171 protein-coding genes and 4 tRNA genes (1 of these 175 cut by a window edge) are annotated in these 179,199 nt (G+C 72.0%); 46 read left to right on the top strand and 129 right to left on the bottom strand.

Going from position 1 to position 179,199, the window contains the following annotated elements:
- Positions 1 to 34, top strand: the 3' end of a protein-coding gene (gene rocD / locus ACFY15_RS04390) for an ornithine--oxo-acid transaminase (protein WP_390824978.1). Its footprint begins 1,172 nt before the window's first position; the window shows 34 of its 1,206 coding nt (coding positions 1,173-1,206); the start codon falls outside the window, past its left edge; its stop codon occupies positions 32 to 34.
- A 54-nt stretch (positions 35 to 88) separates the two neighbouring features.
- Here the strand turns inward: rocD and ACFY15_RS04395 are convergent, their stop codons facing one another.
- Both ACFY15_RS04395 and ACFY15_RS04400 read right to left on the bottom strand, forming a co-directional pair.
- Positions 89 to 1,279: a glutathionylspermidine synthase family protein gene (locus tag ACFY15_RS04395; protein WP_390824979.1), complete on the bottom strand. Its 1,191-nt coding sequence runs from the start codon at positions 1,277 to 1,279 to the stop codon at positions 89 to 91.
- Positions 1,280 to 1,317: 38 nt separating this feature from the next.
- Positions 1,318 to 1,617 (bottom strand): hypothetical protein, encoded by a 300-nt coding sequence (locus tag ACFY15_RS04400; protein WP_390824980.1) that lies wholly within the window; start codon positions 1,615 to 1,617, stop codon positions 1,318 to 1,320.
- 131 nt (positions 1,618 to 1,748) lie between these two features.
- Between ACFY15_RS04400 and ACFY15_RS04405 the strand changes: the two genes are divergently transcribed.
- Positions 1,749 to 2,591, top strand: a complete 843-nt coding sequence (locus tag ACFY15_RS04405) for a DMT family transporter (protein ID WP_390825045.1) — start codon at positions 1,749 to 1,751, stop codon at positions 2,589 to 2,591.
- A gap of 428 nt (positions 2,592 to 3,019) precedes the next feature.
- On the opposite strand, the gene ACFY15_RS04410 is transcribed toward ACFY15_RS04405, so the two are convergent.
- On the bottom strand, positions 3,020 to 4,444 hold the full coding sequence (locus ACFY15_RS04410; RefSeq protein WP_390824981.1) for a PLP-dependent aminotransferase family protein: 1,425 nt from the start codon (positions 4,442 to 4,444) through the stop codon (positions 3,020 to 3,022).
- A 46-nt stretch (positions 4,445 to 4,490) separates the two neighbouring features.
- Between ACFY15_RS04410 and ACFY15_RS04415 the strand changes: the two genes are divergently transcribed.
- A complete protein-coding gene (locus ACFY15_RS04415; protein ID WP_390824982.1) occupies positions 4,491 to 4,994 on the top strand; it encodes a carboxymuconolactone decarboxylase family protein in 504 nt (167 codons plus the stop codon).
- A 135-nt stretch (positions 4,995 to 5,129) separates the two neighbouring features.
- On the opposite strand, the gene ACFY15_RS04420 is transcribed toward ACFY15_RS04415, so the two are convergent.
- The 3 genes from ACFY15_RS04420 to ACFY15_RS04430 all read right to left on the bottom strand — a co-directional run bounded on the left by ACFY15_RS04420 (position 5,130) and on the right by ACFY15_RS04430 (position 7,929).
- Entirely contained in the window at positions 5,130 to 6,119 is a 990-nt protein-coding gene (locus tag ACFY15_RS04420) for a malate dehydrogenase (protein ID WP_366450357.1), read from the bottom strand.
- 315 nt (positions 6,120 to 6,434) lie between these two features.
- Positions 6,435 to 7,079 carry a DUF3017 domain-containing protein gene (locus tag ACFY15_RS04425; protein ID WP_390824983.1) on the bottom strand — a complete coding sequence of 215 codons (645 nt, stop codon included), beginning with the start codon at positions 7,077 to 7,079 and terminating at the stop codon, positions 6,435 to 6,437.
- Complete coding sequence (locus ACFY15_RS04430) at positions 7,069 to 7,929, bottom strand: bifunctional methylenetetrahydrofolate dehydrogenase/methenyltetrahydrofolate cyclohydrolase (RefSeq protein ID WP_390687685.1); 861 nt, start codon at positions 7,927 to 7,929, stop codon at positions 7,069 to 7,071. Before ACFY15_RS04430 ends, ACFY15_RS04425 begins: the two co-directional genes overlap by 11 nt.
- Before the next feature lie 253 nt (positions 7,930 to 8,182).
- On the opposite strand from ACFY15_RS04430, the gene ACFY15_RS04435 reads away from it, so the two are divergent.
- The gene (locus ACFY15_RS04435; protein WP_390687684.1) at positions 8,183 to 8,923 is read left to right on the top strand and encodes an RDD family protein; all 741 of its coding nucleotides are present in this window, start codon (positions 8,183 to 8,185) and stop codon (positions 8,921 to 8,923) included.
- 84 nt (positions 8,924 to 9,007) lie between these two features.
- Here the strand turns inward: ACFY15_RS04435 and purH are convergent, their stop codons facing one another.
- Positions 9,008 to 10,591 carry a bifunctional phosphoribosylaminoimidazolecarboxamide formyltransferase/IMP cyclohydrolase gene (gene purH, locus ACFY15_RS04440; RefSeq protein ID WP_390824984.1) on the bottom strand — a complete coding sequence of 528 codons (1,584 nt, stop codon included), beginning with the start codon at positions 10,589 to 10,591 and terminating at the stop codon, positions 9,008 to 9,010.
- A complete protein-coding gene (gene purN, locus ACFY15_RS04445; RefSeq protein ID WP_366450362.1) occupies positions 10,588 to 11,211 on the bottom strand; it encodes a phosphoribosylglycinamide formyltransferase in 624 nt (207 codons plus the stop codon). The genes purH and purN overlap by 4 nt, the downstream gene beginning before the upstream one ends.
- 237 nt (positions 11,212 to 11,448) lie before the next feature.
- On the opposite strand from purN, the gene ACFY15_RS04450 reads away from it, so the two are divergent.
- The gene (locus ACFY15_RS04450; RefSeq protein ID WP_390687681.1) at positions 11,449 to 12,051 is read left to right on the top strand and encodes a hypothetical protein; all 603 of its coding nucleotides are present in this window, start codon (positions 11,449 to 11,451) and stop codon (positions 12,049 to 12,051) included.
- A gap of 264 nt (positions 12,052 to 12,315) precedes the next feature.
- Here ACFY15_RS04450 and ACFY15_RS04455 read toward each other — a convergent pair whose 3' ends face one another.
- Positions 12,316 to 13,956 (bottom strand): DUF6350 family protein, encoded by a 1,641-nt coding sequence (locus ACFY15_RS04455; protein ID WP_390824985.1) that lies wholly within the window; start codon positions 13,954 to 13,956, stop codon positions 12,316 to 12,318.
- A gap of 124 nt (positions 13,957 to 14,080) precedes the next feature.
- Here ACFY15_RS04455 and ACFY15_RS04460 point away from each other — a divergent pair, with 124 nt between their 5' ends.
- The gene (locus tag ACFY15_RS04460) at positions 14,081 to 15,610 is read left to right on the top strand and encodes a helix-turn-helix domain-containing protein (protein ID WP_390824986.1); all 1,530 of its coding nucleotides are present in this window, start codon (positions 14,081 to 14,083) and stop codon (positions 15,608 to 15,610) included.
- Positions 15,611 to 15,698: 88 nt separating this feature from the next.
- Here ACFY15_RS04460 and sucD read toward each other — a convergent pair whose 3' ends face one another.
- The 5 genes from sucD to ACFY15_RS04485 all read right to left on the bottom strand — a co-directional run bounded on the left by sucD (position 15,699) and on the right by ACFY15_RS04485 (position 22,916).
- On the bottom strand, positions 15,699 to 16,586 hold the full coding sequence (gene sucD, locus ACFY15_RS04465) for a succinate--CoA ligase subunit alpha (RefSeq protein ID WP_042809390.1): 888 nt from the start codon (positions 16,584 to 16,586) through the stop codon (positions 15,699 to 15,701).
- 21 nt (positions 16,587 to 16,607) lie between these two features.
- Positions 16,608 to 17,786, bottom strand: a complete 1,179-nt coding sequence (sucC, locus tag ACFY15_RS04470) for an ADP-forming succinate--CoA ligase subunit beta (protein ID WP_390687677.1) — start codon at positions 17,784 to 17,786, stop codon at positions 16,608 to 16,610.
- Between the two features lie 289 nt (positions 17,787 to 18,075).
- A complete protein-coding gene (locus ACFY15_RS04475; protein ID WP_390824987.1) occupies positions 18,076 to 19,233 on the bottom strand; it encodes a VWA domain-containing protein in 1,158 nt (385 codons plus the stop codon).
- Between the two features lie 288 nt (positions 19,234 to 19,521).
- On the bottom strand, positions 19,522 to 21,813 hold the full coding sequence (locus ACFY15_RS04480) for a DUF5682 family protein (protein ID WP_390824988.1): 2,292 nt from the start codon (positions 21,811 to 21,813) through the stop codon (positions 19,522 to 19,524).
- Entirely contained in the window at positions 21,810 to 22,916 is a 1,107-nt protein-coding gene (locus tag ACFY15_RS04485) for an AAA family ATPase (RefSeq protein WP_390687674.1), read from the bottom strand. The genes ACFY15_RS04480 and ACFY15_RS04485 overlap by 4 nt, the downstream gene beginning before the upstream one ends.
- 134 nt (positions 22,917 to 23,050) lie before the next feature.
- Here ACFY15_RS04485 and ACFY15_RS04490 point away from each other — a divergent pair, with 134 nt between their 5' ends.
- The gene (locus ACFY15_RS04490) at positions 23,051 to 24,388 is read left to right on the top strand and encodes an SWIM zinc finger family protein (RefSeq protein WP_390824989.1); all 1,338 of its coding nucleotides are present in this window, start codon (positions 23,051 to 23,053) and stop codon (positions 24,386 to 24,388) included.
- A 297-nt stretch (positions 24,389 to 24,685) separates the two neighbouring features.
- A complete protein-coding gene (locus tag ACFY15_RS04495; protein WP_390824990.1) occupies positions 24,686 to 26,254 on the top strand; it encodes a DUF5691 domain-containing protein in 1,569 nt (522 codons plus the stop codon).
- 330 nt (positions 26,255 to 26,584) lie between these two features.
- Here ACFY15_RS04495 and ACFY15_RS04500 read toward each other — a convergent pair whose 3' ends face one another.
- Positions 26,585 to 26,989 carry a cobalamin B12-binding domain-containing protein gene (locus tag ACFY15_RS04500; protein ID WP_390687671.1) on the bottom strand — a complete coding sequence of 135 codons (405 nt, stop codon included), beginning with the start codon at positions 26,987 to 26,989 and terminating at the stop codon, positions 26,585 to 26,587.
- Between the two features lie 212 nt (positions 26,990 to 27,201).
- On the opposite strand from ACFY15_RS04500, the gene ACFY15_RS04505 reads away from it, so the two are divergent.
- Positions 27,202 to 28,029: an esterase/lipase family protein gene (locus ACFY15_RS04505; RefSeq protein ID WP_390824991.1), complete on the top strand. Its 828-nt coding sequence runs from the start codon at positions 27,202 to 27,204 to the stop codon at positions 28,027 to 28,029.
- A 328-nt stretch (positions 28,030 to 28,357) separates the two neighbouring features.
- Positions 28,358 to 29,827 (top strand): M23 family metallopeptidase, encoded by a 1,470-nt coding sequence (locus ACFY15_RS04510; protein WP_390825046.1) that lies wholly within the window; start codon positions 28,358 to 28,360, stop codon positions 29,825 to 29,827.
- Between the two features lie 48 nt (positions 29,828 to 29,875).
- Here ACFY15_RS04510 and pcrA read toward each other — a convergent pair whose 3' ends face one another.
- Positions 29,876 to 32,359: a DNA helicase PcrA gene (pcrA, locus tag ACFY15_RS04515; protein WP_390824992.1), complete on the bottom strand. Its 2,484-nt coding sequence runs from the start codon at positions 32,357 to 32,359 to the stop codon at positions 29,876 to 29,878.
- Positions 32,360 to 32,454: 95 nt separating this feature from the next.
- Here pcrA and ACFY15_RS04520 point away from each other — a divergent pair, with 95 nt between their 5' ends.
- Together ACFY15_RS04520 and ACFY15_RS04525 are read left to right on the top strand one after the other, a co-directional pair.
- Positions 32,455 to 32,811: a hypothetical protein gene (locus ACFY15_RS04520; protein ID WP_390687668.1), complete on the top strand. Its 357-nt coding sequence runs from the start codon at positions 32,455 to 32,457 to the stop codon at positions 32,809 to 32,811.
- Positions 32,812 to 32,997: 186 nt separating this feature from the next.
- Complete coding sequence (locus ACFY15_RS04525) at positions 32,998 to 34,068, top strand: NlpC/P60 family protein (RefSeq protein WP_390824993.1); 1,071 nt, start codon at positions 32,998 to 33,000, stop codon at positions 34,066 to 34,068.
- Positions 34,069 to 34,133: 65 nt separating this feature from the next.
- Here the strand turns inward: ACFY15_RS04525 and ACFY15_RS04530 are convergent, their stop codons facing one another.
- From ACFY15_RS04530 to ACFY15_RS04540, 3 genes are all read right to left on the bottom strand, one after another.
- On the bottom strand, positions 34,134 to 35,246 hold the full coding sequence (locus ACFY15_RS04530; protein WP_390824994.1) for an alpha/beta hydrolase: 1,113 nt from the start codon (positions 35,244 to 35,246) through the stop codon (positions 34,134 to 34,136).
- A gap of 110 nt (positions 35,247 to 35,356) precedes the next feature.
- Positions 35,357 to 36,049 carry a response regulator transcription factor gene (locus ACFY15_RS04535; protein ID WP_042817248.1) on the bottom strand — a complete coding sequence of 231 codons (693 nt, stop codon included), beginning with the start codon at positions 36,047 to 36,049 and terminating at the stop codon, positions 35,357 to 35,359.
- Positions 36,046 to 37,341: a PspC domain-containing protein gene (locus ACFY15_RS04540; RefSeq protein ID WP_390824995.1), complete on the bottom strand. Its 1,296-nt coding sequence runs from the start codon at positions 37,339 to 37,341 to the stop codon at positions 36,046 to 36,048. The genes ACFY15_RS04535 and ACFY15_RS04540 overlap by 4 nt, the downstream gene beginning before the upstream one ends.
- 131 nt (positions 37,342 to 37,472) lie before the next feature.
- Between ACFY15_RS04540 and ACFY15_RS04545 the strand changes: the two genes are divergently transcribed.
- Positions 37,473 to 38,798: a PspC domain-containing protein gene (locus ACFY15_RS04545; protein WP_390687664.1), complete on the top strand. Its 1,326-nt coding sequence runs from the start codon at positions 37,473 to 37,475 to the stop codon at positions 38,796 to 38,798.
- A complete protein-coding gene (locus tag ACFY15_RS04550) occupies positions 38,785 to 39,009 on the top strand; it encodes a hypothetical protein (protein ID WP_042813099.1) in 225 nt (74 codons plus the stop codon). Before ACFY15_RS04545 ends, ACFY15_RS04550 begins: the two co-directional genes overlap by 14 nt.
- Here ACFY15_RS04550 and ACFY15_RS04555 read toward each other — a convergent pair.
- From ACFY15_RS04555 to guaA, 4 genes are all read right to left on the bottom strand, one after another.
- A complete protein-coding gene (locus tag ACFY15_RS04555; protein WP_390824996.1) occupies positions 38,955 to 39,461 on the bottom strand; it encodes a DoxX family protein in 507 nt (168 codons plus the stop codon). The genes ACFY15_RS04550 and ACFY15_RS04555 overlap by 55 nt on opposite strands.
- Before the next feature lie 19 nt (positions 39,462 to 39,480).
- The gene (locus tag ACFY15_RS04560) at positions 39,481 to 40,722 is read right to left on the bottom strand and encodes a hypothetical protein (protein WP_390825047.1); all 1,242 of its coding nucleotides are present in this window, start codon (positions 40,720 to 40,722) and stop codon (positions 39,481 to 39,483) included.
- A 117-nt stretch (positions 40,723 to 40,839) separates the two neighbouring features.
- The gene (locus ACFY15_RS04565) at positions 40,840 to 41,682 is read right to left on the bottom strand and encodes a class II aldolase/adducin family protein (protein WP_390824997.1); all 843 of its coding nucleotides are present in this window, start codon (positions 41,680 to 41,682) and stop codon (positions 40,840 to 40,842) included.
- A 99-nt stretch (positions 41,683 to 41,781) separates the two neighbouring features.
- Positions 41,782 to 43,374: a glutamine-hydrolyzing GMP synthase gene (gene guaA, locus ACFY15_RS04570; protein ID WP_390687658.1), complete on the bottom strand. Its 1,593-nt coding sequence runs from the start codon at positions 43,372 to 43,374 to the stop codon at positions 41,782 to 41,784.
- A gap of 329 nt (positions 43,375 to 43,703) precedes the next feature.
- On the opposite strand from guaA, the gene ACFY15_RS04575 reads away from it, so the two are divergent.
- On the top strand, positions 43,704 to 43,976 hold the full coding sequence (locus ACFY15_RS04575; protein WP_390687657.1) for a chorismate mutase: 273 nt from the start codon (positions 43,704 to 43,706) through the stop codon (positions 43,974 to 43,976).
- A gap of 271 nt (positions 43,977 to 44,247) precedes the next feature.
- Here ACFY15_RS04575 and ACFY15_RS04580 read toward each other — a convergent pair whose 3' ends face one another.
- The 7 genes from ACFY15_RS04580 to ACFY15_RS04610 all read right to left on the bottom strand — a co-directional run bounded on the left by ACFY15_RS04580 (position 44,248) and on the right by ACFY15_RS04610 (position 58,746).
- Complete coding sequence (locus ACFY15_RS04580; RefSeq protein ID WP_390824999.1) at positions 44,248 to 45,891, bottom strand: hypothetical protein; 1,644 nt, start codon at positions 45,889 to 45,891, stop codon at positions 44,248 to 44,250.
- Positions 45,892 to 46,070: 179 nt separating this feature from the next.
- On the bottom strand, positions 46,071 to 47,864 hold the full coding sequence (locus tag ACFY15_RS04585; protein ID WP_390825000.1) for a GMC oxidoreductase: 1,794 nt from the start codon (positions 47,862 to 47,864) through the stop codon (positions 46,071 to 46,073).
- 78 nt (positions 47,865 to 47,942) lie between these two features.
- A complete protein-coding gene (locus tag ACFY15_RS04590) occupies positions 47,943 to 49,574 on the bottom strand; it encodes a succinic semialdehyde dehydrogenase (protein WP_390687654.1) in 1,632 nt (543 codons plus the stop codon).
- A 138-nt stretch (positions 49,575 to 49,712) separates the two neighbouring features.
- A complete protein-coding gene (locus ACFY15_RS04595; protein ID WP_390687653.1) occupies positions 49,713 to 51,329 on the bottom strand; it encodes a serine/threonine-protein kinase in 1,617 nt (538 codons plus the stop codon).
- Positions 51,330 to 51,443: 114 nt separating this feature from the next.
- A complete protein-coding gene (locus ACFY15_RS04600; protein WP_390825001.1) occupies positions 51,444 to 54,236 on the bottom strand; it encodes a protein kinase in 2,793 nt (930 codons plus the stop codon).
- Between the two features lie 91 nt (positions 54,237 to 54,327).
- On the bottom strand, positions 54,328 to 56,889 hold the full coding sequence (locus ACFY15_RS04605; RefSeq protein WP_390687651.1) for a protein kinase: 2,562 nt from the start codon (positions 56,887 to 56,889) through the stop codon (positions 54,328 to 54,330).
- A gap of 150 nt (positions 56,890 to 57,039) precedes the next feature.
- Positions 57,040 to 58,746 carry a glycerol-3-phosphate dehydrogenase/oxidase gene (locus tag ACFY15_RS04610; RefSeq protein WP_390825002.1) on the bottom strand — a complete coding sequence of 569 codons (1,707 nt, stop codon included), beginning with the start codon at positions 58,744 to 58,746 and terminating at the stop codon, positions 57,040 to 57,042.
- 252 nt (positions 58,747 to 58,998) lie between these two features.
- On the opposite strand from ACFY15_RS04610, the gene ACFY15_RS04615 reads away from it, so the two are divergent.
- The 4 genes from ACFY15_RS04615 (at position 58,999) to ACFY15_RS04630 (ending at position 63,661) form a co-directional block, all read left to right on the top strand.
- Positions 58,999 to 60,228, top strand: coding sequence for a nucleotide sugar dehydrogenase (locus tag ACFY15_RS04615; RefSeq protein WP_390687649.1), 1,230 nt, complete (start codon positions 58,999 to 59,001; stop codon positions 60,226 to 60,228).
- A gap of 158 nt (positions 60,229 to 60,386) precedes the next feature.
- Entirely contained in the window at positions 60,387 to 60,857 is a 471-nt protein-coding gene (locus ACFY15_RS04620; RefSeq protein WP_390687648.1) for a hypothetical protein, read from the top strand.
- A 93-nt stretch (positions 60,858 to 60,950) separates the two neighbouring features.
- Positions 60,951 to 61,919, top strand: a complete 969-nt coding sequence (locus tag ACFY15_RS04625; protein ID WP_390687647.1) for a hypothetical protein — start codon at positions 60,951 to 60,953, stop codon at positions 61,917 to 61,919.
- 11 nt (positions 61,920 to 61,930) lie between these two features.
- Positions 61,931 to 63,661, top strand: a complete 1,731-nt coding sequence (locus tag ACFY15_RS04630; protein ID WP_390825003.1) for a M16 family metallopeptidase — start codon at positions 61,931 to 61,933, stop codon at positions 63,659 to 63,661.
- A gap of 64 nt (positions 63,662 to 63,725) precedes the next feature.
- Here the strand turns inward: ACFY15_RS04630 and ACFY15_RS04635 are convergent, their stop codons facing one another.
- The 4 genes from ACFY15_RS04635 to ACFY15_RS04650 all read right to left on the bottom strand — a co-directional run bounded on the left by ACFY15_RS04635 (position 63,726) and on the right by ACFY15_RS04650 (position 68,201).
- Positions 63,726 to 64,850: a GuaB3 family IMP dehydrogenase-related protein gene (locus ACFY15_RS04635; RefSeq protein WP_390687644.1), complete on the bottom strand. Its 1,125-nt coding sequence runs from the start codon at positions 64,848 to 64,850 to the stop codon at positions 63,726 to 63,728.
- Positions 64,851 to 65,006: 156 nt separating this feature from the next.
- Complete coding sequence (gene guaB / locus ACFY15_RS04640) at positions 65,007 to 66,506, bottom strand: IMP dehydrogenase (RefSeq protein ID WP_390687643.1); 1,500 nt, start codon at positions 66,504 to 66,506, stop codon at positions 65,007 to 65,009.
- Between the two features lie 134 nt (positions 66,507 to 66,640).
- Entirely contained in the window at positions 66,641 to 67,270 is a 630-nt protein-coding gene (locus tag ACFY15_RS04645) for a sigma-70 family RNA polymerase sigma factor (RefSeq protein ID WP_366450401.1), read from the bottom strand.
- A gap of 319 nt (positions 67,271 to 67,589) precedes the next feature.
- Positions 67,590 to 68,201: a response regulator transcription factor gene (locus ACFY15_RS04650; protein WP_003948568.1), complete on the bottom strand. Its 612-nt coding sequence runs from the start codon at positions 68,199 to 68,201 to the stop codon at positions 67,590 to 67,592.
- Positions 68,202 to 68,580: 379 nt separating this feature from the next.
- On the opposite strand from ACFY15_RS04650, the gene ACFY15_RS04655 reads away from it, so the two are divergent.
- A complete protein-coding gene (locus ACFY15_RS04655; protein WP_366450402.1) occupies positions 68,581 to 68,907 on the top strand; it encodes a WhiB family transcriptional regulator in 327 nt (108 codons plus the stop codon).
- A gap of 139 nt (positions 68,908 to 69,046) precedes the next feature.
- Here ACFY15_RS04655 and ACFY15_RS04660 read toward each other — a convergent pair whose 3' ends face one another.
- Positions 69,047 to 69,943 carry a LysR family transcriptional regulator gene (locus ACFY15_RS04660; RefSeq protein WP_390687642.1) on the bottom strand — a complete coding sequence of 299 codons (897 nt, stop codon included), beginning with the start codon at positions 69,941 to 69,943 and terminating at the stop codon, positions 69,047 to 69,049.
- A 106-nt stretch (positions 69,944 to 70,049) separates the two neighbouring features.
- Between ACFY15_RS04660 and ACFY15_RS04665 the strand changes: the two genes are divergently transcribed.
- Positions 70,050 to 70,823 (top strand): SDR family NAD(P)-dependent oxidoreductase, encoded by a 774-nt coding sequence (locus ACFY15_RS04665; RefSeq protein ID WP_390687641.1) that lies wholly within the window; start codon positions 70,050 to 70,052, stop codon positions 70,821 to 70,823.
- A gap of 98 nt (positions 70,824 to 70,921) precedes the next feature.
- Positions 70,922 to 71,620: an ester cyclase gene (locus tag ACFY15_RS04670; RefSeq protein ID WP_390687640.1), complete on the top strand. Its 699-nt coding sequence runs from the start codon at positions 70,922 to 70,924 to the stop codon at positions 71,618 to 71,620.
- Between the two features lie 80 nt (positions 71,621 to 71,700).
- On the opposite strand, the gene groL is transcribed toward ACFY15_RS04670, so the two are convergent.
- A complete protein-coding gene (groL, locus tag ACFY15_RS04675) occupies positions 71,701 to 73,329 on the bottom strand; it encodes a chaperonin GroEL (protein ID WP_390687639.1) in 1,629 nt (542 codons plus the stop codon).
- A gap of 111 nt (positions 73,330 to 73,440) precedes the next feature.
- Positions 73,441 to 73,749, bottom strand: coding sequence for a co-chaperone GroES (gene groES, locus ACFY15_RS04680; protein WP_030230757.1), 309 nt, complete (start codon positions 73,747 to 73,749; stop codon positions 73,441 to 73,443).
- Between the two features lie 348 nt (positions 73,750 to 74,097).
- Between groES and ACFY15_RS04685 the strand changes: the two genes are divergently transcribed.
- From ACFY15_RS04685 to ACFY15_RS04695, 3 genes are all read left to right on the top strand, one after another.
- Positions 74,098 to 74,796 (top strand): response regulator transcription factor, encoded by a 699-nt coding sequence (locus ACFY15_RS04685; RefSeq protein ID WP_390825004.1) that lies wholly within the window; start codon positions 74,098 to 74,100, stop codon positions 74,794 to 74,796.
- 5 nt (positions 74,797 to 74,801) lie between these two features.
- Positions 74,802 to 76,172 (top strand): sensor histidine kinase, encoded by a 1,371-nt coding sequence (locus ACFY15_RS04690; protein WP_390825005.1) that lies wholly within the window; start codon positions 74,802 to 74,804, stop codon positions 76,170 to 76,172.
- Between the two features lie 303 nt (positions 76,173 to 76,475).
- Positions 76,476 to 77,870 (top strand): FtsW/RodA/SpoVE family cell cycle protein, encoded by a 1,395-nt coding sequence (locus ACFY15_RS04695; protein WP_390825006.1) that lies wholly within the window; start codon positions 76,476 to 76,478, stop codon positions 77,868 to 77,870.
- Positions 77,871 to 78,183: 313 nt separating this feature from the next.
- On the opposite strand, the gene ACFY15_RS04700 is transcribed toward ACFY15_RS04695, so the two are convergent.
- Positions 78,184 to 79,074, bottom strand: a complete 891-nt coding sequence (locus tag ACFY15_RS04700; RefSeq protein WP_390825007.1) for a polysaccharide deacetylase family protein — start codon at positions 79,072 to 79,074, stop codon at positions 78,184 to 78,186.
- Positions 79,071 to 80,024: a polysaccharide deacetylase family protein gene (locus ACFY15_RS04705; RefSeq protein ID WP_390687634.1), complete on the bottom strand. Its 954-nt coding sequence runs from the start codon at positions 80,022 to 80,024 to the stop codon at positions 79,071 to 79,073. The genes ACFY15_RS04700 and ACFY15_RS04705 overlap by 4 nt, the downstream gene beginning before the upstream one ends.
- On the opposite strand from ACFY15_RS04705, the gene ACFY15_RS04710 reads away from it, so the two are divergent.
- A complete protein-coding gene (locus ACFY15_RS04710; protein ID WP_390687768.1) occupies positions 80,019 to 81,296 on the top strand; it encodes a methyltransferase domain-containing protein in 1,278 nt (425 codons plus the stop codon). The two genes, ACFY15_RS04705 and ACFY15_RS04710, sit on opposite strands and share 6 nt — an antisense overlap.
- 184 nt (positions 81,297 to 81,480) lie before the next feature.
- Here the strand turns inward: ACFY15_RS04710 and ACFY15_RS04715 are convergent, their stop codons facing one another.
- From ACFY15_RS04715 to tsaB, 5 genes are read right to left on the bottom strand one after another with little or no spacing between them, the layout of a single operon-like run.
- Positions 81,481 to 82,191 (bottom strand): hypothetical protein, encoded by a 711-nt coding sequence (locus ACFY15_RS04715; protein WP_390825008.1) that lies wholly within the window; start codon positions 82,189 to 82,191, stop codon positions 81,481 to 81,483.
- A 57-nt stretch (positions 82,192 to 82,248) separates the two neighbouring features.
- Positions 82,249 to 82,509, bottom strand: a complete 261-nt coding sequence (locus ACFY15_RS04720; RefSeq protein WP_390687767.1) for a hypothetical protein — start codon at positions 82,507 to 82,509, stop codon at positions 82,249 to 82,251.
- Positions 82,510 to 82,526: 17 nt separating this feature from the next.
- Positions 82,527 to 83,669, bottom strand: a complete 1,143-nt coding sequence (gene tsaD / locus ACFY15_RS04725; RefSeq protein ID WP_390825009.1) for a tRNA (adenosine(37)-N6)-threonylcarbamoyltransferase complex transferase subunit TsaD — start codon at positions 83,667 to 83,669, stop codon at positions 82,527 to 82,529.
- Positions 83,662 to 84,249: a ribosomal protein S18-alanine N-acetyltransferase gene (gene rimI / locus ACFY15_RS04730; RefSeq protein ID WP_390687766.1), complete on the bottom strand. Its 588-nt coding sequence runs from the start codon at positions 84,247 to 84,249 to the stop codon at positions 83,662 to 83,664. Before rimI ends, tsaD begins: the two co-directional genes overlap by 8 nt.
- Positions 84,250 to 84,275: 26 nt before the next feature.
- Complete coding sequence (tsaB, locus tag ACFY15_RS04735) at positions 84,276 to 84,953, bottom strand: tRNA (adenosine(37)-N6)-threonylcarbamoyltransferase complex dimerization subunit type 1 TsaB (protein ID WP_390687631.1); 678 nt, start codon at positions 84,951 to 84,953, stop codon at positions 84,276 to 84,278.
- Between the two features lie 157 nt (positions 84,954 to 85,110).
- Between tsaB and ACFY15_RS04740 the strand changes: the two genes are divergently transcribed.
- On the top strand, positions 85,111 to 85,671 hold the full coding sequence (locus ACFY15_RS04740) for a hypothetical protein (RefSeq protein ID WP_390825010.1): 561 nt from the start codon (positions 85,111 to 85,113) through the stop codon (positions 85,669 to 85,671).
- A 71-nt stretch (positions 85,672 to 85,742) separates the two neighbouring features.
- On the opposite strand, the gene ACFY15_RS04745 is transcribed toward ACFY15_RS04740, so the two are convergent.
- The 8 genes from ACFY15_RS04745 to ACFY15_RS04780 form a co-directional block, all read right to left on the bottom strand.
- Complete coding sequence (locus tag ACFY15_RS04745; RefSeq protein WP_390687629.1) at positions 85,743 to 85,925, bottom strand: hypothetical protein; 183 nt, start codon at positions 85,923 to 85,925, stop codon at positions 85,743 to 85,745.
- A gap of 172 nt (positions 85,926 to 86,097) precedes the next feature.
- The gene (tsaE, locus tag ACFY15_RS04750) at positions 86,098 to 86,658 is read right to left on the bottom strand and encodes a tRNA (adenosine(37)-N6)-threonylcarbamoyltransferase complex ATPase subunit type 1 TsaE (protein WP_390687628.1); all 561 of its coding nucleotides are present in this window, start codon (positions 86,656 to 86,658) and stop codon (positions 86,098 to 86,100) included.
- Positions 86,615 to 87,868 carry an alpha/beta fold hydrolase gene (locus ACFY15_RS04755; protein ID WP_390825048.1) on the bottom strand — a complete coding sequence of 418 codons (1,254 nt, stop codon included), beginning with the start codon at positions 87,866 to 87,868 and terminating at the stop codon, positions 86,615 to 86,617. The genes tsaE and ACFY15_RS04755 overlap by 44 nt, the downstream gene beginning before the upstream one ends.
- Positions 87,865 to 89,001 carry an alanine racemase gene (gene alr, locus ACFY15_RS04760; protein ID WP_390687626.1) on the bottom strand — a complete coding sequence of 379 codons (1,137 nt, stop codon included), beginning with the start codon at positions 88,999 to 89,001 and terminating at the stop codon, positions 87,865 to 87,867. Before alr ends, ACFY15_RS04755 begins: the two co-directional genes overlap by 4 nt.
- Positions 89,002 to 89,245: 244 nt before the next feature.
- Entirely contained in the window at positions 89,246 to 90,661 is a 1,416-nt protein-coding gene (locus tag ACFY15_RS04765) for an NAD(P)H-hydrate dehydratase (RefSeq protein WP_390687625.1), read from the bottom strand.
- 26 nt (positions 90,662 to 90,687) lie between these two features.
- Positions 90,688 to 91,056, bottom strand: coding sequence for a holo-ACP synthase (locus ACFY15_RS04770; protein WP_390687624.1), 369 nt, complete (start codon positions 91,054 to 91,056; stop codon positions 90,688 to 90,690).
- 14 nt (positions 91,057 to 91,070) lie between these two features.
- Positions 91,071 to 92,942, bottom strand: coding sequence for a glutamine--fructose-6-phosphate transaminase (isomerizing) (glmS, locus tag ACFY15_RS04775; RefSeq protein ID WP_390687623.1), 1,872 nt, complete (start codon positions 92,940 to 92,942; stop codon positions 91,071 to 91,073).
- Between the two features lie 172 nt (positions 92,943 to 93,114).
- Positions 93,115 to 93,915 (bottom strand): hypothetical protein, encoded by an 801-nt coding sequence (locus tag ACFY15_RS04780; RefSeq protein WP_390687622.1) that lies wholly within the window; start codon positions 93,913 to 93,915, stop codon positions 93,115 to 93,117.
- Positions 93,916 to 94,291: 376 nt separating this feature from the next.
- Between ACFY15_RS04780 and coaA the strand changes: the two genes are divergently transcribed.
- Positions 94,292 to 95,314 (top strand): type I pantothenate kinase, encoded by a 1,023-nt coding sequence (coaA, locus tag ACFY15_RS04785; RefSeq protein WP_366450427.1) that lies wholly within the window; start codon positions 94,292 to 94,294, stop codon positions 95,312 to 95,314.
- Between the two features lie 102 nt (positions 95,315 to 95,416).
- Here the strand turns inward: coaA and glmM are convergent, their stop codons facing one another.
- The 41 genes from glmM to rpsL form a co-directional block, all read right to left on the bottom strand.
- Positions 95,417 to 96,775 carry a phosphoglucosamine mutase gene (gene glmM, locus ACFY15_RS04790; RefSeq protein WP_390687620.1) on the bottom strand — a complete coding sequence of 453 codons (1,359 nt, stop codon included), beginning with the start codon at positions 96,773 to 96,775 and terminating at the stop codon, positions 95,417 to 95,419.
- Between the two features lie 136 nt (positions 96,776 to 96,911).
- Entirely contained in the window at positions 96,912 to 97,427 is a 516-nt protein-coding gene (rpsI, locus tag ACFY15_RS04795) for a 30S ribosomal protein S9 (RefSeq protein ID WP_045945298.1), read from the bottom strand.
- A 41-nt stretch (positions 97,428 to 97,468) separates the two neighbouring features.
- Complete coding sequence (rplM, locus tag ACFY15_RS04800; protein ID WP_387265812.1) at positions 97,469 to 97,912, bottom strand: 50S ribosomal protein L13; 444 nt, start codon at positions 97,910 to 97,912, stop codon at positions 97,469 to 97,471.
- Positions 97,913 to 98,146: 234 nt separating this feature from the next.
- Positions 98,147 to 99,418 (bottom strand): glycosyltransferase family 87 protein, encoded by a 1,272-nt coding sequence (locus ACFY15_RS04805; RefSeq protein ID WP_390687619.1) that lies wholly within the window; start codon positions 99,416 to 99,418, stop codon positions 98,147 to 98,149.
- Between the two features lie 67 nt (positions 99,419 to 99,485).
- Positions 99,486 to 101,105, bottom strand: coding sequence for an ABC-F family ATP-binding cassette domain-containing protein (locus ACFY15_RS04810; protein ID WP_390687618.1), 1,620 nt, complete (start codon positions 101,103 to 101,105; stop codon positions 99,486 to 99,488).
- Positions 101,106 to 101,147: 42 nt separating this feature from the next.
- The gene (gene truA / locus ACFY15_RS04815) at positions 101,148 to 101,999 is read right to left on the bottom strand and encodes a tRNA pseudouridine(38-40) synthase TruA (RefSeq protein ID WP_390687617.1); all 852 of its coding nucleotides are present in this window, start codon (positions 101,997 to 101,999) and stop codon (positions 101,148 to 101,150) included.
- 102 nt (positions 102,000 to 102,101) lie between these two features.
- Positions 102,102 to 102,578 carry a 50S ribosomal protein L17 gene (rplQ, locus tag ACFY15_RS04820; RefSeq protein ID WP_389609996.1) on the bottom strand — a complete coding sequence of 159 codons (477 nt, stop codon included), beginning with the start codon at positions 102,576 to 102,578 and terminating at the stop codon, positions 102,102 to 102,104.
- An 84-nt stretch (positions 102,579 to 102,662) separates the two neighbouring features.
- A complete protein-coding gene (locus ACFY15_RS04825) occupies positions 102,663 to 103,685 on the bottom strand; it encodes a DNA-directed RNA polymerase subunit alpha (RefSeq protein WP_215023456.1) in 1,023 nt (340 codons plus the stop codon).
- 149 nt (positions 103,686 to 103,834) lie between these two features.
- Positions 103,835 to 104,239, bottom strand: a complete 405-nt coding sequence (rpsK, locus tag ACFY15_RS04830) for a 30S ribosomal protein S11 (RefSeq protein WP_003956432.1) — start codon at positions 104,237 to 104,239, stop codon at positions 103,835 to 103,837.
- Between the two features lie 54 nt (positions 104,240 to 104,293).
- The gene (gene rpsM, locus ACFY15_RS04835) at positions 104,294 to 104,674 is read right to left on the bottom strand and encodes a 30S ribosomal protein S13 (RefSeq protein ID WP_007265919.1); all 381 of its coding nucleotides are present in this window, start codon (positions 104,672 to 104,674) and stop codon (positions 104,294 to 104,296) included.
- A gap of 200 nt (positions 104,675 to 104,874) precedes the next feature.
- Positions 104,875 to 104,988 (bottom strand): 50S ribosomal protein L36, encoded by a 114-nt coding sequence (rpmJ, locus tag ACFY15_RS04840; RefSeq protein ID WP_003956441.1) that lies wholly within the window; start codon positions 104,986 to 104,988, stop codon positions 104,875 to 104,877.
- A gap of 62 nt (positions 104,989 to 105,050) precedes the next feature.
- Entirely contained in the window at positions 105,051 to 105,272 is a 222-nt protein-coding gene (gene infA, locus ACFY15_RS04845) for a translation initiation factor IF-1 (RefSeq protein WP_003956442.1), read from the bottom strand.
- A 139-nt stretch (positions 105,273 to 105,411) separates the two neighbouring features.
- A complete protein-coding gene (gene map / locus ACFY15_RS04850) occupies positions 105,412 to 106,263 on the bottom strand; it encodes a type I methionyl aminopeptidase (RefSeq protein WP_366450437.1) in 852 nt (283 codons plus the stop codon).
- Positions 106,264 to 106,363: 100 nt separating this feature from the next.
- A complete protein-coding gene (locus tag ACFY15_RS04855; RefSeq protein ID WP_390687616.1) occupies positions 106,364 to 107,011 on the bottom strand; it encodes an adenylate kinase in 648 nt (215 codons plus the stop codon).
- Positions 107,011 to 108,324: a preprotein translocase subunit SecY gene (gene secY / locus ACFY15_RS04860; RefSeq protein ID WP_366450440.1), complete on the bottom strand. Its 1,314-nt coding sequence runs from the start codon at positions 108,322 to 108,324 to the stop codon at positions 107,011 to 107,013. Before secY ends, ACFY15_RS04855 begins: the two co-directional genes overlap by 1 nt.
- Before the next feature lie 184 nt (positions 108,325 to 108,508).
- Positions 108,509 to 108,964: a 50S ribosomal protein L15 gene (gene rplO, locus ACFY15_RS04865; protein WP_344163495.1), complete on the bottom strand. Its 456-nt coding sequence runs from the start codon at positions 108,962 to 108,964 to the stop codon at positions 108,509 to 108,511.
- Between the two features lie 2 nt (positions 108,965 to 108,966).
- A complete protein-coding gene (gene rpmD, locus ACFY15_RS04870) occupies positions 108,967 to 109,149 on the bottom strand; it encodes a 50S ribosomal protein L30 (RefSeq protein ID WP_005313525.1) in 183 nt (60 codons plus the stop codon).
- Entirely contained in the window at positions 109,149 to 109,751 is a 603-nt protein-coding gene (gene rpsE / locus ACFY15_RS04875; protein ID WP_007265914.1) for a 30S ribosomal protein S5, read from the bottom strand. Before rpsE ends, rpmD begins: the two co-directional genes overlap by 1 nt.
- Before the next feature lie 45 nt (positions 109,752 to 109,796).
- Positions 109,797 to 110,180 carry a 50S ribosomal protein L18 gene (rplR, locus tag ACFY15_RS04880; protein WP_030026334.1) on the bottom strand — a complete coding sequence of 128 codons (384 nt, stop codon included), beginning with the start codon at positions 110,178 to 110,180 and terminating at the stop codon, positions 109,797 to 109,799.
- Positions 110,181 to 110,182: 2 nt separating this feature from the next.
- On the bottom strand, positions 110,183 to 110,722 hold the full coding sequence (rplF, locus tag ACFY15_RS04885; RefSeq protein ID WP_390687615.1) for a 50S ribosomal protein L6: 540 nt from the start codon (positions 110,720 to 110,722) through the stop codon (positions 110,183 to 110,185).
- 20 nt (positions 110,723 to 110,742) lie between these two features.
- Complete coding sequence (gene rpsH, locus ACFY15_RS04890; RefSeq protein ID WP_007265911.1) at positions 110,743 to 111,141, bottom strand: 30S ribosomal protein S8; 399 nt, start codon at positions 111,139 to 111,141, stop codon at positions 110,743 to 110,745.
- A 223-nt stretch (positions 111,142 to 111,364) separates the two neighbouring features.
- Entirely contained in the window at positions 111,365 to 111,550 is a 186-nt protein-coding gene (locus tag ACFY15_RS04895; RefSeq protein ID WP_003956452.1) for a type Z 30S ribosomal protein S14, read from the bottom strand.
- A gap of 5 nt (positions 111,551 to 111,555) precedes the next feature.
- Entirely contained in the window at positions 111,556 to 112,107 is a 552-nt protein-coding gene (gene rplE / locus ACFY15_RS04900; RefSeq protein ID WP_358893649.1) for a 50S ribosomal protein L5, read from the bottom strand.
- The gene (gene rplX, locus ACFY15_RS04905; RefSeq protein ID WP_007265909.1) at positions 112,107 to 112,418 is read right to left on the bottom strand and encodes a 50S ribosomal protein L24; all 312 of its coding nucleotides are present in this window, start codon (positions 112,416 to 112,418) and stop codon (positions 112,107 to 112,109) included. Before rplX ends, rplE begins: the two co-directional genes overlap by 1 nt.
- A 2-nt stretch (positions 112,419 to 112,420) precedes the next feature.
- On the bottom strand, positions 112,421 to 112,789 hold the full coding sequence (rplN, locus tag ACFY15_RS04910; protein WP_003956455.1) for a 50S ribosomal protein L14: 369 nt from the start codon (positions 112,787 to 112,789) through the stop codon (positions 112,421 to 112,423).
- Between the two features lie 99 nt (positions 112,790 to 112,888).
- Positions 112,889 to 113,170 (bottom strand): 30S ribosomal protein S17, encoded by a 282-nt coding sequence (gene rpsQ, locus ACFY15_RS04915; protein ID WP_030008467.1) that lies wholly within the window; start codon positions 113,168 to 113,170, stop codon positions 112,889 to 112,891.
- Positions 113,170 to 113,394 carry a 50S ribosomal protein L29 gene (gene rpmC / locus ACFY15_RS04920; RefSeq protein ID WP_079429299.1) on the bottom strand — a complete coding sequence of 75 codons (225 nt, stop codon included), beginning with the start codon at positions 113,392 to 113,394 and terminating at the stop codon, positions 113,170 to 113,172. The genes rpsQ and rpmC overlap by 1 nt, the downstream gene beginning before the upstream one ends.
- Positions 113,394 to 113,813 carry a 50S ribosomal protein L16 gene (gene rplP, locus ACFY15_RS04925; RefSeq protein WP_007265906.1) on the bottom strand — a complete coding sequence of 140 codons (420 nt, stop codon included), beginning with the start codon at positions 113,811 to 113,813 and terminating at the stop codon, positions 113,394 to 113,396. Before rplP ends, rpmC begins: the two co-directional genes overlap by 1 nt.
- 5 nt (positions 113,814 to 113,818) lie before the next feature.
- Positions 113,819 to 114,658 (bottom strand): 30S ribosomal protein S3, encoded by an 840-nt coding sequence (rpsC, locus tag ACFY15_RS04930; protein WP_007265905.1) that lies wholly within the window; start codon positions 114,656 to 114,658, stop codon positions 113,819 to 113,821.
- The gene (gene rplV, locus ACFY15_RS04935; protein WP_007265904.1) at positions 114,658 to 115,005 is read right to left on the bottom strand and encodes a 50S ribosomal protein L22; all 348 of its coding nucleotides are present in this window, start codon (positions 115,003 to 115,005) and stop codon (positions 114,658 to 114,660) included. Before rplV ends, rpsC begins: the two co-directional genes overlap by 1 nt.
- A gap of 43 nt (positions 115,006 to 115,048) precedes the next feature.
- Positions 115,049 to 115,330 (bottom strand): 30S ribosomal protein S19, encoded by a 282-nt coding sequence (rpsS, locus tag ACFY15_RS04940; protein ID WP_007265903.1) that lies wholly within the window; start codon positions 115,328 to 115,330, stop codon positions 115,049 to 115,051.
- A gap of 12 nt (positions 115,331 to 115,342) precedes the next feature.
- Positions 115,343 to 116,179 (bottom strand): 50S ribosomal protein L2, encoded by an 837-nt coding sequence (gene rplB, locus ACFY15_RS04945; RefSeq protein WP_007265902.1) that lies wholly within the window; start codon positions 116,177 to 116,179, stop codon positions 115,343 to 115,345.
- A gap of 39 nt (positions 116,180 to 116,218) precedes the next feature.
- Positions 116,219 to 116,542 carry a 50S ribosomal protein L23 gene (gene rplW, locus ACFY15_RS04950; protein WP_007265901.1) on the bottom strand — a complete coding sequence of 108 codons (324 nt, stop codon included), beginning with the start codon at positions 116,540 to 116,542 and terminating at the stop codon, positions 116,219 to 116,221.
- A complete protein-coding gene (gene rplD, locus ACFY15_RS04955; protein WP_007265900.1) occupies positions 116,542 to 117,192 on the bottom strand; it encodes a 50S ribosomal protein L4 in 651 nt (216 codons plus the stop codon). Before rplD ends, rplW begins: the two co-directional genes overlap by 1 nt.
- Positions 117,193 to 117,196: 4 nt before the next feature.
- Positions 117,197 to 117,841, bottom strand: a complete 645-nt coding sequence (rplC, locus tag ACFY15_RS04960) for a 50S ribosomal protein L3 (protein ID WP_045945285.1) — start codon at positions 117,839 to 117,841, stop codon at positions 117,197 to 117,199.
- 14 nt (positions 117,842 to 117,855) lie between these two features.
- Complete coding sequence (gene rpsJ / locus ACFY15_RS04965) at positions 117,856 to 118,164, bottom strand: 30S ribosomal protein S10 (protein WP_003948644.1); 309 nt, start codon at positions 118,162 to 118,164, stop codon at positions 117,856 to 117,858.
- 454 nt (positions 118,165 to 118,618) lie between these two features.
- A complete protein-coding gene (locus tag ACFY15_RS04970; protein ID WP_390825011.1) occupies positions 118,619 to 119,806 on the bottom strand; it encodes a hypothetical protein in 1,188 nt (395 codons plus the stop codon).
- A 127-nt stretch (positions 119,807 to 119,933) separates the two neighbouring features.
- Positions 119,934 to 121,127: an elongation factor Tu gene (gene tuf / locus ACFY15_RS04975; protein WP_079429296.1), complete on the bottom strand. Its 1,194-nt coding sequence runs from the start codon at positions 121,125 to 121,127 to the stop codon at positions 119,934 to 119,936.
- A 149-nt stretch (positions 121,128 to 121,276) separates the two neighbouring features.
- Entirely contained in the window at positions 121,277 to 123,409 is a 2,133-nt protein-coding gene (gene fusA, locus ACFY15_RS04980; protein WP_390687613.1) for an elongation factor G, read from the bottom strand.
- A 39-nt stretch (positions 123,410 to 123,448) separates the two neighbouring features.
- Complete coding sequence (gene rpsG, locus ACFY15_RS04985) at positions 123,449 to 123,919, bottom strand: 30S ribosomal protein S7 (RefSeq protein WP_007265894.1); 471 nt, start codon at positions 123,917 to 123,919, stop codon at positions 123,449 to 123,451.
- Positions 123,920 to 123,921: 2 nt separating this feature from the next.
- A complete protein-coding gene (rpsL, locus tag ACFY15_RS04990; protein ID WP_007265893.1) occupies positions 123,922 to 124,293 on the bottom strand; it encodes a 30S ribosomal protein S12 in 372 nt (123 codons plus the stop codon).
- A gap of 401 nt (positions 124,294 to 124,694) precedes the next feature.
- Here rpsL and ACFY15_RS04995 point away from each other — a divergent pair, with 401 nt between their 5' ends.
- From ACFY15_RS04995 to ACFY15_RS05025, 7 genes are all read left to right on the top strand, one after another.
- The gene (locus ACFY15_RS04995) at positions 124,695 to 127,184 is read left to right on the top strand and encodes a YfhO family protein (RefSeq protein WP_390687612.1); all 2,490 of its coding nucleotides are present in this window, start codon (positions 124,695 to 124,697) and stop codon (positions 127,182 to 127,184) included.
- Positions 127,185 to 127,263: 79 nt separating this feature from the next.
- On the top strand, positions 127,264 to 127,986 hold the full coding sequence (locus ACFY15_RS05000; protein ID WP_390687611.1) for a Crp/Fnr family transcriptional regulator: 723 nt from the start codon (positions 127,264 to 127,266) through the stop codon (positions 127,984 to 127,986).
- 94 nt (positions 127,987 to 128,080) lie between these two features.
- Positions 128,081 to 128,806 (top strand): hypothetical protein, encoded by a 726-nt coding sequence (locus tag ACFY15_RS05005; protein ID WP_390687610.1) that lies wholly within the window; start codon positions 128,081 to 128,083, stop codon positions 128,804 to 128,806.
- Positions 128,803 to 130,923 carry a hypothetical protein gene (locus tag ACFY15_RS05010; RefSeq protein ID WP_390687609.1) on the top strand — a complete coding sequence of 707 codons (2,121 nt, stop codon included), beginning with the start codon at positions 128,803 to 128,805 and terminating at the stop codon, positions 130,921 to 130,923. Before ACFY15_RS05005 ends, ACFY15_RS05010 begins: the two co-directional genes overlap by 4 nt.
- Before the next feature lie 13 nt (positions 130,924 to 130,936).
- On the top strand, positions 130,937 to 132,055 hold the full coding sequence (locus ACFY15_RS05015) for a hypothetical protein (RefSeq protein WP_390687608.1): 1,119 nt from the start codon (positions 130,937 to 130,939) through the stop codon (positions 132,053 to 132,055).
- Positions 132,052 to 132,543 carry a Pycsar system effector family protein gene (locus ACFY15_RS05020; protein ID WP_390687607.1) on the top strand — a complete coding sequence of 164 codons (492 nt, stop codon included), beginning with the start codon at positions 132,052 to 132,054 and terminating at the stop codon, positions 132,541 to 132,543. Before ACFY15_RS05015 ends, ACFY15_RS05020 begins: the two co-directional genes overlap by 4 nt.
- A gap of 28 nt (positions 132,544 to 132,571) precedes the next feature.
- Positions 132,572 to 133,537, top strand: a complete 966-nt coding sequence (locus ACFY15_RS05025; protein ID WP_390825012.1) for a M48 family metalloprotease — start codon at positions 132,572 to 132,574, stop codon at positions 133,535 to 133,537.
- A 59-nt stretch (positions 133,538 to 133,596) separates the two neighbouring features.
- On the opposite strand, the gene ACFY15_RS05030 is transcribed toward ACFY15_RS05025, so the two are convergent.
- The 10 genes from ACFY15_RS05030 to ACFY15_RS05075 form a co-directional block, all read right to left on the bottom strand.
- Positions 133,597 to 137,496, bottom strand: coding sequence for a DNA-directed RNA polymerase subunit beta' (locus tag ACFY15_RS05030; protein WP_344163457.1), 3,900 nt, complete (start codon positions 137,494 to 137,496; stop codon positions 133,597 to 133,599).
- Between the two features lie 95 nt (positions 137,497 to 137,591).
- Positions 137,592 to 141,074: a DNA-directed RNA polymerase subunit beta gene (gene rpoB, locus ACFY15_RS05035; protein WP_390687605.1), complete on the bottom strand. Its 3,483-nt coding sequence runs from the start codon at positions 141,072 to 141,074 to the stop codon at positions 137,592 to 137,594.
- A gap of 587 nt (positions 141,075 to 141,661) precedes the next feature.
- Positions 141,662 to 142,048 (bottom strand): 50S ribosomal protein L7/L12, encoded by a 387-nt coding sequence (gene rplL / locus ACFY15_RS05040; RefSeq protein ID WP_042818554.1) that lies wholly within the window; start codon positions 142,046 to 142,048, stop codon positions 141,662 to 141,664.
- Positions 142,049 to 142,160: 112 nt separating this feature from the next.
- A complete protein-coding gene (rplJ, locus tag ACFY15_RS05045) occupies positions 142,161 to 142,691 on the bottom strand; it encodes a 50S ribosomal protein L10 (protein WP_042818555.1) in 531 nt (176 codons plus the stop codon).
- Positions 142,692 to 142,979: 288 nt separating this feature from the next.
- Positions 142,980 to 143,888: an LppX_LprAFG lipoprotein gene (locus tag ACFY15_RS05050; RefSeq protein WP_390687604.1), complete on the bottom strand. Its 909-nt coding sequence runs from the start codon at positions 143,886 to 143,888 to the stop codon at positions 142,980 to 142,982.
- A gap of 149 nt (positions 143,889 to 144,037) precedes the next feature.
- Positions 144,038 to 144,766, bottom strand: a complete 729-nt coding sequence (gene rplA, locus ACFY15_RS05055; protein WP_042818557.1) for a 50S ribosomal protein L1 — start codon at positions 144,764 to 144,766, stop codon at positions 144,038 to 144,040.
- An 87-nt stretch (positions 144,767 to 144,853) separates the two neighbouring features.
- Positions 144,854 to 145,288, bottom strand: a complete 435-nt coding sequence (rplK, locus tag ACFY15_RS05060) for a 50S ribosomal protein L11 (protein ID WP_042818558.1) — start codon at positions 145,286 to 145,288, stop codon at positions 144,854 to 144,856.
- 166 nt (positions 145,289 to 145,454) lie between these two features.
- A complete protein-coding gene (gene nusG / locus ACFY15_RS05065) occupies positions 145,455 to 146,366 on the bottom strand; it encodes a transcription termination/antitermination protein NusG (RefSeq protein WP_390687603.1) in 912 nt (303 codons plus the stop codon).
- An 84-nt stretch (positions 146,367 to 146,450) separates the two neighbouring features.
- Positions 146,451 to 146,741 (bottom strand): preprotein translocase subunit SecE, encoded by a 291-nt coding sequence (gene secE / locus ACFY15_RS05070; RefSeq protein ID WP_390825013.1) that lies wholly within the window; start codon positions 146,739 to 146,741, stop codon positions 146,451 to 146,453.
- 98 nt (positions 146,742 to 146,839) lie between these two features.
- Positions 146,840 to 146,912 (bottom strand) — tRNA-Trp (locus tag ACFY15_RS05075).
- 192 nt (positions 146,913 to 147,104) lie between these two features.
- On the opposite strand from ACFY15_RS05075, the gene ACFY15_RS05080 reads away from it, so the two are divergent.
- Positions 147,105 to 148,331 (top strand): pyridoxal phosphate-dependent aminotransferase, encoded by a 1,227-nt coding sequence (locus tag ACFY15_RS05080; protein WP_390687601.1) that lies wholly within the window; start codon positions 147,105 to 147,107, stop codon positions 148,329 to 148,331.
- Between the two features lie 137 nt (positions 148,332 to 148,468).
- Complete coding sequence (locus ACFY15_RS05085) at positions 148,469 to 149,488, top strand: adenosine deaminase (RefSeq protein WP_390825014.1); 1,020 nt, start codon at positions 148,469 to 148,471, stop codon at positions 149,486 to 149,488.
- Here ACFY15_RS05085 and ACFY15_RS05090 read toward each other — a convergent pair.
- From ACFY15_RS05090 to ACFY15_RS05135, 10 genes are all read right to left on the bottom strand, one after another.
- The gene (locus ACFY15_RS05090) at positions 149,478 to 149,894 is read right to left on the bottom strand and encodes a hypothetical protein (protein WP_390687599.1); all 417 of its coding nucleotides are present in this window, start codon (positions 149,892 to 149,894) and stop codon (positions 149,478 to 149,480) included. The two genes, ACFY15_RS05085 and ACFY15_RS05090, sit on opposite strands and share 11 nt — an antisense overlap.
- Position 149,895: 1 nt before the next feature.
- Positions 149,896 to 150,996: a UDP-N-acetylmuramate dehydrogenase gene (locus ACFY15_RS05095; RefSeq protein WP_390687598.1), complete on the bottom strand. Its 1,101-nt coding sequence runs from the start codon at positions 150,994 to 150,996 to the stop codon at positions 149,896 to 149,898.
- The gene (locus ACFY15_RS05100; protein WP_390825015.1) at positions 150,997 to 151,416 is read right to left on the bottom strand and encodes a DUF3291 domain-containing protein; all 420 of its coding nucleotides are present in this window, start codon (positions 151,414 to 151,416) and stop codon (positions 150,997 to 150,999) included.
- A 20-nt stretch (positions 151,417 to 151,436) separates the two neighbouring features.
- Positions 151,437 to 152,864, bottom strand: a complete 1,428-nt coding sequence (locus ACFY15_RS05105) for a DHA2 family efflux MFS transporter permease subunit (RefSeq protein ID WP_390687596.1) — start codon at positions 152,862 to 152,864, stop codon at positions 151,437 to 151,439.
- Between the two features lie 82 nt (positions 152,865 to 152,946).
- A complete protein-coding gene (locus tag ACFY15_RS05110; protein ID WP_390687595.1) occupies positions 152,947 to 153,528 on the bottom strand; it encodes a TetR/AcrR family transcriptional regulator in 582 nt (193 codons plus the stop codon).
- A 148-nt stretch (positions 153,529 to 153,676) separates the two neighbouring features.
- Positions 153,677 to 154,105 carry a MaoC family dehydratase gene (locus tag ACFY15_RS05115; protein WP_390825016.1) on the bottom strand — a complete coding sequence of 143 codons (429 nt, stop codon included), beginning with the start codon at positions 154,103 to 154,105 and terminating at the stop codon, positions 153,677 to 153,679.
- A 1-nt stretch (position 154,106) separates the two neighbouring features.
- Positions 154,107 to 154,559, bottom strand: coding sequence for a MaoC family dehydratase N-terminal domain-containing protein (locus ACFY15_RS05120; protein ID WP_042818570.1), 453 nt, complete (start codon positions 154,557 to 154,559; stop codon positions 154,107 to 154,109).
- A gap of 121 nt (positions 154,560 to 154,680) precedes the next feature.
- Entirely contained in the window at positions 154,681 to 154,845 is a 165-nt protein-coding gene (gene rpmG, locus ACFY15_RS05125) for a 50S ribosomal protein L33 (protein WP_007265873.1), read from the bottom strand.
- An 88-nt stretch (positions 154,846 to 154,933) separates the two neighbouring features.
- A tRNA-Met gene (locus ACFY15_RS05130) sits at positions 154,934 to 155,009 on the bottom strand.
- A 48-nt stretch (positions 155,010 to 155,057) separates the two neighbouring features.
- Positions 155,058 to 155,130, bottom strand: a tRNA-Thr gene (locus ACFY15_RS05135).
- Positions 155,131 to 155,499: 369 nt separating this feature from the next.
- Between ACFY15_RS05135 and ACFY15_RS05140 the strand changes: the two genes are divergently transcribed.
- A complete protein-coding gene (locus ACFY15_RS05140; RefSeq protein ID WP_390825017.1) occupies positions 155,500 to 156,954 on the top strand; it encodes an amidohydrolase family protein in 1,455 nt (484 codons plus the stop codon).
- 55 nt (positions 156,955 to 157,009) lie between these two features.
- Entirely contained in the window at positions 157,010 to 157,666 is a 657-nt protein-coding gene (locus ACFY15_RS05145; RefSeq protein ID WP_390825018.1) for an SDR family oxidoreductase, read from the top strand.
- 186 nt (positions 157,667 to 157,852) lie between these two features.
- Here ACFY15_RS05145 and ACFY15_RS05150 read toward each other — a convergent pair whose 3' ends face one another.
- Positions 157,853 to 158,293, bottom strand: a complete 441-nt coding sequence (locus ACFY15_RS05150) for a DUF3574 domain-containing protein (protein WP_390825019.1) — start codon at positions 158,291 to 158,293, stop codon at positions 157,853 to 157,855.
- 104 nt (positions 158,294 to 158,397) lie between these two features.
- Between ACFY15_RS05150 and ACFY15_RS05155 the strand changes: the two genes are divergently transcribed.
- Positions 158,398 to 158,901, top strand: coding sequence for a hypothetical protein (locus ACFY15_RS05155; protein WP_390825020.1), 504 nt, complete (start codon positions 158,398 to 158,400; stop codon positions 158,899 to 158,901).
- 69 nt (positions 158,902 to 158,970) lie between these two features.
- Here the strand turns inward: ACFY15_RS05155 and ACFY15_RS05160 are convergent.
- Positions 158,971 to 159,052 (bottom strand) — tRNA-Tyr (locus ACFY15_RS05160).
- Positions 159,053 to 159,256: 204 nt separating this feature from the next.
- Here ACFY15_RS05160 and ACFY15_RS05165 point away from each other — a divergent pair.
- Both ACFY15_RS05165 and ACFY15_RS05170 read left to right on the top strand, forming a co-directional pair.
- Entirely contained in the window at positions 159,257 to 159,745 is a 489-nt protein-coding gene (locus ACFY15_RS05165) for a YajQ family cyclic di-GMP-binding protein (protein ID WP_365152762.1), read from the top strand.
- Positions 159,746 to 159,975: 230 nt separating this feature from the next.
- Positions 159,976 to 161,403: a SulP family inorganic anion transporter gene (locus ACFY15_RS05170; protein ID WP_390825021.1), complete on the top strand. Its 1,428-nt coding sequence runs from the start codon at positions 159,976 to 159,978 to the stop codon at positions 161,401 to 161,403.
- A gap of 316 nt (positions 161,404 to 161,719) precedes the next feature.
- Here ACFY15_RS05170 and ACFY15_RS05175 read toward each other — a convergent pair whose 3' ends face one another.
- The 14 genes from ACFY15_RS05175 to ACFY15_RS05240 all read right to left on the bottom strand — a co-directional run bounded on the left by ACFY15_RS05175 (position 161,720) and on the right by ACFY15_RS05240 (position 174,873).
- Positions 161,720 to 162,235, bottom strand: coding sequence for an SMI1/KNR4 family protein (locus ACFY15_RS05175; RefSeq protein ID WP_390825022.1), 516 nt, complete (start codon positions 162,233 to 162,235; stop codon positions 161,720 to 161,722).
- 50 nt (positions 162,236 to 162,285) lie between these two features.
- On the bottom strand, positions 162,286 to 163,374 hold the full coding sequence (locus tag ACFY15_RS05180; RefSeq protein ID WP_390825023.1) for a hypothetical protein: 1,089 nt from the start codon (positions 163,372 to 163,374) through the stop codon (positions 162,286 to 162,288).
- A complete protein-coding gene (locus ACFY15_RS05185) occupies positions 163,371 to 163,763 on the bottom strand; it encodes a YccF domain-containing protein (RefSeq protein ID WP_390687587.1) in 393 nt (130 codons plus the stop codon). Before ACFY15_RS05185 ends, ACFY15_RS05180 begins: the two co-directional genes overlap by 4 nt.
- A complete protein-coding gene (gene htpX, locus ACFY15_RS05190) occupies positions 163,760 to 164,623 on the bottom strand; it encodes a zinc metalloprotease HtpX (RefSeq protein WP_390687586.1) in 864 nt (287 codons plus the stop codon). The genes ACFY15_RS05185 and htpX overlap by 4 nt, the downstream gene beginning before the upstream one ends.
- 212 nt (positions 164,624 to 164,835) lie before the next feature.
- Positions 164,836 to 166,377 (bottom strand): NADH-quinone oxidoreductase subunit N, encoded by a 1,542-nt coding sequence (locus ACFY15_RS05195; protein ID WP_390825024.1) that lies wholly within the window; start codon positions 166,375 to 166,377, stop codon positions 164,836 to 164,838.
- Positions 166,374 to 167,951 (bottom strand): NuoM family protein, encoded by a 1,578-nt coding sequence (locus tag ACFY15_RS05200; RefSeq protein WP_390687584.1) that lies wholly within the window; start codon positions 167,949 to 167,951, stop codon positions 166,374 to 166,376. Before ACFY15_RS05200 ends, ACFY15_RS05195 begins: the two co-directional genes overlap by 4 nt.
- A 14-nt stretch (positions 167,952 to 167,965) precedes the next feature.
- Entirely contained in the window at positions 167,966 to 169,969 is a 2,004-nt protein-coding gene (locus tag ACFY15_RS05205) for an NADH-quinone oxidoreductase subunit L (protein WP_390687583.1), read from the bottom strand.
- Positions 169,966 to 170,325, bottom strand: a complete 360-nt coding sequence (gene nuoK / locus ACFY15_RS05210) for an NADH-quinone oxidoreductase subunit NuoK (protein ID WP_366450475.1) — start codon at positions 170,323 to 170,325, stop codon at positions 169,966 to 169,968. Before nuoK ends, ACFY15_RS05205 begins: the two co-directional genes overlap by 4 nt.
- The gene (locus tag ACFY15_RS05215) at positions 170,325 to 170,984 is read right to left on the bottom strand and encodes an NADH-quinone oxidoreductase subunit J (protein WP_390825025.1); all 660 of its coding nucleotides are present in this window, start codon (positions 170,982 to 170,984) and stop codon (positions 170,325 to 170,327) included. The genes nuoK and ACFY15_RS05215 overlap by 1 nt, the downstream gene beginning before the upstream one ends.
- A complete protein-coding gene (locus tag ACFY15_RS05220) occupies positions 170,984 to 171,595 on the bottom strand; it encodes a NuoI/complex I 23 kDa subunit family protein (RefSeq protein WP_390825026.1) in 612 nt (203 codons plus the stop codon). The genes ACFY15_RS05215 and ACFY15_RS05220 overlap by 1 nt, the downstream gene beginning before the upstream one ends.
- Complete coding sequence (locus ACFY15_RS05225; protein ID WP_390825027.1) at positions 171,595 to 172,563, bottom strand: NADH-quinone oxidoreductase subunit H; 969 nt, start codon at positions 172,561 to 172,563, stop codon at positions 171,595 to 171,597. Before ACFY15_RS05225 ends, ACFY15_RS05220 begins: the two co-directional genes overlap by 1 nt.
- Complete coding sequence (locus ACFY15_RS05230) at positions 172,560 to 173,876, bottom strand: NADH-quinone oxidoreductase subunit C (RefSeq protein WP_390825028.1); 1,317 nt, start codon at positions 173,874 to 173,876, stop codon at positions 172,560 to 172,562. Before ACFY15_RS05230 ends, ACFY15_RS05225 begins: the two co-directional genes overlap by 4 nt.
- Positions 173,873 to 174,475 (bottom strand): NADH-quinone oxidoreductase subunit B, encoded by a 603-nt coding sequence (locus ACFY15_RS05235; RefSeq protein ID WP_390687578.1) that lies wholly within the window; start codon positions 174,473 to 174,475, stop codon positions 173,873 to 173,875. The genes ACFY15_RS05230 and ACFY15_RS05235 overlap by 4 nt, the downstream gene beginning before the upstream one ends.
- A complete protein-coding gene (locus tag ACFY15_RS05240; protein ID WP_390687577.1) occupies positions 174,466 to 174,873 on the bottom strand; it encodes an NADH-quinone oxidoreductase subunit A in 408 nt (135 codons plus the stop codon). The genes ACFY15_RS05235 and ACFY15_RS05240 overlap by 10 nt, the downstream gene beginning before the upstream one ends.
- Before the next feature lie 156 nt (positions 174,874 to 175,029).
- On the opposite strand from ACFY15_RS05240, the gene ACFY15_RS05245 reads away from it, so the two are divergent.
- The 4 genes from ACFY15_RS05245 to ACFY15_RS05260 form a co-directional block, all read left to right on the top strand.
- Positions 175,030 to 176,190 carry a sensor histidine kinase gene (locus tag ACFY15_RS05245; RefSeq protein WP_390825029.1) on the top strand — a complete coding sequence of 387 codons (1,161 nt, stop codon included), beginning with the start codon at positions 175,030 to 175,032 and terminating at the stop codon, positions 176,188 to 176,190.
- 110 nt (positions 176,191 to 176,300) lie between these two features.
- The gene (locus tag ACFY15_RS05250) at positions 176,301 to 177,593 is read left to right on the top strand and encodes a sensor histidine kinase (protein WP_390825030.1); all 1,293 of its coding nucleotides are present in this window, start codon (positions 176,301 to 176,303) and stop codon (positions 177,591 to 177,593) included.
- 136 nt (positions 177,594 to 177,729) lie between these two features.
- Positions 177,730 to 178,401, top strand: a complete 672-nt coding sequence (locus ACFY15_RS05255; RefSeq protein ID WP_390825031.1) for a LuxR C-terminal-related transcriptional regulator — start codon at positions 177,730 to 177,732, stop codon at positions 178,399 to 178,401.
- A 215-nt stretch (positions 178,402 to 178,616) separates the two neighbouring features.
- Positions 178,617 to 179,199, top strand: a 583-nt coding sequence (locus tag ACFY15_RS05260) for a 2-oxoacid:acceptor oxidoreductase family protein (RefSeq protein WP_390825032.1), incomplete at its 3' end; no start/stop codon positions are given.

Consider the following 179,199-nt stretch of genomic DNA (forward strand, 5'->3'; position numbering starts at 1 on the left):
TCTGGAGCAGCTGCGGGCCGTCCTCGCCGGCTGAGGCCCCGGGGGTGCCCGGCCGGGCACCCCCTCGTCCGCCAGTGCGGTCAGAGCACTAGAGGATGACGTGCGGCAGGAAGCGGGCGTACTCGTCCGTGACCGGGCCCGAAGACTCGCGGATGCCGAGGCCGGCCGCCTCCTCCTCGACCACCCACGCGCCGAGGACCACGCGGTTGCCGTCGAAGTCGGGCAGCGGTGCCAGCGCCTGGAAGACGTACGTCTCCCCGTCGGCCGGCGCGAAGGGCTCGCCGCCGGGCTCGTGGAGGGTGACCCCCGCGCCCTCGCGGCCCAGCAGGGGCTTGGCGGCGTAGCCGCCGCTCTCGGCGAGTTCGCGCGGGCCGTCGAGGTAGGCGGGCAGGAGGTTCGGGTGCTCGGGGAAGAGCTCCCACAGGATCGCCAGCAGGGCCTTGTTGGCCAGCAGCATCTTCCACAGGGGCTCGATCCAGGCGGTGGTGCCGGTGCCGCCGCCGTGGTCGTAGCTGTCGAGGACGTGCGGGCCGAACTCGTCCTCGACCAGCCACTCCCAGGGGTAGAGCTTGAAGCAGCCCCGGATGAAGCGGAGCTTCTCGTCCACGAACCGGCCCGCGAGGGCGTCCCAGCCGATGGTCTCCACGGACAGGGCGTGGGTCTCCAGCCCGGCCTGCTCGGCGGTCTCCTGGAGGTAGGCGACCGTCATCAGGTCCTCGCCGAGCTCGTCGGTCTCGGAGTGCGCGAAGTGCAGCGGGCCGGGCGGCAGCAGCTCGGCCTGTCGGCGCCAGGCGTCGACGAGCCGCTCGTGGAGGGAGTTCCACTGGTCGGCGCCGGGGAAGCGCTCCTCCATCCAGAACCACTGCGGGCTCGCGGCCTCCACCAGGGAGGTGGGGGTGTCGGCGTTGTACTCCAGCAGCTTGGCCGGGCTGCCGGAGCCGTCGTAGCGCAGGTCGAAGCGGCCGTAGAGGGAAGGCTGTTCGGCGCGGCGCCGCCAGGACTCGGCGATGAGCGCGGCGACCTTCGGGTCGGTGATGCCGAGGTCGGCGAAGCGGTCGTGCTCGACGATGTGGGCGGCCGCGGCCAGGCACATGGCGTGCAGTTCCTCGACGACGTTCTCCAGCGCCTCGACCTCGGGGAGGGAGAAGGAGTAGTAGGCGCTCTCGTCCCAGTAGGGGCGCAGGGAGTCGTCGGGGAAGCGGGTCAGGGGGTAGATCAGGCCCTGCTCCTCGACGGTCTTCTGCCAGTCGGGGCGGGGTTCGATGATGTGCCGCTGCATGGTGCCGTGCTCCGTCGTGTCGCTCGTCCGCCGCCGGCTCAGCCGCCGGAGGAGCCGGAGTGGCTGCCGCCGCCGATGCCGCCGCGGGTGACGGCCGACTTGTCGAAGCTGCCGCCGGTCACCTTGCCGTTGCTGACGCTGCCGCCGTAGTAGTACGCCCCGCGGCCGCCGGTCCTGCACTCCTTGGCGTTGAGGTGCTCCAGCGTGGACCGGGACGCGCAGCGCTTGTCGGGCTCGCTGCTGCCGCAGGCCACGAGGGTGGCGGCGAGCAGGCCCATGCCGCCGAGGGCGACCGCGCCGGAGCGCATGCGTCGTCGGTTGGTGTCGCTGGTGTCCATGGCGTGTTCCGCTCCCCCTGGGTGGCGTGGGCTGCCGACAGACTAGAGCGGGGGTGTCGGAGGAGGGAATCCGGCCACCGTCACACCCTCGTCACGGCGGGGGCCCTAGAGTCGGTTTCGTGCTGATCGGAATGGTTTGTGCGCTGGGCGCGGCGGTGTGCTTCGGTACGGCCTCGGTCCTCCAGGCGGTGGCGGCCCGCGCGGCGGCCCGGCCGGAGGACGGCTCGGGGGTGGGCACCGCGCTGTTCCTGCGCGCGGTGCGGCAGTGGCGGTACCTGGCGGGGCTGGCGCTGGACGCGGTCGGCTTCGTGCTCCAGATCATCGCGCTGCGGCACATCCCCATCTACGTGGTGGGGGCCGCGATGGCCGCGAGCCTGGCGGTGACGGCGGTGGTCTCGGCGCGACTGCTGCGGGTGAGGCTGTCGCGGCTGGAGTGGGGCGCGGTGGGGGTGGTGAGCGCGGGGCTCCTGATGCTGGGACTCGCCTCCGGCGAGGAGGGGGACGGCGTCGGGACGCTCGCGCTGAAGCTGGGTCTGCTGGGGGTGGCGGGGCTGGTGCTGCTGGTGGGCGCGGTCGCGGGGCGGCTGCCGGACGGCTCGCGCGCACTGGTGCTGGGCCTGGCGGCGGGGACGGGGTTCGGGGTGGTGGAGGTGGCGGTGCGGCTCGTGAACTCCTTCTCGCTGCAGGAGCTGCTCAACCCGGCGCTGTACGCGCTGCTGCTGGGCGGGGCGGCGGGGTTCCTGCTGCTCACCTCGGCCCTGCAGCGCGGTTCGGTGACGGCGGCGACGGCCGGGCTGGTGCTGGGCGAGACGGTGGGCCCGGCGGTGGTGGGGGTGGTGTGGCTCGGCGACCGGACGCGGGAGGGGCTGGAGTGGCTGGCGGTCCTGGGGTTCCTGGTGGCGGTGGCCGGGTCACTGGCCCTGGCCCGCTTCGGCGAACCGGAACCGGAGCCGGAACCGGCCGGAACGGGCTGAGCGGTACCCGCCGGACGGGACGCTGAGCGGTACCCGCCGGACGGGACCACGGGGCACGGGCCCACGGGCCCACGGGCCACGAGGCCGCCGGAGGGGGAACGGGACCGCAAGACCGCAGGGAACACAGGGCCACAAGGCCGCAAGGCCGCAAGGGGCACGAGGCCGCAAGGGGCACGAGGCCGCAAGGCACGGGGCCGCAGGGCACGAGGCCGCAAGGCACGGGGCCGCAAGGCACGAGGCCCCAGGGCACGAGGCCGCAAGGCACGAGGCCCCAGGGCACGAGGCCGCAAGGCACGAGGCCCCAGGGCACGAGGCCCCAGGGCACGAGGCCGCAAGGCACGAGGCCCCAGGGCACGAGGCCGCGGGGACACGGGGCCGCGGGGACACGGGGCCGGAAGGACGCGGCGCAGGGCCGTAGGGCCGGGGGTTTACGGGAGGATGGCGGTCAGGGCGGTCAAGGCGGTCAGGGTGGGGGACCAGGCGCTGTCCGTCGGGGTGCCGTAGCCGAGGACCAGCGCCTCGCGCTCCGGCATCTCCGTCTCCGGATGCCGGTAGCGCGCCAGGCCCTCCACCTCCAGCCCCTGCCAGGCCGCGGCCTGGACGAGCGAGCGCTCCGTCCCCACCGGGAGGTCCAGCACCGCGTGCAGTCCCGCCGCGATCCCGGAGACCGGTCCGCCGCCGAGCGCGGCCACCAGCTCGTCGCGCCGGCGCCGGTAACGCAGCCGCATCGCCCGCACGTGCCGGTCGTAGGCCCCGGAGGTCATGAACTCCGCCAGCGTCAGCTGCTCCAGCGCGCTCGACATCCACTCCGCCCGGCCCTTCGCGTCCAGCACCTCCTCCAGCAGGTCGGGCGGGACCACCATCCAGCCCATCCGCAGCGCGGGGGCGAGGGACTTGCTGGCGGTGCCGAGGTAGACCACCCGGTCGGGGTCCAGGCCCTGGAGCGCGCCGACCGGCTGGCGGTCGTAGCGGAACTCCCCGTCGTAGTCGTCCTCCAGGATCAGCCCGCCCGTGGTCCGCGCCCAGTCCACCGCCGCCGCCCGGCGCTCGGGGGTGAGGGCCGCGCCGGTCGGGTACTGGTGGGCGGGCGTCAGCAGCACCGCGCCCACCCGGGGGCCGAGCCCGGCCAGGTCGGCGGTGCGGGCGCCGGCCCCGTCCACCCACAGCGGCCGGGTCCGCAGCCCGGCCCCGGTGAGCAGGTCCCGGTGCAGGTCCAGGCTGTAGCCCTCCACCGCCATCTCCCGCACCCGGCGGCCCCGCAGCACCCGCCCGAGCAGCTGGAGGGCGTGGGCGAAGCCGGCGCACAGCACGATCCGGTCCGGGTCCGCGTACACCCCGCGCGCCCGTGCCAGGTACCCGGCGAGCGCCTCGCGCAGCTCTGTCCGGCCGCGCGCGTCGGCGGCGTAGCCGAAGGCCTCGTTCGGGGCGTCGGTCAGGGCCCGGCGGGCGGCCGCCAGCCAGGCGGTGCGCGGGAAGCCGCCCACGTCCGGGGAGCCGGGCACCAGGCTGTAGGCCGGTGAGCGCCGTGCGGGCCGGCGGACCGGGGCAGCCGGCCCCGGGGCGCGGCGCGGCCGGGCCCGTTCGGCGACCCGCGTGCCGGAGCCCTGGCGGGCGGTCAGCCAGCCCTCGGCGACGAGCTCCGCGTAGGCCTCCGCGACCGTGTTGCGCGCGATGCCCAGGTCGGCGGCGAAGGCCCGTGAGGAGGGCAGCCGCGTCCCGGGCGCCAGCCGGCCGCTGCGCGCGGCCTCCCGCAGCGACTCGGTCAGGGCGGCCCGCAGGCCGCGCTCGCCCGCCGCCACCGCGGAGAGGTCCAGGTGCAGGTCGGCGCCGTAAGTGGCCCATGAGTCGGTCATGGATGTGGACCATATAGGCGGGCCGCCCGCTCCGTACGGTGGTGACATGAGCATCGACACGAAGACCACCGCACTCGCCGAAGAGCACACCCCCCGCATGGAGCTGTTCAAGCTCGCCCCGGAGGCCTACAAGGCCGCCGTAGCCCTGGAGATCGCCTCGACGAAGGGCCTGGACCCGGTCCTCGTCGAGCTCGTCAAGATCCGCGCCTCGCAGATCAACCACTGCGCGTTCTGCCTGGACATGCACACCAAGGACGCCCTCGCGGCGGGCGAGAGCGTCGAGCGCGTCATCCAGCTCGCCGCCTGGGAGGAGTCGCGGCACTTCTACACGGACAAGGAGCTGGCGGCGATCGAGCTGACCGAGGCCGTCACCGTGCTGACGGACGGGTTCGTCCCGGACGAGGTGTACGCGAAGGCGGCGGCACACTTCGAGGAGGCCGAACTGGCCCAGCTGATCACGGTCATCGCCATGATCAACGTCTGGAACCGGATCGCCGTCACCACGCGGCTGTCCCCGGGGCACTACACCCCGGGCTCGCTCAAGCACTGACCGCTCCGGGCGGACCCGTCCGCCGGAGCGCCTGCGCCCCGAACGCCGAAGCGCCCCGGCCGTGTTCGGCCGGGGCGCAAGGGTGTCCGCTCCGGTCGTGCCGGAGGGGCGGACCCTCCGGCCGGAGCGGGTGGATCAGATCAGGCCGAGCTCGCGGACCGCGTCGCGCTCCTCGACGAGCTCCGCCACGGACGCGTCGATGCGCGCACGGGAGAACTCGTTGATGTCCAGGCCCTGGACGATCTCGTACTTGCCGTCCTTGCAGGTGACGGGGAAGGAGGAGATCAGGCCCTCCGGGACGCCGTAGGAGCCGTCCGAGGGGATGCCCATGGAGGTCCAGTCACCGGCGGCGGTGCCGTTGACCCACGTGTGGACGTGGTCGATGGCGGCGTTGGCGGCGGAGGCCGCCGAGGACGCGCCACGGGCGTCGATGATGGCGGCACCGCGCTTGGCGACCGTCGGGATGAAGGTCTCGGCGAGCCACTGCTCGTCGTTGACGACCTCGGCCGCGTTCTTGCCGGCGATCTCCGCGTGGAAGATGTCCGGGTACTGGGTCGCCGAGTGGTTGCCCCAGATGGTGAGGCGCTTGATGTCGGTGAGGTCGGCACCGGTGCGCTGCGCGAGCTGCGACAGGGCGCGGTTGTGGTCCAGGCGGGTCATCGCGGTGAAGCGCTCGGCCGGGACGTCCGGGGCGGCGGCCTGCGCGATGAGCGCGTTGGTGTTGGCCGGGTTGCCCACGACCAGGACCTTGATGTCGTCCGCGGCGTGCGCGTTGATCGCGGCGCCCTGCGGCTTGAAGATGCCGCCGTTGGCGGAGAGCAGGTCACCGCGCTCCATGCCCTTGGTGCGCGGGCGGGCGCCCACGAGGAGGGCGACGTTGGCGCCGTCGAAGCCCTGGTTCGGGTCGTCGAAGATGTCGATGCCCTTGAGCAGCGGGAAGGCGCAGTCGTCGAGCTCCATGGCGGTGCCCTCGGCGGCCTTCATGCCCTGCGGGATCTCCAGGAGGCGGAGCTTGACCGGCACGTCCGCGCCGAGCAGGTGGCCGGACGCGATGCGGAAGAGCAGCGCGTAGCCGATCTGGCCGGCGGCGCCGGTCACGGTGACATTCACGGGAGTGCGGGTCATGGCCTTCTCCGTTAGACAGCTGGCGGTGGGGCGTCCCCGCCCCATGTGCTGGGTCCCAAGTACTGGGGAGGACGCCGCTTCCCTGTCCTGTGAATCTTGACGTGAAGAGACATCCGCGGTCAGGCTATCCGACCCGAGGGGTCCCGAACCCCCCGGACCCTGTGGTCCACGGCACACGACCCCCGGTTTCGAAGGTCCGAACGCACGCACGACCTGTACTCCAGCCCGGAAATCCGTACTCTCCAGGCCTCTTCGAGGGCCTGGGCGCGCCGCGCCGCGCGGGATCACCCCGGCGGCGCGGCGGCCGACGCCCGGTCAGCGGACGGTGAAGCGGACCACGTCCTCCAGGAAGGGGACGTTCAGACCGTGCGGCTGCACCACCAGCGCCAGCAGCGTGATCGCCACGCCCAGCAGCCCGTACGTGACCATGTCCGTGAACCGGGAGCGCACCGCGAGCATGCCCACCGAGGGCAGGACGCGCCGCAGCACCGCGGCCGCGATCAGGGCGACACCGATGACGAGGCAGCCGATGCGGGGGTGCCCGAACGCCGTGGTCAGCAGCCCGACGGCGGTGGCGCCGAGGACACTGAGCATCGGCCACTGGCGGGCGGGCGTGGACACGGCACCGGGGATGGCCCGGCCGGCGCCCTCGGGGCGCGCGGTGTCCTGGGTGACGGCGGGGAACCGCCGGGACCGCGCCGCCGGCCGGGCCGGGGTGGAGGCCCCCGCCGCCGCCGGGGACCGGCCCGTCCCGGACCCGGACTTCGGGCGGGCTGCCGGAGGGTGCTCCGGCAGCCCGGCGCCCAGCGCCGGCCCGCGGCCCTGGTCCGTACCCTCGCCCGTGTCCTTGCCCTTGCCCTTGTCCGTGCCCGTGCCCTTGCCCGCGTCCTCGTCCGTACCGCTGGTCCCGTCCGTACCGCTGGTCCCGCCGGCCCCGTTCGTGTCGTGCTCAGCCCGCACTGCCGGCCCGCTCCGCCGCCTCGACCACGTTCACCAGCAGCTGCGCCCGGGTCATCGGCCCGACACCGCCCGGGTTCGGGGAGATCCAGCCCGCCACCTCGGCCACGCCCGGGTGGACGTCCCCGACGATCTTCCCGTTCTCGTCACGGCTGACGCCGACGTCGAGGACGGCCGCGCCCGGCTTGACGTCCTCCGGCTTCACCAGGTGCGCGACGCCCGCCGCCGCGACGACGATGTCCGCCTGGCGCAGCAGCCCGGAGAGGTCGCGCGTACCGGTGTGGCACAGGGTCACGGTGGCGTTCTCGGACTTGCGGGTGAGCAGCAGTCCGATGGAGCGGCCCACGGTGATGCCCCGTCCGACGACGACCACGTGCGCGCCGTTGATCTCGACCCCGTGGTGGCGCAGCAGCTCGACGATCCCGTACGGGGTACAGGGCAGTGGCCCCTGCACGCCGAGCACCAGCCGGCCGAGCGAGGTCGGATGCAGGCCGTCGGCGTCCTTGGCCGGATCCATCAGCTCCAGGACGCGGTTGGTGTCGATGCCCTTGGGGAGCGGCAGTTGGACGATGTACCCGGTGCACTCCGGGTCCTCGTTCAGCTCGCGCACGACCGCCTCGATCTCCTCCTGGGAGGCCGTGGCGGGCAGTTCGCGGCGGATGGAGGTGATGCCCACCTCCGCGCAGTCCTTGTGCTTGCCGTTGACGTACCAGCGGCTGCCCGGGTCGTCGCCGACGAGCAGCGTGCCGAGGCCGGGGGTGATGCCCCGCTCCTTCAGCGCCGCCACGCGGGCGGTCAGTTCGGATTTGATCGCGGCCGCGGTGGCCTTGCCATCGAGAATCTGGGCGGTCATGGGGGCATCCTCCCGGATGGGGCGGCCCGGCTTCCAGTCGGGCGGTGGCCGGAACATGCTCTTCATTGCACTTGCACAACAAGTCTGGCCCGGCTTTGCAACTGGCTGGACAAGTTCGGTGCGGGCCCACGACGATGACGGGCAGCAAGACGATCGGAAAAGAGTGCCGCGGGCAGTGCCGGGGGGCGTACCGCAGAAGCAAGTGTCCTCCAGCGTGCCGTGCGTCCCCGCACTTCACGGAGGAAACACCCAGATGAGCTTCGGCGATCCCAACAACCCCTACGGGCAGCAGCAGCCGCCGCAGGGTCAGCCCGGCTACGGCTACCCGCAGCAGGCCCCGCAGGGCGTCCCGCCGCAGGCCGGCTACGGCTACCCGCAGCAGGGCCAGCAGCCGTACGGCGTCCCTCCGCAGGCCCCCGGCACGCTGCAGGCCAACAACGGCTACATCAACGTCGCGGGCCTGGGCACCGTCCAGGTCGCCACGATGGGCCGCCGCTTCGGCGCCCGCGTGATCGACGGTCTGATCATCGGTGTCCTGTACTTCATCCTGAGCTCCGTCGTGTTCGCGGGCGCCTTCAGCGCGGCCAAGAACGTCAAGGACTGCACGGGCATCGACCCGCTGTCCCCCGAGTACAGCACCTGCCTCAACGAGGCGTCGGCCCAGGCCGGCGAGGCCGCGGGCGGCATCTTCGCGGCCTTCTTCGGCGGTCTGCTCATCCTCGGCCTCGCCACCCTGCTCTACGAATGGCTGATGATCGCCTTCGTGGGCGCCACCGTCGGCAAGATGGCCCTCGGCCTGAAGGTCGTCAAGGAGAACACGGGCCAGAACCCCGGCATCGGCGGCGGCTTCATCCGCTGGATCATCCCGATGGTCGGCTCCGTCCTCTGTGGCATCGGCCAGCTCCTGGTCTACCTCTCCCCCTTCTTCGACAACTCGGGCAAGCTCCAGGGCTGGCACGACCGCGCCGCCGGCACGATCGTCGTCAAGAAGTAAGCACCAGGCAGCAGACACCGCTCACGGCGAAGGCCGCCACCCGCTGGTGCGGGTGGCGGCCTTCGCCGTATCGGCGTCCGGGTCTCAGTGGAAGAAGTGGCGCGTACCGGTGAAGTACATGGTCACGCCCGCCTTCTGCGCCGCCTCGACGACCTGCTCGTCACGGACCGAACCGCCCGGCTGGACGACGGCCTTGATGCTGGCGGCGGTCAGGATCTCCAGCCCGTCCGGGAACGGGAAGAAGGCGTCCGAGGCCGCGTACGAGCCCTGGGCGCGCTCGGCGCCCGCCCGCTCGACCGCCAGCTTGGCCGAGTCGACGCGGTTGACCTGGCCCATACCGACGCCGACCGAGGCGCCGTCCTTGGCCAGCAGGATCGCGTTGGACTTGACGGCGCGGCAGGCCCTCCACGCGAAGGCGAGCTCGGCGAGCTCCTCGGCGGACAGGGCGTCACCGGTGGCCAGGGTCCAGTTCGCCGGGTCGTCGCCCTCGGCCTGGAAGACGTCACTGTGCTGGAGCAGCACGCCGCCGCTGATGGGCTTGAGGTCGCCCGGCTGGTGCGGGGTGCCGTCCACCTTCAGGACGCGGATGTTCTTCTTCTTGGCGAGGATCTCGACCGCGCCGTCCTCGTACGCCGGGGCGGCGATGACCTCGGTGAAGATCTCCGCGACCTGCTCGGCGAGCTCGACGGTCACCGGGCGGTTGACGGCGATGACGCCGCCGAACGCCGACAGCGGGTCGCAGGCGTGCGCCTTGCGGTGCGCCTCGGCGACGTCCGCGCCGACGGCGATGCCGCACGGGTTGGCGTGCTTGATGATCGCGACGCAGGGCTCGTCGTGGTCGTACGCGGCGCGGCGGGCGGCCTCGGTGTCCACGTAGTTGTTGAAGGACATCTCCTTGCCGTGCAGCTGCTCGGCGTTGGCGAGCCCGCCCGGCCGGCCGTCGGTGTAGAGGGCGGCGGCCTGGTGCGGGTTCTCGCCGTAGCGCAGGGTCGACTTGCGCTCCCACGCGCCGGCCAGGAACTCGGGCAGCGCGCCCTCCTCGCCCTCCGGGGCGTACGCGTTCGTGAACCAGGACGCCACGGCCACGTCGTAGGCGGCGGTGTGCTGGAACGCCTCGGCCGCGAGCCGCTTGCGGGCGGTGAGGTCGAAGCCGCCGCCCTGGGCCGCGGCGAGGACGTCGGCGTAGCGGGCCGGGCTGGTGACGACGGCGACCGACGGGTGGTTCTTGGCCGCGGCGCGGACCATCGACGGGCCGCCGATGTCGATCTGCTCGACGCACTCGTCGGGCGTGGCGCCGGAGGCGACGGTCTCCCGGAAGGGGTACAGGTTGACGATCACCAGGTCGAAGGGCTCGACGCCCAGCTCGGCGAGCTGGCGCTGGTGGTCCTCCAGGCGCAGGTCGGCGAGGATGCCGGCGTGCACGCGCGGGTGGAGGGTCTTGACCCGGCCGTCGAGGCACTCGGGGAAGCCGGTCAGCTCCTCGACCTTGGTGACGGGCACGCCGGCCGCGGCGATCTTCGATGCGGTGGAGCCGGTCGAGACGAGCGCGACGCCCGCCTCGTGCAGGCCGCGGGCCAGGTCTTCCAGTCCCGTCTTGTCGTAGACACTGACGAGCGCACGGCGGATCGGCCGCTGGGTCGTAGCCGTCGTCGTTTCGTTGGCGGTCACTGGATTGTTACCTTTCGTCCCTCAATGCGGTAGCCGTGCCGGGCCAGGCGCCCCACGACGTCGACGAGCAGCTGGCGCTCGACTTCCTTGATGCGCTCATGGAGAGCGGCTTCGTCCTCCCCGTCGCGGACCTCGACGACACCCTGGGCGATGATCGGACCGGTGTCCACGCCGCTGTCCACGAAATGGACCGTGCAGCCGGTGACCTTCGCCCCGTACGCGAGGGCGTCCCGCACCCCGTGCGCGCCGGGGAATGCCGGGAGGAGGGCGGGGTGGGTGTTGACGAACCGGCCGCCGAAGCGGTCGATGAAGCTCTTGCCGACGATCTTCATGAACCCTGCGGAGACGACGAGGTCCGGCGCGTACGCGTCGGTGGCCTCGGTGAGGGCGGCGTCCCACTCCTCACGGCTCCCGTAGGCCTTGACCGGGCACACGAAGGTCGGGATCCCCGCCTTCTCGGCCCGTTCCAGACCGGCGATGTTCTCGCGGTCGGCCCCGACGGCGACGACCTCTGCCCCGAACCCCTCGGCTCCGCCGGGGTGGGCGTCGATGGCGTCGAGCAGGGCCTGGAGGTTGGTGCCGGAGCCGGAAACCAGCACGACCAGGCGGGAGGCGGCCATGGGAGGCCCTTTCTCACAGGGTTTGCGACGTTGGTCTTGTGTGGTCATACGAAACTTCGGGGTACCGATATACGGGGAACCATACGAAGCCACCGACCGCCTGCAACGATACCGGCACACGGGACCGCCCCCGAGGGACGGGGGGACGGGCGGGCGGTAGCGTCTGGTGTACAAGCCGTACGACCCGGCGCGCACCGGGTGCACGACGTCCACGACACAGGGGAAGTAAGCCACTCGATGCCGGACCGCCGTCAGCCCGACCCCTCCACCGACGACAACCCCTTCGCGGCGCCCCCGGAGGGCCGGCCCGACCAGCCGTGGCAGCCCCGGCAGCCCCAGGGCCCGCGCGGCGGCGGCCCGTCCGGCCCCGGCCCCGACCCCGGCTCGGAGCCCGGGGGGCCGGCCCGCTGGGACCCGATGGACCCGGTCCAGCGGCGCGCGCGGTACGCGATGCTGGCGGGCATGTGGGGGTTCTTCTTCGGGATCTTCGGGATCCCGTCGGTGGGGCTGCTGCTCGGGGCGCTGGCGATGTACTGGGGGATCAGCGCGCTGCGCGGCCGCCCCGCGACCCCGGCCGACCCGACGAAGGGCACCCCGGCCCGGCCGGGCGGCCTGTCCGCCCTCGGCCCGGCGGCCCGGCCGCAGCGGGCGGCGGCGATCAGCGGCCTGGTCTCGGCGACGCTGGCCCTGCTGCTGGCGGGCACCTCGTACGGGCTGCAGCTGGCGTACAAGGACTTCTACGTCTGCCGCGACGACGCGCTGACGCAGACGGCGGAACTCCAGTGCAACAACCTCCTCCCGGACAACATGATCGGCAACGTCCTGAAGGTCCAGCGCTAGCCGCTGCGCGGGGCTGACCGCCGAGCAGGGCTGGTCCCCTGCCCGCCCTTCCACCGTTCCCCCCGCAGCTACCGCCGGGAGGGGGCCCCAGGGGCTTCGCCCCGGACCCGTACGGGCGCTGCGCGCCCGTCGCCCCGAACGCCGGGGGGGGCTCCTTCATGGCCCCGCGGCGTTCAAGGCGTGGCAGTCCGGGGGCGAAGCCACCGGGGAACGGCGGAAGGGCGGGGCCGGGAGACGGCTCCGCGCAGCGGCCCCCGGCCCCGCTCAGCCTTCCGGCCGCCGCCGCGCGAGGACCCGGGCCCCCACCACCCCCGGCACCAACGGCCCCACCTCCACCGCACCCTGATCCCCCGCCACGTCCGCCTCCGGCGCAACCTCCGCAGCCGGCACGGCGACCTCCCCGCCCCGAGCCTCCCCGCCCGGGGCCTCCCCGCCCGGGGTCACCGCAGCCGGGGCCTCCGCAGGAGCCGGAGCGGCCGGCGCGGGAGCCGGATCCGGAGCCGGCGGAACCCCGCCCGCGGGAGCGACGATCGGCAACGCCGCCTCCCGCAGCGCCGCCCACCTCAGCTCCCGCGCTCCCGGGTCGTGCCACGCGTCCCCGCCCCCCGCCTCCCCGGCGGAGCCGACCGGCCGGTTCCGGAACCCGTGCACCCCCACCGCCACCGGCACCGCCAGCACCACCACCCACCCCGCCGCGGCCGCACCCACCGCCCACCACACCGGTCCGAACGCCGCCAGCGCCCGTGTTCCCAGCGCCCCCGCCGACGCCGCCGCCAGGCCCGCCATCGCGAGCCCGCACACCACCGCCCCCAGAGCGGCCGTCAGCGCGGTCTCCCCGTACGAGACGTCCCGCGCCCGCCGCACCGCGAACCACCCCACCACCAGGCCTGCCGCCACCGGCACCCCGGCGGCCGCCCACGTCAGCGGCGTCCCCGCGCCCTCCGGAGGCAGCGCCGCCAGCAGCGGGAACCTCGGCAGGGCCGCCGCCCCCTCGAACCCGAGCGGTGTCGCCGTCGCCCCGGTGCCCACCGAGAACCCGGGCCCCAGCCCGTACGCCGCCCCCCACACCACCGCGTTCGGCACCAGCGTCACCGCCAGCAGCAGCACCGCGAACCGCCCCGACCACACCCCGGTCAGCGTCAGGAACGAGGACTGCGCCTCCCCCGCGTGCCACACCAGCGACGCCCCGACCAGCACCGTCCCGCCGCCCAGCAGGACGAGTACCCCCGCCGCCCCCGACCGCAGCGCCAGCGCGTACCGCGGACGGGCCACCGCCCGCCGCAGGCCCCCGGGGATCCAGCCCGGCAGCGGCCCCGCCGGCCGGCCCTTCACCGCCCACACCCCGCCCGCCGCAGCGCACACGGCCACGAGCGGCAGGTGCCAGGCGGCGCTGAGCGGGTCCGCCGGCATCGGCCCGCCCGCCGCGTAGACGGTGACGAGCGCGCCCACCCCCAGGTAGCCGCAGAGCACGGCGGAGAACACCGCGCTCGCCGGCAGCACCTCCTCCGCCTCCGCTTCCGCTCCCACCCCGACTCCCACGCCGACCCCGGACGCGCTGCCCAGCCGGGCCGCGCGCCGCATCAGCAGCACGGGCAGCGCCACCAGCAGCAGCGGGGTCACTCCGACGGGGGCGGGCACCCCCGAGAGGGTGTCGTAGCGGACGAGTTCGGTCCCGTGGGCCATCAGCCACAGTCCGGCGGCGAGGTGCAGCGCCCCGCCGGGGCCGCTGTCCGGATAGGGGGAGCTGATCCACAGCACGATCACGAGCACGGCCAGGAAGCCGAGCCCCAGTCCGGCGGCCACAGCGCCGCCCAGCACGCAGGCCGCGGCAGCCGGTGAACGGCGCGGAGCCCGGGCCTGCGGAGCCGCCGGCAACGGGGCCCCGCGTTCGATCACTTGGGTCACACCGTCATGGTGCCAACGACACGCGCTATGGGTGGGTAACAGGCGATTGTCCGTTGTGTCGCCCAATATACGTTTATGTACTTTATCGCCCAGTGCTGTGCTGCCAGGTCGCGGGGAGTGTGACATGACACCGGACGTCGATACGGGCTCGGGCTCGGAGCGGGGCCTGCCGCCCCCCAAGGAGCGCCGCCGGCTGCGCGAGTCGGGCGAACTGACGCACGAACAGGTCGCGACGGAGCTGGGAGTCACCGCCGGCACCGTCCGCTCGTGGGAGACGGGCCGTACGGAGCCGGGCCCCCGCACGCGCGACGCGTACGCGGACCTCCTCAACCGCCTCGCGCGCGCGGGCGCGGGCCGCTCCGTCGGCCCGAACACCCGCCCCGGACGGGCCGCGAAACGCGCCCCGAAGCCCCCTTCCGCCCCGCCCCGCACCACGACCCCCCACCACTCCCCCGCACACCCGGCACCCGTCCGGGCCGCCGCCGCACCGGAACCCGTCCCCCCGGAGCCCCCCGGGCCGGCCCCCAGCGCACCTGCGGCGGGCGGCGCGGCACCGGCCACCGTGCCGGAGCCGTCCACACCGGACGCCGGGCCAGGGTCGTCCGCACCGGACGCCGGGGCACGGTCGTCCACACCGGCCGCCGGGGCACGGTCGTCCGCGGCGGACGCCGGGGCACGGTCGTCCACACCGGCCGCCGGGCCGGAGCACGACGCGCCGGCCGCCGCGCCCCCCGCACCCCCGCAGCCGCCCGCCGCCGCCCAACCTTCCGGTCCCGCCCCCACAGCCGCGCCGGAGCCCACCGTGGCGGCGCCCGCCCGGGCCCCGCGGCCGACGCGTCCCGCCGAGGCCTTCGACTCCCTCTACGCCTACTCCGCCCCCGCCCTGGTACGCCAGGTCTACCTGCTGACGGGCCGTCGCACCCTCGCGCAGGAGTCCGTGGAGCAGGCGTTCCGTCAGGCCTGGGCGCAGTGGCCCGAGGTGGCCACCGACCGCGACCCCGTCGGCTGGGTCCGCGCCGCCGCGTACGAGTACGCGCTCTCCCCCTGGCGCCGGCTCCGGCGCGCCCACCGGACCCTCGGCCGCCCCGACAAGTCCCCGGCCGACCCCAACGACCGGATCCTGCTCGGGGCCCTGCTCGCCCTGCCGCCCGTGCACCGGCGGACCGTGCTGCTCTACGACGGCGTCGGCCTCGACCTGCCCGACACCGCCGCGGAGACCGAGGCCAGCACCCCCACCACCGGCAACCGCCTGCTGCGCGCGCACGCCGACCTCGCCGCCCGGCTCCCCGGGCTGGCCGACGTGCCTCCCGCGGAGCAGTCGGCCGTGCTGCGCGCCTGGCTCGGCGCGGTGCGGCCCGCCGTGCCGCTGGAAGCCTCGCCGGCGGCCACCGTCCGCACCCTCAGCGAGCACCGCGCCCGACGCTGGGCGCGGGCCGCACTCGTCCTGACCACGGTGATCGCCGTCGCGACCGGGTACACCACCGTCACCGCGCCGGACCACTACGAGGCACCCGTCGCACCCGGCACCAGCGTCTCCGGGGTCCCGCCACTCGCCGGCCCGCCGCGGCTGACCGAGACGAGCCGGGCCCTCCAGGACAAACTCCGCGCCGAGCCGGCCGCCGGCCCCCACCGCCTCCACCCGACGCTGGAATGAGCGGGCGGGGCGGAACGCGGAAAGGGCGTGGCCCGCACCCCGGAGGGTGCGGGCCACGCCCGTACAGCCGTACGGCAGGAGCTGCCGCCTACTTCGCTTCGAGGATCTCGCGCGCCAGCTTGGCGGTCTCGGTCGGGGTCTTGCCGACCTTGACGCCCGCGGCCTCGAGGGCCTCCTTCTTGGCCTGCGCGGTGCCGGAGGAGCCGGAGACGATGGCGCCGGCGTGGCCCATGGTCTTGCCCTCGGGGGCGGTGAAGCCCGCGACGTAGCCGACGACCGGCTTGGTGACGTTCTTCGCGATGAAGTCCGCCGCACGCTCCTCGGCGTCGCCGCCGATCTCGCCGATCATGACGATGAGCTCGGTCTCCGGGTCGGCCTCGAAGGCCTCCAGGGCGTCGATGTGCGTGGTGCCGATGACCGGGTCGCCACCGATGCCGACGGCGGAGGTGAAGCCGATGTCGCGCAGCTCGTACATCATCTGGTACGTCAGCGTGCCGGACTTGGACACGAGACCGATCTTGCCGGGCTTGGTGATGTCGCCCGGGATGATGCCGGCGTTGGACTGGCCGGGGGTGATCAGACCCGGGCAGTTCGGGCCGATGATGCGGGTCTTGTTGCCCTTGGCGGTCGCGTACGCCCAGAAGGCGGCGGAGTCGTGCACCGCGATGCCCTCGGTGATGACGACGGCCAGCGGGATCTCGGCGTCGATGGCCTCGACGACGGCGGCCTTGGCGAAGGCCGGCGGGACGAAGAGGACGGAGACGTTGGCGCCCGTCTTCTCCATCGCCTCGGCGACGGAGCCGAAGACCGGGACCTCGGTGCCGTCGAAGTCGACGGACGTGCCGGCCTTGCGCGGGTTCACGCCGCCGACGATGTTCGTGCCGTCAGCCAGCATCAGCTTGGTGTGCTTCATGCCCGTGGCACCGGTCATGCCCTGGACGATGACCTTGCTGTCCTTGTTGAGGAAGATAGCCATGTGAGTCTGTGACCTCTGCCCTTACTTCGCAGCCGCGAGCTCGGCGGCCTTGTCGGCCGCACCGTCCATGGTGTCCACGCGCTGCACCAGCGGGTGGTTGGCGTCCGAGAGGATCTTGCGACCCAGCTCGGCGTTGTTGCCGTCGAGGCGGACGACCAGCGGCTTGGTGACCGCCTCGCCCCGGTCCTCGAGCAGCTGCAGCGCCTGGACGATGCCGTTGGCGACCTCGTCACACGCGGTGATGCCACCGAAGACGTTGACGAACACGGACTTGACGTCCGGGTCGCCGAGGATGATCTCGAGGCCGTTGGCCATGACGGCGGCGGAGGCGCCACCGCCGATGTCGAGGAAGTTGGCGGGCTTGACGCCGCCGTGGTTCTCACCGGCGTACGCGACGACGTCCAGGGTGCTCATGACGAGACCCGCGCCGTTGCCGATGATGCCGACCTCACCGTCGAGCTTGACGTAGTTGAGGCCCTTCTCCTTGGCGGCGGCCTCGAGCGGGTTCGCGGCCGCGTGGTCCACGAACTCCTCGTGACCGGGCTGGCGGAACTCGGCGTTCTCGTCCAGGGAGACCTTGCCGTCGAGGGCGATGACCTCACCGGAGGCGACCTTCGCGAGCGGGTTGACCTCGACGAGGAGCGCGTCCTCGGCGATGAAGGTCTGCCACAGGGTCACGAGGACCTCGGCGACCTTCTCGGCGACCTCGGCCGGGAACTTCGCCAGGGCGACGATCTCGCGGGCCTTCTCGATCGTGACGCCCTCGTTGGCGTTGACCGGGACCTTCGCGAGCTTCTCGGGGGTCTCCTCGGCGACCTGCTCGATGTCCATGCCGCCGGCGACCGAGGCCATGGCCAGGAAGGTGCGGTTGGTGCGGTCGAGCAGGTACGAGACGTAGTACTCCTCGAGGATCTCGGGAGCCGTCTCGGCGATCATCACCTTGTGGACCGTGTGGCCCTTGATGTCCATGCCCAGGATGTCCGTCGCGCGGGCGACGGCCTCGTCCGGGGTGGCGGCGAGCTTGACGCCGCCGGCCTTGCCGCGGCCGCCGACCTTCACCTGGGCCTTGACGACCGACTTGCCGCCCAGCTTCTCGGTGGCCTCGCGAGCCGCCTCAGGCGTGTCGATCACTTCACCGGCCAGCACCGGTACACCGTGCTTGGCGAAGAGGTCCCTCGCCTGGTACTCGAACAGGTCCACGCGCGTCCGTCCCTTGTCTTCAAAGATTCGCAGTGATTCGCGGTTTGTCTGCTATCTGCGTGGGCGTGCCGCGGAGGGCAACGTGACGGCGCTGTCACTGGGTAGGCGCACACGGTGACCGTGGACGCGGCATGTCCGTCTCGCAGGTTATCCCCGTGGGCCGTAGGACCCTAAATCACAGATCACACCTGAGCGGTGATACCTGTCACAGATCGCCTCACCGCGGAACTGCGTGTTCGTGTGATCCGCCGATTCGGCGCCGGGCCGCACCGGACCCGCTCGCGGCGGCTCACGGCACGGGCAGGGGGCGCTTCTCCAGCGCGGCCGCCATCACCTCCGGGAAGAGGTCGGGCGTGCAGGCGAAGGCCGGGGCGCCGAGCGCGGCGAGGGCCGCAGCGTGCTCGCGGTCGTAGGCGGGTGCGCCCTCGTCGGACAGCGCGAGCAGGGCCACGAACTCCACCCCGGCCGCCTTCATCGCGGCGACCCGCTTGAGCATCTCGTCGCGTATCCCGCCCTCGTGGAGATCACTGATCAGGACCACGACCGTGTCGGCAGGACGGGTGATCCTCGACTGGCAGTAGGCCAGGGCCCGGTTGATGTCGGTGCCGCCGCCGAGCTGGGTGCCGAAGAGCACGTCGACCGGATCGTCGAGCCGGTCGGTCAGGTCGACCACCGCCGTGTCGAACACGACCAGGCGGGTGGCGATCGCGCGCAGGGAGGCCAGGACCGCCCCGAAGACGGAGGCGTAGACGACCGAGGCCGCCATCGATCCCGACTGGTCGATGCAGAGGACCACCTCCTTCCTGACCGCCCGGGCGGCCCGGCCGTGGCCGACGAGCCGTTCGGGCACGACGGTGCGGTACTCGGGGAGGTAGTTCCCGAGGTTGGCGCGGATGGTCCGGTCCCAGTCGATGTCCCGGTGGCGGGGCCGGGCGGTCCGGGCCGAGCGGTCGAGCGCGCCCGTGAGGGTGGCCCGGGTCCGGGTCGCGAGGCGCTTCTCCAGTTGTTCGACCACCGTGCGGACCACGGCCCGCGCCGTCTCCTTCGCCGTGTCGGGCATGGCCTTGTTCAGCGACAGCAGGGTGCCGACCAGGTGCACGTCCGGTTCGACGGCCTCCAGCATCTCCGGCTCCAGCAGCAGCGCGGACAGACCGAGCCGCTCGATGGCGTCCCGCTGCATGACCTGGACCACCGGTCCGGGGAAGTAGGTACGGATGTCACCGAGCCAGCACGCCACCCGCGGCGCGGACCCGCCGAGCCCGGCCGACCGCTCCGCCGTGCCCCTGCCGTCCCCTCCCCCGCCTCCGTAGAGCGCCGCCAGCGCCCCGTCCATCGCCGCGTCCCGGCCGCCGAGCGCCCGGCCGGTCCCGTCGGCCTCGCCCCCGAGCACCATCCGCCACCGCCGCAGCCGCTCGCCGCCGGCGGTTTCCGCCCCGCTCTCCGTCATCTGCCGATCCCCCTCACCGCGTTGCCGTATGTACGGGGCCACGCCCCTCTGTGCCCCTGCGCGGGCCGTCCCCCCCGCCCCGCCCTTCACCCGTTCTCCGGGCTCCGCCCCGGACCCCGTTCCGGACGCCACCGCGCCCGGTGCGCTCGAACGCCGCGCGCGCTGGATGTGCCGGCACGGCAGTGCCCGCCCCGCCGGCGTGCGAGGCGCGGGGTCCGGGGCGAAGCCCCGGGGGAACGGGCGAAGGGCGGGTAGGGGACCGGCTTCGCCCGGTCAGGGCGAGGCCGGTCATGCCGCTCCGAGGAGGAGGCGGGCCACCCGCTCCGCCGCGTCCGCGCGGGCCGGGTCCAGGTCCGGGGCGAAGCCCTCGGGGGCCGCCCCGGCGCCGACGGGCGTCCGCCGTATGCCCGGGCCGCGGCGGGCCAGTTCGCCCAGGGTCCGCTTCACCCCCGGTTCGTACGCCCCGAACGTCCGCCGCAGCAGCGGCAGTACGTCGGTGAAGGCACGCTCCGGGACCGCCACCAGCCAGGCGTCGACCATGCCCCGCAGCCGCTCGTCGTGGACCAGCAGTGTGCCGCCGCCGGAGCCGCCGCCCGCGAACCCCTCGATCCAGCCGGCCGCGTCGGCCGGCGGAGCCGCCGGGGACAGGGCGAGGCCCATCAGCCGGGCCGTCTCCTGGGGCGGGAGCCGCCCGTCGTCCAGCAGCAGCCGCACGGCCCGGCCGCGTATCAGCCCGGGCACGGTGTCCCGTCCGGCCAGCTTCCGCAGTACGGCCGACCAGCGCTCCCGCAGCCCCTCCCCCGCACCGGCCAGCAGGGCGACCGCCCCGTGTACCCCGTCCAGGTGGCCCCGCAGCTCCGCCGCCCCGTCGGCGTCGAGCCCGGCCGCGCAGGCCGGCGGCAGGGCCACGCAGATCCGCTCGGCCAGCCCGGCGGCGACCGTTGCGAGCGCCGCCGAGTCCGTACCGCGTACGTCCCCGTACCGCAGCGAGCGGGCCAGCGCGGGCAGCGCCCCGGCGAGCCGCGCCACATCGGTGTCCAGCGCCGCCAGGTCGGCCAGCGCCCGCAGGACGGCGGGCAGCGCCTCCGGCAGTCCGGCCAGCAGGCACCGCTCGGCCAGCGCCGTGACCTCCCCCAGGTCCCCGGCCCGCGCCGCCTCGGCCTCCGCCCTGGCGGTGGCCGCCCCCGGGACGGTGGTGCCCCAGATCCCGGCCTCGGCGACCCGCACCGACAGCTCCGGCTCCCAGCGCAGCCGCCAGGTCTCCCGGAAGGTGCCCGTCCCGCCCCGGGAGGCGGTGGGCACGCCCCAGTCGACCCCGAGCATCCGCAGCCGGTGCAGCAGCAGGGACCTGGCCGCGTCCGTGTCCTTGCGCAGGTCCAGCTCCAGCTCCCGCTCCCGGGCCTCCGCCTTGAGCCGCAGCGAGCGCTGCCGGCGCGTGAGGTCCCGCTGGAGCGGCACGGCGGGCGCCGCGTCCGGCACCTCCCCGAGCACGTCACCGACGACGAGCCGGTCCTCGATCAGCGCGAGCGGTACGTCGGAGCCGTCGCACATCACGGCCCGCGCCGCCTCCAGGGTCTCGGCGAGCCCGGCCACCGGCCGGCCCCGGACGGCGGCCAGGGTCTCGGCCAGCCGCACCGCCTCGATGACATGCGCGGAGGAGACCTGCCGGCCCTCCTCCCGGAGCAGCCCGGCCACCCGGGTCAGCCAGCGCTCCACCGGCCGGTCGCGGGCCGCGAAGAGGTGCGCGTACCAGCCGGGAGAGGTGATGCCCGCGCCGTATCCGCCGGCCCGGGCGAGCCTGCGGTGGGTCCAGGGCACCCAGGTGGTCTCCACCCTGGTCCGGGGCAGACCGGCGAGCAGCGCCCGGTCCGCCGCGGCCGTCGTCCTCGCGCGGAGCGCCGGGACGTGCCAGGCACCGCAGACCACCGCGTAGTCCGCGCCGAACTCCCGGCGTGCGGCGCGCATCCGCTGCCGCATGTGGGCCTCGCGGACCAGGTCGCGGGGCCGGCCGCCGTCCCCGTAGGTCTCGCGCAGGGCCCCCATGGCCTCCGCGAGGGCCTCGAAGGGGGCCAGCGGGTCCCGTACCGCTCCACCGCCCCGGTGCTCGACCACGTCCTCCCACCAGAGCTCCGGGTCCTCGTAGCCCGCGGTCTGCGCGAGCACGGCGAGCGGATCCACCGGCAGCGCGCCGGCCGCACCCGCGCCCGGCGCTCCGGTCCCGGGCTCCTCGGCGCCCTCCTCCTCGCGCGCGGCCAGCGCGTGGGCGGCGGGCAGGTCGACGAAGCGGACCGGGACGTCCCGGGTCTGGGCCCAGCGGAGGGCGACCCACTCCGGCGAGAACTCGGCCAGCGGCCAGAACGCGGCCCGGCCCGGGTCGTCCGCCGCGTGGGCGAGCAGGGCGACGGGCGGGCGCATCCCCGGCTCGGCGGCCAGGGCGAGCAGCGCGTCCCCTTCGGGCGGCCCCTCGATCAGCACGGCCCGCGGACGCGCCCGGTCCAGCGCGGCGCGCACCGCCCGGGCCGAGCCCGGGCCGTGGTGGCGGACGCCGAGGAGCAGCGGCCCGGCGGCTCCCGGACTCATGCCGTCACCTCCCGGCAGGCGCGGTAGAAGTCCTTCCAGCCCTCGCGCTCGCGGACGACCGCCTCCAGGTACTCCTGCCAGACGACCCGGTCGGCGGCCGGGTCGCGGACGACGGCGCCCAGGATCCCCGCGGCCACGTCGGAGGGGCGCAGGACGCCGTCCCCGAAGTGCGCCGCGAGGGCGAGTCCTCCGGTGACCACGGAGATGGCCTCGGCGGTGGACAGGGTGCCGCTGGGCGACTTCACCCTGGTGCGGCCGTCGCCGGTGACCCCGTCGCGCAGTTCGCGGAAGACGGTGACGACCCGGCGGATCTCCTCCAGACCCTCGGGGACGGCCGGCAGGTCGAGGGCGCGTCCCATCTGGTCCACGCGGCGGGCGACGATGTCGACCTCGGCGTCGGCGGTGGCCGGCAGCGGCAGGACGACCGTGTTGAAGCGGCGGCGCAGGGCGCTGGACAGCTCGTTGACCCCGCGGTCGCGGTCGTTGGCCGTGGCGATGAGGTTGAAGCCGCGCACGGCCTGGACCTCCTCGCCGAGCTCCGGTATCGGGAGGGTCTTCTCGGACAGGACGGTGATGAGGGTGTCCTGGACGTCGGCGGGAATGCGGGTGAGCTCCTCGACGCGGGCGGTCATGCCCTGCGCCATGGCCCGCATGACGGGGCTGGGCACGAGGGCCTCGCGGCTGGGTCCGTGGGCGAGGAGGCGGGCGTAGTTCCAGCCGTAGCGGATGGCCTCCTCGGGGGTGCCGGCCGTGCCCTGGACGAGCAGGGTGGAGTCGCCGCTGACGGCGGCGGCCAGGTGCTCGGAGACCCAGGTCTTGGCGGTGCCCGGGACGCCGAGCAGCAGGAGGGCGCGGTCGGTCGCGAGGGTGGTGACGGCGACCTCGACGATCCGGCGCGGGCCGACGTACTTGGGCGTGACGACCGTGCCGTCGGCGAGCGTTCCGCCCTGGAGGTAGGTGGCCACGGCCCACGGGGAGAGCTTCCAGCGGGCGGGGCGGGGCCGGTCGTCGGCGGCTTCGAGGGCTTTCAGTTCGTGCGCGAAGGCGTCCTCGGCATGCGGTCGCAGTGCCTCGGTGCCGGTGCCGTTCCCGTGCGTGCTCATGGTCCCCCTCCGATGCTCCGCAGCCGCTCCCGACTGCTGGATCCACCGTGCACCATGCCACTGACAACACCCCTTCCCCACAGTGTCGTTGCAGGTCAGGGCGATTGTCAGTGGGGGTCTCTACGGTGGTTTCCATGACTGAGCAGGGGGTCCGCTGGACGGCGGAACAGGTACTGGCCCTGGCTTCTGACGACGCGTCGCGGAAGGCGGGGGGCCGACTCGGCGTGGCGGGTCCGTGGTCACGTACCGGAGGTTCCGCTTCCGGTGCGGTGTGGGGGTCGTGCAAGGGCAGCGGCAGTACGCCGTACCGGACGGTCGTCGACCTGACGGGTCCCGCCTACCAGTGCTCCTGCCCGAGCCGGAAGTTCCCGTGCAAGCACGCGCTGGGGCTGCTGCTGCTCTGGTCGGCGCAGGGCCTGGGCGATCCGGCCGAGGCCCCGGACTGGGCGGCGGCCTGGCTGGCGGAGCGCGCGGCGAGGGCCGCGCGGCCGGCGGCCGGACCGGTCGACGCCGAGGCGGCCCGCAAGCGGGCCGAGCGGCGCGCCGAGCGGGTGGGCGCGGGTGTCGCCGAGCTGGAGCGCCGGCTCGTGGACCTGCTGCGTGACGGGATCGCCGGGCAGGCACAGGCGGGGTACGCGCCCTGGGAGGAGACCGCCGCCCGGATGGTCGACGCCCAGGCCCCCGGACTGGCCTCGCGGGTGCGGGAGTTGGGGGCAATACCCGGTTGCGGCCCCGGCTGGCCCGCCCGGATGCTTGAGGAGTTCGCGCTGCTGCACCTGCTGGACCGGGCCTGGACGGGGGTGTCCGGACTGCCGGAGCCGCTGGCCGCGACCGTCCGGAACCGGGTGGGGCTGCCGTACTCGGCGGAGGGGGAGACCGTCCGGGACCGCTGGCTCGTACTCGCCCAGTACGACTCGGTGTCCCCGGACGGCCGCCTCACCACCCGCCGGACCTGGCTGCGCGGGCTGGAGAGCGGACGGCCGGCGCTGGTGCTGGACTTCGGGCCGCCCGGGCGGGCGCCGGGGCTGGCGCTGCCCGTCGGACGGGCGCTGGAGGCGGAAGCCCGCTTCCGGCCCGGGACGGCGGGGCTGCGGGCGGACCTGGGGGACCGCACCGCGGCCGTGGCGACGGACGCCGGGGCCCCGGCCGGGGTGGGCACCGCCGAGGCCCTGGAGGCCTACGGGGCCGGGCTGCGGGAGGACCCGTGGCTGGAGTCCTGGCCGGTGGTCCTGGGACCGGTGATCCCGATACCGGGTGAGGCGGGCGACGGGGCCTGGCAGCTCGCGGACGCGGAGGGGGCGCACGCGCTGCCGGTGACGACCGGCGGGGGCCGTTCGCGGTCCGCGCCGTGGCAGCTGGCCGCCCTCTCGGGCGGCGGCCCGGTCACGGTGTTCGGCGAGTGCGGCCACCGCGGCTTCACCCCGCTGACGGCCTGGCAGCCCGGCTCGCCCGAGCCGGTGCCGCTGATCTGAGGCAGAGCTCGGCCAACCGAAAAACGCAGGGGGCCTGGGGGGATCCATGCCGTCTCGCAGACCGACATGGAGGACGCGGAGGCGCGGGGGCGCCGACGCGCGGACGAGAAGCCGGGGGCTTTCATGAACGACAACCACGCCAGCTGAACAGGGTCGTGCGGCAGGTCCGGGGTCCGGTCCCGCGGAGGGGGCGGGACCGGACCCCGGGCCGCCGGCACGACGCACGACGGACCACAGGCGACCGACGACCGACGACCGACGACCGACGACCGACGGGGAACGACCAGGGAGGGCCTGATGGGCAAGGCCGACGAGGGATACGCGGACGGGGACTGGGAGGAGCTGGTCACCGCCGCGCTGTTGGGCACCGAGCGGCGGGGCGGAACACCGGAGGCCCTGCTCGACGCGGCCGCCGTCCGGACGCTGCGCCGCCGCGCCGGGCTGCGGCCCGCGCCGGCGGCCCGGCGGCCGGACCCCGCACCGCGGGATCCGCGCCCCGCGCCGCCGGAGGCCGCCGGGCGGCGGCTCGCACTCCTGCTCGCCGGCCGCACCGGCACGGCCGGCACCGGACGGCGGGGGGCCGCCCCGGATCTGACGGAGCTGCTCCCGCAGTGGCTGGCCGCCGCCGGACGGCACGGCTACCGGGCACCCTCGGCGCTGCTCCCGGCACTGCTGGACGCGGCCCGGGCCCGCACCGACCTGCGCCCGCAGGCCCTGGCGCTGGCCGGGGCGCGGGGGCTCTGGCTGGCCCGGCTGAACCCGGAGTGGCGGTTCGCCCTGCGCGGCACAGCGGGCGGCACCGGGGAACTGCCCGACCCCGCCGACGGGGAGGCGGTGGCCCGGCTCTGGGAGGAGGGCCTGTTCGCGGAACGGGTCGCCCTGCTCGGCGCCGTCCGGGCCCATGAGGCAACGGCCGCGACCCGGCTGCTGGCCACGACCTGGGCCGGCGAGCGGGCCGAGGACCGGCTGATGTTCCTCGACTCGCTGCGGACGGGGCTTTCGATGGCGGACGAGCCCTTCCTGGAGGCGGCCCTGGGCGACCGCAGCCGCAACGTCCGGGCGACGGCCGCGGAACTGCTGTCCGCCCTGCCCGGGTCGGCGCTGGCCGGGCGGATGGCGGAGCGGGCGCTGGCCTGCGTGGGCCCGGAGGGGGTGCAGCCGCCGGCCGAATGCGACGCGGGGATGCTGCGCGACGGGGTGGTCAGGCGGCCGCCCGCGGGGCGCGGGGAGCGGGCCTGGTGGCTGGGCCAGTTGGTGGAGGCGGCTCCGCTGTCCTGCTGGCGGGACCGGTTCGGCGGACTGGACCCGGCGGAGTTGGTGGCGCTGCCGGTGGCCGAGGGCTGGGCGGAGGAGATACACGCCGCCTGGTGCCGGGCGGCGGTGCGGCAGCGCGACGCGCAGTGGTCGAAGGCGCTGCTGGGCGCGGCGTCCGCGCCACCCGCGGCGGGGCCGGGCACGGCGTCGCTCGCGGAGCGGGCCAGGCTGCTGGAGACCCTGCCGGAGGGGGAACGGGCCGAGTGGGTCGCGGAGTTCGTCCGGGCGCACGGGCTGTCGGAGGCGTTCCAGCTGCTCGGGGTCTGCCGGGTGCCGTGGGCGGGGGCGCTGGGTCGGGCGGTGGTGGACGCACTGGACGCGGCGCGGGCCGCGGGGGGCTATCCGTGGAGCTTCAGCGGGGTGATGGGGTTGGCGGAACGCTGCCTCGATCCCGCGGAGGCGGGGCGGCTGGAGGCGCTCACGGCCACCGTCGAGGAGGCGCGGGAAGGGGGGCCCGGGGCCGCCGCGTACTGGGCCGAGGCCTTCCAGCGGCTGGTGGCGACCCTTCGCCTGCGGGCCGCGATGCTCGCGGAGCTGGCGCCGGCGTCCTGACGCGCGTACGCCGGGGTCCGACCGCGGCGCGTGCGCCGGGCTCCGACCGCCGCCCGCGGGTGGCTTCCGCTGCGCGGGCCGAGGTCCCCTGCCCGCCCCACGCCCGCTCCCGGAGGCCCCGCCCCCGACCCCGCTTCCGTACGCTCCGCGCCCGGTCTCCCCGGCCGCCGCCGTGATGCGCCCCCCGGCACGGGCCGGCCTTTCGCTGCGCGAAGTCCGGCCCCGCCGGGGGTCGGGGCGCCGGCCGCGGGTGCGGTGCGGGTGCGGCTGTCGTCAGAGTCCTGCCGTCGCCCGGAGGCCGGTCCCGAGGCAGGAGTACGACGCCGGCTCCTAGGCCGTGCGGACGTTCGCGTTGACCCAGTCGACGATCGCCGTCGTCGTCGCGCCCGGGGTGAAGATCGCGGCCACGCCCTTCTCCTTCAGGGGGGCGATGTCGTCCTCCGGGATGATCCCGCCGCCGAAGACCTTGATGTCCTCCGCGTCGCGCTCCTTCAGGAGTTCCAGCACGCGCACGAACAGCGTGTTGTGCGCCCCCGAGAGGATCGAGAGGCCGATGGCGTCGGCGTCCTCCTGGATCGCGGTGTCCACGATCTGCTCGGGGGTCTGGTGCAGGCCCGTGTAGATGACCTCCATGCCCGCGTCCCGCAGCGCCCGCGCGATCACCTTGGCCCCGCGGTCGTGGCCGTCGAGACCCGGCTTGGCCACCACCACACGGATCGGACCGGTCACACCCATCGCACTGCCTCCCGAGTGAACGAACGTTAAGTACAGCATTGCGCACCGCACCGTTTCACGGTCAACGGGGAGGGGGAAATCACACGTGGGACGCCGTTGATTCACCTCGCCCAGTGGCCCCGCCACCGCGCCGCCAGCCGCACGGCACGGTGGCGGGGCCACGTCGGCAGCCGGCACGGCCCCGCACCCGAGAGGTCCAGGGGAGGCCGTCGATGGGGCTGACGATCACACCGCTGCCCGTCCCGCTCTCGGGGGCCGCCCTCCGGGCCGCGGTCCTCGAGGCGGTGGTGCTCGCCGGGCACATGCTCCTCTACCCGAGTGGAGTCCGGGAGGAGCGCAGGGCCGGACACCGCGCCGGATCCGGGCAGCTGCCCCCCGTGCTGCTGCTGCACGGCTTCACCGACAACCGGTCGGTGTTCGTCCTGCTGCGCCGCGCCCTCGGTGCGGGCGGCCGGCGGCGCGTGGAGACGTACAACTACTCCCCCTTCTCCGTCGACCTGCGGGTCACCGCCCGCCATCTCGCCCGCCGCGTCGAGGAGCTGTGCGAGCGCAGCGGCCAGGACCGGGTGGACCTCGTGGGGCACAGCCTGGGCGGGCTGGTCGGGCGGTACTACGTCCAGCGCCTGGGCGGCGACGCCCGCGTGCGGACGCTGGTCACCCTCGGCACCCCGCACGGCGGGACCCGGGTCGCCCCCTTCATGGACGCCCACCCCCTGGTCCGCCAGATGCGCCCGGACTCCCCGGTGATGGCCGAGCTGCGCGCGCCCGCGCCCGGCTGCCGGACCCGGTGCGTGGCCTTCTGGAGCGCGTTCGACACGCTGATGGCGCCGACCGGCACGGCCCGGATCGAGCACCCGGACCTGGACGCGACGAACATCGAGGTCACCGGGATCGGACATCTCGCCCTTCCGGTGCATCCCGCCGTCATCACCGCCGTGCGGCGCGCCCTCGACGGCCCGGTGCGCGACGCGGACGCCGCGCGGGGGCCCGTGAGGAACCTCGGATCCGCCGGAACCGACGAGGAGGAGATGGTCGTCTGAGCCCCGGGGTTCGCCGCGCGGGAACGGACGCGCGGGGGGCGGCGGCCGCTCGGGTCCTCGTGTTCGCCTACAACACCGGACGACTTCCAGTCGAACGAATTTCGAACTCAAGGCCAAGGCTCGGTCTTTCGGCGACCGAAAGACGGCCGAATGCCCGGTTCCCCCGAGGACGAAACCCTCCGAAGATTGTCGAGGCGAGTAACCGCCGGGTACAGTCACGCCACTGCTCTCCTCCGGTGAACCTCGAGTTCCCGGCCACCCAGGCCCCCACTGCCGAGGCGAAAGAGAACTGGTGAACGACCGCCCGACGTCGGGCCAGTACCCCGAAATGGGGCACGACGGCCTTTCCACCACCACTTTCGCTGGTGACCAGGCCTACGTTTCCTACGAAACGCAGGGCCAGGGCTATCAGTACGTCACCGACTACGCCGCTTCCGGCAGTTACGGGACCTACGACGCGTACGGCTCGTACGCCTCGTCCGCCGACACCGGTGCCTACGACACCACGGCCTGGACCTCGCAGGAGTCCTACCTGTCCAGTGTCCCGGCCCAGACCGCCCCCGAGGACACGACGGGCTCCTGGGACGCGAGCGCCTGGAACTCCGCGCACTCCGGCGGTACCGCCCACGCGGCGGCCCCCTTCGGGTACGACACCGCCGGCGCCGAGCAGACCGGCCAGTGGGAGTTCACCGGTCACGCGCACGGCCAGGACACCGGCGCCTACGACGCCACCGCCTGGAACAGCGCCGGCGGTACGGATCAGGGCCTGGAACAGGAGCCCCCGGCCGCCGGGTACGACGCCACGGCCGTCGTCCCGGTGTTCGCCGACACCGACGCGTACGCCGACGACGAGACCTCCGTCTTCGAGCCCCTGGGCCCCGCCCTCGCCACCGCCGAGGACGACGAGCCGCAGTTCATCGACGCCGCGCACGACATGCCCACACAGGCGGTTCCCCTCACCTCCGCCGCCACCGAACCGCGCTCGGCGCGCCGGGCCGACGGCCGGGCCGGGGCCAGGGCGAGCGGCAAGGCGGCCGCCAAGGACAAGGCGGGCAGCACCCGGCGCCGTACGCCGGCCAAGCGGTCCGCCCTGCTGACGGTGGCCGTCCCCTCCGCCTGCGTGATGGGCGTCGCCGGGATCGCCGCCGCCTCCGTCGGCGGTCTCACCGGCGGTGACAAGCCGTCCGAGGACACCACCACGATGGCCGCCCCCGACCCGGCGTCGGTGAAGCCGGTCGCGGCGAACAACAAGCTCGACACCCAGCTGGCCGCCCTCAGCGCCGACGCCGGCGACTTCGCCGACCGTGCGAGCCGCACCCAGGAGCGGATCGACCTCAAGCAGCGCCAGGACGCCGACAAGAAGAAGCGTGCCGAGGAGGCGGCGGCCAAGGAGGCGGCCCGCCCGAAGTTCGCGATCCCCGTCGCCCAGCACGGCCTGAGCGCCATGTTCGGCCAGGCCGGCGGCATGTGGATGTCCGTGCACACGGGCATCGACTTCCCGGTCTCCTACGGCACCCCGGTCATGGCCGCCACCGACGGCACCATGCGCACCCAGTGGAACAGCGCCTACGGGAACATGGCCATCCTGACCTCCCCCGACGGCACCGAGACCTGGTACTGCCACCTCAGCAGCACCAAGATCCGTTCCGGGCAGGTCAAGGCCGGCGACGTCATCGCGTACTCCGGCAACTCCGGCAACTCCACCGGCCCGCACCTCCACTTCGAGGTGCGGCCCGGCTCCGGCTCCGCCATCGACCCCCTGGCCTGGCTGCGCAGCCACGGCCTGGACCCGACGTAGGAGCCGGGTCCCCAGGGGCCGTCCGACCCCTGATCCGCCGGACAGGCTCTAGAGCTTCTGAACCGGCGCGTAGCGCAGGAGCAGCCGCTTCGGCTTGTCGTCACCGAAATCGATGGTGGCCTGCGCGTCCGCGCCGGTGCCCCGGACCTCCATGACCGTGCCCAGGCCGAACTGGTCGTGCGTGACCCGGTCCCCGACGGCCAGCGCGATGACCGGCTTGTCGGTGGCGCGTCGCGTCGCGAACCCGGAGGGGCCGGACGGCCGGGAGCGCGAGGAGGACAGGAAGGCCTCGGGCGAGGTCCCGAAGGAGGCCTTCCCCGAACCGGAGGACGACGAGCCGTAGCCGCGCATCGGGCCGGCCGGCTTCTGCGCGGCACCCGTGCGCTTCCACTGGAGGTACTCGGCCGGGATCTCCTCCAGGAACCGCGAGGGCGGGTTGTACGACGGGGTGCCCCACGCGCTGCGCATGCTGGAGCGGGTCAGGTACAGCCGCTCGCGGGCCCGGGTGATGCCGACGTAGGCGAGGCGGCGCTCCTCCTCCAGCTCCTTGGTCTGGCCCAGCGCGCGCATGTGCGGGAAGACCCCGTCCTCCATGCCGGTCAGGAAGACCACCGGGAACTCCAGGCCCTTGGCGGTGTGCAGGGTCATCAGCGTGATGACGCCCGTGCCCTCGGTGTCCTCGTCGGGGATCTGGTCGGAGTCGGCGACCAGCGCGACCTGCTCCAGGAACTCGGCCAGGGTGCCGGGGTTGTCCTCGTCCCTCGCCTGCTCGAACTCGAGGGCGACGGCCGCGAGCTCCTGGAGGTTCTCGATCCGGGTCTCGTCCTGCGGGTCGGTCGAGGCCTGGAGCTCGGCGAGGTAGCCCGTACGCTCCAGCACCGCCTCCAGCACCACGGCCGGGCCGGCGCCGGAGTCGACGATCGTGCGCAGCTCCTCCATCAGGGTGTTGAACCGCTTGACGGCGTTGGTGGAGCGGGCGGCCATGCCGAAGGCCTCGTCGACGCGGCGCAGCGCCTGCGGGAACGTGATCTTCTCTCGGAGCGCGAGGGCGTCGATCATCGCCTCGGCCCGCTCGCCGATGCCGCGCTTGGGGACGTTCAGGATCCGGCGCAGCGGGACGTTGTCCTCGGGGTTGGCCAGGACGCGCAGGTAGGCCAGGACGTCCCGGACCTCCTTGCGCTCGTAGAAGCGGACGCCGCCGACGACCTTGTAGGGCAGTCCGACGCGGATGAAGATCTCCTCGAACACGCGGGACTGGGCGTTGGTCCGGTAGAAGATCGCGACGTCGCCCGCCTTGGCGTCGCCCGCGTCCGTCAGCCGGTCGATCTCGTCGGCGACGAACTGGGCCTCGTCGTGCTCGGTGTCGGCGACGTAGCCGGTGATGACGGCGCCGGCGCCGGCCTGGGTCCACAGGTTCTTCGCGCGGCGGTTCTCGTTGCGCTCGATGACGGCGTTGGCGGCGGACAGGATCGTCTGCGTGGAGCGGTAGTTCTGCTCCAGCAGGATCGTCGTCGCGTCCTTGTAGTCCTCCTCGAACTGGAGGATGTTGCGGATGGTCGCGCCGCGGAAGGCGTAGATCGACTGGTCGGCGTCGCCCACCACGCACAGTTCGGCGGGCGCCAGGTCCGGGTAGCCGGTGCCGACCAGCTCGCGCACCAGCGTGTACTGGGCGTGGTTGGTGTCCTGGTACTCGTCGACCAGGACGTGGCGGAAGCGGCGCCGGTAGTGCTCGGCCACGTCCGGGAAGGCCTGGAGGAGGTGGACCGTGGTCATGATGATGTCGTCGAAGTCGAGGGCGTTGGCCTCGCGCAGCCGCCCCTGGTACATCGCGTACGCCTGGGCGAGCGTCCTTTCGAAGCCGTCGGCGGCCTGGGCGGCGAAGGCGTCCTCGTCGATCAGCTCGTTCTTGAGGTTCGAGATCTTGGCGTTGAAGGACTTGGGCGGGAACTTCTTCGGGTCCAGGTCCAGGTCGCGGCAGACCAGCGCCATGAGCCGCTTGGAGTCGGCGGCGTCGTAGATCGAGAACGAGGAGGTGAAGCCGAGCCGCTTGGACTCGCGGCGCAGGATGCGCACGCAGGCGCTGTGGAAGGTGGAGACCCACATGGCGTTCGCGCGCGGGCCGACGAGGTGCTCGACGCGTTCCTTCATCTCGGCGGCGGCCTTGTTGGTGAAGGTGATCGCCAGGATCTGGCCGGGGTGGACGTTCCGCGCGGACAGCAGGTGGCCGATGCGGTGGGTCAGCACCCGGGTCTTGCCGGAGCCGGCGCCGGCCACGATGAGCAGCGGGGAGCCCGCGTGCACCACGGCGGCGGCCTGCTGCTCGTTCAGCCCGTCCAGGAGGGCCGCGGGGTCGATGACCGGCCGGGGGGCGCCGTCGCGGTAGTAGGCCTCCCCGCTCACGGGCAGGTCGAAGCGGCCCCCGAAGAGGTCGTCCGCGCCCTCCACGGGGGCGTGGTGCTCCTCGGGCGGCGGGGGGACCTCGTCGGAGGGGGTGAGGTCGGCCAGGAAGCTGTCGTCAAAGAGGCTGCTCATCGCCATCCGAGTCTAGGGGTCGGGACCGACACCCGGTCGCGCCCCGGGGAAATCCGCCGTCGGAAGGGAAAGGGGCACCCCGTAGGCTCGGCGCCATGACTGTCCTCACCAACGTCTTCGTCGGCCTGCACATCATCGGCATAGCCTCCCTCCTGGGCGGCTTCCTGACCCAGATGAAGGCGATGGGCGCCGGCACCGCCCGCTTCGTGCCCGCGATGCTGCACGGCGCGCTGACCATGCTCGTCACCGGCGTGCTGCTGGTCGGCTTCCACGAGATGGGCGACGGCGCGCCCCTGAACAACATCAAGATCGGCGTGAAGCTCGCGGTCCTCTTCGTGGTCCTGGCGCTCGTCTACGTCAAGCGGGACGAGGAGCAGGTGGAGAAGGGCCTCTTCGGCGCGGTCGGCGCCCTGACCACCGCGAACATCTTCATCGCCCTGCTCTGGCACTGAGCCGCGCACGGCACCGGGCCCCCTGCGGCACCGGCCGCGCACGGCACCGGGCGGCGAAACGGCCCCGACCGGTCAGCCGCGGACAACACGCAGCCAGTTCCGATCATCCCGTCCTTCGCCCGTGACCTCCAGGTTTAGCGTCCTCCCCCGAGACCTGCGGGACCGACGGAAGGACGTGAGGCCCTCGTGGCCAGTCATCGAAAGCCCAGGCAGCGCCCGCTCTCCGGCGGCACCGTCCGGACCGCCGCCACCCTCGCCCTGGCGGGCGCTGCCACCGCCACCGCCTTCGAAGGCACCTCGCACGCCGAGCCCCGGCAGACCCCCGCCCAGATCAAGGCCGAGGCCGACCGGCTCTACGGGGAGGCCGAGGAGGCGACGGAGCGGTACAACGGGGCGAAGGCCCGGGCCGACGAGGCCGAGCGGGCCCTGAACGGTCTCCAGGAGGAGGCCGCCCGCCGCGCGGACCGGCTCGGCGCCGCCCGCAGCGCGCTCGGCGCGGTCGCCGCGGGCCAGTACCGCAGCGGCGGCCTGGGCCCCGCGCTCCAGCTGGCACTCGCCTCCGACCCGCAGGACTACCTGGAACGGGCCGCCCTCCTCACCCGGGCCGGCGACCGCACCGCCGCCGGGGTGGCCTCCGTACGACGCGGGCTCGACGAGGTCGGGCGGCTGCGCGCGCAGGCCGACGGGCGCCTGGCGGAGGTCCGCGCCCGGCGGGACGAACTCGCCCGGCAGAAGGCCGTGGTCGAGGACCGGCTGGCCGCCGCCCAGCGGCTGCTGGCCCGGCTCGGTGCCGAGGAGCGGGCCGCGTACGAGGCACAGCACGGCGGGACCGGGGCCCCCGGAGGCCGGCCCGGGGCGGAGGCCCCCGCGGGGCGGGACCGCTCCCCCGCGCAGGCCCCTGCCGACGGTTCGCGCGCCGCCCGCGCGGTGGCGTTCGCGTACGGGGCGATCGGCAAGCCGTACGTCTGGGGGGCGACCGGGCCGGGCTCGTTCGACTGCTCGGGCCTGACCCAGGCGGCCTGGCGCGCGGCCGGAGTCTCCCTGCCCCGCACCACCTACACCCAGATCAACGCCGGCCGCCGGGTCTCCCGCGACCAGCTGGCCCCCGGCGACCTGGTGTTCTTCTACTCCGGGGTCACGCACGTGGGCCTGTACGTCGGCAACGGCCGGATGGTCCACGCCCCCCGCCCCGGCTCCACGGTCCGGGTGGCCCCGATCGACTCGATGCCCTGGGCCGGCGCGTCCCGCCCGGCCTGATCCGAAGGCACGGCCTGATCCGAAGGCACGGCCCGGGCCCGGACGGACCGGCCCGGAGCACGGCCCTACGGCGCCTTGACGGTCTGGCTCAGCCAGCCGAAGGTCTGCGGCAGCTGCTTGGACCAGGAGTCGAGGTTGTGCCCGCCGGTGACCTTCTCCGCGTGCACGGTGGTCGGGTTCTGGGCGAGCCCCTTGAGGTCCATGCCGGACAGGTAGCCGTCCTGCTCGGCCCCCGACATCCACAGGGCGACGGCCGGCGGCGCGGGCTGGGCCTTGAGGAGTTCCTTCAGGTTGTGGGTGCGGCGCAGCTCCGGGTCCTTGGCGACCAGCGAGGTGGGCTCCTGGCCGGGGTCGTTGTACCCGGACAGCGAGACGGCCGCGCCGTAGCGGTCGGGGTGCAGGATGGCCAGCTTGGCGGCGCAGTAGGCGCCGGCCGAGTAGCCGGCCACGCCCCAGGTGCGGGGCTCGTCGGAGACGCGGAAGTTGTCGGTGACCATCTTGCGGACGTCGACGCTGAACCAGCTGTCGGCGTTGACCTTGCCGGGGATGTTGGCGCAGCCGGTGTCGGCGTTGCCCAGCAGCATGGCGCGCGGGGAGACCAGGATGAAGGGCTGGACCTTGCCCTCCTTCATCAGGGGCTCCAGCACCTCGTGCGCCTTGAGCCCCTGGAACCAGGACTTGCCCGTTCCGGGTATGCCCGGGATCAGCTCGACGACCGGGAACTTCCGGTCCTTGTAGGCCGGGTCGTCGTACTGCGGCGGCAGCCACACCATGACATCGCCCTTGACGCCGGAGATCTTCCCGTCGAGCTCGGTCTTCCTGACCCGCCCGCCGAGCCCCTCGACCGGCTGGAAGTCCTGGCGGACCTTCGGCTCCTGCCTGACCTGCTCGGCCTTCTTGCCGCCCATCCCGTCGGGGCCGAGGTCGGGCGCGGCCTGGACGTAGGAGCCGGTGCCCATCAGGTCGCCCCAGGAGGCGTAGAAGTTCATGTCCCGGTTGATCGCGACGAAGACCAGGGCGACGGCGGTGACCTGGGCGAACAGCACCATCAGCCCGCGGACGGCCACCCGTGCGACGGCGGGCCCGCGCACCTTGCTCCACACGGTCAGCGGCAGGACGACGGCGATCACGGTCAGGCCGGTCACCATCGCGAAGAGGGGCGTCCCCGTCAGGCTCATCACGCCACCCAAGAGTCCGGCGCGGCGCCGTCCGGTTGCCCTCCCCGCCTGCGTCGTGGATCACACCCCGGGGCCGGGCCCCGGGGTGTCACTCCTGGTTCACCCGCAGGTCAGACCAGGCGGCGGGCGGTGGCCCAGCGGGTCAGCTCGTGCCGGTTGGAGAGCTGGAGCTTGCGCAGCACGGCCGAGACGTGCGACTCGACCGTCTTCACCGAGATGAACAGCTGCTTGGCGATCTCCTTGTACGCGTACCCGCGCGCGATCAGCCGCAGCACCTCGCGCTCGCGCTGGGTGAGCCGGTCCAGGTCCTCGTCCACCGGCGGCGCGTCCGTCGAGGCGAAGGCGTCGAGCACGAAGCCGGCCAGCCGCGGCGAGAACACCGCGTCCCCGTCCTGGACCCGGAAGACGGAGTCCACCAGGTCGGTGCCGGTGATGGTCTTGGTGACGTAGCCGCGCGCACCTCCCCGGATGACGCCGATGACGTCCTCGGCGGCGTCCGACACCGACAGCGCCAGGAACCGCACCGGGTTCTCGGCCGCCGCCATCAGCGGGGCGCAGCGCCGCAGCACCTCGACACCGCCGCCGCCGGGCAGGTGCACGTCGAGGAGGACCACCTCGGGGCGGGTGGCGGTGATGACGGTGACGGCCTGGTCCACGTCGGCCGCCTCGCCGACGACCTCGACGCCGGTCCGGGCCGTCTCCCCGATCTCGGCCTGCACGCCCGTGCGGAACATGCGGTGGTCGTCGACGAGCACCACCCGGACCCTCCTGGCCCCGTCGTTCACAGCGCTGCCCTCGGTCATGCCGCGTTCGCCACCCTCTCCATCTCCAGTTCCACTTCCGTACCGCCGTCGGGCGCGGAGCGCAGCCGGGCGGTCCCGCCGTTGCGCTGCATCCGGCCGATGATCGATTCTCGTACGCCCATGCGGTCCCCCGGTACCGCGTCGATGTCGAAGCCCGGCCCCCGGTCACGTACGGACACGAACACCGTCCGCCCCTCGACCTCCGCGTACACCTGGACCGGCCCGCCCTCGCCACCGTACTTGGCGGCGTTGACCATCGCCTCGCGCGCGGCCTGCATCTGCGCGCCCAGCTTCTCGTCGAGCGGGCAGTCGCCGACGACGACGACCTCGATCGGGACGCCGTGGTGGTCCTCGACCTCGGCGGCGGCCTTCTTCACGGCCTCGGCGAGGGTGGCCGGCTCCTCGGCCTCGTCCTTGCCGGTGCCCTCGGGCTTGTACAGCCAGTTGCGCAGCTCCCGCTCCTGGGCGCGGGCGAGGCGGCGGACCTCGCCGACGTCCTCGGCGTTGCGCTGGATCAGGGTGAGGGTGTGCAGCACGGAGTCGTGGACGTGGGCGGCGACCTCGGCGCGTTCCTGGGCGCGGATGCGCATCAGGCGCTCCTCGGAGAGGTCCTGGGTCATCCGTATCAGCCAGGGCCCGGCGAGCAGGGCGATGCCGACGAGGACGGCGAGGACGGCGGTCAGGAGGTTGCCGAGCTGCGCGGCGGAGCCCCGTACGACGATGAAAACGGTCAGGCCCACGCCGACGAGGACCACCCCGGCGAGCGCGCGGGCGACCTGGAGCAGCCGCTTGCGGCGGTCCCCTGCGGGGTTCCAGTGGGCGCGGCGGGCGTTGTCGGCCTGGCGCCAGACGAGGACGACGCCGGCCCCGACGAGCAGGGTGGGCCAGATGTAGCGGCCGCCCGTGCCGCCGACGCGGAGCTGGGAGAAGAAGATGCCGGTGCCGACGGCCAGCGCGATCAGGCCGGAGACCGCACCCTTGTCGGGCTTGCGCAGGCGCCGGCTGCCGTCGGCGAGGGTCTCGAAGAAGGAGTGGTGCCCGGAGCTGCCGCCGACGCCGAGCGGGACGAAGACCCAGAAGGCGGCGTAGAGCAGCACCCCCAGCCCGTCGCCCCACAGGAACATGGCGAGGAAGGCGAGCCGGATCCAGAGGACGGGCAGCCCGAGGTGCCCGGCGAGACCCCGCGCGACCCCGCCGAGCATCCGCCCGTCGGCGCTGCGGTAGAGCCTGCGCGGCGGGGTGTCGTCGGTGTCGGGAGCGTGCGGGGTACGGGCGGCGGCTGCTGCGGGCATGTCACCAAGGGTCACACGGACGGGCGCGGAGCGGCATCAGGGCATCCCCCCAGTTCCGTCGGGGGGATATCAGGGTTGCGCCAGGGTCGGGCCCGGTGCCGGGCGGCCGGGCGGGCCGTCACCATGGAGCCATGACCGACGTACACGACGCCCCGCCCGGGGGTACTCCGGGACGCGTTCCGGGGGATGATCCCGCGGAACCGGCCGCCGCCGAGCGGCCGCCCCTGCGCCGCAGCAGGCGCGACAAGGTCCTCGCGGGCGTCTGCGGCGGCCTGGGCCGGTATTTCGACCTGGATCCGGTGGTGTTCCGGATCGTGCTCGGGGTACTCGCCGTCACCGGCGGCGTCGGCCTGGTCTTCTACGGCTTCGCCTGGCTGCTGCTGCCCCTGGAGGGCGAGGAGGACAGCGAGGGCCGCAAGCTCCTGACCGGCCGGGTCGAAGGGGCCACCCTGGCCGCGGTGTTCAGCGCCCTGGTGGGGTGCGCGCTGTTCCTGTCGATGCTCGACAACGGGGTGATGGGCGGCTTCTCCGTCCTGGTCGTCCTGGCCCTGGGCGGGGCCGCGTACTGGTCCCGGCGCCACCGCCGGGCCGCCGTCCCCGAGGCGGAGGCGGCGGGGGCGCACCGTCCGGCGCCGCCGGAGACCCAGGCGCCGCCCGTGCCGAGCAGTCCGTCCTGGTGGCGCGATCCGCTGGTGAAGGACGGGACGACGGGCCCGGTCGGCTCCTCCGGCTACCTGTGGGGTCCCGACGACAGCGTCGACGAGCGGCCGGGCGCGGCGCCCGGCGGGGCCCCGGCGAAGCCGAAGCCCGCGGACGCGTACGGACGGGGGCGCGGCGGGATCGGCGGCCGGGTGTTCGTCCTGGCCGTGCTGGCGGGCGGCCTCGGGACCGCCGCGGTGTGGCACGGCAGCCCGTTGGGACACGCCCTCCAGGTCGGCCTGGCCTGCGCGCTGGCCGTCTTCGGGCTGGGCCTGGCCGTCAGCTCCCTCAAGGGCCGTACGGGCTTCGGCACCATCCTGCTCGGCCTGATCACCGCCGGGCTGCTCGCGGCGGCGACCGCCCTGCCGCGCGAGGTGAGCACCGACTGGCACAACGTCGACTGGCGCCCGGCGGCGGTGGCCGACGTCGCGCCCCGCTACTCCTCCGGGACGGGCCTGGCCACGCTCGACCTGAGCCGCCTGGACGTGCCGAAGGGCGCCACCGTGTCCGTCCGGGCCTCCATCGAGGCGGGCCGGCTGAAGGTGGTCGTCCCCCGGGAGGTCACCGCCGAGGCCGACGCCTCGGTCCGCCTCGGCGACATCCAGCTCCCCGGGGACCGCTCCGTGCGGATCAAGAGCGGTGGCGAGAACAGGCGGGCGACCCTGCCCCCCGCCGCCGGCACCGAGGCCGGCGGGACGATCGAGCTGCACCTGGACGCGGGTGTGGGACAGGTGGAGGTGGCCCGTGCGGCGTCATGAGTTCCAGCCGGGAAGGCTGCTGGCCGGCCTGGTGCTGACCGCGGCGGGCGTGCTGTACCTGCTCGACGCGGCCGGGAAGACCGACCTGCCGTGGTTCCTGGTGGTGCCGATGGCGGTCGGCGGACTGGTCCTGGCCGCCCTGGTCGGGCTGGTGACCTACGCGGTACGGCGCGACCGGCGCGACCGGATCAGCGCGTCGAGGGACCAGTAGGACGCCCCGGCGAGCACCAGCGGGAGCCAGGCCACCAGGTACACCAGGTCGTTGCCGTAGTAGTACGGGGTCACGGCCCAGGAGACCGTGAGCCACAGGCTCAGCGAGATCAGCGCGCCGCCCGCGGCCGCGATCCGGGTCAGCAGCCCGGCGAGGACGCCCAGGCCGACGAGGAGCTCGCCGAGGGCGATGGCGTAGCCGAAGCCGGCGGGAGCCTTCAGGGCGAGGTCCACCAGGGCGGGGATCGCGGCGGTGTCGCGCACGCCGCGCATCTGCTCGCCGATCGAGGCGGAGCCCTCGGTGGCGAAGAAGCCCGGGGTGGTCAGTTTGTCGAGGCCCGCGTAGACGAAGGTCACGCCGAGGAAGATCCGCAGCGGGAGCAGTGCGTGGCGGGAGGCGAGTTCTCTCCACGGTGTGGACCGCACACCGGAGGGGACGTCAGTTCGGTTCACGCGGCCATGTCTACCCGCTTCATTCGGCCACGTCGATGACGCAACGGTTGGATTCCACCCCGGCGGCGGTCACCACCTGGACGTCGACGCGGCCCGGCTCCACCTCGGCGGGCACCGGCACCGTCAGCACCGTGTCCGAGGGGTTAACGAACCCGCCGGCCACCGGGACCAGCGGAACGTGCACGTGGACCGTGCCGACCCGCACCACCAGCCGGGCGAGCATCTCCGGCGTCTGCGCCCCCGGCGGGACGAAGCCGACGCCCCGGATCTCGATGTCGTCGCCGGGGCGTACCGCCGCGTCGATGTCCCCCGGCTCGCGTCGGCGGACCACCGACAACACCAGCGGACGGCTCCCCTCGGCGTACTTCGCCGCCAGGTAGACCGCCGCCGACAGCGCCACCAGCAGGGCCAGCGCCCACGGCAGCTGCGGCAGCCGGTCGGGGAACCGGGCCAGGGACACCGCGGCGTAGGCCAGCACCACCGTCGAGACGAGGACGTACTGCGCGTCCGGGAAGCTCCCGCGGCCGTCGTCGCCCGTCAGCAGGTCCACCCCGCGCGGCCGGTCCGCCGGCAGCTTCTGCAACCGCTGCCCCATGATCCGTACGGAGACCACCCGGCGCACCAGCACCGCGACCCCCGACGTCAGCGCGACCACCGCCAGCAGCGGCAGCGCCCGCCCCAGCGCGAACCCCTGGTACAGGGCGTCGCGTTCCGGCCCCGGTGAGGAGGCGGCCAGCCGCAGCGCGGGCAGCAGCGCCGCGAACGCCGTCAGTACCACCCAGGCGCTCGGCACCGCCTTGGAGGTGGACAGCCGGTTGTCCTCGCCGACCAGCGGGGCCAGCAGCCCGCCCCGCAGCGACTGCGCCCGGGCCGCGGCCGTGAGCAGCCCGGCCAGCACCAGCGCGGCCAGCAGCCCGGCGGTGCGTGCGGTGGACCAGCCGGTGCCGAGGGCGGTGCCGACCTGCACCAGCAGCAGCGTCCCGGCGGCGATCCACAGCGCGAGGACGGCCCGCCGGGAGAACAGGTACAGCCAGGAGTTCCCGGCCTCCCGGCCGCGTTCGGCGGCCGTACGGGCGGACAGGGTCAGTTCGTCGGAGACCCACTGGCGGGAGGCGCCGAGGGAGTGGGCCACGGCTGGCGGCACCCCTTGTCCGGCGGCGAACTCGTCGCGCTTCTCCAGGAACGCGGCGACCGCGCGCCGGTGCCCCTCCCGCGCGCAGTCGTCGCAGGCGCAGACGGCGGTATGGGTACTCCGGGACATCTCTTGGACAGCCACGTGCGTGCCGCCTCTCTGAACTACGGTGCAATGCCAGCGAATTGTGCACCACTGCGGCAGTGCTCCGGATTGCGCACGATGTCAGAGCAGGTGATTAACGGTTCATGATGTTGACGTCAGCGGCCCGCCACCGCCCGCGACCGTCTGCCACAGCGGCTGGTAGCTCGCCCAGGCGGCCAGGTCGCCCCCGAACCGCTCCCGCGTGGCGACCGCGCCGTGGTGGTCGATGAGCACCGGCTTCCCGGCCGCCCGTGCGATCAGCTGCACCTGCGCCGCCCGCTCCGCCGCGACGAACCACCACACCGCCGCGTCCACCGACCCGCCGACCGTCAGCAGTCCGCGGTTGCGCAGGACCAGCGCCTTGTGGGGGCCCAGCGCCCGCGCGACCCGCGCCGGGTCCTCCGCCCCCGCGTACTCGTCCATCAGGGCGTGGTCCTCGTAGAAGCAGCAGGCCTCCTGGCTGACCGGGGCCAGCAGCTCCCCGAGGCTGGCCAGCGCCCGCCCGTACGGGGCCTGCGTGCGGACCACGGACACCACCCCGGGCCGCGCCCGGTGCACCGCCGCGTGCACGGCGAAGGCCAGCTGGTTCACCCGCCGCCCGCCCCGGACCACCCTCCCGTCCCCGTCGACCAGCAGCAGGTCCTCGGGGCCCAGGCCTGCGAAGGCCCGCCCGAAGGGGTTGACCCAGTAGCAGTCCTCGAACTCCGGGTCGCGGGCGGTGACGTGCCCCGCGACCCCGTCCTCGTATCCCAGCCGGCCCAGCAGCCGCAGCGCGCCGGCGAGCCGCTCCCTGCGGTACGTGCGCTCTTCGGCCGGGTCCTCGTGCACGGGCGGCATCTCGAACGCCAGCCGGTCCACCGGCACGGGCGGGGGCTGCTCGGGCATGGGCGCGTCCCTCCTCCTGGTCGGGCCGGTCGCCGCGCAAGGTACCGGTGCGGCCGCCAAGAGGCCAGAGGCGGGGAGCCGCGGAGGGGAAACGGCGAAGCCGCCGCTCCCCGGGAAGGGGAACGGCGGCTTCGCGTCGGGCTCGGGGGAGGGGTGACCCTACTCCCACTCGATGGTGCCCGGGGGCTTGCTCGTGCAGTCCAGGACCACGCGGTTGACGTCCTTGACCTCGTTGGTGATGCGGGTCGAGATCCGGGCCAGCACCTCGTACGGCATCCGGGTCCAGTCGGCCGTCATGGCGTCCTCGGACGAGACCGGGCGCAGCACGATCGGGTGGCCGTAGGTGCGGCCGTCACCCTGGACGCCCACGCTGCGGACGTCGGCGAGCAGGACGACCGGGCACTGCCAGATCTCCCGGTCCAGGCCGGCGGCGGTCAGCTCGTGGCGGGCGATGGCGTCGGCCTCGCGCAGCAGGTCCAGGCGCTCCTTGGTGACCTCGCCGACGATGCGGATGCCGAGGCCGGGGCCGGGGAAGGGCTGCCGCTGGACGATCTCCTCGGGCAGGCCGAGCTCCTGGCCGACCATCCGGACCTCGTCCTTGAACAGCTGGCGCAGCGGCTCGACGAGCTCGAACTCGATGTCGTCGGGGAGGCCGCCCACGTTGTGGTGGGACTTGATGTTGGCGGTGCCGGTGCCGCCGCCGGACTCCACGACGTCCGGGTAGAGGGTGCCCTGGACCAGGAAGGAGACCGCCGGGCCGTCCTCCTGGAGGATCTCCAGCTGGGCCTGCTCGAAGACGCGGATGAACTCGCGGCCGATGATCTTGCGCTTGGTCTCCGGGTCGGAGACGCCGGCCAGCGCGTTCAGGAAGCGCTCCTGCGCGTCGACGACCTTCAGCTGGACGCCGGTGGCCGCGACGAAGTCCTTCTCGACCTGCTCGGTCTCGCCCTTGCGCATCAGGCCGTGGTCGACGTACACGCAGGTCAGCTGGGAGCCGATGGCCTTCTGGACGAGGGCCGCGGCCACCGCGGAGTCCACGCCGCCGGACAGGCCGCAGATGGCGCGCTTGTCGCCGACCTGCTCGCGGATCGCCGCGATCTGCTCCTCGACGATGTTGCCGGTGGTCCAGGTGGGCTCCAGGCCCGCGCCCCGGTAGAGGAAGTGCTCCAGGACCTGCTGGCCGTGCGTGGAGTGCATCACCTCGGGGTGGTACTGCACGCCGTACAGCTTCTTCTCGTCGTTCTCGAAGGCCGCGACCGGGACGACGTTCGTCGACGCGGTGACGGTGAAGCCCTCGGGGGCGGCGGAGCAGGCGTCGCCGTGGGACATCCACACCGACTGGTGCTCGGGGGTGCCCTCGAACAGGGTCGAGCCGGGCTTGGAGACGGACAGCGGGGTGCGGCCGTACTCGCGGGCACCGGTGTTGTCGACGGTGCCGCCGAGGGTGGTCGCCATCAGCTGGAAGCCGTAGCACATGCCGAAGACGGGGACGCCGGACTCGAACAGGGCGCGGCCGTCGTCCAGGCGCGGGGCGCCCTCCTCGTACACGGAGGACGGGCCGCCGGAGAGGATGATCGCCTTGGGGTCCTTGGCGAGCATCTCGGCCACGGGCATCGTGCTGGGCACGATCTCGCTGTAGACGCGGGCCTCACGGACACGGCGGGCGATGAGCTGGGCGTACTGCGCGCCGAAGTCGACGACGAGGACCGTGTCCGGGGCGCTGTCGTGGGCGGCGGAGGGTGCTTCTGGCACGGGACGGCCTTCCGGCGGAAGAGGTGGCTGTTTTGTCGATTCTACCGGTGGCGCCGGCCGCCTCTTTGTCGCACCATCCTAGGCCCACGTCACGACGGGGCGCGTCTCAGCATCCGGGCCCGGTTGGCCGGGAGGCGGGCGGGGGGACATAATCCACACCATGCGCAAGCAGCTGAGCTTCCTCTTTACCTATGGCACCGGCCGGTCCGGTCGCCATGGGTCATCGTGATGCTCGCTTGAGCCGCTGACTTCCCAGAGCGCCCCGGTCCGACTGGACCGGGGCGCTCTGCGTTTCCGCTCCTGTCGGCCACGACCACAGGAGAAACCCCATGAGCACCGTCACCACCACCGCCGCCACCCCCGAGCAGCTGATCACCGACTCCCGCGAGCGCATCGACGCCCTCGACGACCGGATCATCGGGCTGATCCAGGAGCGGATGGCCGTCTCGTCCGTGATCCAGCAGGCCCGGATCGGGGCGGGCGGGCGGCGCGTGCACCTCTCTCGGGAGATGGAGGTGCTGTCGCACTGGAGCGACGCCCTCGGCAAGCCCGGGACCGCGCTCGCCATGACCCTGCTGGAGCTGTGCCGGGGCCGCGTCTGACCGCACGGGCGCCCGTTCGTCACCCGTCCGGACCGTGACCGGCCCCGGAGGCCTTCGTTGAGGGGGGTGTCCGCGCCGGCCAGGTGCGGGAGCGCACCATCACGCAGGGCTCGGCGGAGCGGTGGGACGTGACGCCCGACGGCGTACGTCGTGGGACCCCGCTCCTGCGCGTGACCGGACGGCAGGGGACAGCGGCCCGGTCACCCCAGAAGAACGGCCGGCCCGGGGGACGCCCCGGGCCGGCCGTTCCGCTGTGTGCGCGGGTGCGCCGTTACGCGCGCGCGGGCTTGCGCCGGAAGGACAGGTACAGCGCGCCGCCGACGGCCAGCAGCCCGGCCGCGCCGAGGCCGACCAGGCCGGCCTGGCTGCCGGTGGAGGCCAGCGGGCCGCCGCTCTTGCCGCCGTTCGCGGTGGTGCCGCCGCCCGCCGAGGGGCTCGGGGAGGCCGAGGCGCTCGCGGAGGCGCTGGGCGACGGGGAGCCGGAGGGGCTCGGGCCGGGGCCGGTGGACGTCGGGTTCACCACGACGAGGGCGATGTCGTTGGCCAGGATCGGGTCGAAGGACTGCCGCTGCGGCTCGCCCTTCGGGCCGGGCGCGCCGACGCGGATGGCGCCCTTGGCGTCCTTGACCGCCGTCTCGACCTTCAGCTCGAACGGGAACTCGACGTTCTCGCTCTCCAGCACGGTGTGCGCGGTGGCGCAGAGGTAGTGGGCCTCGCCCGCGGGGCGGCAGGCGGCGGGCACGGTGACGGCCTTGAGACCCTTGGGGAGCTCCACCTCGACGACGGCCGCGGGGCCGTCGCCCTTGCCGGCGATCCAGGCCGGGCCGTTGTTGCGGATGGCGACGACGCCCTTGGCGGTGGTGCCGGCGGCGCCCTTGACCGTCAGGGGCTCGGCCTCGAAGTCCGCGGTGTTCTGGACGGTGAGGACGGCCTCGTGCTTGTTGTCGGCCGGGTTGAGGTCCGGGCCGTGCTCGGCGAGCGGGGCGAGCGCCGCCTTGCGGGCGGCCAGCTTCCGCTTCGGCGCCTTGCCCGCCGCGTCGCCGGTCTTCGACGTGTCCGCACCGGTCGTGCCGGAGTCGGCCTGGACCTTCTGCGGGGCGGGCGCCGGGTGGACGCCGTAGGCGAACCGTTCGTTCAGGGCGTTCGCGCCGGCCTTGAGGTGCAGCGGGCTGTCGCCGGCCAGCTCGTAGGAGGCATTGGCCTCGAAGTCGCCCTCGACGGTGCAGACGGCGGTGGTCGCGGTGCGGGTGGTGCGGTAGGTGCAGTTGTCGTACCGCTCCGGGAGCTCCAGGCCGTGGCTGGCCTCCAGTTCCAGGACGATGCCCTTGGCCGGCTGGGTGCCGCGGTTGCTGAAGGTGAGGGGGAGGGACTGGTTCTCGCCCGGCTTCAGGTCCGTCTTGAGCTTCATCTCCCCCATGACGAGGTCGGGTCCACCGACCTGGAGCCCGGTGGCGGCGGGGGTGACGGTGGCGCCCGCGGCCTTACCGGTCACCTGGATCACCCCGACCCGCCCGTTGGGGGCGTCCTTCGCGGTGGTGACCTCCAGGTCCACGCCGGCCGGGACGCCGGGGCGCAGGCCCTGCTGCTTGCAGACGAGCGTGCTGCCGGCGGGGACGCACTTCTTCGCGGCCGTGCCCGGGCTCTCCTGGACGGTCGCCGCGCCGTTGAGCCGGGAGAGGTCGACGGTGAGGGTGAACTCCCCGTCGAAGGCGCCGGTCCCGGCCGGGGCCTCCAGCCGGTAGTTCAGCGCCACCGGATTCGGGGATCCCGTCGCGGGGTGGAGCGGAAGGAGGACACCGGGCGGTCCGGCCAGGCGGAAGACGGGTTCCGCGGCGTTGGCCGCGGCGGCCGGGAGGGTGACGAGTCCCGCGGCCGCCAGGCCGCACGCGGCCAGCAGGGAGATGCGCTGTCTCATGCCCCGTGTGACCCCCGGACGCCCGACTCGGTTGCACGAATGACCATGTGACCGACACCACAGCTCCACCCGAAGCATTCCGGTACAACCTTTTCCGGCGACCGCCTGTCACTTCTGTACTGCGGCGGGTACCGCGCTCGGAGGGGGAGCGCGGTACCCGCCGCGGTCGGTTCAGGAGCTCAGCCCTTCGCTTCCGGTTGTCTCGGGGGGATCTCCGGGACGGTGAGGAAGGGCAGCCGCAGTGCCCCGAAGGCCTCCTCCGGGACGGCCGGACGGACCGGTTCCACCGCCGCGAGGCGCTCGTACGCCTCCCCCTGCGCGGGCCGCGGGTCCGCCTCGCCCTTGTTCGGCCAGTACGACATCGCCCGCTCGGCCTGGGCCGTGATGGTCAGGGACGGGTTGACCCCGAGGTTGGCGGAGACCGCCGAGCCGTCGACCACCGAGATGCCCGGGTGCCCGTACAGCCGGTGGTAGGGGTCGACGACACCCTCCTCGGGCGTGGCGCCGATCGGGCAGCCTCCGAGGAAGTGCGCCGTCAGCGGGGTGCCCATCAGCTCGCCGACGTTGCTGCCGGGGAAGCCGTTGATCTCCTCGGCCAGGAGGGTCGCGGCCTCGGTGGCCTCCGCGATCTGCACGGGGTTGGGGGCGCCGTGGCCCTGGCGGGCCGTCAGCAGGCCCTTCCCGAGGCCGCCGGGCCTGCGGTAGGTGGTCAGCGAGTTGTCCAGCGACTGCATGACCAGGCCGATGATGGTCCGCTCCGACCAGCGCCGGTTCGACAGGGACCGCGCCAGCTGCACGGGGTGGCGGGCGGTGCGCGCGAGCCAGGCCCGTACCCGGTGGGCGCTGTGGGGCACCTGGAGGACGGTCAGGAGGCCCATGGCGTTCGAGCCCTTGCCGTAGCGGACGGGCTCGATGTGGGTGTCGGCGTTGGGATGCACGGACGAGGTGATCGCCACGCCCCGGGTGAAGTCCGCCCGGGCCGCGCCGGGGTGGCGCCTGCGGTAACGGCGGTCGTCGGTCTGGGCGCCGACCAGGCCCTCGGAGTTGGTGCGGGTCAGGTCGCCGAGCCGGTCGGAGATGCGGGGCAGTTCGCCGCGGTCCTTCATGGTGTGCAGCAGGGTCTGGGTGCCGTACGTACCCGCCGCGACGACCACGTAGCGGGCGCGCAGCACCCTGGCGCGGCCGGAGCGGCGGTGGTCGGTGGGGACCGTGCGGACCCGGTAGCCGCCGTCGGGGTGCTCGGCGAGCGCGGTGACGGTGGTCATGGGGTGGATGACGGCGCCCGCCCGTTCGGCCAGGTGCAGGTAGTTCTCGCCCAGGGTGTTCTTCGCTCCGTGCCGGCAGCCGGTCATGCACTCGCCGCACTCGGTGCAGGCCCTGCGGGCGGGTCCGGCGCCGCCGAAGTAGGGGTCGGGGACCTCCTGGCCGGGGCGGGCCTTCCGGCGGCCGTCGGCGTCCTCACCGTCGCCGAAGAAGACGCCGACGGGGGCCATGTGGAAGGTGTCGCCGACGCCCATCCTCTCGGCGGCCGCCTTGAGGTGGACGTCGGAGGGGGTCATCGTCGGGTTGAGCCGTACGCCGAGCATCCGCCTGGCCTGCTCGTAGTACGGGGCGAGTTCCGCGTGCCAGTCGGTGATGGAGGCCCACTGCCGGTCCTCGAAGAAGGCGGCGGGCGGCACGTAGAGGGTGTTGGCGTAGTTGAGGGAGCCGCCGCCCACGCCGGCGCCCGCGAGCACCATCACGTTGCCGAGCAGGTGGATGCGCTGGATCCCGTACAGCCCGAGGGCGGGTGCCCACAGGTAGTTGCGCAGGTCCCAGCTGTTGCGGGGCAGGCTCTCGCGGGTGAAGCGGCGTCCTGCCTCCAGGACGCCGACCCGGTAGCCCTTCTCGGTGAGCCGCAGCGCCGAGACCGACCCTCCGAAGCCCGATCCGATGACGATGACGTCGTAGTCGTATGCGTGGTCGTACGACACTGAGCGGTGCCTCCCGGCGGTCGGTTCGTGCCTGTTGCCCTGGGGTGCTGGTGCGGCGGCGCTGGACGGCCCGGCCGTCTAGCGGAAGCGGAGCGCCTTGAGGACCTTGAGGCTGCGGGTCATGAACTCGGCGTACTTCGCGTCGTCCATGCCCAGCGAGGGCGCCATCGGCAGCAGCCGCTGGTGGGCCACGGTCTGGGCCTCGGTGTACTTGAGGATGCCCTCGGAGCCGTGCCGGCGGCCGAGCCCGGAGTCCTTCATGCCGCCCATGGGGGCCTGGGCGCTGCCGTAGGCGGGGGCGTAGCCGTCGTTGATGTTGACGGTGCCGGTGCGCAGCCGGGCGGCGACGGCGTGGCCGCGGCGGGCGTCCTTGGTCCAGACGCTGGAGTTGAGGCCGTAGGCGGTGGCGTTGGCCTGGGCGACGGCCTCGTCCTCGTCGGTGAACCGGTAGACCGAGACGACCGGGCCGAAGGTCTCCTCGGCGCAGACGGCCATGGGGGCCTCGACGCCGTCGAGGATGGTGGGCTCGTAGAAGAGCGGGCCGATGTCGGGCCGGGCCGTGCCGCCGGCGACGAGGGTGGCGCCCTTGGCGACGGCCTCGTCCACGTGCCGCCGGACGTTCTCCAGCTGGCGTTCGCCGACGAGCGAGCCCATGTCGGCGCCGTAGGCGAGGGAGCTGCCGAGCCGCATGGCCTTGGTGCGGGCGGCGAAGCGCTCCAGGAAGGCGTCGGCGATGGAGGCGTGGACGTAGAGCCGCTCGATGGAGATGCACAGCTGTCCGGCGGAGGAGAAGCAGGCGCGGACGGCTCCGGCGGCGGCCTTCTCCACGTCGGCGTCGTGCAGGACGAGCATGGCGTTCTTGCCGCCGAGTTCGAGGGAGACCCCGACGAGGCGGGCGGCGGCGCCCTGGGCGACCTCGCGGCCGGTGCGGGTGGAGCCGGTGAAGGAGACGTAGTCGGCGTGGCGGACCACCTCGGGGCCGACGACGGGGCCCTCGCCGAGGACGACCTGGAAGACCTCGGCGGGCAGCCCGGCCTCGATGAGCAGGTCGCGGGCCCACAGGGCGGTCAGCGCGGTCTCGGTGTCGGGCTTCATGACGACGGCGTTGCCCGAGACGAAGGCGGGCAGGGCGTCGCCCACGGAGAGTTCGAGGGGGTAGTTCCAGGGGGCGATCTGGCCGACGACACCGCGCGGCTGGCGCAGCTCGGTGACCTTGGTGAGGGTGGGCATGGCGCCCGTGTGGCCCTTGGGGCGCAGGTACGAGGGGGCCTTGCGGCCGTAGTGGCGGGCGGCGACGGCGACGGCCTGGACCTCTTCGTGGGCGTGCAGGCGGGCCTTGCCGGTCTCCAGCTGGATGAGGTCGAGGACCTCGGACTGGCGGGCGAGGACCAGGTCGTGGAAGCGCAGCAGGACGGCGGCGCGCTGCCGTACGGGGACGGCGGCCCAGCCGGGCTGGGCGGCGCGGGCCTTCGCGAAGGCGGCGGCCACGTCCTCGGGGCCGGCCTCGGGGAGGTCCGCCAGTTTCTCCCCGGTGAAGGGGGTGTGGTTGGCGGTGCTGCCGGATCCGGTGACTCCGCGGGTCAGGCGGGCGATCAGGGCGGGCGTCACCACGTCGGCCGCGGTGCGGGCGCCCGCCGGGGCCGGGGCGACCGGGTTGGTGGGCCGGGGCGCGGAGCGGAGGGGGGCGGCAGCAGCCTTCGAGTCCGTCATGGCGGTGAGCGTATGCCGCCCCGGGGCCTTTGGGTACCCGTGGGTAACCGGATTTTGCCAAGTCTGCCAGCAATCGCTGGCACGATGGCCGGGGACGGTGCCCCCGGCCTCCCGCTCAGCCCTTACCCGGCCCCCCGCTCAGCCCTTCTTCGGCGCCGGCTCCCAGCCGCTGAGGACCACGTCGAACTGGGTGCGGGTGGTCTCCCAGTCGGCGGCCGGACCCGACATGTACACCCCGTACTCGGTGCCGTCCGGGGCGATGTACATCTGGTCGATCGCCCGCCGGGGCCCGGCGAGGGCCCCCTTCTCGGTCCAGCTGAAATCCCACAGCGCCGCGCGGGCGCTGTCGTGGAAGGTGTTCTGGTTGAGCGCCTGCCGCTTGTAGTCCGTCCGCTCCTTGAGCTGCTTCTCCATGTCGAGCAGGTGCATGTACGGGTTCGGGTAGTCGGGCGTGGTGTCGACGGCGACCCGGATGAAGTGCTTGCCCTCGTCCGGGGTGTAGTCGATCTGATTGCCGTTCATCCGCCGCTTCCAGCCCTGCGGCACGTACAGCGTGAAGCCCGCCGGGTCGGTGACCTCGGTGTAGCCCGACGGCGGCGCGTCGGTGCCCTCGTCCTGCCCGTCGGGCGCCGAGGCGCCCTTGTCCGAGCCGGTGTTGTCCTGCTCGTCCCCGCCGGTCAGCTTCAGCAGGCCGAAGACCCCGCCGCCGCCGAGCAGCGCCGCCACCACGGCGACCGCGGCGACCTTCTTGACCCGCCCCGGCGGGCGCCCGGCGGATGCCGCCGCCGGCTCGGCCAGGGCAGTGGTCGGCGAGGGCACGGGGTCGGGCTGCCGCCGCGGCTGCGGGGCGGCGTCCGCCCGGGCCGGGGCGCACTCCTCGGCGCTCACCGCGCGCGTGGGCACGTACGCCTGGGCCGCCTTGGGCTCGCGGCCCTCCATGGCCTCGATCAGCATCCGCTCCGCCTCGGCCGCCGAGGGGCGCTCTGCCGGGTCCTTGCGCAGCAGCGCGGTGATGACCGGCCCCAGGGGACCGGACTGGCGCGGCACGGGCGGCTCGTCGTTGACCACGGCCTGGAGGCTGGAGATCGGCGAGGTCCGGCGGAAGGGCGAGCGGGCCTCGACGGCCGTGTACAAAGTGGCGCCCAGGGACCACAGGTCCGAGGACGGGTCGGGGGCGCCACCGGTGACCCGCTCCGGGGCCAGGTAGTCGATGGAGCCGACGAGTTCACCCGTCCTGGTGATGGACGAGTCGCCCTCGATGGCCGCGATCCCGAAGTCGGTGAGCAGCACCCGGCCGTCCTTGGCCAGCAGCACGTTGCCCGGCTTCACGTCCCGGTGCATGACGCCGACCGCGTGCGCGGCGCGCAGCGCACCCAGGACGTGCAGGCCGATCCGCGCCGCCTCGCGCGGTTCGATCCGGCCGGCGGCCTTGGCGGCCTCCGCGAGGGAGGGGCCGTCGATGTGCTCCATGACGATCCAGGGCCGGTCGTCGTGCTCCAGCACGTCGTGCACGGTGACGACCGCCGGGTGCTGGATCCGGGCCGCCGCCCGGGCCTCCTTCTGCGTACGGGCGTGCAGGACCTCCCGGTCGGCCTGGGACACGTACAGACCCGCCGTCAGTTCCTTGACCGCGACCGTCCTGTGCAGCAGCTCGTCATGGGCGCGCCACACCTTGCCCATGCCGCCGCTGCCGATGGGCTCCACGAGCCGGTACCGGCCCGCGAGCACCGCGCCCGCGCCTGTCTGCTGTTCCACGAATTCCCGCCGCTCTGTGCACTCCGGGCCAGATTACGGAGCCTGCGGGCGGTGCCGGAACCGGGCGGGGCCGGTGAGACAGCACTGTGACGCAATCGCCGTACTGATCGGCCGTCAGCCTCCGGCCTGGTAACTGGCCGTGGCCTTCTCGAAGACGTCGGTGACCTTGTCCTGGTTGTCCTCCGGTCCCGTGACCATGACCACGTGGTATCCGCCGCCGAGCGCGACGACGAAGTTGCGGGCGAACAGGGAACGGCCGGCCGCGTCGATCCACGTGTAGCGGCCGGTCACGCGCAGCTGCTGGCCCACCCGGGTGGACTTCACGTCGCCGCCGGAGGCCCAGGTGGAGTTGCGGTACGGGGCCAGTTCGGCCTCCTTGTCCTTCTGGTACCCCAGCGGGTCCGGGGACCCGCCCTCCACCCGGTCCCGGCCCGGGACCACGATCAGGGTGAACTGGCCCTGGGTGTACCGCACCTGGCCGGCCTCGTTGATCGACTGCCGCTCCCAGCCGTTGGGGACGGCGATGGTGAAGTGCGCCGGGTCCTGCTGGAGGGTGTAGCCCTCCGGGGCCGGCTGGGCGGGCGGCTGCGCGCCGGAGGACGCGGGGGCGGGCGGCGACTGCTGCGGGGACTTCCGGGTCGTCGGCGCCGCCGAGGGGGACACCGGGCTCTGGGCGGCCGTGGGCTGCTGGGCCCGGCCGGCGTCCTGGCCGTCGGAGCCCGGCAGGAACAGCATCGCGTACGCCACCCCGCCCGCGAGCAGCACCAGGACGGCGACCAGCAGGGTCCGGACCGGTGAGCGCGGCCTGCGGGGTGCGTCGGGGCTGCGGTGGCGGCCGTGCAGGTCCGCGCGCCGGCGCACCTCGGGCAGGCGGGCGGGGTCGGGCTCCGGCAGCGGGAACACGACGTCGCCGTCGGGCTCGGGGGCGGAGCGGACCAGCGAGCGCAGCCAGCCGCGCAGCTCCTCGAAGTCGGGCCGCTCGGTGGGGTCCTGGCGCAGCAGGGACTCCACGACGGGGCGCAGCGGGCCGCACTCCTCGGCGAAGGCGGGCGGCTCCGCGCAGACCATGTCCACGAGCTCCGCGACGCTCTCCTCGGGGTACGGGGCGTGGCCCTGGACGGCCCGGTACAGCAGGGCGCCGAGGGCCCAGAGGTCGGTGGCGGGGCCGACGGGCGCGGCGAGCTGCCAGGGGCCGCCGTGGACGGGGCCGGCCTGTTCGGGGGCCCAGCGCTCGGTGACGGGGCCGACGACGGCCATCCGGGTCTGGCGGGCCCGCTCGGCGTCGAGGCCGGTACGGGGGCCGCCGCCCTGACCGGGGCCGCCGCCCCAGGCCCCGGCGGACGGGGCGGGCACGGGACGGACCGCGGGGCCGGGGGGCCGGGGGGCGGGGGGTGCCGGCGGTTGGGTCCCGGGGGCGGAGGGGACGGGCGTACGGGCCTCGGGCGCGCGGGTTCCGGGAAGGCCCTGGGCGACCGGTCCGGCGGCCTCGGGGGCCCGGGTCCCCGGAAGGCCCTGGGCGACCGGTCCGGCGGCCTGGGAGGCGTGGGTTCCGGTGGCTCCGGGGGTGCGGCTCTCCGGGAGCGCGGGCGGAGCCGCGGGCTGCTCCGCCCGGGTCCCGTCCCCGGCCTGCGGGAGGCGGGCGGGCGCCGGGGGGTCGGCCTGGCGGTAGCCCTGGGGGAGGGCGAGCTGCGCGGGGAGCGCGGGGCGGGGCGGGGCCGCGGGGGGCTCGGGCCGCTGCGGCTCGGGCTCCGGGTGCGGGAGCCGCTCCTGCCGTGGCTCCTCGGCCCGCTCCTGCCGCGGCTGCGGCTCGGGCTCCTGCCGGCGGCGCGGGGCGGCCCCGTGCCAGGGCGTGGGGGCGGCGGTGTCCGGGCCACCGTACGGGTACGCGTACTCCTGCGGCAGGTTGGCTCCGGTCGGCGGGAGCTGCGGGACGACCACCTGTCCCCGTGCCCCGCGCTCCTGCGCCACCTTCTCGGCGGCAGCCCGGGAGCCGGCCCGGTAGGCGGCCACGGTCCGGGCGCGGGCCGCGGCCATGGCGTCGTCGCGGATCCCGGCGGGCCGGGCGGGGGGCCCGGGCGGAGTGGCCGGGGCCGGGGGCTCCGGCGGGGCGGACCACTCGGGTTCCGGATGCGGCCCGGACTCGTACGCGGGCTCGGGCTCGTACGCGGGCGCGGGCTCGGGCTCGGGCTCGGGCTCGGGCAGGATGTGGTCGGAGTAGCGCGGCCCGGTGTCGTACCCGGGCGCCACCAGCGGGGCGTACGCGGGCTCCCGTCCGCCGGGGGCGGGGGGCGGCGGCTCCCAGGGCGCGGCCGGAGCGCCCGTGCCCCCGTCCCAGGGCTCCCCCGCCGGCACCGGGTCGTAGCCGGACAGGGCGTCCTCGGCGGCGCCGGCGGCGAGCCCGGTGAGGACGACGCGGCCGTCCTCGCATATCAGGACCGTGCGGACGGTGATGTTGCGGTGCGTCCAGCCATGCGCGTGCAGCACCCGCAGCGCGGTCAGCACGTCCGAGGCCACTTCCGCCGCCCGGTAGGGCGTGAGCGGTTCGTCGGCGATCAGCGCGGCCAGCGGCCTGGCGGGGACGAGTTCGCTCACGATCCACAGCGAGCCGTCCTCGGCGAACACGTCGAAGACCTGGTCGAGGCGGGGATGGTCCGGTACGGACGCGGCGGCCTGGGCCGCGGCGATCGCCCGGCGCACCGCGGGGAGTTCCCCGGCCGCGGCCGGCGTCGCGCGGGTCCCGTCGAGCAGTTCGGCGTCCACGACCTCGGGCAGCGGCACGTGCCGGACGAGGACCTCCTGCCCGCTGCGGGTGTCGAAGGCGCGGGTCTCCACCAGCTCGTACTCGTCGGTCGGCGGTAACGGCAGACGGTAGCGGTCGGCCAGGATCCGGCCGGCGTAGTCCTCCACTTCGCCTCCCCCGAGTGCGGTGGGTCCCCCATGGCCCCCGCTGACACGATACGTGGCCCGGGCCGCCCGCGTCCCGGGCTTGGGAGGGCCGTCAGCCCAACTGCTGGAAGGTGTCGAAGGCGGTGTTGCGCATCTGCGTGCATTCGGGGCCGTCCCACTGGTCGGCCGCACAGGTGATCATGATGGCGTAGCCGTTCTTGGCGTCCGCCCTGAAGCCGCGGTCGAGGACGCGGACCTTCGTGCCCTGCTGTTCGCGCTCGAACTCCCAGTCGGCGACGGTCGGGTAGTTCCGGTAGCCGACGGGTTCGAGGCGGATCAGGTGGTAGTTCCTGCTGCTGCCGGCCACGGCCGGGGCCAGTTCGGCCCAGGCGGCGCGGGCGTCGGTGCCCGGGCTGTCGGTGTGGTCGACCTGGATACGGGGGAAGCCGCCGGAGCGGCTGTATATCGCGCCGGAGTCACTGCCGGCGGTGTCGGTCTGGTGGAAGCCCTCCGGCATCGCCATCGCGAAATGGAACCGGGGGTCGGTCACCGTGGTGAACCCGGCGGGGACGCCCGCCCCGCCCCCGGCGCCGGCCGGGCTGGTGCCCTGGCCCTGGCTGCTCTGCCCCTGGCTCTGGGCGGGGTCGGTGCCGCCGCCGGGAGTCGCGCCGGGGGCGGCCGGGCTCGCGCTGCCGGCCGGGCTCGGGCTCGGCGGCGTCGGGCTCGGCGAGGTGGCCTGCGACGCGGCCGGGGCGTTGCCCGGGGACTGGCCGGCGGAGGCCGCGGGGGTCGGGCCGCCCTTGCCCTCGTTCTTCCGGCCGCCCTTCTCGTCGTCGCCACTGACCGCGTACGCGATGAGCGAGCCGATGACGGCCAGGACCACGAGCACGCCGGCTATCGCGAGGGCGATGGTGCGGCGCGGCATCACGTCGGTGAGCGACGCCGGGGCCGCCGTCTTGGGCCGCTGCGGCGGGGCCGCTGCGGCGGAGGCGGCCGCGGCTTCGGCGGCCGCCGCCTTGCGGGCCGCCTTCAGCGCGGCGCGGGTGCGGTCGCGCTGCTCGCGTTCGCGCTGTTCGCGCTCCTTCTTCGCCGCCTTCTCGGCGGCCTTCTCCGCCGCCTTCTGCGCCTCCACCTCGGCCTTGGTGAAGGAGATCGGGCGGGTCTCCTCGACCGGGGGGAGGGGCGCGGGGGCCGGCCGGGACTCGGGGGCGTTGATCACGGCGGTGAGCATCGTCCGGGCGCGGTCCTCGTCGAGCCGCAGCGCCGGGTCCTTGACCAGCAGCCCGTAGATGACCTCGGTGAGCGCCGGACCGGCGTTCTTGGGCGGGTCCACGGCCTCGGTCATCACCGCCGTGAGGGTGGCGAGCGCGGAGCCCTTGTCGTAGGGGGGCACGCCCTCGACGGCGGCGTACAGCAGTCCGCCGAGGGACCACATGTCGGCGGGCGGGCCGGGCTTGTAGCCGCGGGCGCGCTCGGGGGAGATGTACGACGGGGCGCCGACGAGCATGCCGGTGGAGGTGATGGAGGGGTCGCCCTCGACCTGGGCGATGCCGAAGTCGGTGAGGACGACGCGGCCGCTGCCGGCGATGAGCACGTTGGACGGCTTCACGTCGCGGTGCAGGATCCCCTGGCGGTGCGCCGCGCGCAGGACGTCGAGCACGGCGAGCCCGACCTCGGCGGCCCGGTGCGGGGTCAGCGGGCCGTTCTCGCGGACGAACTCGGCGAGGGAGGGGCCCTCGATGAGCTCCATGACGATCCAGGGGCGGGCGTCCTCGTCGACGACGTCGTAGACGGTGACGGCGCCCTCGTTGCGGATGCGCGCGATGGCCTTGGCCTCGCGGAGGGTACGGGTGATGAGGCGGCGCTTCTCGTCCTCGTCGACGCCGCCGCCGAAGCGGAGTTCCTTGACGGCGACGGTCCGGCCGAGGACCTCGTCCTCGGCCCGCCACACGGTGCCCATGCCGCCCTTGCCGAGGACGGCCCCGAGCCGGTACCGGCCCGCCAGCAGCCGCCCCTTGTGCTTCGCGTCCCGATCGGCCGGGGCTTCCGCGTCCTCGGCGTCCGGCGCGGACGCGGTGCCGGTCCGGGCCTTCCCGGCGGACGCGGGCACCGCGTCAGAACCGTTGCCGGCAACGGGCTTCGCGCCCTCGGCCCCGCCCCCCGGAGCCCCCTTCGCGGCCGGCTTCCGGTCCGCGGGCACGGGCTTCGCGTCCTGCGGCTCGGCCTTCGACTCCACCTCCGCGGCCGGCTTCCGGTCCGCGGGTACGGGCTTCGCGTCCTGCGGCTCGGCATTCGAGACCGCCTCCGCGGCCGGCTTCCGGTCCGCGGGCGCGGGTTCCACGTCCCGCGGCTCACTCTCGGGGGTCTTGTTCGCGGCCCGTATCCGGTCCTCGGGCGCGGACTTGGCGTCCTGCGGCCCGGGCTCGGTCCGGGCTTCCTCCGCCGCCGCGTCAGAACCCTTCCCGGCGGCCGGCTCGGCACGCCCGGGCGCCTTCGGCGCCGCCTTCCCGGACCTCGGCCGGGGCACGGCCGCCGCGACGGGCTCGGCCTGCGCGGCGTCAGATCCGGGCTCCGAGGCCGAGTTCACCACACCACCGCCCTCGGAGGCACCGACACCCTCAAGCTTCGCCGCAGGCGCCTCGGCAGGCGACTCGGTGTGCTCCGGCTTCGACATGCGTCCCCTCTGCGATCGTGCAGCCTGCCCCGGCTGCCCCCGGCAGCCGCCGGGGGCAAGGTAACCCACCCCGGCAGAAACCTCATTGTTGCTCACCCCGCATCGGACGGGAGCCCCGGGTCCGGCGGTTCCCCCATCCGGACGGCGGAGTCACGACGGAACGATGTCGGGCGCCCCCAGCCGTGCCGCGTCGGCGGTCTGGTCGTCCGGCTGGCGCTGCGATTCGCGCTCCGCCTGGACCCGCTTCTCGTAGTGTTCCACTTCGTTCTCGATCTGTCGCTTGTCCCAACCCAGCACCGGAGCCATCAGTTCCGCGCACTCGCGCGCCGACCTCGTCCCGCGGTCGAAGGTCTCGATCGAGATCCGGGTCCGCCGCGTCAGCACGTCGTCCAGATGCCGCGCCCCCTCGTGCGACGCGGCGTACACGACCTCGGCCCGGAGGTAGTCGTCCGCACCGGTCACCGGCTCGCCCAGTGCCGGGTCGGCCGCGATCAGGCCGAGCAGTTCCTCCGTCAGCGCCCCGTACCGGTTCAGCAGGTGCTCCACCCGCACCACATGGAGCCCCGTCCGCACGGCGATGCGGGCCCGGCCGTTCCACAGGGCCCGGTAGCCCTCCGCTCCCACCAGCGGCACGTCCTCCGTTACGCACGGCGCCACCCTCTGGTCCAGCCCGTGCACCGCCTCGTCGACGGCGTCCTTCGCCATGACCCGGTACGTCGTGTACTTGCCGCCGGCCACCACCACCAGGCCCGGCACCGGATGGGCCACCGTGTGCTCGCGCGAGAGCTTGCTCGTCGCGTCCGACTCCCCCGCCAGCAGCGGCCGCAGGCCCGCGTAGACCCCCTGGACGTCGTCCCGGGTCAGCGGCACCGCCAGCACCGAGTTCACGTGCTCCAGCACGTAGTCGATGTCGGCGCTCGACGCCGCCGGGTGCGCCTTGTCCAGGTCCCAGTCGGTGTCCGTGGTGCCCACGATCCAGTGCCGCCCCCAGGGGATCACGAACAGCACCGACTTCTCGGTCCGCAGGATCAGCCCGCTGTTCGAGTGGATCCGGTCCTTCGGGACCACGAGGTGGACGCCCTTGGAGGCCCGTACGTGGAACTGTCCGCGCTCGCCGATCAGCGCCTGGGTGTCGTCCGTCCACACCCCGGTCGCGTTCACGACCTGCTTGGCGCGGATCTCGTACTCCCCGCCGCCCTCCACGTCCCGCACCCGCGCCCCGACCACCCGTTCGCCCTCGCGCAGGAAGCCGACCACCCTCGCCCGGTTCGCGCACTGTGCCCCGTACGCGGCGGCCGTGCGGACCAGCGTGGTCACGTAGCGCGCGTCGTCCATCTGGGCGTCGTAGTACTGCAGGGCGCCCACCAGGGCGTCCTTGCGCAGCGCCGGTGCGACGCGCAGCGCCCGCCGGCGCGAGAGGTGCCGGTGGGTGGGCAGGCCGCGGCCGTGTCCGCTGGAGACGGCCATCGCGTCGTACAGGGCCACGCCCGATCCGGCGTAGAAGCGCTCCCACACCTTGTGCTGGAGCGGGTACAGGAACGGGACCGGCTTCACCAGGTGCGGCGCGAGGCGCCCCAGCAGCAGCCCCCGCTCCTTGAGCGCCTCGCGGACGAGGGCGAAGTCGAGCATCTCCAGATAACGCAGACCGCCGTGGATGAGCTTGCTGGAGCGGCTCGACGTCCCCGACGCCCAGTCGCGCGCCTCCACCAGGCCGGTGGACAGGCCTCTGGTCACCGCGTCGAGTGCGGTACCCGCGCCGACCACGCCGGCGCCGACGACCAGCACGTCCAGTTCCCGCTCGGCCATCCGGGCGAGGGCCTCCGCGCGCTGCGCGGGTCCCAGTGTCGCTGTCCTCACGGCTGCCTCCCGTCGGTACGGGCCGCACCCGCTCGGCGCGGGTGATCCCGATCACATCTCCCGTCTCCGATTCTGACCGGCCTCGCCGACATCAGCCACCGGCTGTGGACAACACAGCGCAACCATGTGCCCACAATGCGACATATCTGTCATATATACGCCTAGTGTGACATTGCGCCAGCTCCGTTCGTCCACAGGACTTGCGCGCACCGCCCCCTCATGCATGCCAGGGAAGGGAAGGGACGGCCCCCCATGCCCGCAGATCTCGCCGTCATCGGACTCGGCCACCTCGGCCTCCCCCTCGCCCAGGCGGCCGTCGCCGCCGGGATCGAGACCGTCGGCTACGACAGCGGCCCCGCCACGGACAGCCCCCTCACCGCCGCCGAGATCCGCCGGATGTCGGCGGCCGGCTTCCGCGTCACCACCAACCCCGCCGAGCTCGGCCGGGTCCGCACCGCCGTCATCTGCGCACCCACCCAGCTCGGCGCCGACCGGGCGCTCGACCTGGGGGCCGTCGGCGCGGCCGGCCGCACCCTCGCCGCCCGGCTGCGCCCGCACACCACCGTGATCCTGGAGTCAGCCGCCCACCCCGGGGTCACCGAGGAGTACCTGCGCCCCATCCTCGAAGAGGGCTCCGGCCTGCGCGCCGGACGCGACTTCCACCTGGCCTACTCCCCCAGCCGCCTCGACCCCGGCAACCGGACCCACACCATCGCCAACACCCCCAAGGTCATCGGCGGCCTCACCCCCGCCTGCACCGAGTCCGCGCACGCCTTCTACGCCCGCCTCACCGAGAAGGTCGTCCGGGCCCGCGGCCTGCGCGAGGCCGAGACCGTGCAGCTCCTGGAGACCAACTACCGGCACGTCAACATCGCCCTCATGAACGAGATGGCGGTCCTCTGCCACGACCTCGGCGTCGACCTCTGGGACGTCATCCGGTGTGCCGAGACCAAGCCGTACGGATACCAGGCCTTCCGCCCCGGCCCCGGCGTCGGCGGCCACGGCGTCCCCCTGGACCCGAACTACCTCCCCCACACCACACGCACCCCCGGCCACCCCCTGCGCATGGTGGGCCTGGCGCAGGAGATCAACAACCGGATGCCGCAGTACGTCATCCAGCGCTGCGCCACCCTGCTGAACGAGCACGGCAAGTCCGCCCGCGGCGCACGCGTCCTCCTCCTCGGCGTCACCTACAAGCCCGACCTCGCCGACCAGGAGGGCTCGCCCGCCGGCGAGATCGCCAGCCGTCTCCTCGACCTCGGCGCCCTGATCAGCTACCACGACCCGTACATCCCGGCCTGGCGGGTCCGCGACCGGCCCGTACCCCGCGCCGACTCCCTCTACGAGGCCGCCGCCAACGCCGACCTGACGATCCTGCTCCAGCACCACCGCACGTACGACATGCAGGGCCTGGCCGTGAAGGCCCAGCTCCTCCTCGACACCCGCGGCGCCAGCCCGGCCGGTGCGGCCCACCGCCTCTGACCGGGAATCCACCCCAGGTCACGGGCCGATTCCGGTTCGATCATCCGGCCGAAATCCCCTCCAGGAATGTCGCAGTCCCCTGCTAGCCTGCGGCGTCACTTATCTCGCACTTATGCCCCCGGGGCACACGTGCGCCCGAATCCCTGGGGGGGATTTCCTTGAGCCAGAACGTCCAGCCGCCCGCACCCGCGTCCTACACCCCGGCCCCCGCCCCGGCACCGGCCCGCAGCGGCAACGCGGTCCTGGGGATCGCCGCCGCCGTCGTGGCCGGCCTCGTGGCCGCCGGTGTCTACGGCGCGATCGTCAAGGCCACCCACCACGAGATCGGCTACGCGGCGGTCGGCGTCGGCGCCCTGGTCGGTTTCGCCGCAGGCAAGGCCGGCGGGCGCAACGCCGTCCTGCCGGTCGTCGCCGCCCTGGTCTCCGTGGCCGCCGTGCTCGCGGGCCAGCTGTTCGGCATCGCCCTGGACGGCGCCGACCAGCTCTCCGAGAGCGTCGTGGACGTGCTGACCAACCGCACCTCCGACGTGATCGAGAGCTGGAAGGAGAACCTGGACCCGCTGACGTTCCTCTTCCTCGCCATCGGCGGCTACGCGGCCTTCCAGGTCGGCCGCAAGACCGCCGCCTGACGACCACAAGGCGCTGAGCAGGCAATTTCGCCCCGAACCGGCGCCCCGGAAACCCCTGTCGGAATCCGTGGCGCCGGTCATATGATCCGCGGCGTGTCTGCTCTCACGCCGCCGCTCGGCCGGCCACTCACCGAACCCACTGAGCACTTCCGGGACCTGGCCGTCCTGCGCTCGGCAGTCCAGCTCCGCGACGCGAAGGCCGTCGCAACCGCCTTCGAGGCCCTCCCCGACGAGGACGACCGCGCCCTCGCCTCCTGGACCGTGGCGGAGACCCCCGACTGCGCGGACTTCCTCCGCGAGACCGCGGCGTGCCGCCCAGGCGACCCGCTCTTCCGCACGCTGTACGCCAACCACCTGATCAGGGCCGGATGGAGGATCCGCAGCGGGGCTCGGGCCGAGCACGTCAGCCGGCAGCAGTTCGACTCCTTCCACGCGCACCTGCGCCGGGCCGAGGTCCTGCTCATCGACGTCTGCGCCGAGTACCCGGCGTACGCCCTCGCCTGGTACCTGCGCGTCACCACCGCACGCGGGCTCGAACTGGGCCAGGGCGAGGCCAGGCGCCGCTACGAGCGCCTCGCCGAACACCACCCGCACCACTACTCCGGCCAGTCCCAGCTGCTCCAGCAGCTCTGCCCGAAGTGGAGCGGCAGCTGGGAGGAGGCCGAGGGCTTCGCCCGGGCCTGCGCGGAGGCCGCGCCCGAGGGCGGCCCGCAGGGAGCACTGGTCGCCGTCGCCCAGCTGGAGCGGTACCTGGAGATCGAGCGGGACGAGAACACGCCCGCTGCCGAAACGTATCTGCGCGAGCCCGCCCAGCACACCGCGCTGCAGGAGGCCGCCGCCCGCTCCGTCCTCCACCCCACCGCCCGCGCCGACGCCTTCCAGTACGTCGGCGCCCACAACGCCTTCGCCGCCGCCCACAGCGCGGCGGGCCGCCACGCCGAAGCCGCCCCGCACTTCCGAGCCCTCGGCGACCGCGCCACCGAGTTCCCCTGGGGCTACGTCGGCGCGGACCACTCGGCCACGTTCGCCCGCCACCGCAAGACCGCCCTGGCCAAGGGCTGAGGAAGACCACGATGACCACCGACACCCCGCCCGGGCACGTCACCGAAGACGGCGTCACCCACACCACCGTCGACGGTGTCCGCACCGTCCTGGCCCCCGGCTCCGGCCCCCTCACCGCCGGACTGCTCTTCCGGGTGGGACGCGCCGACGAGACTCTCGCCACCAGCGGCGTCACCCACCTCGTCGAGCACCTCGCCCTGCACCACCACGGCCTGAGCGACCTCCACTACAACGGCGCCACCGCCGCCGCCTACACCCACTTCCTCGTCTCGGGCACGCCCGCCGAGGTCGTCGAGTACCTCAACGGCGTCTGCGCCGCCCTGCGCGACCTGCCCATGGACCGCCTGGAGACCGAGAAGGAGATCCTGCGCACCGAGGCCGCCGGCCGTGCACAGGGTGCCGCCCACAGCCTGCCCCTGTGGCGCTACGGCTCCCGGAGCTACGGCCTCACCAGCTACGCCGAGACAGGCCTGCACCGGCTCACCGCCGACGACGTCCACGACTGGGCCCGCACCCGCTTCACCACGGAGAACGCGGTGCTGTGGCTCACCGGCGACACCGTGCCCGACGGCCTCGACCTCACCCTTCCCTCCGGCACCTGGCACCCCGCACCGCAGCCCACCTCCGCGCTGCCGAGCACGCCCGCCTACTTCCAGGGACCCGACGGCGTCGCCGTACTCACCTCGGTCGTCCCCCGCTCGACGGCGGGAAACCTGTTCGCCGAGGTGCTCGGCAAGGAGCTCTTCCGCGAACTGCGCCAGAAGGGCGGCTACTCCTACACCGCGGCCGCCGACTACTGCCCGCGCGACACCGACTGGGCGACCGTCACCGCGTACGCCGACGCGCTGCCGCGGAAGCAGGACGCGATGATCGGCGCCTTCGTGGACGTACTCGCCAAACTCCGTGCCGGCCGCATCGAGCAAGCCGACCTGGACGCCGTACGGACCTCCGCACTCAGCCAGTTCGACCATCCGGAGCCGGCCGCGGCCAGGCTCCCCTCCGAGGCGATGAACCTGCTGCTGCGCCGCCCCTCCCTCAGCAACGCCGAGAGCCGTGCCGAGATCGAGGCGGTCACCGTCACCGACCTCCAGCGGATCGCGCGCGAGGTGTGGGCGAACGCCTTGATGCAGGTCCCGGGGCGGGGCGTGGACTGGGCCGGGCTCACGGAAGCCCCCACCTGGTCGTCGGACCTGGTCACCGGACGGCGCTACGCCGCGGTGGAGGACCGGCAGACCACCCTGCTGGTGGCGCGCGACGGGCTCAGCCTGGTCCGCCCGGACGGCCACCTGACCATCCGGTACGCCGAGTGCTCCCTGATGCAGGCCTACCCGGACGGCGCCCGCCACCTCGTCGGCCACGACGGCTTCAGCATCACCGTCGAGCCGACCCTGTTCGGGATCACAGCGGCCGAACTGGCCTCCGTGGACGCCGGCGTCCCGCCCGCAGCGGTGGTCCGCATGCCGCCCCGCGACCCATCCCGCATCCCGCAGCCCCGTCCGGTCCAGCCGGCACCCGACGCGCCGCAGCCGCCCAAGCGCTGGTTCACCGTCGTCCTCTGGGTGCTGGGCATCCCGGCCCTGCTGTTCGGCGGCCTCTCGTCCATGACCACGCTGGCGCTGCTCAGCAAGGGCACGGAAGACCCCGACGACTGGCTGGTCCTGGTCGCCCTGTGGGTGTTCTCGTCCTTCTTCCTGGTCCCCTGGGGGATCTGTCTGCGCCGCCGCAAGCAGGGCAAGAGCTGAGGAACGCCGGAGGGCCGGCACCCCGTTCGGGGTGCCGGCCCTCCGGCGTGCGTGCGTGGCGGGGTCAGCGGCGGTGCTGGGAGTCCGCGACCGTGACCTCGACGCGCTGGAACTCCTTGAGCTCGCTGTAGCCGGTCGTGGCCATCGAGCGGCGCAGGGCGCCGAAGAGGTTCATCGAGCCGTCCGGGGTGTGCGACGGGCCGGTCAGGATCTCCTCGGTGGTGCCGACCGTGCCGAGGTTGACCTTCTTGCCGCGCGGCACGTCCTCGTGGACGGCCTCCATGCCCCAGTGGTGGCCCTTGCCGGGCGCGTCGGTGGCGCGGGCCAGCGGGGAGCCCATCATCACGGCGTCGGCACCGCAGGCGATGGCCTTGGGCAGGTCGCCGGACCAGCCCACGCCGCCGTCGGCGATGACGTGCACGTAGCGGCCGCCGGACTCGTCCATGTAGTCGCGGCGGGCCGCGGCCACGTCCGCGACGGCCGTGGCCATCGGGACCTGGATGCCGAGGACGTTGCGCGTGGTGTGCGCGGCGCCGCCGCCGAAGCCGACGAGGACGCCCGCGGCGCCGGTGCGCATCAGGTGCAGGGCCGCCGTGTAGGTGGCGCAGCCGCCGACGATGACCGGGACGTCCAGCTCGTAGATGAACTGCTTGAGGTTCAGTGGCTCGGCGGCGCCCGAGACGTGCTCGGCGGAGACGGTGGTGCCGCGGATGACGAAGATGTCGACGCCCGCGTCCACGACGGCCTTGGAGAACTGCGCGGTGCGCTGCGGGGAGAGCGCGGCGGCGGTGACGACGCCCGAGTCGCGCACCTCCTTGATCCGCCGGCCGATGAGGTCGGCCTGGATCGGCGCGTCGTAGATCTCCTGGAGGCGGCGGGTGGCGGCCTCCTCGTCCAGCTCCGCGATCTCGTCGAGCAGCGGCTGCGGGTCCTCGTAGCGGGTCCACAGGCCCTCGAGGTTCAGCACGCCCAGGCCGCCGAGCTCGCCGATGCGGATGGCGGTCTGCGGGGAGACCACGGAGTCCATGGGGGCGGCCAGGAAGGGGAGCTCGAAGCGGTACGCGTCGATCTGCCAGGCGATCGAGACCTCCTTCGGGTCCCGCGTGCGCCGGCTCGGGACGATGGCGATGTCGTCGAAGGCGTACGCCCGGCGGCCGCGCTTGCCGCGCCCGATCTCGATCTCAGTCACGTGTGGTGGCCTTTCCTCTGGGTCTGCCCGTCCAGTATCCCCGAACCCCGGGGACCCGCGTTCCGATGACCGCTGTACGGACGCACGCGCGTGCCTCCGCGGACGCGCCGGAGGGGCGGGCCCGGGCGGGCCCGCCCCTCCGGGCGGTCATCCTGTTCAGCCCTTGCGGCTGTAGTTCGGCGCTTCCACCGTCATCTGGATGTCGTGCGGGTGGCTCTCCTTGAGGCCCGCCGAGGTGATCCGGACGAACCGGCCGCGGTCCTGGAGCTCCGGCACCGTACGGCCGCCGACGTAGAACATCGACTGGCGCAGGCCGCCGACCAGCTGGTGGACCACCGCGGAGAGGGGGCCGCGGTAGGGGACCTGGCCCTCGATGCCCTCGGGGATCAGCTTGTCGTCGCCGCCGACGCCCTCCTGGAAGTAGCGGTCCTTGGAGAACGACTTGCGGTCGCCGCGGGACTGCATCGCGCCGAGCGAGCCCATGCCGCGGTACGACTTGAACTGCTTGCCGTTGATGAAGAGCAGCTCGCCGGGGGACTCCTCGCAGCCCGCGAGCAGCGAGCCGAGCATCACCGTGTCGGCGCCCGCGACCAGGGCCTTGGCGATGTCGCCGGAATACTGGAGGCCGCCGTCGCCGATGACGGGGACGCCCGCGGCCTTGGCGGCCAGCGAGGCCTCGTAGATGGCGGTGACCTGCGGGACGCCGATGCCGGCGACGACGCGGGTGGTGCAGATGGAGCCGGGGCCGACGCCGACCTTGATGCCGTCGACGCCCGAGTCGATCAGCGCCTGGGCGCCGTCGCGGGTGGCGACGTTGCCGCCGATGACGTCGACGGAGGAGTTCGACTTGATCTTGGCGACCATGTCGCCGACCAGGCGGGAGTGCCCGTGGGCGGTGTCGACGACGATGAAGTCGGCGCCCGCCTCGATCAGGGCCTGGGCGCGCTCGTAGGCGTCGCCGGCGACGCCTACGGCGGCGCCGACCAGCAGGCGGCCGTCCTTGTCCTTGGCGGCGTTCGGGTACTTCTCGGCCTTGACGAAGTCCTTGACCGTGATGAGGCCCTTGAGGACGCCCGCCTCGTCGACCAGCGGAAGCTTCTCGATCTTGTGGCGGCGCAGCAGCTCCATCGCGTCCACGCCGGAGATGCCGACCTTGCCCGTGACCAGCGGCATCGGGGTCATGACCTCGCGCACCTGGCGGCCGCGGTCCGACTCGAAGGCCATGTCGCGGTTGGTGACGATGCCGAGCAGCTTGCCGGCGGGGTCCGTGACCGGGACGCCGGAGATGCGGAACTTCGCGCAGAGCTCGTCGGCCTCGCGCAGCGTCGCGTCCGGGTGCACCGTGATCGGGTCGGTGACCATTCCGGACTCGGAGCGCTTGACCAGGTCGACCTGGTTGGCCTGGTCGGCGATGGAGAGGTTGCGGTGCAGGACGCCGACGCCGCCCTGGCGGGCCATCGCGATCGCCATGCGGGCCTCGGTGACCTTGTCCATGGCCGCGGACAGCAGCGGCACGTTCACCCGGACGTTGCGCGAGATGAGGGAGGAAGTGTCGATCTCGTCGGGAGCCATGTCCGACGCGCCCGGCAGCAGCAGCACGTCGTCATAGGTCAGTCCGAGCGCGGCGAATTTGTCGGGTACTCCGTCGGCGGTCATGACACCTTCCCAAATGGTCTTGCTCAGCGCGGATGTCCATGCTAACGGGATCCCGACGCGTCTCATTCCACGACCAAGGCCGAGCGGAAGATTCGTGGTTTCCTACGAGACTCCCTGCGGGCGGGATCGTCGGCTCACTGCTCCGCGAGCGCGCGCAGCCGGCTCAGTGCGCGGTGCTGTGCGACCCGCACCGCACCCGGGGACATGCCGAGCATCTGGCCGGTCTCCTCGGCGGTCAGCCCGACGGCCACCCGCAGCACGAGCAGCTCGCGCTGGTTCTCGGGCAGGTTGGCCAGCAGCTTCTTGGCCCAGGCGGCATCGCTGCTGAGCAGCGCCCGCTCCTCCGGACCGAGGGAGTCGTCCGGCCGCTCCGGCATCTCGTCGGACGGCACGGCGGTGCTCCCCGGGTGCCGCATCGCGGCCCGCTGGAGGTCGGCGACCTTGTGCGCGGCGATGGCGAACACGAACGCCTCGAAGGGGCGCCCGGTGTCCCGGTAGCGCGGCAGCGCCATCAGGACGGCGACGCACACCTCCTGCGCGAGGTCCTCGACGAAGTGACGGGCGTCACCCGGGAGCCGCGACAGCCGGGTGCGGCAGTAGCGGAGGGCGAGGGGGTGCACGAAGGCCAGCAGGTCGTGCGTGGCCTGTTCGTCGCCGTCGACCGCACGGCGTACGAGCGCGCCGACGGCCCCGGCGTTGCCGCCTTTGGCGGCGCCGGTGGGGCCTGTGGCCGGGGGCGACCCCAGGGCCTCGTCGTCGCGCATCGATCCATGGTGCCTTGGCGCCGGAGCGTTCGTGGCATCGCGGTCCGTGTTGTGCATCGAAGCGTTATGAGCGGGTGCGCCGGAGCTCATCTTCTGCGCCCTCCCCTCCGCTCGGCCCGAATCGTCGTCCCCGAGGACTCGACCTCTCCAAGAATGCGGCACACCATCAAGGATGCGGCATCGCGCCCGAAGCGACACGTCCCCCGGATTGTGCCCCGTCAATCCCCGACGGGACACCGGCCGGGACGGGACTTTTCGCGCGCCGCCGCCGACCGGGGCCTGCCGCCCCGCCCGCCATCGGCGGACGGGACCGCTCCGGTCAGCGGACGAGACCCCAGCGGAAGCCGAGCGCCACGGCGTGCGCCCGGTCCGAGGCGCCGAGCTTCTTGAACAGCCTGCGGGCGTGGGTCTTGACCGTGTCCTCGGAGAGGAAGAGCTCGCGCCCGATCTCCGCGTTGGACCGGCCGTGGCTCATGCCCTCCAGCACCTGGATCTCGCGCGCGGTGAGGGTGGGCGCCGCGCCCATCTCCGCCGAGCGCAGCCGGCGCGGCGCCAGCCGCCAGGTCGGGTCGGCGAGCGCCTGGGTGACCGTGGCCCGCAGCTCGGCGCGCGAGGCGTCCTTGTGCAGGTAGCCGCGGGCGCCGGCGGCGACCGCGAGAGCCACGCCGTCCAGGTCCTCGGCGACCGTCAGCATGATGATGCGGGCGCCCGGGTCGGCCGACAGGAGCCGGCGGACGGTCTCGACACCGCCGAGGCCGGGCATCCGTACGTCCATCAGAATCAGGTCGGACCGGTCGGCACCCCAGCGGCGGAGGACTTCCTCGCCGTTGGCAGCCGTCGTCACACGCTCGACGCCGGGCACGGTGGCAACCGCGCGACGGAGCGCCTCTCGGGCAAGCGGGGAGTCGTCGCAGACGAGGACGGAAGTCATGACCGCCCTCCGCAGCTGCTGATGCGCGTCACCTTGAGCCTCCAGGCTGGTACGTATCGTCACCTGTGCGATCGACGTCCTCGGACACCTGTCCGGGAACTTCTCGTTTCAACCGCACTCGCTCTCTCAACGATGGTCACTCGAAAGAGTTACGGGTCGGACGGACACCTTCGGCACTCTACGTGAGGAAGCGATCACGACGCTGGAGCCACCCTCCGCGCGTCCTCCATCTGGAGCTATGCCCTATTTGGCGGCTTTTCTTCCGTTCGCCATGTGTCTGAGGCTAGATTCCCAATGAGTCATATTTACATCTACTACGACAGTAGGTGTGGAGACATGGACCCTATCCGCCTCAGTACCGGCACCAAGAGGACTACCCATGGCAGATTTCTCCCGCCTCCCCGGACCGAACGCCGACCTCTGGGACTGGCAGCTGCTCGCTGCCTGCCGCGGAGTCGACAGCTCCCTGTTCTTCCATCCGGAAGGCGAGCGGGGCGCGGCCAGGAGTGCGCGCGAGGCCTCGGCTAAAGAGGTCTGCATGCGCTGCCCGGTGCGCTCGGAATGCGCCGCGCACGCACTCGCCGTCCGCGAGCCCTACGGGGTGTGGGGCGGCCTCACCGAGGACGAGCGCGAGGAGCTGATGGGCCGCGCACGGCACCGCCTGATCCCCGCCTCCAGCACGATCGGCCCCAGCGCGCCGAACTGACCGCCGGTCGCACGGCGCACGAAGGGGCGCTCGGATAAACATACGAAGGAACGTTTCTCCTCCGCCCTTCGAACCCTTCCGGATCCGCCCGCGCACCGGGCGTGTCGCACCGACGCGCACCCGCAGGGCGCGCGTCCGGTCAGCGGGCGGCGGCCCGCACCAGCTCCCCCAGGGTCGCCGCCACCGCCGGCACGCGCGCCAGGTCGGGCAGCGTCAGCGCCACGACCTCCCGCTCCACCGCCGGCTCCACGGCCAGCGTGCTCACGCCCTTGGCCCGTACGGACTCCACCGCCAGCTCCGGCAGCACCGCCACGCCCAGCCCGGCGCCGACCAGGCCGACCACGGCCGGGTAGTCGTCGGTGGCGAAGTCGATGCGCGGGGTGAATCCCGCGCCCTCGCAGACCTCCACCAGGTGGCGGCGGCAGCGCGGACAGCCCGCGATCCACGGCTCGTCGGCCAGCTCCGCCATGCCCACCCGGCCGGCACCGGCCAGCGGGTGCGCCTCGGGCACCAGCCCGACGAGCCGGTCGGTGAGCAGCGGGGTGACCACGAGGTCCTCCCACTCGGCCGCAGCCGAGGCCCCCGCGTAGCGGAAGGCCAGCGCGAGGTCGCAGTCCCCCTCGCGCAGCATCTCCACCGAACGCGGCGGCTCCGCCTCCACCAGGGAGATTCGGGTGCCCGGGTGCGCGGCGCGCATGGCCGCGAGCGCGGTCGGCACCAGCGTGGAGCTGCCGCTGGGGAAGGAGACGAGCCGTACCCGCCCCGCGCGCAGCCCGGCGATGGCCGCGACCTCCTCCTCGGCGGCGGTCAGCCCGGCCAGGATTCCGGCGGCGTGCCGCACGAGGGCCTCCCCCGCCTGGGTCAGCCGCATCTCGCGGCCCGTGCGGACCAGCAGCGGGGTGCCGGCCGACTGCTCCAGGGCCTTCATCTGCTGGGAGACGGCGGGCTGGGTGCACCCGAGTTCACGGGCGGCGGCGGAGAAGGAACCGGTCCCGGCGACAGCGCGCAGGATCCGCAGGTGGCGTGCCTCAATCACCCTTCGAGCATAAGCCCGCCTTTTGCCGCGGCCGTCCTGTCCAGCCGGGCCTTTGGGAAGGCCGCGCAGGGGTACGGGAGTCGGCGCGGGCGGCTATTTTGCGCACATGACGACTGCGTTGATCACTGGATCCACGGCGGGCATCGGCGCCGCCTTCGCCCGGCGGCTCGCCGCCCAGGGGCACAACCTCGTACTGGTGGCCCGGGACACGAAGCGGCTGGCCGAGCAGGCCACCGAGCTGCACGACCGGCACGGCATCGAGGCGGAGGTACTGGCCGCCGACCTCGCCACGGACGAGGGCATCGCGGCGGTCGAGGCCCGCCTCGGCGACCGCACGCACCCGGTGGACCTGCTGGTCAACAACGCCGGCTTCGGGAACAAGGGCCGCTACCTGGAGGTCTCCATGGCCGACGAGCTGGCCATGCTCAAGGTGCACATCGAGGCGGTGCTGCGGCTGACCTCGGCGGCGACGGAGTCGATGCGCTCGCGCGGCCGGGGCGGGGTCGTGAACGTGGCCTCGGTCGCCGCCTTCGTCCCGCGCGGCACCTACGGCGCGAGCAAGGCCTGGGTCGTCCAGTTCACCCAGGGCGCGGCCCGGGACCTGGCCGGATCCGGGGTGCGGATGATGGCGCTGTGCCCGGGCTTCGTGCGCACCGAGTTCCACCAGCGGGCCGGCATGGGCACCGACAACATCCCGGGCTGGCTGTGGCTCGACGCCGACAAGCTGGTGGCCGCCGCGCTGGCCGACCTGGCGCGCGGGAAGACGGTGTCGATCCCGGACCCGCGGTACAAGGCGCTGATGGGTGTGGTGAAGCTGACGCCGCGCGGGCTGCTCGGCGGCGTGTCCTCCCGGACGGGGCGCAAGTACGGGCCGCAGTGACGGGCCGCAGCGACCCCTGCCCGACCACCGACAAGCGCAGCAAAAGGGCGAAATCTCCCTAAAATGGACGTGTCTCATCCACTGCGGGAGGCGACCCGATGACGTTCGTACAGGTGATCGACTACGAAACCAGGCGGTTCGACGAGATGAACGCGCTCATCGACCGCTACGCGGAACAGACCAGCGGGAGGCGCACGGTCACGCACACCATGATCGGCAGGGACCGCGAGGCCCAGAACCACTACGTGGACCTCGTCGAATTCCCCTCCTACGAGGAGGCGATGAAGAACTCCCACCTCCCCGAGACGGACCGGATGTTCCAGGAGATGGTCGCCCTCTGTGAGGGGATGCCGAAGTTCATGAACCTCGACGTGGTCCGCGACGAGTACCTCAACAAGCTCGTCGTGAACCGGATGTTCGAGGAGTGCATCCACAAGGGCGACTTCGCCGCCCTGGAGGAGTGCCTGGCCATGGACTACACCGACCACGACGTCATGGAGGGCGAGGGTCAGAGCGACGGCCGCGACGGCATGCAGCAGACCATCAGCAAGTGGAGGGAAGCCTTCGACTTCTCCTTCGACCAGACCCGCCAGATCGCCGAAGGCGACTGCGTCACGACGCTCTGGAACTGGAAGGGCACCCAGAAGGGCGCGTTCATGGGCGTCGCCCCCACGGGCAGGGAAGTGACGATGTCGGGGTGTACGACCTTCCGCCTCGACAACGGCCGGATCGCCGAGGGCTGGTGGTACTACGACGCGCCCGGCCTGATGCGCCAGATGGGCATGCTGCCCGAGTAGGCCGGCACGCAAGAGGCCCTGGTCACCCCCGCGTTGCAGCGGTGACCAGGGCCTTCTCGGCTAGCGCTCAGGCATCAGCCTCAGTGGCTGTGACCGTGGCCGTGACCGTGACCGGCCTCGGCCTCCTCCTCCGCCGGCTTCTCGACGACCAGGGTCTCGGTCGTGAGCAGCAGGGAGGCGATGGAAGCGGCGTTCTCCAGCGCGGAGCGGGTGACCTTGACCGGGTCGATGACGCCGGCCTTGACCAGGTCGCCGTACTCGCCGGAGGCGGCGTTGAAGCCGTTGCCCTTCTCCAGCTCCGCCACCTTCGAGGTGATGACGTAGCCCTCGAGGCCGGCGTTCTCGGCGATCCAGCGCAGCGGCTCGACGGCGGCGCGGCGGACGACGGCCACACCCGTGCCCTCGTCGCCGGTCAGGCCGAGGTTGCCCTCGAGGACCTTGACGGCGTGGACGAGCGCGGAGCCACCACCGGAGACGATGCCCTCCTCGACCGCGGCGCGGGTCGCGGAGATGGCGTCCTCGAGACGGTGCTTCTTCTCCTTGAGCTCCACCTCGGTGGCGGCGCCGACCTTGATGACGCAGACGCCGCCGGCGAGCTTCGCCAGGCGCTCCTGGAGCTTCTCGCGGTCCCAGTCGGAGTCCGTGGACTCGATCTCGGCCTTGATCTGGTTGACGCGGCCCGCGACGTCAGCGGCGTTGCCGCCACCGTCGACGATGGTCGTGTCGTCCTTGGAGATGGTCACGCGGCGCGCGGAACCGAGGACGTCCAGACCGGCCTGGTCGAGCTTGAGGCCGACCTCCTCGGCGATGACGGTGGCACCGGTGAGGGTGGCCATGTCCTGGAGCATCGCCTTGCGACGGTCGCCGAAGCCCGGGGCCTTGACGGCGACCGCGTTGAAGGTGCCGCGGATCTTGTTGACGACGAGGGTGGAGAGCGCCTCGCCCTCGACGTCCTCGGCGATGATCAGCAGCGGCTTGGAGCCACCCGCCTGGATGACCTTCTCCAGCAGCGGCAGGAGGTCCTGGATGGAGGAGATCTTGCCCTGGTTGATCAGGATGTACGGGTCGTCGAGGACGGCCTCCATACGCTCCTGGTCGGTGACCATGTACGGCGAGAGGTAGCCCTTGTCGAAGGCCATGCCCTCGGTGAACTCCAGCTCCAGGCCGAAGGCGTTGGACTCCTCGACGGTGATGACACCGTCCTTGCCGACCTTGTCCATCGCCTCGGCGATGAGCTCGCCGACCTGCGAGTCCTGCGCGGAGAGCGCGGCCACGGCGGCGATGTCGGACTTGTCCTCGATCGGGCGGGCGGTCGCGAGGAGCTCGTCGGACACGGCCTTGACCGCGGCGTCGATGCCCTTCTTCAGGGCGGCCGGGGAGGCACCGGCGGCGACGTTGCGCAGACCCTCCCGGACGAGCGCCTGGGCGAGCACGGTGGCGGTGGTGGTGCCGTCACCCGCGATGTCGTTGGTCTTGGTCGCCACCTCCTTCACGAGCTGGGCGCCGAGGTTCTCGTACGGGTCGTCCAGCTCGACCTCGCGGGCGATGGTGACACCGTCGTTGGTGATGGTGGGGGCGCCGAACTTCTTGTCGATGACGACGTTGCGGCCCTTGGGGCCGATCGTCACCTTGACCGTGTCGGCAAGCTTGTTGACGCCGCGCTCGAGGGCGCGACGGGCGTCCTCGTCGAACTTCAGGATCTTCGCCATGGGAGCGGTTCAGCCCTCTCGAAAACTCGGGTTTAACGAACCGCGCCCCTCGCCGCCCGGCAATCAGCGGGGTGACCAGGGGCGCAGTTCAAAGCAATGCGTGAGAAGTGATTACTTCTCGACGATCGCGAGCACGTCGCGGGCCGAGAGGACGAGGTACTCCTCGCCGCTGTACTTCACTTCGGTGCCGCCGTACTTGCTGTACAGCACGATGTCGCCGACGGAGACGTCCAGCGGGAGACGCTGGCCGTCCTCGAAGCGGCCCGGGCCGACCGCGAGGACGACGCCCTCCTGGGGCTTCTCCTTCGCGGTGTCCGGGATGACCAGGCCGGAGGCCGTGGTCTGCTCGGCGTCGAGCGGCTGGACCACGATGCGGTCCTCAAGCGGCTTGATGGCAACCTTGGAGCTGGCGGTCGTCACGATCCGACCTCCCCCTTCGGAGATCCGGGGTTAACTGTCTGAGGTGGCGACCAGGTCGATCCGTCGTCGCGGGTGCCGGACCTGCCTGTCGCTGTGTTGGCACTCACCGGGGGCGAGTGCCAGGTGTGACACTATTCCGGCGATTAGCACTCGGTCAAGCGGAGTGCCAACACGCTCCGCTGGATCCACGTATTCCGGCCGCCGAACCCCCCACTTGGCCCAAACCCGGCCCCCGCCGCGTCCGGCCCCGCCGCCGAAAACCCGTCCCCGGCGGGGGACCGCTCGCGGCGACGGCCCCGCAGGGCCCGCCCCGGGCCGGTCCGGCGCCCGGTATGTGAGGCTTGGCGCGTGCGCATCCTGGTCGTCGAAGACGAAGAGAACCTGGCCGAGTCCCTCCGGCAGGGCCTGTCCGCCGAGGGCCACCGCGTCGAGGTCGCCCACGACGGGCACCGGGGGCTGGAACTGGCCCTCACCGGCGGGCCGTACGACGTCGTCCTCCTGGACCTCATGCTCCCCGGCCTCGGCGGCGCCGAGATCTGCGCCCGCATGCGCGCCCACGGCGACCCCACCCCCGTCCTGGTGCTCACCGCCAAGGACGGCGAGTACGACGAGGCCGAGGGCCTCGACGCCGGGGCCGACGACTACCTCACCAAGCCGTTCTCCTTCGTCGTGCTCGGCGCCCGCCTGCGCGCCCTCGCCCGCCGCGCCGCCGGCCCCGCCGGCCCCGCCGGCCCCGGACCCGCCGTCCTGCGGGCGGGCGACCTGCTCCTCGACCCGCACGACCGCCGCTGCCGCCGCGGCAGCCAGGACATCGAACTCACCGCCCGCGAGCTCGGCGTCCTCGCCTGCCTGATGGAGCGGCCCGGCCGGGCCGTCGCCAAGCAGGACATCCTCGACGAGGTCTGGGACTCCCCGCACGGCGTCGACCCCAACATCGTCGAGGTCTACGTCTCCTCCCTGCGCAAGAAGATCGACGCGCCCTTCGGCCGCCGCTCCATCCTCACCGTCCACGGCACCGGCTACCGCATGGCCCCGGACGGCGGCTGACGGTGGTGAGCAGCCTCCGCGCGCGGACCGCGCTCGCCGCCGCGCTCGCGATGGCCGCCGTGCTCGCCACCGGCGGCCTGTGGCTGTACACCCTGATGCGCGGCAACCTCCTCGACAACACCACCGGCCGCACCGAGCTCGCCGCACGGAAGGTCGCCGCGCAGGTCGACACCCGGACCCTCCCGCCCGGCGGCCGGCTGCCCGCGCCCGAGACGGGGGTCGACCTGGTCCTCGTACGCGACGCGCAGGGCCGGACCGTGGCCAGCACCGCGGCGGGCGGGGAGCCCCGGGACATCCCCCGCCTCGACGGGCTGCGCCCCGGGCCCGGGCAGGACTCCCGGTCGGCCGTCCTCGCGCCCGCGCACCCCGGCGGTCAGCGGCGGGTGGTCGTCGCGGTCGCCGCCCCCGGGCCGCCCGCGGCGCACGACCCGGCCGCCCCGCACACCGTCTACGCGATGACCGTCCTCGGCGACGTCGACGACGCCACCCGCGCCGTCGCGGTCGGACTGCTCGCCGGCGCCCCGCCACTGACCGCCTTCGCGGCGGCCCTGGCCTGGTGGGCCACCGGGCACGCGCTGCGCCCCGTCGCCGCGATCCGCTCCGGGCTGGCCGCCGTCACCGCGAGCGAGCTGGACCGCCGCGTCCCCGACCCGGGCGGCGCGGACGAGATCGCCCAGCTGGCCCGGACCGTGAACGACACCCTCGACCGGCTGGAGCGCTCCGACGCCCGGCAGCGGCAGTTCACCGCCGACGCCTCGCACGAGCTGCGCAACCCGCTGGCCGCCGTCCGCTCCCGGCTGGAGGTGGCCCTCGCCATGGAGCGGCCCGACCGGGCGTCGGTGGCCGCCGCGCTGGCCGACACCGAGCGGCTCCAGCGGATCGCCGCCGACCTGCTGCTCCTGGCCCGCCTCGACGGCGGGCCCGCGCCGCGCCCCGAGCCGGTGGACCTGGCGCTGCTGGCGGCGGAGGACGCGGCGCGCCGCCCCGCGCCCCGGGTGCCGCTGCGGCTGGAGGCACCGGCGCCGGTCCCGGCGTACGGGGACGCGGCGCGCCTGGAGCGGGCCCTGGCCAACCTGGTGGACAACGCCCTGCGGTACGCCCGGGGAGGGGTCGTGGTGCGGGCCCTCACACGGGACGGGTGGGCGGTGCTGGAGGTGGCGGACGACGGCCCGGGGATCCCGGAGGCCGACCGGGGCCGGATCTTCGAGCGGTTCGTACGGCTCGACGCGGACCGGGGCCGGGCCAGCGGCGGCACCGGCCTGGGCCTGGCGATCGCCCACGAGATCGCGCGGGCGCACGGGGGCGACGTGCGCGCCCTGGCGGCTCCGGGCGGGGGCGCCCTGCTGGAGCTGCGGATCCCGTCGGGGCGGCGCTGAGCCGCCCGGCTCTCAGGATTCCTTCAGCGGGGCCGGGCCAGGATCGACCGGCATGAGCGCACGGCGGAGGAAACCCGGCACCTCACGCACACGGACCGCCCGAAGGAACCATGGGGAGGACATCAACGTCGTAGATGATATGAAGATAAAGCGCCTCATTGCCGAGCAGATCGGTCCTCGGACCGCCCCTGCGACGACCCCGAGTGCACCGGGCGCCGCGTCTCCTTCCGCCCTCCCCTCATCGCCGTCAGCCCCTCCGCCGTCACGGCCGGAGCCGGACACCATCGACGGCGGCGGCGTTCCGTGCGTGGACTGAGGCCGCTGACGGCGGCGGGCGCCCGACGCCGCACCGAAGCGCTCCTGCTGGTCCTCGTCGTCGGCATCGCCGTCTTCGGGCACGTGAGTGCGGGCCTGGCCATGAACGGCGAGCTGCCGCAGCACCTCACCAGCTTCGTGATCAGCATGACGCTGCTCTCCCTGGTGGGACATCTCGGCATCCGCCGGTTCGCCGCGTACGCCGACCCGCTGGTCTTCCCGCTCGCCATGCTCCTGACCGGGCTGGGCCTCGTCCTGATCCACCGGCTCGACCAGGGGTACATCGAGCGCTACGGCTCCGACGCGAACGCGCCCGGCCAGCTGATGTGGACGGTGGTCGGCGTCGCCGCCTGTCTGCTGGTGGTGGCACTGCTGCGCGACCACCGGCTGCTCCAGCGGTTCATCTACATCACGATGGCCGTCGCCCTGGTGCTGCTGATCGCGCCGGCGTTCTTCGGCGCGGACACGTACGGCGCGAAGCGCTGGATCATCCTCTTCGGGTTCTCGCTCCAGCCCGGCGAGTTCGTGAAGATCATGATCGCGATCTTCTTCGCGGGATATCTCGTCATCCACCGCGACTCGCTGGCCCTGACCGGCCGGAAGTTCCTGGGCATGCGGCTGCCGCCGATGCGCCAGCTCGGACCGATCATCACGGTGTGGATCATTTCGCTGCTCGTGCTCGTCTTCGAGCGCGACCTGGGCACCTCACTGATCTTCTTCGGGGTGTTCGTGGTGATGCTGTACGTCGCCACCGAGCGCACCAGCTGGATCATCTGCGGCCTGGTCATGGCGGCGGGCGGCGCCTTCGTCGTCGGCGCCACCGAGCCGCACGTCAAGGCGCGCGTGGCGGCCTGGCTCAATCCGCTGTCCTACTACTGGGAGAACCGCCCGCCGGGCGTCACCTCCGACCAGTCGGCGCAGGCGCTGTTCAGCTTCGGCACGGGCGGCGTCACGGGCACGGGCCTGGGGATGGGCCACCCCGAGCTGATCAAGTTCGCGGGGCGCAGCGACTTCATCCTGACGACGGTGGGCGAGGAACTCGGCCTGGCCGGCGTCATGGCCGTCCTGCTCCTGTACGCCCTCCTCGTGCAGCGGGGCCTGCGGATGGCCCTGGCCGCGCGGGACCCGTTCGGCAAGCTGCTCGCGGTGGGGCTCGCGGCGGCGCTGGCGCTCCAGGTCTTCGTGGTGGCGGGCGGTGTCACGGGCCTCATCCCCCTGACCGGCAAGGCCCTCCCCTTCCTGGCGAAGGGCGGCTCGTCACTCCTGGCCAACTGGATCATGATCGCCCTCCTCCTGCGCATCAGCGACAGCGCGGAACGCCAGCGGGAGGCCGACGCCCGGGGCCCGGTGGAGACGACGATCACGCCGGTGATGGCGGGGTAGGGGGCGCGGCGCGGGTCGGCCATCCGGGCCCGCCTCATCCCTGATCCCGCCGTATGCCCATCAATGGACCGTGCCGTTCTTTTGGGGGTTTCCCGGCAGTCTTCGGCTTTTCGTGGCGGGACGGCCTGTCAAGGGTGGAGCGCAGCGACATCGCGAAGCGACGCGACGAAGGAGCGCCCGTGACAGGGCGGCCCGACGCGGAAGGACGATGAGACTGACGGGAAACCCCCAAGCCCTCCCCACACCGCCCGGCCGAGGTCCCGGCCTCCCCGGTCCCGGTCCGCCGTTGCGGCCCCCGCCACGGGCCGAGCCCCTACAGGTAGTCCTCCAGGCGGGCGATCCTGTAGCCCTGCTCCTGTATGTGCTGGAGCATCCGCGTCGTCATGTGGATCTCCGTCGCGCCCTTGAGTTCCGACGGGCCGCGGAAGTGGGCCAGGATGATGTCACCGGGCTTGAGGGCCGAGCCCTCGGCGTACTGGAAGTCGTTTATCTGCATCGACGCCCGCCACAGCACCACCGTGTTGATGCCGCACTCCGAGGCGGCCTTCAGGGTGTCGTCGTTGTAGTTGCCGAACGGCGGGCGGAAGAGGACGGGGCGCTTGCCGAAGCGCTTCTCCAGGCGCTCCTGCTGGCCGCATATCTCCTTCTTCTGCGCCGCGAACGCCAGCGTGCGCATGTTCGGGTGCGTCAGGGTGTGGTTGTTCACCGTGCTGTTGGAGCCGTTGTCGCGGATCTTCTCGAAGTAGCCGTAGTCCGACGAGGCCACGTTGTCCGTCAGGAACATACTGATCGGCAGCTTCAGATCGGCCGCCATCTTCAGGAACTCGGGGTCCTTCTCCGCGCCGTCGTCGAAGGTCAGGAAGACGACCTTGTCGTTCGGGGCCACGGGTATTCGGTCCAGCACCACCGGCTTGCCCGGCCCGGCCGGCTTGGGGAGTTGGGGCTTCTGCGCGGGCTTCGGGGCGTACTGCAGCGGGGCGGTCAGCCCCCACTTGCGGTACGCCTCGTCCCCGGGGGTGCCCGCCTGGGGGGAGGCGGCCGCGGAGGCCGGGGCGGACGGGGAGGCCGACGGGGCCCCCGGCGTCTGCCCGGCCTTGCGGCCCAGCCTCTCGATCGGATCCACGCTGTTCCCGCATCCCGACAGGGACAGCGCGAGCGCGCCGGCCGTCAGCGTCCCGGCCACCAGCCGGCGCGCGTACTTCACAGGTAATCCTCCAGGCGGGCCACGGCGTACCCCTTGTCCGTGACGGTCTTCATGACATGACGGATCATGTCAGGCATCGTGCCCTTCCAGTCCTCTCGGCCCCGGAAGTGCGTGAGGATGATGTCCCCGGGGTGCAAGTCCCTGTCCCACTCACGGTAGTCCATCCGGTTCGGGAAGGCTTCCGCGTTCCACAGCGGAACGGCCTTGATGCCACAGGACTTCGCCGCGCGCAGCGTGTCCTGGTTGTAGTTCCCGTACGGGGGCCGGAAGAGCTGGGGCCGCTTGCCGAACTGCTTCTGGATGGTGTCCTGCTGACCGCAGATCTCCTCCCGCTGCTGCTCGTAGTTGAGACCGGGCATGTAGCGGTGGTTGAGGGTGTGGTTGTTCAGGGTGACGCCGGCGGCCTGCATCTCCTTGAAGTACGGGTAGTTGTCGCGGACGAGGTAGTCGCTGAGGAACGCCGTGTACGGGAGCTTCAGTTCCTGCATCATCCGGATGAACTCGGGGTCCTTCTCGGCCCCGTCGTCGACGGTCAGGAAGACGACCTTGTCCTCGGTCGGGACGGTGGTGAAGACCGGGGGCAGCTCGTCCTGGCCCTCGACCTCGAAGCCCTCACGGGTGGTGATCTCGGGCTTCGCCTTCGGCCCGGCCGGGGCCATGAGCGGGGTCTTGGCCAGGCCCCACTTCTTCGCCATGGCGACGCGGGCCTGCTGCGCGGCCTTGAGCTTCTCGGCGGAGTCGGGGAGGGCGCCGGCCGCGCCGGAACCGGCCTCGGCGGCGGCCTTGTCCGGCTTGCCCTTGACCGGCGCGGCCGGGTCCGCGGCGCCGCACCCCGTGCCCAGGGCGGCGACCAGCAGCGCGGCCGCGGCCACCCCGTACCGGGCGCGCGGGCGTGCCGCGGACCGGTGACCAAACTGCGTGGGATTTCCCTTTTGTCGTACTAGCTGCATAGCAGCGGATCCTTGCATCCCGCGGCCCGGCTCCCCGGCCGACACCACGGCCGCAGTCCGCCCTTCCACCGACTGGCCGACAATGGAGCCGTGACTCCCGAAGACTTCGCCGCGCTCCTCACCTCCGAGGGCCGCGCGCTCCTCGACTCGCTCCGCGACTACGACCCCTCCCAGGAGCTGGCCGTGGCCACCCGGCTGCGCCGCGAGCACCCCGCCGGGCTGGTGTCGGCCGCGCTGGGGCAGGCCCGGCTGCGGCAGCGGGCGGTGGCGAAGTTCGGGTCCGAGGACGCGTTCCGGATGTTCTTCACCCCCGGCGGCGGCGAAATGGCCACCCGCGCGTCGGTGGCCTCGTACCGGGCCGACCGGCTCGCCGAGCTGGGTGTAGGGAGCGTCGCGGACCTGTGCTGCGGGATCGGCGGAGACGCGCTGGCGCTGGCGCGGCGCGGGATCCGGGTGCTGGCCGTGGACCTCGACCCGCTGACGGTGGCGGTCGCGCGGGCCAACGCCGAGGCGCTGGGGCTGGCGGACCTGATCGAGGTCCGCCAGGCGGACGTGACGACGGTGGACGTGTCCTCGTACGACGCCGTCTTCATCGATCCGGCGCGGCGCGGCGGACGGGGCCGGATCTTCGACCCGGAGTCGTACTCGCCGCCGCTGTCGTGGGCGGTCGGGGCGGCGCGGGCGGCGAAGTACGCCGCCATCAAGATCGCGCCCGGGATCCCGCACGAGGCGGTTCCGGCGGAGGCCGAGGCGGAGTGGATCTCGGACCACGGGGACGTGAAGGAGGCCGTGCTGTGGTTCGGCACCGCGCCCGGCACGGTACGGGCCACCCTGCTGCCGGGGCCGGTCGGGCTGCACACCGCCGAGCCGCTGCCGGACCCCGGGGCGGGGCCGGTGGGGCGCTGGCTGTACGAGCCGGACGGGGCGGTGATCCGGGCGCACCTGGTCGCGGAGGTGGCGGAGCACCTGGACGGGCGGCTGATCGACCCGACGATCGCGTACATCACGGCCGACGAGCTGCGGGCCACGCCGTACGCGACGGCGTACGAGATCACGGACGTGCTGCCGTTCGGGCTGAAGAAGCTGAAGGCGCTGCTGCGGGAGCGGGAGGTGGGGGTGCTGACGGTGAAGAAGCGGGGGTCGGCGATCGAGCCGGAGGAGCTGCGGCGCAAGGTGAAGCCGTCGGGGCCGCGTTCCGCGACGGTGTTCCTGACGCGGGTGGCGGGGGCGCCGTCGATGCTCATCGGCTCGCCGGTGGCCCAGGGGCTGTAGGGCTCCGCCCCGGACCCCCGCGCCCGATCACAGGCGGGGCCGGTTCTGGCCAGGTGCGGCGCTGCCGCGTGGACGGCCCCGGGCTGTGCCCGGCTTTCGGGGCTCCGCCCCGGACCCCGTACCTCGATCGCAGGCGGGGCCGGAGGGTGCCGGCCCCGGTGGCCGGGTGCCGCGGCGTAGCGGCTCAGACGCCCGCGAGGCTGGAGTTCGCCGGCCTCGCCGTGCCGGGGCGACCCCGCCGGCGCGTGGACACGCCGGACGGCACGGCCGCCGCGCCGCCCCGGGGCGTGCGCGCACGCAGGGACCAGCTGTAGTGGGTGGCGGCCTTGGCCAGGCCCAGGAGGGCGGTGATCCACAGGATCATGCCGAGGCCCATGACGTACGCGATCTGCCCGACGGTGTCCGTGTCCGGCCGGGCGCCCGCCGCCGCGGCGAAGGCCGTCCAGAGGCCGACGGCGCCCAGGGCCAGTGAGGCCACCAGCCACACGAGGCTCCGGCCCGGGGCGCGCAGGACCGCGTCCGTCCCGGGGTCCCGGCCCGCGACGACCCAGGCACACAGCAGCCGGTGCACCCGGCGCTCTTGCCGGGCGCCCCGGACGAACCAGTACCCGGCCGGTCCCAGCACCCCCAGGCCCATCACCGCGAAGACGGCGCCGGAGAGGTGGTCCGGCCCCGCACCGGACTCGAAGGTCATCACGGCCATGCCGACGAAGGTCCAGCCGAGCGCGAAGACCGCGGCCACCAGCCAGAGCAGCGCCAGCCGTCCCAGGCCCAGGCTCCGGCGGCTCAGGTCGGCGAGGAAGCGCGCGCGGTCGGCCCGTACGACGCTCTCGTCCAGCCAGTCGCGCAGGTGCGCGGGCGGCGGCGGGGGCGGCAGGTCTCGGCGGCTAGGCATGCGGACGACCCTAGCGGCGCCCCGTCGAGCTTCACCGCAGCGCTCCTGGACCCGCGGTCAGCCGCCGTCCGTGACCTCGACGGACTCGAACCGCCAGCGGTGCACGGCCCGGGTGATCAGGTCCGCGGCGGGTTCCGGCAGCTCGGGCAGTCCGGACGCCGTGCCGCCTTCCGGGATCTCCCACCAGGTGATCACGAGGACCCGGTCCCGGGCGGCGCGCAGCACCTCGCGGCGCAGCGGCTCCCGGGCCAGGACCTGGGCACGGGCCCACTCCAGCAGCTCGTTGCCCCGGCCCTCGACGGCCCGGGCCTCCCACATCAGGGCGACGACGGTGTTCACGAGTAGAGGTTGTCCTTGCTCAGCTCGTGCACGTGGTCGTGGGAGTGGGGGTGGGAGTGGGTGCCGCCTCCATGGGCGTGGTCATGGTCGTGGGCCGTGCCCGGGACGTGGGGGTCCGTCACCGGGAGGGAGGAGTCCGCCGACAGGTCCCAGTCCGAGGCCGGACGGTTCCGCTTGACCATCTCCGCGCCCAGGGCCGCGACCATCGCGCCGTTGTCGGTGCACAGCTTGGGCCGCGGGACGCGCAGGATGATGCCGGCGTCGTCGCAGCGCTCCTGCGCGAGCGAGCGCAGCCGGGAGTTGGCCGCCACGCCGCCGCCGATCATCAGGTGGTCCACGCCCTCGTCCTTGCACGCGCGGATCGCCTTGCGCGTCAGCACGTCCACCACGGCCTCCTGGAAGGACGCCGCCACGTCGCGCACCGGCACCTCCTCGCCCGCGTTCCGCTTCGCCTCGATCCAGCGGGCCACGGCCGTCTTGAGGCCGGAGAAGGAGAAGTCGTACGCGGGGTCGCGCGACCCGGTGAGCCCGCGCGGGAAGTGGATGGCCCTGGGGTCGCCCTCCTTCGCCAGCCGGTCGATGACCGGGCCGCCGGGGAAGCCCAGCTGGAGGACGCGGGCGATCTTGTCGAAGGCCTCGCCGGCCGCGTCGTCGATGGTGGCGCCGAGCGGCCGTACGTCGCTGGTGATGTCCGGGGCGAGGAGCAGCGAGGAGTGGCCGCCGGAGACCAGCAGGGCCATGGTGGGCTCGGGCAGCGGGCCGTGCTCCAGCTGGTCGACGCAGATGTGCGAGGCGAGGTGGTTGACCCCGTAGAGCGGCTTGCCCAGCGCGTAGGCGTACGCCTTCGCGGCCGAGACGCCGACGAGCAGGGCGCCCGCGAGGCCGGGGCCCGCGGTGACGGCGATGCCGTCGAGGTCGCGGGCGCTGACGCCGGCTTCCTTCAGGGCGCGCTCGATGGTCGGGACCATCGCCTCCAGGTGGGCCCGGGAGGCGACCTCGGGCACGACCCCGCCGAAGCGGGCGTGCTCGTCGACGCTGGAGGCGACCGCGTCGGCGAGCAGGGTGGTGCCGCGGACGATGCCGACGCCGGTCTCGTCGCAGGAGGTCTCGATGCCGAGGACGAGCGGTTCGTCAGCCATGGGTCTCACTGCTCTCAGGGTGTTCGTGGGTCTCAGTGGTCGAGGTGGCCGGGGCGGCCCGGTCGGCCGGGCCGGCGGGATCGACGGAGTCGGCCGGGGCGGCCGTGCGGGCCGGGTCCGTCAAACGCATCACCAGCGCGTCGACGTTCCCCGGCTGGTAGTAGCCCCGCCGGAAGCCGATCGGCTCGAAGCCGAAGCGCTCGTAGAGCCGCTGGGCGCGGGTGTTGTCGACCCGGACCTCCAGCAGCACCTCGGCGCATTCGAAGGCGGTCGCGGCGCGCAGCAGTTCGGTGAGGAGCCGGGCGCCGAGTCCGGTGCCCCACTGGTCCTTGGCCGCCGCGATGGTCTGTACGTCGCCCAGGTCGCCGGAGGCCGCGAGGCCCGCGTAGCCGACCAGGCGGCCGGTGGCCCCCTCGGCGGAGCCGCTGTCGGGCGGGATCTCGGCGACGACGTAGCGGCGGGTGGCCCGCGGGCCGCGGGCGTGGGCGAGCTCGGACCAGAACATGCCGGCCGACCAGGCGTCCTCGGGGAAGAGCTCGTGCTCCAGTTCCAGCACCGGTGCGATGTCCCACCAGCGCATCTCGCGGAGCACTGCGGTCGGGGCCGTCACTGCGGGGTGACCACCTTGTAGTTCTTCGGCACCTGGGCGTCGGGGCGGCGCAGGTAGAGGGGGGCCGGGGCGGCGCCGTCGGCGTTCTCGAACGGGATGCCCGCCGCGAGGCGTTCGGCGGCCAGGGCGGCCAGGGCCGCGGCGGACTGGTGCTCGGGGCCGCGGGCGTCGGTGAAGACCTCCGGGTACAGCCGGGCGCCCTGGCCGACCGACGGGAGGCCGGCGACCTGCTCGGCGATGTCGGCGGGGCGGTCGACGGCGGGCTCGCCGACGCGGGTGCGCGGGTCCTCGTAGCGCGCCCAGTAGACCTCCTTGCGCCGCGCGTCGGTGGCGACGGTGAAGGGACCCTCGATCCCGGCGGCGCCCGCGGCGTAGGCGAGGCCGTCGAGGGTGCACAGGCCGTGCACGGGGACGCCGAGAACGGCGGCGAAGGTGGAGGCGGTGACGAGGCCCACGCGCAGCCCGGTGTAGGGGCCGGGGCCGACGCCGACGACGATGCCGGTGAGGGCTTCGAGCTTCACCCCGGCCTCGGCGAGGACCCGGTCCACGGAGGGCAGCAGGAGCTCCCCGTGGCGGCGGGCGTCGACCTGGTGGGACTCGGCCAGGACGGACTCCCCGTCGTGCAGGGCGACGGTGACGGCGGGCGTGGCGGTATCTACGGCGAGCAAGAGCACGCGAACAGCCTACGACTCCCCGGGCCCCGGGCCTTGCGGCCGGTCGGAACAGGGCCCGGCTGCTACCTTTCGACCGGGAGTACGACGCGGCGGCGGGCAGCAACGGCCCGGCGGCGCCGCAGAACCGGTACGCGCAGGCGCGGAGAGGTGGAGCAAGGTGTCACGCAGCAGCTCGGGAATCGTGGCCGGGCTCACCGCCGCGGCGATCGCCGCGATCGGCTTCCTCGGCTACCAGGCCCACGCGACCGCTCCCGCGCACCCCGCGAAGGCCGCCGAGAAGGCCCCGGCGGCCCCGCAGCAGCAGGCTCCGGCGCAGCAGGACGCGGCGAAGCCGGCGGCGCTGCCGGCCGAGTCGGGGGCCGGGCAGCGGGTCGTGTACTCGGTGTCGCAGAAGCGGGTGTGGCTGGTCGCCGAGGACGGCAAGGCCCCGAAGACGTTCACGGTGGTGCCGAGCACCGTGCAGCCCGCGCCCGGCAGCTACCTGGTCAACTCGCGCGCCGGGACGGTCACGGGCTCGGACGGGGTGCCGATCGAGCACGTCGTGCGGTTCGCCAGCAGCACCGAGGGGATCGCGATCGGTTTCAGCGCCCGTGTGGACGGTGCGCTGCCGCAGCCGGACCCGGCGAAGAAGACGGGCGGCATCCGGATGTCGCGTGCGGACGGCGACGCCATGTGGGCCTTCGCGCTCTACAACTCGAAGGTCGTCGTCGTCCAGTAGGACGCCCCCGGCCTGAGGCCGGGCACGCTTTTCACCCGTACGTGGGCGCCGTGCGCGGGCCCTGGCGGGCTTCAGGCCGCTTCCGGTTCCGTGGAGGCGGCCTGTTCCCTGTCCGCGGCGCCCTCGCCCGCGGGCTCCTGGGGAGCCGGCTCCGAGCGGGCGGGCGGCGTGGACACCGCGGTGGCGGCCGCGCCCGCCGCGAGCAGGGCCCGCATGGACACGATGGGCGCTCGCTCTGCTCCTGCTGCCGACATGGCTGCCTCCTGGGGCCCCGGGACGCGGTACTTAGGTACACCTAACCAACGCTCCGTACCATGTCATCACGCGGGCCCGCACCGGCGCAATATTTTCCCGACGGGTTGTCGGTACCTCGTCGGGAAGACCGGCTGCGCGGGCGACGTCGGCACCTCTCGTCGGGGAAACCGGCTACGCGGGCGACAGCGCCGCCAGCTGCGGCCCGGCCTGCGCCCAGCGGGCGCCGACGCCGCGCAGCGCGACCTCGCGCACGTCGTCCAGGACCTCCTCGTGGCCCACCGCCCGCCCGATGACCACGTGCAGCCGGTCGTCGGAGAGCTCCTCCACCTTGCCGTCGCCCCACTCGACGACGACCACGGACTCGGGCAGCGAGACGTCGAGGTCGAGGTCCTCCATCTCGTCCAGGCCGCCGCCCAGCCGGTATGCGTCCACGTGCACCAGCGGCGGCCCGTCGCCCAGGGACGGGTGCACCCGGGCGATCACGAAGGTCGGCGAGGTCACGGCCCCGCGCACGCCCAGCCCCTCCCCCAGTCCGCGGGTCAGGGTGGTCTTGCCCGCGCCGAGCTCACCGGTCAGCAGGACCAGGTCGCCGGGGCGCAGCAGGCCGGCGATCCTGCGGCCCAGCTCCTGCATGGAGGCGGGCGAGTCGACGGTGATCAGGGTTTCGGCGGCGGCCTGGGCCAGGGCCTCAGCGGCCGGGCTGCGCGGCGCTTCCCGCTGTACGTCTTCCATGCGCCCCAACGTTAGTCGCTGCGGGGACGGCTCCGGCGCGGGCCAGCAGGCCGGTGAGCAGCCCCGTCACGATCTCGGGGCGCTCCAGCATCATCAGGTGCCCGGTCTCCTCCAGGACCACGAGCTCGGCGGCCGGCAGCTGCTCCTTGATCGCCACGCTGTGCTCGGCCGGGGTGATCATGTCCCGGTCCCCGGCGACGACGGTGACGGGCACGCCGGCGAACCGCTGGAGGGCGGCGCTCTTGTCGTGGGCCTGGAAGGCCGGGTAGAACTCGGCGACCACGTCGATCGGGGTGGCCTCGATCAGCCGCTCGGCGAAGCGCGCGACCCCGGGGTCGACGTCGCGGGAGCCGAACGAGTAGAGCTTGATCATGCCGGCGAAGAGGTCGGCGGTGGCCCGGCGGCCCTTCTCCACGAGCTCCACCTGGGAGCCGAGGGCCTTGAGCACGCCCGGCAGCAGGCGGCGCACCGCGCCCTGTCCGATGGACGGCAGCCCGTAGGTGACCTCGTCGAGGCGCCCGCTGGACGTCCCGATCAGGGCCACGCCGAGGACGCGGTCGCGCACCAGCTCCGGGAACTGCTCGGCGAGGGCCATGACGGTCATCCCGCCCATGGAGTGGCCGACGAGGACGAGCGGGCCCTCGGGCGCGGCGGCGTCGATGAGGGCCTTGAGGTCGCGGCCGAGCTGGTCGATGGTGACGGGCTCACCGTCGGCCTGGGCGAGGCCGCGGGCGCTGCGGCCGTGGCTGCGCTGGTCCCAGTAGACGGAGCGGACGACGCCGCGCAGGGCGGCGCGCTGGAAGTGCCAGGAGTCCTGGCTGAGGCAGTAGCCGTGGCAGAACACGACGGTGGCCGGGGCCGCGCCCTTGCGCCGCGGCCGGCGCTTCCCGCGGCCGCGGGCGGCCGCCGCGGCCGTTCCGGCCGTTCCGGCCGTTCCGGCCGTTCCGGCCCCGTCGAGCTCGTCGACCTCGTAGTAGAGCTCGGTGCCGTCCTCGGTGCGGCAGGTGCCCTCGGACCCGCGCAGGGAGCCGTAGTCCCCCGCCGCGTCCAGGGCGAGGCGTGCCTTCCTGCGGATGCCCCGGCCCACGGTGATCCTTTCGACGGCGACACCGGCCGCGGCGCCCGCCGCTATGACACCGATGGCGGCGCCGGCCCAGCCGGCCTTGCGCCAGTTCTCGCTCACGACGTCGCCGTCCTCACTCAGCCTCAGCCGCCGAGGTAGACCCGGGGCACCCGAGCTCCGATACGGGTGACGATCTCATACGCGATCGTATGCGCCGCTTGAGCCCAGTCCTCGGCGGTCGGCTCGCCGCGTTCGGCGTCGCCCAGGATGACCACCTCGTCGCCCGCCCCGGCGCGGTCCTCGCCGAGGTCCACGACGAACTGGTCCATGGCGATCCGCCCGGCGGCCCGGCGGATCTTCCCGGAGACGAGCACGGGCCCGCGGCCGGAGGCGTTGCGCGGGATGCCGTCGGCGTATCCGGCGGGGACGAGCGCGAGGTGGGTCTCGGACTCGGTGACGTAGTGGTGTCCGTAGCTCACGCCGTGGCCGGCGGGGACGGTCTTGACCAGCGCGAGGGAGGCCCTGAGCGTCATCGCGGGCCGCAGGCCGAGCTGGGCGGGGGTGCCGAGCTCGGGCGAGGGCGAGACGCCGTAGACGGCCAGGCCGGTGCGCACGAGGTCGAAGTGGCTCTCGGGGAGGGTGAGGGTGGCGGGCGAGTTGGCGATGTGCCGGACCTCGGGGTCGACGCCCTCCTTCTCCGCGTGGGCCAGCATGTCGCGGAAGGCGTCGAGCTGGAGCCGGATGGAGGGATGGCCCGGCTCGTCGGCGCAGGCGAAGTGGGACCAGACGCCGGTGACCCGGACGGTGCCCTCGGCCTGGGCGGCCACGGCCGCGCCGACGAGGTCGGCCCAGTCGGCGGGCTGGCAGCCGTTGCGGCCGAGGCCGGTGTCGGCCTTGAGCTGGATCCGGGCGGTGCGGCCGGCCGCGCGGGCGGCCGCGCGGACCTCGTCCAGGGCCCACATCCCGCTGACGGACACGTCGATATCGGCCTCGACGGCCTCCCGCCAGGGCCCGCCGGGGGTCCACAGCCAGCACATGATCCGCCCCTGGATCCCGGCGGCGCGCAGCTCCAGCGCCTCCTCGGGGGTGGCGGTGCCGAGCCAGGTGGCCCCGGCCTCCTGGGCCGCCCGGGCGCACTGGAGGGCCCCGTGCCCATAGGCGTTCGACTTGACGACCGCCATCAGCTCGGCCCGGGGTGCCCGTGCGCGCAGTGCGCGCACGTTCGCCCGTACCGCGTCAAGATCGATCTCGGCGTACACGCGCATCGGTGTCTCGTTCATCGCCCACAGTCTCTCAGAACCCCCACCACTCGGTGATCGGGCATGGTTCGCGCCTCCTTGTCCGACCCGCCGGACGGGAACGCAGGGCCGACGGCGGGCCGACGGCGGGGCGGCCGCGCCCGGCGCCGCACCTCGCCGCCCTGGCGGCGCACCCCATACGTCCAGTACGACGGCGCCCCGCCAACCCACCGGTGCACGGCACCGGACGACGCGGGCCTGACCGGCAGGATCCGGAAGAGGCCGCCTACGCCATGACGCTCCGCCACGCCCGCGGCAGCGCCGCGGCCACCTCCTGCGCCACCACCGGCGCGCCGTCCGCCGCGAACCGGCCCGCCAGACCGTGCAGGTACGCCGCCACCGAACCCGCGTCCACCGCGCCGAGACCCCCCGCCAGCAACGCCCCCGCCAGCCCCGACAGCACGTCCCCGCTCCCGGCGGTGGCCAGCCAGGGCGTCCCCGTCGGATTCACCCGCACGGCCCCGCCCCCGGCGGGGGCGACCAGCGTGGTCGACCCCTTCAGCAGCACGGCCGCCCCGTACCGCCCCGCCAACTCCCGTACGGCGGCCAGCCGGCCGGCCTCCACCGCCTCCCGCGCCACGCCCAGCAGCGCCGCCGCCTCCCCCGCGTGCGGGGTCAGCAGGGTCGCGGCCCGGCGCCGGCGCACCACCGCGCCGTCCAGCCCGCGCAGCCCGTCCGCGTCGACCAGTACCGGCACGTCCGTGTCCGCCAGGGCCCGCTCGGCCTCCTCCGCGCGCTCCGAGCCCAGTCCGGGCCCGACCACCCAGGACTGCACCCGCCCCCGCCCGACCAGCACCTCGGGAAAGCGCGCCAGCACGGCGTCCGCCGCCGGTCCCACGTACCGCACCGCGCCCGCGCCGCCGCGCAGGGCCCCCGCCACGGCGAGCACCGCCGCGCCCGGGTACTGCAGCGATCCGGCGACGACCCCGACCACGCCCCGCCGGTACTTGTCGCTCGACGCCGTCGGCACCGGCAGCAGCCGCGCCACGTCGGCGTGTTGCAGCGCCTCGGTCTCCACGGGGGCGGCCGCCAGGTCCAGTCCGATGTCGACCAGCCGCACCGCCCCCACCCGCGAGGCCCCCGGATCGGTCAGCAGCCCCGGCTTGTACGCCCCGAAGGTCACGGTGACGTCGGCCGTCACCGCCGGGCCCGCCACCTCCCCGGTGTCCGCGTCCACCCCGCTCGGCAGGTCCACCGCGACCACGGGCGTCCCGGCCGGGATCCGCTCCACCAGCGCGGCGGCGGCCGGCCGCAGGCCGCCCCGGCCGCCGATCCCGAGCAGCCCGTCCACGACCAGGTCGGCCCGCTCCGGCACCGACGCCCCGACCCGTCCCCCGGCGGCCCGCAGCGCGGCCAGCCCGCCCGGGTGCATCCGCTCCGGGTCCATCGGGACCGCCGTCACCGCGACCCCGCGCCGCGCCAGCCGGGCGCCCGCGTACAGGGCGTCGCCGCCGTTGTCGCCGGGCCCGACCAGCAGGACCGCGCGGGCCCCGTGCACCCGGCCCCGGCGCCGGGCCAGCAGCTCCGCGCACACGACGGCCAGCCCGGCCGCGGCCCGCGCCATCAGGGCACCCTCCGGCAGACGGGCCATCAACTGCCGCTCGGCGGCCCGTACGGTCTCCACGCTGTAAGCAGTACGCATACCACCAGCGTGCCGCACGCGGGGCGTCAGCCCTCGGCGATCACCACCGCCGACGCGATCCCGGCGTCATGGCTCAGCGAGATGTGCCAGGACTTCACGCCGAGCGCCCGGGCCCGGGCCTCGACGGTGCCGGACACCCGCAGCCGGGGCTGCCCGGTCTCCTCGACGTACACCTCGGCGTCGGTCCACAGCAGCCCGCCGGGCGCGCCCAGCGCCTTGGCCAGGGCCTCCTTGGCCGCGAACCGGACGGCGAGCGAGGCGACTCCGCGCCGCTCGCCGCTCGGCAGCGTCAACTCGGTGTCGAGGAAGAGCCGCTCCGCCATCTGCGGCGTCCGCTCCAGCGCCGCGCCGAACCGCTCGATCTCGGCCACGTCAATCCCCACACCGACAATCACAACGACAACTCCAACTACTCCACCGTCACGGACTTCGCGAGATTACGCGGCTGGTCCACCTCGTTGCCGCGCGCGGTCGCCAGCTCGCACGCGAACACCTGGAGCGGGACCGTCGCGACCAGCGGCTGGAGCAGCGTCGGGGTCGCCGGGATGCGGATCAGGTGGTCGGCGTACGCCACGACGGCGTCGTCGCCCTCCTCCGCGATCACGATGGTCCGCGCCCCGCGCGCCCGGATCTCCTGGATGTTGGAGACGATCTTGTCGTGCAGGACGGACCGGCCGCGCGGCGACGGGACGACGACCACCACCGGCAGGTCCTCCTCGATCAGCGCGATCGGCCCGTGCTTGAGCTCGCCCGCCGCGAAGCCCTCGGCGTGCATGTACGCCAGCTCCTTGAGCTTGAGCGCGCCCTCCAGGGCCACCGGGTAGCCGACGTGGCGGCCGAGGAAGAGCACCGTGTCCTTGTCGGCCAGCGAGCGGGCCAGGGCCCGCACCGGCTCCATCGTCTCCAGGACCCGGTCCACGGCCTCGGCGATGTCCGACAGCTCCCGGATCACCGCCTCGATCTCGTCGCCCCACTTCGTCCCCCGCACCTGGCCGAGGTACAGGGCGACGAGGTAGCAGGCCACCAGCTGCGTCAGGAACGCCTTCGTCGAGGCGACCGCCACCTCCGGCCCGGCGTGCGTGTACAGCACGGCGTCCGACTCGCGCGGGATCGTCGACCCGTTCGTGTTGCAGACGGCCAGCACCCTGGCCCCCTGCTCTCGCGCGTGCCGCAACGCCATCAGGGTGTCCATGGTCTCGCCGGACTGGGAGATCGCGATCACCAGCGTCCGCTGGTCCAGGATCGGGTCGCGGTAGCGGAACTCGCTGGCCAGCTCGGTCTCGCACGGGATGCGGGTCCAGTGTTCGATGGCCAGCTTCGCGATCATGCCCGCGTGGTACGCCGTACCGCACGCCACGATCACCACCTTGTCGACCTCCCGGAGCACCGAGGCGGGGATGCGCACCTCGTCGAGGGTCAGCAGGCCGCCCGCGTCGATCCGGCCCAGGAGGGTGTCGGCGACGGCCTTCGGCTGCTCGGCGATCTCCTTGAGCATGAAGTAGTCGTACCCCCCCTTCTCGGCCGCCGAGGCGTCCCAGTCCACGTGGTACGCCCGCACCTCGGCGGGCCCACCGTCGAAGCCGGTCACCGTGACCCCGTCGCGGCGGAGCTCGACGACCTGGTCCTGCCCCAGCTCGATCGCGGACCGGGTGTGGGCGATGAACGCGGCCACGTCCGAGGCGAGGAAGTTCTCGTCCTCCCCGACGCCCACCACCAGCGGGGAGTTCCGGCGCGCCCCGACCACCACGTCCGGCTCGTCGGAGTGCACCGCGACCAGCGTGAACGCGCCCTGGAGCCGCCGGCACACCTGCCGCATCGCCTCCGCCAGCCCGGCGCCCGCCGGGCCGCCGGCGGCCCGGACCGCGTCGAAGCGCTCGGCCAGCAGGTGCGCGACGACCTCCGTGTCCGTCTCGGACTCCAGCCGGTGCCCCCGCTCGGCCAGTTCGGCGCGCAGCTCGGCGAAGTTCTCGATGATGCCGTTGTGGACGACGGCCACCCGGCCGGAGTTGTCCAGATGGGGATGGGCGTTGACGTCCGTGGGCCCGCCGTGGGTCGCCCACCGGGTGTGCCCCAGGCCCGTGGAGCCCGCCGGAAGCGGCTGTGCGACCAGCTCCTTCTCCAGGTTGACGAGTTTTCCGGCCTTCTTGGCGCTGGAGAGCTTCCCATCGGCGAGGACGGCGACGCCGGCCGAGTCGTAGCCGCGGTACTCCAGTCGCTTCAGTCCGGCGATGACCACATCGAGCGCCGACTGCGCTCCCACGTATCCCACAATTCCGCACATAGGCCGCAGGGTACGCCTGAGTTGGGCGCCTGTCGGGTACCCGAACAGGACGAAAACCCGCCCGTCGAACCCGCCCTCCGGATCAGCCCGCCGGATCCGCCCTCCGGATCCGCCCGCCGGATCAGGCCGGGCACGGTCGACCCCCCTGCCGAACCGCCGCCCTGTCGAAGCGTCAGCCCAGCCGTCTGACCTGCGCCTCGATCGCGGGCGCCGCCAGCTGCGCCTCGCCGGACAGCCGGTCCGCGTGGAAGTTCACGAGCGTGCCGCCCTTGCGGACCACCATGAGCTCCGTCTGGTACGGCTCCCCGTCGCGCTCCGCCTCGACGGTGTACGCGAGGGCCTCGTCGCCGCCGTACGCGGCGTGCGGGACGACCCGGGTCACCGTGACGCTCTCGCCGCCCGCGGTCGCCGTGTACCCGCCCTCGCAGGCCCGCCCCGCCGTCTGCAGCTCGGCGAAGTGCCCGCGGGCGGCGTCCCCCGCGTACGAGCCGAGGGTCACCACCGTCACCGTCGAGCTGGCGGCGTCGAGCGCGGCCGCCCGCTTCTGCCCCTCCGGCGCGTCGTCCGGCAGCGCCGACGCCACCGCGACCACCGCGGCCCTGGCCCAGCCGGTCCGCCCCGCCGGCAGGTACCCGGTCATGGCGTGGGCCAGCTCCAGGCACTCGGGCCGGTCCACGGCCCCCGGCACGCTGTCGTGGGCCTCGGGGGTGACCTTGTGGTCCAGCAGGTCCCCCTGCGCCACCAGCAGGCGCTCCGGAGCCGGCTGCGGCCTGCCCTTCTGCGGGGGGACGACCTGCTGCCCCTTGTGCGCGGGCCCGGCGTCCGCCCCGGAGGCCGGCGCCTCGGCGGCCGGGACGCCCTCCTCCACCACGATCACGGTGGGCCGGCCGGCCCCGCACCCGGTGCCCAGCAGGGCCAGCGCCAGCCCCGAGACGGTCAGTGCGGCCGCGCGCCGCACGCGCACCGCTCTCATACGGGCTTCTCGGCCCGCGCCCCGAAGGCGGCCGGCAGACGCAAGGACGCGCCGGACACGGCCCGCACGCCGCGCCGCACGAACGTGGTACCCACGTAGAGCTCTCCCCCATGAACCAGATCACCGCCAGGACGCCGGTCAACGCCGCAGTGACGAACAATGTACGACTTGCTCGATCACGCGACCGGTGTTAATGACACATACGCAGGATCTTCCTGGTCACACGGGGGAATCGTGACCGGCACGAGACAGGACGGGCTTCCGATCGAGACCCGGTCGGAACGCCGCCGCCCCACCTGGGCGTTTCCGCCTCCCCGGCCCGCCACGTGACCGACCCCACCACCCACGCGGGGCCCCGAGCCCCGACAATGGCGGTGTGATCACATCGCCGACGCGCTGTACGCCGGAGCACGCAACGGAGCGTCCCGGCCCCCGCCGGGTGCCGGAGCCCTCGCCCTACGTCGACCTCACGCGGGCCGAGTGGAGCGCCCTGCGCGAGCGCACCCCCCTGCCCCTGACGGCGGAGGAGGTCGAGCGGCTGCGCGGCCTCGGCGACGTCATCGACCTCGACGAGGTGCGGGACGTCTACCTCCCGCTCTCCCGCCTGCTCAACCTGTACGTCGGCGCCACCAGCAACCTCCGCGGCACCCTGAACACCTTCCTCGGCGACGCCGGCGGCAACGGCCACGGCGCCCAGCAGGGGACCCCGTTCGTCATAGGAGTCGCCGGTTCCGTCGCCGTCGGCAAGTCCACCGTGGCCCGCCTGCTCCAGGCCCTCCTCGCCCGCTGGCCCGAGCACCCCCGCGTCGAACGGGTGACCACGGACGGCTTCCTCTACCCGATGAAGGAGCTCCAGCGCCGCGGCCTGACCTCCCGCAAGGGCTTCCCCGAGTCCTACGACCGCCGCGCCCTCACCAAGTTCGTCGCCGACATCAAGGCCGGCAAGGACGAGGTCACCGCCCCGGTCTACTCGCACCTGATCTACGACATCGTCCCGGACGAGCGGCTGGTCGTGCGGCGCCCGGACATCCTCATCGTCGAGGGGCTCAACGTCCTCCAGCCGGCCCTGCCCGGCAAGGACGGCCGGACCCGGGTCGGCCTCGCCGACTACTTCGACTTCAGCGTGTACGTGGACGCCCGCCCCGAGGACATCGAGCGCTGGTACCTCAACCGCTTCCGGAAGCTGCGCGAGACCGCGTTCCAGAACCCGTTCTCCTACTTCCGCAAGTACACCCAGGTCTCCGAGGAGGAGGCCCTGGAGTACGCGAAGACGATGTGGCGGACCATCAACAAGCCCAACCTGCTGGAGAACGTCGCCCCCACGCGCGGCCGCGCCACCCTCGTCGTCCGCAAGGGTCCCGACCACAAGGTCACGAAGCTGAGCCTGCGCAAGCTCTGAGGGCCCGCCGCGGGCGGCCCCGGAAACGGCCGTGGCGCACCCGGTGGGGGCGGAAGCTCCGCCCCCACCGGGTGCGCCACACAGGTCCTGCGGGGTGAGGTCCTAGCCGAGGGCCGACTTCACCACGTCCGCGAGCCGCCCGGCGACCGCGCGGGCCTGCTCGATGTCGGCGGCCTCGACCATCACGCGGACGAGGGGCTCGGTGCCCGAGGGGCGCAGCAGCACCCGTCCGGTGGAACCGAGCTCGCGCTCCGCCTCGGTGACGGCGGTGGCCAGCTCCGCGGAGGTGGAGACGCGGGACTTGTCGACGTCCTTGACGTTGATCAGGACCTGCGGGAGCCGCGTCATGATTCCCGCGAGCTCGGCCAGCGAGCGGCCGGTGGCCGCGACCCGGGCGGCCAGCATGAGGCCGGTGAGGGTGCCGTCGCCGGTGGTGGCGTGGTCGAGGATGATCACGTGGCCGGACTGCTCGCCGCCCAGCGCGTAGCCGTGCTCCTTCATCGACTCCAGGACGTACCGGTCGCCGACCGCGGTCTGGACGAAGGCGATGCCCTCGGCCTCCATGGCCAGCTTGAAGCCCAGGTTCGACATGACGGTGGCGACGACGGCGTCCTCGCGCAGCTGGCCGGCCTCGCGCATGGCGAGGGCGAGCACCGCGAGGATCTGGTCGCCGTCGATCTCGTTGCCCTCGGCGTCCACCGCCAGGCAGCGGTCGGCGTCGCCGTCGTGGGCGATGCCGAGGTCCGCCCCGTGCTCGACGACCGCCTGCTTGAGCAGGCCGAGGTGGGTGGAGCCGCAGCCGTCGTTGATGTTCAGGCCGTCGGGCTCGGCACCGATGGTGACGATCTCGGCGCCGGCCCGGGCGAAGGCCTCGGGCGAGACGCGGGCGGCCGCGCCGTGCGCCTCGTCCAGGACGATCTTCAGCCCGTCGAGACGGTTGGGCAGGACCCCGATCAGGTGGGCGACGTACTTGTCGAAGCCCTCGTCGTAGTCCGAGACGCGGCCGACGCCGACGCCGGTGGGCCGGTCCCACGGAGCGCCGGTGCGGTGCTCCTCGTAGACGGACTCGATCCGGTCCTCCAGTTCGTCGGCGAGCTTGTGGCCGCCGCGCGCGAAGAACTTGATGCCGTTGTCGGGCATGGCGTTGTGGCTCGCGGAGAGCATCACGCCGAGGTCGGCGCCCAGCGCACCGGTGAGATACGCCACCGCCGGGGTGGGCAGCACACCGACGCGCAGGACGTCCACGCCGGCGCTGGCGAGGCCCGCGACGACCGCGGCCTCCAGGAACTCGCCCGAAGCGCGGGGGTCGCGGCCGACCACGGCCGTGGGGCGGTGGCCCGCGAAGGTGCCCGCCTCGGCCAGTACGTGCGCGGCCGCCACGGAGAGGCCGAGCGCGAGCTCGGCCGTCAGATCCGCGTTGGCGACGCCTCGTACACCGTCCGTCCCGAAGAGTCGTCCCACTGTTGTCCTCCCGAGTTCACGCTTCGCTAGGTGACCGCTAGTGACAGATGTTTGCCGCTTTTGGCGGTAAACGAACCGCCCCGACAGCACGGAGAGTGCTGCCGGGGCGGTTTCGTTGCTGAACAGCAGGCGCAGATTAACGCTTGCTGTACTGCGGAGCCTTACGGGCCTTCTTGAGACCGGCCTTCTTGCGCTCGACCGCACGGTCGTCGCGGGAGAGGAAGCCGGCCTTCTTCAGCGCCGGGCGGTTGTTGTCCACGTCCGCCTCGTTCAGCGCGCGGGCCACGCCGAGGCGCAGGGCGCCGGCCTGACCGGAGACGCCGCCACCCGAGATGCGGGCGATGACGTCGTAGCGGCCGTCGAGCTCGAGGAGCTTGAAGGGCTCGTTGACTTCCTGCTGGTGCACCTTGTTGGGGAAGTAGTCCTCAAGGGTGCGACCGTTGATCTTCCACTTGCCGGTGCCCGGAACGATCCGGACGCGGGCGATGGCGTTCTTGCGACGGCCCAGGCCGGCGGCCGGCTGGGGGTCACCGAAGCGACCGGCAAGGGACTCGGAGGTGTAGTCGCCCTCGACGACGACGTCCGACTCGGTGGTGTACTCCTCGACGCCCTCGAACTCGTCGACGGGGGTCTCGGCGGTGGTCTCGGCCACGATGCTCCTCAGAATTCTCTGTGTTTAGGGGGTGGCCGGAACTACTGCGCGACCTGGGTGATCTCGAACGGCACCGGCTGCTGCGCAGCGTGCGGGTGCTGGTCGCCCGAGTAGACCTTCAGCTTCGAGAGCATCTGACGGCCCAGGGAGTTCTTGGGGAGCATGCCCTTGACGGCCTTCTCGACGGCCTTCTCCGGGTTGTTCGCCAGCAGGTCGTCGTAGCGCACGGAACGCAGACCACCCGGGAAACCGGAGTGACGGTAGGCCATCTTCTGGGACGCCTTGTTGCCGGACAGGTGAACCTTGTCGGCGTTGATGACGATGACGAAGTCGCCCATGTCCATGTGGGGGGCGTAAGTCGGCTTGTGCTTGCCCTTCAGGAGGGTAGCGGCCTGAGTCGCCAGACGGCCGAGGACGACGTCCTGGGCGTCAATGACGAGCCACTGGCGCGAGATGTCGCCGGGCTTGGGGCTGTACGTACGCACGCGTATGCCTTCGCTTCTTCAGTGGTGGGTCATCCCATAGGGCGCAAGCCCTGCGGGAAGGGTCCTGACAGGGTCACCACGGACGATCACGACAGCCCTCGTTCACAGCGGGGACGCACCCGCGTGAACTGCTGGTCATCGGTCCGGTGGACCGGCGTAAGGCCCTTTCACGTGAGAATGAGAAAGCCCATACGCATAACAAACCAGCAGGATACCCAAGCAGACCCGTATGGGTCAAAACGCGGTCCGCGATGCCGACACTGCCGGCGCCGCGGCGCACTCCGGTTCGGTCCTGGGTGGGGACCCCGCAGTTGTTACGGGCTCCAGAATAACCCGGCCGGAGAGCAGCGCACGACGCACCAGCAGTCCCGCGAGCCCGCACAGGGTCAGACAGTCCCGGAAGGCCCGCCTCTTGTGCGCGATCTCCGAGGGCCACGGGATCCCCGCCGCCTGGGGCACCAGGGCCGCCCAGAACCAGCCCGAACGGGGTGCGGAGCCCTCCCGGACCCCCGACGCCAGCAGCGGCGGCAGCACCAGCAGCAGGTAGTGGTCGAAGGACGGACGTGAGACGAGGAACACGGCGAGCATCACCGTACAGGCGGTCTCCACCAGCCGCAGCTCGCCCCCGTCGCCCTGCGGATCCGGCCGCCGCCACCGCCGCCACGCCGCCCACAGCCCGGCCGCCGCCCCCGCGCCCGCCACCGCCACCGCCACCGGCTGCGGCACCCCCAGCCGCGGCAGCACCGCGATCGGCGAGGCGTCCCAGGGCAGCGCGTACGCGTCCTGCCCCTGGAGCAGGAACGGCAGCGTCCTGGTGAAGAACAGCGTCGGGCTCGGCATCAGCAGCGCCCCCGCCAGCGACAGCCCCACCGGCACCAACACCGCCACGGCCAGCCCCCGCCAGCGCCGGGCCAGGACGAAGAGCAGCCCGACCGGCACCAGCATCGGCTTGCAGGCGATCGCCAGCCCCACCACCAGGCCCGCCGCCGCCCAGGACCTCCGGTGCGCCAGCAGCAGCGCCACCGGCAGGGCCGCCACCGAGATCGCCGTCCAGTTCCCGATCAGGACCAGGTTCAGGTACGGCTTGTACGCCAGCCCCAGCAGCCCGAGCCCGCCGACCGCGAAACGCGAGCACAGCGGCACCGAGAACAGCCGCAGCGACGCCCACCACCCGACGGCCACCAGCCCGGAGATCCCCGCCGGCAGCAGCCAGCGCAGCACCTCCCGGGGCACCAGCGCCTCCGGCACCGCCATCAGCACGGCACTGGGCAGGTACAGGAAGCGCTTGTCCTCGTACGGGGAGACCCCCTCCAGCAGCGCGTCCGCCGCCTTGACCACGAACGCGTTGTCCGAGCCCCAGTTCGCCCGCAGGCTCGTCGACACCGACACGGCCAGCAGCACCACGAGTGCCACCGCCCGCCAGGACCGCGGCGCCGGCCCGAGCAGCCAGGCCACCCGTCGGCCACCCGTGACCCGACGGCCACCGCCCGTCACCCAGATGCGCATGAGCCAGATGCTAGGCCGCAGCCCCACGACGCCTCCCCCTCGACCCGCGCGGGGGAGGTCCCGCCCCCTAGCGCTTCCGGTCGACCCTACGTTCGTCCCACACGGGCTCCTGAGTCTCCCGCACAACACCGTCCGAACCGAAGACCAGGTAACGGTCAAATGTGCGCGCGAACCAGCGGTCGTGCGTCACGCACAGCACCGTGCCCTCGTACGACTCCAGGCCGTCCTGAAGGGCCTCCGCCGACTCCAGGTCGAGGTTGTCCGTCGGCTCGTCCAGCAGCAGTGCCGTGGTCCCGGCCAGCTCCAGCAGCAGGATCTGGAACCGCGCCTGCTGGCCGCCCGACAGCCTCTCGAACGGCTGCTCCGCCTGGCGCTCCAGCTCGTAGCGGCGCAGCGCCCCCATCGCCTGCCCCAGGGGCTTGGCCGCCTCCGTCCACAGGATGTCGACGAGGGTCCGGCCGAAAAGCTCCGGGTGGGCGTGGGTCTGCGCGAAATGGCCGGGAACCACCCGTGCGCCCAGCTTCCAGTCACCGGTGTGCTTGACGTCCTCACCCGCCAGCAGCCGCAGGAAGTGCGACTTGCCGGAGCCGTTCGAGCCGAGCACCGCGACGCGCTCCCCGTAGAAGACCTCCAGGGAGAACGGTTTCATCAGCCCGGTCAGCTCCAGGTTCTCCACCGTCAGCGCGCGCACGCCCGTACGGCCGCCCTTGAGCCGCATCTTGATGTCCTGCTCCCGCGGCGGCTCCGGCGGCGGGCCGGCCTCCTCGAACTTCTGGAAGCGGGTCTGCATCGCCCGGTAGCGCGAGGCCATGTCGGGGCTGCTCGCGGCCTGGTTGCGCAGCCGCAGCACCAGGGCCTTCAGCCGGGCGTGCTCCTCGTCCCAGCGCCGCTTGAGCTCCTCGAACCGGGCGAAGCGCTCCTTGCGGGCCTCGTGGTAGGTGCCGAAGCCGGCCCCGTGCACCCAGACGTCGGAGCCCGTCGGGCTCGCCTCCAGGCTGATGATCTTCTGGGCGCCCTGGGTCAGCAGCTCCCGGTCGTGGGAGACGAACAGGACCGTCTTGCGGGTGGCCCGCAGCTGCTCCTCCAGCCAGCGCTTGCCCGGGACGTCGAGGTAGTTGTCCGGCTCGTCGAGCAGCAGCACCTCGTCCGGCCCGCGCAGCAGCGCCTCCAGCACCAGCCGCTTCTGCTCACCGCCGGAGAGGGTGCGCACCTCGCGGAACTGCGCCTGGTCGTACGGGATGGCAAGCGCGGCCATCGTGCAGACGTCCCAGAGCGTCTCCGCCTCGTAGCCCTGGACATCGGCCCAGTCGCTCAGCGCCTGGGCGTAGGCCATCTGGGCGGCCTCGTCGTCGACGGTGAGGATCAGCTCCTCGGCCCGGTCCACGGCCTTGGCCGCCTCCCGGATCCGCGGCTGGGACACCGAGACGAGCAGGTCCCGGACGGTCGTCTCGTCGCGCACCGAGCCCACGAACTGGGACATCACGCCGAGGCCGCCGCTGTGGGTGACCGCGCCGCCGTGCGGCTGGAGCTCACCGGAGATCAGCTTGAGCAGGGTGGTCTTGCCCGCGCCGTTGGCCCCCACGAGGGCGACCACCGCCCCCTCCCCCACCCTGAAGGAGACGTCGGGGAGGAGGACCCGCCCGTCGGGAAGGTAGTACTCCAGGTGGCTGGCTTCGAGATGTCCCATGCCGGGCATTGTCCCGGTCCCGCGGGGCCGGACCCAAACCGATTAGCAGCAGCCCTTGCCGGGCAGGGTGCGCAGGTTCCGCGCCTCCTTGCTGCGGGCGGCCAGCAGCTCGTCCGCCGGGTAGCCGACCTCCTCCAGGGTCAGCCCGTGCGGCTTGACCACGTGCACCGAGGAGTCCCGCACGGCCGCGGCCAGGACCCGGCCGGGCCACTCGACGGGCCGGTGCCCGTCGCCGACGTGCAGCAGCGCGCCGACCAGCGAGCGGACCATGTTGTGGCAGAAGGCGTCGGCGCGGACGGTCGCGGTGACGATCCCGTCCTCGGCCCGCACCCAGCTGAGCTCCTGGAGGGTGCGGATCGTCGTGGCGCCCTCGCGCTTCTTGCAGTACGCGGCGAAGTCGTGCTCGCCGAGCAGGGCGCGGGAGGCCTCGTTCATGGCGTCCACGTCCAGCGGCCACTGGTGCCACAGCACGTGCCCGCGGCGCAGCGGGTCCACCCCGCCCTGGTGGTCGCCGACCCGGTAGGCGTAGCGGCGCCAGATCGCGGAGAACCGCGCGTTGAAGCCCTCGGGGGCCTCGGCGACCTTCCACACCCGGATGTCGTGCGGGAGGCGGCCCGCCAGCCGGCGCAGCAGCTTGTCGTGGTGCTCGGCCCACACCTCCCCGGCGATGTCGAACTGCGCGACCTGGCCGCGGGCGTGCACGCCGGCGTCGGTGCGCCCGGCGACGGTCAGCTCGACCGGGTCGGGCAGCCGCATCACGGTCTTCAGGGCCGATTCCAGCTCGCCCTGGACGGTCCGCAGCGTGCGCTGCTTCGCCCAGCCGGAGAAGTCCTTGCCGTCGTAGGACAGGTCCAGCCGTACCCGGACGTGCCCGGGCTCCACCTCGTCACTCACGTGACAGATCCTCTCAGACGCACAGAAATGCAGAACGGGCCCGCCCCGGGAAGGGGCGGGCCCGTTCAGAGCCGATCAAGCAAGCTCGATCCCGGAGCGGGATCAGGCCTCCTTGGTCTCCTCGACAGCCTCGGTCTCGGCAGCCTCGGCCTTGGCCTCGGCCTCCTTCACCGCACGCTTGGTCGCGGCCTCGGCCTCGCCGGTGGCCTGCTGGGCGACCGTGAGGGCCTCGACGAGCTCGATCACGGCCATCGGGGCGTTGTCGCCACGACGGTTGCCGATCTTGGTGATGCGCGTGTAACCACCGGGGCGGTTCTCGTAGCGCGGGGCGATCTCGGTGAACAGCGTGTGCACGATGCTCTTGTCCGTGATCGTCTGCAGCACCAGGCGACGGTTGTGGATGTCGCCCTTCTTGGCCTTGGTGACCAGACGCTCGGCGTAGGGACGCAGGCGGCGGGCCTTGGCCTCGGTGGTGGTGATGCGGCCGTGCTCGAAGAGCGCCTTCGCGAGGTTCGCGAGAAGGTGCTTCTCGTGCGCGGCGGAGCCGCCCAGACGGGCACCCTTAGCGGGACGCGGCATGGTGTTACTCCTTCATTTCTGCACCGGCCGTGTCAGGTACCGGTGTCAGTTCCCCCGGGGCGGACGCCCCGGGAAAGTCATTTCCTAGTACTGCTCGGTCTCGACGAAACCGGCGTCCGCGTCGTCGTCGGCGCCGAAGGCGTCGGCGGCGGCGGTCGGGTCGAATCCGGGCGGGCTGTCCTTGAGGGCCAGGCCCATGCCGGCGAGCTTCGCCTTGACCTCGTCGATCGACTTCGCACCGAAGTTGCGGATGTCGAGCAGGTCGGCCTCGGAGCGGGCCACGAGCTCACCCACGGAGTGGATGCCCTCGCGCTTGAGGCAGTTGTACGAGCGGACCGTGAGCTCGAGCTCCTCGATCGGCAGCGCCAGGTCGGCGGCCAGGGCGGCGTCCGTGGGGGACGGGCCCATGTCGATGCCCTCGGCGTCGATGTTGAGCTCGCGGGCCAGACCGAACAGCTCGACCAGGGTCTTGCCGGCGGACGCCATGGCGTCGCGCGGACGCATGGCCTGCTTGGTCTCGACGTCGACGATGAGCTTGTCGAAGTCGGTGCGCTGCTCGACTCGGGTCGCCTCGACCTTGTAGGTGACCTTCAGGACGGGCGAGTAGATGGAGTCGATCGGGATACGGCCGATCTCCTGGCCCACCTGCTTGTTCTGGACGGCGGAGACGTAGCCGCGACCGCGCTCGACGGTCAGCTCCATCTCCAGCTTGCCCTTGCCGTTGAGCGTGGCGAGGACCAGGTCCGGGTTGTGCACCTCGACACCGGCCGGGGGCGCGATGTCGGCAGCGGTGACCAGGCCGGGACCCTGCTTGCGCAGGTACATCACGACCGGCTCGTCGTGCTCCGAGGAGACGACCAGCTGCTTGATGTTGAGGATGATGTCCGTGACGTCTTCCTTGACGCCCGGCACGGTGGTGAACTCGTGCAGGACGCCGTCCACGCGGATGCTGGTGACAGCGGCACCCGGGATGGAGGACAGGAGGGTACGGCGCAGGGAGTTGCCGAGGGTGTAGCCGAAGCCCGGCTCCAGCGGCTCGATCACGAACCGCGAGCGGTACTCGTCGACGACCTCTTCGGTCAGCGAAGGACGCTGAGCGATAAGCATGTCTGTTCCTTCAGTCGTGGACGCCCACTATTTGACGCCCGACAGGCGCGGCCCGGAGGCCGCTGACTTACAAGGGTACGGGCGGTACGTCCCCCCGAGGGGGTGCGTACCGCCCGGACACTCAAAGACGCACAGGTGCGTCCGCTGCGTCAGACGCGGCGGCGCTTCGGCGGGCGGCAGCCGTTGTGCGGGGTGGGGGTGACGTCCTGGATCGAGCCGACCTCGAGGCCGGTGGCCTGGAGGGAGCGGATCGCGGTCTCACGGCCGGAGCCGGGACCCTTGACGAAGACGTCGACCTTGCGCATGCCGTGCTCCTGCGCGCGGCGGGCGGCCGACTCGGCGGCCATCTGCGCGGCGAAGGGGGTGGACTTGCGCGAGCCCTTGAAGCCGACGTGGCCGGCGGAGGCCCAGGAGATCACGTTGCCGGACGGGTCCGTGATCGAAACGATGGTGTTGTTGAACGTGCTCTTGATGTGGGCGTGCCCGTGAGCGACGTTCTTCTTTTCCTTGCGGCGCACCTTCTTGGCAGCGCCCTGACGACCCTTGGGGGGCATCTCTTACTCCTACGGGAGGTGGTCGGTCCTACAGCGCAAGACCGCTGAACAGGACTACTTCTTGCCCGGCTTCTTCTTGCCGGCGATCGCGCGACGCGGGCCCTTGCGGGTACGCGCGTTCGTGCTGGTGCGCTGACCGTGCACGGGCAGGCCACGGCGGTGGCGGATGCCCTGGTAGCACTGGATCTCGATCTTGCGGCGAATGTCGCCCTGGATCTCGCGGCGGAGGTCACCCTCGGTACGGAGGTTGGCGTCCACGTACTCGCGGATCTTGACGAGGTCCTCTTCGGCCAGGTCACGAACGCGGGTGTTCGGGTTCACGCCGGTGGAGGCGAGGATCTCCTTGGACCGGGTGCGCCCGATACCGAAGACGTAGGTGAGTGCGATCTCCACACGCTTTTCGCGCGGGATGTCAACACCGGAAACGCGTGCCATTCAATGGCTCCTGTGTGTTCGGGGGTCTTCCGCAGAACCACTCCCGACCGCCGACCACCGCGAAACGGGTGGTGGTACGTCCGGGTCCCCGGCCCCCGCCGGAGGTGCCGCCGGCCCCTCTCAGGGCTGGGCGGGCTCTGCGTATGTACGTTTTGTTACGTCGCGCGAAGAACTGCGTAAGGCAGGTCGGTCGGCGTGCGTCAGCCCTGGCGCTGCTTGTGGCGCAGGTTGTCGCAGATGACCATGACCCGGCCGTGACGGCGGATCACCTTGCACTTGTCGCAGATCTTCTTGACGCTCGGCTTGACCTTCATGTGGGTGAGGTTCTCCGGGTCAGTGCCACCACCCGCGCCGGAGCGGGGTGCGGGGGCAAGATCTACTTGTATCGGTAGACGATCCGGCCACGCGTCAGGTCGTACGGAGACAGCTCCACAACGACCCGGTCATCGGGAAGGATGCGGATGTAGTGCATACGCATCTTGCCGCTGATGTGCGCGAGGACCTTGTGACCGTTCTGGAGTTCCACCTTGAACATGGCGTTCGGGAGGGACTCGATCACGGTGCCCTCGATCTCGATGGCACCTTGCTTCTTGGCCACGCTTCGCCTTTCGAATCGGCTACCTTGATCGGCCCACGGACATGCGAATGCACGTGAGCCGACGAGTCAGTCTACGTCAGGGCACCGAGAAAGACGAATCCGGAAAGTTTGCCCCAGAGTCTAGATCATTAACCGACGGCTACCCGAGGGGGTCCGGCGCCGTGGTGACGCCGTACTCCGCGAGCTTCGCCTTGCCGCAGTCCGGGCTGGTCAGGACGATCGGACCGGCCTCCGTGAGGGCGACCGAGTGCTCCCAGTGCGAGGACCAGGTGCCGTCCGTGGTGATGACCGTCCAGTCGTCGGCGAGTACCTCCGTCTGGGGGGTGCCCAGGGACACCATAGGCTCGATCGCCAGGCACAGGCCCGGGACCAGCTTGATGCCCTTGCCCCGCTTGCGCGAGACGTAGTTCAGCAGGTGGGGGTCCATGTGCATCTCGGTGCCGATGCCGTGGCCGCCGTAGTCCTCGATGATCCCGAACTTGCCGAGGCTGTGCTCACCGGTGGACGGGCGGGGCTGGCGCTTGATGTAGCCCTCGATGGCCTTCGAGATATCCACGAGGCGGTTGCCCGCCTTCATGGCCGCGATGCCGGCCCACATCGACTCCTCGGTCACCCGGGAGAGCTCGACCAGCTCCGGAGCGTGGCCGGTGCCCACGAAGGCCGTGTACGCCGCGTCCCCGTGCCAGCCGTCGACGATGGCGCCGGCGTCGATGGAGATGATGTCGCCGTCCTTGAGGACCGTCTTGTCGTCCGGGATGCCGTGGACGACGACCTCGTTCACCGAGGTGCAGATGGTCGCGGGGAAACCCCCGTAGCCGAGGAAGTTCGACTTCGCCCCGGCGTCCGCGATGACCTTGCGGGCCACCATGTCCAGGTCCCGCGTCGTGGCGCCCGGCACGGCCGCCTCACGGGTCGCCGCGTGGATCGCGGCGACGACCAGCCCTGCCTCGCGCATCTTCGCGATCTGCTCGGGGGTCTTCAGCTGAACCATGAAACGGCCTTCCACCTTCGAAAAACGGGGTCTTCCCAACAGTACGGCCGCGATGCCCGAAGGACACCGCGGCCGTACTGTCGGTCACGAACAGGAGCGACTACTTCTTCAGGGCGTCCATCGCCCGCTTGGTGATCTCGTGCACCTCGCCGAGGGCGGAGATGGTCACCAGCAGGCCCTGGGCCTTGTAGTAGTCGATGATCGGCTCGGTCTGCGTGTGGTAGACCTCCAGCCGGTTGCGGACCGTGTCCTCGGAGTCGTCGCCCCGCTGGTACAGCTCGCCGCCGCAGTGGTCGCAGACGCCCTCGGCCTTCGGAGCCGCGTAGATCACGTGGAAGACGTGCGCGGAGTTCTGGCGGCAGATCCGCCGGCCGGCGATCCGCTTGACGACCTCGTCCTCCTCGACCTCCAGGTCGAGGACGGCGTCCAGCTTCATGCCGGCACCGGTCAGCATCTCGTCCAGGGCCTCGGCCTGGGCGACGTTGCGCGGGAAGCCGTCGAGCAGGAAGCCACCCGCGGCGTCCGACTGCTCCATGCGGTCCTTGGCCATGCCGATGGTGATCTCGTCGGGAACGAGCTCACCGGCGTCCATGAACGCCTTGGCGCGCAGGCCGAGCTCCGTGCCCTGGCTGATGTTGGCGCGGAAGAGGTCGCCCGTGGAGATGTGCGGGATCGACAGGTTCTTGGCGAGGAACGCGGCCTGCGTTCCCTTGCCCGCCCCGGGGGGTCCGACGAGGACGATTCGCATCAGCGGAGGAACCCTTCGTAGTTGCGCTGCTGGAGCTGGCTCTCGATCTGCTTCACGGTTTCCAGACCCACACCCACGATGATCAGGATGCTCGTCCCGCCGAACGGGAAGTTCTGGTTCGCTCCGAAGCCGGCCAACGCCATTGTCGGCACTAGAGCGATGAGACCCAGGTACAGCGACCCCGGCCAGGTGATCCGGTTGAGTACGTAGCTCAGGTACTCAGCGGTAGGCCGGCCGGCGCGGATGCCCGGGATGAACCCACCATACTTCTTCATGTTGTCGGCAACTTCCTCGGGGTTGAACGAGATCGCCACGTAGAAGAACGCGAAGAAGACGATCAGGAGGAAGTAGGCGGCGATGTAGTACGGGTGGTCGCCCTTGACGAAGTGCTTCTGGATCCAGGTCGCCCAGCCGGCGGTCGAACCGCTGAACTGCACGATCAGGGCCGGGATGTACAGCAGCGACGAGGCGAAGATGACCGGGATGACACCGGCCTGGTTCACCTTGAGCGGGATGTAGGTGGACGTGCCGCCGTAGGCACGGCGACCGATCATGCGCTTCGCGTACTGGACGGGAATCCTGCGCTGGGCCTGCTCGACGAAGACCACCAGGGCCACCATCGCGAGACCGACGAGGATGACCACCGCGAACTCCACCCAGCCATCAGCGATCTTGCCCTGGAGCTTGATCGTCCAGAGAGCGGTGACGAAGCCGGCCGCGATCGAGATGAACATCAGGATCGACATGCCGTTGCCGATGCCGCGGTCGGTGATGAGCTCGCCGAGCCACATGACGATGCAGGTACCGGCGGTCATGGTGATCACCATCGTGACCGTGGTGAAGATCGAGCGGTCCGGGACGATCTCGCGAGCGACCGGGCAGGTGCCGAACAGGGCGCCGGTACGCGCGGTGGCGACCAGGCCGGTGCCCTGGAGGATCGCGAGGGCGACCGTCAGATAGCGCGTGTACTGAGTGATCTTCGCAGTGCCGGCCTGCCCCTCTTTCTTGAGGTTCTCCAGCTTCGGAATGACCACGGTCAGCAGCTGCAGGATGATGCTCGCCGTGATGTACGGCATGATGCCGAGCGCGAAGATCGTGATCTGCAGCAGCGCACCGCCGCTGAACATGTTGACCAGACCGAAGAGGCTGTTGCTGCTCCCCATCTGGTCCACACAGATCTGAACGTTCTTGTAGCTCACGCCGGGTACCGGGATGTGGGACCCGAGCCGGTACAGCACGATGATGCCGAGCGTGAAGAGCAGCTTCTTGCGCAGGTCGGGCGTCTTGAACGCCCGGGCGAACGCGGTGAGCACGGTGCCTCCTGCGACCCCCGCGCTACTGCGTCAGAGGTGACGGTCTGAGGATCGACGATTACGTACAAGCAAAGGTGCAGGCCACCTTACCGGCGACTGCGCCCCCCGTGGAACGACCAACCGGGGATGCCCCATATGTGAGGCATCCCCGGTCAGGTTTTAACTATTTGTCACAGAGTTCGTCTTAGACGAGCTCGGTCACGGTGCCGCCGGCGGCGGCAATCTTCTCCTTGGCGGAGGCGGAGACGGCGTCAACCGAAACCGTCAGCGCCACGGAGATCTCGCCCTGGCCCAGGACCTTGACGAGGCTGTTCTTGCGAACCGCGCCCTTGGCGACCAGGTCGGCCACCGTGACCTCTCCACCCTCGGGGTAGAGGGCACCGAGCTTGTCCAGGTTGACCACCTGGAACTCGGTGCGGAACGGGTTCTTGAAGCCCTTCAGCTTCGGCAGGCGCATGTGGAGGGGCATCTGCCCACCCTCGAAGCGCTGCGGAACCTGGTAGCGGGCCTTCGTACCCTTGGTACCACGACCAGCCGTCTTACCCTTCGACGCCTCACCACGACCGACACGGGTCTTCGCGGTCTTGGCGCCGGGGGCCGGACGGAGGTTGTGAGCCTTCAGCGGGCTGTTCTCAGCCATGATTAGTCAACCTCCTCAACCGTCACGAGGTGGCGGACGGTGTGCACCATGCCGCGGAACTCGGGGCGGTCCTCCTTGACGACGACGTCGTTCAGGCGCTTGAGCCCGAGCGAACGCAGCGTGTCGCGGTGGTTCTGCTTGCTGCCGATGTACGACTTCGTCTGCGTGATCTTGAGGCGAGCCATCAGACACCCGCCCCTGCACGCGCACGAAGGAGAGCCGCGGGGGCGACGTCCTCGAGGGGCAGACCACGGCGAGCCGCGATCTCCTCGGGACGCTGCAGGCCCTTGAGGGCCTCCACGGTCGCGTGCACGATGTTGATCGCGTTGTCGGAGCCGAGCGACTTCGACAGGATGTCGTGAACGCCGGCGCACTCCAGAACGGCGCGCACCGGGCCACCGGCGATAACACCGGTACCGGGGGAAGCAGGCTTCAGCAGGACAACGCCGGCCGCCTTCTCGCCCTGGATCGGGTGCGGGATGGTGCCCTGGATGCGGGGAACCTTGAAGAAGTTCTTCTTGGCTTCCTCGACGCCCTTGGCGATGGCCGCGGGAACTTCCTTGGCCTTGCCGTAACCGACACCTACGGTGCCGTCACCGTCACCCACCACGACGAGCGCGGTGAAGCTGAAGCGACGACCACCCTTGACAACCTTGGCGACGCGGTTGATCGCGACAACGCGCTCAACGTAAGCGGTCTTCTCGGCGGCAGCGCCACCGTCGCGACCCTTCCGGTCCCGCCGCTCGCCGCCACCGGCACCGCTGCCGCGGCGCTGGGGTCCAGCCATTGGATTACCTCTCTCTGTTACGTCCGTGAGTCCCGGAACCGGGGCTTAGAACTTCAGCCCGGCTTCGCGGGCGGCGTCAGCCAGAGCGGCAATGCGCCCGGCGTATCGGTTGCCACCGCGGTCAAAGACGACGGTCTCGACGCCGGCAGCCTTCGCACGCTCGGCCACGAGCGCGCCGACGGCCTGGGCCTGGGCGCTCTTGTCGCCTTCGCCACCGCGGATCGAAGCGTCCAGGGTCGACGCGGACGCCAGGGTGTGGCCCTGGAGGTCGTCGATGACCTGAGCAACGATGTTGCGGTTCGAACGCGTCACGACGAGGCGCGGACGCTCCGCCGTACCCGAGACGTTCTTGCGGATGCGGATGTGGCGGCGAGCCTTGGCAGCGCGCTTGTACGCGTCGCCCTTGGCGATCTTCACACCGTATGCCATGGCTACTTACCAGCCTTTCCGACCTTGCGGCGGATGACCTCGCCGGCGTACTTGACACCCTTGGCCTTGTACGGGTCGGGCTTCCGCAGCTTGCGGATGTTGGCGGCGACCTCGCCGACCTTCTGCTTGTCGATGCCCTCGACCGAGAACTTGGTCGGCGACTCGACCTTGAACGAGATGCCCTCGGGCGCCTCGACCAGGATCGGGTGGCTGTAGCCGAGCTGGAACTCCAGGTCGGAGCCCTTCGCGGCCACGCGGTAACCGACACCGCTGATCTCGAGAGCCTTGACGTAACCCGCGGTCACGCCGGTGATCATGTTCGCCACCAGCGTGCGGGACAGGCCGTGCAGGGCCTTGTTCTGACGCTCGTCGTTCGGACGGGTGACGTTCAGAACGCCGTCCTCACCCTTGACGATCTCGATCGGCGCCTTGACGGTGTGCGTGAGGGAACCCTTGGGGCCCTTCACCGCGACCGTCTGGCCGTCGATGGTGACGTCCACACCGGCGGGAACCTGGATGGGGAGCTTGCCGATTCGCGACATTGCTTTTCCTCCGTTCCCGACTACCAGACGTAGGCGAGGACTTCCCCACCTACGCCCTTCTTGCCTGCCTGCTGACCGGTCAGGAGACCGTGCGACGTGGAGATGATCGCCACGCCCAGGCCACCGAGGACCTTCGGCAGGTTGGTGGACTTCGCGTACACGCGCAGACCGGGCTTCGAGATCCGCTTGATGCCCGCGATGGAGCGCTCACGGTTCGGCCCGAACTTCAGCTCGAGGACGAGGTTCTTGCCGACCTCGGCGTCCTCGACCTTCCAGCCGGTGATGAAACCCTCCTGCTTGAGGATCTCCGCGATGTGCGACTTGATCTTGCTGTGCGGCATCACGACGGTGTCGTGGTACGCCGAGTTAGCGTTCCGCAGACGCGTGAGCATGTCTGCGATCGGGTCAGTCATGGTCATGAAAGTGGCCTTCGGCCTCTCTCGCCGGGGTTTCCTGTATGCGCCATCCCTCTCCCCACTCGGTGGCGGGACGGGTGCGGCACGGGGACCTACGGCGTAGTAAGTCGGTAGGGCGGCGGACGCCCAACCCCACAAGCCTACGGCATGCGGGCAGGGCGGTCCGCCGACCTGATGCTTACCGAGAGCGTCTGGAAAACCTCAACACCCAAAGGGTGAGGGGGATTTACCAGGAGCTCTTGGTCACGCCCGGCAGCTCGCCACGGTGAGCCATCTCACGGAGGCACACGCGGCAGAGGCCGAACTTGCGGTACACGGAGTGGGGGCGACCGCAGCGCTGGCAGCGGGTGTACGCACGCACACCGAACTTGGGCTTGCGGGCAGCCTTCGCGATGAGAGCCTTCTTCGCCATCTCGCTTACGCCTCCTTGAAGGGGAAGCCGAGGTGACGGAGGAGCGCGCGGCCCTCAGCGTCGTTGGTCGCCGTGGTCACCACGGTGATGTCCATACCCCGGGTACGGTCGATCTTGTCCTGGTCGATCTCGTGGAACATGACCTGCTCGGTGAGACCGAAGGTGTAGTTGCCACGGCCGTCGAACTGCTTCGGCGACAGACCACGGAAGTCACGGATACGCGGCAGCGCGAGCGACAGCGTACGGTCCAGGAACTCCCACATGCGGTCACCACGGAGGGTGACGTGGCAGCCGATCGGCTGACCCTCACGCAGCTTGAACTGCGCGATGGACTTGCGGGCCTTCGTGACGGCCGGCTTCTGACCGGTGATCGTCGTCAGGTCGCGGATGGCACCGTCGATCAGCTTCGAGTCACGGGCGGCGTCGCCGACACCCATGTTCACGACGATCTTGACGAGGCCGGGAATCTGCATGACGTTCTCGTAGGAGAACTCTTCACGCATCTTGCCCGCGATCTCCTCGCGGTACTTCGTCTTCAGACGCGGAGTGGTAGCCATCAGATGTCCTCACCCGTGCGCTTGGCAACGCGGATCTTGTTGCCCTCGTCGTCGAAGCGGAAACCGACGCGGGTGACGACCTTCTTGCCGTCCTTCTCCACGACCAGCTGGACGTTGGACACGTGGACGGGGGCCTCGGTGATCACGATGCCGCCGGCCTGGTTCTGCCCAGCCTTGGTGTGCTTCTTGACCCGGTTGACACCCTCGACCAGGACGCGGGACTCGGTCGGGAAGGCCGCGATGACCTTGCCCTGCTTGCCCTTGTCCTTACCGGTGATGACCTGGACCAGGTCGCCCTTCTTGATCTTCATGCTTACAGCACCTCCGGCGCGAGCGAGATGATCTTCATGAACTTCTTCTCGCGCAGCTCACGGCCGACGGGGCCGAAGATACGGGTGCCGCGAGGGTCGCCGTCGTTCTTCAGAATGACGGCGGCGTTCTCGTCGAAGCGGATGTACGAGCCGTCCTGGCGGCGGCGCTCCTTGACGGTGCGAACGATGACGGCCTTGACGACGTCACCCTTCTTCACGTTGCCGCCGGGGATCGCGTCCTTGACGGTGGCGACGATGACGTCACCGATGCCCGCGTAGCGGCGACCGGAGCCACCGAGAACACGGATGCAAAGGATCTCCTTGGCACCAGTGTTGTCGGCGACACGCAGTCGCGACTCCTGCTGGATCACGTCTATCTCCTGTTTGTCTGCCGGTTCCCGGCCGGGGCTCCTTCACGGAGCCCCGGCCGAGCCTGGCGGAACGAATCCGGGGGAAACCCCCCGGAGTGATTACTTGGCCTTCTCGAGGATCTCGACGATGCGCCAGCGCTTGCTCGCCGACAGCGGACGCGTCTCCATGATGAGGACGCGGTCGCCGACGCCGGCAGCGTTCTGCTCGTCGTGAGCCTTGAGCTTGTTCGTACGGCGGATGACCTTGCCGTACAGGGCGTGCTTGACGCGGTCCTCGACGGCGACGACGACGGTCTTGTCCATCTTGTCGCTGACGACCAGGCCCTCACGGGTCTTGCGGAAGCCGCGCTCGGTCTTCTCAGTCACGTTGTTCTCGCTCATCAGGCGCTCTCCACCGTCTCGATACCGAGCTCACGCTCGTGCATCAGGGTGTAGATGCGAGCGATGTCCTTACGGACGGACTTGAGCCGGCCGTTGTTCTCCAGCTGACCGGTGGCCGCCTGGAAACGGAGCTTGAACAGCTCCTCCTTGGCCTCGCGCAGCTTGGCAACGAGCTCCTCGTTGCCGAGCTCGCGGAGCTCGGACGCCTTGGTTCCCGTCGCCATCACGACTCACCTGCCTCGCGCTTGACGATGCGGCACTTCATCGGCAGCTTGTGGGCCGCACGAGTGAGAGCCTCACGCGCAATCTTTTCGTTCGGGTAGGACAGCTCGAACATGACCCGGCCCGGGTGCACGTTCGCGATCCACCACTCCGGGGAACCCTTACCGGAACCCATGCGGGTCTCGGCGGGCTTCTTCGTCAGCGGACGGTCCGGGTAGATGTTGATCCAGACCTTGCCGCCACGCTTGATGTGGCGGGTCATCGCGATACGAGCCGCCTCGATCTGGCGGTTCGTCACGTAGGCGGGGGTGAGCGCCTGGATGCCGTACTCGCCGAACGAGACCTCAGTACCGCCCTTGGCCATACCGCTGCGCTTCGGGTGGTGCTGCTTGCGGTGCTTGACCCTACGAGGGATCAGCATGTCGGTCAGGCCTCCGTTCCGGTGCTCTCAGCCGGAGCGGCGGCGGGGGCGTCGGCCTTGGGGGCCTCGGCACCAGCAGCCTGCTGCGGCTTGCGGCCACCACGGCCGCCGCGCTCGCCACCACGGCCACCACGGCCGGCGGGACGGTCGCCAGCGCCGGCACCACGGGCCGGGCGGTTACCCGCACGGGCCGCAGCGTTCTCGGCGCGAACCTCGGCGATGTTCTTGACGTCGCCCTTGTAGATCCAGACCTTCACGCCGATACGGCCGAAGGTGGTCTTGGCCTCGAAGAAGCCGTAGTCCACGTTCGCGCGCAGCGTGTGCAGCGGCACACGACCCTCGCGGTAGAACTCGGAGCGGGACATCTCGGCGCCGCCGAGGCGGCCGCCGCACTGGATCTTGATGCCCTTGGCGCCGGCCTTCATGGTGCCCTGCATGCTCTTGCGCATGGCACGACGGAAGGAGACGCGGGAGGAGAGCTGCTCGGCGACGGCCTGAGCAACCAGCTGAGCGTCGAGCTCGGGGTTCTTGACCTCGAGGATGTTCAGCTGGACCTGCTTGCCCGTGAGCTTCTCGAGGTCACCGCGGATGCGGTCGGCCTCGGCGCCGCGGCGGCCGATGACGATGCCGGGACGAGCGGTGTGGATGTCCACACGCACGCGGTCACGGGTGCGCTCGATCTCCACCTTCGAGATGCCGGCGCGCTCCATGCCGGACGTCATCATCCGACGGATGGCGACGTCTTCCTTGACGTAGTCCTTGTACAGCTTGTCGGCGTACCAGCGGGACTTGAAGTCCGTGGTGATGCCGAGTCGGAACCCGTGCGGGTTTACCTTCTGGCCCATTACCGGGAACCTTCCTTGCTGCTGACGACCACGGTGATGTGGCTGGTCCGCTTGCGGATCCGGTAGGCACGGCCCTGGGCACGCGGACGGAACCGCTTCAGGGTCGGGCCCTCGTCCACGTACGCCTCGCTGATGACCAGCGTGGAGGCGTCCGGGTGGTTGTAGTTGTGCGCGGCGTTGGCGATGGCGCTGTCCAGCACCTTGCCGACCGGCACGCTCGCGGCCTGCGGGGCGAAACGCAGGACCGCCTGAGCCTCCGTGGCATCCATGCCACGGATGAGGTCCACCACGCGGCGGGCCTTCATGGGCGTGACGCGGATGTACCGCGCCTGGGCCCTGGCTTCCATGGTTGTCCCTTCGGTGTTAGTCATAGTCGTAACCACCCCGCGATTAGCGGCGCTTCGACTTCCGGTCGTCCTTGACGTGGCCGCGGAAGGTGCGAGTCGGCGAGAACTCGCCGAGCTTGTGGCCGACCATCGACTCGGTGACGAACACCGGGACGTGGGTCTTGCCGTTGTGCACCGCGATCGTGTGACCCAGCATGCTGGGGATGATCATCGAGCGACGGGACCAGGTCTTGATGACGTTCTTGGTGCCGGCTTCGTTCTGGGCGTCCACCTTCTTTACGAGGTGGTCGTCGACGAAGGGCCCCTTCTTGAGACTGCGCGGCATCTAAACCCGCTCCTAGCGCTTCTTGTTCGTCTTGCGGCGGCGGACGATGTACTTGCTCGAAGCCTTCTTCGGCGAGCGAGTACGACCCTCCTTCTGACCCCACGGGGAGACCGGGTGGCGACCACCGCTGGTCTTGCCCTCACCACCACCGTGCGGGTGGTCAACCGGGTTCATCGCGACACCGCGGACGGTCGGGCGGACGCCCTTCCAGCGCATGCGGCCGGCCTTGCCCCAGTTGATGTTCGACTGCTCGGCGTTGCCGACCTCGCCGACCGTGGCGCGGCAGCGCGCGTCGACGAGACGGATCTCACCGGACGGCATGCGGAGGTGGGCCATCACGCCCTCCTTCGCGAGCAGCTGCACGGAGGCACCGGCCGAACGCGCGAACTTGGCGCCGCCACCGGGGCGGAGCTCGATCGCGTGGATCGTGGTACCGACCGGGATGTTGCGGAGCGCGAGGTTGTTGCCCGGCTTGATGTCGGCCGTGGGGCCGTTCTCAATCCGGTCACCCTGCTGCAGACCGCGCGGCGCGATGATGTAGCGCTTCTCGCCGTCGGCGTAGTGCAGCAGCGCGATGCGCGCGGTGCGGTTGGGGTCGTACTCGATGTGCGCGACCTTGGCCGGCACGCCGTCCTTGTCGTGACGACGGAAGTCGATCACGCGGTAGGCGCGCTTGTGGCCACCGCCCTGGTGGCGAACGGTCACACGACCGGTGTTGTTACGGCCGCCCTTGCTGTGCAGGGGGCGGACCAGCGACTTCTCCGGCGTGGACCGCGTGATCTCGACAAAGTCGGCGACGCTGGAGCCACGACGGCCCGGGGTCGTCGGCTTGTACTTGCGGATACCCATTTCTCAGTCCTCGTCCGATTCCGGACGACTAGACCTCCGTTAGGAGGCCTGGCCGCCGAAGATGTCGATACGGTTGCCCTCGGCAAGGGTCACGATGGCGCGCTTGGTGTTGGCGCGCTTGCCGAAACCGGTCTTGGTGCGCTTGCGCTTACCCTGACGGTTGATCGTGTTGACCCCGGTGACCTTGACCGAGAAGACCGCCTCGACGGCCTGCTTGATCTGGGTCTTGTTGGCGCCGGGCGCGACGATGAACGTGTACTTGTTCTCGTCCAGCAGCGCGTAGCTCTTCTCCGAGACGACCGGCTTGATCAGCAGGTCGCGCGGGTCGGTGAAGGTCTTGCTGGTAACGGTCGCCTCAGACATCAGGCCTCGTTCCCTTCGGTCTCATCGGCCTTGGGGCCAGACACGAAGGACTCGAGCGCGGCCTGGGTGAAGACCACGTCGTCAGAGACGATCACGTCGTACGTGTTCAGCTGGCCCGGCTCCAGGATGTGAACCTGGGGCAGGTTGCGGGCGGACAGCCACGCCAGCTCGTCAGAGCGCTCGGCGACCAGGAGCAGGTTCTTGCGCTCCGAGATCTTGCCGAACAGCGTCTTCGCGGCCTTGGTGGAGGCGGCACCCTCGACCACGCCGGTGACGACGTGGATGCGGGAGTGACGCGCACGGTCCGAGAGGGCACCGCGGAGGGCGGCGGCCTTCATCTTCTTCGGGGTGCGCTGCGAGTAGTCACGCGGCTGCGGGCCGTGGACGACGCCACCGCCGGCGAACTGCGGAGCGCGGGTCGAACCCTGACGGGCGCGGCCGGTGCCCTTCTGGCGGTAAGGCTTCTTGCCACCACCACGGACTTCGCCACGGGTCTTGGTCTTGTGCGTGCCCTGACGGGCAGCGGCCAGCTGGGCGACGACGACCTGGTGGATCAGCGGAACGCTGGTCTTCGCGTCGAAGATCTCCGCGGGGAGCTCGACGGTACCGGCCTTGTCGCCAGCCGGCGAAAGGATGTCAATGGTGCTCATTACCTCAAGCCCCCTTGGCCGCGGTACGGACCAGGACGAGGCCGCCGTTCGGACCGGGGACCGCGCCCTTGATGAGGAGCAGACCCTTCTCCGCGTCAACCGCGTGGATGGTCAGGTTCTGGGTGGTGACGCGCTCGTTACCCATGCGACCGGCCATGCGCATGCCCTTGAAGACACGCCCAGGGGTGGCGCAGCCACCGATCGAACCGGGGGAGCGGTGCTTGCGCTGCACACCGTGACCGGCGCCGAGGCCCCGGAAGTTGTGGCGCTTCATGACACCGGCGAAGCCCTTGCCCTTGCTGTTGCCCGTGACGTCAACCTTGACGCCGGACTCGAACACGGCAGCCGTGATCTCCTGGCCCAGCGTGTACTCGCTGGCGTCGGAGGTACGGAGCTCCACCAGGTGGCGGCGCGGGGTCACGTCGGCCTTGGCGAAGTGGCCCTTGAGGGGCTTGTTCACCTTGCGCGGGTCGATCTCGCCGAAGGCGATCTGGACCGACTCGTAGCCGTCGATGTCGTTGGTACGGACCTGGGTAACGACACAGGGCCCGGCCTTGACGACGGTAACCGGGACGACACGGTTGTTCTCGTCCCAGACCTGGGTCATGCCGAGCTTCTCGCCCAGGACGCCCTTGATCTGCTTAGCCATCTTCTCGACGCCTCTCAGAGCTTGATCTCGATGTCAACGCCGGCCGGAAGGTCCAGGCGCATCAGCGAGTCAACGGTCTTGGGCGTCGGGTCGAGGATGTCGATCAGGCGCTTGTGCGTGCGCATCTCGAAGTGCTCGCGCGAGTCCTTGTACTTGTGCGGCGACTTGATGACGCAGTACACGTTCTTCTCAGTGGGCAGCGGCACCGGGCCCGCGACCGACGCACCAGTGCGGGTCACCGTCTCGACGATCTTCTTCGCCGAGGAGTCGATGACCTCGTGGTCGTAGGCCTTGAGCCGGATGCGGATCTTCTGTCCCGCCATGGCTACTCCGTAGTCCTGTCTCGTGTGGAAACGCTCTGGCTCCCGGTCGGCTGCGGAACGGGGTTCCGCCGCCTCTCCTCCGACCCACGCGGTCGGGCGTGTCGCACTCCCTCCGAAAAAATCCCCATACGGGACTCCCTCATCAAAGGGGGTGCGGCCCTGGGCCGCGCATCGGGGGGAGAAACACCCACCGAGTGCCTGGTGCGGACCGTGCTGACACTTCCCAGAAGATTCCCGTACGTCCGCCCTCATTGCTGCCCCGAGAGGCAGATTAAGGACGACGAGTACCGTGGGACTCGCTTCCGGTCCTCCCGGCGGGAGGCGCGCAGCATCGGCACACAGCCGAGCAACTTGAGTAGTCTGCCATACGAGACACGTACCTGGCCAATCGGGCCGAAGAGAATACCCCGCCGCGCGATCACGTCAAACCACGGCCCGCGACGGGGATCCCTGGTCAGGACCGGGAGGCCGTCGCGCACTCCTTCGGCATGTCGGCCACGCTCCCGCTCCGGTCGTACGGATCGACGACCGGCCCGGACGGGCCCGTCCCCGCCGCCACGCGCTCGCTGTCGAACGTCGGGTGCAGGAACCCTGCGCCGCCCCGTCGGCAGTCGTCGTTCCCGGCGCTCTCCAGCCACTCCACCACCTGGAGCCTGCCCGGGGTCGCGACCACCTTGAGCGGGTCGTAGAGGGCCATGGTCAGCGTCCGCCGCACCACGGTGCGGGCGACCTCGTCCGAACCGGGCTTCGCCCGGACCAAGGGGTAGACGAAGGTGTAGTCGGCGTGGACCCTCACCTCGCCGTCCCGGCCGCTGTCGAAGCTCATCCGGCCCCGCGTCTTGACCACGTCGCCGACCACCCTGACCTCCGCCGGGTCGAACCGGCTGAACAGCCACAGCGGGTTCGCCCCCGCCGAGGGGGCGGCCAGCCCCCTCTCGATGAGGGGCCGCCCGTCGTCCTGACGGGGGTCCAGCAGGTCAAGCGCCGCCTGGGGCCGCTCGCCCCGCAGGGTGGCGGGGTCCAGGTTCGACGCGATCAGCAGCTTCTCGGTCATGGCCAGCGCTTCCGCGACCCGCTCCTTCGCCATCCCGCCCACGGCTGCCGCCTCCGGGACTTCGATGCCGGCGGCGCCGTCGGCCCACTGCGCGGCCGGCGAGCCCCGGAAGGGCTCCTCGGGCGTCGGGCGGTCGGCGGGCACCGCGCCCGGGGCCGCCGTCGGACGCCCGGTCTCCGCGGCCAGGGGGCCGGCGTCACGGGCCTCCTGGCGGGCGGCCGCCTTGCCCGTCAGCCGGTCGATGACCAGTTCCGGCCGCAGGGCCACCAGCGCGAGCCCCGCGATGGCGACGATCGCCGCCGCGGCCTTCAGGCGCCGCTTGCGCCGCCCCCGGCCCTCCCCCTCCCGCCAGGCGGGCCCCGTACGCCAGCCGGGCGGATCCCCCGCCCCCGGCCTGGGCGCCCGGCCGAACGCCCGGCGCCCAGCGCGCGCCCGTTCCTCGTCCTCGCGCCGCAGCCGCCCGGTGACCATCCGCGCCCGCGCCGAGGACTCCCTCGGTGCGGCGGCGCTCTCCCGCGCGACCTCCTCGCTGAAGCGCGCCCACTCCTCGTCGGATATCCGCGGCCGTCCGCTGTCCTGCTGCTCCATGCTCCCCACCCCTGAACGCTCGTCCTCTACGCAGAAGGGCCCCTTCCCCGCCGCCGGAGCGGTGGGGAAGGGGCCCTCCCGTCAAACTTGGTGCCCGCAGGAGCGAGCTACCAGGTCAGAACACGAATTACTTCGTGATCTTGGTGACCTGGCCGGCGCCGACCGTACGACCACCCTCACGGATGGCGAACTTCAGGCCCTCCTCCATGGCGACCGGCTGGATCAGCTGGACGGACATGTCGGTGTTGTCGCCCGGCATGACCATCTCGGTGCCCTCGGGGAGGGTCACGACGCCGGTCACGTCCGTGGTACGGAAGTAGAACTGCGGGCGGTAGTTGTTGAAGAACGGGGTGTGACGGCCACCCTCGTCCTTCGACAGGATGTACGCGGCGGCCTCGAACTCGGTGTGCGGGGTGACCGAACCGGGCTTGATGATGACCTGGCCGCGCTCGACGTCCTCGCGCTTGATGCCACGGAGGAGCAGACCGACGTTCTCACCGGCCTGGCCCTCGTCGAGCAGCTTGCGGAACATCTCGATGCCGGTGACCGTGGTGGTGGTCTTCTCCGGCTTGATGCCGATGATGTCAACGGTCTCGTTGACCTTCAGGACACCACGCTCGATGCGGCCGGTGACGACGGTGCCACGACCGGTGATCGTGAAGACGTCCTCGACGGGCATCAGGAACGGCTTGTCGGTGTCACGCGGCGGGGTCGGGATGGCCTCGTCCACGGCGTCCATCAGGCCGAGGAGCTTGTCGCCCCACTCCTTGTCGCCCTCCAGCGCCTTCAGCGCGGAGACCTGGACGACCGGCAGGTCGTCGCCCGGGAAGTCGTACTCGGAGAGCAGCTCACGGACCTCGAGCTCGACGAGCTCCAGGATCTCCTCGTCGTCCACCATGTCGGCCTTGTTGAGGGCGACGACGATGTACGGAACGCCGACCTGGCGGGCCAGGAGCACGTGCTCCTTGGTCTGCGGCATCGGGCCGTCGGTGGCGGCGACCACGAGGATGGCGCCGTCCATCTGCGCGGCACCGGTGATCATGTTCTTGATGTAGTCCGCGTGACCCGGGCAGTCGACGTGGGCGTAGTGACGCGCCTCGGTCTGGTACTCGACGTGCGCGATGGAGATGGTGATACCGCGCTGGCGCTCCTCAGGAGCCTTGTCGATCTGGTCGAACGCCGACGCCGCGTTCAGGTCCGGGTACTTGTCGTGCAGCACCTTGGTAATGGCGGCCGTGAGGGTCGTCTTACCGTGGTCAATGTGACCGATGGTGCCGATGTTGACGTGCGGCTTAGTCCGCTCGAACTTCGCCTTCGCCACGGGGGTCCTCCTGAGAGTGGTTCTGTACGCCTTGATCGTCGGCGCCAGGTGATCTTTGCTGGATAGCCGGCTCCCCCGGGGCAACGGGAGGGTTGCTCCTGTTGCCCCAGAGGCTCCGGTGGCAAGCCTAAAGCGTGTACTCCGAAGAGTTACTCGCCCTTGGCCTTCGCGATGATCTCCTCAGCGACGTTCCGGGGAACCTCGGCGTAGGAGTCGAACTGCATCGAGTAGCTGGCGCGACCCGAGGTCTTGCTGCGGAGGTCTCCGACGTAGCCGAACATCTCCGAAAGCGGCACGAGGCCCTTGACGATCTTGGCTCCGTGACGGTCCTCCATGGCCTGGATCTGGCCACGGCGGGAGTTGATGTCACCGATGACGTCGCCCATGGACTCCTCCGGCGTGGTGACCTCGACGGCCATCATCGGCTCGAGGAGCACGGGAGAAGCCTTGCGCGCGGCCTCCTTGAAGGCCTGCGAACCGGCGATCTTGAAGGCGAGCTCGGAGGAGTCGACCTCGTGGTAGCCACCGTCGAGAAGCGTGACGCGGACGCCCGTCATCTCGTAGCCGGCCAGGATGCCGAACTGCATGGCCTCCTGCGCACCGGCGTCGACCGAAGGGATGTACTCCTTCGGCACGCGGCCACCGGTGACCTTGTTCACGAACTCGTACGCCGGACCATCGGCGTCCGTGATCGGCTCGATCGCGATCTGCACCTTGGCGAACTGACCGGTACCACCGGTCTGCTTCTTGTGGGTGTAGTCGTGACGCTCGACGGCCTTGCGGATCGTCTCACGGTACGCGACCTGCGGCTTGCCGACGTTGGCGACGACCTTGAACTCGCGCTTCATACGGTCGACCAGCACCTCGAGGTGCAGCTCGCCCATACCGCCGAGGATGGTCTGGCCGGTCTCCTCGTCCGAGTGGACGTGGAACGACGGGTCCTCTTCCGCGAGACGCTGGATGGCGACACCCAGCTTCTCCTGGTCGCCCTTGGAGGCGGGCTCGATGGCGACCTGGATGACCGGAGCCGGGAAGTCCATGGACTCCAGGATCACGGGCGCCTTGTCGTCACACAGCGTCTCACCGGTGGTGGTCTGCTTCAGGCCCATGACGGCGACGATGTCGCCGGCGCCCACCGCGTCGATCTCCTCACGCTTGTTCGCGTGCATGCGGTAGATCTTGCCGATGCGCTCCTTCTTGCCCTTGACGGAGTTCAGCACCGCGGTGCCGGCCTCCAGGCGGCCCGAGTAAACCCGGACGAAGGTGAGCTTGCCGAGGTGCGGGTCGCTCATGATCTTGAACGCGAGCGCGGCGAGGGGCTCCTCGTCCGACGGCTTGCGCTTCACGACGACCTCGGCGTCCTTGACGTCGTGGCCCTCGATGGCCTCGATGTCGAGCGGCGACGGGAGGTAGCGCACGACGGCGTCGAGCAGGGGCTGGACACCCTTGTTCTTGAACGCCGTACCGCAGAACACCGCGGTGATCGTGGGCTCGCCCTTGCCCTTGCCGGAGCCGAGGATGATGCGGCGGACGGCCGCGTGCAGCTGCTCGGCGGTGGGCTCGGTGCCCTCCAGGAACAGCTCCATCATCTCTTCGTCGTTCTCGGCGACCTGCTCGACGAGGGTGGCGCGCCACTCCTCGGCAAGCTCGGCGTGCGAGGCCGGGATGTCGACGACGTCGTACATCTCGCCCTTGGTGGCCTCGGCGGACCACACGAGGGCCTTCATGCGGACGAGGTCGACGACGCCCTGGAAGTCCGCCTCGGCACCGATCGGCAGCTGCATGACGATCGGAACCGCGCCGAGGCGGTCCTTGATCATGTCGACGCAGCGCATGAACTCGGCGCCCGTACGGTCGAGCTTGTTGACGAAGCAGATACGCGGCACGCCGTAGCGGTCCGCCTGACGCCAAACGGTCTCGGACTGCGGCTCCACACCGGCGACACCGTCGAACACGGTGACGGCACCGTCGAGGACGCGGAGCGAACGCTCCACCTCGACCGTGAAGTCAACGTGACCCGGGGTGTCGATGATGTTGATGGTGTGGTCGACGTCCTCGAGCGGCCAGTGGCAGGTCGTCGCGGCGGACGTGATCGTGATGCCGCGCTCCTGCTCCTGCTCCATCCAGTCCATCGTGGCAGCGCCGTCGTGGACCTCACCGATCTTGTAAGACACACCGGTGTAGAACAGGATGCGCTCGGTGGTGGTCGTCTTGCCCGCGTCGATGTGGGCCATGATGCCGATGTTGCGCACCTTGGCCAGGTCAAGCGAAGTGGTAGCCATAAGGCTTCAGTCTTCTCTCGGTCTCGATGTGGGTTGCGACTACCAGCGGTAGTGCGCGAAGGCCTTGTTGGACTCGGCCATCTTGTGCGTGTCCTCGCGCTTCTTGACGGCCGCACCGAGGCCGTTCGAGGCGTCGAGAAGCTCGTTCATCAGGCGCTCGGTCATGGTCTTCTCGCGGCGGGCGCGGGAGTAACCCACGAGCCAGCGGAGGGCCAGGGTCGACTGGCGACCCGGCTTGACCTCGACGGGAACCTGGTAGGTCGCGCCACCGACGCGGCGGGACTTGACCTCGAGCGACGGCTTGACGTTCTCCAGCGCGCGCTTCAGCGTGATGACCGGGTCGTTGCCGGTCTTCTCGCGGAGGCCTTCCATGGCGCCGTAAACGATGCGCTCGGCGGTGGAGCGCTTGCCGTTCAGGAGGATCTTGTTGATGAGCGAGGTCACCAGAGGAGAGGCGTAGACCGGGTCGATGATGACCGGGCGCTTCGGGGCGGGGCCCTTACGAGGCATTCTTACTTCTCCTTCTTGGCGCCGTAGCGGCTGCGGGCCTGCTTGCGGTTCTTGACAGCCTGGGTGTCAAGCGCACCGCGGATGATCTTGTAACGAACACCCGGCAGGTCCTTCACACGGCCACCACGCACGAGCACGATCGAGTGCTCCTGCAGGTTGTGACCCTCACCCGGAATGTAAGCGGTGACCTCGATGCCGGAGGTCAGACGCACACGCGCGACCTTACGGAGCGCCGAGTTCGGCTTCTTCGGGGTGGTCGTGAACACACGCGTGCAGACACCACGACGCTGAGGCGAGGCCTCGAGCGCGGGGGTCTTCGTCTTCTCGACCTTGTCCTGCCGGCCCTTCCGGACCAGCTGCTGGATCGTAGGCACTACTTCTCCGGTTTCTGTGTGCCGTGTAGTGAAGCTAACCTGGAACGTTTCCGACCCACGCGGTCGGGTGTGTCGGATCCGGCGGAGCTCCACGCAAGCGTGGAGACGCATGAATCGCGGTGGCCGATGCGGCTCGCCGTGCGGTTGATGGACACGCGCGGGAGCCCAGGCACACCCCAGGCACAAGGTCTGAGCGTACCCACCGCATCCACTCCGGTCAAAACATGAGCCGCGCCGCCGCCGCCCGCACGGCCGCGCAGCTCAGGCGCCCCTTGGGTGTGGGGCCCCGGAGCCGGGGCGGCCTCGCGGACGTCACACGGGCGTGGTAGGGCGGGCGAACTACACTGCCAGCGAATCCCAGCGAGTCAGTTCAAAAACGTACGAGCGCCAGGAGCAGGACATTGGGGACGGTCACCTCGGAGCCGACGACGGCGGCAGCGCCGCCCCCCGGCGGCGGCCGCGCCCCCGCGGCACGGCGGCGTGCGGCCCTGCCGCGCCTGTACGGGCCCCTGCTGGCCTTCCTCCTCGCCTCGGGCGCGTTCTGCGCGGCCTGGGCGGCCCGCGGCAGCTTCCCCTTCGGCGACACCGGCCGGGCCATCAACGACCAGGCCAACCAGTACGTGCCCTTCCACCGCGCCCTGTGGGACCTGGTCCACGGCCAGGCCGCCGGCGACGTCCTGTTCAGCTGGCGCGGCGGCTTCGGACAGCAGTTCCTGTCCGACTACTACACGTACCTCGGCAACCCCTTCTCGTGGCTGGCCGTCCTCGTCCCCCGGGCCCACGTGGACCTGGCCGTCTTCCTGATCACCCCGGTGACGATGGGCGCGGCCGCCGCCCTGATGACGGTCTACCTCGGCAGGCTCCAGGCCGGCCCGTGGTGGCAGCGCGGCGTCCTCGGCGCCTGCTACGGCCTGTGCGGCTGGGCGCTCAGTGACGCCTCGTACATCCCGATGTGGCTGTGGGGCCTGGTGGCCCTGCCCCTGCTGGGCATCGCCGTCGAGTGGTGCCTGGAGGGCCGGCACTGGCCGGGGGCGGCGCTCCTGGTGGCGCTCGCCTGGTACGGGAACTTCTACACGGCGATGATGGCCACGATGGCCGCCTGCGTGCTGCTGGCCGTCCGGATGCTCACCCTGGACATGACGGGGGCGCAGCGCCTGCGCGCCCTGTGGCGCGCGGCCACCGCCGCCGCGACCGGCATCCTCCTCACCCTCCCCCTCCTCTTGCCTTCGTTCCTCTCCAGCGGCGCCTCGCAGCCCACGAAGGCCGCGGCCTTCGACCCGGTGCGCATCGAGGTGTTCCTGGCGGGCATGCTCCCGGCCACCCACCTGTGGGGCGGCCGGCCGCGCCTGTACGTGGCCTCGCTGGGCCTGATCCTGGCGGGCTCCTTCCTGCTGAACACCCGGATCGCCGGGCGCACCCGCCTGGTCTGGGCTGCGGCCACCCTCCTCGTCCTGGTCTCCTTCCAGTTCCCGCCGACCCAGTACGTGTGGCACGGGCTGGCGGTGCCGAACGGCAACCCGTACCGCGAGACGTTCGTGTTCAGCGGGATGGTCGTCGTCCTGGCCTGGCTGGCCCTGGCCAACCGGCCCCGCCCGCCGCACCTGGCCCTGGCCGCCGGCCTGCTGGTCGCGGCGACGTTCGTGCTGCGCCACACCAACGACTTCGGCGGCTGGACCTGGCCGGCGGTCCTGGGCGGCGGCGCGCTCTCGCTGCTGGCCCTGACCCTGCTCGCGCTGGGCGAGAAGCGGCGCGTGCTGATCCCGGTCGCCGCGCTGCTCATGATCGGCGTGGTCTTCGCGGAATCGACGGTCGCGGCGGCGAACGCGGACGCCCGCCGCTCGCGCGAACGCTGGGCCCAGCCCGCCCCGACCTCGAACCGCTCGATCACGCACCACTTCGAGGCGGTCCGCCGGGTGGACGGCTGGCCCGCCTACCGGACGGACTCGGGCGCCCCGCAGACCTCCTACAACGACGCCCTCGCGCTTCGGGCGGAGGGCCCGCAGTACTACAGCAGCTACCTGCCGGAGGCGACGTACAAGGCCCTGGAGCCCCTGGGATACGGCTACAAGAACGACGGCCGGACCTTCTTCGGCGCCGACAACCCGGTCCTCGACGCGATCTTCTCGATCGGCGCCCGGGTCCGCCCGGGCACCGCCCCCGGCACCTGGACGGCGACCAGGCAGGCCGCCCCTCCCCTGGTCACGGTCCGCCCGGCCCCCTACACCTCCCCCAACCCGGCCGACAGCGTCTACGCCCGCCAGGAGAACGTCCTGGGCGCGACGGTCTACGAGGTCCCGCGGACCACCCGCACGGGCACGCCGGCCTCCCAGACCTACACGGCCGCCTGCACCCCGGGCTCCGAGGCCTACTGGTACTCCCCCGAGCTCTACGGCACCCTCCGCGCCGACGATCGCTCCCTCCCCCTGGAGGACCGGATGAGCGGGGTCCTCCCCCTGGGCCCGGTCACCGCGTCCGGCACGGTCACCGCGACGGTGGAGACCCGCACCGAGAACGCCGCGGCCGGCCCGAACCCGATCGGCTGCCTGGACCGCGCGGCCCTGGACGCCCGCGTCCGCGACCTCACCGCCACGGGCGCCACCGCGGTCCACGCCGGCGGCCACACGATCGAGGCCGCCCTCCCGGCGACCGCCACCGGCACCGCCGTCTTCGCGATGACGGACATCCCGGGCTGGCAGTGCTCGGCCCCCACGACGAACTTCCACGGCCTCCTGGCCATCCCCCTCACCCCGGGCACCCGCCACCTCTCCTGCACCTACACCCCCAAGGGCCTCACCCCGGGCCTCGCAGCGGCCACCCTGGCCCTCCTGACCCTCGCCTCGGTCACCACGGCGGGGTACCTGCGCCGTCGGCGCGAGCGGGCCGCGGGCTGATCTCTCAGTTCCGGGACCGGCCAAGGCCGTTGTTGAGTACATTGACCGCCCTGATCGACAGGGGCGGGGGCGGTTGCAGATGGCAGACGGTGCGGGCCCGGCGTACGGCGAAGGTGGGCTGGACGACCGGGTCCCCCTGCTCGCCCGGCTGGAGGACGCGGACGGCGCCGCCTTACGGGCGCTCGGGCGCGAGGTGGTCTACCAGCCCCGCAGCACCCTGCTCCACCAGGACGAGCCCACCGCGCACATCCTTCTGATCCTGCGGGGCTGGACCAAGGTCACCGCGACACACCCCAACGGCTACCAGGCCCTGCTCGCCCTGCGCGGGCCGGGCGACATCATCGGAGAGTCCGCGGCGCTCACCGGCCGGCCTCGCTCCGCAACCATCACCGCACTCGAACAGGTCCGCGCGGTCGTCATCGCGCACGAATCCTTCCGCGTGTTCCTCGGCCGGCACCCCGACGTCGCGCTCCAGTTGCTGGCCCTGGCCTCCGACCGCACGCGCGAGGCCGACCGGCGCAACCTCCAGTTCGCCTCGATGCCGGTCCGCGAGCGGCTCGCGGTGCTCTTGCTGGACCTCGCCCGGATCCACGGCAGACACACCACGGAGGGGGTGGAGGTGGCCGTCCCGCTGACCAAGCAGGAGCTGGCGGGCGCCGTGGGAGCTTCGCGCGAGATGGTGCAGCGGGAATTGAAGAGCCTGCGGGACCGGGGCGTCATCAGTACGGGTCGGCGCACGCTGGTGATCACGCGGCCGAACGTGCTGCACCGGATCGCCCGGGCCCAGTCGCCGACCGGCTGAGGAACACATCGCCGCTCCCTTCAGTGCATACGGTCACATTCGGGTGCGTCATCCTCCCTCACAGTGGTGGTCCCGGTCGGCCGAAGCTACTCGCATGACGCACCCACAACCCCTCTCCCGCACCCTGCTCCTGATCGACACCGAGCGGTTCAGCGACCGCGACGACGTCCAGCAGGGCTACCTCCGACGGATGCTCTTCGGGATCGTCGACCGCGTCCTGGTCCGGGCCGGGGCCGACCAGAGCCTGCGGCGACGGGAGGACCGCGGTGACGCGGTCATGGAGCTCATCGATCCCGCCGTTCCGCTGACCGACCTGCTGCGCGCGCTGCTGAAGGACGCGCCGGCAGAACTGCGCGCCGTCAACCGGCTGGCCGCCAACTCGGCACAGATCCGGCTCCGTGCCGTCCTCGCGACGGGGTTCGTCGACATCGACGAGTTTGGCGGCTGGGTGGGCACGGACGTGAACAACGCCTGCCGCCTCCTCGACGGTGACCAGCTGCGGGCCTCATTGCGCGAACGTGCGGACGACTTCGCGCTGTGCGTGTCCGAGTCCGTGCACGCGGGCATCGTCGCCCACGACCACCTCGGCATCCCGAAGGACGAGTTCCACGCGATCACCGTGCCCACCAAGAACGGCCCGATGGCCGCCTGGCTCCACGGACCGCTTCCCACCACTCCCCCCGCTCCCCCACGGACCCCGCCCCGGAACCCGCAGCCGCCCGCCCCGGCCGGCGTCGACTTCCGGGGCACGAACCACGGTCTGGTCGCGAACCAGGTCCAGGGCGACATCAGCTTCGGCGGCCCGGGCGGGCGCCGGTGAGCGAGGAAGCGGCACCGCAGAGCGGGCCGGAGGCACCTGCCGCAGGGCAGGGCGAGGGCGAACCCAGCGTCGAGGCGGAACGGCCCGCGCAGGAACCCTGGGCCGCTCGCCGGGACCTGGACGCCCACGCCCCGAGTTCGATGGGGCTCCACTTCCGAGGGACCAATCACGGCGTCGCGGCACGGCAGGTCATCGGCGACATCATCACGGGCGGCAAGACCGAGAACCACTACAACTTCGGGGGCTTCGGCGGCGGGCAGGCCTCGGGCGAGATCCCCGCCGAGACCCTGGAACGGCTCGCGGCAGACTTCGTACCGGAAGGCACCCCGTTCGCCCAGCTGCTGGAGAGGCTGCGTGAGGAACGGGTGATCGTCCTGGCGGGTGACCCGTTCACCGGCCGTCGCACGGCGGCTCTCATGCTGCTGCACCATCTCGGCGCCACACCGGTCCGTGCCCTGGACCGCGAGGTGAAGCCGAGCGAGCTGAGCCTGCGGCTGACCGCGGAGGACAGTGCCGTCGGCCACGTGCTGTGCGACCTGGACATCTCACGCGAGCAGCCGCTGCGGGAGGCCCACGTCCTGTCGCTGCGCGGCCGCATGCGGGAACTCGACGGCTATCTCGTGATCACCACGGGCCGTAGTCCCTACGTCGAGGACAACGTCGAGCTCGCCTCCTGGCACCCGCCTGCGGCGGTGACCGTACTCGCGGCCCTGCTCCCCAAGAAGACCGGCGCCGAACGCGCGCAGCGACTCCTGGCCCTGCCCGCCGTTGCCGAGTTCCTCACGCACGAACGGCAGATCCGTGAGGTCGTGCGGTACGTCGCGGTCCTCGCGGAGGCCGACGAACAGCGGATCGAGCAGTACTCGCTCGGCACGCTGGTGGCGCAGGTCCAGGAGTGGTTCGAGGAGGCGGAATCACCGGTGCAGCTACGGGAGAAGGCGTTCCTGATCGCGTTGGCCGCTTTCGACCGCGGGCCGTACGCGCTGACCGCGGAGCTGAGCGACGTCCTGTACAGCGCCCTGCGGAGCACCGGCGACGACAGGTACCAGAAGCCGATTCCGGTCTTCGGCACCCACATCGGCAAACGGCTGCAGAGCGCACGGGCGCACAGCTACCAGGACCAGGAGAGGACCGAATGGGGTCCGGTCACACAGGTCAAGGCGGCCTTCCATGACGAACGTGTGGCACCGGTCGTGCTCCGTGAGGTCTGGACCGGCCATCCTGCAGCCCGACCCGCGCTGATCAAATGGCTCAACGCGCTCTCCGTCGACGGGCGCCCCTTCGTACGGACCCGGGCGGCGGCCACCGTCGCCGTCCTCGCCTACACCGACCTGCCGTCGACGATGGCTCTGATCATCGAGCCCTGGGCAGGAGCGAAGGAATCCCGGCGCCAGCTGACGGCGGTCAGCGCCCTCACCCTGTCCCACCGCATCGGAGCCCCGAACATCCCTCGGATCGTCGACGCCTGGAGCGTCTCCGGCCAGGATCCGAAGCGCTGCTGGGTGGGGGTCCGGGCGCTCGGGCTGATCGGGCCCGAGCGCCCGCTCGAGACCCTTTGCGCCCTTCAGGCACAGGCCCGGCACCAGTATGACAACAAGCTCGAACAGTCCCGCACGAGCGCGGGAGACCAGCAGGTCTCCGAAGAGCTCCCCCAGTCCGTCGCCCTGCTGCTGCTCTCGTCTGCGTCCGCTCCGACGCTGGATGCCCTGCTCCCGGCCCTCGACGGCCACCCTTCGGCGCGTGCACTGGCCCTGGACGGCTTCCTCACAGCCTGCGAGCGCATGGACGAGACCGCCTGCCCTCCGCTGCTGGACGTGGCGTCCCGGTCGCACTCCGAGTCCGCCGCGATCGCCCGACTGCTCCGGGGCGCGCTCAACGACCGGACGGCCAACGAACGCGCGGAGGACGCGCTGCGGAGCTGGGTCCGGGCGGCCGACGCGAACCCGCGGACAGCACGGGTCCTCGCTGACCTGCTGCCCGCGGTCGCCACCGGCCCTCGCGACGCAGCCCGCCTCGACCACCTGCTCGAGACCATGCGGGGGCTGGACGGCCGGCCCCGACCGGCAGTCGCCGACCGTATGCGCGCCGCTCTCGCCCGTCCCCCGGCCCACGCCTGACAGGAGGCCCGACATGCCCAGCCCTCTGTACCACTCCACCGACTGGGACCAGCACGCCGACCGGCACACCCTGCTGCGGGACCCGGTCGTCACCGTCCGCCAGCTGGGTCGTCTCGGCCTGGCCGGCGGCCCGTCCACCCGAATCGATCACACCCTCGTCTTCACGACCAGGCGTGGCGACTTCGAGGTCTTCCGTCCGCCGCACCGACCCCGTCGGATCCCTCGGCGCTACGCCGCCGTGTACGAGGTGGACATGGGGGTGCACGCCGTGCGGACCCGAGTGCCCTTGCCCAGCGTCGACGACGCCCACGAGTTCGATGTGAGCGTCGAACTCGACTGGCAGGTCACCGACCCGGTCCGGTTCGTCCGCAGCGGTCACCGCGACGTCCCCCGTCTCCTGCTGGGCGAACTGGAGCGGGCCGCCAGGCCGGTCACCCGTCGCTTTCCGATCGCCGACAGCGCGGGTGCCGAGGCTGAGGTACTGACCGTGGTGCACGAAGGAAAACCCCTGGGCGAAGAGGCGGGCCTCCGCGTCATGTGGACCGTCCGGCTCCGACGCGACGAGGACAACGTCGCCCACGCCCGCCGCCTCCAGCGGATCGAACACACGACCACCGAGGAGCTCCTGGCCGAGCAGGAGGGCGCCCGGGTCGACCAGGAAAAGGCCTCACGCGCCCGAGCCCAGCACCGGCAGCGCCTGGACCTGCAGGAACTCGAAGCACAGCGGATCGACTTCTACCGCGAGTACCTGGCCCGCGGCGGTATCGACGCCTGGGCCCTGCACCTGACCCAGCACCCGCAGGACTCCGCGAAGGCCTTGGCCACGCTTCGCGAGGACCACAGGGAGCACGTGCGGGCCCAGATGAACCTGATCAAGGACATGCTGACCAAGACGGGTACCGAGCCCTTCGAGCTGGAGGGACCGCGGCGGCTCGCGATGGACGCGCTCCATGCCGTCCTCGGCCAGCACGTGCCCGATGAGCGTGCCCCCGAGGAACCGGCGGTCGAAAAGCCGGCGTCCCGGGCGGAGACCGTTCCCGTCCGCCTGCCTGTGCAGCCGACGGCGGACGTGGACACCTGGCAGCCGGTGGTTCCGCCCGCCCTCCCCGAAACCCCCGGTGAGCTCCGGTGACCGCCGAGGACGAGGTCGCGGTCCGGCTCCTCTCCGACCTGCGCGTCGAGATCGCCCGTGCCGACACCAAGGCGGCCCTGCTCGTCGGGGCCCTGGGCATGACCGCCGGTGTGGTCGGTGGCCAGCAGTTCGGGCCACACCGGTCTCCCGGTTCCCTGTCGGGCTGCGGCCCGGTCCTCTGGTGGTCCGGGGCAGGGGCCCTGGCGGTGGCCCTGTTGGCGCTGCTCCTCGCCGTTCTGCCGCGGTCTCTGCGCTCCGACTGGCAGACGGGCAGCCCCTTGGCCTACTTCGGCGACATCCGTTCCGCCGACCGGCAGGGCCGTTTGGCCGAGGCCCTGGCCGACACGGGCCACGACCCGGGCCGTGCGGTGCTCACCGCACTCGCCGCGAACAGCCGGATCGCGGTCCGTAAGCACCAGTGGATCCGGGCCGGCCTGCTGGCCTACGGCTTCGGAGCGGTGGCGCTGCCCGTGGCCCTGTTCCTCTGATGACCTGATCCCGTTCTTGGAGGCCCTTATGCACGACCCGCAAGCGCCACCCGACGACCTCGAATACCGGAACGGGCCCGGTACCCGTGTCACTTACCGGGCCCGGCAGCGCCGTACGGACCGCACCGCGTGGCTCGGGCTCACGCTGCACCTTCCCGCGTTTCTGCTCAGCTTCGCGGTGGTCCTGGCGGTGGCGTTGGCACTCCGTGCCTGGCTGGGCGTACCGGTGTGGCTGCCCACGGCGCTCTGGGCCGCCTCGGGGATCCTTGCCTTCCACAGGCCGGCCGAGGGGTTCCTCGCCCGTCACCTCCTGGGTCTGCACCGCCCCGTTCCCACCGAGCTGGCCAGGCTGGTGCCGGTGTGGCGTGAGGTCACGGCCCGCGCCGGAGTGGACGGGAACAGGTACGAACTGTGGGTCGAGGACAGTGACAACGTGAACGGCCTCGCCGCAGCCGGACACATCGTCGCCGTGAGCCGCCGGGCGCTGCGGGACCTGCCCACTTCAAGGCTGGCCGCCGTGCTCGCACACGAGCTGGGACACCACAGCAGCGGTCACGCATGGTCGGACATGCTCAGCTGGTGGTACGCCATACCCGGCCGTTTGGCATGGCGGGGGCTCGCCCTGGTGAGGCCCTGGCTGGTCCGTACCGTGCGCGGTACGTCGGTCACGGCCCTGAGCGTGCTCGTGATCCTCAGCTGCTACCTGGCGTTCGCCACGCTGAAGGCCACCTACGGCCTCCCTCTGCTCCTGCTGGCGCTGCCCTGTCTGACGGCAGCGGTCGGCAGGCGGGCCGAGTTGCGTGCCGACGTGCACGCGGCCCGCCTCGGCTTCGGGCGACCCCTCGTCCGGACGCTCCACGAGCGGCTCGCCGAGGAGTCCGCGCTGCCCGGTACGGCGCGGCGACCCCGGTTCGCGGCACGGCTCCTGTCTCACCATCCCGATCCCCGCACCCGGCTGCACCACCTCCAGCGGTACCTGGAGGGCCGGGGCTAGGAACGCCGCAGGGCGGCCACCCTTTCGGGTGACCGCCCTGCGGTCTACTGCCTCAGACCTCAGCCGTTGTACGGGCCGTAGTCGTAGTCCTCCAGCGGGACAGCCTGGCCGGAGCCGGTGCCGAAGGGCGAGTAGTCGATGTCGTCGTAGCCGACGGCCGAGTACATCGCGGCCTTGGCCTCCTCGGTCGGCTCGACCCGGATGTTGCGGTAGCGGGACAGACCCGTACCGGCCGGGATGAGCTTACCGATGATGACGTTCTCCTTGAGGCCGATGAGGCTGTCGGACTTGGCGTTGATCGCCGCGTCCGTCAGGACTCGGGTCGTCTCCTGGAAGGAGGCGGCCGACAGCCAGGACTCCGTCGCCAGCGAGGCCTTGGTGATACCCATCAGCTGCGGACGGCCGGAGGCGGGGTGACCGCCCTCGGTGACCACACGACGGTTCTCGGTCTCGAAGCGGGAGCGCTCGACGAGCTCGCCCGGAAGGAGCTCCGCGTCGCCGGACTCGATGATCGTCACGCGGCGCAGCATCTGCCGGATGATGATCTCGATGTGCTTGTCGTGGATCGACACGCCCTGCGAGTTGTAGACCTTCTGGACTTCGCCGACCAGGTGGACCTGGACGGCGCGCTGGCCGAGGATGCGCAGCACGTCGTGCGGGTTGGTGGCACCCATGGTGAGCTTCTGGCCCACCTCGACGTGGTCGCCCTCGTGCACGATGACCTTGGCGCGCTTGGAGATCGGGAAGGCCGTCTCCTCGCTGCCGTCGTCGGGCGTGATGACGATCTTCTTCGTCTTCTCGGTCTCCTCGATCCGCACGCGGCCGGCGGCCTCGGAGATCGGGGCGACACCCTTCGGGGTACGGGCCTCGAAGAGCTCGACGACACGCGGCAGACCCTGCGTGATGTCGTCACCGGCCACACCACCGGTGTGGAAGGTACGCATCGTCAGCTGGGTACCGGGCTCACCGATGGACTGGGCGGCGATGATGCCGACCGCCTCACCGATGTCGACCAGCTTGCCGGTGGCCAGCGAGCGGCCGTAGCAGAAGGCACAGGTGCCGACGGCGGACTCACAGGTCAGGACCGAGCGGGTCTTGACCTCCTCGACGCCGTTCGCGATGAGGGCGTCGATGAGCACGTCGCCGAGGTCCACGTTCGCCGGCGCGATGACCTTGCCGTCGATGACGACGTCCTCGGCCAGCATGCGGGCGTACACGGAGGTCTCGACGTCGTCCGCCTTGCGGAGGACACCCGTCTCGTCCTTGGTGCCGATCTTGAGCTTGAGGCCGCGCTCGGTGCCGCAGTCCTCCTCGCGGATGATGACGTCCTGCGAGACGTCCACCAGACGACGGGTGAGGTAACCCGAGTCGGCGGTACGCAGGGCGGTGTCCGCCAGACCCTTACGGGCACCGTGCGTGGAGATGAAGTACTCCAGAACGGTGAGGCCCTCACGGAAGGACGCCTTGATCGGACGCGGGATGGTCTCGTTCTTCGCGTTCGACACCAGACCACGCATACCGGCGATCTGTCGCATCTGCATCATGTTTCCTCGGGCACCCGAGTCAACCATCATGAAGATGGGGTTCGTCTTGGGGAAGTTCGCGTTCATCGCCTCGGCAACCTCGTTGGTCGCCTTGGTCCAGATCGCGATGAGCTCCTGCGTGCGCTCGTCCTTGGTGATCAGACCGCGCTCGTACTGCTTCTGGACCTTCTCGTCCATCGCCTCGTAGCCCGCGACGATGGCCTTCTTGGCCTCGGGCACGACGACGTCGGAGATGGCCACGGTGACGCCCGAACGGGTCGCCCAGTGGAAGCCGGCCGCCTTCAGGTTGTCGAGCGTCGCCGCCACGATGACCTTGGGGTAGCGCTCCGCCAGGTCGTTGACGATCTCGGAGAGCTGCTTCTTACCCACCGAGTAGTCGACGAACGGGTAGTCCTCGGGCAGCAGCTCGTTGAAGAGCGCACGGCCCAGGGTCGTCTTCAGACGGAAGCTGTCGCCCGGCTGGAACTCCTGCTCGCCCTCCTCGGCGACCGGCGGCACCCAGCCGCGCGGCGGGATGGTGCCCACCGGGAAGCGGATGTCGACGGACGACTGCAGCGCGAGCTCGCCGGCGTCGAACGCCATGATCGCCTCGGCGGTCGAGCCGAACGCGCGGCCCTCGCCCTTGACGTCACGGAGCTCACCGTCGGTGGTCAGGAAGAACAGACCCAGGACCATGTCCTGCGTCGGCATCGTGACCGGACGGCCGTCGGCCGGCTTGAGGATGTTGTTCGAGGACAGCATCAGGATGCGGGCCTCGGCCTGCGCCTCCGCGGAGAGCGGCAGGTGGACGGCCATCTGGTCACCGTCGAAGTCCGCGTTGAACGCGGTGCAGACGAGCGGGTGGATCTGGATGGCCTTGCCTTCGACCAGCTGGGGCTCGAAGGCCTGGATGCCGAGGCGGTGCAGCGTGGGCGCACGGTTCAGCAGGACCGGGTGCTCGGCGATGACCTCTTCGAGCACGTCGTACACGACCGTGCGGCCGCGCTCGACCATGCGCTTCGCCGACTTGATGTTCTGCGCGTGGTTCAGGTCGACCAGGCGCTTCATCACGAACGGCTTGAAGAGCTCCAGCGCCATCGCCTTCGGCAGACCGCACTGGTGCAGCTTGAGCTGCGGACCGACGACGATCACGGAACGCGCGGAGTAGTCCACGCGCTTGCCGAGGAGGTTCTGACGGAATCGACCCTGCTTGCCCTTCAGCATGTCGCTGAGGGACTTCAGCGGGCGGTTGCCGGGGCCCGTCACCGGGCGGCCGCGACGACCGTTGTCGAAGAGCGCGTCCACGGCCTCCTGGAGCATGCGCTTCTCGTTGTTCACGATGATCTCGGGGGCACCGAGGTCGAGAAGGCGCTTCAGGCGGTTGTTGCGGTTGATGACGCGGCGGTACAGGTCGTTCAGGTCGGAGGTCGCGAAGCGGCCACCGTCGAGCTGCACCATCGGACGCAGGTCCGGCGGGATGACCGGGACGCAGTCCAGGACCATGCCCTTGGGGCTGTTGCTCGTCTGCAGGAACGCGGAGACGACCTTGAGGCGCTTGAGCGCACGGGTCTTCTTCTGGCCCTTGCCGGTACGGATGATCTCGCGGAGGCGCTCGGCCTCCTCCTCCAGGTCGAAGGACTCCAGGCGCTTCTGCAGCGCCGCGGCACCCATCGAGCCGTCGAAGTACGTGCCGAAGCGGTCACGCAGCTCGCGGTAGAGGAGCTCGTCGCCCTCGAGGTCCTGGACCTTGAGGTTCTTGAAGCGGTTCCACACCTCGTCAAGGCGGTCGATCTCGCGCTGGGCGCGGTCACGGAGCTGCTTCATCTCGCGCTCGGCGCCCTCGCGCACCTTGCGGCGCACGTCGGCCTTGGCGCCCTCGGCCTCGAGCTCGGCCAGGTCGCTCTCGAGCTTCTTGGCGCGGCCTTCGAGGTCGGCGTCGCGGCGGTTCTCGATCTGCTGGCGCTCGACGGAGACGTGGGCCTCCAGCGACGGCAGGTCGCGCTGACGGCGCTCGTCGTCGACGAACGTGATCATGTACGCGGCGAAGTAGATGACCTTCTCGAGGTCCTTCGGCGCGAGGTCCAGCAGGTAGCCCAGGCGCGACGGGACGCCCTTGAAATACCAGATGTGGGTGACGGGAGCGGCAAGCTCGATGTGGCCCATCCGCTCACGGCGCACCTTGGCGCGCGTGACCTCGACGCCACAGCGCTCACAGATGATGCCCTTGAAGCGGACACGCTTGTACTTGCCGCAGTAGCACTCCCAGTCCCGGGTAGGACCGAAGATCTTCTCGCAGAAGAGTCCGTCCTTCTCGGGCTTGAGGGTGCGGTAGTTGATGGTCTCCGGCTTCTTGACCTCGCCGTGCGACCAGGTTCGGATGTCGTCCGCGGTGGCAAGGCCGATCCGCAGCTCGTCGAAGAAGTTGACGTCGAGCACTGTGCGTCAATCCCTCTTTCGGGGTCGAGTCTCAATCATGGTCTGAACGGTCCCGGGGCGGCCGGGGGATCTGTCGGATCCCCCGGCCAGGCCCGTCAGACCTCTTCGACGCTGCTCGGCTCGCGCCGGGACAGGTCGATACCGAGCTCCTCCGCCGCGCGGAAGACGTCCTCGTCGGTGTCGCGCATCTCGATGGACATGCCGTCCGAGGACAGCACCTCCACGTTGAGGCAGAGCGACTGCATTTCCTTGATGAGCACCTTGAAGGACTCGGGAATGCCCGGCTCGGGGATGTTCTCGCCCTTGACGATGGCCTCGTAGACCTTCACGCGGCCGGTCACGTCGTCGGACTTGATCGTCAGGAGTTCCTGGAGCGCGTACGCGGCGCCGTATGCCTCAAGCGCCCACACCTCCATCTCACCGAAGCGCTGACCACCGAACTGCGCCTTACCACCCAGCGGCTGCTGCGTGATCATCGAGTACGGACCGGTCGAACGGGCGTGGAGCTTGTCGTCGACCAGGTGGTGCAGCTTGAGGATGTACATGTACCCGACCGAGATCGGGTCCGGGAACGGCTCGCCGGAGCGGCCGTCGAACAGGCGCGCCTTGCCGGTCGGGAGCACCATGCGCTCGCCGTCGCGGTTCGGGATGGTGTGCTGGAGCAGGCCGGCCAGCTCGTCCTCGCGCGCACCGTCGAAGACGGGGGTGGCGACGTTGGTGCCGGGGGCGACCTGGTCGGCGCCGATCGCCTGGAGGCGCTGCGCCCACTCGTCCGCGAGGCCGGAGACGTCCCAGCCGCGGCTGGCGAGCCAGCCGAGGTGGATCTCCAGGACCTGTCCCGGGTTCATTCGGGACGGGACACCCAGCGGGTTGAGGATGATGTCGACCGGGGTGCCGTCCTCGAGGAAGGGCATGTCCTCGATCGGGAGGATCTTGGAGATGACACCCTTGTTGCCGTGACGGCCGGCGAGCTTGTCACCGTCGGTGATCTTGCGCTTCTGGGCCACGTAGACGCGGACCAGCTGGTTCACGCCCGGAGGAAGCTCGTCGCCCTCCTCGCGGTCGAAGACGCGGACACCGATGACCTTGCCGATCTCACCGTGAGGCACCTTGAGCGAGGTGTCACGCACCTCGCGGGCCTTCTCACCGAAGATCGCGCGGAGCAGGCGCTCCTCCGGGGTCAGCTCGGTCTCACCCTTCGGGGTGACCTTGCCGACCAGGATGTCGCCGGCGACGACGTCCGCACCGATGCGGATGATGCCGCGCTCGTCGAGGTCCGCGAGGACCTCCTCGGAGACGTTCGGGATGTCCCGGGTGATCTCCTCGGGGCCGAGCTTGGTGTCACGGGCGTCGACCTCGTGCTCCTCGATGTGGATCGAGGAGAGGACGTCGTCCTGCACGAGGCGCTGCGACAGGATGATCGCGTCCTCGTAGTTGTGGCCTTCCCACGGCATGAACGCGACGAGCAGGTTCTTGCCGAGGGCCATCTCGCCCTCTTCGGTGGCCGGGCCGTCGGCGAGGACCTGGGCCTCGACGATCCGGTCGCCCTCGTTGACGATGACCTTCTGGTTGACCGAGGTGCCCTGGTTCGAGCGGGAGAACTTGGCGACGCGGTACGTGGTGTACGTGCCGTCGTCGTTGGCGACGGTGATGTAGTCGGCCGAGACCTCCTGGACGACACCGTCCTTCTCCGCCTTGATCGAGTCGCCGGCGTCGACCGCGCAGCGGTACTCCATGCCGGTGCCGACGAGCGGGGCCTCCGCCTTGATGAGCGGAACGGCCTGGCGCATCATGTTCGCGCCCATGAGGGCGCGGTTGGCGTCGTCGTGCTCGAGGAAGGGGATCATCGCGGTCGCGACGGACACCATCTGGCGCGGCGAGACGTCCATGTAGTCCACGTCGGACGGCTCGACGTAGTCGACCTCGCCGCCACGCTTGCGGACCAGGACGCGACCCTCGGTGAAGCGCATGTCGTCGTCGAGGCGGGCGTTCGCCTGGGCGATGACGAAGCGGTCTTCCTCGTCGGCGGTGACGTAGTCGACCTCGTCGGTGACGACACCCTCGGCGACCTTGCGGTACGGGGTCTCGATGAAACCGAACGGGTTGATGCGGCCGTAGGAGGCGAGCGAGCCGATCAGACCGATGTTCGGGCCTTCGGGCGTCTCGATCGGGCACATGCGGCCGTAGTGCGACGGGTGGACGTCTCGGACCTCGAAGCCGGCCCGCTCACGGGACAGACCACCCGGGCCGAGGGCGTTGAGACGACGCTTGTGCGTCAGGCCCGACAGCGGGTTGTTCTGGTCCATGAACTGCGACAGCTGGCTGGTGCCGAAGAACTCCTTGATGGAGGCGACGACCGGCCGGATGTTGATCAGGGTCTGCGGCGTGATCGCCTCGACGTCCTGGGTGGTCATGCGCTCGCGCACGACGCGCTCCATACGGGCGAGACCCGTACGGACCTGGTTCTGGATGAGCTCGCCGACGTTGCGGATACGACGGTTGCCGAAGTGGTCGATGTCGTCGGTCTCGACGACGATCTCCCGGCCGGACTCGCCGACGGTCTCGGTCTCGCCCGCGTGGAGCTTCACGAGGTACTTGATCGTCGCGATGATGTCGTCGGTGGTGAGCACACCGGCGTCGAGCGGCTCGTCGGCGCCGAGCTTCTTGTTCACCTTGTAGCGGCCGACCTTCGCGAGGTCGTAGCGCTTCGGGTTGAAGTAGAGGTTCTCGAGCAGCGTCTGGGCGGCCTCGCGGGTCGGCGGCTCGCCCGGGCGCAGCTTGCGGTAGATGTCGAGCAGCGCGTCGTCCTGGCCCTGGGTGTGGTCCTTCTCCAGGGTGGCGCGCATGGACTCGTACTCGCCGAACTCCTCGAGGATCTGCTCGGTGGTCCAGCCGAGGGCCTTGAGGAGGACGGTGACGGACTGCTTGCGCTTGCGGTCGATGCGGACGCCGACCATGTCGCGCTTGTCGACCTCCATCTCCAGCCAGGCACCCCGGGAGGGGATGATCTTGGCGGAGAAGATGTCCTTGTCGGACGTCTTGTCGATGGAGGAGTCGAAGTAGACACCCGGGGAACGGACGAGCTGCGACACGACGACGCGCTCGGTGCCGTTGATGACGAAGGTGCCCTTGTTGGTCATGAGCGGGAAGTCGCCCATGAAGACCGTCTGAGACTTGATCTCACCGGTCTCGTTGTTCGTGAACTCGGCCGTGACGAAGAGCGGCGCCGCGTACGTGAAGTCGCGCTCCTTGCACTCGTCGACGGAGTTCTTCGCCGGCTCGAACCGGTGGTCGCGGAACGTCAGCGACATCGACCCGGAGAAGTCCTCGATCGGCGAGATCTCCTCGAAGATCTCTTCCAGACCGGACTTGGTGGGGACGTCCTGTCCACTCTCAAGCGCCGACTCGACGCGAGACTTCCAGGCGGCGTTGCCGAGCAGCCAGTCAAAGCTCTCGGTCTGCAGCGCCAGGAGGTTCGGAACCTCGAGGGGCTCCTTGATCTTTGCAAAGGAGATGCGCAGCGGGGCGGTGCTGGCACCGGTGTTCGTATTGGTCGAGGCGTTGCGCGAGGCGGCCAAGAGGGGGTCCTTCCGAGGGCTCGGACTCACTACGCGCGTACCGGTCCCAGCCGACACAGAAGACAGAGCCTCCCCAGCTGGACTAAAAGACCAGGTCAGGGCGTATCAATCCGGTGTGCTCGAGCGTGGGCATGCCCCTGGCGACGGGCAGGGGACAGCTAACAGGCAGCGCAAAGGGTCAGTGTAGCCACTTGGCTCACTGATGTCCAGACCAGGTTTCCGGAAACCGGCAACAGGCCCTTCCCCACGTCCTCAGTCAACACCGCGTCCTACCAACACCGCGGCCCTTGCCGCAGCGCCCGCACACAGAGCGCGTATCAGTACTGCCCTCTTCGTAGTCGATCCATGCCTCGGATCTCGGATCGGCCCGGGCGACCTCACGACGGGACTGAGAATTGCGCGCCGCTGGCCGTTCGTCAAGGCCCCGTGCTCCGAGCGGATCATCTCCGGACCCTGCGTCGAGGCAACGATGATCACCCTACTCCCCAACGAGACCAGGGCAAGTCAGGCACTGCGAATACGCCAAAGGGCGACCACCCTTACGGGTGATCGCCCTTGGTTGAGGCCGTCAGGCGGCCTCAGAGGTGTTACTTGACCTCGACCGAGGCACCAGCGGCCTTGAGGGCCTCAGCGGCCTTGTCAGCGGCTTCCTTGTTGGCCTTCTCGAGGACCGGCTTCGGGGTGCCGTCGACGAGGTCCTTGGCCTCCTTCAGACCCAGGGAGGTCAGCTCGCGCACGACCTTGATGACCTGGATCTTCTTGTCGCCGGCGCCGGTGAGGATGACGTCGAACTCGTCCTTCTCCTCGACCTCGGCCACGGCACCGGCGCCGGGGGCACCCGGGGCGGCAACGGCGACGGCCGCAGCGGCGGTGACGTCGAACTTCTCCTCGAAGGCCTTCACGAACTCGGAGAGCTCGATGAGGGTCATCTCCTCGAACTGGGCGAGGAGGTCTTCCTGAGAGAGCTTCGCCATGATGGGCGATCCTTCCACTAATTCGGCAGGTGCCGAAAATGTCTAGAGAGGCGGGCGTAACGGCCCGCTACGACCCACGCACTAGGCGGCGTGGATCAGTGCGCGAGCCGAATTACTCGGCACCGCCCTGCTCGGCGAGCTTGACGCGAAGCGCTTCCGCGGTGCGGACGAACTTCGACGGCAGCGCCTGGAAGAGCGAGGCAGCCTGGGACTGCTTGCCCTTGAACGCGCCGGCCAGCTTGCTGAGCAGAACCTCGCGGGACTCGAGGTCCGCAAGCTTCTTGATGTCATCGGCGGACAGCGCCTTGCCATCAAGGACACCGCCCTTGATGATCAGGTTCGGGTTCTCCTTGGCGAAGTCACGAAGACCCTTGGCCGACTCCACCGGGTCACCGGTGATGAAGGCGGCACCCGTCGGACCAGTGAACTGGTCGTCGAGCGAGGTGATCCCGGCGTTGTTCGCCGCAATCTTGGTCAGCGTGTTCTTCACCACGGCGTACTGGGCGTTCTCACCGAGCGAACGACGCAGCGTCTTGAGCTGCTTCACGGTGAGACCCCGGTACTCGGTCAGCACAACGGCGTTCGAGCTGCGGAACTTGTCCTCAAGCTCGGCTACGTCGGCAGCCTTGTCGGGCCTTGCCATAGAGCGTCGGCCTCCTTCCGGGTGATGAGGACCGCTCAGAAGGGGCTGACATACAAAACGCCCCGACGCAGGCGTCAGGGCGTAGCTCAACCGGAAAAATTTCCAGGAACGATTCCACAGTCACCTGCGCGGGTCGTCCGCAGTAGCGGATCCTTCGGCCGCCGCACCCTCGTCGGGCACGGCAACGACCAGCGGTCTTTGGCTTCTGGGGAAGCGTACGCGAAGCATGCGGGCCGGAGCAAATCGGCCTCCGGACCCGCCCCCCGACGGGTCCGGAGGCCGGTCCGGTCAGCCCTGGCCCGAGCCGTCCTTCGCCGCCTGGCCGAGGTCCAGGACCTGGTCGGCCGGCGGGGCCGTGATGTCGACCGGCTTGTTGTAGTCCAGGAACTTGATCGTCACGTCCATCGGGCCGCTCTTGGCGTCAGCGCGGTTGCGGACCTGCCTGGTGTGGCCGCTCTCGTCGATCCACATGTCCGTGTTCATGGTCGTGACGCCCTCGCCTTCCAGCTTCTGGAGGGACTTCTCGCGGCGCTCCCTGGCCTCGGGGGTGGCGGTGGCGAGGGAGGCCCGCATCTGCTCGACGGTGACCGTGCCGGAGACGTGCCGCGTCTTCACCCCGTCGACCGTCTCCTCACCGACGGTCTTGAGGTCCTTGGCGCCCATCAGGTCGCCGGCGCGGTCGCCCGGGTTCTCCGCGGGGCCGTCGGCGCCCTGCATCCGCTTCGAGGCCGCCGGGTCCGGGTTCTTCGCGTCGAACTTCAGCCACTGGCCCTCGGAGCCCATGTACAGGGCGTCGTCGACCAGGCGGATCTCCGCCGCCCCCTCCTGGCCCGGCGCCGCCATCTTCACGGACATGGCCGGGGCGGGCCTGAGGCGGACGGAGGTCTCCGCGCTGACCGGCCGGCCCCCGGTGGTGCCGGTCACGGTGTAGCGGAGGGAGGTGATCTCCTCGGAGTTCTTCCTCACCTTCTCCAGGTAGGCCGCCGGCGTCGCCCCCGCCGCCCCCTGGGCGGGCTTGCCGGCCGCGGAGGGCTCCGCGGACCGCGGGGCCCCCGCCGTGGCCCCCTCGTCCTTCTTGCCGCCCTCACAGGCGGTCGTGGCGCCGCCCACGAGCAGTACAGCGGCCAGTGCGGCCATGGCGGTCTTGTTCTTGCGGTGCACGAGCATGGAGTCCCCACCCCTGGTGTGATCGGCCAACCGCTCGACCCTACGGTAAAGAGAACGAAAAGTCGTTCCGGTTTTCGGTTCGCACGGGCCACCGCGTCGGGCGGAGAACGAAACGGGCCCCTCGCCTCCCGTGGGGGGAGGCGAGGGGCCCTTTCAGCCACTCAGGCGAGCCGTGAGGCTCAGACCGCGGCCGGGTCTTCCTCGACGAGGAGGTTCCGGGTGCGGTTGGAGTCCAGCTGGATGCCGGGGCCCATCGTGGTGCTCAGGGCGGCCTTCTTGATGTAGCGGCCCTTGGCGGCGGACGGCTTCAGACGGACGATCTCGTCCAGCGCCGCGGCGTAGTTCTCGACCAGCTGCTCATCGGAGAAGGAGACCTTGCCGATGATGAAGTGCAGGTTCGAGTGCTTGTCGACGCGGAACTCGATCTTGCCACCCTTGATGTCGGTGACAGCCTTGGCGACGTCCATGGTGACGGTGCCGGTCTTCGGGTTCGGCATGAGACCACGCGGACCGAGCACGCGGCCGAGGCGGCCGACCTTGCCCATGAGGTCCGGGGTCGCCACGACGGCGTCGAACTCGTTCAGGCGGTTGCCCTTGGCGATCTCGTTGATCAGCTCGTCGTCGCCGACGATGTCGGCGCCGGCGGCTTCCGCGGCCGCAGCACGGTCACCGGTCGCGAAGACCAGGACCCGGGCGGTCTTACCGGTGCCGTGCGGGAGGTTCACGGTGCCGCGGACCATCTGGTCGGCCTTGCGCGGGTCGACACCCAGGCGGAAGGCAACCTCGACGGTGGCGTCGAACTTGGTGGTGCTGGTCTCCTTGGCGAGACGGACGGCCTCGAGGGGAGCGTAGAGCTTCTCCCGGTCGACCTTGGCGTCCGCAGCGCGGAGAGTCTTGCTGCGCTTCACTTCTGCTCCTGTGTAAGTGCTTCAGGCATGGAGTCGTGGTACGGACCAGCGCTTGGTCCTACCACTGGGGAACTGCGAGGGGCGAGATCAGCCCTCGACCGTGACACCCATGGAACGGGCGGTGCCGGCGATGATCTTCTCGGCGGCGTCCAGGTCGTTCGCGTTGAGGTCGGGCATCTTGATCGTGGCGATCTCGCGGACCTGGTCACGCGTGAGCTTCGCGACCTTGGTCTTGTGCGGCTCGCCGGAGCCCTTCTCGATGCCGGCGTGCTTCAGGATGAGGCGCGCGGCCGGCGGGGTCTTGGTGACGAAGGTGAAGGAGCGGTCCTCGTAGACCGTGATCTCCACCGGCACGACCATGCCACGCTGCGACTCGGTCGCGGCGTTGTAGGCCTTGCAGAACTCCATGATGTTGACGCCGTGCTGACCGAGCGCGGGGCCGACCGGCGGAGCCGGGTTGGCCGCACCGGCCTTGATCTGGAGCTTGATAAGCCCCGTGACCTTCTTCTTCTTGGGAGGCATTGCTCTCTCCGGGTCCTAGTGAGAGTTTTCCAGCCTTCCGTCCGGTCATCCGGATGGAGGCATACCGCACCACGATAACGGGTATCGGTGCGGGGCTAAAAACCGAGCAGGTCAGACCGCCTTTTTCGGGCTGGTCTGACCTGTTCGGAAGCGTTGTCCAGAAGGTTCAGTTCTTCTGGATCTGGTCGAAGCTCAGCTCGACCGGGGTCTCGCGGCCGAAGATCTCGACGAGGCCCTTGACCTTCTTCGAGTCCGGGTTGATCTCGTTGATCGTCGCCTGGAGCGTCGCGAACGGGCCGTCGGTGACGGTGACCGAGTCGCCGACCTCGAAGTCCAGGACCTCGATGGTGCGCTTGACGGCGGGCGCGGGCAGGCCGGCCTCCTCGGCAGCCTGCTTGGCGGCCTTCTCCTGCGCCTCCGGGGCGAGCATCTTGACGATCTCGTCCAGGGTCAGCGGGTACGGGTCGTACGCGTTGCCGACGAAGCCCGTGACACCGGGGGTGTTGCGGACGACGCCCCAGGACTCGTTCGTCAGGTCCATGCGGACGAGCACGTAGCCGGGCAGCTTGTTCTGCCGGACGTTCTTGCGCTCGCCGTTCTTGATCTGGACGATCTCTTCCTCGGGCACCTCGGCCTGGTAGATGAACTCCTCGACGTTCAGCGAGACGGCGCGCTGCTCCAGGTTGGCCTTCACGCGCTTCTCGTAGCCCGCGTAGGTGTGGATCACGTACCACTCGCCGGGGAGCAGGCGGAGCTCGTCGCGCAGCGCCTGGATCGGGTCGACGGGCTCGGCGGGGGCGGCCTCCTCGGCCTCCTCCTCGGCGGCGGCCTCGACGTCGCCCTCGTCCTCGGCGTCCTCGTCGGCTTCCTCGGCCTCGGCGTCGTCCTCGGCGTCGTCCTCGTCAGCGTCCTCGTCGTCCTCGACGTGCAGGGCGGCGTCCTCGGCGGCGATGCCGGCCTCGGCGTCGGCGAGCTCGGCCTCGTCGGGGTCCACAGCGTCTGCCGCCTCGACGATGTCGAGCTCGTCCTCGACGGACTCGACGGAGTCGTGGCTCGCGTTCAGGTTCGGGTCAGACACGGTGGCTGCTTCTTCCTGGATACAAAAGGTGGTGGAACATGCGAAAAGGGGCGGCACCCATCAAGGGGCCGCCCTCCGCGGGGATCAGCCGAAGACGAACTTGATGGCTTCCTGGAATCCATAGTCAATCACGGTCACCAGACCGATCATGATGACCACGAAGACAATCACCACGGTGGTGTACGTCGTGAGCTGGTTTCGAGTGGGCCAGACGACCTTGCGGAGCTCCGCGACGATCTGGCGGTAGAACAGCGCGAGGCGGCCGAGAGGGCCCTTCTTCCCGCGCTTGCCACCCTTGCGGGCCTTCTTCTCGCGCGTGTCGTTGTCGGCGTCAGGCATGTCGATGGAGCCCAGGGCGTCCGTCACGTCTCTCACCTGAATCCGGGTCGTGGCCGTAGCCGCGCCCGGTTGCGCCGCACGGCGTTGCATCGAAATACGTACCTGCGCACACACATCCGAGAAGGAGTGTGGAGCAGGGCCGGAGGGACTCGAACCCCCAACCGCTGGTTTTGGAGACCAGTGCTCTACCAATTGAGCTACGACCCTTTGCGTTCCCCAACCTACCGCATCCGGACGAGTGCACGGAGTGCTCACGCCCCGGGGCGTTTGGTGAGGACCAACGACAGCAGAGCATACGTGGTCCTGGGCCTGACGTCGAACAGAGAAGATCCGGACGTGCTCCGTCCGGTGACTGAAACGTTGTGCGGGGCCTCCGGAGCGTCTGGGACGATTGGCCGCATGACCTCTGCAACGCCTTCCTCCGAGCGCCGGGTGTCCGCCCGTATCGGCGCCATCTCCGAGTCCGCGACCCTCGCCGTCGACGCCAAGGCCAAGGCCCTCAAGGCCGCCGGGCGCCCGGTGATCGGCTTCGGCGCGGGCGAGCCCGACTTCCCGACCCCGGACTACATCGTCGAGGCGGCGGTCGCGGCCTGCCGCGACCCGAAGTTCCACCGCTACACGCCGGCGGGCGGCCTGCCCGAGCTCAAGAAGGCCATCGCCGCCAAGACGCTGCGCGACTCCGGCTACGAGGTGGACGCGTCCCAGGTCCTGGTGACCAACGGCGGCAAGCAGGCCATCTACGAGGCCTTCGCGGCGATCCTCGACCCGGGCGACGAGGTCATCGTCCCGGCCCCGTACTGGACCACCTACCCGGAGTCGATCCGGCTCGCCGGCGGTGTCCCGGTCGAGGTCGTCGCCGACGAGACCACCGGTTACCGGGTCTCCGTCGAGCAGCTGGAAGCGGCGCGCACCGAGCGCACCAAGGTCGTCCTGTTCGTCTCCCCGTCCAACCCGACGGGCGCGGTCTACAGCGAGGCCGACGCGAAGGCGATCGGCGAGTGGGCCGCCGGGCACGGCCTGTGGGTGCTGACCGACGAGATCTACGAGCACCTGGTCTACGGCGACGCGAAGTTCACCTCGCTGCCCGTGCTGGTCCCGGCGCTGCGCGACAAGTGCATCGTCGTCAACGGCGTCGCCAAGACGTACGCGATGACCGGCTGGCGCGTGGGCTGGGTCATCGCCCCGCAGGACGTCATCAAGGCCGCGACGAACCTGCAGTCGCACGCCACCTCCAACGTCTCCAACGTGGCCCAGGTCGCCGCGCTGGCCGCCGTCTCGGGCGACCTCGACGCCGTCGCCGAGATGCGCAAGGCCTTCGACCGCCGCCGCCAGACGATGGTGAAGATGCTCAACGAGATCGACGGCGTCTTCTGCCCGACCCCCGAGGGCGCGTTCTACGCGTACCCGTCGGTCAAGGAGCTGCTCGGCAGGGAGATCCGCGGCAAGCGCCCGCAGACCTCGGTCGAGCTGGCCGCGCTGATCCTGGACGAGGCCGAGGTCGCGGTCGTCCCGGGCGAGGCCTTCGGCACCCCCGGCTACCTGCGCCTGTCCTACGCCCTGGGCGACGAGGACCTGGTCGAGGGCGTGACCCGGATCCAGAACCTGCTGGCCGAGGCCAAGGCCTGAGCAGTAGACGACCGGAGCGGCCTCACCCACGCGGGTGCGGCCGCTCCGGCGCGTCCGGCGTCAGATTCATGTTCGGGCAATGTCCCGTTCGGGTAATCCCCCTGCCATTCGGGTGACCGATACGGCAGGATCACCAGATGGAGCACGCACGCGATCTCACGCTTCTGCCGAAGGCCCATCTGCACCTGCACTTCACCGGCTCGATGCGCCCGTCGACCCTGCTGGAGCTGGCCGACAAGTACGGCGTCCGGCTGCCGGACGCCCTGACCGCCGGGGAGCCGCCCAAGCTCCGGGCCACGGATGAACGCGGCTGGTTCCGCTTCCAGCGGCTCTACGACGCGGCCCGCTCCTGTCTGCGTGAGCCGGAGGACATCCGGCGCCTGGTCCGCGAGGCCGCCGAGGAGGACGTGCGGGACGGCAGCGGCTGGCTGGAGATCCAGGTGGACCCCACCTCCTACGCCCCGCTGCTCGGCGGCCTGATCCCGGCGGTGGAGATCATCCTCGACGCCGTCGACGCGGCCTCCCGCGAGACCGGTCTGGGCATGCGGGTGCTGATCGCCGCCAACCGGATGAAGCACCCCCTGGACGCCCGCACCCTCGCCCGTCTGGCCGTCCGCTACGCCGACCGGGGAATCGTCGGCTTCGGCCTCTCCAACGACGAGCGCCGCGGCATGGCCCGCGACTTCGACCGGGCCTTCGCCATCGCTCGCGAGGGCGGCCTGCTGGCGGCCCCGCACGGCGGCGAGCTCACGGGCCCCTCCTCGGTCCGCGACTGCCTCGACGACCTGCGCGCCGCCCGCATCGGGCACGGCGTCCGGGCGGCCGAGGACCCGCGGCTGCTGAAGCGGCTCGCGGACCGGCAGGTCACCTGCGAGGTCTGCCCCGCGTCCAACGTCGCGCTGGGCGTCTACGAGCGGCCCGAGGACGTCCCGCTGCGCACCCTCTTCGAGGCGGGGGTGCCCATGGCGCTGGGCGCGGACGACCCGCTGCTGTTCGGGTCCCGGCTGGCGGCCCAGTACGAGATCGCCCGCCGCCACCACGCCTTCACGGACGCGGAGCTCGCCGAGCTGGCCCGCCAGTCGGTGCGGGGTTCGGCCGCGCCGGAGGAGGTCAAGGCGAAGCTGCTCGACGGGATCGACCACTGGCTCAACGGGTGAGCCGCAGGTCCCCCTGGTGGCAGTCGGCCCGGACCCGGTGACCGTCGGGGAAGCCGATCTCCAGGTGGGTGCGGCCCTGCTCGGGCAGCGCGAATTCGGCGACCGACTCGACGGTCTGGCCGAGGTGGCGCAGGAAGGGGTGCTCCCCGAGGTCCTCGCCGACCTCGACCCGGCCCCACTCCCCCATGTCGTACGGGGCGTGGGGCGGGGCGGACTCGACGATGAGGCAGTGGTCGGACCCGGTGGTGATGCGGGTGGACTCGCCGGCGCTGTCGATCAGCCAGACGTCGAGCGGGGCCTCGGAGCGCTCGCCCTCGCAGATGTGCCAGGACGCGACGACCCGGCTGATCTGGCGTCCCACCAGGCGTGTGGGGTCCGTGCCGGCCCCGTGCAGGGGGCAGTTCATGTCAGATGCGGACGCCGACCGTCACCGGCTCGTTGACGAGGGTGACGCCGAAGGCCGCGTGGACCCCGGCGACGACCTCGCGGGCCAGGGCCAGCAGGTCCTCGGTGGTGGCCTCGCCGCGGTTGGTGAGGGCGAGGGTGTGCTTGGTGGAGATGCGGGCGGGACCGGTGCCGTAGCCCTTGGTGAAGCCGGCCTTGTCGATCAGCCAGGCCGCGCTGGTCTTCGTACGGCCCTCGCCGGCCGGGTAGGCGGGCGGGGCGGTGTCGGGGCCGAGGCGGTCCTGGGCGCGGACGAGGAAGGCGGCGTAGGCCTCGTCGGTCAGGATCGGGTTGTGGAAGAAGGATCCGGCGGACCAGGTGTCGTGGTCGGCGGGGTCGAGGACCATGCCCTTGCCGGCGCGCAGGCGCAGGACGGTCTCGCGGGCGGTGGCGGCCGGAACGCGGTCGCCGGCCTCGACGCCGAGGGCGCGGGCCGTCTCGGGGTACTTGATGGGCGCGGAGAGGCCGCCCGCGTCCTCCAGGGCGAAGCGCACGCGCAGGACGACGTAGCGGTCGGGCTGGTCCTTGAAGAGGCTGTGGCGGTACCGGAAGGCGCACTCGGCGGCGGTCAGGGTGACGGTCTCGCCGGTGGTGCGGTCGTAGGCGACGACCTCGGTGATGGTGTCGCACACCTCCTGGCCGTACGCCCCGACGTTCTGGATCGGGGTGGCGCCGGCGGAGCCGGGGATGCCGGCGAGGCACTCGATGCCCGCGAGGCCGGCCTCGACGGTGCGGGCGACGGCGTCGCTCCAGTTCTCGCCGGCGGCGAGCTCCAGGGTGGTGCCGTCCAGGGTGAAGCCGGTGGTGGCGATGCGCAGGGCGGTGCCGGCGAAGCCCTCGTCGCCGATGACGAGGTTGCTGCCGCCGCCGATGACGAGGAGCGGGGTGCCGCTCGCGTCCGCGGCGCGGACGGTTTCGACGACCTCGGCGTCGGTGGTCGCGGTGACCAGCCGGGCCGCGGGGCCGCCGAGGCGGAAGGTGGTCAGCGGGGCGAGGGGGGCGTCGTGGAGTTCCTGCACGTGGACAAGAGTACGGTCCGTCCCCCTCGCATCCCGGCGGGGCACTCAGTGGCCCCGCTTCCGCTCGTCCTGCCGGGCGCTCTCCGCGGCCAGGCGCCGCTCGGCCTCGGCCCAGGTGACGGGCAGTCCGGCGGCGGGGACGGTCCAGAAGGTGAAAACGGATTCCTTCGTGTACGCGGCGGCGGCGCGGGCGCTGGAGCGGTGGGGCTCGCTGCGGGCGAAGCGGTGGAGGGCGTCCCGGTCCTCCCAGGCGGAGAGGGTGAGGAAGGTGCGGCGGGACACGCGGGCGCGGAGGGCGGCTCCGTGGGCGCCGGGGGCCTTGCGGATCTGGGCGATGATGCCGGGCGCCTTGAGGAAGAACCTGAGGGCACCGGTGAGGGTGGCGGTCTCGAAGCGGGAGGCCATGACATAGACCTCGGCGTCGGGGGCGGGTGCGGTGGGGGTGGTCCAGGGGATGTCGGGCACGGCGGGTCTCCTTGTCTCGGTCAGGCGGCGTGGGCCGGGGCGGGGGCCGGGTCCGCGGTGGGGGCGGGGGCGGTCCTGGTCCGGCGCGGGAGCAGCAGGGTCAGGGCGGCGGCCAGGGCGACGGCGGCGGCGCCGATCCACAGGGCGGGGACGGTGCCGTCGGTGAAGGTCTGCGGGGTCCGGTAGCCGCCGTGGGCGGAGAAGACGGAGGCGAGGACGGCCACGCCGAGGGCGCCTCCGACCTCGCGGAGGGCGTTGTTGGTGCCGGAGGCCCTGCCCTGGTCGGCGGGGGCCACGGTGGACATGAGCATGTGGTTGGCCGGTGCGAAGTACAGGGACATGCCGATCCCGCTGAGGACGAGGGCCGGGAGCTGGGCGGCGTAGGAGACGCCGGGGTTCAGGACGAGGGCGAACCAGCCGAGGCCGAGGGCCTGGAGGGTGAGGCCCGCGGCGACGACGGGGCGGCCGCCGATCCGGTCGGCGAGGATCCCGGCGAGCGGGGCGACGATGATCCCCATGCCGGTCCAGGGGAGCATGCGCAGGCCCGCCTCGGTGGGCGAGTAGCCGGCGACGCCCTGGAGGAACTGGCTGAGCAGGAAGATCGACCCGAACATGCCGAGGTACATCAGCAGGCTGGCGAGGTTGATCCCGAGGAAGCCGCGGTCGCGGAAGAGCCGCATGGGCAGGACGGGGTCGGCGCTCCGGAATCCGTGGTGGACGAAGCCGCCGACGAGGGCGCTGCCGGCGAGGAGGCCGGTGAGGACGGGGGCGCTGGTCCAGCCGTGGGCGTTGGCGTTGACCAGGCCGTAGACGATGCCGAAGAGGCCGCCGCTGATGAGGAGGGTGCCGGGGACGTCGAGCCGGGCGCCGGGGACGGCGGACTCGTCCAGGCGCAGGCGGGCGAGCGGGAGCAGGGCGAGGCCGACGGGCACGTTCAGCCAGAAGATCCACTGCCAGGAGATGTGTTCGGTGAGACTGCCGCCGATGAGGGGGCCGCTCGCGACGGCCAGGCCGGTGACGGCGCCGTAGATCCCGAGGGCCGTGCCGCGCCGGGCGGCGGGGACGGCGGCGGTGAGGAGGGTGAGGCTGAGCGGCATCATCACGGCGGCTCCGGCGCCCTGGACCGCGCGGGCGGCGATGAGCCGGCCTATGTCCGGGGAGAGGGCGGCGGCCGCGGAAGCGGCGGTGAAGAGCGCGAGGCCGGCGGTGAAGAGCCGGCGGCGGCCGAAGCGGTCGCCGAGGGCGGAGCCGAACATCAGCAGGACGGCGAAAGTCAGGGTGTAGGCGTTCACCGTCCACTCCAGGTCCTCCAGCCTGCCGCCGAGGTCGGCGCGGATGGCGGGGAGGGCGGTGGTGACGACGAGGTTGTCGAGGGCGGCCATGAAACTGGCGGCGCCGGTGAGGACGAGTGCCCAGACCGCGGACGGTCCGAGTTTCTGCTGGGTCATGCTTCCCCCTGGACTGGTTTGTTAGTTATTGCTGACTAACTTTGATGGGCAGAAGGATGCGGGGCCGCGCAGGCCCCGCGCCTCACTCCCCGCAGCCGCCGCCCGCCCCGGCCGCCTCGTCCACGCCGCCCGGGAACCCGTCCCAGATCCGGTGGCCGGAGGGGAACCCCATGGCGGACAGGGTGTTGATGAGCATCCCCTGCGCCATGAAGGCCGTGACCTCCTGGACGTCCCCGCCGAGCGGGATCCGGACGGTGTCCCACAGCTCCAGCCAGCCGGCCCGTACGAGCTCGCCGAGCTCGTGGTCGCCGGCGGCCTCGGCGGCGGCCACGGTGACGTACATCTGGAGCTGCATCTGGAGCATCGCCGGCTCCTCGGCGATCAGGCGGACGTACGCCTCGCCCATGGCGGCGCGGGCCTCCTCGCCGTGCAGTCCGTCGGCGGCCTCGGCGAACACCCTGCGGGTGCTCTCCAGGCACCGCCCGGCCGCGGCCAGGAAGATGGCCTTCTTGCCCGGGAAGAGACGGAAGAGGTACGGCTGCGAGACCCCGACCCGCTGGGCGATGGCCTCGGTGGAGGTCCCGTGATAGCCGCCGCGCGCGAACTCGTGGATCGCGGCGCGGATGACGCTCTCACGCCGCTCGTCCGCACTCATCCTTGCCATGCAATGAAGTTAGTACTCAATCACTAACTTGGTCAAGGGGTCCGGCGCGCGGCCAGGAGACCGGGCCCGACGGGGCGCGAGGGGCCCGAGGGGGCGCGGGGGCGCGGGGGTCGCCCCCCGCGCCTCGGCCCGTCGGGCAGGCGGCCGCTCAGGCCAGCCTGACCACCGCGCGGGACATGCCCAGGACCTTCTGACCGGCGCTCATCGCCGTCAGGTCGACCCGCACGCGGTTGTCGTCCAGCTTCTGCGCGACCTTGCCGGTGACCTCGATCAGCGCACCCTGGTCGTCGTTCGGGACCACGACCGGCTTGGTGAAGCGGACGCCGTACTCGACGACCGCGCCCGGGTCGCCGACCCAGTCGGTCACGACGCGGATCGCCTCGGCCATGGTGAACATGCCGTGCGCGATGACGTCCGGCAGCCCGACCTCCTTGGCGAACTTCTCGTTCCAGTGGATCGGGTTGAAGTCGCCCGAGGCCCCCGCGTAGCGGACGAGCGTGGCGCGGGTCACGGGGAAGGACGCCGCCGGGAGCTCGGTGCCGACCTCGACGTCGGCGTACTGGATCTGCGCGGTCATCTCAGGCCTCCTCGGGGGCGCGGGACACGAGCTTGGTCCACGCGGTCACCACGTGCTCGCCGGACTCGTCGTGGACTTCGCCGCGGATGTCGATGATGTCGTTGCCGGCGAGCGACTTCACGGCCTCGATGGTCGAGGTGACGGTCAGCCGGTCGCCCGCGCGCACGGGGCGGACGTAGGCGAACTTCTGGTCGCCGTGCACGACGCGGCTGTAGTCCAGGCCCAGCTGCGGGTCCTCGACGACCTGGCCGGCCGCCGCGAAAGTGATGGCGAACACGAAGGTCGGCGGGGCGATCACGTCCTGGTGGCCGAGCGCCTTGGCGGCCTCGGGGTCGGTGTAGACGGGATTCGCGTCGCCCACCGCGACCGCGAATTCGCGGATCTTCTCCCGGCCGACCTCGTACGGCTCGGTGGGCGGGTACGTCCGCCCCACGAAGGTCTGGTCGAGTGCCATGGCTCACTACCTCCTGCTGAAGGGACTCCGGATCAAGGAAAGGGTGCGGAAACGACACGAGGCCGCCCCCCTGGAAGGGGACGACCTCGTGACGGTGCCTGTGCGGAGACTTCGCCAGTGATCAGCGGGTCTCGCGGTGCGCGGTGTGCGAGTTGCAGCGCGGGCAGTGCTTCTTCATCTCCATGCGGTCCGGGTTGTTACGCCGGTTCTTCTTGGTGATGTAGTTCCGCTCCTTGCACTCCACGCAGGCCAGCGTGATCTTCGGGCGGACGTCGGTGGCAGCCACGTGAGTGCTCCTTGACGGACTATGGGACGGATGAACGCATAAAAGAGTAGCCGATCGGGAGACCGACCCCGCAATCGGCTACTGGGTGTGGTAGCGGCGACCGGACTTGAACCGGTGACACAGCGATTATGAGCCGCTTGCTCTACCGACTGAGCTACGCCGCTTTGATGAGATCCGTTCCCCGCCCGAGGGCGGGGAACCTCTCTCACCAGAGCCCCAATGCGGAATCGAACCGCAGACCTTCTCCTTACCATGGAGACGCTCTACCGACTGAGCTATTGGGGCGAGCGAGGAAGACATTACACGGTTGCGCGCCGATCGCCCAAATCCTTTGGGGGGACTGGCCTCGGAAGGCCTCCGCAGATCTTCCCCGAACCGCCGCGGGCCTCTCCCGGAGCATTTTCGGGCCTTTTTGTGGCCGGGGTCACAGCGACACCTCCCACTTCCCCGGCCCCGGGCGCCCCGCCCGCCTTTCCGGGACGCACGCGGGCGTGACCGGACGCTCCGGAGCGCGCGGGCACCACACCGGTACGACTATTGCGCTCTTCCCCGAACCGGGGAGCCCTGCGCCCTAGGCTCTGAGCACGCTGCGTGATCTTGGGCCGCGGGCTGCGGCCACGGCACAGGAACCGCCCGAGCCACCGCAGGAGCGCGATGTCCGACAGCCAGCCGCAGCAGCCGTCCCCCTCCCCGCGCAATCCGGCGGGCAACCCGTCCGGGTCCTCCGCCGGCGGTCCCGGAGGAGGGCCTGGAGGGGGACCTGGCGGAGGCCCGCCCAAGGGCTCAGCGGGAGGCCCGCCCCGGGGTGCCGGGGGCCCGGGCCGGGGCTCCGCGGGCGGCCCGGTACGCGGTCCGGCCGACGGCCCCGGGCGTACCCCGGGCCGCGCTCCCGCCGGCGGCGCGGCCCCCGAGGCCACGGGGCTCCTGCTCACCGGGGCCCGGCTCACCGACGGCCGCACCGTCGACGTCCGGCTCAGCGGGGGCCGCATCCAGGCCGTCGGCACCGCTGGCAGCCTCCCCGCCCCGCCCCTGGCCCGGGTCGACCTGCGCGGCTACCTGCTCCTGCCCGCCCCGGCCGAGCCCCACGCCCACGGGGACACCGCCCTGACCGCCGACGGCGAGGGGCCCGTCTCGTACGCCCGCGACGAGGTGCAGCGCCGGGCCACCGAGGCGGCGCTGCTCCAGCTCGGGCACGGCGCCACGGCCGTTCGCTCCCACGTCCGGATCGGCGACGTGCACGGGCTCGGCCCGATGGAGGCCTCTCTCCAGGCCCGCCGCTCCCTGCGGGGGCTCACCGACCTGACCACGGTGGCCGTGCCCCGGCTGCTGACCGGCGTCGCCGGGGCCGACGGGCTCGCGATGCTGCGCGACGCCGTCAAGATGGGCGCCTCGGTGATCGGCGGCTGTCCCGACCTGGACCCCGATCCGACGGGCTTCGTCGAGGCGGTCCTGGAGCTGGCCGCCGAGCACGGCTGCCCCGTGGACCTGCACACGGACGGTGACGACCCCGGCCGCCTCGCCCGGCTCGCGGCGATGGCCGGCGGGCTGCGGCCCGGAGTGACCATCGGCCCCTGCGGCGGCCTGTCCCGGCTGCCGCTGGAGGCCGCCTCCCGCGCCGCCGACCAGCTCGCGGCGGCCGGCGTACGGGTCACCTGCCTGCCCCAGGGCGACTGCGCCGCGCTGGAGCGCCGGGGGCTGCGCACCGCCCCGGTGCGCCTCCTGCGGGCCGCCGGGGTCCGGGTCGCGGCCGGGAGCGGGGCGCTGCGGGACGCGGGCAACCCGGTCGGACGGGGCGACCCGCTCGAAGCCGCATTCCTGCTGGCCTCCCAGGGCGGGCTGCGCGCCGCCGAGGCGTACGCGGCGGTCAGCGCCGCCGCCCGGGAGGCGATGGCCCTGCCGGAGGTGCGGGTGGAGGCCGGCTTCCCGGCGGAGCTGCTCGCCGTGCGCGGGGAGCGGATCGCCGGGGTGCTGTCGCTGGCCTACAGCCGGATCGTGATCCACCGGGGCCGGGTGGTAGCCCGGACGAGTGCCGTGCGCGAGTACTGCGACTCGGCGGTCGCGGTGGCCCTGGACCTGCCCCGGCAGGGCCGGGCGGAGCCCGGCCCCTGAGGGATTCCCCGGCCGTTCGCGGGCGGGGGCGCCCGGGTCGTCGTACGGTCGGGACATGCGCATCGTCATCGCGGGTGGACACGGTCGGATCGCGCTGCGGCTGGAGCGCCTGCTCGCCGCGCGCGGGTTCGAGGTCGCCGGGATCATCCGGGATCCCGGGCAGGGAGCCGATCTGCGCGCGGTCGACGCCGAACCGGTCCTGTGCGACCTGGAGTCGGCCACCGTCGAGCACGTGGCGGGGATCCTCCAGGGCGCGGACGTGGCGGTGTTCGCCGCAGGCGCCGGCCCCGGCAGCGGTCCGGCACGCAAGCGGACCGTGGACCGGGACGCGGCGCTGCTGTTCGCCGACGCCGCCGAACGGGCCCGGGTGCGCCGCTTCCTGATGGTCTCGACGATGGGGTCGAACGCGCGGCACGAGGGGGACGAGGTCTTCGACGAGTACCTGCGGGCGAAGGGCGAGGCCGACGACCACCTGCGCACCCGGCTCGGTCTGGAGTGGACGATCGTGCGCCCGGGGGTGCTGACCGACGACCCGGGTACGGGTCTGGTCCGGCTGGAGGCGCGTACCGGGCCGGGCAGTGTGACGCGCGACGACGTCGCGGCGGTGCTGGCGGAGCTGGTCGAGACCCCGGCCACGGCCGGCCTGACGCTGGAGCTCCTGTCGGGCTCGACACCGGTCTCGGTCGCCGTGAAGGACGTGGCCGGCAACTGAGGAGCCCGGCCCGGGACGGGGGCGCCGTCGGCCACCGGGGCAGGGGCTGCGTCGGCCATCCGGGGGGCAGAGGCTGCGTCGGCTGCCGGCAGCAGAAGCGCCGTCGGTGTCCGGGGACGCGGCCGGTGGCCGCCGCCGCCCGGGACCGTGGGCGCGACGGCCCGTCAATCCCCGTGCGGGCGGGGGTCAGAACCCGGCCTCCACCTCGTCGTCGGAGCGCCCCACGGAGTCCTGCCGGAACTGCTTCTCGTAGGCCCGCCGGATCCGCTCGACGCGGGCGCCGCGCTCGTCCGCCTCCTTCTCGGGGTAGAGCAGGACGACGTCGTACGAGGCTTCGCGGACGATCGTGCCGTCCTCGCCGCGCCGTTGGCCGTACCCGTCCCGGAGGGTGAGGCCCTCGGGGAAGTCCGGGGTGACCTCGCGGTCCAGGAAGCGCATGAACTCCGCCTTCGCGACGGGCGGGCGGCCGTCCGGCCGCTGGGTGCCGAAGGACAACCGCGTCTCCCGGTACGGCTCCCCCGCGTGGCTGTGCAGGGCCGCCCCGACCAGGGCCGGGAGGCCGGCGCCGAGCAGGGCGAGCAGGACGCCGCCCCCGGTCTTTCCGCGTGTGTCCGAAGTCCGTTTCACGCCCCGTGAACGACAGGCCGCCCGGTTCGGTGCGCGGCGGGGGCCGATAGGGTCACCCGGAATCCGGCCGCAGGGGGCGGCCGTACGGGGGACCGGGGCGCGGCATGGGCGACGGGAACTGGCGGGTCGACGCGGCGGAGGGCGGCCGGCTAGCGGCCCGGTGGTGGAGGTGGGCGCTGTCGGCCCCGGAGGACGAGAGCCCGGTGGCGGACGCGACCGGCGCCTACGCCGGGCGGAGGCAGCCCGGGGACCTGTGGTTCCTGGCGGGCACCCACGGCGGACGGGTGGTGCGCCGCTGCAGCGTCCCGACCGGCCGTCCGCTGTTCTTCCCGGTGCTGAACACCAGGCGCCCGGCGATCCCGTTCCTGACGAAGCCGTGGCGGCTGGAGACGACGCGGGCCTCGGCGGCCCTGAACAGCTCGCCGTTGCCCCTGCGCGAGTTCACCTCGAGGCCCTTCCCTGTGCGGGGGATACCGCAGGTGGCCTGGGGGCTGTGGTGCGCCCTGGAGCCGCTCCCGGCGGGCCAGTTCGTCCTGGAGATCGAGGCGGCGGCGGCGAACGGCTTCTGGGTCGACACGACCTACCACCTGACGGTGACGGCCCCCTAGTCCGTCCGGACCATGCGAAGAAACCCCCGCCCTCCGCGTTTCCGCAGATGAACGGGGGTTCCACTCGCGTGGCGGCGCCAGGATTCGAACCTGGGTAGGCTAAGCCGACGGATTTACAGTCCGCTCCCATTGGCCACTCGGGCACACCGCCATGGGATGTCGCCCGGATCCCTCCGCCTTTCGGCGTCGTTCCCTGGCAACGACGTAAACGATACCTGATGTGCGGGGGTGCTTCGCCACCGGATTGATCAGCCGTTCACCCGGGTGCGGTGGCTAGGCTTTGCGGAGCGGTCCGGGGATGTCCGGCCGCGGCCCTCCGGGGCCCACCGCAGCCGATTTCAAGGAGCCACAGCACATGGCCGACTCCAGTTTCGACATCGTCTCGAAGGTCGAGCGGCAGGAGGTCGACAACGCCCTCAACCAGGCCGCCAAGGAACTGTCGCAGCGCTACGACTTCAAGGGCACCGGCGCCTCGATCGCCTGGTCCGGCGACAAGATCCTGATGGAGGCGAACTCCGAGGACCGCGTCAAGGCCGTCCTCGACGTGTTCGAGACCAAGCTGGTCAAGCGCGGGATCTCGCTGAAGGCGCTGGACGCCGGCGAGCCGCAGCTGTCCGGCAAGGAATACAAGATCTTCGCTTCCATCGAGGAGGGCATCTCCCAGGAGAACGCCAAGAAGGTCGCGAAGATGATCCGTGACGAGGGCCCCAAGGGCGTCAAGGCCCAGGTCCAGGGCGAGGAGCTGCGCGTCAGCTCCAAGAGCCGTGACGACCTCCAGGCCGTCCAGGCCCTGCTCAAGGGCAAGGACCTGGACTTCGCCATCCAGTTCGTGAACTACCGCTGACCTGCGCGTACGTCGCCGATCGGACCCCGTGGGGCACAACGGGGGCGGATCGCCGGGGCCTTCCCGGCGGGCGCCCGCGTTGTGCCCTTCGCCGTTTCGGCGCCCGTGGTGTGTGCCGGGCGTGAGCGGCGCACGCTCCCGCCCGGCCCCCCCGGTGGCCACTGGGCGCGGCCGGGCGCGCCCCACAGGCTGGGTGACGTCCGTGACCGCGTTCACAAGGGGGTTACCGCATGCCTGGGGCCGGCACATTCCGGGCGGACCTCGGGGCGTCCGTCGTCGTCGCGCTGGTGGCGCTCCCCCTCTGCGTGGGAGTCGCCGTCGCCTCCGGCGTGCCCGCCGAGCTGGGGATCGTCACCGGGGTGGTGGGCGGGCTGGTCACCGGCTGGTTCCGGGGCAGCGCGCTCCAGGTCAGCGGGCCCGCCGCCGGGCTGACCGTCCTGGTCTACGAGGCCGTGGACGCCTACGGCCTGCCGGCGCTGGGGGTCCTGGTGCTGGCCGCCGGCCTGGTGCAGCTGGGCCTGGGTGCGCTGCGGCTCGGGCGGTGGTTCCGGGCGATCTCCCTGGCCGTGGTGCACGGGATGCTGGCCGGGATCGGCCTGGTGCTGATCGCCGGGCAGCTCTACGCCCTCGGCGGGGTGAAGGCCCCCGGGGAGACCCTCGCCAAGCTGGGCGGGGTGCACGAGCTCGGGACGCGGGCCGACTGGGCCGCCGTGGCGCTCGGGTCGGGGACCATCGCGGTCCTGGTGCTGTGGCGGCGGGTGCCGGCGCGGCTGCGCATCGTTCCGGGGGCGCTGGTCGGGGTCGCGGCCGCCACCGCCGCCGCCGTGGTGCTGCGGCTGCCGGTGGAGACCGTCCGGGTGACGGGGGTGCTGGAGTCCGTGGCACCGCCGGGCTGGTCGGACGTCGGCGCGCTGGCCTCGCTGGGGGCCGTCGGGACCGTGGTCGCGCTCGCGCTGATCGCCTCCGCCGAGACCCTGTTCAGCGCGGCCGCCGTCGACCGGATGCACGAGGGGCCGCGCACCGACTACGACCGGGAGCTGGTCGCCCAGGGCGTCGGGAACGCGGTGTGCGGGCTGCTCGGCGCCCTGCCGATGACCGCGGTCATCGTGCGCAGCTCCGCGAACGTGGAGGCCGGGGCCCGTACGCGGGCGTCCCGGATCCTGCACGGCGCCTGGCTGCTGCTGTTCGCCGTGGTGCTGCCGCAGGTGCTGGAGGTGGTGCCGCTCGCGGCGCTGGCCGGGGTGCTGCTGCACGCGGGATGGAAGCTGCTGCCGGCGCGGGCGGTGGCCACGCTGTGGCGGACCCACCGCGGCGAGGCGGTGGTGCTGGTGGTGACGGCCGTCTCGATCCTGGCGACCAGCCTCTTCGAGGGGGTGCTGGTCGGGCTGGGTCTCGCCGTGGCCAAGGCCGCCTGGGAGACCTCCCACGTCCACGTCGAGGAGGTCTGGGAGGGCGAGGAGCTGTGTGTGCGGATCGTGGGGAACGCCAGCTTCCTGCGGCTGCCCAAGCTGCTGGACTCCCTGGAGGCGCTGCCGCACGGACCGTCGGTGCGGCTCGACCTCAGCGGGCTGCGGCACCTGGACCACGCCTGTCTGACCGCGCTGGAGAGCTGGGAGCTCAAGCGCACGCCGCTCCCCGGCCGGGAGGGCGTCGCCTAGTGCTCTGACCAGACCACTGGGCCGTCGTGGTCGGGCTCGGCGCGATGGTCGGCGCCGGCATCTTCGCCGCCCTCGCCCCGGCGGCGCGCGCGGCGGGCGGCGGGCTCCTGGCCGCTCCGGCCCTCGGAGTGCCGGCCTCCTACGCGATCGCGAACGTCTTCGCGCGGACTCTCGGTTCAGGTGTCAAGGGTCGGACCGTGGCAGCGGCGGGGCTGTCCGGCTGTGTTGCCGCCGGCCGGCGTGGCGTCCTGCTCGGCGGTGTCGGGCGCGGCGGTCCTGGCGCCGGACGCAGCGGCCCCCGGGGTGCGGGGCCGGTTCAGATCCGGGAGCTGAAATCCGCCCAGGGGCGCGGCTCCGTCTCGCCCTCGTTCCACTCCTCGCGGAACCAGCCGGCGCCGTCGAGCCAGTCGCGCAGCCAGCGCGCCAGGCTCGGGGAGTGGTGGTACCAGGCGAGGTCGGGATCGCCCGGATTCGGCTCGAAGAGCAGGACCTGAGCGCTCTCGGATCGGCAGTCCACGCACGCGTACAGGGCGCAGCCGAGGTCGGCCACGGGCAGGACGCCCTCCGGCCACCCCCAGTCCGACGCGCGCCCCGCCTCGTACGCGGCTATGGCCTGACGCAGCGGCAGCAGTCCGTACTCGGGCCCGAATCCGCCGTCGCCGACGCGTGTGTACAGCGCGGCGAGCAGGGGCGGCGGGGCGAAGCCCAGGACGCGCTCGGCCCGGTCGGTCTCCCCCTCCGCCAGGGGCACGGGAAGGGACCTTCCGTGCTCGCGCACGGAGTCTCGTACGCGGTCGGTCACTTGCTCCAGCAACTGCTCGTTCTCGTCCATGTGTTCATGGTGACGCAGAGCACCGACAGCCGCCCGAACCTGTGGACAACTCAGGCCAGGACGACCTCGATGCGCTTCTCCCGCAGGAAGGCGAGCAGTTCGGAGAAGCTCTCCGGGCGCAGGGTCAGCGGCTGTACGCCGAGGCAGCGGCGGGCCGTCTCGTGGTCGTGCCAGACGAGGGTGAACGGCCAGGTCGCCCCGAATCCCCCGCCCAGGGCGTCCGAGACGCCGTTGAGGCAGCGGCCGAAGTATCCGCCGGGGCCGTTGACGGCCTCCCCGAGGGCGCAGAAGAAGCCCTCGTAGTCGGTGACGTGCCGCCCGTCGAGGTGGTAGGTGTCTCCGGCCGGGCGGTCCGGGCCCGTGCGGTGGTGCACCGCCGGGTCCAGCCAGCAGGCCCGGCCCGCGGGGTCGAACGGCGCCCACAGGTTGGGGACGGCCGGGCGGCCCCCGCGCCACAGTGGCCAGATCCGCGCGGCGACCGACGGCTGGGGATCCATGTGCACGGTCAGGTCGTAGAGGCCGGGCCCGCGCGGGGACGGCTCCCAGGCGACGATGTTCGGGTTCCCCGCCTGGGTGAGGACCTCCCCGGCGTCGTCCAGCGCGTCGAGGTGCCGGTAGGCGAGGTACCGCCTGCGGCCCTCCACCACGTCACGCAGCGGGCCGTGCAGTGAGCACCCGAGGAGGCGCACGGGATGCGGACCGGGCTCCTCGACGGGGAGCACCTCGGCGAGGTCCCTGAAACGGCCCAGGAGCCGGTCGTCGATGTCGGAGAGGCTGAAGCCCACCGACAGGGCGGCCCTCTGCGGGTATGCCGGCTGGTGCCCGGAGCGCACGGCCTCGATGGTCACGTCCAGCCGCGACAGGTCACGGGCGCACGGGCGGGTGGCGAGGACGCGGGCGTCCTCCAGGTACCAGTCCCACAGCGGGTCGCCGTGCCGGTCGAGGGGCTTCAGGGCCAGGAATCCCAGCGCCGGCGGCGGCTCCTCCTCGAAGGCGCAGCCCAGCAGCTCGTAGTGGCGCCGGGTGGGCTCCGGCGGGTCGGCGAAGAGGTTGTCCGCCTCCTCGCACAGGGCCCACAGCCGCTCCTCCTCGTGGTCCTCGTCCTCGCCCCACAGGGCGAAGCGGGCGCGGGCCGTCACCGGGAGGCGAAGGGGGCGTCCGTGGGGACGATTTCACGGCCCAGCGGGAACAGGGAGAGGGGGACCATCTTGAAGTTGGCGATGCCGAAGGGGATGCCGATGATCGTGACACAGAGGGCGATTCCGGTGGCGATGTGGCCGAGCGCCAGCCACCAGCCGGCCAGGAGCAGCCACAGGACGTTGCCGATGCAGGAGGGCGCGCCCGCGTCGTGCCGCTCGACGGTGGTGTAGCCGAAGGGCCAGAGGGCGTAGACGGCGATGCGGAAGGCCGCTATGCCGAAGGGGATGCCGATGATGGTGATGCAGAGGATCAGGCCGGCCACGCAGTAGCCGAGGAAGAGCCAGATCCCGCTGAGCACGAGCCAAATGACGTTCAGGATGGTTTTCACTGGCTGTGTCCTGCCATCTGTTCGAGCCGGGCGATGCGCTCGGCCATCGGGGGGTGTGTCGAGAACAGCTTGGAGATTCCCTGGCCCGGGCGGAAGGGGTTGGCGATCATCATGTGGCTCGCCGTCTCCAGGCGGGGCTCGGGGGGCAGGGGAAGCTGTTTGGTGCCGGCGTCGAGCTTGCGCAGGGCTCCGGCCAGGGCGAGCGGGTCGCCGGTGAGCTGGGCTCCGGAGGCGTCCGCCTCGTACTCGCGCGAGCGGCTGATGGCGAGCTGGATCACGGAGGCGGCCAGCGGGCCGAGGATCATGATCAGCAGCATGCCGATGAGTCCGGGGCCCTCGTCGTCGTCGGAGCGGCCGACCGGGATCAGCCAGGCGAAGTTCACCAGGAACATGATCACGGAGGCGAGGGCTCCGGCCACCGACGAGATGAGGATGTCGCGGTTGTAGACGTGGCTCAGCTCGTGCCCGATGACCCCGCGCAGCTCGCGTTCGTCGAGGATGCGCAGGATGCCCTCCGTGCAGCAGACGGCGGCGTTGCGCGGATTGCGGCCGGTGGCGAAGGCGTTGGGGGCTTCGGTCGGCGAGATGTAGAGCCGGGGCATGGGCTGGCGCGCGGACGTGGAGAGCTCGCGGACCATGCGGTAGAGCTGGGGGGCCTCGAACTCGCTGACGGGCCGTGCGCGCATCGCGCGGAGAGCCAGCTTGTCGCTGTTCCAGTACGCGTAGGCGTTCGTCGCCAGGGCCACGAGGACGGCGATGATCAGGCCGCCCCGGCCGAAGAAGCTGCCGATGAGGATGATGAGTGCGGACATCCCGCCGAGGAGTACGGCGGTCTTCAGCCCGTTGTGCCGGCGGTGCACGGTTCGCCCTCCAAGTGGTGCGTCAGGGGAGCCCCGTCGTGGATCTGAGGGTCTTCGGTCCAGTGGACCCTCCCTTCGTGGTCAACGCGAGGTGGGGCCGTCTGGTTCCCGGGCGCGACGGGGCCCCGCCGCCCCGGTGGCACGGTCCGGGGGCGGCGGCGGGGGTTGCTCCGTACGGGTGAGGGGCGGGCGGGGCGGGCGCGGCGGGCGGGTTACAGCGGGAAGAGGGAGCCGGCGGCGAAGCGCAGGACCAGCTGCGGGGCGCCCGAGAGGACCAGGGCCGTCACGGCGGTGAGGGCGATGGCGGCCGTGACGGGCCAGGGGGCCTTGGCCCGGGCGGGCGTCTCCCCCGCTTCCCCGGCGGTCTCCGGTGCGCGGAAGAGGAGGGAGGTCCAGCGCAGGTAGTAGTACAGGGCGATGACGACGTTGACGGCCATGAGGACGGCGAGCCAGCCGAGGCCGGCGTCGACGGCTGACTGGAAGACGGTGACCTTCGCGAAGAGGCCGATGACGCCCGGCGGCAGTCCGGCCAGACAGAGCAGGAAGAAGGCCAGCGACAGGGCGGCGGCGGGGCGCTCGGCGTACAGGCCGCGGTAGTCGCTGATGCGGTGCAACGGCCTGGTCCGGGCGACCAGCGCGGCGACGGCGAAGGCGCCGAGGTTCACGGCGGCGTACATGAGCGCGTAGGCGACGGTGGAGCCGATCTGGTCGCGGTCGGAGTAGGCGGCCGCGGCGATCGGGACCAGCAGGTAGCCGGCCTGGCCGACGGAGGACCAGGCGAGCAGGCGCACCGCGCTGTGCGGGCGGTCCGGGGACTGGCGCAGGGCGGCGGTGTTGCCGAGCGTCATGGTGAGCGCGGCGAGCACGGCCAGTGCGGGGCCCCAGACGTCGGAGTACGCGGGGAAGGCGATCACCGTGACGAGGATCAGGCCGGTGAAGCCGACGGCCTTGCCGATCACCGAGAGGTAGCCGGCGACGGGCAGCGGGGCGCCCACGTAGGTGTCGGGGACCCAGAAGTGGAAGGGGACGGCGGCGGTCTTGAAGGCGAAGCCGACGAGGGTGAGGGCGACGCCCGCCATGGCGAGGACGTCGAGCTGTCCGGGGACGTCCGCCAGCCGGTCGGCGACCCGCACCAGGTGCAGGGAGCCGGTGGCGGCGTAGACGAGGCTGACGCCCATCAGGGAGACGGCGGTGGCGGTGACCGAGGACAGGAAGAACTTGAGCGCGGCCTCGGAGGACATCCGGTCGCCGCGGCGCATGCCGACGAGGGCGAAGGCGGGCAGCGAGGCGACCTCGAGGGCGACGATCAGGGTGGCGAGGTCGCGGGAGGCGGGCAGCAGGGCCGCGCCGGCGGCGGAGGAGAGCAGCAGGAACCAGTACTCGCCGGCCGGGATGCGGCCCTCGCGGACGGCGGTGACCGACAGCAGGGCGGTGACCAGGGCTCCGGCCAGCACCAGGAACTGGATGACGAGCGCGAAGTGGTCGGCGGTGTAGCTGCACGCGCCGGGGTCGCCGGTGAGGCAGAAGGTGGCGCGGTCGCCGGCGCGCAGCGGCAGCAGGGCGGCGGTCGCGGCGGCCAGGCCGGCGACCGAGATCCAGCCGAGGACCGGCTTGCGGGCCTCGGGCAGGAAGAGGTCGGCGACCAGGACGACCAGGGCGACGGCGGCGGGCAGGACCACGGGCGTGATCGCGAGCCAGTCGACGGACTGGACCAGGCTGGGGGTGTCGGCGGCCAGGGCCGTCAGGGCCGTCATGCGTTGCCTCCTGCGAGGAGCTTCTGGACGGCCGGGTCGGTCAGGCCGAGGAGGGTGGCGGGCCACAGGCCGGCGAGGACGGTGAGGGCGACGAGCGGGGTCCAGGCGGCGTACTCGTAGTGCTGGACGTCCGCGAGGGTCGGCGCGGGACCGGCCTTGGGGTCGCCCATGCAGACGCGCCGCACGACGATCAGCAGGTAGGCGGCGGTGAGCAGGGTGCCGAGCGCGCCGAGTGCCATGTAGGTGAGGAAGGCCGGCCGGGACAGGCCCGCGGCCGGGTCGAAGGCGCCGAACAGGGCCAGCATCTCGCCCCAGAAGCCGGCCAGGCCGGGCAGGCCGAGGGAGGCGACGGCGGCGAAGGCCAGAAGCGCGCCGAGGCGGGGGGCGCGGCCGTAGAGGGCGGCGCCGGTGGCTCCGGCGAGGGTGTCGAGGTCGCTGCTGCCGTAGCGGTCCTTGAGGGCGCCGACCAGGAAGAAGAGAAGGCCGGTGATCAGGCCGTGGGCGATGTTCGCGAACAGCGCGCCGTTGACGCCCGTGGGGGTCATGGTCGCGATGCCCAGGAGCACGAAGCCCATGTGGCCGACGGAGGAGTACGCGATGAGACGCTTGAGGTCGCCCTTGGCGCCCTTGCGGGTCAGCGCGAGGCAGGCGAGGGATCCGTAGACGATGCCGACCGCGGCGAAGGCGCCGAGGTAGGGGGCGAAGGTCTGCATGCCCTCGGGGGCGGCGGGGAGCAGGATGCGGACGAACCCGTACGTGCCCATCTTCAGCAGGACGCCCGCGAGGAGCACGGAGCCGGCGGTGGGGGCGGCGGTGTGGGCGTCGGGCAGCCAGCTGTGCAGGGGCCACATCGGGGCCTTGACGGCGAGGCCGAGGCCGATGGCCAGGACGGCCAGGATCTGGGTGGTGTGCCCCAGTCCGCGGCCGTTGTCAGAGGCGAGTGCCACCATGTCGAAAGTGCCGCTGTTCAGTCCGATCAGCAGCAGTCCGAGGAGCATGACCACGGAGCCGAGGAGGGTGTAGAGGATGAACTTCCAGGCGGCGGGACGCCGCTGAGCACCGCCCCAGCGGGCGATGAGGAAGTACATCGGGATGAGGACCGTCTCGAACGCGAGGAAGAACAGCATCAGGTCGAGGACGGCGAAGGTCGCGAGGGTGCCGCATTCGAGGAGGAGCAGCAGGGCCACGAAGGCCTTCGGGGAGGGGCCCTCGGGGAGCTTGAAGTAGCTGTACACCGCGCAGAGGAAGAACAGCAGCGCGGTCATCAGGAGGAGGGGGAGCGAGATGCCGTCGACGCCGAGGTGGATCCGGATGTTCAACGCCGGGATCCAGCTGATGTCCGTCGTCGCCTGGAAGCGGGACGGGGTGTCGTGGTCGAAGCCCAGGGTGAGGGCGACGGCCGCGGCGAGGACGACACCGGTGAGGGTGACGCCGTGGCGGAGCACGGCCTGTTCGGGGCTCCTGCCCCTGAGCCCGGGCGGGGCCGGGAGGAGGGCCGCGACGGCCCCGAGGAGCGGTGCGGCCACGATGAACGCCAGAAGGAACTGCATCACGGACGGGCTGATATCGATCACGGCTGACTCTCGGCTCACGATCCGGCGTTGACGTTGGCGAGGACGGCGGTGGCGATCGCCAGGACCACGGCGCCGGCGAGCAGGGCGCTCAGGTAGCTCTGCACGTTGCCGGTCTGGGCCCGGCGGACGAGGCTGCCGAGCAGCCGGGGTCCGGCGCCCGCGCCGCGGACATACGTGTCGACGACCTCGCGGTCGAGGAAGCGCACCAGGCTCGCGCCCGCGCGGACGGGGCGGACGAAGAGCCGGTCGTAGACGGCGTCGAGGTGGAAGCCGTCGGCGGCGTGCCGGTGCAGCGGGCCGAGGAGCGCCCTGCCGGGGTCGGCCGCGGGGGCGGCCGGCACGGCGGGGTGCTCGTGGGTCACCTCGGCGACCTCGGGGGCCTCGGCGGCGGACTCGGCGGCGGCGACGGACGCCGGGACGGCGTCTCCGTTGCGGATGCCGGCGGCGGCCCGGGCGGTGGCGCGCTGCCACAGGGCGTAGGTGAGCATCACGCCGACGAGCGAGGCGCCGGTGCCGAGGACCGACGTGGTCACGGTCGGGGTGAGCTCCTTGCCGTCGAACCAGTCGGCGAGGGGGACGGCGGCGAGGCCGAAGGCGATCGAGGGGACGGACAGCAGCCACAGCACGCCGGTCATGGCGAGGGGCTCCCGGCCGTGGTCGGGGGCGGCGGCGCCCCGGCCGCGGAAGGCCATCAGCCACAGGCGGGTGGCGTAGGCGGCGGTGAGCAGGGCGGTCAGCAGGCCGGCGACGAGCACCACCCAGCCGGCCGTGCCGGGCGCGACGTCGGAGTGTCCGCCGGCGGCGTGCTCGGCGGCGACGAGGACGGCTTCCTTGGAGAAGAAGCCGGCGAAGGGCGGGACGGCGGCGAGCGCGAGCAGCGCGATCGTCATGGTCCAGAAGGCGTCGGGGATGCGCCGGGCCAGGCCGTCCATGCGGGACATGGCGGCGAGGGAGTTCGTGCCGGCGGCGTGGATGATCACGCCGGCGCCGAGGAAGAGCAGCGCCTTGAAGGCGCCGTGGGACATGAGGTGGAAGACGGCGGCGCCGCGGTCGCCGACGGCCAGGGCGCCGATCATGTAGCCGAGCTGGCCGACCGTGGAGTAGGCGAGCACGCGCTTGATGTCGTCCTGGGCCAGGGCGGCGAGGCCGGATCCGACCATCGTGATCCCGGCCATGAGGGCCATGACGACCAGGGTGGCCTGCGAGGCGGTGAAGACCGGGAGGAGGCGGGCGATGAAGTAGACGCCGGCGGCGACCATCGTCGCGGCGTGGATCAGCGCGGAGACGGGGGTGGGGCCGGCCATGGCGTCGGGGAGCCAGGTGTGCAGAGGGAACTGCGCGGACTTGCCGGCGACGCCGGCGAGCAGGAGCAGCCCGATGAGCGTCGGATGGTCGAGCCCGCCCGAGGCGACGGTGCCGAGGACCTTGGTGATCTGGAAGGAGTCGGCGTCGGTGGCGAGCGCGAACAGTCCGATCAGGAAGGGGACGTCGCCGAGCTTGGTGACGAGGAAGGCCTTCAGGGAGGCGGAGCGGGCCGCCTCGGTCTCCCAGTAGTGGCCGACCAGGAAGTACGAGCAGATGCCCATGACCTCCCAGCCGACCAGCAGCACCATCAGGTCGCCGGAGTAGACGACGAGCAGCATGGCGGAGGTGAAGAGGGAGACCAGGGCGGCGTACGACGGGTAGCGCGGGTCCTCGCGGAGGTACGCCGTCGAGTAGACCTGGACGCAGGTGGCGACCACGCCGACCACGACGGCGACCAGGGCGGCGAAGCCGTCGATGTGGAACGAGAGCTCGATCGGCACCGAGCCGGTCGGGGTCAGTTCGGTCGCCGCGTCGATCGCCGCGCCGCCGCCCTGCCGGACGGCGACGAACACGGCCAGGACGGCGGCGGCCAGCGTCGGCAGGACGGCCAGCGGCTTGACGAAGCCGGGCGCCGTCCGGCCGAGGAGGAGTCCTGCCACCGCGCCCAGGAACGGGAGGAGGGGGACGAGGACCGCGAGGGTCGTGGTGCTCACGCGGCGACCTCCGGCCGGGCAGTGATGTCGTCGGGCCGGGCGGGCTCGTGGCCCTCGGCGGTGTCGCGCAGCTTGTCCACGTCCGAGGTGCCCCGGTTGCGGTACACCATCAGCACGATCGCGAGGCCGATGCCGATCTCGGCGGCGGCGATGGCGATGGTGAAGAGGGTGAGGGCCTGGCCGGCGTGCAGGGTGTCGCGCAGCCAGACGTCGAAGGCCACCAGGTTGAGGTTGACGGCGTTGAGCATCAGCTCGACGGACATCAGGACCAGGATGGCGTTGCGGCGGGCGAGCACGCCGTAAAGGCCGATGGCGAAGAGGAGGGCCGCGAGGACGGCGGGGTAGGCGAGATGCATCAGCGCTGCCCCTTCCCGGCGCCCGTGCGGGCGGCGGCTTCGGCCGCGTCGGCGGCCTCCTCGGCGGGGGTGGTGCGGCGCGAGAGCACGATGGCGCCGATGAGGGCCGCGAGGAGGAGTACGGAAAGCGCCTCGAAGGGCAGCACCCAGTGCTGGAAGAGGATCTCGCCGGAGACCTTGGTGGAGCCCCGGGCGGGGCCGTCGAGGTCGATCCAGGTGGTGCGGAACGCGTCCGCCACCACCCAGACGAGGGTGGCGCCGGCGGCTCCGGCGACGCCGAGGGCGACCCACCGGTTGCCGGAGTCGGCGTCCGGGGAGCGGCCGATGGGGGCCTTGGTGAGCATCAGTCCGAAGAGGAGGAGGACGACCACGGAGCCGAGGTAGATCAGGACCTGGACCCAGGCGATGAACTCGGCGGTCAGCAGCAGGTACTCGACGGCGATCCCGCCGAGCGCGACGACCAGCCAGAGGGCGGCGTGCACAAGCTGCTTGGTGGTGACCGTGACGAGGGCCGCGCCGAGGGTGGCGAGGCCGACGAGGAGGAAGGCGATCTCGACGCCGGTCGGCGAGAGGAAGCCGGGGCCGGGCGCGGGGGCGGGGCCGCCGGGCACGGCCGCCGTGACGGCGCCCGCGGCTGCGGCGAGGTGGGCGGCGAACATCAGGCGGTGCCTCCCGCCGGGGTGTCGGGGGTGCCGTCCGCGGGCGGGGTCGCCCCGGACTCGGCGGCTGCCGCAGCGGCTGCCGCGGCGGCTGCCTCCGCCTTCTCGGCGGCCTTGCGGGCGGCGGCGATCTCCTTGGGCTCCTCGGCGCAGGGGTCCAGCGCGGGCGGGGCCGGGACCGTCCACATCCACTCGCGCAGCTTGTCGCGCTCGTGGGTGAGGTCGTGGATGTCGGTCTCCGCGTACTCGAACTCCGGCGACCAGAAGAGGGCGTCGAAGGGGCACACCTCGATGCAGATGCCGCAGTACATGCAGAGGGAGAAGTCGATGGCGAAGCGGTCGAGGACGTTGCGGCTGCGCTCACGGCCGCCGGGGGTGGCGGCGGGCACCGTCTCCTTGTGGGAGTCGATGTAGATGCACCAGTCGGGGCACTCCCGGGCGCACAGCATGCAGACCGTGCAGTTCTCCTCGAACAGGCCGATGACCCCGCGGCTGCGGGGCGGGAGCTCGGGCTGCACCTCGGGGTACTGGGCGGTGTGCGCGCGCTTGGTCATCGTGCGCAGGGTGACGGCCAGGCCCTTGGCGAGGCCGGATCCGGGGATCGGGGGCATTACTGGATCGCCACCTTCACGATGCCGGTGAGCGCGATCTGGGCGAGCGCGAGGGGGATGAGTACGGTCCAGGCGAGCTTCTGCAGCTGGTCCTCGCGCAGGCGGGGGTAGCTCACGCGGAGCCAGATGACCACGAAGGCGAGGACGGCGGTCTTCAGGAGGGTCCACACCCAGCCGAGGCCGTCGCCGCCGAAGGGGCCGTGCCAGCCGCCGAGGAAGAGGACGGTGGTCAGGGCGCACAGGACGACGATGCCGGCGTACTCGGCGAGCAGGAACAGCGCGAAGCGCAGGCCGGTGTACTCGGTGTACGCGCCGAAGATGATCTCGGAGTCGGCGACGGGCATGTCGAACGGGGGCCGCTGGAGCTCGGCGAGGCCGGCGGTGAAGAAGACGAGCGCGCCGATGATCTGCCAGGGCAGCCACCACCACTCGAAGGCGCCGACGATGCCGGGCAGCGACACCGTCCCGGCGGCCATCGCCACGGAGGCGGCGGCCAGCAGCATGGGCAGCTCGTAGGCGAGCAGCTGGGCGGCGGTGCGCAGGCCTCCGAGGAGGGAGAACTTGTTGGCGGAGGCCCAGCCGCCCATCAGGCTGCCGAGCACGCCGATGCCCATGACGGCGAGGGCGTAGAAGAGGCCGGCGTCGATGACCTGGCCGACGGCTCCCTCTCCGGGGCCGATGGGGATGGCGAGGAGGACGAGGAGGTACGGCAGCAGTGCGACGGCGGGGGCGAGCTGGAAGATCCGCCGGTCGGCGTTGGCCGGGACGATGTCCTCCTTCTGCGCGAACTTCACGCCGTCGGCGACGAGCTGGGCCCAGCCGTGGAAGCCGCCGGCGTACATGGGGCCGAGGCGGCCCTGCATGTGCGCCATCACCTTGTGCTCGGTCTGCCCGATGACGAGCGGGAGCACGAGGAAGACGGCGAAGACGACGATCAGTCGCAGGGCGACGTCGAGGACGTCGTTCACGCGTCGCCTCCGGTGGTGTCGTGGTCGGGATCGGGGTCGGGCCCGGCTTCGGGCTTCGGGCCGGGCCCGGGGGCCGGCTCCTCGAAGGCGGGCTTCGGGTTGTGCCAGGGCGCGTCCGCGCTGCGCGGGGCCGGGCGCCGGGGGGCCTCCGGCTCCGGCGCGGGGGTCTGACTGGCGGAGCCGTCCGAGGCGGACCGGCTGCGCCGGGCGGGGCGCGGAGTGCCGGCAGCCGCGGCCTCGGGGTCCTGGGCCTCCGCCTCCCCGGCCGGGGCGGCCGGGCGCGGGGTGCCGGGCTCGGCGGCCGCCGGGGTGCCGGCGTCCGGCGCCGGGGCCGTCTGGCTCGCGGAACCGTCCGCCGCCGAGCGGGTACGCCGCGCCGGGCGGGCGGCGCCGGACTCGCCCGGGGTCCCGGCCGTCTCGCCTGCCGGGATGTCGGCGTCCGGCGCCGGAGCGGCCTGGCTCGCGGAACCGTCCGCCGCCGAGCGGGTACGCCGCGCCGGGCGCGGGGTCTCGCTGTCCGGCGCCGGGGTGTCCGTCGCCGGGGCGGTCCGGCTCGTCGAGCCGTCCTCGGTGGTGCGGGTGCGGCGGACCGGGCGGGGGGATTCGGGGGTGGCCTCGGCGGCCTGGGTGGCCGAGCCCTCCGTCACCGAGCGGGTGCGGCGGACCGGCGCCCCCTCGCGGGGGGTGCGGGCCGCCGCGCCCGCGGCGCGGGGGGTGCGGGCCGGGGCCGGCGGGAGCTGGCCCTTCAGGGGGCCCCACTCGTTCGGGTCGGGTACGCCGGGCGGGAGCATCTGGCGGCGCTTGGGCGCGTCCGGGTCGTGCGCCTCGCCCGGCTCCTTGGCGCCGGGCCAGGCCTTGGCGACGCGCGCCGCCAGGACGAAGTCCTTGCGCAGCGGGTGGCCCTCGAAGTTCTCGGGGAGCAGGAGGTGGACGAGGTGCGGGTGATCGGTGAAGACCACGCCGAACATCTCGTACGTCTCGCGCTCGTGCCAGGCCGCCCCCGCGTACACGGCGACCGCCGACGGGAGGCTCGGGGCGCTGTGCGGGACGGTCGTGCGCAGCAGGAGGCGGCGTACGCGCCCGCCCTCCAGGGCGACGACGTGCGCGCAGATCCGGAATCCGGTGCCCGGCTCGTCGACCGCGCTCAGCCAGTCGAAGTAGGTGCAGCCCAGCTTGTCGCGGGCGATCTCCAGCGAGGGGATCCAGGATCCGGCCGGGACGTCCACGGTGAGGACGTCGTACGCGACGGAGGCCACGGCCTCGGCGCCGAAGACGGCCGGGGCCGCGTCGGGGAGGGAGTCGTAGAGGTTCACGCGCCGGCTCCCGGGGCGGGCGGGGGCGTCACCCGGCCGCTGGTGAGCTGCGCGACCGACGGCCGGTCGGTGTACCGCTCGGCCAGCGATTCCCGGGCGATCTTCTCCTGGAGCTTGAGGATGCCCTGGAGCAGGGCCTCGGGGCGCGGCGGGCAGCCGGGCACGTAGACGTCGACGGGGATGATCTGGTCGACGCCCTTCGTGACCGAGTACGAGTCCCAGTACGGGCCGCCGCAGTTGGAGCAGGCGCCGAAGGAGATGACGTACTTCGGCTCGGGCATCTGCTCGTAGAGCCGCTTGACGGCCGGGGCCATCTTGTCCGTCACCGTGCCCGAGACGATCATCAGGTCGGCCTGGCGCGGGCCGGGCGCGAAGGGGATGACACCCAGGCGGATGAAGTCGTGACGCGCCATGGACGCGGCGATGAACTCGATCGCGCAGCAGGCGAGGCCGAAGTTGAAGACCCACAGGCTGTAGCGGCGGCCCCAGTTCAGGACCACTTTCATCGGCTCGGGGGCCAGGCGGGAGAGGACCCCCAGCCTCCTGGGTTCCGGAAGCGGGGCGGGCTCCGGGGGCACGGCGGCCGGTGTCACGTCCATTCGAGGACGCCCTTCTTGTACGCGTAGAGCAGGCCGACGGCCAGGAATCCCAGGAAGACGAACATCTCCACCAGGGTCGTGGCGCCGTAGCCGGCGGCGGCGAAGACCGTCGCCCACGGGAAGAGGAAGATCGAGTCGACGGCGAAGATGACGTAGAGGAACGCGTAGACGTAGTAGCGGACCTGGGTGTGCGCCCAGCCCTCGCCCACGGGGTCCACACCGCATTCGTACGTCAGCAGCTTCTCGGGGGTGGGGGCCACGGGCCGCAGCAGGCGGCCGGCGCCGAAGGCCACGGCGACGAAGAGCACGCCGAGGACGGCGAGCAGGCCGACGACCGAATAGCTCTGGAAGTAGTCCGCGGCGGTCACGGTCCCGGTCGATACCGTTGGTTCGGACACGTCCGTTCCTCGCTCCTCGGCCACTGTCGACGTTCTCGGTGATCTGGTACGGACGGGAGTCTAGGCCCTGGTCCGCACGGGGTGGGGTTACCCCCCGTTTACTTGCGCCTGGCCACCCCATGGCATTGCCGGGGCGGAATTGACAGGCTGGGCCGCATGACCGCGAACGATCATGCTTCCTCCCCTCCTCCCGTCCGGCCCGTTTTCGCCGCGGCCACGTGGAAGGAGATCGCCTATCTGCTCACCAATCTGCCAGTGGCGTTGATCGGGTTTGTTTACACGGTTGTCATGCTTGCGACGGCGGGCGGTCTGGCCGTGACGGTGGTCGGCCTGCCGCTGCTGCTGGCCGGGCTGTACCTGTCCCGGCAGCTCGGAGTGCTGGAGCGGATACGGGCCCGGGCCCTGCTGGGACTGCGGGTCGACGAGCCGAGCCCGCTGCCGGGGCCGGGGCGCTCCGGCGGGTTCTTCCCCTGGTTGTGGTCGGGGATCAAGGACCCGGTGGCGTGGCGGACCGTGCTGTTCGAGCTGGTCCGGCTGCCCTGGGGGGTGCTGACCTTCAGTATCGCCCTGCTGGGGCTGTTCGTGCTGTGGCCGGTGCTGCCGTACGCCGTGCGCCTGATGGCGAACCTGGACCGGATGATGGTGCGGGGCCTGCTGTCGCCCTCGGACGAGCTGGAGCGGCGGATCGCCGAGCTGGAGTCGGGGCGCGGGGTGGTCGTGGACACGGCGGCCGCCGACCTGCGGCGCATCGAGCGGGACCTGCACGACGGGGCGCAGGCGCGGCTGGTGGCGCTGGCGATGGGGCTGGGCCTGGCGAAGGAGAAGCTGCTGGAGGACCCCGAGGGCGCGGCGGCGATGGTCGACGAGGCGCACGGGGAGGTCAAGCTCGCGCTCCAGGAGCTGCGGGACCTGGCGCGGGGGATCCACCCGGCGGTGCTGACGGACCGGGGGCTGGACGCGGCGCTGTCGTCGGTGGCGGCGCGGTGCCTGGTGCCGGTGAAGGTGTCGGTGCGGCTGGAGGAGCGGCCGGCGGAGGCGATCGAGGGGATCGCGTACTTCGTGGTGTCGGAGCTGCTGCAGAACGTCAGCAAGCACGCGGGGGCGCGGAGCGCGGGCGTCGAGGTGTGGCGGGAGGGGACCCGCCTGCTGATCCGGGTGTGGGACGACGGGCGGGGCGGAGCCCGTACGTCCGGGGGGAGCGGGCTGGCCGGCCTCGCGGAGCGGGTGCGGGCGGTCGACGGGGGGTTCGTGGTGGAGTCCCCCGCGGGCGAGGGGACGGTGGTGGTGGCGGAGCTGCCGTGGCGCGGGCGCGGCTGAGGGGGTGGGGTTAACCCCCCGGGCGGGACGCCGACCCGCCGGATGGTTCCGGGGCGGGGGCCGACGGAGGGTGGAGGGGTCGGCGAACAGAACGGAAGGTGGTCCGGGACATGGCGGAGCGCAGGGGTGGGATGCGGGCGGCGCTGCTGGCGCCCGTGGCCGGGCGGACCTGGCGGGAGTTGCTGTACCTGGTGGTGGGGCTGCCGTTGAGCACGGTGTACTTCGTGCTCGCGATCGCCGGGGTGTCGGCCGGGGCCGGCCTGCTCGTGACGTTCGTCGGGGTGCCGGTCCTGGCGGGGGTGCTCGCCATGTGCCGGGGGTTCGGGGTCGTGGAGCGGGCCCGGGTGCGCGGGCTGCTGCGGGCGCCGGTCGGCGCGCCGGCGCCGGTGCGGGCGGGGAGGCCGGGGGCGGCGGCCGCGATGGGGGCGCTGCTGAAGAGCGGCAGCGCCTGGCGGCACGTGCTGTACTCGCTGGTCCACTTCCCCTGGGCGCTGTTCTCCGCCTGCCTCGCCCTCGTCCTGTGGGGCTACGGGTGGGGCATGCTGCTGTACCCGCTGTGGTTCTGGGTCTTCCCGGCCTTCACCGACCAGCCCGGACTGCAGCTGTTCCAGAACGGCGACTACACCTTCTACCTGGATTCGCCGTTGGCCATCGCCGTCGCCGGTCTGATCGGGCTGGGCCTCACGCTGGCCACCCCCTGGGTCATCCGGGCCCTGGTGACCGTCGACCGGGTCCTGGTCACGGGACTGCTCGGCAGGTCGCGGCTCGACGACCGGGTCAGCGAGCTGGAGTCCGACCGCGGGGCGGTCGTCGACACCGCGGCGGCCGACCTGCGGCGGATCGAGCGGGAGCTGCACGACGGGGCGCAGGCGCGGCTGGCGGCGGTGGCCATGGACCTGGGGCTGGCGAAGGAGAGGCTGGCCGAGGACCCGCGGGCCGCCGCCCGCATGGTGGACGAGGCTCACGGCGAGGTGAAGACCGCCCTCCAGGAGCTGCGGCACCTGGCCCGGGGGATCCACCCGGCGGTGCTGACCGACCGGGGGCTGGACGCGGCGCTGTCGTCGGTGGCCTCGCGGTGCGCGGTTCCGGTACGGGTGGACGTGGACCTGCCGTCCCGGCCCGCGGCGGCGATCGAGGGGCTCGCGTACTTCACCGTGTCCGAGCTGCTGCGGGACGTGAGCGGGCACGCGGGGGCGCGGAGCGCCAGCGTGGAGGTGTGGAGGTCCGGGGAGCGGCTGATGATCCGGGTCGCGGGCGACGGCCCGTGCCCGGCCGGACCCTCCGCCGGGAGCGGGCCGGCGGGGCTCGCGGAGCGGCTGGACGCGGTGGACGGGGTGCTGGTCGTTGACTCGTCGCAGGGCCACGGCACGACGGCGACGGCGGAGCTCCCCTGGCGCGCCTGAGAACGCGCCCCGCCCTGCACCCCGTCCCCCGCCCGCCCTGCACCCCGTCCTTGATCCCAGCCGGACCGGAATCGGGGCTTCGGCTGGGATGCTTGGCATGCCAGACGGGTATGCGAGCGGGCGGGAGCTTCACAACGTGGACAACAGGGTGCGGGTCGTCATCGCCGAGGATTCAGTGCTGCTCCGAGAGGGCCTGACCCGGCTGCTGACCGACCGGGGGCATGACGTCGTGGCGGGCGTCGGGGACGCGGAGGCCCTGGTCAAGACGGTGGCGGACCTGGCGGCCGAGGGTGCGCTGCCGGATGTGGTGGTGGCCGACGTGCGGATGCCGCCGACGCACACCGACGAGGGCGTACGGGCCGCCGTACGGCTGCGCCGCGATCACCCGGGGATCGGGGTGCTCGTGCTGTCTCAGTACGTGGAGGAGCAGTACGCCACCGAACTGCTGGCCGGTTCCAGCACCGGCGTGGGGTATCTGCTGAAGGACCGCGTCGCCGACGTGCGCGAGTTCCTCGACGCCGTCGTCCGGGTGGCGCAGGGCGGGACGGCCCTGGATCCCGAGGTCGTGGCGCAGCTGCTGGGCCGCAGCCGCAAGCAGGACGTCCTGGCCGGTCTGACCCCGCGCGAGCGCGAGGTGCTCGGACTGATGGCGGAGGGACGGACGAATTCCGCTGTAGCCAAGCAGCTCGTGGTGAGTGACGGGGCCGTGGAGAAGCACGTCAGCAATATCTTCATGAAGCTGGGCCTGTCTCCGAGTGACGGGGATCACCGGCGCGTGCTGGCGGTTCTGACCTACCTCAGGTCCTGATCGACTGACAGTCTGTCAGTCAAGGCACGCGACGGCGACGCCACCGTGCGACGGCCGGGTGATTTGGAATATTTCGAGTAGAGCACGACGTCTGTCGGACAGGCCGCCCCGAGAGGGGCGGTCCAGAATGCGGGCGACCCCAGGGACGGATCACGTCACGGACGTAGGGTTGGCCTTGGGAGTGAACGCCCACGCCTCGAAGGAGGTCCAGTTCAGTGACCAGCCAGGTCAGTAGCCCGGCCGAGCAGGCCGACGGGGCCGGCGGGGCCATCGGTGAGCAGCGCGGCGCGCCTCGGACCGATGGAGCCGGCAAGGAAATCCGACGTGTCGACCGGGTGATCATCCGCTTCGCGGGTGACTCGGGTGATGGTATGCAGCTGACGGGTGACCGTTTCACCTCGGAGACGGCGTCCTTCGGCAACGACCTCTCGACACTGCCGAACTTCCCGGCCGAGATCCGGGCCCCTGCCGGGACGCTGCCCGGGGTGTCCTCGTTCCAGCTGCACTTCGCGGACCACGACATCCTGACCCCGGGTGACGCGCCGAACGTGCTGGTCGCGATGAACCCGGCGGCCCTGAAGGCGAACCTCGCGGACGTGCCGCGCGGCGCGGAGATCATCGTCAACACGGACGAGTTCACCAAGCGGCCGATGGCCAAGGTCGGCTACGAGACCTCGCCGCTGGAGGACGGCTCGCTGGATGGCTACAACATCCACCGGGTGCCGCTGACGACGCTGACGGTGGAGGCGCTGAAGGACTTCGGGCTGTCCCGCAAGGAGGCCGAGCGCAGCAAGAACA

The sequence above is a fragment of the Streptomyces sp. NPDC001373 genome (genome assembly GCF_042895815.1).
Taxonomy (GTDB): Bacteria; Actinomycetota; Actinomycetes; order Streptomycetales; family Streptomycetaceae; genus Streptomyces.

Bases quoted from the DNA above. Each gene is read 5' to 3' on its own strand.
- ACFY15_RS04395 (WP_390824979.1), bottom strand. From the start codon at position 1,279: ATGCAGCGGCACATCATCGAACCCCGCCCCGACTGGCAGAAGACCGTC.
- ACFY15_RS04400 (WP_390824980.1), bottom strand. From the start codon at position 1,617: ATGGACACCAGCGACACCAACCGACGACGCATGCGCTCCGGCGCGGTC.
- ACFY15_RS04405 (WP_390825045.1), top strand. From the start codon at position 1,749: ATGGTTTGTGCGCTGGGCGCGGCGGTGTGCTTCGGTACGGCCTCGGTC.
- ACFY15_RS04410 (WP_390824981.1), bottom strand. From the start codon at position 4,444: ATGACCGACTCATGGGCCACTTACGGCGCCGACCTGCACCTGGACCTC.
- ACFY15_RS04415 (WP_390824982.1), top strand. From the start codon at position 4,491: ATGAGCATCGACACGAAGACCACCGCACTCGCCGAAGAGCACACCCCC.
- ACFY15_RS04420 (WP_366450357.1), bottom strand. From the start codon at position 6,119: ATGACCCGCACTCCCGTGAATGTCACCGTGACCGGCGCCGCCGGCCAG.
- ACFY15_RS04430 (WP_390687685.1), bottom strand. From the start codon at position 7,929: ATGACCGCCCAGATTCTCGATGGCAAGGCCACCGCGGCCGCGATCAAA.
- ACFY15_RS04435 (WP_390687684.1), top strand. From the start codon at position 8,183: ATGAGCTTCGGCGATCCCAACAACCCCTACGGGCAGCAGCAGCCGCCG.
- purN (WP_366450362.1), bottom strand. From the start codon at position 11,211: ATGGCCGCCTCCCGCCTGGTCGTGCTGGTTTCCGGCTCCGGCACCAAC.
- ACFY15_RS04450 (WP_390687681.1), top strand. From the start codon at position 11,449: ATGCCGGACCGCCGTCAGCCCGACCCCTCCACCGACGACAACCCCTTC.
- ACFY15_RS04460 (WP_390824986.1), top strand. From the start codon at position 14,081: ATGACACCGGACGTCGATACGGGCTCGGGCTCGGAGCGGGGCCTGCCG.
- sucD (WP_042809390.1), bottom strand. From the start codon at position 16,586: ATGGCTATCTTCCTCAACAAGGACAGCAAGGTCATCGTCCAGGGCATG.
- ACFY15_RS04475 (WP_390824987.1), bottom strand. From the start codon at position 19,233: ATGACGGAGAGCGGGGCGGAAACCGCCGGCGGCGAGCGGCTGCGGCGG.
- ACFY15_RS04480 (WP_390824988.1), bottom strand. From the start codon at position 21,813: ATGAGTCCGGGAGCCGCCGGGCCGCTGCTCCTCGGCGTCCGCCACCAC.
- ACFY15_RS04485 (WP_390687674.1), bottom strand. From the start codon at position 22,916: ATGAGCACGCACGGGAACGGCACCGGCACCGAGGCACTGCGACCGCAT.
- ACFY15_RS04490 (WP_390824989.1), top strand. From the start codon at position 23,051: ATGACTGAGCAGGGGGTCCGCTGGACGGCGGAACAGGTACTGGCCCTG.
- ACFY15_RS04495 (WP_390824990.1), top strand. From the start codon at position 24,686: ATGGGCAAGGCCGACGAGGGATACGCGGACGGGGACTGGGAGGAGCTG.
- ACFY15_RS04500 (WP_390687671.1), bottom strand. From the start codon at position 26,989: ATGGGTGTGACCGGTCCGATCCGTGTGGTGGTGGCCAAGCCGGGTCTC.
- ACFY15_RS04505 (WP_390824991.1), top strand. From the start codon at position 27,202: ATGGGGCTGACGATCACACCGCTGCCCGTCCCGCTCTCGGGGGCCGCC.
- ACFY15_RS04510 (WP_390825046.1), top strand. From the start codon at position 28,358: ATGGGGCACGACGGCCTTTCCACCACCACTTTCGCTGGTGACCAGGCC.
- pcrA (WP_390824992.1), bottom strand. From the start codon at position 32,359: ATGAGCAGCCTCTTTGACGACAGCTTCCTGGCCGACCTCACCCCCTCC.
- ACFY15_RS04520 (WP_390687668.1), top strand. From the start codon at position 32,455: ATGACTGTCCTCACCAACGTCTTCGTCGGCCTGCACATCATCGGCATA.
- ACFY15_RS04530 (WP_390824994.1), bottom strand. From the start codon at position 35,246: ATGAGCCTGACGGGGACGCCCCTCTTCGCGATGGTGACCGGCCTGACC.
- ACFY15_RS04535 (WP_042817248.1), bottom strand. From the start codon at position 36,049: ATGACCGAGGGCAGCGCTGTGAACGACGGGGCCAGGAGGGTCCGGGTG.
- ACFY15_RS04540 (WP_390824995.1), bottom strand. From the start codon at position 37,341: ATGCCCGCAGCAGCCGCCGCCCGTACCCCGCACGCTCCCGACACCGAC.
- ACFY15_RS04545 (WP_390687664.1), top strand. From the start codon at position 37,473: ATGACCGACGTACACGACGCCCCGCCCGGGGGTACTCCGGGACGCGTT.
- ACFY15_RS04560 (WP_390825047.1), bottom strand. From the start codon at position 40,722: ATGTCCCGGAGTACCCATACCGCCGTCTGCGCCTGCGACGACTGCGCG.
- ACFY15_RS04575 (WP_390687657.1), top strand. From the start codon at position 43,704: ATGAGCACCGTCACCACCACCGCCGCCACCCCCGAGCAGCTGATCACC.
- ACFY15_RS04580 (WP_390824999.1), bottom strand. From the start codon at position 45,891: ATGAGACAGCGCATCTCCCTGCTGGCCGCGTGCGGCCTGGCGGCCGCG.
- ACFY15_RS04590 (WP_390687654.1), bottom strand. From the start codon at position 49,574: ATGACGGACTCGAAGGCTGCTGCCGCCCCCCTCCGCTCCGCGCCCCGG.
- ACFY15_RS04605 (WP_390687651.1), bottom strand. From the start codon at position 56,889: ATGTCGAAGCCGGAGCACACCGAGTCGCCTGCCGAGGCGCCTGCGGCG.
- ACFY15_RS04615 (WP_390687649.1), top strand. From the start codon at position 58,999: ATGCCCGCAGATCTCGCCGTCATCGGACTCGGCCACCTCGGCCTCCCC.
- ACFY15_RS04630 (WP_390825003.1), top strand. From the start codon at position 61,931: ATGACCACCGACACCCCGCCCGGGCACGTCACCGAAGACGGCGTCACC.
- guaB (WP_390687643.1), bottom strand. From the start codon at position 66,506: ATGACCGCCGACGGAGTACCCGACAAATTCGCCGCGCTCGGACTGACC.
- ACFY15_RS04645 (WP_366450401.1), bottom strand. From the start codon at position 67,270: ATGCGCGACGACGAGGCCCTGGGGTCGCCCCCGGCCACAGGCCCCACC.
- ACFY15_RS04650 (WP_003948568.1), bottom strand. From the start codon at position 68,201: ATGACTTCCGTCCTCGTCTGCGACGACTCCCCGCTTGCCCGAGAGGCG.
- ACFY15_RS04655 (WP_366450402.1), top strand. From the start codon at position 68,581: ATGGCAGATTTCTCCCGCCTCCCCGGACCGAACGCCGACCTCTGGGAC.
- ACFY15_RS04665 (WP_390687641.1), top strand. From the start codon at position 70,050: ATGACGACTGCGTTGATCACTGGATCCACGGCGGGCATCGGCGCCGCC.
- ACFY15_RS04670 (WP_390687640.1), top strand. From the start codon at position 70,922: ATGACGTTCGTACAGGTGATCGACTACGAAACCAGGCGGTTCGACGAG.
- groL (WP_390687639.1), bottom strand. From the start codon at position 73,329: ATGGCGAAGATCCTGAAGTTCGACGAGGACGCCCGTCGCGCCCTCGAG.
- ACFY15_RS04705 (WP_390687634.1), bottom strand. From the start codon at position 80,024: ATGCAGCTAGTACGACAAAAGGGAAATCCCACGCAGTTTGGTCACCGG.
- ACFY15_RS04715 (WP_390825008.1), bottom strand. From the start codon at position 82,191: ATGCCTAGCCGCCGAGACCTGCCGCCCCCGCCGCCGCCCGCGCACCTG.
- ACFY15_RS04720 (WP_390687767.1), bottom strand. From the start codon at position 82,509: ATGTGGGAGGCCCGGGCCGTCGAGGGCCGGGGCAACGAGCTGCTGGAG.
- tsaD (WP_390825009.1), bottom strand. From the start codon at position 83,669: ATGGCTGACGAACCGCTCGTCCTCGGCATCGAGACCTCCTGCGACGAG.
- rimI (WP_390687766.1), bottom strand. From the start codon at position 84,249: ATGCGCTGGTGGGACATCGCACCGGTGCTGGAACTGGAGCACGAGCTC.
- ACFY15_RS04745 (WP_390687629.1), bottom strand. From the start codon at position 85,925: ATGTCGGCAGCAGGAGCAGAGCGAGCGCCCATCGTGTCCATGCGGGCC.
- tsaE (WP_390687628.1), bottom strand. From the start codon at position 86,658: ATGGAAGACGTACAGCGGGAAGCGCCGCGCAGCCCGGCCGCTGAGGCC.
- alr (WP_390687626.1), bottom strand. From the start codon at position 89,001: ATGAACGAGACACCGATGCGCGTGTACGCCGAGATCGATCTTGACGCG.
- ACFY15_RS04765 (WP_390687625.1), bottom strand. From the start codon at position 90,661: ATGCGTACTGCTTACAGCGTGGAGACCGTACGGGCCGCCGAGCGGCAG.
- glmS (WP_390687623.1), bottom strand. From the start codon at position 92,942: ATGTGCGGAATTGTGGGATACGTGGGAGCGCAGTCGGCGCTCGATGTG.
- ACFY15_RS04780 (WP_390687622.1), bottom strand. From the start codon at position 93,915: ATGAGAGCGGTGCGCGTGCGGCGCGCGGCCGCACTGACCGTCTCGGGG.
- ACFY15_RS04805 (WP_390687619.1), bottom strand. From the start codon at position 99,418: ATGCGCATCTGGGTGACGGGCGGTGGCCGTCGGGTCACGGGTGGCCGA.
- ACFY15_RS04810 (WP_390687618.1), bottom strand. From the start codon at position 101,105: ATGGGACATCTCGAAGCCAGCCACCTGGAGTACTACCTTCCCGACGGG.
- rplQ (WP_389609996.1), bottom strand. From the start codon at position 102,578: ATGCCGCGTCCCGCTAAGGGTGCCCGTCTGGGCGGCTCCGCCGCGCAC.
- ACFY15_RS04825 (WP_215023456.1), bottom strand. From the start codon at position 103,685: ATGCTTATCGCTCAGCGTCCTTCGCTGACCGAAGAGGTCGTCGACGAG.
- rpsK (WP_003956432.1), bottom strand. From the start codon at position 104,239: ATGCCCCCCAAGGGTCGTCAGGGCGCTGCCAAGAAGGTGCGCCGCAAG.
- rpsM (WP_007265919.1), bottom strand. From the start codon at position 104,674: ATGGCACGCGTTTCCGGTGTTGACATCCCGCGCGAAAAGCGTGTGGAG.
- rpmJ (WP_003956441.1), bottom strand. From the start codon at position 104,988: ATGAAGGTCAAGCCGAGCGTCAAGAAGATCTGCGACAAGTGCAAGGTG.
- map (WP_366450437.1), bottom strand. From the start codon at position 106,263: ATGGTTCAGCTGAAGACCCCCGAGCAGATCGCGAAGATGCGCGAGGCA.
- ACFY15_RS04855 (WP_390687616.1), bottom strand. From the start codon at position 107,011: ATGCGAATCGTCCTCGTCGGACCCCCCGGGGCGGGCAAGGGAACGCAG.
- rplO (WP_344163495.1), bottom strand. From the start codon at position 108,964: ATGGCTGAGAACAGCCCGCTGAAGGCTCACAACCTCCGTCCGGCCCCC.
- rpmD (WP_005313525.1), bottom strand. From the start codon at position 109,149: ATGGCTCGCCTCAAGATCACGCAGACGAAGTCGTACATCGGCAGCAAG.
- rpsE (WP_007265914.1), bottom strand. From the start codon at position 109,751: ATGGCTGGACCCCAGCGCCGCGGCAGCGGTGCCGGTGGCGGCGAGCGG.
- rplR (WP_030026334.1), bottom strand. From the start codon at position 110,180: ATGGCATACGGTGTGAAGATCGCCAAGGGCGACGCGTACAAGCGCGCT.
- rplF (WP_390687615.1), bottom strand. From the start codon at position 110,722: ATGTCGCGAATCGGCAAGCTCCCCATCCAGGTTCCCGCCGGTGTGGAC.
- rpsH (WP_007265911.1), bottom strand. From the start codon at position 111,141: ATGACCATGACTGACCCGATCGCAGACATGCTCACGCGTCTGCGGAAC.
- ACFY15_RS04895 (WP_003956452.1), bottom strand. From the start codon at position 111,550: ATGGCGAAGAAGGCTCTCATCGCGAAGGCTGCCCGCAAGCCCAAGTTC.
- rplE (WP_358893649.1), bottom strand. From the start codon at position 112,107: ATGGCTACCACTCCGCGTCTGAAGACGAAGTACCGCGAGGAGATCGCG.
- rplX (WP_007265909.1), bottom strand. From the start codon at position 112,418: ATGAAGATCAAGAAGGGCGACCTGGTCCAGGTCATCACCGGTAAGGAC.
- rpsQ (WP_030008467.1), bottom strand. From the start codon at position 113,170: ATGAGCGAGAACAACGTGACTGAGAAGACCGAGCGCGGCTTCCGCAAG.
- rpmC (WP_079429299.1), bottom strand. From the start codon at position 113,394: ATGGCGACGGGAACCAAGGCGTCCGAGCTCCGCGAGCTCGGCAACGAG.
- rplP (WP_007265906.1), bottom strand. From the start codon at position 113,813: ATGCTGATCCCTCGTAGGGTCAAGCACCGCAAGCAGCACCACCCGAAG.
- rpsC (WP_007265905.1), bottom strand. From the start codon at position 114,658: ATGGGCCAGAAGGTAAACCCGCACGGGTTCCGACTCGGCATCACCACG.
- rplV (WP_007265904.1), bottom strand. From the start codon at position 115,005: ATGGAAGCCAGGGCCCAGGCGCGGTACATCCGCGTCACGCCCATGAAG.
- rpsS (WP_007265903.1), bottom strand. From the start codon at position 115,330: ATGCCGCGCAGTCTCAAGAAGGGGCCCTTCGTCGACGACCACCTCGTA.
- rplB (WP_007265902.1), bottom strand. From the start codon at position 116,179: ATGGGTATCCGCAAGTACAAGCCGACGACCCCGGGCCGTCGTGGCTCC.
- rplW (WP_007265901.1), bottom strand. From the start codon at position 116,542: ATGTCTGAGGCGACCGTTACCAGCAAGACCTTCACCGACCCGCGCGAC.
- rplD (WP_007265900.1), bottom strand. From the start codon at position 117,192: ATGAGCACCATTGACATCCTTTCGCCGGCTGGCGACAAGGCCGGTACC.
- rplC (WP_045945285.1), bottom strand. From the start codon at position 117,841: ATGGCTAAGCAGATCAAGGGCGTCCTGGGCGAGAAGCTCGGCATGACC.
- rpsJ (WP_003948644.1), bottom strand. From the start codon at position 118,164: ATGGCGGGACAGAAGATCCGCATCCGGCTCAAGGCCTACGACCACGAG.
- ACFY15_RS04970 (WP_390825011.1), bottom strand. From the start codon at position 119,806: ATGGAGCAGCAGGACAGCGGACGGCCGCGGATATCCGACGAGGAGTGG.
- fusA (WP_390687613.1), bottom strand. From the start codon at position 123,409: ATGGCTACCACTTCGCTTGACCTGGCCAAGGTGCGCAACATCGGCATC.
- rpsG (WP_007265894.1), bottom strand. From the start codon at position 123,919: ATGCCTCGTAAGGGCCCCGCCCCGAAGCGCCCGGTCATCATCGACCCG.
- ACFY15_RS05000 (WP_390687611.1), top strand. From the start codon at position 127,264: ATGGCAGACGGTGCGGGCCCGGCGTACGGCGAAGGTGGGCTGGACGAC.
- ACFY15_RS05005 (WP_390687610.1), top strand. From the start codon at position 128,081: ATGACGCACCCACAACCCCTCTCCCGCACCCTGCTCCTGATCGACACC.
- ACFY15_RS05015 (WP_390687608.1), top strand. From the start codon at position 130,937: ATGCCCAGCCCTCTGTACCACTCCACCGACTGGGACCAGCACGCCGAC.
- ACFY15_RS05025 (WP_390825012.1), top strand. From the start codon at position 132,572: ATGCACGACCCGCAAGCGCCACCCGACGACCTCGAATACCGGAACGGG.
- rplL (WP_042818554.1), bottom strand. From the start codon at position 142,048: ATGGCGAAGCTCTCTCAGGAAGACCTCCTCGCCCAGTTCGAGGAGATG.
- rplJ (WP_042818555.1), bottom strand. From the start codon at position 142,691: ATGGCAAGGCCCGACAAGGCTGCCGACGTAGCCGAGCTTGAGGACAAG.
- rplK (WP_042818558.1), bottom strand. From the start codon at position 145,288: ATGCCTCCCAAGAAGAAGAAGGTCACGGGGCTTATCAAGCTCCAGATC.
- ACFY15_RS05080 (WP_390687601.1), top strand. From the start codon at position 147,105: ATGACCTCTGCAACGCCTTCCTCCGAGCGCCGGGTGTCCGCCCGTATC.
- ACFY15_RS05085 (WP_390825014.1), top strand. From the start codon at position 148,469: ATGGAGCACGCACGCGATCTCACGCTTCTGCCGAAGGCCCATCTGCAC.
- ACFY15_RS05090 (WP_390687599.1), bottom strand. From the start codon at position 149,894: ATGAACTGCCCCCTGCACGGGGCCGGCACGGACCCCACACGCCTGGTG.
- ACFY15_RS05105 (WP_390687596.1), bottom strand. From the start codon at position 152,864: ATGACCCAGCAGAAACTCGGACCGTCCGCGGTCTGGGCACTCGTCCTC.
- ACFY15_RS05110 (WP_390687595.1), bottom strand. From the start codon at position 153,528: ATGGCAAGGATGAGTGCGGACGAGCGGCGTGAGAGCGTCATCCGCGCC.
- ACFY15_RS05115 (WP_390825016.1), bottom strand. From the start codon at position 154,105: ATGACCGCGCAGATCCAGTACGCCGACGTCGAGGTCGGCACCGAGCTC.
- ACFY15_RS05120 (WP_042818570.1), bottom strand. From the start codon at position 154,559: ATGGCACTCGACCAGACCTTCGTGGGGCGGACGTACCCGCCCACCGAG.
- ACFY15_RS05140 (WP_390825017.1), top strand. From the start codon at position 155,500: ATGTCCGACAGCCAGCCGCAGCAGCCGTCCCCCTCCCCGCGCAATCCG.
- ACFY15_RS05145 (WP_390825018.1), top strand. From the start codon at position 157,010: ATGCGCATCGTCATCGCGGGTGGACACGGTCGGATCGCGCTGCGGCTG.
- ACFY15_RS05155 (WP_390825020.1), top strand. From the start codon at position 158,398: ATGGGCGACGGGAACTGGCGGGTCGACGCGGCGGAGGGCGGCCGGCTA.
- ACFY15_RS05165 (WP_365152762.1), top strand. From the start codon at position 159,257: ATGGCCGACTCCAGTTTCGACATCGTCTCGAAGGTCGAGCGGCAGGAG.
- ACFY15_RS05170 (WP_390825021.1), top strand. From the start codon at position 159,976: ATGCCTGGGGCCGGCACATTCCGGGCGGACCTCGGGGCGTCCGTCGTC.
- ACFY15_RS05175 (WP_390825022.1), bottom strand. From the start codon at position 162,235: ATGGACGAGAACGAGCAGTTGCTGGAGCAAGTGACCGACCGCGTACGA.
- ACFY15_RS05195 (WP_390825024.1), bottom strand. From the start codon at position 166,377: ATGACGGCCCTGACGGCCCTGGCCGCCGACACCCCCAGCCTGGTCCAG.
- nuoK (WP_366450475.1), bottom strand. From the start codon at position 170,325: ATGCATCTCGCCTACCCCGCCGTCCTCGCGGCCCTCCTCTTCGCCATC.
- ACFY15_RS05215 (WP_390825025.1), bottom strand. From the start codon at position 170,984: ATGTTCGCCGCCCACCTCGCCGCAGCCGCGGGCGCCGTCACGGCGGCC.
- ACFY15_RS05220 (WP_390825026.1), bottom strand. From the start codon at position 171,595: ATGCCCCCGATCCCCGGATCCGGCCTCGCCAAGGGCCTGGCCGTCACC.
- ACFY15_RS05235 (WP_390687578.1), bottom strand. From the start codon at position 174,475: ATGGACGTGACACCGGCCGCCGTGCCCCCGGAGCCCGCCCCGCTTCCG.
- ACFY15_RS05245 (WP_390825029.1), top strand. From the start codon at position 175,030: ATGACCGCGAACGATCATGCTTCCTCCCCTCCTCCCGTCCGGCCCGTT.
- ACFY15_RS05250 (WP_390825030.1), top strand. From the start codon at position 176,301: ATGGCGGAGCGCAGGGGTGGGATGCGGGCGGCGCTGCTGGCGCCCGTG.